Source organism: Rhodopseudomonas palustris, assembly GCF_013415845.1.
Taxonomy (GTDB): Bacteria; Pseudomonadota; Alphaproteobacteria; order Rhizobiales; family Xanthobacteraceae; genus Rhodopseudomonas; species Rhodopseudomonas palustris_F.
Genome location: NZ_CP058907.1, coordinates 3,754,520 through 3,979,600 on the forward strand (window position 1 = coordinate 3,754,520; position 225,081 = coordinate 3,979,600).

212 protein-coding genes, 2 tRNA genes, 2 other RNA genes, 1 pseudogene and 1 riboswitch (1 of these 218 running past the window's edge) are annotated in these 225,081 nt (G+C 65.6%); of the genes and pseudogenes, 91 read left to right on the plus strand and 126 right to left on the minus strand.

Features of this window, described 5'->3' with window-relative positions:
* Positions 1-160: 160 nt before the first annotated feature.
* On the minus strand, positions 161-1,219 hold the full coding sequence (locus HZF03_RS17155; RefSeq protein WP_042441638.1) for a hypothetical protein: 1,059 nt from the start codon (positions 1,217-1,219) through the stop codon (positions 161-163).
* Positions 1,220-1,451: 232 nt separating this feature from the next.
* Here HZF03_RS17155 and HZF03_RS17160 point away from each other — a divergent pair, with 232 nt between their 5' ends.
* Positions 1,452-2,483, plus strand: coding sequence for a patatin-like phospholipase family protein (locus HZF03_RS17160; RefSeq protein WP_011158954.1), 1,032 nt, complete (start codon positions 1,452-1,454; stop codon positions 2,481-2,483).
* Between the two features lie 19 nt (positions 2,484-2,502).
* Here the strand turns inward: HZF03_RS17160 and HZF03_RS17165 are convergent, their stop codons facing one another.
* Genes HZF03_RS17165 through HZF03_RS17175 form a run of 3 tightly spaced genes read right to left on the minus strand, consistent with a single transcriptional unit; the run spans position 2,503 to position 6,120 of the window.
* Complete coding sequence (locus tag HZF03_RS17165; RefSeq protein ID WP_119017984.1) at positions 2,503-2,718, minus strand: hypothetical protein; 216 nt, start codon at positions 2,716-2,718, stop codon at positions 2,503-2,505.
* The gene (locus tag HZF03_RS17170; RefSeq protein ID WP_119017985.1) at positions 2,715-3,830 is read right to left on the minus strand and encodes a PepSY-associated TM helix domain-containing protein; all 1,116 of its coding nucleotides are present in this window, start codon (positions 3,828-3,830) and stop codon (positions 2,715-2,717) included. Before HZF03_RS17170 ends, HZF03_RS17165 begins: the two co-directional genes overlap by 4 nt.
* 28 nt (positions 3,831-3,858) lie before the next feature.
* The gene (locus tag HZF03_RS17175) at positions 3,859-6,120 is read right to left on the minus strand and encodes a TonB-dependent siderophore receptor (RefSeq protein ID WP_119017986.1); all 2,262 of its coding nucleotides are present in this window, start codon (positions 6,118-6,120) and stop codon (positions 3,859-3,861) included.
* A gap of 149 nt (positions 6,121-6,269) precedes the next feature.
* Here HZF03_RS17175 and HZF03_RS17180 point away from each other — a divergent pair, with 149 nt between their 5' ends.
* Positions 6,270-6,905, plus strand: coding sequence for a TetR/AcrR family transcriptional regulator (locus HZF03_RS17180; protein ID WP_119017987.1), 636 nt, complete (start codon positions 6,270-6,272; stop codon positions 6,903-6,905).
* 21 nt (positions 6,906-6,926) lie between these two features.
* Here the strand turns inward: HZF03_RS17180 and HZF03_RS17185 are convergent, their stop codons facing one another.
* Positions 6,927-7,355 carry a CBS domain-containing protein gene (locus tag HZF03_RS17185; RefSeq protein ID WP_011158958.1) on the minus strand — a complete coding sequence of 143 codons (429 nt, stop codon included), beginning with the start codon at positions 7,353-7,355 and terminating at the stop codon, positions 6,927-6,929.
* 237 nt (positions 7,356-7,592) lie between these two features.
* A complete protein-coding gene (locus HZF03_RS17190) occupies positions 7,593-8,363 on the minus strand; it encodes a rhomboid family intramembrane serine protease (RefSeq protein ID WP_011158959.1) in 771 nt (256 codons plus the stop codon).
* A 484-nt stretch (positions 8,364-8,847) separates the two neighbouring features.
* Between HZF03_RS17190 and HZF03_RS17195 the strand changes: the two genes are divergently transcribed.
* Positions 8,848-9,417: a PAS domain-containing protein gene (locus tag HZF03_RS17195; RefSeq protein WP_011158960.1), complete on the plus strand. Its 570-nt coding sequence runs from the start codon at positions 8,848-8,850 to the stop codon at positions 9,415-9,417.
* Here HZF03_RS17195 and HZF03_RS17200 read toward each other — a convergent pair.
* A complete protein-coding gene (locus tag HZF03_RS17200; protein ID WP_119017988.1) occupies positions 9,387-10,151 on the minus strand; it encodes a Crp/Fnr family transcriptional regulator in 765 nt (254 codons plus the stop codon). The two genes, HZF03_RS17195 and HZF03_RS17200, sit on opposite strands and share 31 nt — an antisense overlap.
* 439 nt (positions 10,152-10,590) lie before the next feature.
* On the opposite strand from HZF03_RS17200, the gene HZF03_RS17205 reads away from it, so the two are divergent.
* Together HZF03_RS17205 and HZF03_RS17210 are read left to right on the plus strand one after the other, a co-directional pair.
* Complete coding sequence (locus HZF03_RS17205; RefSeq protein ID WP_012496843.1) at positions 10,591-11,202, plus strand: PilZ domain-containing protein; 612 nt, start codon at positions 10,591-10,593, stop codon at positions 11,200-11,202.
* Positions 11,203-11,533: 331 nt separating this feature from the next.
* Positions 11,534-12,154 carry a transglutaminase-like cysteine peptidase gene (locus HZF03_RS17210; protein ID WP_011158963.1) on the plus strand — a complete coding sequence of 207 codons (621 nt, stop codon included), beginning with the start codon at positions 11,534-11,536 and terminating at the stop codon, positions 12,152-12,154.
* Positions 12,155-14,370: 2,216 nt separating this feature from the next.
* Here HZF03_RS17210 and HZF03_RS17215 read toward each other — a convergent pair.
* Positions 14,371-14,649: a hypothetical protein gene (locus tag HZF03_RS17215; RefSeq protein WP_119019051.1), complete on the minus strand. Its 279-nt coding sequence runs from the start codon at positions 14,647-14,649 to the stop codon at positions 14,371-14,373.
* Between the two features lie 642 nt (positions 14,650-15,291).
* The gene (locus HZF03_RS24565; protein WP_276510742.1) at positions 15,292-15,414 is read right to left on the minus strand and encodes a hypothetical protein; all 123 of its coding nucleotides are present in this window, start codon (positions 15,412-15,414) and stop codon (positions 15,292-15,294) included.
* Positions 15,415-15,855: 441 nt separating this feature from the next.
* Here HZF03_RS24565 and HZF03_RS17220 point away from each other — a divergent pair, with 441 nt between their 5' ends.
* Positions 15,856-16,524 carry a class I SAM-dependent methyltransferase gene (locus HZF03_RS17220; RefSeq protein WP_119019049.1) on the plus strand — a complete coding sequence of 223 codons (669 nt, stop codon included), beginning with the start codon at positions 15,856-15,858 and terminating at the stop codon, positions 16,522-16,524.
* A gap of 639 nt (positions 16,525-17,163) precedes the next feature.
* Positions 17,164-17,457, plus strand: a complete 294-nt coding sequence (locus tag HZF03_RS17225; RefSeq protein ID WP_133303249.1) for a hypothetical protein — start codon at positions 17,164-17,166, stop codon at positions 17,455-17,457.
* A gap of 306 nt (positions 17,458-17,763) precedes the next feature.
* Here HZF03_RS17225 and HZF03_RS17230 read toward each other — a convergent pair whose 3' ends face one another.
* Both HZF03_RS17230 and HZF03_RS17235 read right to left on the minus strand, forming a co-directional pair.
* Positions 17,764-17,967 carry a hypothetical protein gene (locus HZF03_RS17230; RefSeq protein WP_119019048.1) on the minus strand — a complete coding sequence of 68 codons (204 nt, stop codon included), beginning with the start codon at positions 17,965-17,967 and terminating at the stop codon, positions 17,764-17,766.
* 489 nt (positions 17,968-18,456) lie between these two features.
* A complete protein-coding gene (locus HZF03_RS17235) occupies positions 18,457-19,044 on the minus strand; it encodes a MarR family winged helix-turn-helix transcriptional regulator (RefSeq protein WP_119019047.1) in 588 nt (195 codons plus the stop codon).
* Positions 19,045-19,567: 523 nt separating this feature from the next.
* Between HZF03_RS17235 and HZF03_RS17240 the strand changes: the two genes are divergently transcribed.
* From HZF03_RS17240 to HZF03_RS17250, 3 genes are all read left to right on the plus strand, one after another.
* On the plus strand, positions 19,568-21,058 hold the full coding sequence (locus tag HZF03_RS17240; RefSeq protein ID WP_119019046.1) for a porin: 1,491 nt from the start codon (positions 19,568-19,570) through the stop codon (positions 21,056-21,058).
* 221 nt (positions 21,059-21,279) lie between these two features.
* Positions 21,280-21,471: a hypothetical protein gene (locus HZF03_RS17245; protein ID WP_119019045.1), complete on the plus strand. Its 192-nt coding sequence runs from the start codon at positions 21,280-21,282 to the stop codon at positions 21,469-21,471.
* A 10-nt stretch (positions 21,472-21,481) separates the two neighbouring features.
* The gene (locus HZF03_RS17250) at positions 21,482-21,661 is read left to right on the plus strand and encodes a hypothetical protein (protein ID WP_119019044.1); all 180 of its coding nucleotides are present in this window, start codon (positions 21,482-21,484) and stop codon (positions 21,659-21,661) included.
* A gap of 29 nt (positions 21,662-21,690) precedes the next feature.
* Here HZF03_RS17250 and HZF03_RS17255 read toward each other — a convergent pair whose 3' ends face one another.
* Both HZF03_RS17255 and HZF03_RS17260 read right to left on the minus strand, forming a co-directional pair.
* Positions 21,691-22,221: a gamma carbonic anhydrase family protein gene (locus HZF03_RS17255; protein ID WP_011158967.1), complete on the minus strand. Its 531-nt coding sequence runs from the start codon at positions 22,219-22,221 to the stop codon at positions 21,691-21,693.
* A gap of 59 nt (positions 22,222-22,280) precedes the next feature.
* Entirely contained in the window at positions 22,281-22,613 is a 333-nt protein-coding gene (locus tag HZF03_RS17260) for a DUF6949 family protein (RefSeq protein ID WP_011158968.1), read from the minus strand.
* 190 nt (positions 22,614-22,803) lie between these two features.
* On the opposite strand from HZF03_RS17260, the gene HZF03_RS17265 reads away from it, so the two are divergent.
* Entirely contained in the window at positions 22,804-23,511 is a 708-nt protein-coding gene (locus HZF03_RS17265) for a hypothetical protein (RefSeq protein WP_119019052.1), read from the plus strand.
* Between the two features lie 16 nt (positions 23,512-23,527).
* On the opposite strand, the gene HZF03_RS17270 is transcribed toward HZF03_RS17265, so the two are convergent.
* The 4 genes from HZF03_RS17270 to HZF03_RS17285 all read right to left on the minus strand — a co-directional run bounded on the left by HZF03_RS17270 (position 23,528) and on the right by HZF03_RS17285 (position 27,036).
* Entirely contained in the window at positions 23,528-23,746 is a 219-nt protein-coding gene (locus HZF03_RS17270) for a DUF3126 family protein (RefSeq protein WP_012496853.1), read from the minus strand.
* Between the two features lie 168 nt (positions 23,747-23,914).
* A complete protein-coding gene (cysE, locus tag HZF03_RS17275) occupies positions 23,915-24,742 on the minus strand; it encodes a serine O-acetyltransferase (RefSeq protein ID WP_011158971.1) in 828 nt (275 codons plus the stop codon).
* 220 nt (positions 24,743-24,962) lie between these two features.
* Positions 24,963-25,718 carry an alpha/beta fold hydrolase gene (locus tag HZF03_RS17280; RefSeq protein ID WP_119019043.1) on the minus strand — a complete coding sequence of 252 codons (756 nt, stop codon included), beginning with the start codon at positions 25,716-25,718 and terminating at the stop codon, positions 24,963-24,965.
* A 169-nt stretch (positions 25,719-25,887) separates the two neighbouring features.
* Positions 25,888-27,036 (minus strand): hypothetical protein, encoded by a 1,149-nt coding sequence (locus tag HZF03_RS17285; RefSeq protein WP_119019042.1) that lies wholly within the window; start codon positions 27,034-27,036, stop codon positions 25,888-25,890.
* Positions 27,037-27,241: 205 nt separating this feature from the next.
* Between HZF03_RS17285 and HZF03_RS17290 the strand changes: the two genes are divergently transcribed.
* Together HZF03_RS17290 and HZF03_RS17295 are read left to right on the plus strand one after the other, a co-directional pair.
* The gene (locus tag HZF03_RS17290) at positions 27,242-27,487 is read left to right on the plus strand and encodes a zinc-finger domain-containing protein (protein WP_011158974.1); all 246 of its coding nucleotides are present in this window, start codon (positions 27,242-27,244) and stop codon (positions 27,485-27,487) included.
* Between the two features lie 18 nt (positions 27,488-27,505).
* The gene (locus tag HZF03_RS17295; RefSeq protein ID WP_119019041.1) at positions 27,506-28,699 is read left to right on the plus strand and encodes an FAD-dependent monooxygenase; all 1,194 of its coding nucleotides are present in this window, start codon (positions 27,506-27,508) and stop codon (positions 28,697-28,699) included.
* A gap of 40 nt (positions 28,700-28,739) precedes the next feature.
* Here HZF03_RS17295 and HZF03_RS17300 read toward each other — a convergent pair whose 3' ends face one another.
* The gene (locus HZF03_RS17300; RefSeq protein WP_012496855.1) at positions 28,740-29,144 is read right to left on the minus strand and encodes a hypothetical protein; all 405 of its coding nucleotides are present in this window, start codon (positions 29,142-29,144) and stop codon (positions 28,740-28,742) included.
* Between the two features lie 162 nt (positions 29,145-29,306).
* On the opposite strand from HZF03_RS17300, the gene HZF03_RS17305 reads away from it, so the two are divergent.
* Both HZF03_RS17305 and HZF03_RS17310 read left to right on the plus strand, forming a co-directional pair.
* Positions 29,307-29,735, plus strand: coding sequence for a universal stress protein (locus tag HZF03_RS17305; RefSeq protein WP_119019040.1), 429 nt, complete (start codon positions 29,307-29,309; stop codon positions 29,733-29,735).
* Positions 29,736-29,849: 114 nt separating this feature from the next.
* Entirely contained in the window at positions 29,850-30,692 is an 843-nt protein-coding gene (locus HZF03_RS17310) for a glycosyltransferase family 92 protein (RefSeq protein ID WP_234832278.1), read from the plus strand.
* Positions 30,693-30,802: 110 nt separating this feature from the next.
* Here HZF03_RS17310 and HZF03_RS17315 read toward each other — a convergent pair whose 3' ends face one another.
* Positions 30,803-34,180, minus strand: a complete 3,378-nt coding sequence (locus HZF03_RS17315) for an autotransporter domain-containing protein (protein ID WP_165858148.1) — start codon at positions 34,178-34,180, stop codon at positions 30,803-30,805.
* A gap of 446 nt (positions 34,181-34,626) precedes the next feature.
* On the opposite strand from HZF03_RS17315, the gene HZF03_RS17320 reads away from it, so the two are divergent.
* Entirely contained in the window at positions 34,627-35,646 is a 1,020-nt protein-coding gene (locus tag HZF03_RS17320; RefSeq protein WP_159059372.1) for a helix-turn-helix domain-containing protein, read from the plus strand.
* 78 nt (positions 35,647-35,724) lie between these two features.
* On the opposite strand, the gene HZF03_RS17325 is transcribed toward HZF03_RS17320, so the two are convergent.
* Positions 35,725-35,813, minus strand: a tRNA-Leu gene (locus HZF03_RS17325).
* Positions 35,814-36,163: 350 nt separating this feature from the next.
* Here HZF03_RS17325 and HZF03_RS17330 point away from each other — a divergent pair.
* The 3 genes from HZF03_RS17330 (at position 36,164) to HZF03_RS17340 (ending at position 39,782) form a co-directional block, all read left to right on the plus strand.
* Entirely contained in the window at positions 36,164-37,351 is a 1,188-nt protein-coding gene (locus HZF03_RS17330; RefSeq protein WP_119019037.1) for a M20 aminoacylase family protein, read from the plus strand.
* Positions 37,344-38,759, plus strand: coding sequence for an amidase (locus HZF03_RS17335; RefSeq protein WP_119019036.1), 1,416 nt, complete (start codon positions 37,344-37,346; stop codon positions 38,757-38,759). Before HZF03_RS17330 ends, HZF03_RS17335 begins: the two co-directional genes overlap by 8 nt.
* A 132-nt stretch (positions 38,760-38,891) precedes the next feature.
* A complete protein-coding gene (locus tag HZF03_RS17340; RefSeq protein ID WP_119017214.1) occupies positions 38,892-39,782 on the plus strand; it encodes a crotonase/enoyl-CoA hydratase family protein in 891 nt (296 codons plus the stop codon).
* 25 nt (positions 39,783-39,807) lie between these two features.
* Here the strand turns inward: HZF03_RS17340 and HZF03_RS17345 are convergent, their stop codons facing one another.
* The gene (locus HZF03_RS17345; RefSeq protein WP_104512055.1) at positions 39,808-40,584 is read right to left on the minus strand and encodes a cyclase family protein; all 777 of its coding nucleotides are present in this window, start codon (positions 40,582-40,584) and stop codon (positions 39,808-39,810) included.
* Between the two features lie 25 nt (positions 40,585-40,609).
* The gene (locus tag HZF03_RS17350) at positions 40,610-41,599 is read right to left on the minus strand and encodes a fumarylacetoacetate hydrolase family protein (protein WP_119017289.1); all 990 of its coding nucleotides are present in this window, start codon (positions 41,597-41,599) and stop codon (positions 40,610-40,612) included.
* Positions 41,600-41,726: 127 nt separating this feature from the next.
* Between HZF03_RS17350 and HZF03_RS17355 the strand changes: the two genes are divergently transcribed.
* The gene (locus HZF03_RS17355) at positions 41,727-42,437 is read left to right on the plus strand and encodes a GntR family transcriptional regulator (protein WP_119017215.1); all 711 of its coding nucleotides are present in this window, start codon (positions 41,727-41,729) and stop codon (positions 42,435-42,437) included.
* Positions 42,438-42,461: 24 nt separating this feature from the next.
* Here HZF03_RS17355 and HZF03_RS17360 read toward each other — a convergent pair whose 3' ends face one another.
* The 9 genes from HZF03_RS17360 to HZF03_RS17400 all read right to left on the minus strand — a co-directional run bounded on the left by HZF03_RS17360 (position 42,462) and on the right by HZF03_RS17400 (position 51,160).
* Positions 42,462-44,183 (minus strand): AMP-binding protein, encoded by a 1,722-nt coding sequence (locus HZF03_RS17360; RefSeq protein ID WP_119017216.1) that lies wholly within the window; start codon positions 44,181-44,183, stop codon positions 42,462-42,464.
* 160 nt (positions 44,184-44,343) lie between these two features.
* Positions 44,344-45,231 (minus strand): 3-hydroxyisobutyrate dehydrogenase, encoded by an 888-nt coding sequence (mmsB, locus tag HZF03_RS17365; protein ID WP_104512052.1) that lies wholly within the window; start codon positions 45,229-45,231, stop codon positions 44,344-44,346.
* A gap of 33 nt (positions 45,232-45,264) precedes the next feature.
* Entirely contained in the window at positions 45,265-46,338 is a 1,074-nt protein-coding gene (locus HZF03_RS17370; RefSeq protein WP_119017217.1) for an enoyl-CoA hydratase/isomerase family protein, read from the minus strand.
* Positions 46,335-47,492: an isobutyryl-CoA dehydrogenase gene (locus HZF03_RS17375; RefSeq protein WP_119017218.1), complete on the minus strand. Its 1,158-nt coding sequence runs from the start codon at positions 47,490-47,492 to the stop codon at positions 46,335-46,337. The genes HZF03_RS17370 and HZF03_RS17375 overlap by 4 nt, the downstream gene beginning before the upstream one ends.
* Complete coding sequence (locus HZF03_RS17380) at positions 47,489-47,908, minus strand: type II toxin-antitoxin system VapC family toxin (RefSeq protein ID WP_119017219.1); 420 nt, start codon at positions 47,906-47,908, stop codon at positions 47,489-47,491. The genes HZF03_RS17375 and HZF03_RS17380 overlap by 4 nt, the downstream gene beginning before the upstream one ends.
* 1 nt (position 47,909) lies before the next feature.
* A complete protein-coding gene (locus HZF03_RS17385) occupies positions 47,910-48,137 on the minus strand; it encodes a FitA-like ribbon-helix-helix domain-containing protein (protein ID WP_042441641.1) in 228 nt (75 codons plus the stop codon).
* Between the two features lie 49 nt (positions 48,138-48,186).
* A complete protein-coding gene (locus tag HZF03_RS17390) occupies positions 48,187-49,683 on the minus strand; it encodes a CoA-acylating methylmalonate-semialdehyde dehydrogenase (RefSeq protein ID WP_011158992.1) in 1,497 nt (498 codons plus the stop codon).
* A 159-nt stretch (positions 49,684-49,842) separates the two neighbouring features.
* Positions 49,843-50,511, minus strand: a complete 669-nt coding sequence (locus HZF03_RS17395; protein WP_119017220.1) for a TetR/AcrR family transcriptional regulator — start codon at positions 50,509-50,511, stop codon at positions 49,843-49,845.
* A 73-nt stretch (positions 50,512-50,584) separates the two neighbouring features.
* Complete coding sequence (locus HZF03_RS17400; protein ID WP_119017221.1) at positions 50,585-51,160, minus strand: PaaI family thioesterase; 576 nt, start codon at positions 51,158-51,160, stop codon at positions 50,585-50,587.
* Positions 51,161-51,302: 142 nt separating this feature from the next.
* Here HZF03_RS17400 and HZF03_RS17405 point away from each other — a divergent pair, with 142 nt between their 5' ends.
* Together HZF03_RS17405 and HZF03_RS17410 are read left to right on the plus strand one after the other, a co-directional pair.
* Positions 51,303-52,073, plus strand: coding sequence for an enoyl-CoA hydratase (locus HZF03_RS17405; RefSeq protein ID WP_119017222.1), 771 nt, complete (start codon positions 51,303-51,305; stop codon positions 52,071-52,073).
* A gap of 124 nt (positions 52,074-52,197) precedes the next feature.
* A complete protein-coding gene (locus HZF03_RS17410) occupies positions 52,198-53,484 on the plus strand; it encodes an MFS transporter (RefSeq protein WP_119017223.1) in 1,287 nt (428 codons plus the stop codon).
* Between the two features lie 48 nt (positions 53,485-53,532).
* Here HZF03_RS17410 and HZF03_RS17415 read toward each other — a convergent pair whose 3' ends face one another.
* Both HZF03_RS17415 and HZF03_RS17420 read right to left on the minus strand, forming a co-directional pair.
* The gene (locus HZF03_RS17415; protein ID WP_119017224.1) at positions 53,533-55,092 is read right to left on the minus strand and encodes an acyl-CoA carboxylase subunit beta; all 1,560 of its coding nucleotides are present in this window, start codon (positions 55,090-55,092) and stop codon (positions 53,533-53,535) included.
* Entirely contained in the window at positions 55,001-55,966 is a 966-nt protein-coding gene (locus HZF03_RS17420; RefSeq protein ID WP_042441194.1) for an IclR family transcriptional regulator, read from the minus strand. Before HZF03_RS17420 ends, HZF03_RS17415 begins: the two co-directional genes overlap by 92 nt.
* 278 nt (positions 55,967-56,244) lie before the next feature.
* Here HZF03_RS17420 and HZF03_RS17425 point away from each other — a divergent pair, with 278 nt between their 5' ends.
* From HZF03_RS17425 to HZF03_RS17440, 4 genes are all read left to right on the plus strand, one after another.
* A complete protein-coding gene (locus tag HZF03_RS17425; protein WP_011158998.1) occupies positions 56,245-56,466 on the plus strand; it encodes an acyl-CoA carboxylase biotin carboxyl carrier protein subunit in 222 nt (73 codons plus the stop codon).
* A gap of 183 nt (positions 56,467-56,649) precedes the next feature.
* Positions 56,650-57,810: a TAXI family TRAP transporter solute-binding subunit gene (locus HZF03_RS17430; RefSeq protein WP_119017225.1), complete on the plus strand. Its 1,161-nt coding sequence runs from the start codon at positions 56,650-56,652 to the stop codon at positions 57,808-57,810.
* 27 nt (positions 57,811-57,837) lie between these two features.
* Positions 57,838-59,904 (plus strand): TRAP transporter permease, encoded by a 2,067-nt coding sequence (locus HZF03_RS17435; RefSeq protein WP_119017226.1) that lies wholly within the window; start codon positions 57,838-57,840, stop codon positions 59,902-59,904.
* 120 nt (positions 59,905-60,024) lie between these two features.
* On the plus strand, positions 60,025-60,579 hold the full coding sequence (locus HZF03_RS17440) for a hypothetical protein (RefSeq protein ID WP_011159001.1): 555 nt from the start codon (positions 60,025-60,027) through the stop codon (positions 60,577-60,579).
* 55 nt (positions 60,580-60,634) lie between these two features.
* Here HZF03_RS17440 and HZF03_RS17445 read toward each other — a convergent pair whose 3' ends face one another.
* The 3 genes from HZF03_RS17445 to HZF03_RS17455 form a co-directional block, all read right to left on the minus strand.
* Complete coding sequence (locus HZF03_RS17445) at positions 60,635-61,000, minus strand: Zn-ribbon domain-containing OB-fold protein (RefSeq protein WP_119017227.1); 366 nt, start codon at positions 60,998-61,000, stop codon at positions 60,635-60,637.
* A complete protein-coding gene (locus tag HZF03_RS17450) occupies positions 60,997-62,133 on the minus strand; it encodes a thiolase family protein (RefSeq protein ID WP_119017228.1) in 1,137 nt (378 codons plus the stop codon). Before HZF03_RS17450 ends, HZF03_RS17445 begins: the two co-directional genes overlap by 4 nt.
* Positions 62,134-62,314: 181 nt before the next feature.
* Positions 62,315-63,517, minus strand: coding sequence for a CaiB/BaiF CoA transferase family protein (locus HZF03_RS17455; RefSeq protein WP_119017229.1), 1,203 nt, complete (start codon positions 63,515-63,517; stop codon positions 62,315-62,317).
* 207 nt (positions 63,518-63,724) lie between these two features.
* Here HZF03_RS17455 and HZF03_RS17460 point away from each other — a divergent pair, with 207 nt between their 5' ends.
* Complete coding sequence (locus HZF03_RS17460; protein WP_119017230.1) at positions 63,725-64,609, plus strand: hotdog fold domain-containing protein; 885 nt, start codon at positions 63,725-63,727, stop codon at positions 64,607-64,609.
* A 219-nt stretch (positions 64,610-64,828) separates the two neighbouring features.
* On the opposite strand, the gene HZF03_RS17465 is transcribed toward HZF03_RS17460, so the two are convergent.
* The 7 genes from HZF03_RS17465 to HZF03_RS17495 all read right to left on the minus strand — a co-directional run bounded on the left by HZF03_RS17465 (position 64,829) and on the right by HZF03_RS17495 (position 73,560).
* Positions 64,829-66,355, minus strand: coding sequence for an AMP-binding protein (locus HZF03_RS17465; protein ID WP_119017231.1), 1,527 nt, complete (start codon positions 66,353-66,355; stop codon positions 64,829-64,831).
* A gap of 21 nt (positions 66,356-66,376) precedes the next feature.
* Positions 66,377-67,546: an acetyl-CoA acetyltransferase gene (locus HZF03_RS17470; protein WP_011159007.1), complete on the minus strand. Its 1,170-nt coding sequence runs from the start codon at positions 67,544-67,546 to the stop codon at positions 66,377-66,379.
* A gap of 294 nt (positions 67,547-67,840) precedes the next feature.
* The gene (gene denD, locus HZF03_RS17475) at positions 67,841-68,827 is read right to left on the minus strand and encodes a D-erythronate dehydrogenase (RefSeq protein WP_119017232.1); all 987 of its coding nucleotides are present in this window, start codon (positions 68,825-68,827) and stop codon (positions 67,841-67,843) included.
* Between the two features lie 176 nt (positions 68,828-69,003).
* Positions 69,004-69,930 carry a carbohydrate ABC transporter permease gene (locus HZF03_RS17480; protein ID WP_011159009.1) on the minus strand — a complete coding sequence of 309 codons (927 nt, stop codon included), beginning with the start codon at positions 69,928-69,930 and terminating at the stop codon, positions 69,004-69,006.
* A complete protein-coding gene (locus HZF03_RS17485; protein ID WP_011159010.1) occupies positions 69,923-70,876 on the minus strand; it encodes a carbohydrate ABC transporter permease in 954 nt (317 codons plus the stop codon). The genes HZF03_RS17480 and HZF03_RS17485 overlap by 8 nt, the downstream gene beginning before the upstream one ends.
* Before the next feature lie 217 nt (positions 70,877-71,093).
* Positions 71,094-72,419, minus strand: a complete 1,326-nt coding sequence (locus HZF03_RS17490; protein WP_119017233.1) for an ABC transporter substrate-binding protein — start codon at positions 72,417-72,419, stop codon at positions 71,094-71,096.
* Between the two features lie 76 nt (positions 72,420-72,495).
* Positions 72,496-73,560, minus strand: coding sequence for an ABC transporter ATP-binding protein (locus tag HZF03_RS17495; RefSeq protein ID WP_119017234.1), 1,065 nt, complete (start codon positions 73,558-73,560; stop codon positions 72,496-72,498).
* Between the two features lie 236 nt (positions 73,561-73,796).
* On the opposite strand from HZF03_RS17495, the gene HZF03_RS17500 reads away from it, so the two are divergent.
* The 3 genes from HZF03_RS17500 to HZF03_RS17510 all read left to right on the plus strand — a co-directional run bounded on the left by HZF03_RS17500 (position 73,797) and on the right by HZF03_RS17510 (position 77,362).
* The gene (locus HZF03_RS17500) at positions 73,797-75,605 is read left to right on the plus strand and encodes an IlvD/Edd family dehydratase (RefSeq protein ID WP_119017235.1); all 1,809 of its coding nucleotides are present in this window, start codon (positions 73,797-73,799) and stop codon (positions 75,603-75,605) included.
* 133 nt (positions 75,606-75,738) lie between these two features.
* A complete protein-coding gene (locus HZF03_RS17505) occupies positions 75,739-76,473 on the plus strand; it encodes an SDR family oxidoreductase (RefSeq protein WP_119017236.1) in 735 nt (244 codons plus the stop codon).
* 139 nt (positions 76,474-76,612) lie between these two features.
* On the plus strand, positions 76,613-77,362 hold the full coding sequence (locus tag HZF03_RS17510; protein ID WP_119017237.1) for an SDR family oxidoreductase: 750 nt from the start codon (positions 76,613-76,615) through the stop codon (positions 77,360-77,362).
* A 165-nt stretch (positions 77,363-77,527) separates the two neighbouring features.
* Here the strand turns inward: HZF03_RS17510 and HZF03_RS17515 are convergent, their stop codons facing one another.
* The 6 genes from HZF03_RS17515 to HZF03_RS17540 all read right to left on the minus strand — a co-directional run bounded on the left by HZF03_RS17515 (position 77,528) and on the right by HZF03_RS17540 (position 83,409).
* Positions 77,528-78,322, minus strand: coding sequence for an energy transducer TonB (locus HZF03_RS17515; RefSeq protein WP_107356297.1), 795 nt, complete (start codon positions 78,320-78,322; stop codon positions 77,528-77,530).
* A 104-nt stretch (positions 78,323-78,426) separates the two neighbouring features.
* Positions 78,427-78,876, minus strand: coding sequence for a TonB system transport protein ExbD (gene exbD, locus HZF03_RS17520; protein ID WP_011159017.1), 450 nt, complete (start codon positions 78,874-78,876; stop codon positions 78,427-78,429).
* A 3-nt stretch (positions 78,877-78,879) separates the two neighbouring features.
* Positions 78,880-79,791, minus strand: coding sequence for a tonB-system energizer ExbB (gene exbB / locus HZF03_RS17525; RefSeq protein ID WP_119017238.1), 912 nt, complete (start codon positions 79,789-79,791; stop codon positions 78,880-78,882).
* Positions 79,788-80,477, minus strand: a complete 690-nt coding sequence (locus tag HZF03_RS17530; RefSeq protein ID WP_119017239.1) for a Fe2+-dependent dioxygenase — start codon at positions 80,475-80,477, stop codon at positions 79,788-79,790. The genes exbB and HZF03_RS17530 overlap by 4 nt, the downstream gene beginning before the upstream one ends.
* Before the next feature lie 24 nt (positions 80,478-80,501).
* A complete protein-coding gene (locus HZF03_RS17535) occupies positions 80,502-82,883 on the minus strand; it encodes a TonB-dependent receptor (protein ID WP_107356301.1) in 2,382 nt (793 codons plus the stop codon).
* Positions 82,884-83,166: 283 nt separating this feature from the next.
* Positions 83,167-83,409: a hypothetical protein gene (locus HZF03_RS17540; RefSeq protein ID WP_119017240.1), complete on the minus strand. Its 243-nt coding sequence runs from the start codon at positions 83,407-83,409 to the stop codon at positions 83,167-83,169.
* A 337-nt stretch (positions 83,410-83,746) separates the two neighbouring features.
* Between HZF03_RS17540 and HZF03_RS17545 the strand changes: the two genes are divergently transcribed.
* Together HZF03_RS17545 and HZF03_RS17550 are read left to right on the plus strand one after the other, a co-directional pair.
* A complete protein-coding gene (locus HZF03_RS17545; protein WP_119017241.1) occupies positions 83,747-84,970 on the plus strand; it encodes an efflux RND transporter periplasmic adaptor subunit in 1,224 nt (407 codons plus the stop codon).
* Between the two features lie 2 nt (positions 84,971-84,972).
* On the plus strand, positions 84,973-88,110 hold the full coding sequence (locus HZF03_RS17550; protein WP_011159023.1) for a multidrug efflux RND transporter permease subunit: 3,138 nt from the start codon (positions 84,973-84,975) through the stop codon (positions 88,108-88,110).
* A 42-nt stretch (positions 88,111-88,152) separates the two neighbouring features.
* Here HZF03_RS17550 and HZF03_RS17555 read toward each other — a convergent pair whose 3' ends face one another.
* Both HZF03_RS17555 and HZF03_RS17560 read right to left on the minus strand, forming a co-directional pair.
* Positions 88,153-88,557, minus strand: a complete 405-nt coding sequence (locus HZF03_RS17555; RefSeq protein ID WP_119017242.1) for a PIN domain-containing protein — start codon at positions 88,555-88,557, stop codon at positions 88,153-88,155.
* Positions 88,554-88,784 (minus strand): AbrB/MazE/SpoVT family DNA-binding domain-containing protein, encoded by a 231-nt coding sequence (locus HZF03_RS17560; protein WP_119017290.1) that lies wholly within the window; start codon positions 88,782-88,784, stop codon positions 88,554-88,556. Before HZF03_RS17560 ends, HZF03_RS17555 begins: the two co-directional genes overlap by 4 nt.
* Before the next feature lie 280 nt (positions 88,785-89,064).
* On the opposite strand from HZF03_RS17560, the gene HZF03_RS17565 reads away from it, so the two are divergent.
* Together HZF03_RS17565 and HZF03_RS24570 are read left to right on the plus strand one after the other, a co-directional pair.
* Positions 89,065-89,138: transfer RNA gene (locus HZF03_RS17565), tRNA-Gln, on the plus strand.
* A gap of 100 nt (positions 89,139-89,238) precedes the next feature.
* Positions 89,239-89,370 carry a hypothetical protein gene (locus HZF03_RS24570; protein WP_276510743.1) on the plus strand — a complete coding sequence of 44 codons (132 nt, stop codon included), beginning with the start codon at positions 89,239-89,241 and terminating at the stop codon, positions 89,368-89,370.
* Between the two features lie 10 nt (positions 89,371-89,380).
* On the opposite strand, the gene HZF03_RS17570 is transcribed toward HZF03_RS24570, so the two are convergent.
* The 14 genes from HZF03_RS17570 to HZF03_RS17635 all read right to left on the minus strand — a co-directional run bounded on the left by HZF03_RS17570 (position 89,381) and on the right by HZF03_RS17635 (position 102,981).
* Positions 89,381-90,574 (minus strand): CaiB/BaiF CoA transferase family protein, encoded by a 1,194-nt coding sequence (locus HZF03_RS17570; RefSeq protein WP_119017243.1) that lies wholly within the window; start codon positions 90,572-90,574, stop codon positions 89,381-89,383.
* A 109-nt stretch (positions 90,575-90,683) separates the two neighbouring features.
* Positions 90,684-91,895 (minus strand): ABC transporter substrate-binding protein, encoded by a 1,212-nt coding sequence (locus HZF03_RS17575; RefSeq protein ID WP_119017244.1) that lies wholly within the window; start codon positions 91,893-91,895, stop codon positions 90,684-90,686.
* 248 nt (positions 91,896-92,143) lie between these two features.
* Positions 92,144-92,758 (minus strand): class I SAM-dependent methyltransferase, encoded by a 615-nt coding sequence (locus HZF03_RS17580; RefSeq protein WP_119017245.1) that lies wholly within the window; start codon positions 92,756-92,758, stop codon positions 92,144-92,146.
* 5 nt (positions 92,759-92,763) lie between these two features.
* Complete coding sequence (locus HZF03_RS17585; protein ID WP_011159028.1) at positions 92,764-94,269, minus strand: Do family serine endopeptidase; 1,506 nt, start codon at positions 94,267-94,269, stop codon at positions 92,764-92,766.
* A gap of 214 nt (positions 94,270-94,483) precedes the next feature.
* Positions 94,484-94,684, minus strand: a complete 201-nt coding sequence (locus HZF03_RS17590) for a DUF2065 domain-containing protein (RefSeq protein WP_011159029.1) — start codon at positions 94,682-94,684, stop codon at positions 94,484-94,486.
* A 242-nt stretch (positions 94,685-94,926) separates the two neighbouring features.
* Positions 94,927-95,853 (minus strand): protease modulator HflC, encoded by a 927-nt coding sequence (hflC, locus tag HZF03_RS17595; RefSeq protein WP_104512536.1) that lies wholly within the window; start codon positions 95,851-95,853, stop codon positions 94,927-94,929.
* Positions 95,850-97,001 (minus strand): FtsH protease activity modulator HflK, encoded by a 1,152-nt coding sequence (hflK, locus tag HZF03_RS17600; protein ID WP_012496930.1) that lies wholly within the window; start codon positions 96,999-97,001, stop codon positions 95,850-95,852. Before hflK ends, hflC begins: the two co-directional genes overlap by 4 nt.
* A 144-nt stretch (positions 97,002-97,145) precedes the next feature.
* Positions 97,146-97,667: a dihydrofolate reductase gene (locus HZF03_RS17605; protein WP_041810591.1), complete on the minus strand. Its 522-nt coding sequence runs from the start codon at positions 97,665-97,667 to the stop codon at positions 97,146-97,148.
* A gap of 17 nt (positions 97,668-97,684) precedes the next feature.
* On the minus strand, positions 97,685-98,479 hold the full coding sequence (locus HZF03_RS17610) for a thymidylate synthase (protein WP_119017246.1): 795 nt from the start codon (positions 98,477-98,479) through the stop codon (positions 97,685-97,687).
* A 171-nt stretch (positions 98,480-98,650) separates the two neighbouring features.
* Positions 98,651-99,658 (minus strand): tripartite tricarboxylate transporter substrate-binding protein, encoded by a 1,008-nt coding sequence (locus HZF03_RS17615; RefSeq protein ID WP_119017247.1) that lies wholly within the window; start codon positions 99,656-99,658, stop codon positions 98,651-98,653.
* A gap of 101 nt (positions 99,659-99,759) precedes the next feature.
* Complete coding sequence (locus HZF03_RS17620) at positions 99,760-101,274, minus strand: tripartite tricarboxylate transporter permease (RefSeq protein WP_119017248.1); 1,515 nt, start codon at positions 101,272-101,274, stop codon at positions 99,760-99,762.
* Positions 101,275-101,284: 10 nt separating this feature from the next.
* Positions 101,285-101,785, minus strand: a complete 501-nt coding sequence (locus HZF03_RS17625; protein WP_119017249.1) for a tripartite tricarboxylate transporter TctB family protein — start codon at positions 101,783-101,785, stop codon at positions 101,285-101,287.
* A gap of 72 nt (positions 101,786-101,857) precedes the next feature.
* Positions 101,858-102,388 (minus strand): chromate transporter, encoded by a 531-nt coding sequence (locus HZF03_RS17630; RefSeq protein WP_119017250.1) that lies wholly within the window; start codon positions 102,386-102,388, stop codon positions 101,858-101,860.
* Positions 102,385-102,981: a chromate transporter gene (locus HZF03_RS17635; RefSeq protein WP_012496935.1), complete on the minus strand. Its 597-nt coding sequence runs from the start codon at positions 102,979-102,981 to the stop codon at positions 102,385-102,387. Before HZF03_RS17635 ends, HZF03_RS17630 begins: the two co-directional genes overlap by 4 nt.
* A 139-nt stretch (positions 102,982-103,120) precedes the next feature.
* Between HZF03_RS17635 and ssrA the strand changes: the two genes are divergently transcribed.
* The 5 genes from ssrA to HZF03_RS17660 all read left to right on the plus strand — a co-directional run bounded on the left by ssrA (position 103,121) and on the right by HZF03_RS17660 (position 106,510).
* Positions 103,121-103,489, plus strand: a transfer-messenger RNA (tmRNA) gene (gene ssrA / locus HZF03_RS17640).
* Between the two features lie 218 nt (positions 103,490-103,707).
* The gene (locus HZF03_RS17645; RefSeq protein ID WP_104512543.1) at positions 103,708-104,244 is read left to right on the plus strand and encodes an SspB family protein; all 537 of its coding nucleotides are present in this window, start codon (positions 103,708-103,710) and stop codon (positions 104,242-104,244) included.
* 110 nt (positions 104,245-104,354) lie between these two features.
* On the plus strand, positions 104,355-105,782 hold the full coding sequence (gene fumC / locus HZF03_RS17650) for a class II fumarate hydratase (protein WP_119017291.1): 1,428 nt from the start codon (positions 104,355-104,357) through the stop codon (positions 105,780-105,782).
* A 264-nt stretch (positions 105,783-106,046) separates the two neighbouring features.
* Positions 106,047-106,235, plus strand: a complete 189-nt coding sequence (locus tag HZF03_RS17655; protein WP_012496938.1) for a DUF4169 family protein — start codon at positions 106,047-106,049, stop codon at positions 106,233-106,235.
* Positions 106,232-106,510 (plus strand): ribbon-helix-helix domain-containing protein, encoded by a 279-nt coding sequence (locus HZF03_RS17660; protein ID WP_011159041.1) that lies wholly within the window; start codon positions 106,232-106,234, stop codon positions 106,508-106,510. The genes HZF03_RS17655 and HZF03_RS17660 overlap by 4 nt, the downstream gene beginning before the upstream one ends.
* Before the next feature lie 20 nt (positions 106,511-106,530).
* Here the strand turns inward: HZF03_RS17660 and HZF03_RS17665 are convergent, their stop codons facing one another.
* Both HZF03_RS17665 and HZF03_RS17670 read right to left on the minus strand, forming a co-directional pair.
* Positions 106,531-110,355, minus strand: coding sequence for an AsmA family protein (locus HZF03_RS17665; RefSeq protein ID WP_119017251.1), 3,825 nt, complete (start codon positions 110,353-110,355; stop codon positions 106,531-106,533).
* 135 nt (positions 110,356-110,490) lie between these two features.
* On the minus strand, positions 110,491-111,918 hold the full coding sequence (locus HZF03_RS17670) for an FAD-binding oxidoreductase (RefSeq protein ID WP_119017252.1): 1,428 nt from the start codon (positions 111,916-111,918) through the stop codon (positions 110,491-110,493).
* A 66-nt stretch (positions 111,919-111,984) separates the two neighbouring features.
* On the opposite strand from HZF03_RS17670, the gene HZF03_RS17675 reads away from it, so the two are divergent.
* Complete coding sequence (locus HZF03_RS17675) at positions 111,985-112,518, plus strand: thioesterase family protein (RefSeq protein WP_119017253.1); 534 nt, start codon at positions 111,985-111,987, stop codon at positions 112,516-112,518.
* Here the strand turns inward: HZF03_RS17675 and HZF03_RS17680 are convergent.
* Positions 112,515-112,688 carry a DUF1328 domain-containing protein gene (locus HZF03_RS17680; RefSeq protein WP_011159045.1) on the minus strand — a complete coding sequence of 58 codons (174 nt, stop codon included), beginning with the start codon at positions 112,686-112,688 and terminating at the stop codon, positions 112,515-112,517. The two genes, HZF03_RS17675 and HZF03_RS17680, sit on opposite strands and share 4 nt — an antisense overlap.
* Positions 112,689-113,000: 312 nt before the next feature.
* Here HZF03_RS17680 and HZF03_RS17685 point away from each other — a divergent pair, with 312 nt between their 5' ends.
* From HZF03_RS17685 to HZF03_RS17710, 6 genes are all read left to right on the plus strand, one after another.
* Positions 113,001-115,547: an ATP-dependent helicase gene (locus HZF03_RS17685; protein ID WP_119017254.1), complete on the plus strand. Its 2,547-nt coding sequence runs from the start codon at positions 113,001-113,003 to the stop codon at positions 115,545-115,547.
* The gene (locus HZF03_RS17690; protein WP_119017255.1) at positions 115,547-115,831 is read left to right on the plus strand and encodes a type II toxin-antitoxin system HicB family antitoxin; all 285 of its coding nucleotides are present in this window, start codon (positions 115,547-115,549) and stop codon (positions 115,829-115,831) included. Before HZF03_RS17685 ends, HZF03_RS17690 begins: the two co-directional genes overlap by 1 nt.
* Positions 115,832-115,947: 116 nt before the next feature.
* The gene (locus HZF03_RS17695; protein WP_119017256.1) at positions 115,948-116,142 is read left to right on the plus strand and encodes a type II toxin-antitoxin system HicA family toxin; all 195 of its coding nucleotides are present in this window, start codon (positions 115,948-115,950) and stop codon (positions 116,140-116,142) included.
* Between the two features lie 8 nt (positions 116,143-116,150).
* Positions 116,151-116,441 (plus strand): type II toxin-antitoxin system HicB family antitoxin, encoded by a 291-nt coding sequence (locus HZF03_RS17700; RefSeq protein WP_119017257.1) that lies wholly within the window; start codon positions 116,151-116,153, stop codon positions 116,439-116,441.
* A gap of 295 nt (positions 116,442-116,736) precedes the next feature.
* Positions 116,737-117,657 carry an ABC transporter ATP-binding protein gene (locus HZF03_RS17705; RefSeq protein WP_011159048.1) on the plus strand — a complete coding sequence of 307 codons (921 nt, stop codon included), beginning with the start codon at positions 116,737-116,739 and terminating at the stop codon, positions 117,655-117,657.
* 2 nt (positions 117,658-117,659) lie between these two features.
* Positions 117,660-118,421, plus strand: a complete 762-nt coding sequence (locus HZF03_RS17710; protein WP_011159049.1) for an ABC transporter permease — start codon at positions 117,660-117,662, stop codon at positions 118,419-118,421.
* Between the two features lie 71 nt (positions 118,422-118,492).
* Here HZF03_RS17710 and HZF03_RS17715 read toward each other — a convergent pair whose 3' ends face one another.
* Positions 118,493-118,840 (minus strand): hypothetical protein, encoded by a 348-nt coding sequence (locus HZF03_RS17715; protein WP_011159050.1) that lies wholly within the window; start codon positions 118,838-118,840, stop codon positions 118,493-118,495.
* 262 nt (positions 118,841-119,102) lie between these two features.
* Here HZF03_RS17715 and HZF03_RS17720 point away from each other — a divergent pair, with 262 nt between their 5' ends.
* Complete coding sequence (locus tag HZF03_RS17720) at positions 119,103-119,873, plus strand: L,D-transpeptidase (RefSeq protein WP_011159051.1); 771 nt, start codon at positions 119,103-119,105, stop codon at positions 119,871-119,873.
* Between the two features lie 61 nt (positions 119,874-119,934).
* On the opposite strand, the gene HZF03_RS17725 is transcribed toward HZF03_RS17720, so the two are convergent.
* Entirely contained in the window at positions 119,935-122,214 is a 2,280-nt protein-coding gene (locus tag HZF03_RS17725) for a spermidine synthase (RefSeq protein ID WP_119017292.1), read from the minus strand.
* Between the two features lie 160 nt (positions 122,215-122,374).
* On the opposite strand from HZF03_RS17725, the gene HZF03_RS17730 reads away from it, so the two are divergent.
* Entirely contained in the window at positions 122,375-123,985 is a 1,611-nt protein-coding gene (locus tag HZF03_RS17730) for a phytoene desaturase family protein (RefSeq protein WP_119017258.1), read from the plus strand.
* Between the two features lie 69 nt (positions 123,986-124,054).
* Here the strand turns inward: HZF03_RS17730 and HZF03_RS17735 are convergent, their stop codons facing one another.
* A complete protein-coding gene (locus HZF03_RS17735; RefSeq protein ID WP_119017259.1) occupies positions 124,055-124,357 on the minus strand; it encodes a hypothetical protein in 303 nt (100 codons plus the stop codon).
* 443 nt (positions 124,358-124,800) lie between these two features.
* Here HZF03_RS17735 and HZF03_RS17740 point away from each other — a divergent pair, with 443 nt between their 5' ends.
* Positions 124,801-125,691 carry a 50S ribosomal protein L11 methyltransferase gene (locus HZF03_RS17740; RefSeq protein ID WP_119017260.1) on the plus strand — a complete coding sequence of 297 codons (891 nt, stop codon included), beginning with the start codon at positions 124,801-124,803 and terminating at the stop codon, positions 125,689-125,691.
* A gap of 24 nt (positions 125,692-125,715) precedes the next feature.
* Here HZF03_RS17740 and HZF03_RS17745 read toward each other — a convergent pair whose 3' ends face one another.
* Positions 125,716-125,910: a hypothetical protein gene (locus tag HZF03_RS17745; RefSeq protein ID WP_104512548.1), complete on the minus strand. Its 195-nt coding sequence runs from the start codon at positions 125,908-125,910 to the stop codon at positions 125,716-125,718.
* Positions 125,911-126,105: 195 nt separating this feature from the next.
* Between HZF03_RS17745 and HZF03_RS17750 the strand changes: the two genes are divergently transcribed.
* Together HZF03_RS17750 and HZF03_RS17755 are read left to right on the plus strand one after the other, a co-directional pair.
* Positions 126,106-127,935 carry an aminopeptidase P family protein gene (locus HZF03_RS17750; protein WP_119017261.1) on the plus strand — a complete coding sequence of 610 codons (1,830 nt, stop codon included), beginning with the start codon at positions 126,106-126,108 and terminating at the stop codon, positions 127,933-127,935.
* A gap of 346 nt (positions 127,936-128,281) precedes the next feature.
* Entirely contained in the window at positions 128,282-129,568 is a 1,287-nt protein-coding gene (locus HZF03_RS17755; protein ID WP_119017262.1) for a multidrug effflux MFS transporter, read from the plus strand.
* A gap of 193 nt (positions 129,569-129,761) precedes the next feature.
* On the opposite strand, the gene ligA is transcribed toward HZF03_RS17755, so the two are convergent.
* Entirely contained in the window at positions 129,762-131,909 is a 2,148-nt protein-coding gene (gene ligA, locus HZF03_RS17760; RefSeq protein ID WP_119017263.1) for an NAD-dependent DNA ligase LigA, read from the minus strand.
* A 146-nt stretch (positions 131,910-132,055) separates the two neighbouring features.
* Between ligA and HZF03_RS17765 the strand changes: the two are divergent.
* A pseudogene (locus tag HZF03_RS17765) lies at positions 132,056-132,342 on the plus strand (GIY-YIG nuclease family protein).
* A gap of 154 nt (positions 132,343-132,496) precedes the next feature.
* Here the strand turns inward: HZF03_RS17765 and recN are convergent.
* The 8 genes from recN to HZF03_RS17805 all read right to left on the minus strand — a co-directional run bounded on the left by recN (position 132,497) and on the right by HZF03_RS17805 (position 143,561).
* Positions 132,497-134,182: a DNA repair protein RecN gene (gene recN, locus HZF03_RS17770; RefSeq protein ID WP_011159059.1), complete on the minus strand. Its 1,686-nt coding sequence runs from the start codon at positions 134,180-134,182 to the stop codon at positions 132,497-132,499.
* Positions 134,183-134,194: 12 nt separating this feature from the next.
* Entirely contained in the window at positions 134,195-135,103 is a 909-nt protein-coding gene (locus HZF03_RS17775; protein ID WP_011159060.1) for an outer membrane protein assembly factor BamD, read from the minus strand.
* A gap of 226 nt (positions 135,104-135,329) precedes the next feature.
* Positions 135,330-136,292, minus strand: a complete 963-nt coding sequence (gene lpxC / locus HZF03_RS17780) for a UDP-3-O-acyl-N-acetylglucosamine deacetylase (RefSeq protein WP_012496957.1) — start codon at positions 136,290-136,292, stop codon at positions 135,330-135,332.
* Positions 136,293-136,638: 346 nt separating this feature from the next.
* Positions 136,639-138,414 (minus strand): cell division protein FtsZ, encoded by a 1,776-nt coding sequence (ftsZ, locus tag HZF03_RS17785; RefSeq protein WP_012496958.1) that lies wholly within the window; start codon positions 138,412-138,414, stop codon positions 136,639-136,641.
* A 93-nt stretch (positions 138,415-138,507) separates the two neighbouring features.
* Positions 138,508-139,830, minus strand: coding sequence for a cell division protein FtsA (gene ftsA, locus HZF03_RS17790; RefSeq protein WP_011159063.1), 1,323 nt, complete (start codon positions 139,828-139,830; stop codon positions 138,508-138,510).
* The gene (locus HZF03_RS17795) at positions 139,827-140,816 is read right to left on the minus strand and encodes a cell division protein FtsQ/DivIB (protein ID WP_011159064.1); all 990 of its coding nucleotides are present in this window, start codon (positions 140,814-140,816) and stop codon (positions 139,827-139,829) included. Before HZF03_RS17795 ends, ftsA begins: the two co-directional genes overlap by 4 nt.
* Positions 140,817-141,133: 317 nt before the next feature.
* Positions 141,134-142,123, minus strand: coding sequence for a D-alanine--D-alanine ligase family protein (locus HZF03_RS17800; RefSeq protein ID WP_119017264.1), 990 nt, complete (start codon positions 142,121-142,123; stop codon positions 141,134-141,136).
* A 109-nt stretch (positions 142,124-142,232) separates the two neighbouring features.
* The gene (locus HZF03_RS17805; RefSeq protein WP_119017265.1) at positions 142,233-143,561 is read right to left on the minus strand and encodes a glycosyltransferase family 87 protein; all 1,329 of its coding nucleotides are present in this window, start codon (positions 143,559-143,561) and stop codon (positions 142,233-142,235) included.
* A gap of 229 nt (positions 143,562-143,790) precedes the next feature.
* On the opposite strand from HZF03_RS17805, the gene HZF03_RS17810 reads away from it, so the two are divergent.
* Positions 143,791-144,612 carry a bestrophin-like domain gene (locus HZF03_RS17810; RefSeq protein ID WP_119017266.1) on the plus strand — a complete coding sequence of 274 codons (822 nt, stop codon included), beginning with the start codon at positions 143,791-143,793 and terminating at the stop codon, positions 144,610-144,612.
* Positions 144,613-144,690: 78 nt separating this feature from the next.
* Here HZF03_RS17810 and murB read toward each other — a convergent pair whose 3' ends face one another.
* The 11 genes from murB to rsmH all read right to left on the minus strand — a co-directional run bounded on the left by murB (position 144,691) and on the right by rsmH (position 158,556).
* Positions 144,691-145,614 carry a UDP-N-acetylmuramate dehydrogenase gene (gene murB, locus HZF03_RS17815; RefSeq protein WP_119017267.1) on the minus strand — a complete coding sequence of 308 codons (924 nt, stop codon included), beginning with the start codon at positions 145,612-145,614 and terminating at the stop codon, positions 144,691-144,693.
* An 85-nt stretch (positions 145,615-145,699) separates the two neighbouring features.
* A complete protein-coding gene (gene murC, locus HZF03_RS17820) occupies positions 145,700-147,103 on the minus strand; it encodes a UDP-N-acetylmuramate--L-alanine ligase (protein WP_119017268.1) in 1,404 nt (467 codons plus the stop codon).
* 136 nt (positions 147,104-147,239) lie between these two features.
* On the minus strand, positions 147,240-148,340 hold the full coding sequence (gene murG / locus HZF03_RS17825; RefSeq protein ID WP_119017269.1) for an undecaprenyldiphospho-muramoylpentapeptide beta-N-acetylglucosaminyltransferase: 1,101 nt from the start codon (positions 148,338-148,340) through the stop codon (positions 147,240-147,242).
* 4 nt (positions 148,341-148,344) lie between these two features.
* Positions 148,345-149,487: a putative lipid II flippase FtsW gene (gene ftsW, locus HZF03_RS17830; protein WP_011159071.1), complete on the minus strand. Its 1,143-nt coding sequence runs from the start codon at positions 149,485-149,487 to the stop codon at positions 148,345-148,347.
* 240 nt (positions 149,488-149,727) lie between these two features.
* The gene (murD, locus tag HZF03_RS17835) at positions 149,728-151,137 is read right to left on the minus strand and encodes a UDP-N-acetylmuramoyl-L-alanine--D-glutamate ligase (protein WP_119017270.1); all 1,410 of its coding nucleotides are present in this window, start codon (positions 151,135-151,137) and stop codon (positions 149,728-149,730) included.
* A gap of 187 nt (positions 151,138-151,324) precedes the next feature.
* A complete protein-coding gene (gene mraY / locus HZF03_RS17840; protein ID WP_012496968.1) occupies positions 151,325-152,410 on the minus strand; it encodes a phospho-N-acetylmuramoyl-pentapeptide-transferase in 1,086 nt (361 codons plus the stop codon).
* A gap of 10 nt (positions 152,411-152,420) precedes the next feature.
* A complete protein-coding gene (locus HZF03_RS17845; protein WP_119017271.1) occupies positions 152,421-153,860 on the minus strand; it encodes a UDP-N-acetylmuramoylalanyl-D-glutamyl-2,6-diaminopimelate--D-alanyl-D-alanine ligase in 1,440 nt (479 codons plus the stop codon).
* Complete coding sequence (locus tag HZF03_RS17850; RefSeq protein ID WP_119017272.1) at positions 153,857-155,314, minus strand: UDP-N-acetylmuramoyl-L-alanyl-D-glutamate--2,6-diaminopimelate ligase; 1,458 nt, start codon at positions 155,312-155,314, stop codon at positions 153,857-153,859. Before HZF03_RS17850 ends, HZF03_RS17845 begins: the two co-directional genes overlap by 4 nt.
* Before the next feature lie 112 nt (positions 155,315-155,426).
* Positions 155,427-157,181 (minus strand): peptidoglycan D,D-transpeptidase FtsI family protein, encoded by a 1,755-nt coding sequence (locus HZF03_RS17855; RefSeq protein WP_011159076.1) that lies wholly within the window; start codon positions 157,179-157,181, stop codon positions 155,427-155,429.
* Positions 157,178-157,561 (minus strand): cell division protein FtsL, encoded by a 384-nt coding sequence (ftsL, locus tag HZF03_RS17860; RefSeq protein WP_119017293.1) that lies wholly within the window; start codon positions 157,559-157,561, stop codon positions 157,178-157,180. Before ftsL ends, HZF03_RS17855 begins: the two co-directional genes overlap by 4 nt.
* Complete coding sequence (gene rsmH / locus HZF03_RS17865) at positions 157,558-158,556, minus strand: 16S rRNA (cytosine(1402)-N(4))-methyltransferase RsmH (protein ID WP_119017273.1); 999 nt, start codon at positions 158,554-158,556, stop codon at positions 157,558-157,560. Before rsmH ends, ftsL begins: the two co-directional genes overlap by 4 nt.
* Positions 158,557-159,054: 498 nt before the next feature.
* Here rsmH and HZF03_RS17870 point away from each other — a divergent pair, with 498 nt between their 5' ends.
* On the plus strand, positions 159,055-159,921 hold the full coding sequence (locus HZF03_RS17870; protein ID WP_012496972.1) for an N-acetylmuramoyl-L-alanine amidase: 867 nt from the start codon (positions 159,055-159,057) through the stop codon (positions 159,919-159,921).
* A gap of 62 nt (positions 159,922-159,983) precedes the next feature.
* Positions 159,984-160,440, plus strand: an RNA gene (gene rnpB, locus HZF03_RS17875) — RNase P RNA component class A.
* 52 nt (positions 160,441-160,492) lie between these two features.
* On the opposite strand, the gene HZF03_RS17880 is transcribed toward rnpB, so the two are convergent.
* A complete protein-coding gene (locus tag HZF03_RS17880) occupies positions 160,493-161,062 on the minus strand; it encodes a Fic/DOC family protein (RefSeq protein ID WP_011159080.1) in 570 nt (189 codons plus the stop codon).
* Between HZF03_RS17880 and HZF03_RS17885 the strand changes: the two genes are divergently transcribed.
* Positions 161,061-161,261 (plus strand): hypothetical protein, encoded by a 201-nt coding sequence (locus HZF03_RS17885; protein ID WP_179906182.1) that lies wholly within the window; start codon positions 161,061-161,063, stop codon positions 161,259-161,261. The two genes, HZF03_RS17880 and HZF03_RS17885, sit on opposite strands and share 2 nt — an antisense overlap.
* 51 nt (positions 161,262-161,312) lie before the next feature.
* On the opposite strand, the gene HZF03_RS17890 is transcribed toward HZF03_RS17885, so the two are convergent.
* Positions 161,313-162,905, minus strand: a complete 1,593-nt coding sequence (locus HZF03_RS17890; protein WP_119017276.1) for a DHA2 family efflux MFS transporter permease subunit — start codon at positions 162,903-162,905, stop codon at positions 161,313-161,315.
* Between the two features lie 150 nt (positions 162,906-163,055).
* Entirely contained in the window at positions 163,056-164,324 is a 1,269-nt protein-coding gene (locus tag HZF03_RS17895; RefSeq protein ID WP_119017277.1) for an HlyD family secretion protein, read from the minus strand.
* Between the two features lie 181 nt (positions 164,325-164,505).
* Here HZF03_RS17895 and HZF03_RS17900 point away from each other — a divergent pair, with 181 nt between their 5' ends.
* Complete coding sequence (locus tag HZF03_RS17900) at positions 164,506-165,171, plus strand: TetR/AcrR family transcriptional regulator (RefSeq protein ID WP_119017279.1); 666 nt, start codon at positions 164,506-164,508, stop codon at positions 165,169-165,171.
* Here HZF03_RS17900 and HZF03_RS17905 read toward each other — a convergent pair.
* Together HZF03_RS17905 and HZF03_RS17910 are read right to left on the minus strand one after the other, a co-directional pair.
* Positions 165,168-166,409 carry an extensin-like domain-containing protein gene (locus HZF03_RS17905; RefSeq protein ID WP_119017281.1) on the minus strand — a complete coding sequence of 414 codons (1,242 nt, stop codon included), beginning with the start codon at positions 166,407-166,409 and terminating at the stop codon, positions 165,168-165,170. The genes HZF03_RS17900 and HZF03_RS17905 overlap by 4 nt on opposite strands.
* A gap of 123 nt (positions 166,410-166,532) precedes the next feature.
* Positions 166,533-168,488 carry a methyl-accepting chemotaxis protein gene (locus HZF03_RS17910; RefSeq protein ID WP_119017282.1) on the minus strand — a complete coding sequence of 652 codons (1,956 nt, stop codon included), beginning with the start codon at positions 168,486-168,488 and terminating at the stop codon, positions 166,533-166,535.
* A gap of 193 nt (positions 168,489-168,681) precedes the next feature.
* Here HZF03_RS17910 and HZF03_RS17915 point away from each other — a divergent pair, with 193 nt between their 5' ends.
* Entirely contained in the window at positions 168,682-168,921 is a 240-nt protein-coding gene (locus tag HZF03_RS17915) for a hypothetical protein (protein ID WP_012496979.1), read from the plus strand.
* A gap of 32 nt (positions 168,922-168,953) precedes the next feature.
* On the opposite strand, the gene HZF03_RS17920 is transcribed toward HZF03_RS17915, so the two are convergent.
* Entirely contained in the window at positions 168,954-172,202 is a 3,249-nt protein-coding gene (locus tag HZF03_RS17920) for an autotransporter outer membrane beta-barrel domain-containing protein (RefSeq protein WP_119017283.1), read from the minus strand.
* Between the two features lie 176 nt (positions 172,203-172,378).
* Between HZF03_RS17920 and HZF03_RS17925 the strand changes: the two genes are divergently transcribed.
* The 4 genes from HZF03_RS17925 to HZF03_RS17940 all read left to right on the plus strand — a co-directional run bounded on the left by HZF03_RS17925 (position 172,379) and on the right by HZF03_RS17940 (position 176,685).
* Positions 172,379-173,017 carry an HAD-IA family hydrolase gene (locus HZF03_RS17925; protein ID WP_119017284.1) on the plus strand — a complete coding sequence of 213 codons (639 nt, stop codon included), beginning with the start codon at positions 172,379-172,381 and terminating at the stop codon, positions 173,015-173,017.
* Positions 173,018-173,249: 232 nt separating this feature from the next.
* Positions 173,250-175,151: a B12-binding domain-containing radical SAM protein gene (locus tag HZF03_RS17930; protein WP_119017285.1), complete on the plus strand. Its 1,902-nt coding sequence runs from the start codon at positions 173,250-173,252 to the stop codon at positions 175,149-175,151.
* Positions 175,148-175,867: an SDR family oxidoreductase gene (locus HZF03_RS17935; RefSeq protein WP_119017286.1), complete on the plus strand. Its 720-nt coding sequence runs from the start codon at positions 175,148-175,150 to the stop codon at positions 175,865-175,867. Before HZF03_RS17930 ends, HZF03_RS17935 begins: the two co-directional genes overlap by 4 nt.
* Entirely contained in the window at positions 175,864-176,685 is an 822-nt protein-coding gene (locus tag HZF03_RS17940) for an SDR family NAD(P)-dependent oxidoreductase (protein WP_119017287.1), read from the plus strand. The genes HZF03_RS17935 and HZF03_RS17940 overlap by 4 nt, the downstream gene beginning before the upstream one ends.
* Positions 176,686-176,696: 11 nt before the next feature.
* Here the strand turns inward: HZF03_RS17940 and arsB are convergent, their stop codons facing one another.
* The 7 genes from arsB to HZF03_RS17975 all read right to left on the minus strand — a co-directional run bounded on the left by arsB (position 176,697) and on the right by HZF03_RS17975 (position 180,931).
* A complete protein-coding gene (gene arsB / locus HZF03_RS17945) occupies positions 176,697-177,749 on the minus strand; it encodes an ACR3 family arsenite efflux transporter (RefSeq protein ID WP_119017288.1) in 1,053 nt (350 codons plus the stop codon).
* A 232-nt stretch (positions 177,750-177,981) separates the two neighbouring features.
* Complete coding sequence (gene arsC / locus HZF03_RS17950) at positions 177,982-178,407, minus strand: arsenate reductase (glutaredoxin) (RefSeq protein ID WP_119019836.1); 426 nt, start codon at positions 178,405-178,407, stop codon at positions 177,982-177,984.
* A complete protein-coding gene (locus tag HZF03_RS17955) occupies positions 178,407-178,934 on the minus strand; it encodes an arsenate reductase ArsC (RefSeq protein ID WP_119019835.1) in 528 nt (175 codons plus the stop codon). Before HZF03_RS17955 ends, arsC begins: the two co-directional genes overlap by 1 nt.
* Positions 178,927-179,283 carry an ArsR/SmtB family transcription factor gene (locus HZF03_RS17960; protein WP_119019834.1) on the minus strand — a complete coding sequence of 119 codons (357 nt, stop codon included), beginning with the start codon at positions 179,281-179,283 and terminating at the stop codon, positions 178,927-178,929. Before HZF03_RS17960 ends, HZF03_RS17955 begins: the two co-directional genes overlap by 8 nt.
* A 54-nt stretch (positions 179,284-179,337) precedes the next feature.
* Positions 179,338-179,574 carry a thioredoxin family protein gene (locus tag HZF03_RS17965; protein ID WP_119019833.1) on the minus strand — a complete coding sequence of 79 codons (237 nt, stop codon included), beginning with the start codon at positions 179,572-179,574 and terminating at the stop codon, positions 179,338-179,340.
* A gap of 11 nt (positions 179,575-179,585) precedes the next feature.
* Entirely contained in the window at positions 179,586-180,635 is a 1,050-nt protein-coding gene (locus HZF03_RS17970; RefSeq protein WP_119019832.1) for a permease, read from the minus strand.
* Positions 180,632-180,931 carry an ArsR/SmtB family transcription factor gene (locus tag HZF03_RS17975; RefSeq protein WP_011159099.1) on the minus strand — a complete coding sequence of 100 codons (300 nt, stop codon included), beginning with the start codon at positions 180,929-180,931 and terminating at the stop codon, positions 180,632-180,634. The genes HZF03_RS17970 and HZF03_RS17975 overlap by 4 nt, the downstream gene beginning before the upstream one ends.
* 141 nt (positions 180,932-181,072) lie before the next feature.
* Between HZF03_RS17975 and HZF03_RS17980 the strand changes: the two genes are divergently transcribed.
* The 3 genes from HZF03_RS17980 (at position 181,073) to HZF03_RS17990 (ending at position 183,296) form a co-directional block, all read left to right on the plus strand.
* Positions 181,073-181,858, plus strand: a complete 786-nt coding sequence (locus tag HZF03_RS17980) for a sulfite exporter TauE/SafE family protein (protein WP_119019831.1) — start codon at positions 181,073-181,075, stop codon at positions 181,856-181,858.
* A 237-nt stretch (positions 181,859-182,095) separates the two neighbouring features.
* Positions 182,096-182,452, plus strand: coding sequence for an ArsR/SmtB family transcription factor (locus tag HZF03_RS17985; RefSeq protein ID WP_012496993.1), 357 nt, complete (start codon positions 182,096-182,098; stop codon positions 182,450-182,452).
* A complete protein-coding gene (locus tag HZF03_RS17990; RefSeq protein WP_119019830.1) occupies positions 182,442-183,296 on the plus strand; it encodes an arsenite methyltransferase in 855 nt (284 codons plus the stop codon). The genes HZF03_RS17985 and HZF03_RS17990 overlap by 11 nt, the downstream gene beginning before the upstream one ends.
* A gap of 224 nt (positions 183,297-183,520) precedes the next feature.
* Here the strand turns inward: HZF03_RS17990 and HZF03_RS17995 are convergent, their stop codons facing one another.
* The 3 genes from HZF03_RS17995 to HZF03_RS18005 all read right to left on the minus strand — a co-directional run bounded on the left by HZF03_RS17995 (position 183,521) and on the right by HZF03_RS18005 (position 186,054).
* A complete protein-coding gene (locus HZF03_RS17995; RefSeq protein WP_012496995.1) occupies positions 183,521-183,721 on the minus strand; it encodes a DUF3606 domain-containing protein in 201 nt (66 codons plus the stop codon).
* Between the two features lie 232 nt (positions 183,722-183,953).
* On the minus strand, positions 183,954-184,352 hold the full coding sequence (locus HZF03_RS18000; RefSeq protein WP_012496996.1) for a hypothetical protein: 399 nt from the start codon (positions 184,350-184,352) through the stop codon (positions 183,954-183,956).
* A gap of 253 nt (positions 184,353-184,605) precedes the next feature.
* Complete coding sequence (locus HZF03_RS18005; RefSeq protein WP_012496997.1) at positions 184,606-186,054, minus strand: tryptophanase; 1,449 nt, start codon at positions 186,052-186,054, stop codon at positions 184,606-184,608.
* Between the two features lie 270 nt (positions 186,055-186,324).
* Between HZF03_RS18005 and HZF03_RS18010 the strand changes: the two genes are divergently transcribed.
* From HZF03_RS18010 to HZF03_RS18020, 3 genes are all read left to right on the plus strand, one after another.
* Positions 186,325-187,044 (plus strand): L,D-transpeptidase, encoded by a 720-nt coding sequence (locus HZF03_RS18010; protein ID WP_119019829.1) that lies wholly within the window; start codon positions 186,325-186,327, stop codon positions 187,042-187,044.
* 189 nt (positions 187,045-187,233) lie between these two features.
* Positions 187,234-187,572, plus strand: coding sequence for a hypothetical protein (locus HZF03_RS18015; protein ID WP_119019828.1), 339 nt, complete (start codon positions 187,234-187,236; stop codon positions 187,570-187,572).
* 156 nt (positions 187,573-187,728) lie between these two features.
* The gene (locus tag HZF03_RS18020; protein WP_011159107.1) at positions 187,729-189,291 is read left to right on the plus strand and encodes a DUF4403 family protein; all 1,563 of its coding nucleotides are present in this window, start codon (positions 187,729-187,731) and stop codon (positions 189,289-189,291) included.
* 94 nt (positions 189,292-189,385) lie between these two features.
* Here HZF03_RS18020 and HZF03_RS18025 read toward each other — a convergent pair whose 3' ends face one another.
* Together HZF03_RS18025 and HZF03_RS18030 are read right to left on the minus strand one after the other, a co-directional pair.
* On the minus strand, positions 189,386-189,925 hold the full coding sequence (locus HZF03_RS18025; protein WP_119019827.1) for a PRC-barrel domain-containing protein: 540 nt from the start codon (positions 189,923-189,925) through the stop codon (positions 189,386-189,388).
* Between the two features lie 288 nt (positions 189,926-190,213).
* Positions 190,214-190,756: a hypothetical protein gene (locus HZF03_RS18030; RefSeq protein WP_119019826.1), complete on the minus strand. Its 543-nt coding sequence runs from the start codon at positions 190,754-190,756 to the stop codon at positions 190,214-190,216.
* Between the two features lie 167 nt (positions 190,757-190,923).
* On the opposite strand from HZF03_RS18030, the gene HZF03_RS18035 reads away from it, so the two are divergent.
* A complete protein-coding gene (locus HZF03_RS18035; protein ID WP_011159110.1) occupies positions 190,924-191,646 on the plus strand; it encodes a response regulator in 723 nt (240 codons plus the stop codon).
* Positions 191,643-192,977 (plus strand): ATP-binding protein, encoded by a 1,335-nt coding sequence (locus HZF03_RS18040; protein ID WP_119019825.1) that lies wholly within the window; start codon positions 191,643-191,645, stop codon positions 192,975-192,977. The genes HZF03_RS18035 and HZF03_RS18040 overlap by 4 nt, the downstream gene beginning before the upstream one ends.
* 18 nt (positions 192,978-192,995) lie before the next feature.
* Here HZF03_RS18040 and HZF03_RS18045 read toward each other — a convergent pair whose 3' ends face one another.
* Complete coding sequence (locus HZF03_RS18045; RefSeq protein WP_179906184.1) at positions 192,996-194,474, minus strand: hypothetical protein; 1,479 nt, start codon at positions 194,472-194,474, stop codon at positions 192,996-192,998.
* A gap of 196 nt (positions 194,475-194,670) precedes the next feature.
* Positions 194,671-194,808, plus strand: a riboswitch (TPP riboswitch).
* Here HZF03_RS18045 and HZF03_RS18050 point away from each other — a divergent pair.
* The 6 genes from HZF03_RS18050 to HZF03_RS18075 all read left to right on the plus strand — a co-directional run bounded on the left by HZF03_RS18050 (position 194,797) and on the right by HZF03_RS18075 (position 201,207).
* Positions 194,797-195,948 (plus strand): FAD-dependent oxidoreductase, encoded by a 1,152-nt coding sequence (locus tag HZF03_RS18050; protein WP_234832150.1) that lies wholly within the window; start codon positions 194,797-194,799, stop codon positions 195,946-195,948. It overlaps the preceding riboswitch by 12 nt.
* The gene (gene thiS / locus HZF03_RS18055) at positions 195,939-196,136 is read left to right on the plus strand and encodes a sulfur carrier protein ThiS (RefSeq protein WP_107356372.1); all 198 of its coding nucleotides are present in this window, start codon (positions 195,939-195,941) and stop codon (positions 196,134-196,136) included. Before HZF03_RS18050 ends, thiS begins: the two co-directional genes overlap by 10 nt.
* 247 nt (positions 196,137-196,383) lie before the next feature.
* Positions 196,384-197,166, plus strand: coding sequence for a thiazole synthase (locus HZF03_RS18060; RefSeq protein WP_119017087.1), 783 nt, complete (start codon positions 196,384-196,386; stop codon positions 197,164-197,166).
* The gene (locus tag HZF03_RS18065) at positions 197,153-197,761 is read left to right on the plus strand and encodes a thiamine phosphate synthase (protein ID WP_119017088.1); all 609 of its coding nucleotides are present in this window, start codon (positions 197,153-197,155) and stop codon (positions 197,759-197,761) included. The genes HZF03_RS18060 and HZF03_RS18065 overlap by 14 nt, the downstream gene beginning before the upstream one ends.
* A 234-nt stretch (positions 197,762-197,995) precedes the next feature.
* Positions 197,996-199,921, plus strand: coding sequence for a phosphomethylpyrimidine synthase ThiC (gene thiC / locus HZF03_RS18070; protein WP_119017089.1), 1,926 nt, complete (start codon positions 197,996-197,998; stop codon positions 199,919-199,921).
* Between the two features lie 146 nt (positions 199,922-200,067).
* Positions 200,068-201,207: an IS4 family transposase gene (locus HZF03_RS18075; protein WP_119017090.1), complete on the plus strand. Its 1,140-nt coding sequence runs from the start codon at positions 200,068-200,070 to the stop codon at positions 201,205-201,207.
* A 305-nt stretch (positions 201,208-201,512) separates the two neighbouring features.
* Here the strand turns inward: HZF03_RS18075 and HZF03_RS18080 are convergent, their stop codons facing one another.
* Positions 201,513-201,848 (minus strand): hypothetical protein, encoded by a 336-nt coding sequence (locus HZF03_RS18080; RefSeq protein ID WP_119017091.1) that lies wholly within the window; start codon positions 201,846-201,848, stop codon positions 201,513-201,515.
* Positions 201,849-202,060: 212 nt separating this feature from the next.
* On the opposite strand from HZF03_RS18080, the gene HZF03_RS18085 reads away from it, so the two are divergent.
* Together HZF03_RS18085 and HZF03_RS18090 are read left to right on the plus strand one after the other, a co-directional pair.
* A complete protein-coding gene (locus tag HZF03_RS18085) occupies positions 202,061-202,267 on the plus strand; it encodes a hypothetical protein (RefSeq protein ID WP_119017092.1) in 207 nt (68 codons plus the stop codon).
* Between the two features lie 110 nt (positions 202,268-202,377).
* The gene (locus HZF03_RS18090) at positions 202,378-203,442 is read left to right on the plus strand and encodes an ATP-binding protein (RefSeq protein WP_119017093.1); all 1,065 of its coding nucleotides are present in this window, start codon (positions 202,378-202,380) and stop codon (positions 203,440-203,442) included.
* Positions 203,443-203,545: 103 nt separating this feature from the next.
* Here HZF03_RS18090 and HZF03_RS18095 read toward each other — a convergent pair whose 3' ends face one another.
* The 4 genes from HZF03_RS18095 to HZF03_RS18110 form a co-directional block, all read right to left on the minus strand.
* Complete coding sequence (locus HZF03_RS18095; RefSeq protein ID WP_119017094.1) at positions 203,546-203,779, minus strand: DUF6429 family protein; 234 nt, start codon at positions 203,777-203,779, stop codon at positions 203,546-203,548.
* A 121-nt stretch (positions 203,780-203,900) separates the two neighbouring features.
* Positions 203,901-204,431, minus strand: coding sequence for an REP-associated tyrosine transposase (locus tag HZF03_RS18100; protein WP_119017095.1), 531 nt, complete (start codon positions 204,429-204,431; stop codon positions 203,901-203,903).
* A 59-nt stretch (positions 204,432-204,490) separates the two neighbouring features.
* Positions 204,491-205,003, minus strand: a complete 513-nt coding sequence (locus HZF03_RS18105) for a hypothetical protein (protein WP_119017096.1) — start codon at positions 205,001-205,003, stop codon at positions 204,491-204,493.
* A gap of 308 nt (positions 205,004-205,311) precedes the next feature.
* Complete coding sequence (locus HZF03_RS18110; protein WP_119017097.1) at positions 205,312-205,776, minus strand: hypothetical protein; 465 nt, start codon at positions 205,774-205,776, stop codon at positions 205,312-205,314.
* A gap of 1,249 nt (positions 205,777-207,025) precedes the next feature.
* Between HZF03_RS18110 and HZF03_RS18115 the strand changes: the two genes are divergently transcribed.
* Complete coding sequence (locus HZF03_RS18115; RefSeq protein ID WP_119017950.1) at positions 207,026-207,310, plus strand: hypothetical protein; 285 nt, start codon at positions 207,026-207,028, stop codon at positions 207,308-207,310.
* Positions 207,311-207,479: 169 nt separating this feature from the next.
* Positions 207,480-207,668: a hypothetical protein gene (locus tag HZF03_RS18120; RefSeq protein ID WP_119017949.1), complete on the plus strand. Its 189-nt coding sequence runs from the start codon at positions 207,480-207,482 to the stop codon at positions 207,666-207,668.
* A 17-nt stretch (positions 207,669-207,685) separates the two neighbouring features.
* Here HZF03_RS18120 and HZF03_RS18125 read toward each other — a convergent pair whose 3' ends face one another.
* Positions 207,686-208,978, minus strand: a complete 1,293-nt coding sequence (locus HZF03_RS18125) for a flavin-dependent oxidoreductase (protein ID WP_119017948.1) — start codon at positions 208,976-208,978, stop codon at positions 207,686-207,688.
* Between the two features lie 296 nt (positions 208,979-209,274).
* Between HZF03_RS18125 and HZF03_RS18130 the strand changes: the two genes are divergently transcribed.
* Positions 209,275-209,829 carry a hypothetical protein gene (locus HZF03_RS18130; RefSeq protein ID WP_119017947.1) on the plus strand — a complete coding sequence of 185 codons (555 nt, stop codon included), beginning with the start codon at positions 209,275-209,277 and terminating at the stop codon, positions 209,827-209,829.
* Here the strand turns inward: HZF03_RS18130 and HZF03_RS18135 are convergent.
* A complete protein-coding gene (locus tag HZF03_RS18135; protein ID WP_012497018.1) occupies positions 209,822-210,250 on the minus strand; it encodes a hypothetical protein in 429 nt (142 codons plus the stop codon). The two genes, HZF03_RS18130 and HZF03_RS18135, sit on opposite strands and share 8 nt — an antisense overlap.
* Positions 210,251-210,452: 202 nt before the next feature.
* Here HZF03_RS18135 and HZF03_RS18140 point away from each other — a divergent pair, with 202 nt between their 5' ends.
* The 3 genes from HZF03_RS18140 to HZF03_RS18150 all read left to right on the plus strand — a co-directional run bounded on the left by HZF03_RS18140 (position 210,453) and on the right by HZF03_RS18150 (position 212,879).
* Positions 210,453-210,836, plus strand: a complete 384-nt coding sequence (locus tag HZF03_RS18140) for a RidA family protein (RefSeq protein WP_011159130.1) — start codon at positions 210,453-210,455, stop codon at positions 210,834-210,836.
* A gap of 219 nt (positions 210,837-211,055) precedes the next feature.
* On the plus strand, positions 211,056-212,135 hold the full coding sequence (locus HZF03_RS18145; RefSeq protein WP_119017946.1) for a zinc ribbon domain-containing protein: 1,080 nt from the start codon (positions 211,056-211,058) through the stop codon (positions 212,133-212,135).
* A 105-nt stretch (positions 212,136-212,240) separates the two neighbouring features.
* The gene (locus HZF03_RS18150; RefSeq protein ID WP_119017945.1) at positions 212,241-212,879 is read left to right on the plus strand and encodes a collagen-like domain-containing protein; all 639 of its coding nucleotides are present in this window, start codon (positions 212,241-212,243) and stop codon (positions 212,877-212,879) included.
* Positions 212,880-212,921: 42 nt separating this feature from the next.
* On the opposite strand, the gene HZF03_RS18155 is transcribed toward HZF03_RS18150, so the two are convergent.
* Entirely contained in the window at positions 212,922-213,188 is a 267-nt protein-coding gene (locus HZF03_RS18155; protein ID WP_119017944.1) for a DUF2277 domain-containing protein, read from the minus strand.
* 154 nt (positions 213,189-213,342) lie between these two features.
* Here HZF03_RS18155 and HZF03_RS18160 point away from each other — a divergent pair, with 154 nt between their 5' ends.
* Positions 213,343-213,972, plus strand: coding sequence for an SOUL family heme-binding protein (locus HZF03_RS18160; protein WP_119017943.1), 630 nt, complete (start codon positions 213,343-213,345; stop codon positions 213,970-213,972).
* Positions 213,973-213,986: 14 nt separating this feature from the next.
* On the opposite strand, the gene HZF03_RS18165 is transcribed toward HZF03_RS18160, so the two are convergent.
* The gene (locus HZF03_RS18165; protein ID WP_119017942.1) at positions 213,987-215,192 is read right to left on the minus strand and encodes a DUF1501 domain-containing protein; all 1,206 of its coding nucleotides are present in this window, start codon (positions 215,190-215,192) and stop codon (positions 213,987-213,989) included.
* Entirely contained in the window at positions 215,179-216,759 is a 1,581-nt protein-coding gene (locus HZF03_RS18170) for a DUF1800 domain-containing protein (protein WP_119017957.1), read from the minus strand. The genes HZF03_RS18165 and HZF03_RS18170 overlap by 14 nt, the downstream gene beginning before the upstream one ends.
* Before the next feature lie 346 nt (positions 216,760-217,105).
* Here HZF03_RS18170 and HZF03_RS18175 point away from each other — a divergent pair, with 346 nt between their 5' ends.
* Both HZF03_RS18175 and HZF03_RS18180 read left to right on the plus strand, forming a co-directional pair.
* On the plus strand, positions 217,106-218,809 hold the full coding sequence (locus tag HZF03_RS18175; protein ID WP_119017941.1) for a methyl-accepting chemotaxis protein: 1,704 nt from the start codon (positions 217,106-217,108) through the stop codon (positions 218,807-218,809).
* 137 nt (positions 218,810-218,946) lie between these two features.
* The gene (locus HZF03_RS18180; protein WP_119017940.1) at positions 218,947-219,489 is read left to right on the plus strand and encodes a hypothetical protein; all 543 of its coding nucleotides are present in this window, start codon (positions 218,947-218,949) and stop codon (positions 219,487-219,489) included.
* A gap of 54 nt (positions 219,490-219,543) precedes the next feature.
* Here the strand turns inward: HZF03_RS18180 and bfr are convergent, their stop codons facing one another.
* Positions 219,544-220,026, minus strand: coding sequence for a bacterioferritin (bfr, locus tag HZF03_RS18185; protein WP_011159139.1), 483 nt, complete (start codon positions 220,024-220,026; stop codon positions 219,544-219,546).
* Between the two features lie 122 nt (positions 220,027-220,148).
* Positions 220,149-220,646 (minus strand): (2Fe-2S)-binding protein, encoded by a 498-nt coding sequence (locus HZF03_RS24590; RefSeq protein WP_338111526.1) that lies wholly within the window; start codon positions 220,644-220,646, stop codon positions 220,149-220,151.
* A gap of 103 nt (positions 220,647-220,749) precedes the next feature.
* Here HZF03_RS24590 and HZF03_RS18195 point away from each other — a divergent pair, with 103 nt between their 5' ends.
* Together HZF03_RS18195 and HZF03_RS18200 are read left to right on the plus strand one after the other, a co-directional pair.
* Positions 220,750-221,109 carry a hypothetical protein gene (locus HZF03_RS18195; protein ID WP_011159140.1) on the plus strand — a complete coding sequence of 120 codons (360 nt, stop codon included), beginning with the start codon at positions 220,750-220,752 and terminating at the stop codon, positions 221,107-221,109.
* A 220-nt stretch (positions 221,110-221,329) separates the two neighbouring features.
* Positions 221,330-221,614 (plus strand): hypothetical protein, encoded by a 285-nt coding sequence (locus HZF03_RS18200; protein ID WP_011159141.1) that lies wholly within the window; start codon positions 221,330-221,332, stop codon positions 221,612-221,614.
* A gap of 78 nt (positions 221,615-221,692) precedes the next feature.
* Here HZF03_RS18200 and HZF03_RS18205 read toward each other — a convergent pair whose 3' ends face one another.
* From HZF03_RS18205 to tam, 3 genes are all read right to left on the minus strand, one after another.
* Positions 221,693-222,937 (minus strand): lytic murein transglycosylase, encoded by a 1,245-nt coding sequence (locus HZF03_RS18205; protein ID WP_165858105.1) that lies wholly within the window; start codon positions 222,935-222,937, stop codon positions 221,693-221,695.
* Positions 222,937-223,527, minus strand: a complete 591-nt coding sequence (locus HZF03_RS18210; protein WP_011159143.1) for a TIGR00645 family protein — start codon at positions 223,525-223,527, stop codon at positions 222,937-222,939. Before HZF03_RS18210 ends, HZF03_RS18205 begins: the two co-directional genes overlap by 1 nt.
* A 175-nt stretch (positions 223,528-223,702) precedes the next feature.
* On the minus strand, positions 223,703-224,473 hold the full coding sequence (tam, locus tag HZF03_RS18215) for a trans-aconitate 2-methyltransferase (protein WP_119017939.1): 771 nt from the start codon (positions 224,471-224,473) through the stop codon (positions 223,703-223,705).
* Between the two features lie 99 nt (positions 224,474-224,572).
* Between tam and HZF03_RS18220 the strand changes: the two genes are divergently transcribed.
* Together HZF03_RS18220 and brnA are read left to right on the plus strand one after the other, a co-directional pair.
* Positions 224,573-224,872 carry a BrnT family toxin gene (locus HZF03_RS18220; RefSeq protein ID WP_119017938.1) on the plus strand — a complete coding sequence of 100 codons (300 nt, stop codon included), beginning with the start codon at positions 224,573-224,575 and terminating at the stop codon, positions 224,870-224,872.
* On the plus strand, positions 224,859-225,081 hold the 5' portion of the coding sequence (gene brnA / locus HZF03_RS18225; protein ID WP_119017937.1) for a type II toxin-antitoxin system BrnA family antitoxin. 35 nt of this gene lie beyond the right edge of the window; the window shows 223 of its 258 coding nt (coding positions 1-223); the start codon lies at positions 224,859-224,861; the stop codon falls past the right edge of the window. The genes HZF03_RS18220 and brnA overlap by 14 nt, the downstream gene beginning before the upstream one ends.

Sequence of the window (225,081 nt, forward strand, 5' to 3'; positions counted from 1 at the left end):
TAAGACGATGTAAACGTAGCGCTCTGCAGCGCACAAACACTTGAATATGAAGCTTTTAAGTCGCCCGATGGTTATTTCGCGTTCACCATTGTGACAGCGCGTGCACGGCCGCCGCGAACGACGAAATCCATCGCCTTACGCGTGCATCCGGCGAGAGGTATCAGCGCGCCAGCACTTCAACTTCGCCGTCGACGCCGTTGACCACGTTGAAGCCGCGCTCGAACACCTTGCCTTCGTTCTTGGCGATGGCGCGGTACTCGCCTTCCGACAGCACCACGCGCGGGAAAGCGCCGATCGATTCCTTGATCACGTCGCCGCCCGGCGTCAGCACCGACCAGGACGTATTGGCAAGCGCTTCGCCGCCTTTCTCGCTGACCAGCTTCAAGGTAATCACCGCCGCGCGATGCGTGATGGTGACGTCGGTGAGCTTGCCGGCCTGGACGCGGATGTCGGAGCGCACCACCGAGTTGGCGTCGCCGTAATTGGAAACGATGTAATAGGTGCCTTCCGGCACCAGCGCGACGTCACCGGCCGCGACGCTCGGCAGCAGCGGCGCGCGCTGCGCGTTGTCGAACTGGCTGCCCTTGTAGATCGTGAACGAGATCTGGTTGGAAGGAATTCGCGAGCTGCCGACCTTGCCTTCGATCCGCAGGCCGCCGGCCGGCAACACGAAGTTCTCGCGTTCGGCATCGGACTTCACGGTCACTGGCCGGACCGCGCTGACCAGACCCAGCGCCACGTGCACCACGTAGTTGCCCGGCGGCAGCGGAATGTTCGGCGTCGCGCCGTGGTCCTCGCGGACCAACTTGATGGCGCCGCTCTCGTCGGGCTTGTCGGAGTACACCCGCCACACCAGGCCGCTGTTGATCACCGGCTGGTCTTTGCCGTAGCGCGCGGCCAGCGCCAACATGCCCTGCGGCGGAGCCGGCGCAGCCGCCTGTGGCAATGGCGACATCATCGGCGGCGTCACCGCGGCGACCGGCGGCTGGGTCAGTGCATCGGGCAGATTCGGGGCAGCGGCGGCGCCGGACTGCGGCGCCAGACTGATCGCACCTCCGGCCGGCGGCTCCGGCACCGAAGCCGGCGGCACCGGCGGCGGCCGATCGCTGAACAATTGCGCGGCGGCGGGCTGAGTGAGCGCCAGCGCGCACACCACAACCAGCGCCGCACGAGCGGCCCCCCACGGCCGGCTCCCGACGATGTTACCCCTGAAAATCATCATGATGGTTTTCACTGAAAACGCGGCAAATTCAAGCCGGTCCCATACGGGGCCGAGCAGCCGAAACCCCAGCGGTATGGGCGTGCTGTTCGTGATTGCGTCACGATTTTCCCCTAGTCCCGGCCGCCCAAGGCATTAATCATGCATTTGAGGCGATGTGGCACGATCCGGAAACGCGAGTCGAGACCGGGTCGGTCGCAGCTGCTGTGGCTGACGAGTTGAGGAGACCACCGTGCTGGAGAATCTGATCGGACGCGGGCAAGCGCACCCGCCGGCAGCGGACAAGGTCGGCCTCGACACCATTCGCCGGCCGGTGATCGGCTTGGCGCTCGGCGGCGGCGCGGCGCGCGGCTTTGCGCATATCGGTATCCTGCGCACCCTGCTGGCGCACGGCATTACGCCCGACGTGGTGGTCGGCACCTCGATCGGCGCCGTGGTCGGCGGAGCCTATGTGTCCGGTCATCTCGACACCCTGGAAGAATGGGCGCGGCGACTGCAGCCCCGCAACATCTTCGGCTATCTGGATATTCGGCTCAATGGTTCCGGCCTGATCGGCGGCAGCAAACTCGCCGCGCAGCTCGACGCCACGCTGGGCCAAATCCTGATCCAGGATCTCACCCAAAAATTCGCCAGCGTCGCCACCGAGGTGGCGACCGGCCACGAGATCTGGCTGACCCATGGACGGATCGTCGACGCGGTCCGCGCCTCCTACGCCCTGCCCGGCATCTTCTCGCCGGTGCTGATCGGCGACCGCTGGCTGGTCGACGGCGCGCTGGTCAATCCGGTGCCGGTGTCGGCCGCGCGGGCGCTCGGCGCCGAGATCGTGATCGCCGCCAACGTCTCCAGCGACGTGTTCGGCCACGGCACCACGATCTTCTCGCATGGCAGCGCCGCTGCGGCGGCAATGGAACCCGAAGCCGAGGAACCGCCGGCGCAGAAGCGCGGCTTCACGCGGTTCTTCTCGCCTGAGAGATTCGTCAAACAGGAGCTGTTCGGCAGCCCGGAACGCCCCGGCATCTCCAAGGTGATGACCGACGCCTTCAACATCATGCAGGACCGCATCACCCGGGCGCGGCTCGCCGGCGATCCCCCCGACCTGCTGATTTCGCCGCGGGTCGGCCGGATCGGCTGGTTCGACTTCCACCGCGCCGACGAGATCATCGCCCACGGCGCCCGCGCCGCGGAGCGCGCGATCGACTCGATCCGCGAAGCGATCGAAGAAGTCGCGCCGCAGCCCAAGGCGACGGTTCCGGTCGAGACCTGAAAACCATCTCAAGCCGGGATCATCGGTGACGGTCGCTTGAAGCCTCCGCCGCCGCCAATGGTCCGCGACGCATCCGCGCCAAGCCAACTGCGATCGTCACCAGCGGCACGGCCAGCGCGCCCCAACTCAAGGTCCGCCAGACGCCGCCCTCGCCGATCAGCGCGGCCAGCAATCCGAATACAGTCGCAGCGGCCAGCACGATCGGCCACAGCCATTGCCGTCGCAATGCGCTCATGACGCGGGGCTCCCGGCTTCCGCATCGGCGCCGCGCTGCGGGCGCTTCGCCCACCACAGATACAGGCCGCTGATCAAAACGACGATCGTCGCGATGTCGAGCAGCGCCCAGATGATCTTCAGCGGCAGCCCGCCATAGTCACCGAAATGCAGCGGCTGCGACATGAACAGCGCGGTCGCGTACCACGGCATGTCGCGCACCGAGACCACCTGCCCGGTCGACGCATCGGCGAGCGCCGGTTTGAGGATGCGACTGGTGATCGGCGTATTGCCGGTGAGAAAGATCGCGACGTGCGACGGGGTCGCGAACGGGGTGCCGGGAAATGCCACCGTCATCACGTTCATCCCCGGCACCGCGGCGCGAACGTCACGCAGGACAGCGTCGGTCGAAGCACGCTGTCCCTCGATCTCAGCCGGCTTCGCCTGCGCTGCCATCTCGACCAGTTGATTGGCCTGCCAGGCGAGTTCGATCGGCGCTGCCAGCGTATTGATGACACCGGTGAAGCTGACGACACCAAACCAAGCCAGCGTCACGATGCCGAGTAGATTGTGCAGGTCGAGCCAAGTGCGCCAGCGGCTGCCGTCGGTCCGCACCACGCCGAACGCAAGCCGCCGCGTGAACGGACCGTACAGCACCACGCCCGACACGATCGCGACGACCAGAAGAAGTCCCATGAAGCCAAGAAACAGCGTCCCCGGCACGCCCCCGAAAAGGTCGAGATGCAGCCGCGTCATCACATAGAGGAAGCCCTCGTTCGGCTGCGGGATCTCGATCTGCAGCCCGGTGCGGGTGTCGAACACCTGATAGTGAAACGAGGCCGGGTCGGCCGTCATCGAGGCTGCGGTCGGCACCTTCAGGATCGGATGCTCCCGATCGTAGAACAGATACGGCACCACCTCACCCGGCCGCGCCGCGAGAACGCGCGCGATCATCGAGTCCACCGATGCACTGCCCGGCGGCGCGGTCGTCGCTGCCAGCTTCAGGTCGGGACCAAGCTCGTCCTTGAAAATCAGCGGCAGGCCGGTGAGGCAAAGCAGCAGTGCGAACAGCGTGCAGATCAGGCTGCTCCAGCGATGCAGCCACACCCAGGCTCGAACGACGCGCCGCGTCATCGGCGGCGCGCCTTTCTGTCGTCGATCCTCACCACCGGTACTTGATCCCCGCCAACACCGTGCGGCGATTGCCGAACTGGCAGTAGAACCCCGACGAGCAGCTCGAATAGTATTCCTTGTCGAACAGATTGTTAACGTTGAGCGTCAGGGTCGTGCCCTTCAGGCTCGGCGCCACATTCGCGAGATCGTATTTCAACGCCGCATCGACCACCGTGTAGGCCGGCGTGCGCAGCGTGTTGGCATCGTCGCCGTAGCTGGCGCCGACATGGCGGATGCCGCCACCGAATGTCAGGCCGGTGACCGGGCCGGACTGGAACGTGTAATTCGCCCACATCGAGCCAAAGAAGTCCGGAACGGCCTGCGGTCGGTTACCTACGAGCAGGGCATTCGACGATCGCGCCACCCTTGTGTCGAGGAACGTCAACGCGCCGATCAGCTCAAGGCCGTCGGTGACATTGCCGCGCGCTTCCAATTCGACCCCCTTGGACCGGACCTCGCCCTGCTGCACGTTGAAGCCCGGCACCGATGACGGGCTCAGCACATTCTGCTGGCGGATGTCGAACACCGACGCGGTGAACAGCATCGGCAGAAAGGTCGGCTGATACTTGATGCCGCCTTCGTATTGCTCGGCCGTGGTCGGGATGAAGGGCTGCCCGTCGACGCCGACGCCGGTGACCGGCTCGAACGACGTCGAATAGCTGACATAAGGTGCAATGCCGCTGTCGAACAGATACAGCAGGCCGGCCCGATAGGTCGTCTTGTCGTCCGACTGATTGGAGCGCGAGCCGGCGAGCCGGCTGTCGGTGCTCTGCTCGGCCCAATCGTGGCGAACGCCGAGTGTCGCACGCCATCCGCCCAGGCTGAGCTGATCCTGCGCATACAGTCCGGTCTGCGACAGCTTCTGGCCGTTGTCGATCAGCGAGGCGAGCGAGCCGACTGGCTGATTATACACCGGGTTGACGACGTTGAGGGCGGTCGCGGCACCGAGCTGGTAGGTCCAATTGCTGAGCGTGTTCTGATAATCGACGCCGGTGATGATCTTGTGCTGTAGCGCGCCGGTGGCGAAATCAAACTGGACGCGGTTGTCGGTCGACAGCCCGCCGACGTCTTCGATCGAGCGCAATGCCCAGCGCGGGATCGTGCCGGTGGCGGTGAGCGGCGCGTTCATTTGCAGCGACTTGAAGTCGACGTCGACGTGCGAATAGCGCAAGCTCGATTTGACGCTGACGACCTCGTTGAGCCGTTTGTCGAACTGATAGCCGATGCCGTACTGCTCGCGCTCGAACGAGTCGAAGCCGGGATCGCCGACATTGAGCTTGGAGTTCAGGTACGGCCGGTACTGCAGCGGCGCCAGCGAAGTCGGATACAGCGAGTTGAAATAGCCGCCCTTCGGGTCCTTTTGGTAGTAGCTCTGAACGGTGAAGCGCGTGTCTGCATCCGGCGCCCAGGTCAAAGCCGGCGCAACGGCGAAGCGCTGCTCGTCGACATTGTCGTAGCGCGTGCCGGAGGTGCGGCCGATCGCACTCAGACTGTAGAGCCAATGGCCGTCCTTATCGAGCGCGCCCTGGCTGGTGACGCCGGACTGAAAGCGGCCATAGCTGCCGCCTTCGACGCGAACTTCATTGTAGGGCACTGCGCTCGGCATCCGGCTGATCTGATTGACCAGGCCGCCCGGGCTGGTCTGCCCATACAGCACCGCCGAGGGCCCTTTCAGCACCTCGACGCGGTCGAGCAGATACGGATCGATTGCGGTGTTGGCGAAGGCCTGGCCGCGCGGCAGCTTCAGCCCGTCGAGGAAGCTGACATAGTTGGTCGCGGTACCAAAAGCACCGAAGCCGCGGATGAACACGCTGTCGAAGCGCGAATTGGTGTCGGCGTCCGACAGCACACCGGCGCTATAGCGCAGCGCATTGGCAACGGTCTGAACGTTCTGATCGTCCATCTGGCGCCGGGTGACAGTCGAAATTGACTGCGGCGTTTCCAGCACCGGGGTGTCGGTCTTGGTCGCCGTTGCGGACGTACGGACGACGTAGCGATCCGAGGTGTTGCTGGCGTTGACCGGGCGCGCCGGTGGCGTCGCCTGTTCGCGCACCGGGGTCCGTGCCGGCGCGGCGCGCTGAGCTGCGGGAGCCGGCTGCGCACGGCGCACTGCGCGCCGCTCGGCGGGCTGCACGGTGACCGGCGGCAGCGCCACTGACGGTTCGCTCACGCTCTGCGCCAGCGCTTCGGGGCCGCCACTCAGCGACAGCGCAATCGCAACGCCGACGACAATCTTGTTCTCGCTTCCCATCCGATATCCCCCAGCTACCTCGTTCCGAGGCGGGCGGGAAATAAACGGGACGGGACCGTCCTGTCCAGACAGATTGCCAAGCGATTGCAAATCTGGGATTGGAATTGCTCGAAACAGTTGCGTCGCCGAGGCGACGATCAAGGACCTGCATGCCGACTCTAACCACCGCTTCCAAAGGCGGACGTCCGCGCAAAAGCGATGTCGAGGCGAAGTCGCTTCACATCATCGAGACGGCATCGCGACTGTTCGCGCAGCAGGGATTCGCTGCGACCTCGGTCGAGCAGGTTGTGGCCGCATGCGGCGTCGGCAAGGACACCGTGTATCGACGCTTCCCATCGAAGCTGGCGTTGTTCGAAGGGGTGGTCGAGCATGCGCGGGTGCAGACGCTGGCGCACTTCCAGACCACGATGGCGAGCCAGACGGGGGATGCGCTGACGCAGCTTCGCGCGGCGGCACGCTGGCTCCTTGCCGTCAACGTCGATCCGACGCTGATCGCTTTCAAGCGCATCGCTTTCAGCGAGGCGATCGTGGTCGGTCAGGCCGTTGCCAGCCGGACCGACGATCCGATCATGGACCGGTTGCTGTCGCTGATCAGCGAGGCGCAGAAGGCCGGCGCCCTCGCCCGCGGCGATGCGCGCTTTCTCGCGAGCCAGCTTCTCAACAGCATCGCGATGGGGCCGATGATCGAGGCGATGCTGGGCGGGACGACCTATGCGTCCACCCGCGCCCAGAACGCTTATTTCGACAAGGCCTGGGCGCTGTTTCTCGACGGCGCCGGCGCCTGATCGTCGGTTCGGCCGCCAGCCTCAGGCCGACTTGATGTAGTCGTGCAGCGCCTGCTGCTCGTGCTCGTATTCGGACAGCCGCGATTTGACGATGTCGCCGATCGAGATCAGGCCGACGACGCGGTCGTGCTCCATCACCGGCAAATGCCGGAATTTGCCGGCGGTCATCCGCTCCATGATCTCGCCGACGGTGTCGTCCTGGCGGCAGGTGAACACGTCGCGCGTCATCACCGCGCCGATCGGCTCATCCAGCGCAGCCGGGCCGCGGTCGGCGAGTACGCGAACGACGTCGCGCTCCGACAGGATGCCTTCGAGCCGCGTGCCGTGCATCACCAGCACTGCACCGATCCGGCGCTCGGCCAGCGTCTTCACCGCGGACGCGAGCCGCGCCTCGGCTTCGACGGTGTGGATGTAACGGCCTTTGGTTTCCAGAATCGCACGCACGGTCATGGTCGCCTCCCATAACGCCGCCTGCCGAGCCCTGCGGCTGTTGTTGTGACACTTGCAGCGGATCAGTCACGGCGATGCGTGGAATGGACGCTCGACAGAATCGGCGGGCACAGCGCGGCGCCGATTCCCATTCCCAGCCCGGCGCATATCAGCGCCAGGTGCGATGACACCGCAACATTGCGGCGATTCAGCGATATATGCAAATAGCTCGCAACTGCGAAGGGCTGCTGCGGTGCGTCAGGCGCGCGCGTCAGGGACCCGCGGCACTGGATCGAACAACGAGAACAGCAGCAGCCCTGCAAAGAAGCCGCCGATATGCGCCTGCCAGGCGACACTGGCGCCCTCATTGCCGATCGCAATCGAACCGATCCCGAAGATGATGTTGATGCCGAACCAGATACCGAGGAACGCCAGTACCCGCGGATCGCGCAGCGCCCTCAGCAGCGGCTGCGCAGGCACCTTCGCGGCAGCATCCGCGTCTCCGCGGCGCAGCGACAGGAAACTGCCGCGGACGAAGGCGAAGCGGATCGCCGCCGCCATCGCACCAGACACCGAGGCCGACGCGCCGATCATCGGGGCAACGTCGTTGGAATGGGTGAGCAGATGCGCGAACGCGCCGGCCGCCGCCGTCACCGCCATGAACACGAAGAACCGCAGGCTGCCGAACCGCCGCGCCAGCGCGCTGCCGAACGGCAGCAGCCACAGCACGTTGAACACGATGTGGCTGAGATTGGCGTGGAGCAGCGAATAGGTGACGAAGGTCCAGATCTTCGCCCCGGTGCCGCCGGGGAACGGCGAGTCGAGCAGCGTCTGCTCGTAGCGCATCGGGATGAAGCCGAACATCTCGATGGTCCAGTACTCGAACTCCGGCGAGAGCAGCGTGCGCAGATGGATCACCGCCAGCAGCGCAACATAGGCCGTCACCGCCCCGGGCAGCGTCAGAATCGGCTCGCGCTGCGGCTGCGGCGGCTCCGGCGGCAACGACGACGATACGAGCGGAGAATCCAACGGCTTGCGACCTGCTGCGAGCGGCTCGGGGAGCGATCCGCACCCTTAGAGCATTTTCCGGCAAAGTGGAATTCGGGCGACGGCGACGGGCCTCTTCGGCTCGCGGGCCCCAGAACGGAAAAGGGAGGGCCCTGAGAAAGCCCTCCCCCGGTCCGTGCCGGCTGCGTTCGCATCAGGAGAGCCCGCTTCTCCGATCCGTCGGCCGGCCTGTTTTTCAGCCACCCTGTATCTGACCAACGCGGGCGGTCTGGAGTCGCCAACGTTGGAATGCCGATACGGTAGCGGTGGTTCCCGCGCGCGCAACGCCATAGTTAATTTAACCTTAACGACGCAAAGCCGGGTATGACCGCCCCATTCGCGCCGGCCGGCATGGACGCTGCATCGGGCCTCCTGCACAACACTCTGGGAACGTCGCACCAGGCGATTTCGGGACAGTCCTGTCCCAATGCCGTCCGGCCGCGACGACCGCGAACCAAGGTCGTCCATGAAGCATCCGTCGAGCCAGGCGTTCTTCGCCTATTGGGACAAGCAACGCGACGGCGCCCCTGCCCCGGATCGCAGCGCGATCGAGCCGGATGCGTTGCGCAGCCTGCTCGGGGACATGTTCGTGGTGTCGTGCGACGCGCCCGGATACCCGTTCCGGTTCGCCGGTACCCGGCTGAACGCCCTGCTCGGGCGTGACCTCAAGGGCGAGAAGCTGACCAACCAGTTCATGCTGGAGCAGCGGCGCTCGATCGAGCAGGTGCTGGATATCGTATCAGGGGATACCGTCGCGGTGGTCGCCGGTATCCTCGCCACCACCACGAATGCGACGCCGGTCACGCTGGAGCTGCTGCTCCTCCCATTCGCCCAACGCCCCCACACGCCCCTCAGCACCACCGGCCTTCTGACCCCGCTCGGCAGCCGAGTCATCGGGCCGCTGATGAGCCTGCGGCTCACCTCATGGCGAACGGTCGGCCAACAGCCGCGCCGCTTCCCGCCACGCAAGCTGCGGAAGTTCCAGGTGATCCGGGGACTGACGGTCTACGAGGGCAGCCGCGGAGACTCGGCGTAGTCCGACGCGAGCCGCGGGATCGCCACGACCGGCTGACGCTCAACCGCAGTTGCGGCAAAGCCGCCGCGATCGGTCTTGTAGCAGGCGCAGGCGCGGAGCATCAGGCCGTCGACATCGGTGATCGCCAGGCGGCCGCGGCTATAGCGGATCAGTCCCTGCTGCTGCAGGGCGTGAGCGATCAGCGAAATCGTGTTGCGCTTGACGCCGAGCATCTGCGCCATCAGATCCTGACCGAGTTGCATGCAGTCGCTGCCGGCCATATCGCGCGATTGCAGCAGGCGGCGGCACAGCCGCGCTTCGGCGGAGTGCGCGGCGTTGCAAGCTGCGACGCGTTCGGCCCTGACCGCGCGGATCCACTGATAGCGCAGCAGCTGATTGCGCAACGTCGCGCTGTGGTCGACGGCGTAGCGGAAGTGCATCACCTCGATTGCAGATGCCGTCGTCGGATAGCGAACCACGGCGCCGGCAGCGGCGACCGTCTCATGCGCCGCTTCTGCACCGACAGCGCCATCCCGGCCAATTGCCGCCAGTTCGATCGCCTCATCCTTGCCGAGGCCGATCACGCTGGAGATGATGCCGCCGTGAGGGAAAATCGCCTGTTCGAGCGGTGCCCCCGCCTCGACCAGAACCTGACCGAACTTCAAGTCGATCGTGCGCAGATGCGGCCGCAGCAGTTCAAAGTCTGCCGCAGGCAAAGCCGCAAGCAGGTCGTTGGCTGATTGACTGCCGGCCATGGCTCCGCCCCGCAAATTGGCGCGGCATAGCGCACTTGGCTACGCCCCGGCCCCTTTAAATAAGCCGCTGCAATTACGGCTCCCCGGGAACTTTAATCCTTCGCCCTCCGCGCAAAGTCCACTTCGTACGACTACGCGGCAGGCAAGCGCCTGACGACGAAAACAGGATCGAACAACATGGTTCCCAGCACGGTCCGCGCATCGTCAAGCACAGCCATCGACCTCGCCCGCCCGGCCTTCAGGTGGATGCGAGTTGTTACTTGCACGATCTTGCAAAGCGATCTTCCGGTCGCATCACATCGCAGTCGCTGCGGTCCACAACTCAATTTGGTTCTTGAAGAGTTGGCACAACCGAAGACGGCAATCTGCTAACGAGCCGTTAACCGTGCCGGTCGTAGGCTGAAAGCTACGGCAGCGCACCGGCCAGCGGAATCCAGTTTTGTTGTTGCAGAACCCCAAAAGCCAGCCGGCGACCCTTGAGCGTCGTCGTTTTCAGCGGGTGAAAGTTCACCTGCTCGGACGCTACATGTTGCCGGATCGCCGCGAATTTCCCTGCCAGGTGATCAACATGTCGCCCGGCGGCTTGGCGCTGCTGGCGCCGGGGATCGGCAACGTCGGGGATCGTGTGATCGCCTATCTCGACCATGTCGGCCGCGTCGAGGGCAAGATTACTCGTATCATCGACAATGGCTTTGCGATGACTGTGGCGGCAACGCCGCGCAAGCGCGACAAGCTCGCGGCCCAGCTCACCTGGCTCGCCAATCGCGACATCCTCAATCTGCCGGAAGATCGCCGCCACGACCGTATCGTGCCGCGCAACCCGATCGCTGTGCTGACGCTCGACGACGGCAGCCGCATGAGCTGCCGCATCATCGACATGTCACGCTCCGGCGCTGCGATCGCCGCGGAGCAGCGCCCGCCGCTGAACGCTCAGGTGCTACTTGGCCGCGTCGCCTCCCGCGTCGTCCGCCACCTCGACGATGGCTTCGCGCTGGAGTTCGTGCACGAGCAGCTCGAAGAAACGCTCGAAGACAGCGTTACCGCGCGGTGAACAGAACGCAGCGATCCACAGCCGCGTAGCACCTCACTTTCCCGACGTTTGCCACCTCTTCTCGCCTCAACATCACTCGGAGTAGGACGCTCCGGGCGGTTAACGCGCGTCGCACAACGACGCGAAACTGCGCGTGCTGCAGCGATGCACGCGTTAATAGCTCAAATTTGAATCAATTGCCGATATCTCGAATTTTGCGCAAATTCGATTCAAGTATAGATCGAATGCACTGACAGTTTTACTTGCATTCGTCTCGATTTTACTTCGACGACTTAGCGGCCCTGCAAAGCGTTTGTGCAAATGATGGTCCCAACAAGAAACGGGGGCCACAATGTCGGGCAACAGGGGATTTCGGGGGCTTGCGGTGATTGCCGCCGTCGTCGCACTGACCGCGACGGCGCAAGCCGAAGACAGGGTTCGCTACGCCAGCGTCGGCGACGAGACGCGTGCACCGATCGGCTGGATCGAGTTCTGCTCGGACAATCCGGTGGAATGCCGCGGCAGCCGCAGCCAGGCACGGGACATCGTGCTGACGCAGACTGCTTGGCAGGATCTACTGAAAGTCAATCGCTGGGTCAACGACACCATCAAGCCGCTGACCGACATGGACCACTGGGGCGTGATCGAAAAGTGGTCACTGCCGAGCGACGGTTACGGCGATTGTGAAGACTACGTACTGCTGAAGCGCAAGATGCTGATCGACGCCGGCTGGCCGCGCGAAGCGCTGCTGATCACCGTGGTCCGCGACAAGAAGAACGAAGGTCACGCGGTGCTGACGGTGAAGACCGACAAGGGCGAGTTCATCCTCGACAACCAGAACGAGGAAGTCGTCGCCTGGACCGAGACTGGCTACCGCTTCGTCAAGCGACAGTCGCAGAGCGATCCCAATGCCTGGGTCGCACTCGGCGATGGTCGCCCGGCAATCGCAACCGCCAGCGCCAAGCAGCGCTGAGCCTCAGACGCCCATAGGAGAAACGCGACCCGGTCGAATCCCCACCCCTCCCCGTCCCAGACCGGATCGTGCGCGGCCAGCCTTCCCCCAAAGGCTGGCCGCACCCCGTTTTGGTGCCTTGACAGTGCTGATTCTATTGGGCTTTCGAGATACCGACATGTCGCTATCGTGCAGAACCTATCGCGAGCCGCGCGGGTCGAGGCGTGGAAAATCCGTAGAATTTGTTCGTGCTCGGTCCCATGCGAGCCAGAACACGCACCACGTCACACGCGCGAAATCCGTCTATCCAACTTTGCTAACGGGCCCGGTCAATGCCGATGATCCCTCTGGAGACTTACGACACTCCATGTCGCTTGACCAAGTCCTAAGTCTAGCCTTGCTAGCTGAAATTCCGTCGACCACGACTGAATATGATGTAGCCCTCTCGGATCGTATTATCTTGATCGGATGGGTGTAGACTTGGAACGGATAGTTCGTGAGTTTCGGCTCTGCGCCGCCGAGATTTCGATCGGCTCGGCCGGTCGCCTAACGCCGCCAAGGTCTCACGCGAGACTTCTCGTGGCCGCCGCCCGCTCACATATGAATTTATCAATCCAAACGGAATGCGATAGGCAAGTGCAATCATCCAGACAATGACTTAGCCTAATAGCTTAAGTAATTCATTGACCAAGCATACTGGCGAACGCACATCTCTGCGGTATCAGTCCGATAGAGACTTCGCGTTTGCCAGATCGGCACCTATGAAAGGCTATGAGATGGCCGCTCACCGTTTCTGCCGTCGTCCAGATGGAACGGCTAGGCTCGCCGAGCCGCCCTTCTGCTGATGCTCGCCATGCAAGGCGCTAGCGCACTTGTGGTCATGAGCGCGAGACCCTGTTCGCACTTCGGCGCATCGATCCAGTAAACAATTGTTACCGCGTCATAGGGCTCGGCATCGATATTGGATCGACTGGACGGCAGTTGCGCCGAGCAACACTGACGGAGTTCAAGACCGCCTGAAGCTCTACAGCGAAGATCCGCACGCGTCATCGCAACGATCAACAACAACCTGCCACCATGGAAGGATCGAAGTCCGTGTCCGTGCGTGCGCCCGGCGGCGCTGGCTGGGCTCCCCCGCCTGTTCGCCGTCGGCGGGCGCTGACGATGACCGGGAGTACGGCGTTCCACGATTCGGTCGAATTGCGAAAATGGTAACGCTCGGGACGCAGCGCGAAGCAAGACACTACATTGTCGCTCTGCCCACAGCCACTCCGGGCCGACGATCTTCGCGGATCGGTTTGCTGCTGACGCTGTCGCGAAACCGACTACCTCCGGCGCCACGGCTGGCCAAACGCAGACGCCCGCGGGACGAAGCAGGCCGCAAACACAATCAGCGGCATGCAATCCAATCTAAACCAACAAGAATTCCACAAACGTGTACACTCTAACTTGAGCAATCGTACGCGCCTCTTGTGGGCGCAGTAGCTAGGACCATGCAAGACGCCAGGCAGATAAGCACGATCGGCATCTTCATGGCACGGACGTGTGGTGATGTGCCTCAATTTCATTTCGAACGCTACGTTAGGCGGATTAGCCGCCGCACGAAGAAGCGCGGATCTACTTGCGACAATCTGCGCTATCCATACAAAACTCGCCGCAATATTCGATCGAAACCACATTATATGGATTGATTCACTTCCTCCATCATGGGCACAAATCGAATAATAGCCCGCATCGTCAACGTATTCACACTGATGGCGCCCGCAGAGAACCGATGGATGCTCCACTCGGGCCCTTGCGTAAACCGGTCGACTTGGGCAGCGGGGCGGTAACGGTCACGTCTGCCTATCAAGAAAGTTGTCGAGCTTCGCTACCGATTACCAATCTGCGGACAGTATTTAGACACTAATTTAGCGCTGACAAACAGCCGATTCATCTCAAGGTCTCACTCTGGCACGACCCAGCCGCCTTGCCCCGGTCCCAAAGGGTGAGAAATCCAATCGCTATGCCGAACAGCCGCGCCAATCACCGACGGGACCTTGCCGAGCAGTCGCGACGCAAGGATGAACGAAATGCTGCATTTCGGCGGCTCTATACCCTGCGGGATGCACGCTCCCGACACACCAGGGTTTCCGGCCGGGCATGGGCGATGCGCTGATCGGTGCGATCGACCAGGAACGTACGTTGCACATCCGTTAGGCGGTCGAGAAAGCGGACCGGCCATTGCATTTCCTCTATTACTTGCTGCCCCGGCCGCACAGCCGCTTGCCGGCGGCGTTGATCAGATCGAGACGCAGCTTGGTATCCCGCCTGTCGTCGCGCGACCACCGTAATGACCCGCCCTGGCGGTTCATAACGTCGCACAAGCCAACGGTGGATCTCGCCGGCCGCGTCGTCTCGCAAGTCAGCTCGACATACCCGAAGGTGGCCCCGCGGCATTTGATAGCTGCGGCGTCAGTTGGCACGGCCGGGACTGGCCCGGCCAATGCCAGTGCCGCGAGGATCGCGGATCGCATCAGTCCCTCCGAAATTCCGTGTCCAGGCCATCGTCACTGCCCGGGCGCGCGGTCTGCCGCTCCCGTGCCTCCGCCACGGCGGCGAAGAGCTGAACACCCATCAGCTTCAGCCCGTCCGCCACCGCCTGGCCGTGGCCCTGCTCGTGTGCCACGTCCGCGTCCGCAGAAGCCTTGTACCGCGACACTAGGTCGATCAGGACTTGTTGCCGCCGGTGATGTCCAGTCGCTACCGAATAGCAAGCCGATGCCGGTGACGATCACGGCGGCGGCGGCGAACAGTTCGTTGCAGCGAAGCTACCAACCGACACACCGGTGAGCAGGTGACCGGCGGCGAGGGGCGTCCAGTTCGAAGACATTATTCGCTCCCTCGGTTGAGGTACGCGCCATCGATCGCCTGCGGCGCGCGGCGGGATCAGGTCAGGCTTCGGTGCTCAAGACTCGCGCATCGCTACGGACGAGTGGCGTCGAGGCAAATCCAATCTTAAGCAGCAGCACTTCCTTCGGCCACCAGAAGCCTTGATCGAGCCGGCATGCGGGAACGGCGGGATGGACGCCTTGTCGCCTTGGTTGCCGCCGGGACTATGATGTTGCCGTGCAGGTCACGTCCGACGATGCAGACGATGTGACTACCGCGCGGACGGTTCACCGAAGGCCAGCGAAGTCAAGGGTCAGCGTCTCGGAGCCCTTCAGTACGACCTTGGTCAGGATGTGGTTGGCGAACAGCGCGCACCAGGCGATGGAATCGTTCTGGTAGGTCTTGGCCATGTCGCCGCCATCCGCGCGCGCCCATTCCGGAATCTGCGGATTGTCGGTGGCGCCGGGCGCCTCCTGTACGTTGATGAGCTAGATCCCGCCCCTCTAGCTACAGAGCAGCCCTTGGAAGCTTGCTGCACGCTTCCAGGCCAGTCTCTGGCACGTTCGATCGCGGTTGCGGTGACCGTCACCACCTCGCCATCACCGAGAGCCCAGCGTGCCACTGGAGCATCTCCACGGCCGAATCGGTGGCCGAGCAGAAGTAACCGATCCGGCAGCGCGAGCTGCAGGACTTTGACGACTGATACGCTTGCGTCCCATGCGCAAGGGACCGCGAGCCGCCACGAGGGAGGGATGGTCATGGGATGGTCTCCAAAGGTTGGACGAAGGTCCCGGAAGTGCTAGTATTGCGCCGAAACTCGACGCCTTTGGTCAGGCCATGGAGCAACCAAATTGATCGCCTCGAACGACGACGCTGAACTCACTGCAATCCGAGAGCAATGCTCGAAAACCGGAAATTTTTCTTGGACGTCGCGCAAATATCAAGACGACATCCTGAGGTTCATTCGCAGCAATAGCCAATCCGGCAACTGCGTCATTGAAGTCGGGTGCTACAAAGGAGGACTAACGGCGCTTCTCGCAGCAACGTGCAGGAATCTGAACCTGCGCCTCTATTCGATGGACATTTCTGCCGACGCAGTTTCGACTACGAAGACCCTGCTGAAGAATTTGAACCTGACAAAACATGCGGCAGTTGAGCAATCGACGTTCCCCGAGTTTGTGAGCAAGACTTCCTTCTTTCGTCGCTTCTCAGGTCGCGCGATCCTCTGCATCCTGGATGGTGATCATTCCTACAATGCCGTGTTGGCTGACATCAAAGCTGCGGAAGCTCTACGTTCACAACCGTATGCCCTCGCCTTCCATGATTACAGTCTTCGGCATCCAACAACCGATGAGCGCGTTAGAGACGCGATCGACGACCATTTCGGAGCCTCGAAAACGCGAACTCTGATCGGCCAAGAGATGAATGGAGTTGGCCACGCGACCAAGGCTGCGCCGCAGGAAGACGGTCATTGGTGGGGCGTTCCCGGTTCAGAAGGCGCAATTCTGACGTTGCGCTGACCCACGGCCGCGAAACGCTCAGGCGCGGTCTTTGTCACGCTTGCGCCTATGTTCAATGGACCGCCCGCCGCTACGGGGGAGACGATAGTCATGGTGGCAGCCCTTTTTGTCTATTGGATGGACCGCGGCGGACGCACGAGTCGATTGAAGCCGCAACGGCGCCGTCGTAACGGTCTCAGTTTTAAAGAATTTGAGGAGACAAACTTTCATGGCGTATAGCGAACCGCCCCGTAAGCTAGGCTCTACCGCGCAAACTCAACATCGAGACCGTCATTTTTGCAACGCTAGATGCCCGTTCCGCCCTTCGTTCGTCGGCAAACAGCGATCGATCGCTCGATCCGGCTAGTGACGACAATGACGATGGAGCTATTCGAATCCATCCTACAGCAGGTCGCGGCATGGCCGGAAGCCGGGCGTCATCTATCTGAACATGGACGACGAATCGACGATGGGCAAGCAGCCCGCGAAGCGTCTTGCGTTGATCAAGAACTACGGATTGGCTCATCTGTTCTACATCTAGACAAATTGCGAACTGATGAACAAACACAAGACCGGCGCGATCTTTGATAACGCGATTGGAAGCATGTTCTACGCGCGCGACGGCGCGACGAAGGAAGTCTACGAAGCCAGCCGAGTCCAATGCCACTCAAGACGCTGCCCCGGCTACGCGACAAGGCAAAATCACCGAAGAAAATCGCGCGTAAATACGTTCGAAATCCCGACAATGCCCAGGAAGTCCAAACCTACTTCGGCATCGTCTCCGACGACACAGTTTCGATTGATTGGACCAACAACAGCCTAGCCAAGTCTGGATGGGTATTTACCACACAGAGCGAGGCAAATCAGTTAGCCGCAAAGTCGATGGCTGCCCGTCCTCAAGAGCATGCTGGTAGTTCATTCATAAAAGTCGGATCGCCAGCCTGTTTAGATTAAGCCTTGGCTCATGACGGACTGAACACAGACTTGATTACTGTCGCCCGACGCACATCAAATGGACGTAGCTTGGGTCGACACAGCGCCCCTAACGAAGGTGGCGGCGGCAACCTGGATGGAATCATGCCGCCATTGGTCACTTCGATAAAATTGATCTTCTCAGCTGCTCGAACCTCCTACATACTCAAGCAAGCATAGTGGGATGATGCGAAGGGCGTCGAAAACGTAATATTGTAGATGCCAGCGGAGGATCGCCCGACGCCGCTGACATTATAGGAAAGGTTCGCGCCCCCTGATCCGCTGAGCTCAACCGCGGTCACTATCATGATCGCGCTGGCTGGCAGGGCTGATTGTTTTGTTGTCGAAGATCCCGCCTGCTGGTCTGATTTGCTGCGAGGTCAGCCCGATCGTGACGGTGCCGGCCGACGTGATCGGATTGGTGCCTGAAACTGTGATGCCGGAACCGGCGTCAAACCGACGCTTGTCACCTAACACGATCGCCGCCGCCACACTCGGTCGTGCTGATCTCGCGCCAGCACGACGCAATGCCATCGTATCGATCCGGGCACCGTGAAGCTAAGCTGGATCAATGCCGGGAAGTGCACACCTTCGCAGACGGCGCGACCGCCGGCAAGGCCTTCCCTTTCGGTCGCGGCAGCGTCCTCAAAGACCGCCTAATCTCGGCCACAACGGCAGCCACGGGTCGACTTCCATACCTTCTGCCACACGTGGACAACCTGGGTACAACGCTATGGCCGCGCTGACCTGCAGGGCTTGGTTGCTACCGGGCATTGGCGTGATCCGCACTTACCCGCCCGCTACGCTTACGCGGCAGGCATGCGAGAAATGGATCCGAGTCGACGCCTGCCGAGGCCACATGGCAAGACCTTGGACAGCCGACCTGATCACCTTTCAAGCCGTTGATACTGCTTGCTGCCGTCTCGCCCCCAAGGCTGGCCGCCCCCCGTTTTGGGGCGATCCTCTTCGGGAATGGGATGATCAGGGCTCGTCGAGCACGCGTAGCATCGCCTCCTTGGTGCGATTCTTCAGCATTTCGAGCTTGGCCTTGACGTCATTAAGCGCCTCGGCGTCGAAGTCGCTGAAGATATACGCGTGCAAGGCCTCCCAGCGCGGCGACAGACGGTCGATCTTGGTGCGCGCTTCATCGGACAGCGACATCAGCACCACGCGAGCATCTTCCGTCGAAGGCACCCGATTGAGCAGCCCCATCCGCTCCAGGATCTTGGTTTGGGTTGTCACAAAGGTCGAGACGGCGTGGATCTTGTGTGACACGTCGCCTACGGAAACGCCATTTCCCTGGTCCAGATCAGCGATGGCCATCAGAATCAGCCATTGCGATCCGCTGATCCCGAATAGCTTGGCCCAGGCGCGGCGCATGTCCTCAAGATTGTTGCTGATCGAGACGAAATCCCAAATCACCTGATGCGACAGGCCGAAATCGCGATGCGCATACGCCTCTGAAACACTGGGCGGTTCCTCGGCCCGCTCCGCCTGCAGCGGCTGGCTCACCAACGACGGCCGCGTAACGGCTTCGTCGTGATGCTGCTCCCTAGTCCGATGCGGCATCCCACGCCCTCCGAATCATCCCTGAAACGTCTTTTGTTGTTTGTCGACTCGGACGAACCCGAAATCGCGGCGCAGCCGTGATTGCGGTATGTACCCAAACTTGAGCTGAGACCAAAGGCGCCAATTTCCGCCCCAGTCGTACGTTTGTTCGCCGTCCCCACCTCTAGCGGCAGCTGCGAGGGCCTGAAAACAAAGTCGTTTCAAGCCTCTCGCGACTGACGGTCGAGCACGGCGCCGGCAGCAACCAAGTCCGGAACGCGGAATTTGGACGTGACAGAATCGTGACACCCTGTTGCTTCAATACCACAGTTTTGTCCGATGACATCGCGTTCCGTTGTTCGATCCTTCCGTTAGCTATTTTTGTTATGTATCTAGTTCCCTGACGGAGGGGGGCAACCTCGAAGTCGTCCCGGCTCAAACTGCTCAAGCCCCCGGGTAACGAGCAGTCGGGTTCACGGGCGGGCCGATACCGGCGCAAAGCACCGGTCGGCATGCCCTTCGAAGGCAAACTTGGAGGTTTACGATGAATTTTGCGAAGAGCCTTATGCTCGGTGGTGCGGCGCTCCTGGTCGCCACCGCTGGTGCGCAGGCGGCCGATCTTCCGCTGAAGGCCAAGGCGGTCGAATACGTGAAGGTCTGCTCGCTGTACGGCGCCGGCTTCTACTACATCCCGGGCACCGACACCTGCATCAAGCTCGGCGGCTACATCCGCGCCGAGTACGCGTTCAACGCTGGCGGCATGACGGAAACCCCGTCGTGGAACGGCAACCCCGGTCAGGGCAACCGGCTTGCCAACAACACCATCTATCGTTCGCGCGCCGACCTGAACATCGACACCCGCACCGCGACCGAATACGGCGTGGTTCGCACCTATTTTGACTCGGTGTTCACTTGGACCACCGGCAGCGACACCGTCGCCAACGGTAGCCTCGGCGTGTACTTCGCGTTCGTGCAGTTCGCCGGCTTCACCTTCGGTAAGGCGGTCTCGCAGTTCTCGACCCCGTGGCACGGTTCGCCGGGTAACATCGGCTCGAACCTGCTCGGCGGCGACGACACCTCGACCGGCGTCAATCAGGTCAGCTACACTGCCGAATTCGGCAACGGCGTGTCGGCCTCGATCAGCCTCGAAGACCAGTCGGGCTACCGCTGGGCGCAGGGCCCGTCGAGCTCGACCATCACCGTGCTGAACGTGACCCCGGGCCTCGGCTCGGCGGCCAACTGGTTGAGCGGCTTCGCCAGCGGCGCGACCAACTACACCGCCGGCACCAGCATTCCGGACATCGTCGGCAAGGTTCGCGTCGACCAGGCTTGGGGTCTCTTCCAGGTGTCGGCGGCGGCGCATCAGATCCGCGCCAGCTACTACGATCCGACCAACGAAACCTCCGGCCATCCGAGCGACAAGTGGGGCTACGCGGTTCTCGCCGCCCTGTCGCTCAAGAACCTGCCGACCGGCCCGGGCGACTCGATCAACCTCGACGCGACCTATGCTGATGGTGCTATCCGCTACGTGATCGGCGGCACCAGCCCGAACTACTTCTCGATCTTCGGCAACAACGCCGATGGCGCTGCCTATCAGACCCTGGGCCTCGGTACGGCTGTCGACGGCGTGTTCGTCAACGGTGGCGGCATCGAGACCACCAAGGCCTGGGGTATCCGTGGTGCCTTCAACCACAACTGGAACCCGAATTGGGCGACCTCGATCTTCGGTTCGTACTCGTCGGTCGACTACGGCAGCACCGGTGGCGCTCTGTACACCGCAGCTCTGTTCAATCGCGTTGGCGGTAACTTCACCGGCACTCCGAACTTCAACATCGCTCAGATCGGTACCCGCACCTCGTGGACCCCGGTCAAGAACCTGACGTTCTCGGGCGAAGTGATGTGGACCCGTCTCGACCAGAACTACACCGGCTTCACCGGTTCGGTTTCGCCGGGCGGCACCAAGCCGACTGCGGTGTACCAGTTCAAGGATCAGGACACTGTGGTGGGCGCGGTTCGCGTCCAGCGCACCTTCTAAGCTAACACGAAAGGAACTTGTAAACCTCCAAGGAACCTCCGGCGATGCCCCGCCGGAGGTTTTCCTTTTTTGGAGGCTTCAGTTCCAGCGCGTCGAGTTAGCTCCGTGTTGGGACAGCCTCATCAAGTCATATACTTTGTCCGCGGGCGAATCCCGGACGCCGCCCCTTTGTCTTCCGGAACGTTTTCTCGCCTTGGAACTTGACGTCGCGGAGACACGCGATGCGCAAGCTGATCGGCTTTGACGACGACGCACTCGACAAGCTGACACAGCTCGGCCGCGATCGAATGGCGACGCGACAAGAGCACGCTGATGAGGCGTTCGCCGATCTGCTGAAGAAACACCGCGTGCCGACCGACTTGAGGGACGCGCTGCGCAAGAGCACAGCGCCGGCCTTGTATCGCAAACGCTGAGGAGCAGCCGATGTCAGCCGAGATGTCAGCCGACCCGGGTCCGTTTACGTTGGGGAAAGGCGCCGCACGCCAGAACCTTCCCGCGGAAGCAAATCCGTATCACGAGGGCAGTGAAGAATATGCGCTCTGGGCGGCCGGTCATGAGCGCATCGCGACCGCGATCGAAGCGAGCGAATCCGAAGGAACGTGACGAAGCCAGCGGCGACGCCGCCGCTCCGCTCACCCGATCTTTTTAAGCCCCTTGGCGTAGCGCTGGCCGTTGGCGACGTAGAAGCCGGCACCCGCCAGCATCGCCTGGACCTGTTCGGGGGTGAGCGTCCGCGCGACCTTGGCCGGCGCTCCAAGGATCAGGGAGTTCTCTGGGAAAGACTTGCCTTCGGTGACTACGGCACCTGCCCCAACCACGCAGCCACGCGCCAGCTTGGCGCCATTCATTACGATCGCACCCATCCCGATCAGGACGCTGTCGTCGATGGTGCAGCCGTGCAGGATGACGTTGTGGCCGATGGTGCAGCCCTTGCCGACCCTGAGCGGAAAGCCCGGATCGGTGTGGCAGGTAGTGCCATCCTGAATGTTGGAGCCCTCGCCGATCTCGATCCATTCGTTGTCGCCGCGCAGAACGGCACCGAACCAGACCGAGACCGAACTACCGAGGCGAACCTTGCCGACCACCGACGCGCTGTCAGCGATGAAGCAATTTCCATCTGCCGGAAGATCCGGCCGGTGGCCGTCGAGTTCGTAGATCGCCATCGCTGTCTCCTGTCACCTCCCACGTCATGACAATGCAGCAGCGGCGACGCAATGCTTTTTCAGGCAAACACACCGAGGGCCTGCAACGCCATCAGAACCACGGTTCCAGACATGAGACTCCAGAACCCCGCCAGCAGAGTTGCCAGCATCACGAATTGCGCGCGACGGAGATCAGAAGTGCGCGGCCCGGTCAACGTGTTGCGCATGATGATGAAGGGCGCTGCGAACATCAGAAATGGGAGCGCCGCAAAACTGTGCGGCGCGACGCCCTGCTGCAGCAGGCCGAAGCCGGCTGGGCGCTGCGCCATCGCCTGGTAGGCGCTGCTCAAGGCGCCAGCAACAGCAAAGCCGATCAAAAGCGAGAATAGATTGTTGAGCGCGTCGGGCGACATCGGCAGCTTCCAGCTCGATGGGTCAGGCTGAAGGTGTCGCAAAAATCGACGACGGCCGCCACGACAGCCTTAAAAAAGGGTTAACGCATCGAAGAAGAATTACTCCCGTGCGTCGCACAATCCGGTTCGGCCCCGATTCGCCACGTGCCATAGTCCGAGCTGATTCGTGGTGTCGGATATCTACGTTGTCATGACTTTGGTATCGTCGCTTCCGGGCCGTCCGCGCGTCTCACGCGCCCGGCGCAGCCATTCCCGCGTCCCGCTGATGATAGGCGGCGCGATAAGCGCGGCCTCGATTGCGGCCGTTGCCTACCTGCTGTGGCCGACTTGGCATGTGCAGACGGTGGGTGATCCGGATCGCACCCCGGTGACGATTGGCGACACCCTGTTCAATGTGCCGACCAAGGCATTTCGGGTGAAGTATCAGCGCCGTTCCGGGCCGCAGGAGCGCGTGGACCTCGCCTTCCTGTATCCGTCACTGCTGCCGCCGGAGCGCGCTACGCACAAGACGGCAGAGGAAATCGCAGAGTTTCAGCCGATTGATCGGCTCTTCGTCTCGATCGCTACACATCAAGACACTCTGGCTCCAGAGACGCGGCTGCGCACGATCTATCCGCGCTACCTGGCTCCAGTCGCCCCGCAAACGGCGGACGGGCTTACCCTCCGCCCCTTCCTCGAAGGCTCACCATACGCCAACGAGGATCTGTTCACGGCGGAGCAACCGGAGCTATCGGCGCGCTGCACGCGTGATCGGCAAACGCCGGGAATGTGCCTTAGCGAAATGCGGATCGAAGGCGCCGACCTCACCTTCAGGTTTCCGCGCCAGTGGCTGACGCAGTGGCAGAGCGTCGCGGGTGCGATTGCGCGGCTGGCCGCGCAGTTGCACGTGCGGGGCTGATGGGCCGAGAACGGCCTTACTCGACGTCGGCCAGGTCGTCTTCCAGGATCGCCATCTGGAACTGGAACGAGCGATCGTCGTCCTCGTCGTCGACGAACAGCACGCCGATGAACTCCTCGCCGATATAGACTTCGGCAGAATCTTCCTTCTTCGGCCGCGGCACCACGCGGATTTTCGGATTGCCGAACACCCGCTTGAGATAGGCATCGAGCTTTCTGACTTCCTGAACGTCCACGGTGATCTCCAATTCAAATGGGCGATGGCTGGCGCAGCGCCGATGGCATTGATGTCGTCGCGCGATCGGCCATGGCCGGGGTCGCCGTCAGTACTTTCTCACGGCCGCTGCCGCAACCCCTCGTCGCGAGTTGCGAACCGCAATCGAGGCCGACCACAATTCGGCCGATTAGAGCCCAATCGCGTTGATCATCTGATCCATGGTGCGTGACGGCTCGGCGCAGCCGGCCTCACCGACCACCTTGGCCGGCACACCGGCGACGGTCATATTGTGCGGCACCGACTTCAGCACCACCGACCCCGCAGCAATGCGCGCGCAGTGCCCGACTTCGATGTTGCCGAGAATCTTTGCGCCGGCGCCGATCATGACGCCGCGCCTGATCTTCGGATGGCGATCCTCGTGCTCCTTGCCGGTACCACCGAGCGTTACGCCGTGCAGGATCGAAACGTCGTCGTCGATCACCGCGGTCTCGCCGACCACCAGGCCGGTGGCATGATCGAGGAAGATGCCGCGTCCGATCTTTGCCGCTGGATTGATGTCGGTCTGAAACACCGCCGATGCGCGGCTCTGCAGATAGAGCGCGAAATCCTTGCGGCCCTTGCCGAACAGCCAATGCGCCAGACGATGCGTCTGAATGGCGTGGAAACCCTTGTAGTACAGCAGCGGATCGATGAAGCGCGAGGTCGCCGGATCGCGATCAAACACCGCCACCATATCGGCGCGAAACGCGTTGCCGATATCAGGTTGATCGCGCAGGGCGTCTTCGTACGTCTGGCGGATCAGATCGCCGGACAGCGCCGCATGATCGAGCCGCTCCGCCACACGATGCACCACCGCGTCTTCCAGACGATCGTGATGCAGCACGCTCGCAAAGATGAAGGATGCCAGCTCGGGCTCGCGCCGAACGATGTCTTCGGCTTCGTTCCGCACCCGCTCCCAGATCGGATCGAGCGCCGTCACGTTCGCACTCTGCGGATTGATCTGATGCATCACCATGCCGGCTCTCTCGATCGGGTCGCTCAAAACACTATACCACGTCAGCCGCGGCGCTGTCGCGGCGCCTGACGTGGGCGCCGCGGCACTTTCCAAGACTCGTTAAACCCTTGAAGCCAGCCGATATTCCGAGAGCTCGGCGCCACGGTCGCGCGCCCCTCACCTTTTCAAGGTGGGCGGCATCGGCGACGGAATCAAGGCCGGACAGAGGTGAGGCACCCGCTCACGGTCGCCGCGCCAGGAAATCTACCACCCCTTCCTTATAGACCCGGTCGCCGACGGCACGCATGTGATCGCGCCTCGGGATATCCAGCACCTGCGAGCCCGGAATGATGTCGCCGAGTTCGTGTGCCGAGCCGGCAACGTCATCGTCGGTGCCGACCGCGATCAGCACCGGGACGGCAATCTGCGCGGCATCCTCGCGGCTCATCAATCCGCGCGATCCGCGCATACAGGCGGCAAGCGCTTTGCGATCGGAGCGGGTCTGATCCGCGAAGGCGCGAAAGGTGCGACCAACCGGATCGGTGACATCGTCGAGCACGTCCGCCTCGAGCGCGCGCGCGACGTTTTCACCGGGACGTCCTTCGTTGCTGAGGAGCCCCATGCCGAGACCGCCGAGCACGACCGAGCGGACCCGCTGCTCCTGCCTCCGCGCGAGATTGGCGCCGATCCGCGCGCCCATCGAATAGCCCATGACGTCGGCGCGCGCGATGCCGAGATGATCCATCAGCGCCACCGCGTCGGAGGCCATCGCCTCGAGCGTGTAGTCGTTCGGATCGTACAGCTTGCTGGACTCGCCGTGGCCGCGATTGTCGATCGCGATGACCCTGCGTCCGGCGCGCTTCAATTCCGACAGCCAGGACGGATACACCCAGTTGACGTTCTTGTTCGAAGCGAAACCGTGAATGAGCAAAATGGGCTCGCCCTCGCCTTCGTCGAGGTAAGCGATCTTGACTCCGGCGTGATCAAAGCTCGGCATCAGGTATCCGTCGTTGATGATGGGAATGAGCGTGGAGGGTTACTTCGTCAGGCCCGGAGGGCGGGCGCAGCCGAGCCACACGATCCGTCGCGTCGGCGAACGAGCATGCCCGCGATCCGCGCAATCGTAACGAACAGGATCGAACTTTATCATTCTTGCACCGCTCGCACTATGCCTCGGCTGCGGCAGATGCCGCGCCGATGGGCGGCTGCGGCTGTTTCGTCGCGGCGAGCGCGCGTTTGGCCGCCTTGCGTTTACGGCGATCGAGCCAGCGCTGCGTCAACCGTTCGGTGCCGGACTTCAGCGAGGTGACGAAGCCGATCAACATCAGCAGCGCGCTGAAAATCCACGATGCGAAATTCCAAGCACCGGTCGTGAGCAACAGAGCTCCACGCCCCAACAACTTGATGATCGCCCGGGTCTGACCGCCCTTGGCTTCGGCGAGTTTCGCGGCACGCGCCACATCCTTCGGATTTTCGGCAACCTTGAGCGCATCGAACGCGCCGCGGGTACCCGCCTTGTCGCCGATCTTGCCGACATCCTTGGCGAACCGCATCAGACCGCCGGCTTTCTCAGTGCGGACCGCAGCCTTCACGGCATCCAGCGTTTGCGCGGGGCGAAGCAACGAAGCGTCGGCGACGGCACGTTGCAACGCCGGCGCATCGACGACCTCGCGGGCCGAACGACCCGCCCATTTCGCGAGGCCCTCGCTGATACGTCCGACCTTGCGCGCATCCTTCACCAGTGTCAGCCCGGCCCGCGCTGGCGCCGCCGCACCGACGCTGACGTAGGTCGCGGCGGTCACTGCGATGCCCGCGGCCGCGAGCCCAAGCACCAGATGATCGGCCGCCTCCCCAGTCGCCAGATGTTTGCCCTCGCGGATCACGTCGCGGATATCGCCGAACACGAACAGATCGCCCGTGATCGTGCCGGACAGACCTGCGAGATCGTCGGCCTGGCCGGTGACGAGACCGGTCGCGAACCGTGTCGCCACCTGCGCAGGGGCCCGATCCGCAGCGACCGCATCATCGACGCGCCGTGCCAGTTCGTCAGGCAACGCGACCCGATGCGCGCTGGCCAGTTCGACCAGGCTGCGCGCGAGATCAGCATCACCTGCCGCGAGTGCAGCCTCGATCTGTCGCGGGATCATGCCCTGATCTCGCCGCAAAGCCTCCGCGATCTGCAGATCCGACAAGGTCGCCGGATCATCCTGCGCAGCGATCAGTTTGGCACTGTACTGGGCGTGCGGCCATGCGGCGACCAGCGCCACAGCGCTGATTGCAAGGCAGAACTTCGCCACGCCGAGTTGTAGCCGCATCCGGTCCTCGTGTTTCTCCCTAGGAGATGGTGCGTCATCACTTCGACACAACCGATCAGACGAAAGGAGGGCTTCTCCCACACCACGGGATTGTGTCGAATTTCACCGGGCAATCTCTATCCGGCCGCTCTAGGAATCAGGCAGCGGCGCCGGTATGGTGCGCTGCACTGTTAGTTGCCCTCCGCTGTCAGCAAAGGTGAGCTGAATGTCCGACCACGTGGTTCCCCACTTCCAGAACGATGCCGGCGTTGCGACGATCGAAATCGGTTCGCGGGAATTTATGTGCGTCGGCGCCGCCCCTCCGTTCGATCATCCGCACGTGTTTCTCGACCTCGGTAACGACAACGAGATCATCTGCCCATATTGCTCGACGCTGTATCGCTACGCGGCCGATCTGAAGCCGGGCGAAGCCCGTCCGCCGGAATGCGTGCTGAAGGACAAGGTCGCCTGATCGGACGCTGACCGCAACGTGGCGGTCTCCCGAACCATTATCGTCGCGGGAGCCGGAATTGGCGGCCTGACCGCCGCATTGGCGCTGGCCGCCAAAGGGTTCCGAGTCATCGTACTGGAGCGCACCGAGCGCCTCGACGAAGTCGGCGCCGGTCTGCAGCTCTCTCCCAACGCCTCCCGAATTCTGGTCGAGCTCGGCCTGCAGCCGCGGCTGGATGCTTGCGCGGTGGTGCCCGACGCTGTCACCGCGATCAACGCCCGCTCGGGCCGGGCCATCGTCCGGATGCCGATCGGCGACGTCGCCGTCCGCAATGGCGCGCCCTACTGGGTGGTGCATCGCGCCGACCTGCAGGCCGCGCTGGCCGCCAAGGTCGCCGCCCACCCCTCGATCGACCTCCGGCTCGGCTGCGCGGTCGAAGACGTTGCCCCCCACGCCAACGGCGTCACCGTGTCGGCGGGCGGCGGGCAGGAACCGGGGCTGGCGCTGATCGGTGCCGACGGCATCTGGTCGGCCGTGCGCGGCGTCGCCTTTCCCAAGACCCAGCCGCTGTTCTCGGGCCTGATCGCCTGGCGCGGCACGATTCCGGCCGAGGCGATGCCGGATGGGGAGAGGCTGCGCGGAGTGCAGCTTTGGCTGGGGCCGGAGGCGCATCTGGTGGTGTATCCGATCTCTAGTGGGCGCCGGATCAACCTGGTGGCGGTGGTCAACGGCTCGTGGAACCAGCGCGGCTGGAGCGCGCGCGGCGAGCCGACTGAGATTGTCGCGCGTTTCGCCCATTGGGCGGGGGCAGCCCGGGCCCTGATCGGAACCGTCGAAAACTGGACGCGCTGGGCGCTGTTCGCGATGCCGGACGGCGGGGTGTGGAACCAGGGCCCGATCGCCATGCTGGGCGACGCCTCCCACGGCATGCTGCCATTCGCCGCCCAGGGCGCCGGCATGGCGATCGAGGACGCCGCCGTACTGGCCGCCGGCCTTGCCGCCAGCCATGGCGAGGGCCGCGGCGGCACCGCGGCCGAGGTCGCCGCGACGCTGCAGCGCTACGCGGCGCTGCGCCGGCCCCGGGTCAGGCGGGTGCAGCAGCTCGCCCGGCAGAACGGGGTGATCTATCACCTGCCCGGCGCTGCGGCGCTCGCCCGCGATGTCGCGATGCGGGCGCTCGGCCCGGACCGGCTGCTGGCGCGGCAGAGCTGGATCTACGACTGGCGCCCCTGAGGGCGCTCCCACGAAACGGCCAAGCCCGCCTGCGCGCCCCTCAGCGCGCGCCGCGTCCCGCCCGCTTCTGGGGAGCCGACGCAGCCGGCGGCGGCTCCGGCGTTGGGGTGCAGCGGTTCTCCCGCCAGGTCTGCTCGGCGAGCCGGGATTGCGCCTTCACGTTGATGTAGTCGTTGCGGTAGGCGATCTCGGACACCACCGGCCCGGCCACTCCGGTCTGCGCCTTGCGCATCAGGCCGTCGAGCTTGGCGAGCCGCTCATCGAGCGACTTGCGCTCCGCCTCGAGCTGCTTGCAATCGTACAGCTCGTATTTGGCCGGATCGACGAACGCCTGTGACAGCGCGCTGTCGCCCATCCCGGCGCAACCGGACAGGCCCAGGGCAGCGATCGTAATGGCGGCAGCGGCGCGGGCTGCGGTGAAGGCGGACGAGCGTTGCGATGTCATGGTGACGGGCTGTGTGAACCAGGTTGAGGTTTCGGTCAAATCAGGCTGTGATGACCGCAGTGTGGCCGGCGGTGGCGTCCCGCAACCCTCGTTTGTTTCGACGCGTTGTCTTCACGCGAACCGGTATCCCCTTCGCTCGAAACCGCCAACAGGACGCGACCGATGCAGAAGATCCTCCTCCCCTATGACGGCTCCGCCAATGCCGGCCGCGCGCTGGATTGGGTGATCGCCCTCGCCCACGACAACGTGCCGATCGAGCTGGTGCTGGTGTACGCCCATCCCGAGCCGGCGCTGTATGGCGAGATCGCAGTGTACGTCTCCAAGGAGAAGATGGATGAACTGCAGCGCGAGCACAGCGACGACATCCTGCAGCCGGCGATCGCCAAGCTGAACGCCGCCAACATCCCGTTCGCCTCCGAGGTGCTCACCGGCGACACCGCGCAGCGCATCGTCAAGCGAGCCGAAGAGCTGAACTGCAACGGCATCGTGATGGGCACCCGCGGCCGCAGCGCGATCGGCAATCTGGTGCTCGGCTCGGTGGCCAACAAGGTCGTCCACCTGACCAAACTCCCTGTGACGCTGGTGAAGTAACCGCGCGGTCCGCCGCGCCTGGCTTGCCTTGCCAAACCGGCAGGTTTGGAACAGTGTCGCGCCGCAATATCGACCGGATTTTCCAAGGAGCGAGCGGTGTCGGGATTGAAGCAAATGCTGCGTGCACCTTGGGTGTGGCGGGCGCGGGCACGCGACCGCATCGTCGCGCAGCGCGACGTGCCGACGCTGGCCGTGGTGGCGATCTTCCGCGAAGAGGCGCCGTTCCTCGACGAATGGCTGCGCTTCCATGAGGCCGTCGGCGTCGGCCATTTCTACCTCTACAACAATTTCAGCACCGACCATTTCCGCGACGTGCTGGCGCCGTGGATCGCGCGCGGCCTAGTGACGCTGACCGATTGGCCGGTCGAGGTCGGGCAGCTGCCGGCGTATCGCCACTGCATCAAGCATCACATGCTGGACGCGAAGTGGATGGCGTTCATCGACATCGACGAGTTTCTGTTCTCGCCGGTCGCGGACAAGGTCACCGATGTACTCGGCCGGTTCGACGGCGCGCCCGCGGTCGGCGTGTTCTCGCCGTATTTCGGTTCGGCCGGTCACGAGCAGCGGCCGCCGGTGCCGATCAGCCGCGCCTTCACCAAGCGCTCGCCGCTGTCGAAGATTTCGGCCAAGACCATCGCCAACCCGCGCTGGATCCGCGCCATCCGCAACGTACATCTCTACAAATACTGGCGGGGCGAAACCATCGACACCATGGGCCGGCCGTTCCAGGGCGATCGCCCGGTGCTCGACCTGCTCAGGCTCAATCACTACTGGTCACGCTCGCTGTCGGACCTGCAGACCAAAATCCAGCGCGGCGACGCCTCGACGCCGGTGCCGCGCGACAGCGACTGGCACTTCGCCGCCGAGAAAGACATGAACGCCGAAGACGACGCCTCGATCCTGCCGGTGCTGGATCGGGTGTTCGGTCAGGCGGAGGATGCGGCGAAGGCAGGCTGACGACGACACGCAACGAAGCATCGCGGTGTGTGAGGCAACTGGGCTGTCCGTAAGGCGCCTTTCGGCTGGGGAGCGTCCCACCCTCCAGCGATCGTCTCGGCCACCATCCGTCACCACAGATAGCGCAGCGTTGCCGTGCCGGCGTAGGTCTGAGCATGGGCGGCGAACTCGCCGTCGAATTTGGCACTGATCACGAGGCCTCCGGCGAAACGCAACTCGGCGCCCACCGAGGCGAGGCCGGAATCGCGCGTCGGCGCGGCGCCACTGACGATGAAGCTGGCCCCAGGCAGCACCTGGAAGGTCGCCGGCAGCGACGGATCGCTGATCCAGTCGTGCGCATAAGCGAGCTTCGCGCGCAGTATCAGCGCCGTGCCGGAATCAAGCGCAACACTACGATCGAACCGCGCACCAGTTTCGCCGCGCGTATCGGTGGCGCCGCGGCTGGCGTAGTTGAGGCCGAACAGGCCGCTGGGGCTGGTCTCGCTGTAAGCGGGCGTGTCGAACCATTGCGCGGTAACGGCCGCATAAGGCGTCACCGCGACGAGCGGCGACGCGAAGCGCCAGCCCGCCTCGAGCCGGCCGCCATAACTTTGCGCATCGAAGCTCGCGGTGCTCCGCGTCGCCGCGAACGACATGCGGTCGGTCGACATCCAGTAATTGGCGAAGGCCAGCGAGGCGGCCAAATAGGCCGGACCGGAGCTGGTGCGCGCGTTGACGCCGATCTGGAAGGCATCGCCACGGCCGCTGCCGAGCCCCTGCCCGACATTCCAACTGCTCTGCCCGCCGGCCAGCGCAAAGCCGAACCGCGTGTACGGCGAGAGCTGATAGTCGGCACCCGCCGCGACGCCGCCGCTACGCGAGGTCAGATCGTTACTCCCGATCGCCGCGTCGCCGTCGATCCGGCTGCCGCCGCCATAAGCCGCGCCCCAAAGGCTCCAGCGCGGCTCATAGAGGTGCATCGGCCGCGGCGGCGCCTTGGTGATCGCCGCATAGGCCGAGGCGATGCCGGCCGGCAGCGCCCCTCGCTCGGGCGCATAGCCGAGCGCGCCGGCGTCCTCAGCTTCGGCGCGGCCCTCGACGAACGGATCGGTCATCAGGCCGAGGAACGCCGTGCCCATCTGGAACGCGCTCTGCTGGGCGCCGGTCGCCGCCTCGCCGGAGAGCTGGCTGAGCGCGGTGCCGAGTTGGCTGCCGGTCAGTCCGAACAGGCCGACGAAGGCCGGCGGCAGCGAGCCGCCCGCGTTGAAGTAATTGTTGAGCGAATTGGCGACGCGGCGCTGATTGAGATTGAGCCCGTCGGTGCCGCCGAGTCCGGCCTGCAGGTCGAGCATCACGCTGTTCGGCACCGAGTAGTCGAGCCGCGCCTGGAATCCGGCCGGCAGGCCGCTGGTGGTCAACCCGTCGAACGTGCCGGAGCGGCTCGCCGCCGTCAGGATCGTGTAGGTCTTGGTGAGGTAGCTGCCGGGCGACAGCACCGCCTGCACGGTGCCGGCCAGCGTCGCGGCGCCGCTGACATTGGCCAGGGATGCGGCCGATGGGCTCACCTGGATCTGGTACAGCGCGCCCGACTGGAATGCGAGACTGCCGGCGATACTGAGCGAGGTGCCGGCGACACCGGAGCCCGGCGCCAGCGTGCCGCCGCTCGCAACTGTGACGTTGCCGGCTGTTCCTGTGCCGGCCAATGTTCCACCGCTGCCAACCGACGTCGCCGAATGGACGATCGAGCCATTAACGATGAGCATGCCGGCATTGACCGTCGTGGGACCGCTATAGCTGTTGGTGCCGGTCAGCGTCTGGCGGCCCGTGGCGAGCGTCAGGCCGCCGATGCCGGTCATCACGCCATCGAACGCCGTCGATGCGCTCGACAGCGTCAGCGTCCGATTGCCGAGCGCGACCGTGCCGGCACCGGCCAGCGTCGCGATGGTCGCGCCGGCCGTGATGCCGGAGATGTCGAAGCTAGCCCCTGCACCGACGGTGACGCCGCTCGAAGACGCGATGCTGCCGGCGCCGCTCAGTGCCAGTGTGCCGGCGTTGATCAGCGTAGCGCCCGTGTAGGTGTTGGCGGTGCTCAGGACCAAAGAACCGGCGCCGGCTTTGGTGATGCCGCCGACGCCCGAGAGCCCGCTGGTGAATGTCACGTTGCTGCCGTTGGTGTCGAAGGTGGCGCCGCCGCTGCCGATCGCGGCCAGCCGCGACGAGACGTCGGTCGAGGTACCGGTCGCCCATTGCAGACCGCCGCCGTCGAGCGTGATCCTGCCGGAGCCGAAATTGTTCAAGGCATTGAAGTTGATCAGGCCCCCCGTCACCAGTGTGCCGCCCGCATAGGTGTTGGCGCCGGTCAACGTGAGGATGCCGAGACCGGCCTTGGTCAACTGGCCGTCGTTGATGATGGTGCCGTTCAGCGTCAGGTTGAAGCCGCTAGTGTCGATGACGCCGCCGAGCGCCAGCAGCGAAATCGTCCGCGCCGTGCTGAAAGACCCATCGAGCTTCACCGTGCCGCCGTTGAAGTTGACGTATTGGCCGAAGCCAAGCGCCGTCAGCGCCGCATCGCTGCTGGCCGACACCGCGCCGCCGGCCGCGACGATGACGTTGGGGCCGATCCAGCCGGTGCCGAAGCTCAAATTGCCGGAGATCGGGGTGCTCACAGTGGCGATGACGTTGTTCGTCGCCGCGTCGAGCACCGTTGCACCGGTGCCGCTCGAGACATAGACCCGCGATCCGTCGGCACTCACGGTAATGCCGACCGTGCCATCGGGAAGTGTTACGGTGGTGAGGACCCTGTTGGCGGCCGTGTCGATAACATAAAGCGTGCTCCCTTGGTCCGTCACATAAAGGCGACTGCCGTCGGGAGACAGGGCGGCATTTCCGGCCGGCCCATTGATGGTGGCCACCACGGTCCGGCTCGCTGTGTCGACGACCGAGAGCGAACCGCCATTGCCTTCATTCGAGACATAGATCCGGCTGCCGTCGCGCGACACGACGACTGCTACCGGAGAGATACCCACGGAGACCGATGTGAGCGCCGTTCCGCTCGCCGCGTCAATGACCGTCACCGAGGCGCCTTGGAGGTTCGTCACATAGAGTGTGCCGCCGTCCGCCGATACGGCTATGCCATAGGGCCTCGACGCGGAAATCGAGGAGACGACCTGATTGGTGGCGCTCGAGATCACCGAGACCGAGTTGCTGGAATAGTTCGTCACATAGACGAATTTCCCGTCCGGGCTGATCGCGATCCCGGAGGAGTCGGTGCCGACTCCGATCGTGCCGACGACGGTGTGCGCCGCGACGTCCAGGACCGAGACGCTGCCGCCGTTGTTAACCACATAGGCGTAGCGACCGTCCGGCGAGAACACGGCATTGCGCGGCAGGCTTCCGACCGTGATGACCGAGCCGATGGTGGTGTTGGTCAAGGTCGAGAACTCGACCGCTTGGCCGGGGTTCGAGTTGATGCCGGTGAGCAGACCGTAATTATCGATGTCAGCGTGCACAGGTGTCGCGAGGAGGGCCGACAGCGGCAGTATCGCAACCAACAGAGCCGATTTCGATACGGCTCTGTCGCGGAACTGCCCGCGCAAAAAAAGAGCTGATCGCCTCGGTGCTACAGGCAAACGTCGGATAGGCGCAATTTTCATGGTGTTCATTTCACTCGTGGGCAACAACGCGCGCGGCCCTTCAGCAGACGCTAGCAGCGCGTCAGTAGGCCCGATGTACCCAGCGTCTCAGGCGCCGAATTAGAGCGCGGTGATGCACCGGCGGCACAGATGCTCGCGCAGCGCGAGAACACCCCTCACATTCCCGTCGAACTGAACCTTGGCACGCGGCCGCTTGCGGAGCGATCTGGCGGTGACTACAAACCGCTATCGTGTTGCCGCGAGACGCAGACCCGAGCATGTCCAGCCGCGGGCGACGCCTGCCGAACGCGGACCAAACGTGCATGAGTGAGACTGCTGCCGATCACAGAGTGATCAGACAAACGCTGGCGGACTTGCGTGCCGCCACAACCGCGGTCTGCGACGTCACTCCAATGGGCCCGCCAGAGGATTTTCTGGTCGTTTCGAAGGCCAAGCTGGCCGGCGGCTGGCTGCTGCTCGAATCCGTCGGCCCACCGGTCCGCTACGACCGGACGCCGGCGCATGTCGCGCGCGGCGGGCTCGATCACTATCAGATCACGCTGTGCCTCGATGGGTGGATGCGCTTCGTGGTCGGGCGCCGCGACATTACAATGCACCCGGGCGATATCTGCCTCAACGATATGGCGCAGCCGAACTTTGCCGAACTCGGCGGCAGCGACGACAAGCCGTCGCGGGTGATGACTTTGGTGGTGCCGCGCCGGCTGCTGGCGCCGCGGCTGGCGCATCCGGATTCAGTGAGCGGCATCATGCTGGCTGCCGACGACCGACGAGCCCGCCTGCTCGCCGATCAGTTCGCGGAGTTGTGGCAGCAGCCCGACAGCGACGGCAGCGCCACCGACACCAAGACGGTCGTCGACGTGATGTGCGACGTCATGGCGGAAGCCGTCGGACGCTCCGCCGACGCGCACGGCGCGAACGGACGCGCCGAACGGCGATTGCTGCTGGCGGCCATCAAGCAGCATATCGGCGCACGTCTCGAAAGCGACCGGGTCAGCACGGAGGATATCATCCGCCGTTTCGGCGTTTCGCGCGCCAGCCTGTATCGACTGTTCGGGCCCGATGGCGGTCTGGCGCATTACATCCAGGATCAGCGTCTCAATCGTGCTCTTCGCCTGCTGATCGCGCCGCAAGCCCGCGGCACGCGCCTGATCAATCTCGCCCTGGATCTGCAATTCAGCGGAGATTCGAGCTTTGTGCGCGCCTTCCGCCGCCAGTTCGGCATGACGCCGGGCGAATTCAGACAGCTGTCGGAAGCCTGGCGGCGCGGGCCTGTCAGCGACATCGGACCGGGCGAACTCCTTAATCAACTGGGAGAGCGCTGAACTATCAACTTTGCCACGTCCGAGGCGGCTTCTGCGGCAGCGATGATCGTCGCCAGACCATTGATCGGGCAGAGGGTGTGGTGCGGGCGGCCGGGGTCGAACCGGCACAGCTCTTTCGAGCCGAGGGATTTTAAGTCCCTTGCGTCTACCAATTTCGCCACGCCCGCATCCCGGACCGCGAGGCCGCCGAAAACTGGCGGCTGCGGCGGTGGCTGTCCGGCTCGGCGGCCGTGACATTGCCAAGTTCCGCGCCAGTGCGCCGCATTCATAATCGACCCGGCGGCGCAACGCAAAGCGGGGTTGCAGCGGTGCGGCGGCTTCGCCGTCCGCGCGCTTTGACATCGCCCCGCATTGTCGGCTGGAATACGCACGGCGCCTGCGGCGTCGGGCGCGGCGGTCTCTCTCAAGCCGATGCCGATTCCGCTCTCCCTCTGCCCTGCCCCGCTGTTGCCCGTTCCTTGCATGCAGGCCGCCCGAGACGTCCCATAGAGCCCGCCACAGCCGAGGTGACCCGCGCATGCCGACCATCGACCGTATCGACGCCTTCGCCGACGAAATGACCGCGATCCGCCGCGACCTTCACGCCCATCCCGAGATCGGCTTCGAAGAGGTGCGGACCTCGAGCATCGTCGCCGAGAAGCTCGGCCAATGGGGCATCGAGGTGCATCGCGGCATCGGCGGCACCGGCGTCGTCGGCGTGCTGAAGGGCAAAGGCGAAGGCAGCCGCCGCATCGGCCTGCGCGCCGACATGGACGCACTGCCGATGGACGAAGCCACCAACCTGCCGTGGCGCTCGACCATCCCGGGCCGCTTCCACGGCTGCGGCCACGATGCGCACACCACCATGCTGCTCGGCACCGCGCGCTATCTGGCCGAGACTCGCAATTTCGACGGCACCGTGCACTTCATTTTCCAGCCCGCCGAGGAAGGGCTCGGCGGCGCGCGCGCGATGCTGAAGGACGGCCTGTTCGAGAAATTTCCGTGCGACGAAGTGTACGGCCTGCACAACGCGCCGGACCTCGGCCATGGCGAGATCGCGATCCGGCCCGGCCCGGCGATGGCCGGCGCCGATTTCTTCGACATCACCATCTCGGGCTACGGCGCCCACGGCGCGATGCCGGAGCGCTCCAAGGACCCGGTGGTGATCGCGATGACGCTCGGCCAGGCGCTGCAGACCATCGTCAGCCGCAACGTCGATCCGCTGCAGTCGGCGGTGCTGTCGATCACCCAGATCCATTCCGGCTCGGCCTATAACGTGATCCCCGGCGAAGCCCGGCTCGCGGGCACGGTGCGCGCGTTCTCCGACGAGATCCGCAACCTGATCCGGACCCGGATGCGCGCGGTCGCGGCCGGCATTGCGGCGGCGTTCGAGGTCGACATCAAGGTCGACATCCGCGACATCTTCAGCGTGCTGGTGAACGCGCCCGAGCACAGCGAGCGCGTCGCCGAGGTGGCGCGCAGCATCGTCGGCGACGCCAATGTGAAGACGCGCGAAACGCCGAAGATGGGCAGCGAGGATTTCGCCGATATGCTGCAGGCGGTGCCCGGCGCCTATTTCTGGATCGGCCACGACGGCAACGTGCCGCTGCATAACCCGGGCTTCTTGCTCGACGACAAGATCCTGCCGGTCGGCGCCAGCATGTTCGCCCGGCTGATCGAAACCCGGCTGCCGGTCGGCGGCCACGACGGAGCTACGCATGTCTGACGGCCTCGCCACCACCGCCACCGCGCTGCATGACCTCTCGGCCACCGAACTGCTCGCCGGCTATTACGGCAAGCAGTTCTCGCCGAGCGAGGTGATGGAAGCGGTGATCGCCCAGGCGACGCGCTGGGAGCCGCATATCAATGCGCTGTACGGATTCGATCCCGACACCGCGCGCAAGGCGGCGCAGGCTTCGACCGCGCGCTGGGCCAAGGGCGAGCCGCTCGGCCTGCTCGACGGCGTGCCGGTGACGATCAAGGAGAACGTCGCCACCGAAGGCGTGCCGGTGCCGCTCGGCGTGCCGATCACGCCGCTGACGCCGGCCGCGGCCGATGCGCCGCCGGCCGCGCGGCTGCGCGAAGCCGGTGGCATTCTGTGGAGCAAAACGACGATGCCGGATTTCGGCATGCTGTCGTCGGGACTGTCGAGCTTCCACGGCGTCACCCGCAATCCGTGGGACGTGACGCAGAACACCGGCGGCTCCTCCGCCGGCGCCGGCGCCGCGGGCGCGGCCGGCTACGGGCCGCTGCATCTCGGCACCGATATCGGCGGCTCGGTGCGGCTGCCGGCCGCGTGGTGCGGCATCTTCGCGTTGAAGCCCTCACTCGGCCGCGTGCCGATCGATCCGCCTTATGTCGGCCGCTGCGCCGGGCCGATGACCCGCACCGTCGACGACGCCGCGCTGATGATGAGCGTGCTGTCGCAGCCCGACGGCCGCGACGGCATGAGCCTGCCGCCGCACGATTTCGACTGGAGTGATCTCGACACCACGCTACGCGGCAAGAGGATCGGCCTGCTCACCGATCTCGGCTTCGGCATGGCGCTGGAGGACGAGGTACGCGACGTCGTCACGCGGGCGGCGCGCACCTTCGAGGCGCAGGGCGCGATCGTCGAGCCGGTCGAACTCGGCTTCACCCGCGAGATGATGGACGGGCTCGACAATTTCTGGCGGGCGCGGATGTGGAGCGATCTGGCGCTATTCTCCGACGAGCAGCGCGCCAAGGTGCTGCCCTACATCGTGCGCTGGGCCGAGCCCGGCGCGCGGCTGACCGGCGTCGAGGTGATACGCGGATTCAACCAGACTATGGCGGTGCGCGCGCTCGGCGCCAAGCTGTTTGCCGGCATCGACTATCTGATCTCGCCGGTGGCGCCGGTGGTGAGCTTCGCCGCCGACGTTGCTTCGCCTTGGAATGATCCGGACAAGCCGTTCGATCACATCCTCTATACCGTGCCCTGGAATATGGCGGAGAATCCCGCCGCGTCGATCAACGCCGGCTACAGCACGAAGGGCTTCCCGATCGGCGTTCAGATCGTCGGCAAGCGCTTCGACGATCTCGGCGTGCTGCGCATGGCGAAGGCCTTCGAAGGCTTGCGCGGTGAGCAGAAGCCGTGGCCGGTGGCGCCGCGCTAAAGCGCCTGTCGTCCCAAGCACAATGTCATTGCGCGGGCTCGACCCGCGCATCCATCTCCTTCATAAAGATGGATGCGCGGGTCGAGCCCGCGCATGACGTCGTACAAACAAAAACACGCTGGAGGAAACCAGATGCCGTTCGAGACCATCAGATACGAGGTCGCCGATCAAATCCTCACCATCACGCTAAACCGGCCGGACAAGCTCAACGCCTTCAATCCGACGATGCAGCACGAACTGATCGAGGCGTTCGACAAGGCCGACGCCGACGACAACGTGCGTGCCATCATCGTCACCGGCGAAGGCCGCGCGTTCTGCGCCGGCGCGGATCTCTCGTCCGGCGCCGACACCTTCGATCGCGACGCCCGCCGCGGCCCGGTGCGCCGCAATGCCGACGGCTCGGCGGACTACTCCGACCCGCAGGTGCGCGACGGCGGCGGCCAGGTGACGCTGCGGATCTTCAAGTGCCTGAAGCCGGTGATCGCGGCGGTGAACGGCCCCGCCGTCGGCATCGGCGTCACCATGCAGCTGGCGATGGACATTCGCATCGCGTCGGAAGCGGCGCGGTTCGGTTTCGTGTTCTCGCAGCGGGGCATCGTGCCCGAAGCAGCGTCGAGCTGGTTCCTGCCGCGGATCGTCGGCATCGCCCAGGCGCTGGAGTGGTGCTACACCGGCCGCGTGTTCCCGGCGCAGGAAGCACTCGAAGGTAAGCTCGTCAGCCGCGTGGTGCCGGCCGATCAATTACTCGACACCGCGCGCGCGCTGGCCAAGGAAATCGCCGCCAAGACCGCGCCGGTGTCGGTGGCGCTGATCCGGCAGATGATGTGGCGGATGATGGGCGCGGATGATCCGATGGAAGCCCACAAGATCGACAGCCGCGGCATCTACGAGCGCGGTCGCTCCGACGACGTCAAGGAAGGCGTCTCCTCGTTCCTGGAAAAGCGCCCGGCGCAGTTCAAGAACAAGGTGTCGGCCGACATGCCGCCCTACTTCCCGTGGTGGGACGAGCGCGAGTACAAGTAAGCGCGGGCGCCGAACCGGCGCCCTCCTAATCGTTCAGGATTGCGACGGCGCGCGTCCAGCCTGCGGACGCGCGCTCGATCTTGACCGGGAAGCACGACACCATGAAGCCGGTCGCGGGCAGCAGCTCGAGATTATGCAGCTTCTCGAGGTGGCAATAGCCGATGTGGCGGCCCGCCTTGTGGCCTTCCCAGATCAGGCTGGCGTCCTTGGTCTCCGCGTAGCGCTGCGCCGTGAACACGAACGGCGCATCCCAGCTCCACGCATCGGTGCCGGTCAGGCGGACGCCGCGTTCGAGCAGATACATCGTCGCCTCGTAGCCGACGCCGCAGCCGGAATTGACGTAGTCGGGCCGCCCGAACTTGGCGCCGGCGCTGGTGTTCACCACCACGATCTCGAGCGGCGCCAGCGTGTGCCCGATCCGCTCGAGTTCGTTCTCGACGTCCTTGGCGGTGACGACGTAACCGTCCGGCAGATGCCGGAAGTCGAGCTTGACGCCCGGCTGCAGGCACCAGTCGAGCGGCACTTCGTCGATCGTCAGCGCGCGTTCGCCGCGATTCATCGTCGGATGAAAATGCCAGGGCGCATCGAGATGCGTGCCGTTGTGCGTCGACAGCGACACCTGCTCGACCGCCCAGCCCTGCCCGTCCGGCAAATCCTCCGCCTTCAGGCCCGGGAAGAACTGCAGCATGCGCGGCAGTCCCTGCTGATGATCGATATACTGGATCGTCGGATGATTGCCGGGAGGATCGGCCGGCACGTCGTTCTGCAGCGGCACCGAAATGTCGATCAGCTTTCTCGCCATCGCGTTTCCTCCGGCTTGTTGATGGTCAGGCTTGCTGCCGCTCGACCTTGTTTTTCAGGATACCGATTTTCTCGACTTCGAGTTCGATGACGTCGCCGTGCTCCAGGAACCAGCCGAGCTCCAGACCGCAACCGTTGCCGACGGTGCCCGAGCCGATGAACTCGCCCGGCATCAGCGTTTCGTCGCGGCTGACATGCGCGATGATCTCTTCGAACGAGAACAGCATGCCCTCGGTCACGCCGCGCGAGCGCACCTCGCCGTTGACGCGGGCCTCCATCTTCAGCCGATAGGGATCGCCGATCTCGTCCGGCGTCACGATCCAAGGGCCGATGACATTGCCGCCGTCGAAGCTCTTGCCCTTGGCCGGCCCGAGCCGCCCCTCCATCTCGACCCGTTGCGCATCCCGCGCCGAGAAATCGTTGAAGATCGTGTAGCCGAAGATGTGGTCCTTGGCCTGCGCGGCCGAAATGTTCGCGCCCTTGCGCTTGGTGATGATGCCGAATTCGAGTTCGTAGTCCATCACCGCCGAATAGCGCGGCCATTTCACCACGGTATTGGTGCCGCGCACCGAGAAGCGGTTGGTGATGTAGAAGATCGGCTGCTTGCGATAGACCTCCGGCAATTCGCCGAGCGGCTCGGCATCGATCCGGGCAAGCTCGTCCATGTCGCCCTTGGCGCGCGCTGCGAGTTTTCGCTGGCCGCGCGGCGCCTGCAGGATGTGCAGCGGAAACGACATGCCGTCGCGCATCTGGCGCGGCTCCGGGACCGGCGCGAGAATCTCGGCCGAGGCGACGTCGCGCGACAGGCTGTCGTCCTTGCCGTGCTTGTCGAACAACGACCGCGCCGCATCGAGCGCCGCGTCGCCGGCATCGATCAGACCGAGCATGGATGCGAAAGCGGGATTGCTGGCGCCTACGCGATCGGCGGCCGCGGCGAGATCGAACAAGCGCCGATCGCCGTCATGAACGATGCCGATCCGTTCGCTTCCATCGACCCGAAAGGTTGCAAGCTTCACCAAAGTCACCCTTGTTCTTGTTGTGGTAAAATATACAATCATGAAAAATATCGATAAACAAGCCGACCCGGCTGCCGCGTGCGAAAACGTGATGACGCGGCTTGCCGGCCGGTGCAGAGCTTGACGGATGACCAAACTCGCCGCTGCCCCAGACCCGGAGATCGCCACCAGCGACACGCTCAGCGAGCGCGCGGCCAACCTGCTCGAGCGCGATATCGTCTCGGGCGAGCTGCCGCCGGGATCGAAGCTCGGCATCGTCGAGCTGGCGCGCCGTTACGAGATCGGCGCCACGCCGCTGCGCGAAGGGTTGTCGCGGCTGACGTCGCGCGGGCTGATCGTCGCGATCGGGCAGCGCGGCTTCCGCGTCGCCGAAGTCAGCCGCGACGATCTGCTCGACATCACGCGGATGCGGACGGTGATCGAACGCGAGGCGCTACGGCTCGCGATCGACAACGGCGGCGACGCCTGGGAGGCCGGGATCGTCGCGGCGTTGCACCAGATGCAGCGCTACGTGGAGCGCAACGCCAACGATTTCCGCGAAGGCACGCCGGAGTTCGATCGGCTGCACAAGGCGTTTCACACCAGCCTGCTCGCAGCCTGCGGCTCTCCTCGCCTGCTGGCCGCGCATTCGGACCTGTACGATCAGGCCTATCGCTATCGGCGGGTGATGATGCGCAGCATCGAAAGCGGCCGGTACTTCATCGCCGCGCATCGCGAATTGGCCGACCTCGTGCTCGCACGCGACGCCGAGGCCGCAGAGACCAAGCTCGACCAGCATCTGCGCGCGACGCTGACTACCGTCTATCCGCCGGGCAAGAGCCAGCCGCCATCCCGCTGAGACACAGCGCGACGGCGACCTCTCCTAACCATCCTTCGCCGGCGCGGCCTTCAGCTCCGGGAAGTCCTCCTCGGAGAATGCGAGCCCGCGCAAGCTATCGGCCTGATCGTTGTCGTGCTCGATGCGGCGGAGCTGGACGCGGCGGATCTTGCCGGAGATCGTTTTCGGCAGCTCGCTGACGATCTCCAGCTTGCGGATCCGCTTGAAAGGCGCCAGCCGGCCCTGCATGTGCTTGAAGATCGACAGCGCGGTGTCGCGCGAGCGCACGGCATTTGCGGTGAGCAGCACATAGGCTTTCGGGATCGCCAGCTTGATCGGATCCGGGCTCGGCACCACCGCGGCTTCAGCTACGAGGTCGTGCTCCAGCAGCACACTCTCGAGTTCGAACGGCGAGATCCGGTAGTCCGAGGATTTGAACACGTCGTCGGTGCGGCCGACGAAAGTCAGATAGCCGTCCTCGTCGGCGAAGGCGACGTCGCCGGAGCGATACACCTCGCCGTCGGCGCCCGTGAGCTTGCCGCCCTCGCCCTGATAACCCTGCATCAGCCCGGCGGGGCGCGCTTCACCGAGCGCCAGCGTGATCTCGCCTTCCTTGGCGGGCTGACCGTCGGCATCGGTGATCTTGACCACGTAGCCCGGCAGCGGCCGCCCCATCGAGCCGATCTTCACCTTCTGGCCCGGTGAATTGCCGACCATCGCGGTGGTCTCGGTCTGGCCGTAGCCGTCGCGAATGGTAAGCCCCCACGCAGCTTTGACCTGATCGATCACTTCCGGATTGAGCGGCTCGCCGGCGCCGCAGACCTCTCGCAGGCTGACATGATAGTCCGCCAGCTTCTCCTGGATGAACATCCGCCACACCGTCGGCGGCGCGCACAGCGTGGTGACGCCGCAGCGGCCGATGGTGGCGAGCAGGCTCTTGGCATCGAACCGCGGCTGGTTGACGACGAACACCGTCGCGCCCGCGTTCCACGGCGCGAAGAAGCAGCTCCAGGCATGCTTGGCCCAGCCCGGCGAGGAGATGTTCAGGTGCACGTCACCGGGCTGCAGCCCAAGCCAGAACATCGTCGACAGCGCACCGACCGGGTAGCTACGCTGGCTGTGCCGCACCAGCTTCGGCTTCGCGGTGGTGCCGGAGGTGAAATACAGCAGCATCGGATCGTCGGCCTTCGTCGGGCCGTCCGGCGTGAACGCATCGGGTTGCTGTGCGGTCTCGGCGTAAGCGAGCCAGCCGTCCTGTGCGTCGCCGACGACGATGCGGAGCAGATCGTCGCCGCCGAGGCCGGCAAACTTGGCGACCTGATCCGGCGCCGCCACCACTGCTTTGGCGCGGCCGCGGTCGAGCCGGTCACGCAGCTCTTCCGGCGTCAGCAGCGTGGTCGCCGGGATGGTGACGAGACCGAGTTTGATCGCCGCAAGCATCGTCTCCCACAACGGCACGACGTTGCCGAGCAGCAGCAGCAGATGATCGCCTCGCTTCAGCCCCTTGGCGCGCAGATAGTTGGCGACCTGGTTGGAGCGCTTGGAGAGCTGCGCAAAGGTCGGCTTGACCTCGCTGCCGCTGGCGCCGTCGACGATCCACAGCGCCGCGCGGTCGCGGCTATCGGGACTAGCCGCGAGCTCGGCATCGAACCAGTCGAGCGCCCAGTTGAACGGCGCCGGATCGGGCCAGCGGAAGCCGGCGACGGCCTTGTCGTAGTCGGTGCGGTGTTGGAGCAGAAACGAACGGGCTTGCTGGAACGTGGTCATGAAGCACCTCGCTTACGAGGCGCGACCGCAACCACTTCCTCATCCGTCATGGCCGGACTTGATCCGGCCATCCATCATCCTTGCGAAAACGATGGATGCGCGGGTCGAGCCCGCGCATGACGGCTGGATCGGGGAGCGGTCGTGCCAGACATCAGACTGATTACTTCCGCCCCTGCTCGCGCAGGTAATTGATGATTCCGGAAAAATCCGTGCCGCCGTGGCCGGCTTGTTCGAACGCGGCGTAGATCTCGGCGGCGTGCTGGCCGAGCGGGGTCGAGGCACCGGCGGCCTTGGCGGCTTCCTGCGACAGCTTCAGGTCCTTCAACATCAGCGCCGCAGCGAAACCGGGCTTGTAGCTGTTGTTGGCGGGTGAAGCCGGCACCGGGCCGGGCACCGGGCAATAGCTGGTCAGCGACCAGCACTGTCCCGATGAGGTCGACGCGACATCGAACAGCGCCTGATGCGACAGGCCGAGCTTCTCGGCGAGCGTGAACGCCTCCGACACGCCGATCATCGAGATGCCGAGGATCATGTTGTTGCAGATCTTTGCCGCCTGGCCGGCGCCGGCGCCGCCGCAATGCACGATCTTCTTGCCCATCTGCTCGAGCACCGGCTTCGCCGCCGCGAACGCGGCCTCGCTGCCGCCGGCCATGAAGGTGAGCGTCGCGCCCTTGGCGCCGCCGGTGCCGCCGGAGACCGGCGCATCGACGGAAGCGATGTCGTGCTTGGCGGCGAGCGCGTGCGCCTGCACGGCGCTTTCGACGTCGATGGTCGAGCAATCGATGATCAGCGCGCCCTTGGCGGCGTGCGGCAGGATCTCGTTCCAGACCGCCAGCACGTGCTTGCCGGCCGGCAGCATGGTGACGATGACGCCGGCGCCCTTCACCGCGTCGATCGCGGTCGGCGCGATCGTGACGCCTTCGGCCTTCGCCGCCTCGCACGAGGCCGCCACCAGATCGAAACCGGCGACCTTACGGCCGGCCTTGGCGAGATTGCCCGCCATCGGCCCGCCCATATTGCCGAGACCGATGAATGCGATATCCGTCATGTCCCCTTCCTCCCCTTGACTGTCCCCGGTGCTTCAGCCCGGAAATTTCAGCTCGTCGTCGCCGCGATCTTCAAAGTAGCGCGCCACGATCTCCGGCGTCACCTCTGCGATCGTCGCAGGCCGCCATTTCGGCTGGCGGTCCTTGTCGATCACCGCGGCACGGACGCCCTCGACGAAATCGTCGCTGACGAACACTTGCAGTGCGGCGCGATATTCATGCACCAGACACTCTTCCAGCGACGCCCTGTGCCGCGCGGCGCGCAGCAGCTTCAGCGTCACTTTGAGGCTGGTCGGTGATTTGATCCGCAGCGTCTTCAGCGCGGCTTGCGCGAACTCCGACGCATCGCTCTCCAGCGCGGCGACGATCTGTTCGATCGTATCGTGCCCGAACCAGCGGTCGATGTCGGCCTGATGCAGTTCGGCGGGGCCTTGGGCCGGTTGTTCCGCAAAGCGCGCGATGATGCCGCTGACCTGCTCGGCGGACGCGCCGCTCGGTGCCTCGGTGAGCGCCTGACGCAGCGCCGCCCAGTTCGCGGTCGGCACATAGGCATCGGCGAATTGCGCGTGGATCGCGTCGGCGCCGTTCATGATGTCGCCGGTGAGTCCGAAATACGTGCCGATCTCGCCGGGCGAGCGAGTCAGCAGCCAGGTGCCGCCGACATCGGGGAAAAAGCCGATGCCGACTTCCGGCATTGCGATCTTGGTCTTGTCGGTGACGATGCGGTGGCTGCCGTGGCCGGCGATGCCGACGCCGCCGCCCATCACCAAGCCGTCCATGAACGCCACATAGGGTTTCGGATACTTCGCGATTCGAGCGTTGGTGATGTATTCCTCGCGCCAGAACACCTTGCCGAGATCGCCGCCTTCGCGCGCGCTGTTGTAGAGGCCGACGATGTCCCCGCCGGCGCACAGCCCGCGCTCACCGGCGCCCTCGACCAGGATCAGAGCGACGTCCGGATCGGCAGCGAATGTGTCGAGCGCCCGATCGAGCTCGCGCGCCATCTCCAGCGTCAGCGCGTTGATCGCCTTCGGCCGGTTGAGACGGATCACACCGGCGGCGCCTTCGCGCCGGACGATCAGATCGGGTTCGGTCACGGCACCATTCATCGATTGGCCTCGAGCAGCTTGCGCGACACGATCAGCCGCATGATTTCGTTGGTGCCTTCGAGGATCTGGTGCACGCGCAGATCGCGCACGATCTTCTCGACGCCGTATTCGGCCAGATAGCCGTAGCCGCCGTGCAGTTGCAGCGCCTCGTTGGCGACGCCAAAGCCGGCATCGGTGGCGAAGCGCTTGGCCATTGCGCACAGCTTGGTGGCATCGGCGTCCTTGCGGTCGAGCGCCGCGGCGGCGCGCCACAGCAAGGTGCGTGCGGCCTCCAATTCGGTCGCCATGTCGGCGAGCCGGAATTGCAGCGCCTGGAATTCGTCGAGCCGCTTCCCGAACGCCTTGCGCTCTTTCATGTAGCCGAGCGTCTTATCCAGCGCCGCCTGGGCACCACCGAGCGAGCAGGCGCCGATGTTGAGCCGGCCGCCGTCGAGCCCGGCCATCGCGATCTTGAAACCGATGCCTTCGTCGCCGAGCCGGTTGGCGACCGGCACCCGCGCGTTCTCGAAAATGACGGTGCGGGTCGGCTGCGCGTTCCAGCCCATCTTGCGCTCATTGGCACCGAACGAGAGGCCCGGCGTGTCCTTCTCGACCACCAGCGTCGAGATGCCGCCGGGACCGTCGCTGCCGGTGCGCACCATCACGACATAGAGGTCGTTGGCGCCGGCGCCGGAGATGAACTGCTTTTGGCCGTTGAGGATATAGTGATCGCCGTCGCGCACCGCGCGGGTGCGCAGCGCCGCGGCATCCGAGCCGGAGCCCGGCTCGGTCAGGCAGTAGCTGGCGACCTGCTCCATGCTGCACAGCTTCGGCAGCCAGCGCTGACGCTGCGCATCGGAGCCGTAGCTGTCGATCATCCACGCCGCCATGTTGTGGATCGAGATGAAGGCCGACACCGACGGACAGCCGGTCGCCAGCGCTTCGAAGATCAGCGCCGCGTCGAAGCGAGTCATCGCGCTGCCGCCGACGTCATCGCGAATGTAGATGCCGCCGATGCCCAACGCCGCCGCTTCCCGGATCACATCCAGCGGCAGGTGCTTGTCTTCATCCCATTGCAGCGCGTGCGGCGCGATCTTCTCGGCCGCGAAGTCGCGCGCCATGTCACGAATGGCGCGCTGATCTTCGTTGAGGGAAAACTGATCAATGGCTGTCAAGGCATGTCCATCTTGGCGAGGTCATGAATGGTCAGCGTCGGAATCTGTCGAGCCATCCTGGTCAATCGGGTGTCGGCCGTGACCAGCGGGAAGCCCAGATCGAGCGCCGCTTGCAGATAGATGCAATCATAAACAGGATGGTCGAGTTTGATCGCAAGCGCGAGAACTTTGCCCACATCGGCATCGGCAACGATCTGATCGAAAAATCCGGGAAGCTGACGCATTCGGCTGATCGCGTCGTCCGGCTGCAGCAACCCGAGCCTGCATTTCTTCCAGAGAACGTTAGCCGCCTCGTCGAAGACAAATCGCGGCGCCAGCAGGTCGGCATCGGAATCGAGCAGCGCGTGGGCGCGCTCGCTGTCCTCCTCGGTGACGAGCCACTTCACCGCCATGCTGGCGTCGACGAGATAGGCCAATTCACATCAGCCCTTCGCGTCGTTCCTCGGCGGTCAGCGACGGCTGAACGTCCGGATACTCGGACAGGAAGCGTCGTGACAGCGCCGCCCGCTCTGCTCGCGAGAACGGGCGGTGGCTCTCGAGGAGGTCGCGCAACTCTTCCTCGAGCGAGCGACCGTGAAGCCGCGCCCGCTCCCGGTAGATGGCAATCGTCTCCTCTGCGACATCAGGAATGACTACTTCCGCCATCGTTCCCTCCATCATGCTGACGGCATGACCATCCTCTCCGAAACCTACCTTACTTCATCAGCGGGATCGAAAACTCCGCGCCCTCCTTCACGCCCGACGGCCAGCGCGAGGTGACGGTCTTGGTCTTGGTGTAGAACCGGATCGAGTCCGGGCCGTGCTGGTTGAGGTCGCCGAAACCGGACTTCTTCCAGCCGCCGAAGGTGTAGTAGGCGATCGGCACCGGGATCGGCACGTTGATGCCGACCATGCCGACATTGACCTTGGCGGCGAAGTCGCGGGCGGCGTCACCGTCGCGGGTGAAGATCGCGACGCCGTTGCCGTAGTCGTGGTCGGACGGCAGCGACAGCGCTTCGGCATAATCATGGGCGCGGACGACGCTCAGGACGGGGCCGAAGATCTCTTCCTTGTAGATCCGCATGTCCTTGGTGACGTTGTCGAACAGACAGCCGCCCATGTAGAAGCCGTTCTCGTAGCCCTGCATCTTGAAGCCGCGGCCGTCGACCGCGAGCGTCGCGCCTTCCTTGACGCCGATATCGACGTAGTTCTTGACGCGCTCCAGCGCTTCCTTGGTAACCAGCGGGCCGTAATCGGCGGTCGGATCGGTCGACGGACCGATCTTCAGCGCCTCGACGCGCGGGATCAGCTTGCTCATCAGCGCGTCCGCGGTGGCCTTGCCGACCGGCACCGCGACCGAAATCGCCATGCAGCGCTCACCGGCCGAGCCGTAGCCGGCGCCGATCAGCGCGTCGACGGTCTGGTCGATATCGGCATCCGGCATGATGATGGCGTGGTTCTTGGCACCGCCGAAGCATTGCGCCCGCTTGCCGGTCTGCGCCGCACGCTCATAGATGTACTGCGCGATCGGCGAGGAGCCGACGAAGCCGACCGCCTTGATGTCCGGATCGTCGAGGATGGCGTCGACCGCTTCCTTGTCGCCGTTGACGACGTTGAGGATGCCCGGCGGCAGACCGGCTTCGAGCATCAGCGCCGCCAGCGCCATCGGCACGCCGGGATCGCGCTCGGACGGCTTCAGGATGAAGGCGTTGCCGCAGGCGATCGCCGGGGCGAACTTCCACATCGGGATCATCGCCGGGAAGTTGAACGGGGTGATCCCGGCGACGACGCCGAGCGGCTGGCGCATCGAATAGATGTCGATGCCGGGGCCGGCGCCCTCGGTGTATTCGCCCTTCATCAGATGCGGAATGCCGCAGGCGAATTCGGCGACTTCGAGGCCGCGCTGAATGTCACCCTTGGCGTCGGGGATGGTCTTGCCGTGTTCGCGCGCGAGCAGCTCGGCGAGCTTGTCGTAATCGCGCTGCACCAATTCGAGGAACTTCATCAGCACGCGGGCGCGGCGCTGCGGATTGGTGGCGCCCCATTCCGGCTGCGCGGCCTTGGCGTTTTCAACCGCTGCGCGGAGCTCGGCTTTGGTGGCGAGGGCAACTTTGGCCTTCACCTCGCCGGTCATCGGCTCGAACACGTCGGCGAAACGCCCCGACTTGCCCTCGACCTCTTTGCCGCCGATGAAATGCCCGACCGTGCGCATGGACTTCCTCCTGAAAGGCTGTGTTCTCATCCCCTTGAACAGAATTTTTTCAGGTTTGGGAAGGCCCAGGACGCGCGACACCTGTGCCGAAATGCGCAAGCGGCTGCGCTGCGGCATGCGGCCACCGTCGGCCGCAGCGGAGGCGATTGCAAGCAGGTTTCAGTCTTGCACGGCCGACCGTGCCGCGGCCTTGGCTGCGGTCCTTTTCGGCTTGGCCGTGATCACCCGCGTCGGCTTTTTCGACCCAGAGGCACCGGCCTCGCCCAGCGCGGCTTCGCGGCCGGCGGCGAGGATCTCGTCGGACAATTCGCCGCTGCCGGCGATCCGCGCCAGCACCAGCGTTCCCATCATCGTCGCCAGCGTCGCCATCGCCTGCTTGCGGGCGGTCTTCGGCGGAGCGTCGACATATTGCGCCGCGATCATCGCGATCATCGCGTCGAGCTTGGCGGCGAACGCCTTGCGGGTCTTCGGGCTTTCACGCGCAATCTCTGCACCGAGCGCCGGCACCGCGCAGCCGCGGCCGGGATCATCGCGGTGGCTTGCGCTGAGATAGCCGTCGATCAGCGCAGCCAGCCGCTGCTCCGGCGGCAGTTCCTCCGCCAGCTTGCGCCAGCGCTCGGTCGAGCGGTCCATCGCGTAGCTGAACGCCTCGATCACCAGCGCCTCGCGCGAGGCGAAATGCGCGTAAAACCCGCCGTGGGTGAGGCCCGCATCCTTCATCAGATCGGCGACGCCGATGCCGTGGGCGCCCTTTTCGCGCAGCTTCACCGACGCCCGCCGGACGATGCGGTCGTGGGTTTCCTGCTTGTGTTCCTTCGAATAGCGCATCGGCGGTCCATGCCATGTTCAGGATCATATTATGACACCGAACGCGGGCGTTTGCCTCAAGTTTCGGTTGACCTCAGAATTCGTGCGGATGTGGCGCCGCAGCAGGCGCGGCGCCCAGCATCGCGAAAGTTGCAGTGGCGTGCACCGCCAGCTTGCCGGCGCCGTCATAGACGAAGCCCTCGGTGTAGCTCGACTGCCGGCCGAGTTTCACCACGCGCCCCTCGGCTACGATCGTGCCGGAGCGCACCGACAGCGGCCGCAGATAGCTGAGCTTCAGATCCATCGTCACCGAGCCCTGCCCGGCCTGCTGCTGCGTCGAGATCGCGCAGCCCATTGCGGTGTCGAGCAGCGCGGCTGCGATCGCGCCGTGGAGCAGGCCCGCGGTGTTCTCCAGGCTCTGGTCGGGATCGAGCTGCATCACGATCCGGCCGCGATGCACTTCGGCCATCTTGAAGCCGATCAGCCGCGCGAGCGGCGGCGGCGGCAGCCGGCCGTCACGGATCGCCTGCATTACTTCCAGGCCGGACATCGCCATCGCGGCGCGGGCGACCGGCCCCGGTTCCTGCCAATCGACGGTGCGGCTGCGGCGCTGCGCGGGCGCGAACAAGCCTGCGAGATCGGGCGGCGCAGCGGCATCGAGCATCGTCATCGGCGGGCTCCTGTTTTTATATGATGCTACTCATATTATAAATTCCAGGTCGCGACAAGCGCGCCGGCTGGATGCTTGACAGCCCCCCAGCATTACCGGGCATGATGCCGCGCCTGCCCCGCCCTCGCTGACGAGATCCACCATGCAGATGCTCAACACCCATTGCGGCGTCGACCGCGATTCCCGCGGCGTCGCGCGCCTCACCATCTGCAACGCTGGCAAACTCAACATCCTGAACACCGCGGTGATCACCGATGTGCGCGATGGGCTGCAGCAACTCGCAGCAGATCAGAGCCTGCGCGTGCTCATCATCGCGGGACAGAGCGAACGCAGCATGATCGGCGGCGCCGATATCAACGAGATGGCGACGCTCGATCAGAGTTCCGCCGAGCGCTTCATCACCGGGCTTGCGGAGCTGTGCGAGGCGGTGCGCGCCGTGCCCTATCCGGTGATCGCGCGAATTCCCGGCTGGTGCCTCGGCGGCGGCCTGGAATTCGCCGCCGCCTGCGATTTCCGTGTCGCCACGCACGACGCCAAATTCGGCATGCCCGAGGTGCGGGTCGGGATTCCGTCGGTGATCCACGCCGCCCTGCTGCCGCGGCTGATCGGCTGGTCGCGGGCGCGCTTCCTGGTGATGGCCGCCGAAAACATCGACGCCGACACCGCGCTTGCCTGGGGCCTGATCGACAAGATCGCGCCGCCGGGCGAGCTCGATGCGGCGGTCGAGCATCTGGTCGACTCCCTGCTCGCCGGCGCGCCGCAGGCAATGCGGGCGCAGAAGGCGCTGATGGCGGCGTGGGAAGACATGCCGCTACCGCAGGCGGTTGCGCATTCGGTCAAAGTGTTCGGCCAGTCGTATCTGACCGGCGAGCCGCAGGCCCTGATGGCGGATTTCATCAACCGCAAACGCTGACCGCCGTTCACGCGATCTTGGGCGATCTTCGAGTTGCGTCGCCGCCGGTAATTTATATGATGGACATCATTTTCAATAGCCGGTCCGCATCCTGCGCCGGCGCGCTCGCCGACAGGACCGCCGCATGATCTCCGACGCCCTCGCCGCCGCGCTGGCCCGACGCAACATCCATTACGGGTGGGTGATGGTCGGCGTCACCTTCCTCACCGCGCTGGTCAATGCCGGCGCGGTCGGCGCCCCCGGCGTCTTCATCGTGCCGCTGCAGCAGGAATTCGGCTGGAGCACCGCGGATATTTCGTCCGCACTGTCGATCCGCTTCGTGCTGTTCGGGCTGATGGCGCCGTTCGCCGCTGCGCTGATGAACCGGTTCGGTCTGCGGCAGGTGACGCTGACTGCGCTTGTGGTGGTCTCGATCGGACTGATCGCGTCGCTGGCAATGACATCGCTGTGGCAGCTGATGCTGCTGTGGGGCGTCGTGGTTGGCGTCGGCACCGGCCTCACCGCGCTGGTGCTCGGCGCCACGGTGGCGACGCGCTGGTTCGTCGCCCGCCGCGGCTTGGTGATCGGCATGATGACCGCGAGCGTCGCCACCGGCCAGCTCGTGTTCCTGCCAATCCTCGCCTCGCTCACCGAGCGCTACGGCTGGCGGATCGCGATGGCTTACGTCTGCGCGCTGATCGGCGTCGCCGCAATCGCGGTGCTGATCGCGATGCGCAACCGGCCGAGCGACGTCGGGCTGCGGCCCTATGGCGACACCAGCACCGAGCCGGTGCCGCTGTCGGCCCAGGCTGTGCCGGGCTCGATCGCAGCGGCCGCACTCGGCGCGCTCCGCGACGCGGCCAAGACGCGGGTGTTCTGGGTGCTGTTCGGCACCTTCTTCATCTGCGGCGCGTCGACCAACGGCCTGGTGCAGGTTCACCTGATCCCGCTCTGCGCCGACTTCAACATCCCGCAGGTGCAGGCCGCGGGCCTGCTCGCAGCGATGGGCGTGTTCGATTTCATCGGCACCATCCTGTCGGGCTGGCTGGCCGACCGCTACGACAATCGCTGGCTGCTGTTCTGGTACTACGGCCTGCGCGGCCTCAGCCTGCTGGCGCTGCCGTTCACCGACTTTTCGTTCTACGGCCTGTCGCTGTTCGCGGTGTTCTACGGACTCGACTGGGTCGCCACCGTGCCGCCGACAGTGCGGCTGACGGCGCAGAAGTTCGGCCCCGAGCGCGCCAATCTGGTGTTCGGCTGGATCTTCGCCGGCCATCAGCTCGGCGCCGCCACCGCCGCGTTCGGCGCCGGCCTGTCGCGCGACCTGCTGGCGAGCTACCTGCCGGCCTTCTTCATCGCCGGCGCCCTGTGCGTGATCGCCGCCGCCGCGGCGCTGACGATCAGCAAGGCTGCCAAGCCGGCGGCGGCCTGAGGACGCAGCCCGCTTCATCTCTCCGCGCTGCGGGGAGAGGTTCGAAGACTACGGCCGCATCCGCATCCCGGTCGCGACACCGGGCTTGCGCAGCGGTTCGGCCAGGCGGGCGAATTCGCACAGCAGAGAACGCGTCTTGCGCGGATCGATGATCTCCTCGACCCAGAACTTCTCGGCCGAGCGGAACGGCGAGCGCAGCTTGTTCAGCCGCTCCTCGATCTCGCGCATCTTGGCGTCGCGATCCTCCGCCGCGTCGAGGTCGGCGCGGTAGGCCGCTTCGATGCCGCCTTCGAGCGGCAGCGAGCCCCAATACGCCGACGGCCACGCGTAGCGCATCGAGAACCGGTTCGCCGGCTGATGCACCACGCCGGCAACACCGAAGGCGTTGCGGACGATGATCGTGCACCACGGCACGGTCGACTGGTTGACCGCCGTCATCGCGCGGACGCCATGGCGGATCGTCGCCGACTTCTCCGCCTCCAGTCCGATCATGAAGCCGGGGCAGTCCATCAGATACACCACCGGCAGATGGAAGGTCTCGGCGAGGTCGACGAAGCGAATGACCTTCTGGCAGGTGTCGGAGGTCCACGACCCGCCGTAGTGATAGGGATCGCCGGCCAGCAGCGCCACCGCCCGCCCGTCGAGCCGCGCGAGACCGGTGATGATCGAACGACCGAACGCCGAGCCGATTTCGAAGAATGACCCCTGATCGACCACCGACTCGATGATCGGCCGCATCTTGTAAACTTGGCGGCGATTGCGCGGCACCGCCTTCAGCAGCTTCTCGTCGGAACGCTCCGGATCGTCGTCGCACGCAAGCGTCGGCGGCAGTTCGTGCACCGACGACGGCAAGTAAGACAGGAAGCGCCGCGCACAGGCGAACGCTTCTTCCTCGGTGTCGACCGCATGATCGATCGCGCCGGCGCGGGTCTGAATGTCGGCGCCGCCGAGCTCTTGTTTGGTGAGATCCTGGCCTAGCCGCGCCACCACCGGCGGTCCGGCGACGAACATCGCCGAATTGCGGGTCATGATCGAATAGTGGCTGGCGGCGAGCCGCGCCGCACCGAGACCCGCGACCGAGCCGAGCCCGAGACCGACCACCGGCACCTGCGCAAGGTTCGCCGTCGTGTACCAGTACCAGCGGGTGCCATCGACGCCGCCGGGCAGATTGGCGGCGCCTTTGCTCTCGATCGTCCTCACCGACCCGCCGCCGCCCGATCCTTCGATCACGCGGATGATCGGCAGCCGATAGTCGTGCGCCATCTCCTCCGCCATCTGCGGCTTGGCGTGGATCGACGCATCGGCCGAGCCGCCGCGGACGGTGAAATCGTCACCGACCACCACCACGGTGCGGCCATCGATCTTCGCCCGGCCGAACACGCAGTTCGCCGGGGTCAGATTGATCAGTTCGCCATTGGCGTCATATTCGCCGAGACCGGCGACGGCGCCGATCTCGTGGAAACTGCCGGCGTCGCTCAGCCGATCGATGCGCTCACGGACCGTGAGCCGGCCCTGGTCATGCTGGCGCTTGACCTTGTCGATGCCGCCCATCTGCTGCGCGAAGTTCTCGCGCCGGGCCAGCTCGTCGAGCTCCGGCTTCCAACTCATTCATTCCCTCCGGCCTGATCGTCTTCTTGTTATTGTTTCCGGCCGGACGCACCGCGACCAGGCCGCCATCCGCATTCTGCACCAGCGGTTCGATCGTCCCGGCGAGCTTGAGCAGCATCGGCGCGACTTCATCATGCAGCCGCTGCTCGTCGTACATCGCGGCCAGCACGCCGATCGTCACCATCACATAGGTCTGGTACTGCGGCGACCAGATCGGCACGGCGATGCCGTTGATGTGCGGGCTGAACAGACCGCACGACACCACGTAGCCGCGCTCGCGCAGCATCGCGCGATCGGCCTCGATCCGCTCGCTCAGCAGCGCCGCATCGGCCGGCGCTTCGCGCTGGATCTCCGCCACCAGCGCGGCCGCGACGTTGTCGTCGAGCGAGGCCGCGTAGGCGTGACCGGCCGCGGTGCGGCTGATCGAGATGCGGCTGCCGGTGGTCGAATGCAGGCCGAGCGCGTGCGCCGCGCGGGCAAATTCGAGATAGACCAGATGGAAGCGGTCCGGGATCAGGAAACCGATGGTGCCGGGAATCTGGTCGGCGACCTCCTGCAGGCGCGAGCGGATCAGATTGCGCAGCTGAAGGCCGCGGGTCATCGACGTGCTCATCGCGACCGCTGAGGGGCCGATGCGATACTTCTGGTCGCGCGGCAGATACACCAATTGGCCCATACGGGTCAGGGTGTGGGTGAGGCGCGACACCGTCGAGCGCGGCAAGCCGCAGCGGTTGGAGATTTCGAGATTACCGAGCCGGACGTCGTGGCCTTCGAAGCAGCGCAGCACGTCGAACGCGCGCGACACCACCTGAATCACATCGCCATCACCGGCCACATCCCCCTGCCTGCAGAGTCGTTCTGAGCGTCGTCCCATGTCTTTTTATCCTGCGTGGTTATGATGCCCGATGCACCGGGAGTGCCCAACTTCCCGACCCGGCACATCTTACGTTCTTGGTTTCTTGTTACGTCTTCTAGTTTCGCTAGGCGGAATATAATTCCGCTTGAAGACAAAGCTACATCAGGCAAATTGCGCCGACAACATCGCTTGACGCCGCGCAAGGCCCCACGCGCAACCACTCAGCGCAAGATTTTTGCCTTCAGCCGCAGCAGCGGAACCCGGCGCCGCCAACAACAAACAACGGAGGAACACCGATGGCCGAGATCAAGATCGTCACCGAAGTCGCGGGCCGTGTCTGCGCGCTGCCGCTGTCGATCGGCGACGGCGTCGGTGAAGGCGACGACATCGTCTTTGTTGAAGCGATGAAAATGGAGATCCCCGTCGCCTCCCCGGCTGACGGAACCTTGAAGTCGCTGCACGTCGCACTCGACGATGTCGTTGCCGAAGGCCAACTCGTCGCGGTGATCGAAAGCTAGCTGCCGCGCACAAACGTCACGCAACGTACCAACATCGTCGCTCGCCGGGACGTAATGTCGCATCATCCGGCGGCGATGTCGTGTGCAGACGACGCCGACACTGCGTTGCCATCACCCAACTGCAGTGACATGCTCGCCCGATAACAAAGCAATCCGCAAAGCGGATGCGTTCGGGAGAGAAACATGACGGGACGTTTCGGTCCGCTCGCGGCGCTCGCCGTGGGCTGCGCGCTGATCACTACAACCGCTGCGCGTGCCGACGACATCAAGCTACCAACCACGATGGCATTCACTGCGTACGACACCGGCACCGCCGGTTTCAACATCGCGGTCGCGGTCGGCAAGATGATGAAGGACAAGCACGGCACCGACGTTCGCGTGCTGCCTGCCGGCAACGACGTCGCCCGCCTCGCCCCGCTCCGCAACGGCCGCGCCCAACTCGCCTGGATGGGATCTGGCACTTACTTCGCGCAGGAGGGCGTGTTCGAGTTCGGCGCCAAGGAATGGGGCCCGCAGCCGCTGCAGATCACGCTCAGCGTCGTCGACTGCAACGGCTCCTCGCTCGGCGTCGCCGCCGACATCGGCGTCAAGGAGGTCAAGGATCTGCGCGGCAAGCGCGTCGGCTTCGTGGTCGGCTCGCCGGCGCTCAACCAGAATGCGCTCGGCATCATGGCCTATGGCGGCCTGACCAAGGACGACGTCAAGATCGTCGAGTTCGCCAGCTACGGCGCGATGTGGAAGGGGCTGGTCAACAACGATGTCGACGCCGCATTTGGCACCACCATCACCGGTCCGGCACGAGAGGCCGAGAACTCGCCGCGCGGCCTGATCTGGCCGCCGATGCCGCATGCCGACAAGGCAGCGTGGGAACGCGTCAAGAAGGTCGCGCCGTTCTTCAATCCGGCGATGTCGAGCTGCGGCGCCGCGCACCAGCCCGGCAAGCCGATCGAGCTGTCGAACTACCCCTACCCGATCGCCACCGTGTACGCGACGCAGTCCGCCGATCAGGTGTACTCGATCACCAAGGCGATGATCGTCGATTACGACGCCTACAAGGACAACGCGCCCGGCGCCACCGGCCTCGCGGTGAAAACCCAGACCATGAAATGGGTGGTGCCGTTCCATCCCGGCGCCGTCAAGGCGCTGAAAGAAGCCGGCCAGTGGACCGCCGAGGATCAGACTCACAATGACGGGCTGATCAAGCGGCAGGAGGTGCTGGCCGCGGCGTGGAAGCAGTACGCAGCCGCGGCGCCGTCCGGTGATCAGGAATTCCGCGATGGCTGGATGACGGCGCGCGCCGCAGCGCTGAAGCGGGCGAACTTGCCGAACGGGTTCGAGCAGTAACGCATCGTCACGTCGGGGGACATTACCATGCGCGCTGCTGAATCCGCCGCCCGCCCGACCAAACGGATTGTGCTCGACGATCCGCATTCGGTCGACAACATGCAGGAAGCCGAGGTCACGCGGGTGCGAAGCCTGCAGGGCTTCTGGCGCTGGGCACTGGTGGCCGCCGCTGCGGCCACCATTCTGCTGTGCATCAACCAGCAATTCTCGCTGCGATTCTTCATCGGCTACACCCAGCTCAACACGGAGTACTTCTACCTCCTGATCGCGCTGATGCTGCCGTTCACCTTCCTGATCTTCCCGGGCACATCGACGGCGCGGCTGGATCGTATCCCACTGTACGACGTCGCACTATTCGTGCTGACGATCGGCGCGGCGCTGGTGCTGATGAGCACCATCCGCAAGGCGGCGGAGGCCGGATGGGAATTCGGCGGAGCGCCGACCCACGTCTTCATCGCCGGCCTGGTGATGTGGGCGCTGCTGATGGAGGCGCTGCGCCGCACCGGCGGCTGGAGCCTGCTGCTCTGCATCTTCCCGTTCACCGTGTATCCGCTGTTCGCCGGCGCGCGCTGGCTCGGCCCGCTCGGCGGCTCGCAATCGACGCTGGAACAGGCGACCGCCTATCACGTGCTGTCCGGCGAGAGCCTGCTCGGGATTCCGATCCAGGCCTTCGCCGACACCGTGATCGGCTTTCTGGTGTTCGGCACCGCGCTGATGCTGACCGGCGCCGGAAAGTTCTTCATCAACCTGTCGTTCTCGATCTGCGGCACGTTCCGCGGCGGCGCCGCCAAGGTCTGCATCTTCGCTTCGGCCTTGCTCGGCATGATGTCCGGCTCAATCATCTCCAACGTGCTGACGGCCGGGACCATGACCATCCCGGTGATGAAGAAGAGCGGCTTCCGCGCCTCCTACGCGGCAGCGATCGAGGCCTGCGCCTCGACCGGGGCGGTGCTGGCGCCGCCGGTGATGGGCGCCACCGCCTTCGTCATCGCGCAGTTCCTCAACGTCTCCTACGCCGAGGTGGCACTGGCGGCGATCGTGCCGGCGGCGCTGTATTACATCGGCCTGTTCATGCAGGTCGACGCTTACGCGGCGCGGCACGGGCTGGAAGGCATTCCGCGCTCGGAACTGCCGAGCCTGTGGCAGACGCTGAAGGAAGGCTGGTACTACGCCTTCGTCATCGCGCTGCTCGTGGTCATGCTGCTGTACTTCAAGCGCGAGAGCCACGCGCCGTTCTACGCCACCGCGCTGCTGCTGGTGCTCAACCAGATCTTCTCCAAGGAGACCCGCTGGACCCTCGGCAGCATCGTCCGCTTCCTGGAAGTCAACGGCCGCACCTTCGTCGAACTGATCGGCATCCTGGCCGGCTGCGGCCTGCTGATCGGCGCATTCTCGATGACGGGCGTGATCTCCAGCCTCGCAGCCGATCTGTTGCGGCTGGCCGGTGACAATGCCTTCCTGCTGCTGGCGATGTGCGCGATCACCAGCCTGATCCTCGGCCTCGGCCTCACCACCACCGCCTGTTACATCTTCCTGGCGATCCTGGTGGCGCCGGCGCTGGAGAAGCTCGGGCTGAACCGGATGGCGGTGCACATGTTCATCTTCTATTGGGGCATGCTGTCGTCGATCACGCCACCGGTCGCGATCGCTTCCTTCGCCGCGGCCGGCATCGCCGGATCTCCGGCAATGAAGACCGGGTGGGAGTCGATGTGGGTGGGCAGCATCATCTACTTCATCCCGTTCTTCTTCGTGATGAACCCGGCGCTGGTGCTGCAGGGCCCGGACCCGTATCTCGCAGCGCTTGGCCTGCTGACGCTGGCGGCGGCGGGCACGCTGTGCATCTGCGGCGGCATCCAGGGCTATCAGGTCGGCATCGGCAATCTGCGCCGCGCCGGCGCGCTGGAATGGCCGCTGCGCGTCGCGCTGGTGATCGGCGGCTTCGTGCTGGCGACGCCGGGCGGCGGCATCAATCCGCTGTCGCAGGTGCAAGTCACCTCGCTTGGGCTGTGCCTGCTGGTCCCAACCCTGGCGATCGCGTTGCTTCTGGTCCGCCGGGGCGACGGCGGCCAGCGTTTGGCGCGTCCCGTCGTGTAACACTCCCCGCTGCGGCGCCGGTATCAGCACCGGCGCCGCAGCGGCATCTCGGTTGATTTCCCTAGACACACCACCCGCATTGGTTGAGCATCCTGGCGTTTCAAACCAAGGAGCTTTGCAATGCAACGTGTATTGGAAGTCACTTCGGTTGAGCTCAGCCTGGTCAAGACCAAGCCTCCGCAAATTCACATCGTCACGCACGGCACAGTGCCGACCTCTGGATGGAAGCAGCCGCGGCTGTCACCGTGGTTCTACATCCGGCCACCGGACGACGGCATTCAGGACTTCGATTTCGTCGCCGATGCACCAACCGGGGTCGTGCTGCCGGTGATCACGCCGATCGTCGGCGAGGCGACGATCCCGCGCGATCCCGCCGATTATTGGGGCCCGGGCAAGGCGCTCCGCGGCGTCCGCATCCACGCCCGCAGCAGCACCCGGGAAGCGACCTTCGGCGACGCCGAAGAACTCGCACAGGCGATCTCACTGTTTCGCGGCGACGATGATCCGATCCCGTGGCTGATCTTCACCGCGACATCATCGGAATGCGACCTGACCGGCAAACTGCTCCGCGTCTATCACACCGGCGACGTGCTGACTCGCGACTACCGGACCGACCGCGGCAATGTCGAGCTCGATCCCACCACCCAGCGCGTCGTCCGGGTGTGGTGCGGCTGACGATCCGCGACGTCCGAGCGCGGCGGGCGCTGAATGGCCCGCCGCTTTCTGATGATCAGCCCGGCAGCTTCTCGAACATCGGCACCAATTGGCCGGTGAAGGTGGTGAACCCGGCGCGGACGCGATCGCCGATCACCAGATCATTGGCGCCATGCGCCATCATTCGGAATCCTTCGGTGCAATCGACCAGCACAATCTTGAACGGCACATGCGCACGCGCCTCGGCGGTGGCGGCGCGATGCACCAGGGTCTCGGCGCAGACCACGCCCTCACCGCTCGCGACCGTTGTGGTCAGGTCCTCGCTGCCGCAGGCCGCGCAGAACTCCCGGCGGAAATACTGCACCGCGCCGCAGCCGCCGCAGCGCTGATACGAGATCGCCCGCTCTCCGCAGGTCCAATCGGTGACCGCTGTTTCGCTCATCGCACCCGCTCCAGGATCATGCTGACATGCGACGACAGCACGCCGCCATCGCCGTGCAGCAGCGCCAGCGACGCATCACGCACCTGACGGTCGCCGGCCCGGCCGGTCATCTGCAGATGCGTCTCGACCAGATGCGCCATCGCGCCGCCGACGCCGCAATGGCCGTAGGATAATAGGCCGCCGTGGGTGTTCAGCGGCAGCGCGCCGGTTCGCGAGAAGTAGCCGTCCCGCGCCCGCGCCGCCGCCTCGCCTCGGCCTGCAAGCCCGAGGTCTTCGAGCAGCATCAGCAGCGTGATGGTGAAGCTGTCGTACACGGCAGCATACTTCACGTCGGCAATTCCGACGCCGCTTGCCGCCCAGGCTCGCGCGATCGACAGCTCCGCTCCGGACGGCCCATCCGCCGGCATCGCGGTGACGTGCTGATGGGTGTGGGCCTGACCGCAGCCTCGCACCTTGATACGATGTTCGGTGGTCGGTTCGCGGCTGATCACCAGCGCGGCGCCGCCATCGGACACCGGGCAGCAATCGAGCAGCTTCAGAGGCGAGGCGATCGGCTTCGACGCCATCACCTCGGCGACGCTGATCGGCTCGTGAAACTGCGCGCCGGGATGGGTGATCGCGTGGCTGCGCATCAGCACCGCGAACTCGGCGAGGTCTTCCTCGGTGACGCCGTGGTCGTGCATGTAGCGCGATGCGACCAGGCCGTAATAGGCCGGGATGGTCGGCCCCAGCGGAACCTCGTAGATCGGGTGACCAACCTGCGCCAGCGCTTGCACCGAGGCGTCGCGGCTCTGCCCGGTCAGCCGGTTCTCGCCGCCCACCACCAGGATGTTCTTGGCCGCCCCACTCTCGACCAGCTGATGCGCCAGCATCGCCATCGCCATGCCGGTGGCGCCGCCGACCTGCACCGCGTGGCAATAGCTCGGCCGGATGCCGAAATGCTCGGCGAACACCGTCGCCAGCATGATGTGCGGCATCGTGGTCGAATAGCCGCACAGCAGCCCATCGATGTCGCCGCGCTTCAGCCCCGCATCCGCAATCGCCGCCTCTGCCGCCTCCCGCATCAGGCTGAGCGTGGTCGAACCATCGATCTTGCCGAACCGGGTGAGGCCGACGCCAGTGATGTAGCTCATGGTCGCCGCCTGCCTGTTACAAACCCCATCGCGTTCGTCATTCCGGGGCGCGCCTCTTGGCGCGAGCCCGGAATCCATACTCGCCGACGGTGGTTATGGATTCCGGGCTCGCCGCTTCGCGGCGCCCCGGAATGACGAACGAGAGACTTTCGGAAAATTCGCACCGAACGCGTTACTTTCTTCAGCTCGCTTCCGGCAACCTGACGGCCCCACATTCCGCCAGCGCCGCGATCTCACCGTCGCCATAACCCGCCTCGCGCAGCACCTCGGCACCGTGCTCGCCGAGCCGCGGCGCAAAGCGCTGGCGCTCGACCTTGGTGTCCGACCAGGTCGCCGAGACCTTCATGTCGCGGATCGTGCCTTCGGTCGGATGCTGGACGACGGGGAAGAAATCCGTCGCGACCAGATGCGGGTCATGCAGGATGCTTTCGAGATCGTGCATCCGCATCGCCGGCACGTCGGCTTCGTCGAGCAGCGTCACCCACTCCTCCGTGGTCCTCGTCAGGAAGATCCGCGCCAGCTCGGCATAGACCACGTCGATGTTCACCGCGCGCCGGGCGAAGCTGGTGTAGCGGTCGTCGGCGAGCAGATCGTCGCGGCCAACCGCGGTGAGGAAGCTGATCCACTGCTTGTCGTTATAGACCATCGCGCAGATGTAGCCGTCCGCAGTCTGATACGGCCGGCGGTCCGGCGACAGATGCCGCGCGTAACCACCGCGATCGAGCGGCGGCTCATAGGTGAGGCCGCCCATGTGATCGCCCATCACGAAGCTCGCCATGGTTTCGAACATCGGGATGTCGAGCCGCTGGCCCTTGCCGGTGCGATCCCGATGCACCAGCGAGGCGCAGATCGCGCCGACCGCGGTGAGCCCGACGATACGATCGACCAGTGCATTCGGCACGTAGCGCGGCGTGCCGTCACCGACCCGCGCATTCAGCGCCGGCAAAGCGGTGGCGCCCTGGATCAGATCGTCGTAAGCGGGCTTGGCCGCATACGGCCCATCCTGGCCGAAGCCGAACACGCCGGCATAGATCAGGCGCGGATTGAGCGGCACGACATCGTCATAGCCAAGCCGCAGCCGCGCCATCGCCTGCGGGCGAACATTATAGACCAGCACGTCGGCGCGCGCGATCAGCCGCAGCGCGGCGGCGCGGCCGGCGTCGTGCTTGAGGTCGAGGCAGATGCTGCGCTTGTTGCGGTTGGCGTTGAGAAACACCGGCCCCATGCCGAGATGCCGCGCCGGGCCGATCTGCCTCGTGACGTCGCCGTCCGGAGATTCGATCTTGATGACGTCCGCGCCGTAGTCGCCGAGCATCTGGGTGGCGTAAGGGCCCATCAGCACCGACGTCATGTCGACGATTGTCGTGCCCGCCAGTGGCCCCATCGCGGCGCTTCGCATCCCTGGTTCGCGGCACTCATGATCGGCACCGTCATGGCGATGTAACGGGACCGGCTCGCCGAGATCAAGCCAGCGTCCGGCATAGCGCCATGCGGGGCAAACTCCGCGGTGCGGAAGGTTTTGACGGCCCTCATTGACCGACAGGCCGGCCAGCCGTTGACTTCGCGCACTTTGGGGCGGAGACGAGCGGCAATGACCACCCATCATGAGACCTACACCGCGCCGCCGTTCGGCCCGGCGCTGATGTTGAACGCCTTCGCGCCATCGCGCGGCTGGAATCCGAAAGACGGCTTCCCGGATTTCAGCTTCATCTGGCGCGGCTATCAGATCGGTCCTGCTGCGCTGGCGACCTTGCAGCGCGCTGCGGGCCGCGACGATGCGGCGACGGCAGACCGCCTGATACTGCTGGCGCCGCATGTCACCGGTTTCCGGCTGACGATGGCGCTGCTGATGTGTCGGGACTGGCCGCTGCCGATCTGGCGCGCGCTGCAGCTCCGCAACCGGCTGATCCGCAGCGGCGATATCAAGCTCGACGCTGCGTCCGACCTGATCGTGCGGGCGATAGGGTGGCGGGTGCACGACAAGGGCATCGAGCTCGACGTTCTGGCGCAACTGATCCAGGGCGGAGATTGCCCGTGGCAGAGCATCACCACGTTCTACTATCGCGGCCGCTTCGACGGGCCGGCGAGCCACGGCGCCGATGATGGCGCGCCGATGGCCTCGCCCCCGATCGATCCGTCGCTGCCGCCACTCACGCAATGGACCGTCGATGGCGGCGAGCGGCTGCGCTGGGCCGCGCTGACCGGCGACTACAATCCGCTGCACCTCGTCGATATCTACGCCCGCGCCACCGGCTTTGCCGCCGCCTCGGCCCACCCGCAGCGCATCGCGGCGCAATGCCTCGGGCACCTCGCGCCGACACCGGAACAGCCGACGCAGCTCGATCTGTGGCTGAAAGGCCCGGTGTATTTCGGCCGGAGCGCATCGCTGCGCGAGGCTTCGAACGACGACGGCACTACCTTCGGGCTCTGGATCGACGGCGACGATCGTCCGGCGATGGTGGGGGTGATGCGCTAGGCGGCGACCGCATCGTTGATGTCGCACCAACCCGGTGGCTCGCGATGACGGCGGAGGGTTGCCTCCAGCATCTTGCGACCTTGGCATTCTCGGACCTATCAGTTCGTCATGCCCGGTCTTGTGCCGGGCATCCACGCCTTTGAATTCGCGATGGCCCGAAGGCGTGGATGGCCGGGACGAGCCCGGCCATGACGAGGAGAATCAGAAGTTGTTGCCGAATTACTTCACGATCTTCCGCAGCTCCGTCTTCAGCACCTTGCCGTAATTATTCTTCGGCAGCGCGTCGAGATAGACGTAGCGCTTGGGGCGCTTGAAGCGGGCGATGGTGGCGAGGCAGTGGGCATCGAGCGTGGCGTCGTCAGCCGCGGCGCCGTCGGTGAGCACAACGCAGGCGACGACGTTCTCACCCCATTCCGGATCGGCGACACCGATCGCCGACACTTCGCGCACAGCCGGATGCGTCAGCAGCGCCTCCTCGACCTCGCGCGGATAGATATTGGTGCCGCCGGAGATGATGACGTCCTTGGAGCGGTCCGACAGCGTCAGGAAGCCATCTTCATCCAGGCGCCCGACATCGCCGGTGCGCAGCCAGCCGTCCTTCAGCGTCTCGGCATTGGCCTGCGGATTGTTCCAATAGCCGAGCATCACGGTTAAGCCCTTGACCTCGATCTCGCCGGTCTCGCCCGCCGGCAGCACCTCTCCGTCCGCACCGGTGATCCGCACCGATACCACGCTCTGCGCGGTGCCGACCGAGGCGAGCCGCTGCAGATAGCGCGGATGATCGACGTCGGCATGCAGCGCTCGCTTCAGCGAGGTGATCGTCATCGGCGATTCACCCTGGCCGTAGATCTGCACGAAACGCTGGCCCATCACGCTCAGCGCCTCGCGAATGTCGGCGAGATACATCGGGCCGCCGCCATAGACGATGGTGCGGAGCCCCTCGCCGGTTTCGCCGCGACGCTTGGCGGCTTCGACCAGCCGCTTGATCATGGTCGGCGCCGCGAACATCGCGACGTTGCCGAGCTGCTTGCCGAGGCTGAGCACCTCGTCCGGATCGAACCCGCCGGACTCCGGTACGACATGCCTCGCGCCGAACCGGACGTGGATCATGTTGTAGAGCCCGGCGCCGTGCGAGATCGGCGCCGCATACAGCGCCGCATCCTCGGGCGTCACCGCGTCGACATCGGCCAGATAGCTCAGCGACATCGCTACGAGATTGCCGTGGCTGAGCATCACCCCCTTGGGCCGGCCGGTGGTGCCGGAGGTGTAGAACAGCCAGGCGAGATCGTCATCGTCGCGCGCGACCGGCGCCTTGCTACCCGCGCCACTACGCGCGCGATCGAAGCCGTCGCTGTCGATCGCCAGCACCGCGAGGCCGGGCGGCAGATCGCATGAGGCTTCGTTGAAGGTGTCGGCGGTGTCGTCGCAGATCAGCGCGAGCCTGGCCTCCGCATTGCTGCAGATCCAGGCGACCTCCTTGCCGTGCAACTTGGCGTTGATCGGGATCGCGACCGCGCCAGCCCACCAGATGCCGTACAGCGCTTCGAGATAGCGCGTGCAATTATGCGCGAACAAAGCAACCCGGTCGCCGGGCGCGATGCCGTAATCGCGCGCCAGCGCCCCGCCGAACGATGCCGCGCGCGACGCGAACGTCGCATAGTCGGCATCGACCGTGGTGCCCGTCAGCAGCGCCGGAGCGCCCGGCCGCAGCCGGGCACTCGCAGCAAGCCATTCCGCCAGATTCATCCCCCGCCCCCCGGCTGTCGGTTACTTGGCCGGTTCGAGCACCGACACGTAGTTGGCGACCGCCGCGCCGCCCATGTTGAAGATGCCGGCGAGCTTGGCATCCTTGATCTGCATGCCTTCCGGCGCCTGGCCAAGCAGCTGCATCGCGCTCAGCACGTGCATCGACACACCGGTGGCGCCGATCGGATGGCCTTTGGCCTTGAGACCGCCGGACGGATTGATCGGCAGCTTGCCGTCTTTCTGGGTCCAGCCCTCCTTGATCGCACGGGCGCCCTGCCCCTTCGGCGTCAGGCCCATCGCTTCGTATTCGATCAGTTCGGCGATGGTGAAGCAATCGTGGGTCTCGACGAACGACAGATCGTTCAGCGTGACGCCGGCCTGCTCCAGCGCACGCTGCCAGGCGACGGTGCAGCCTTCGAACTGCAGGATGTCGCGCTTGGACATTGGCAGGAAGTCCTGCGCATGGGCGCGGGCGCGGATGTTGACCGCCTTACCCATCGCCTTGGCATTCTCGGCGGAGGTCAGCACCAGCGCCGCGGCGCCGTCCGACACCAGCGAGCAGTCGGTGCGCTTCAAGGGCCCGGCGACGAATGGATTCTTCTCCCCTTCGGCGCGGCAGAACTCGAAGCCGAAATCCTTGCGCATCTGCGCATAGGGGTTGGCGACGCCGTTGTGGTGGTTCTTGGCGGCGATCATCGCCAGCGCGTCGGACTGGTCGCCATATTTCTGGAAGTACTTCTGAGCGATGATGCCGAACACTCCGGCAAACCCGGCGGGCGTGTCCCCATCCTCCGGCAAATACGAGGCGCGCAGCAGGTTCTTGCCGATCTCCGGCCCCGGGGTGCGGGTCATCTGCTCGACGCCGACCACCAGCACGATCTTGGCGGCCCCCGCTTCGATCGCGCGGATGCCCTGATGCACGGCGGCCGAGCCGGTCGCGCAGGCGTTCTCGACGCGCGTCGCCGGCTTGAAGCGCAGCGCCGGATCGGCCTGCAGCACCAGCGCGGCTGTGAAGTCCTGCGGCGAGAAGCCGGCATTGAAATGCCCGAGCACGATTTCGTCGACGTCCGAGGCCGCGATCCCGGCGTCGGCGATCGCCTCGGTGGCGACACGGACGATCATGCTTTCCACGGTTTCGGCGTCGAACTTGCCGAACGGCATATGGGCCCATCCAACGATGCTGGCAGTCATGGCGTTTTCTCCTCGAAGGTCGATGAAACTCGAACTCGCATTTATTACAGGATGACCATCAGATAAAGACATCCCCGTTCACCGCATGGTGGCCGGGCGAATGCGAAACCGCTGCCGCCCTCCCGCCTTGCCCGGGCTTGACCCGCCTGCGGGGCCGAAGCCCCTTCGGCGCGGCGAAGGCCCGGGCCTCCAACCGCCAAATCCAGCCACTATGACGCGTCGACTATGTCTCCGAACACCCGTAGGTCATGTCTCCGGGCTGAACAGCAAGCCCGGCGATGAGGTGTGCATTGGTCAGGCCACGAACTTGCCGCCCAATTCGTCCTCGATGTGGATGCGGATGATGTCGTCGAAGGTCTTTTCCGCGGTGGTGAAGCCGAGCTTCAAGGCGCGGTCGGTCGAGAAGTTGCGCGGCCAGCCGGCGACGATGCCGATGATGGTCGGATCGGGCTCACGCTTGATCCGGGAAGCCACAGCCTTGCCGGCAACCCGCTCCAGTGCGGCGATCTGCTCGCCGACGGTGGCGGCCAGCCCCGGCATCGACAGGCTGCGGCGCGGCCCCATCGCGGCGGTGTCCATGGTCGCGGCGTGGATCAGGAAGCCGACCGCCGAGCGCGGCGAGGCGTGCCAATGCATCACCTCGTCGGACACCGGCAGCACCGCCTCTTCGCCGTTCAGCGGCTCGCGGATGATGTTGGAGAAGAAACCGGACGCCGCCTTGTTCGGCTTGCCGGGGCGGACGCAGATCGTCGGCAGGCGAATGCCGATGCCATCGAAGAAGCCCTTGCGGGTGTAGTCGGCGATCAGAAGCTCGCAGATCGCCTTCTGGGTGCCGTAGCTGGTCAGCGGCGCCGACAGGAATTCATCGCCGATCTCTTGCGGGAACGGCGCGCCGAACACCGCGATCGACGAGGTGAACACCAGCCGCGGATGATAGTCGTCGCCCTCTGCACGGATCGCGTCGATCAGATGCTTGGTGCCGTCGAGATTGATCCGGTAGCCCTTGTCGAAATCGGCCTCGGCTTCGCCCGACACGATTGCCGCCAGATGGAAGATCACCTCCGGCCGATGCGCCACCAGCGCCGCCGCCTGACCGGGCTCGGCGAGATCGCTGGTCACCACCTGGATCGCGATCGAGGCATGCGGCGGCCGCACCGGCGCCACCACGTCCTGCAGCGTCATCCGGGTGATCTCGCGGCTGCCGAGCCGCCCGTCCGCCAGCAGCCGGTCGGTGAGCTTGCGCCCGACCATGCCGGCGGCGCCGAGTATCAGAATGTGCAAGGAACGTCCCCTCTCAATTGTCATTCCGGGATGGTCGTCAGTCGGCGAAGCCGGCTGGCGGCCAGGCCCGGAATCCATACTCCCTGCAGGGGTTATGGATTCCGGGCTCGCGCTTCGCGCGCCCCGGAATGACGAACTTGAATGTGGTCGGAAGTCAACCCGCGCTGATGGGCCTTCTACTCCTTCACCGCCCCGGTCATCGCCGACACGTAATGTTCGACGAAGAAGGCGTAGAGGATCACCAGCGGCAGCGAGCCGACCAGGGCGCCGGCCATCAGCGAGCCCCATTTGTAGATGTCGCCGTCGACGAACTCGTTGACGATCGCCACCGGCACGGTCTTGTTCGGCGTCGATTGCAGGAAGGTCAGCGCGTAGATGAATTCGTTCCAGCACAGCGTAAAGCAGAAGATGAAGGCCGAGATCAGCCCCGGCACCGCCAGCGGAATGATGATCTTGACCAGGATCTGCCAGCGCGACGCGCCGTCGATCAGCGCGCATTCCTCGAGCTCGAACGGGATGGTTTTGAAATAGCCCATCAGCAGCCAGGTCGAGAACGGGATCAGCAGCGTCGGATATACCAGGATCAGCGACAGCGGCGAGTCGAACAGTCCATAGGCCTGGATCACCGAGGCCAGCGGGATGAACAGGATCGAGGGCGGCACCAGATAGGCCAAAAAGATTGCGCCGCCCACGGTGTCGGCTCCGCGGAAACGCAGCCGCACGATCGCGTAGGCGGCGAGCACGCTGGCGCCGATCGACAGCACCGTCGAGGCCGCCGCGACATACATCGTGTTCCACAGCCAGCGCGGATACTGCGTCTCGAACAACAATTTCTGGATGTGCTTCAGCGTCGGCTTGACCACCCAGAACGGGTTGTAGGTCTCCATGTCGATCAGCTGCTCGTCGGGTTTGATCGATGTCAGCGCCATCCAGTAGAACGGGAACAGCAGCACCACCAGGATGATGAGCAGCGGCAAATACAGGGTCACCAGCCGGCGCGGCAGCGACTCCAGATAGCTCATTCCCTCGCTGTCGTCGCTCTGCGCGACGGTGGCGGCGACTTTCACGGCGAGCCGGGGATCGGTGGCGGTGGTCTCAGTCATTGTCGCTCCCCTGCTGCCATTTGCGGCGCTGCATGCCGAACCACGAGATCGCGATCGCCGCGAGCAGGAACGGAATCATCGCGGTGGCAATCGCCGCGCCCTCGCCGAGCCGCCCCGACAGAATGCCGCGCTGATAGCTCAACGTCGCCATCAGATGCGTGGCGTTGACCGGCCCGCCGCGGGTCAGCGCCCAGATCAGCTGGAAGTCGGTGAAGGTGAACAGCACCGAAAACGTCATCACCACTGCGATGATCGGCGTCAGCAGCGGATAGGTGATGTAGCGGAAGCGCTGCCACGCGGTGGCGCCATCCAGCGTCGCCGCTTCATACAGAGACGGCGACACCGTCTGCAGGCCGGCCAGCAGCGTAATCGCCACGAACGGCACGCCTCGCCAGATATTGGCGAAGATCACAGATGCGCGCGCCCAATTGCTGTCGCCGAGGAAGTTGATGTTCTGCTCGATCACGCCGAGTTTGATCAGCGACCAGGAGATGATCGAGAACTGCGAGTCGTAAATCCACCAGAACGCGATCGCCGACAGCACGGTCGGCACGATGAACGGTACCAGCACCGCGGCCCGGATGATCGCCTTGAACGGCATGTGGCGGTTCAGCAGCAACGCCAGGTACAGGCCGACCGCGAATTTGATCGCGCTGGCGACCACCGTGTACAGAATGGTGTTGAACACCGACAACCAGAAGATGCTGTCGTCCCACAGCCACTCGTAGTTCTCCACCCCGATGAACACGCCGCCGCGCCCGATCCGCGCGTCGGTGAAGCTCATCCACACCCCGAGAAACAGCGGATAGGCCAGAAACAGGATCAGGAACGCCGCCGCCGGCAGCATGAACCACAGCGCGATGAAGTTGCGGCTGGTGCGAAGGCGTTGCCAGGCGGAGGGGCCGGAGCTCGCTCGTAAGGAAGCCGATGTGTCGAGTGTGCTCATTCCAACTCCATCCGCCGGTCGTAGCCGTGACTTATACCGGCCTACATGTTCGTCATTCCGGGACGCGCCTCTTGGCGCGGGCCCGGAATCCATACTCCCGGCGGCGGTTATGGATTCCGGGCTCGCGCTGCGCGCGCCCCGGAATGACAAAAGAGAGGTGGTCATTCCGGTCTAAACGGGAGGCCGATGCGCACGCCTGCCTCCCGGTCTCAAAGCCTCACGCCCGGAAGATCCGCTTCGCCGCACGTTCGGCGCTGCTCATGGCGGTCTTCACGTCTTCGCGGCCGGTGCAGTAGTTGGCGAACATGTCGACCACGACGAAGTCGGCGATCGCAGCGGCGGCGTTCTCGCCCATCTGGGCGTCGCCGGCCGGCGTCGAGGCGGTGCGGGCGACGTCGCGATACGGCGTGTTTTTCGGGTCCGCGGTCCACATCGGGTTCTTCTCGTAGTCGAGCAGGAACGGCGACAGATAGCCCTGCGCCGCCTCGACCCACGGGTTGAACTGCTCCGGCTCCATCATGAAAGCGGTGAATGCCTTGCAGGTCTGCGGGAACTTGGTGAAGTTGTAGATCAGGATCGGGAAGCCGAGATGCAGCTCGCGGGTCTTACCGTTGAGGCCGGCGGGCAGATGCGCGTGGTTGATATCCGCCGCCATCTCCTTGTTGTCTTTCTTCGCCGTGACGTAGATCGAGATGCCGTTGGTGGTCAGATAGAGCTGGCCGGCGAGAAACGCCTTGTTGTTGGAGGCGTCGTTCCACGACGCGGTGCCGGGAATGAAGTTCTCGTAAAGCCCCTTGACGTATTCGAGCGCCTTGGCGGTCTCAGGCGAATTGACGACGACCTTGCTGTCCTTGTCGATCAGCGCGCCGCCGTGCGCCCACAGCGCCCAGTGCAGCCAGCCATTGGCGTCGCCCGAGGCGTGGCCCAGCGCCATCCCGGCCGGCGTGCCGTTCTTGTTCAGGCCCTTCACCAGATCAGAGAAGCCGGCGAGATCCTTCGGAAACTCCTTGTGGCCGGCCTTCTCGGCCGCGCTGATCCGGTAGTTGACCAGACCACCGGTCGCCGCCACCGGAATGCCGATCCACTTGCCGTTGTACATGCCGTAGGCCTTGCCGGAGTCACTCCAGCCGCCGCACTTCTTGGCGAGATAATCGGCGACGTCGCTGACGTCGGTACATTTGTTCGGGAACAGGAACGGCAGCGAGTACAGGCCCCACACCATGTCGAGCCCCTGCCCGGTGTTGGCGGCGACCGACGCCTTCGGCTGGATGTCGTCGTAGGACTCGTTGGAGACGTTAATGGTGACGTTGTTGGCCTTCTGGAAGGCATCGACGATCTTCATGAAGGCGACGTCTTCGGCTTCGACGAACCGCTTCCAGCGCAACAGATTGATCTTGGCGCCCGGTTCGGGCTTCCACGGCGAGGCCTGCGCCCAGGCCTTGGCGTAACCAAGCAACTGCTCGGCGGACATCGTCGCTACCGTGGCCAACGTGATCGCGCCACCCTTCAACAACGTGCGGCGATCGAGGGTAAAGTCCGTCATCTGTCGTTCACTCCCTATGTTCCGCTTTGTGCATTGGTTCGTTGATCGACCAATTCTCGTTTTCGTCTCTGACGCTCTAGATCCGCCGGCCGCTCTCCTTGTCGAACAGATGCGCGACGTCGGCGCGCGGCTGCAGATGGATCAGATCGCCGGGCCCGACCGGATGCCGCTCGCGAAAAACCGCGATCACTTCCTGATTTCCGACCCGGGCCACGATCTGGGTTTCCGAGCCGGTCGGTTCGACCACCGCGACCTCGGCCGGGATGCCACTATCTGCAAAGTCGAGATGCTCAGGGCGAATGCCGTAGGACACCGCGCGGCCATTGCCGTTCGCTGGCGCCGCGGCGATCGGCAGCTTGGCGCCGCTGGCGGTCTCGACGTAAGGCTGGCCGCCATTCACTTTCAGCGTGCCGTCGAGGAAGTTCATCGCCGGCGAACCGATGAAGCCGGCCACGAACTTATTGTCGGGCCGGTCGTACAGGTCGAGCGGCGCGCCGATCTGCTCGACGATACCGTCCTGCATCACCACAATCTTGTCGGCCATCGTCATCGCCTCGATCTGATCGTGGGTGACGTAGACCGTGGTGGTCTTCAGCCGCTGATGCAGCTCCTTGATTTCGGTGCGCATCGCCACCCGCAGCTTGGCGTCGAGGTTCGACAGCGGCTCGTCGAACAGGAACACCTGAGGATCGCGCACGATCGCCCGCCCCATGGCAACGCGCTGGCGCTGGCCGCCGGAGAGCTGGCGCGGATAGCGGTCGAGCAGCTTGCCGAGATCGAGGATGTCAGCCGCCCGCTGCACCTTGCTGTCGATGGTCTTCTGATCGGCGCCGCGCAGCTTCAGCGAGAAGCCCATGTTCTGGGCGACGGTCATGTGCGGATACAGCGCGTAGTTCTGGAACACCATGGCGATGTCCCGCTCCTTCGGCTGCACGTCGTTGACGACGCGCTCACCGATTGAGATCGTTCCGGCAGTGATCTTCTCCAGCCCTGCGAGCATCCGCAGCAAAGTGGATTTGCCGCAGCCGGACGGGCCGACCAGAACGACGAACTCACCATCCTCGATGGGAACAGTCACGCCGTGCAATACTTCGAAGCCGCCGAAAGACTTACGCACGTCGTGAATCTGCACCGACGCCATCCAGCACCTCCCGATGTCCCGCCATTTGCTGCGGTCGTTGCCGCCGGCGCGAGACTTATGTTGACGCAACTCTTAGCAGAATATTTCGCCGCTGTCGCGCTCGCAAATTAGTCCAGCGTGATCACACTACGCCGATTGCGTAGCGCGGTACGACATGCCAGCATGCGCGCCGTTCCATGCTCAGCTAAGGCGCTCAAAACATCCGCTGCAAGGATGTGTGCAGTGCGGGAGACACGATGACGAAGCACGATGCCGGTACCCCCCGGCGCAAACTCCGGTCCAGCGAATGGTTCAACGATCCGCATAATCCGGGAATGACCGCGCTCTATCTGGAGCGCTATTTGAACTATGGACTGACCCGCGCGGAACTGCAGTCCGGCAAGCCGATCATCGGCATCGCTCAGACCGGCAACGATCTGTCGCCGTGCAACCGGCATCATCTCGATCTGGCGCATCGGGTGCGCGAAGGCATCCGCGCGGCCGGCGGCATCGCGATGGAATTCCCGGTGCATCCGATCCAGGAAACCGGCAAGCGGCCGACCGCCGCGCTCGATCGCAATCTCGCTTATCTCGGGCTGGTCGAAGTGCTGTTCGGCTATCCGCTCGACGGCGTGGTGCTGACCACCGGCTGCGACAAGACCACACCGGCCTGCCTGATGGCGGCTGCGACTGTCAACATTCCGGCGATCGTGCTGTCGGGTGGGCCGATGCTCAACGGCTGGCACAATGGCGAGCGCACTGGCTCCGGCACGGTGGTGTGGAAGTCGCGCGAGCGGCTCGCTGCCGGCGAAATCGACTACGAACAGTTCATGGAGATCGTGGCGTCCTCGGCCCCCTCGGTCGGGCACTGCAACACCATGGGCACCGCCTCGACGATGAACTCGCTGGCCGAAGCGCTCGGCATGTCGCTGCCCGGCTGCGCGGCGATCCCGGCGCCGTATCGCGAACGCGGCCAGATCGCCTACGAGACCGGCGTGCGCGCGGTCGAGATGGTGTGGGAGGATTTGAAGCCGTCCGACATCCTGACGCGCAAAGCGTTCGAGAACGCCATCGTAGTCAATTCGGCGATCGGCGGCTCGACCAACGCACCGATCCACCTCAACGCGCTGGCCCGCCACGTCGGCGTGGAGCTGTCGATCGACGACTGGCAGAGCGTCGGCCACGCGATTCCGCTGCTGGTCAATCTGCAGCCCGCCGGCCTCTATCTCGGCGAGGAGTATCACCGCGCCGGCGGCGTGCCGACCGTCGTCGGCGAATTGATGCGCCACGGCAAGATCCACCAGGATGCGCTAACGGTGAACGGCAAGACCATGGGCGAGAACTGCGCGGGCGCGCCCGCCCCCGATGGCGAGGTGATCCATCGCTACGACACGCCGCTGGTGCACGACGCCGGCTTCCTGGTGCTGCGCGGCAATCTGTTCGATTCCGCGATCATGAAGACCAGCGTGATCAGCCTCGAGTTCCGCGAGCGCTATCTGTCCAATCCGAAGGACCCGAACGCGTTCGAAGGTCGCGCCATCGTGTTCGAAGGGCCGGAGGACTATCACCACCGCATCGACGATCCGGCGCTCGATATCGACGAGCACTGCATCCTGTTCGTGCGCGGCACCGGCCCGATCGGTTATCCGGGCGGCGCCGAAGTAGTCAACATGCAGCCGCCGGCAGCGCTGATCAAACGCGGCATCCACTCGCTGCCGTGCATCGGCGACGGCCGCCAGTCCGGCACCTCGGGCTCGCCGTCGATCCTCAACGCGACGCCGGAAGCCGCTGCGAATGGCGGGCTGGCACTGCTGAAGACGGGCGACAAGGTTCGCATCGACCTCAACAAGGGCAGCGCCGACATCCTGATCTCGGACGAGGAGTTGAAGCAGCGCCGCGCCGATCTCGCCGCGCATGGCGGCTTCGCCTATCCGAAGCACCAGACGCCGTGGCAGGAGCTGTATCGCTCCACGGTCGGCCAGCACGCCACCGGCGCCTGCATGGAGTTCGCCACCCGCTACCAGAACATCGCCGGCGCCGTCGGCGTGGCGCGGCATAATCATTGATGAGAGTGGCTCGGGCACGCAAATGCCCCGTTAAGATCGTCATGCGCGGGCTTGACCCGCGCATCCATCATCACACGAAGAACGATGGATGGCCGGGTCAAGCCCGGCCATGACGTCGTCGGGAGGAAACAGCATGACCGACCGCCTGAAAGGCAAACGCGCGTTCGTCACCGCGGCGGCGGCGGGGATTGGGCGGGCATCGGCGATTGCGTTTGCGCGCGAGGGCGCCGAGGTGTTCGCGACCGATATCGATGACGCCGGGCTTGCCTCACTCGCCGAGCACGGCATTGCGCGGACCGCGAAGCTCGACGTCCGCGACACCGCGGCAGTCGAAGCGATCGCCCGAGAGGCCGGCACCGTCGACATTCTGCTCAACGCCGCCGGCTTCGTGCATCACGGCACGGTGCTCGACTGTTCGGATGCGGATTGGGATTTCTCGTTCGACCTCAACGTCAAGTCGATGCACCGCACCATCCGTGCGTTTCTGCCCGCGATGCTGGAAGCGGGCCGCGGCTCGATCGTCAACATCTCGTCGGCCGCCGGCGTCTTCAAAGCGGCGCCGAACCGCTACGTCTATGGCGCAACGAAAGCCGCGGTGGCGGCGCTGACGCGCGCGGTCGCGGTCGATTTCATCACCCGTGGTATCCGCTGCAACGCGATCTGCCCGGGCACGATCGAAACCCCCTCAATGCTCGGCCGCGCCGCCGCGCTCGGGCCGCAGGGGCGCGAGATGTTCGTGTCGCGCCAACCGATGGGCCGTCTCGGCAACGCCGAAGAGATCGCCGCGCTGGCAGTGTACCTCGCCTCCGACGAAAGCGCTTTCACCACTGGCGTCGCGCATATCATCGACGGCGGTTGGACGTTGTGAATCCTTTCGCTGGGATCGAAGATCGTCATTGCGAGGAGCGAAGCGACGAAGCAATCCAGTTCAGTGCTCGTAGTCCTGGATTGCTTCGCTTCGCTCGCAATGACGGAGTTGCCGAATAGGATCAGAGGACACTGCAGCCATGAACACCATCGACCTCAACCACCGCTGCGCCGTGGTCACCGGCGGGGCGCAGGGGATTGGGCGGGCGATCGCGGAGCGGTTCGTTGCATCGGGGGCCAAGGTGGCGCTGTGGGACCACGACTTCGCGCTGGCCGAGCGGACCGCCAAGGAGATCGGCGACGACGTAACGATCGCCGTCGCGGTCGATGTCACCGATCCTGCTGCGGTCGACCGCGCCCGTGACGTAACGCTGCAGGCGTTCGGCAAGATCGACATCCTGGTCAACAATGCCGGGATCGCCGGCGTCAACAAGACGGTGTGGGAGACCGACTACGCCGAGTGGCAACGGGTGTTGAAGCTGAACCTCGACGGCCCGTTTCTGTGCTGCAAGTCGGTGGTGCCGTCGATGATCGCGCATAAATACGGCCGCATCGTCAACATCGCCTCGATCGCCGGCAAGGAAGGCAACCCGAACGCCGCGCACTACTCGGCCTCGAAGGCCGGCGTGATCGCGCTGACCAAGTCGCTCGGCAAGGAGCTGGCGTCCTACGACATCTCGGTCAACGCGGTGACGCCGGCCGCAGCGCGCACCGCGATCTTCGACCAGATGACCCAGCAGCATATCGATTTCATGCTGTCGAAGATCCCGAAGGGCCGCTTCGTGCTGGTGGAAGAAGTCGCCGCCCTGGTGGCATGGCTGGCGTCCGAAGACTGCGCGTTCTCGACCGGCGCAGTGTTCGACATTTCCGGCGGACGCGCGACGTATTGAGCTCGCGCATGCCCCAACACGTCATTCCGGGGCGCTCGCGTCAGCGAGCGAACCCGGAATCCCGAGGTTGTTAGCAAAGAACCTGACGAGCGCCCTGCCTGCATCGAGATTCCGGGTTCGCCGCTTGGCGGCGCCCCGGAATGACGGCGCTGAGGACGTGGTCCGCTACCCCTTCCCCTTGGTCCGGAAGATCACCGGCAGGCTGAAGGTCAGGCCTTCGTCGGCGACCAGCGGCGGGGGTGCCGGGACGGGGTCGGAACGCTTGATCATGTCGAGCGCGGCCTGATCGAACGCGGCGTCGCCGGAGCCTTCGACGATCCGCATCGACAGCACATGACCGACGCGGTCGAGTTCGAAGCCGACGACGATCCGCACGTTCTTCTGCGCGGCCTCCTTCGGGTAGCGCTTGTGCTTGTCGAGATACGCCACCAGCTCCTTCTGCCAGGTGGCGCGGATGCGGGCGGCGGCCTTGCCGACGCCCTGCGCTGGCGCGACCGAGCGCGGACCTTCCTTGGCGGACTCGTTGCTCGGCATCGCGGTCGCTTCAGCGGCGACCGACTCGGTCGAGGCCTGCTGCTGTTGCTGCGCCTTTTCCTTCTGCTCCTCGTCGACCTTCTTCGGCGTCTCGGTGGTGACGACGCGGTCCGGCTCCTCGGTCTCCTGCGGCGTGTCCTTCGGCAGGTCGGAGTCCTTGACCTCGGCCTTCTGCTCGTTGAGCGCCGGCGACGCCATCGAGGCCTCGGTGTCCGGGCCCGGCGGCAGATCGGAAGCCTCGATCTTCGGCGACATCATCTCGACGCCGACCTCGATCGCCGGCGCGCCGAGCGCGTCGTCGTCGGCATCTTCCGGCATGCTGACCAGCGCCAGCGCGGCGCCGCCGACGTGCAACGCCACGGCGCCCACGGCGGCCATCAGCCAGAGCCGGTAGGTGCCATTGCGGTTGAGGTCAGGGTCGGTCATGCGATTGCGTTTCTAACAAAGTGCAACTGTGTTTGCGAGCGGACCGGAACCATCCGGACGGCAAAGCCTCAATGGCTTTGCCTCGTCCCCTCGCGCAAGGACGGCTAATTGCCGTCCGGCTTGGCGCCGGGCACCGCTTCCAGCGCCACCAGCTTGATCTTGGCGTAGCCGCCAGAGCGCAGCATCTCCAGCACCTCCATCAACTCGCCGTACGGCACCGCGCGATCGGCACGCAGGAAGATGAAGCGGTCCTTGGTCATGTCCGGCATCGTGTCGAGCGTCTTCACCAGGTCGACGCGCTTGACCTGGTTCTCGCCGATCGCCACCGCGAGGTCGGACTTAATGCTGACATAGGTCGGCTTGTCGGGCCGCTTCTGCGGGGTGGCACTCGAGGTCGGCAGGCTGACCGGCAGGTCGACCGTCGACAGCGGCGCCGCCACCATGAAGATGATCAGCAGCACCAGCATCACGTCGATGAACGGCGTGACGTTGATCTCGTGGGTCTCGTCGAAATCGTCGTCGAGATCGTCGGAATTGCCGAGCGAAACAGCCATCGCTCACTCCGCCGCGCGGGCGCGATGGGCGCTGCCGTGGCTGCGATCGAGATCGCGCGACAGCAACCGGCCGGCGGCGCCGGAGGCGCGGGCGACCAGTTCGAGATACAGTTTAATCTCGCGCGAGAAGTGATTGTAGATGATCACCGCCGGGATCGCAGCGACGAGGCCGATCGCAGTCGCGAGCAGCGCTTCGGCGATGCCGGGCGCGACCACCGCGAGGTTGGTGGTCTGCGACTTCGAAATGCCGATGAAGCTGTTCATGATGCCCCACACCGTGCCGAACAGGCCGATGAACGGTGCGGTGGCGCCGATGGTGGCGAGGAAGCCCATGCCGCGGCGCATGTGACGGCCTTCGGCGCGCACATACTCGCTGAACGACGACGCCGCGCGCTCCTTGATGCCTTCATCGCTCGACAGACCGGCCGACAGCTTCGCCTCGCGCAGCGCGGCGGCGAGCAACATCGACAGCACGCTGTGCTTGTCACCGAGCGCCATCTGCGCCTCGGCCAGCGAGCGCGATTCACCGATCTGCTTCAGCGAGCGGCGCAGCCGGAAACGGGCGCGGCCGAGCTCGACCTTCTTGGCGATGAAGATCGTCCAGGTGATCACCGAAGAGATCGCCAGACCGATCATGACGATTTTGACGATGATGTCGGCGTTGAGGAACATCGTCCACGGCGACAGCTCGGACAGGCCGGGCGTGACGCTACCCGGCTGATGCCCAGCCTCCGGCAACGCCTGCGATGCAGCCGGCGCGGGAGCCGTGGCGGCCGGCGCGGGAGCCGCGGGTTGCGACGGTGCGGTGGCGGCGGGAGGCGACGCCGGCTGTTGTGCGACGGACGGCGCGAGCGGCGCGGACAGCGACAGTGCGATCAGGGCAACGCCGATCGATCGGAATCTCAACTTGTTCATACTTCGGCCCAGTAGCGGATGAGGTTGTGATAAATACCGGTCAATTTGACCGTTTCAGGGTCATCGCGTCCCAGCCGCTCGACAAGGGCCTGAATGGCGTTGTCGAGATCGTAGATCATGCTGCGCGCCTGCGCATCACGTATCATGCTCTGCAGCCAGAAAAAAGACGCCACCCGTGCGCCGCGCGTGACCGGAGTCACCATGTGCAGGCTGGTGGACGGGTACAGCACGGCATCGCCCGCGGCCAATTTGACCTCGTGCGAGCCGTACGTGTCTTCGATCACGAGTTCGCCGCCGTCGTACTCGTCCGGCTCGGCCAAGAACAACGTGACCGACAGATCGGTGCGAATACGCAGACCGGTGAGATGATCACCGCGCACCGCATTGTCGACATGGATGCCGAAATGATGGCCGCCCGACGCCACGTAGCGATTGAACAGCGGCGGGAAGATCTGCAGCGGCACCGCGGCGGAGACGAACTTCGGATTGCCGGTGAGCGCCGACACGATCCGCCGCCCGAGCGCACGCGCCAGATCGCTGTCCGGCGGCAATTGCTCGTTGCGCTTCACCATCGCCGACTGCGCGCCGGCGGTGGAGCGGCCATCCTCCCACTCCGCGGCGTCCATCAGGCGGCGGAATTCCGCAACCTCGGACTTCGGCAGAACCTCGGGAATACAGACCAGCATGACTGCTCCAGTCTCGCGACGCGCTTACAGCGCGCCGCGCAGCGTCAGCCAGACCGAACGACCCGGCGCGATGAACACGAACGGCGAGTTCGATCGATAGAACGCGTCGTAATAGGTGGTGTTGAAGATGTTGTTGACCGACAACTTGGCGGTCATGTGTTTGTCGACTTTGAATTCGACAAAACTGTCGAACCGCCAGTGCTCGGGCAGCACGTTGCCGTTGATCGCCGCAAAGGTGCCGCCGTAGATCTTGGAGGCGTACACCGCCTGCCCGCCGACTTCCCAATGGTCGTCGAACTTGTACTTGGTGAGCAGGTTGAACGACTGATGCGCGATGTTGGCGAGCTGCGCGCCGACCGAATTCGGATCGATCGACTGCAGCACCTTGGTTTCCATCAGCACCAGGCCGCCGAACACGCTCCAGCGGTCGGTAATCTTGCCGGAGGCTTCGAGGTCGATACCGCGGACCCGATAGACGCCGGTCGACAGGATGTTGTTGCCGACGGTTTCGCGGGCGTTCGACTTCTGGGTTTCGAACAGCGATGCGGTCAGCAGCAACCGGCGATCGAACAGCTCCCATTTGGTGCCGACTTCCGCCGCCTTGTTCATTTCCGGCGGCAGCGCCTGGAAGGTGGCGTTGTTGACCACAAGGCCGCCGTAAGCGGTGCCCGAGGCGTCGAGTTCGGCGCCGACCGGGTTGGTCGAGGTCGCGTAGGCCGCGTACAGGCTGGCGTAAGGCAGCGGCTTCACCACCGCGCCGAGATTGTAGTTCCACATCCCCGACTGCACCGCGGTGGAGGTCGCCGCGGTGTGTCCGGTGATGTTGTAATCGTCGTAGCGCAGGCCGCCGTTGAGGATGACGACGTCGTTCCAGTTGGCGGTCTCGATCACATAGGCCGACTTGGTGTCGACATTAATGAAGGTCGGGTTGTAGGCGCGCTGCGGCTGGGTGGCGAACTCGAACAGGTTCGGCGGCGCCAGCAGCGGCACGGTGATGCGACCGCCGCTCTGGAAGCCGGCGAGCTCCGAGGTGAGGCCCGCATAGGTGTCGCGCATCACGCTTTCGCGCGAGATTTCCGCACCGCCGACCATGGTGTGCTTCACCCCGCCGACGTCGAACTTGTAGGTCAGGTCGGTCTGGTTGGCGAGCACGTCGGTGGTCTGATAGCGGCTCTGCGACGCCAGGGAGACCGTGGTGGCGGTCGGATTGCTCGGCAGCGTGCCGATATAGTCGAGCACCGAATGCGCGGCGCGCGAGCGGTTGGTCAGGGTCAGATCCGGCGTGATTGCAAACTCGCCGGTGACCGTGCCGAAATCCTGCTTGGCCTTCTGGAAGTCGCGATTGACGAAGCCGTAATAGGTTTCGCGCGGCACGTTGACGTCGGTCGACGGCCGGCGCAGCGCGGTGTTGTACGGCACGCCGAAATCCGGGAGGCCGTCGAGATCGGTGTGGACGTAGTTGGCGGTGACCTTGATGGCGTCAGTCGGCGTCCACTTCACCGCGGCCAGCGTGCCCCAGCGGTCGTCGGTGACGTAGTTGCGACCGGCGACCTTGGCGTCCTGGTACAAGCCGTCGACACGCACCGCCAATGTCGGGCTCAGCACCTGGTTGACGTCCACCGTGACGCGCTTGGTGGCGTCGGAGCCGAACGTGGTTTCGGCCTTGGTGAAATTGCCTTCGGTGGTCGCCTGCTTGGTGACGATGTTGATGGCACCACCCGCGGTGCCGCGGCCCGCCATGGTCGAGGCCGGGCCGCGCAGGATCTCGACCTGCTCGGTGAAGAAGTTCTCGCGGATCGAGATCGCCGGATCGCGGATGCCGTCGATGAATACGTCGTTGCGGGCATCGAAACCGCGGATGAAGAAGCGGTCGCCGAAGGCGTTGCCGCCCTCCCCGGTGCCGAGCGTGACGCCGGCGGTGGACCGCGCCACTTCGCGCAGCGAGGTCGCGTTCTTGTCCTCGAGCAGTTCCTTGGTCAGCACCGTCACGGTGCGGGGGGTGTTGAGCACCGGCTCGGTGAACTTGGTGCCCGACAGCCGGTCGACCTTGTAGGGCGCGGCCGCATCCGCATAGGGGTTGCGATCCGCCGACAGCGTGCCGGCATTGGGAAACGGTACCGGCTGCACCTGGGTCGGCTGCGTGCGGCGGGCCGCCCGGCGCAGCGCGGTGCGGGCACGCACCTGATCAGGCGTTGCGCGCGCCGCAGCCGGCTTCGGCCGAGCCACCGGGGCATCGACGGTCACGGCCGGAAGACTCGACTGCTGCGCTTCGGCGCCGCCGATCGACGCCACCGCGATCATGCCGGCCACCGCCGACACCTTGCGGCCATGATGGCCGTCGAATTCGCCGAACGTCCGAAGCGTTGCTTCCGCTCGCAACGACCTCGGTGCCTTTGCCCCGTTCATCCCACGCCCCCAGATGCGCTGCCGCTAATCAAGTGCAACAAAGGTTGTATCGAGCGGGGTATCGAGGGTCAACGAAGCGTCACGATCGACAAGATGGAATAGTTCAAGATCAAAATCATTCTAAGAAAACGCCTCCGTAAACATCCGGAAGCGCGACACATCTCGGTAATTCAGCACCTCGAAGTGATCGATTGTTGCTCACTTCATGAGCAGATCCCGATGCAAGGGAACAGCGCTGCGGACATCACGTTGCGCGTGCGGGCACGCAAACCTGAGGGCTGACTTACTCCTCGGGGCTCGGCGGCTTCATCAACGAGAACATCTCGTCGACGGTCTGCTGCGCCGTGAGTCGCACCCGCTCGGTATCCACCATCCCGTCGATGCGGATGCCGCGGACCACCGCGCGGATCTCGTCGCGAAACTCGCTGAGAAATTGCAGCGGATCGCGCTGCTCATTGGCGACGCGCGCAATCAGCCCGGTGATCAGGATCTGGCAGGCGATCATCCGGCCGTTGAGCTCTTCCATTCTGTACTCCGGTCGCGCGGCAGCACATTCCCCCTGCCGCATCGAGCGCCGTGGTATGGCCGAGCTGCGCGCAACTGACAATTGGAAGAGTTCTTAACTGGGGGCTTAGGACCTGCCCGTGCCCACGACCGGCGAGCGATCGATGGCGCTGCCGCACCCCACTTCCGCGCCCGCTTGATGAACCCTGCCGCTCCATGAAAGTTTAGCAATGTCATGCGGTTTGTGATGTGCTGGCGGCAATTGCCGCTATAGTTACCCCTCAATCCAGGCAATCACCGCCGCGCGGGCTGAACCGGTCGCCAGAAGCCGTCACCGCCGGCCGAACATCGGATCGGGCATGAACAAACCCGGCGCCTATCGCAGGGCCTTCGTTGTCGTGTGCCTGCTGCTTGCAGCGGGCGGTTCTTATTGGGGCTGGCAACGCGTCCAGAGCGGCCGCTCCGCGGCGCCGGGCGGCACCCCGCAGGCGCAATCGGGTACCTCCACGCCGAAGGCCGGCGCCGGCCGCACCGCAGCGGTTCCCGTGACGGTGGCGACCGCGCAGAAGGCCGACTTTCCGGTGTATCTGAGCGGGCTTGGCACCGTGCAGGGCTTCAATACCGTTCTGGTCCGCAGCCGGGTCGACGGCCAGCTCGACAACATCGCCTTCACCGAAGGCCAGATCGTCCAGGCCGGCGACCTGCTGGCGCAGATCGACCCGCGGCCGTTCCAGGCGACGCTGGACCAGGCCAAGGCAAAGAAGGCGCAGGACGAGGCCAATCTCGCCAACGCCAAGCTCGACCTCAGCCGCTCGGTGCGGCTCGGCGAGTTTGCCACCAAGCAGCAGACCGACACCCAGCGCTCCAACGTCCAGCAGCTCACCGCGCAGATCGAGGCCGACGAGGCCGCGATCGCCAACGCCCAGACCCAGCTCGATTACGCCACGATTAAGGCGCCGATCTCCGGCGTGACCGGGCTGCGCCAGGTCGACAAGGGCAACATCGTCAACGCCTCGAGCCAGACCGGCATCGTCACCATCGCGCAGATCGAGCCGATCGCGGTGATCTTCACGGCGCCGGAAGAGCGCGTGTTCGACATCAACCGCGCCCTCGCCGCACGCCCGCTCCAGGTGATCGCGCTCTCCACCGACGCCAAAACCACGTTCGCCGAGGACGGCACGCTCGCGGTGGTCAACAACCAGGTCGACAGCAACAGCGGCACGGTGCGGCTCAAGGCGGTGTTCGCCAACAAGAACCACGCGCTGTGGCCCGGCCTTTCGGTGCAGACCCGGCTGCTGGTGAAGACCTTGAAGGACGTCGTGGTGGTTCCGAACGATGCGGTCCAGCACGGCACCGACGGGCTGTATGCCTACGCGGTCGATGCCGACAACAAGGCCGAGCTGCGCAAGCTGGTGGTCGGCCCCGCCAACGACCAGAACACCGTGATCGAGCGCGGCCTTGAGCCGGGTGACCGGGTAGTGGTCGGCGGCCAGTACAAGGTCAAGCCGGGTACGCGGCTGGCGTTCAAGGTCGCCGACAACGACCCGGCGGCGCCGGCGCAGCCCAAGCCGGCCGGGAAATAGCCATGGACCGGAGCATCTCGGCGCCGTTCATCCGCTACCCGATCGCGACCTCGCTATTGATGGCGGGGATCCTGTTCCTCGGCCTGATTGCCTATCCTGCGTTGCCGGTGGCGCCGCTGCCGCAGGTCGACTTCCCGACCATCCAGATTTCGGCCAGCCTGCCCGGGGCCAGCCCCGAAACAATGGCCTCGTCGGTGGCCACGCCGCTGGAGCGTCAGCTCGCGCAGATCCCCGGCATATCGCAGATGACGTCGACGAGTTCGCTGGGCTCGACCGCGGTCACCATCCAATTCGACCTCAACCGCAACATCGACGCCGCCGCCAACGACGTCCAAGCGGCGATCAACGCCGCCGGCGGCCAGTTGCCGAAGAACCTGCCGAACCCGCCGACCTACCGCAAGGTCAACCCGGCCGACGCGCCGATCCTGATCCTGTCGGCGACCTCCGACACCCTGCCGCTGACCACCGTCAGCGACAACGCCGACGCCAAGATCGCCCAGCAGATCAGCCAGATCACCGGCGTCGCCCAGGTGTTCATCGGCGGCCAGCAGAAACCGGCGATCCGGATCCAGGTCGATCCGGCCAAGCTGATGACCAAGGGGCTGTCGCTCGAGGACGTCCGCGCCCAGATCGCGATCACCACCGTCGACAGTCCCAAGGGCACGCTCGACGCGCCGAACCGCAGCTACACCATCTACGCCAACGACCAGCTCACCGAGTCCAAGGACTGGAACGACGTCATCCTCGCTTATCGCAACGGCGGCCCGCTGCGGATTCGTGACGTCGGTCATGCGGTGACCGGCCCGGAGGACGCCAAGACCGCGGCCTGGGCCAACGGCAAGCGCGGCGTGTTCCTGGTGGTGTTCAAGCAGCCCGGCGCCAACGTCATCGACACCGTCGACCACATCAAGGCGGAACTGCCGCGGCTGGTGGCGGGCATTCCGCCGGCTATCAAGGTCGAGGTGATCAGCGACCGCACCACCACCATCCGCGCCGCGGTCGAGGACGTACAGTTCACCCTGCTGCTCACCATCGCGCTGGTGGTGATGGTGATCTTCCTTTTCCTGCGCAGCTTCTGGGCGACCATCATCCCCAGCGTCACGGTGCCGCTGGCGCTGCTCGGCGCCTGCGCGCTGATGTGGGCGGCCGGCTACACACTCGACAACCTGTCGCTGATGGCGCTGACGATCTCGGTCGGCTTCGTGGTCGACGACGCCATCGTGATGCTGGAGAACATCGCCCGCCACATCGAAGAAGGCGAGAAGCCGTTCACCGCGGCGCTGAAGGGCGCGCGCGAGATCGGCTTCACCATCGTGTCGATCTCGATCTCGCTGGTCGCGGTGCTGATCCCGCTGTTGTTCATGGGCGGCATCATCGGCCGGCTGTTCCGCGAATTCGCGGTGACGCTGGCGATGACCATCGCGGTGTCGATGCTGGTGTCGCTGACACTGACGCCGATGATGGCATCGCGCTTCATGCGGCCGGCCACCGAGGTGCGCCACGGCCGGATCTATCAGTGGATCGAAGGCGCCTTCGAGGCGATGCTGCGCGCTTATGAGCGCGGCCTCGACCTCGTGCTGCGTTGGCGCTTCACGACGCTGATGGTGTTCTTCGCCACGGTGGGGCTGTCCGTCTATCTGTTCGTGGCGATCCCGAAGGGCTTCTTCCCGCAGCAGGACGTCGGCATGATCACCGCGACGTCGGAAGCCGCGCAGGACATCTCCTTCACCGGGATGAAGCAGCGCCAGGAGCAGCTCGGCGAAATCGTGATGGCCGATCCCGACGTCGACAGCGTTGCGATGTTCATCGGCGGCAGCGGCACCGCGCTGAACACCGGGCGAATGTTCATTACGCTGAAGCCGCGCGACGAGCGCTCGGGCAGCGCGCAGGAAATCATCGCGCGGCTGCGGCCGAAGCTGGAGAAGGTCGAAGGCGCGCGGCTGTTCATGCAGGCGGCGCAGGACGTCCGGCTCGGCGGCCGGCCAACCCGTACCCAGTTTGAATACACCCTGCAGGACGCCAACCTCGCCGAGCTCAACGAGTGGGCGCCGAAGGTCTTGGCCAAGATGCAGTCGCTGCCGCAACTGCGCGACGTCGCCACCGACCAGCAGACCGAAGGCACCACGCTGACGCTGACGATCGACCGCGACACCGCCTCGCGGTTCGGCATCAAGCCGCAACTGATCGACGACACGCTGTACGACGCGTTCGGCCAGCGCCAGGTGACGCAATACTTCACCCAGGTGAACACTTACCGGATCATCCTGGAGGTGCTGCCGGAGCTGCAGGGCCGGCTCGACACGCTGAACCAGATCCACATCAAGTCGCCGACCAGCGGCGATCAGGTGCCGCTGTCGACGTTTGCGAAATGGACGACGGTGCCGGTGCGGCCGCTGTCGATCAGCCACCAGGGCCAGTTCCCGGCCACCACGATCAGCTTCAATCTGGCGCAGGGCGTCGCGCTCGGTCAGGCGACCGAAGCGGTGCAGGCGGCGATGGCCGAGATGGGCGCGCCGCCGACGCTAACCGGCAGCTTCCAGGGCACCGCGCAGGCGTTCCAGCAGTCGCTCTCGACAGTGCCGCTCTTGATCGTCGCGGCGCTGGTGGTGGTCTATCTGATCCTCGGCATCTTGTACGAGAGCTACATCCACCCGCTGACGATTCTCTCGACCCTGCCCTCGGCCGGCGTCGGCGCGCTGGCGATGCTGATGCTGTTCGGCTTCGACTTCAGCCTGATCGCGCTGATCGGCATCATCCTGCTCATCGGCATCGTCAAGAAGAACGGCATCATGATGGTCGACTTCGCCATCACCGCCGAGCGCGACGAGCACCTCAATCCCGAGCAGGCAATCCGCAAGGCAGCGCTGCTGCGCTTCCGCCCGATCATGATGACCACGATGGCGGCGATGCTCGGCGGCGTGCCGTTGATGCTCGGCACCGGCACCGGGTCGGAGATCCGCCAGCCGCTCGGCTACGCCATGGTCGGCGGCCTGCTGGTCAGCCAGGCGCTGACGCTATTCACCACCCCGGTGGTGTATCTCTATCTCGATCGCCTCTCCAACGCGCTGACCAACTGGGGCCGCACCCATATCCCGGTCGACGAGGACGAAGACGACCGCGTCCAGCGCGCGGCGGAGTGAGGTCGAGCGCAGGTGAGCGAGGCCGTCCTCGCTCCAGCGGCTTCATCGCGAGCCTTCCAGAAATGGATTCTCGACCCGCAACGAACCGAAGGTACGGCCGTGCTGCAGGTCTTCGCTGTACAGCACATCGCAGCCAGCCTCCTGCGCGGCAGCGACGATCAGCGCGTCGTAGAAGGACAGCAGATGGTCGCGCGCGAGCGCAACTGCAGCGACGTGAGTGCCCAGAGTGATCGGACGCACGTCATCCAGCGCGGCGCGAAACTGCTCGAGCGCCATCTCGATCTGCGGCCAGTCGTGCCGCAGCTTGCGGCGCGCCACGTGGACGAATTCGTTGAGCACCTGAACGCTGGCAAACCCGCCCTGCTCCAGACAAGCGGCGGCGGTTGCTTGCCGCGGGTCCGACGTCGTGGAGTAGACCAAAATATCGGTATCGAAGAACGCCCTCACAGCTCGTTCGACTCGTCGCGATCGAACTTGTAATCGGGAGGCAGCGTCCACCTAAGCTTGGAAAGCCGCTCCACCGCTGCTTTCCGCCTGTCCTCCTTCTCGACCACCAGCGTCCGCTCGACGACATCGACCACATTCAGCTCGTCGCCCTCCTTCAGCTCGAGCCTGTCGACCAGCGCATTGGGCAGTCTGACGGCGAGGCTATTGCCCCATTTGGAGACCTTCATCGCACCCTCCATGGCCCCGGCAAGAATGTATATCATAGGCAGGATATACGTCGTTTCAACCGGAGCGAGCGCGTGCTCGCCGACCCGCCCTGTCGGCTACTGCAGTCTCCACTCCAATCTCCCATCTGTCGCGAGCAACCCTCTTGCGGGCCGGAGCCGACGCAGCTAGAAGACCCGCACACCCGAGGCGCGTCGCGAGCCACTCACGCCGCGCCCGGCACCGTGTCGAGTGTGCCCCGTGCATCACTCCTAAATGCCTGATCCGTCAGCGCATTCTCGGTGGGGAATGGTGTAATGGTAGCACAACAGACTCTGACTCTGTTTGTCTTGGTTCGAATCCAGGTTCCCCAGCCAGTTCCGGCCTAGGCCGATTGAAAATCCAACGGTTCGACCTATTGTTCACCAGTCGCTGACAAGCCGCGCCGCGCAGAAGGCACCGGCCGGGTGAGCGTTGATGACCGATACCAAACCAGACATCTCGCTGCTCAAGCGCGCGCTCGATCGCTTGATCGAAGGGCTTACACGTCGCGACGTGATCCAGCGCGACGCGGTGCGGGTGCAGGTCGGCTACGCGGACGCGCCCTAAGCTGCGCGCCTCAGCCCTCTCCCACCGCCTTCGCCAGCACCAGCGCGTCGATCTCGTCGGCACGGTAGCCGGCGTCCAGCAGCACCTCGCGGGAATGTTCGCCGAGGCGCGGGGATGGGCGGTGAAGGTTGGGCGGGGCTTCAGAGAAGCGCGTCGCCGGGCGGGCCTGGCGGATCCTGCCTTCGCTCGGGTGATCGATCGCGGCGAACAGGCCGACCGCTTTGAGATGCTCCTGCTCGCCGATCTCGCTGATCTTGGCAAACGCCGTGTGCGGCACGTCGAGGCGCAGCAGCAGCTCTTCCCATTCCGCGGTGGTGCGGGCCGGTGCGATCTCGGCCATCGCCGCATAGATCCGGTCGATGTTCTCGGCCCGCGCCACCGGATCGCGCACGTGCAGTTCGTCGATCAGTTCGGAGCGGCCGACCGCCTCGAAGAACGCGCACCAGTTGTCGCCGGAATACGGCAGCATCGTCATCCAGCCGTCCTTGGTGCGCACCGGCTTGCGCTCCTTCATCCGCTTGTAGCCGGACGGGCCGATCGGCGGATCGAACGCGTAGCCGCCAAGCATCTCGATGCTGTTGAAGCCGGCGATCGTCTCCAGCATCGGCACTTCGACCAGTTGGCCCTTGCCGGTGCGCTCGCGGCTGAACAGCGCCGCCGATACCGCGCCGGCGAGCGCCTGGCCGCAGATCTTGTCGCCGACCAGGCTCGGCACGAATTGCGGCTCGTCGTCCGAGCCGATCGAGGACGCGAGGCCCGAAGCCGCCTGGATGATCTCGTCGAATGCCGGCCGCGCCGCCCATGGCCCATCCTGGCCGAAGCCGGTCGCCGCGGCGTAGATCAGCCGCGGATTGAGCGCCGCGCAGGCCTCGTAGCCGAAGCCAAGCCGCGCCATCGCGGCCGGGCGGACGTTGGTGAGCAGCACATCGGCGGTCGGGAGCAGCCGCTGTAGCACCGCCTTGCCGTCGGGGTGCTTGAGATCGAGCGCGAGGCTGCGCTTGTTGCGGTTCACGGCCATGAACTGGCCACTCATGCCGCGGTTTCGAAACAGCCCGGTGTAGCGCCACATGTCGCCGTCGAGCGTTTCGATCTTGATGACGTCGGCGCCCCAGTCGCCGAGGATCTGCGCCGCATAGGGGCCGAACAGCACGCTGGTGAGATCGAGAATGCGGATGCCGGCGAGCGGCCCGGTCGGTGCGGTCATGGACTCAACAATGTGGTTGAAGGGAATAACTCAAGGTCGACGGCGCGCGACGCTATTCAGCTGGATGGGAGCGGCGAGCCGCCCTCTCCCATCCAATCGCGTCGCGCAACTACTCACTCAGTACGTCGCCGAACAGCTCCCAGGAGGTGCCGTTGAAGCGCGCCATCTGCAACTGCCGGATCGGCGTGCGCTGGTCGGGCGACATCTGCAGCTTGATGCCAGGCAGCAGCATCGGCAACTCAACGCCATCGAGCGACTCGATCTGCTTCATCAGATTTGCCCTGGTGAGATCGTCGCCGGCGCGACGCAGCACCAGCTCCATGATCTGCGTGATCGTGTAACCGTAGACGTTGAAGATATCGGCCGGATCGGCACCCGCATTGTAAGTCGTCATCCAGGCGCGCCATTGCTGCATGCCGGGATCATTGGCCCAGCGCGGATCGCCCGGATCCTTGACGTAGGCGCCGGTGACGATGCCGACCGCATTCTCCAGCCCCGCCGGCTTGAGTACCGAGCCGACCGAATTCGAAACCGCGGGCAGAATGATCTGCGGCTTCCAGCCGAGCTCGGCGGCCTTCTTGATCACCTGCGCGGCGAATTTCGGCGTGCACTCGTTGAACAGCACGTCGGCGCCTGCGGCCTTGAACTTGACGATCTGGGAGTCGACGGTCGGATCGGTGGTTTCATACACCGCCTCGGACACGATCTGGTTCACATGGTCGCCGAGCCCTTCCTTGAAGCCGGCGAGATAATCGCGGCCGGCTTCTTCGGCCGGCGTGATCACCGCAATTTTCGCATTCGGCTTGTTGGCGAGAATCCACTTCGCGTAGATCCTGCCCTCGGTCTTGTAGGTCGGCTGCGAGCCGGTGGTCCACGGGAAGTGCTTGGCGTCGTTCCAGCGCGTGGCGCCGCTGAACGGCAATAGCTGCGGGACCTTCTTGATATTGAGATACTTCTGCACCGCGATGTTCGGCCCGGTGCCAAGGATCGAGAACATCGCCAGCACTTCATCGCTTTCGACCAGCCGGCGGACCTGCTCCACCGTCTTCGACGGCGAGTAGGCATCGTCGAGGCTCAGCAAGTCGACCTTGCGGCCGTTGATGCCGCCCTTGTCGTTCAGCATCTTGAAGTAAGCGGCCTCGGCGCGCCCAATCGTCGAATAGGCCGACGCCGGTCCCGAATACGGCATGGTCTGGCCGAGCTTGATCAGGCTGTCGCTGGCGCCGGGGTCATAGCTGCCGCCGGCGAGCGCTGGGCCGGCGCTGAGCACTGCAAGCAGCGCAGCCGCGGCGACGATCGTTGTATGCCGAAAGAATTGCATGCGGGGTCTTCCTCCATGGTCCGGTCGCATCGTCTTGTCGCGATGCTGTCCGGTCTTCACTCCCTCGCGGCTGTGGCGGCCGCTCGCGCTGCATATTGCAGACGCCTGTTATGGGTCAGCGCTCGGCTCACCGGTTGGCAGGAAAGATACATCCTTCCCTCGCGTTGAGGCGTGCGATCCCGTACGCATCTGCATGCGAATTTCGCAGGCTCGGATGTGCGAGCGGCCACCCGTCCGGTCGCGCGCCGTCAGGTCGCGCGCGGCCGGACGTACACGTCGTAGCGCACGGTCTTGCCGGCGATCTGATGCGAAGGTTTACGCGAGGCCGGCGGCGCGGCAGCGCGCAGCGGCCATTTCAGCACGACGCGGCCGCAATCGGCCGACAGTGCAGCGGCCAGAAGCTCGCTAACATCCGGATCGGTGCCGACGAGGTCGCGCAGCAGCCGCATCTCCTGCTTGACCAGCGCTGTCTTGGTCCGCGGCGGATGCATCGGATCGATGGTGATGACGTCGGCCTGCAGCGTCGGCAGCAGCACACGGGCATCGCCGTGCAGCAGCGTCATCCGGCCGATGATCGCTGCGAGCTCGTCACTCTCGGCGCGAGCAGCTTCGAGCGCGTCGGCAAGCAGTGCGTGCACCTCCGGCACCCGCTCGATCAGCGTCACCGTCGCGCCCATCGACGCGAGCAGGAAGGCATCGCGGCCGAGACCGGCGGTGGCGTCGATGACATGCAGGGAGCGCGTCGGCGACAGGCCGGTGGCCTTGAGCAGCGCGTGGCTACGTCCGGCCTGGGTGCGGAAGCGATAGCCGACCGCGCCGCCGACGAAATCGACGGCAGGCGCGGTCCGGGCCGTTTCGGCCATTGTGCCTATTGTAGGCTGAGCGCGACGAAGCGCAGCTCGCCGGAAGCGTTGGCGACCAGCAGCAGCACAGACTTCTTGCCGTCCTTCTTGAGCTGATCGACACGCTTCTTGATGTCGGCGGCGCTGCCGACCGACTCCTGCGCCACCTCGACGATGACGTCGCCGGCCGACAGCCGCTTCTCGGCCGCGTCGGAGCCGTCGTCGACACCGGTCACCAGCACGCCCTTGACGCTGTCCTTGATCTTGTAGCGGCCGCGCAAATCCTTCGACAGCGCGGCGAGATCGAGACCGAGCACCTTCTGGGTCACCGGCTTATCCGCCTCGGGCTGCGACTTCGCCGAAGCCGGTTGCGGCTTGGCATCGTCGTCGAGCCGGCCGAGCGTGACCTGCTTGGTTTCTTCCTTGCCCTTGCGGATCACCACGACATCGACGGTCTTGCCGACCGCGGTGTCGGCGACGATGCGCGACAGGTCCTTCGGCTCCTTGATGTCCTTGCCGTCGAACTTCACCACCACGTCGCCGGGCTCGATGCCGGCCGGCTTGGCCGGGCCCTTGTCGTCGACGCCGGCGACCAGTGCGCCGCGCGCCGGCTTGATGCTCAGGCTCTCGGCGATCTCGTCGGTGACCTGCTGGATGCGGACGCCGAGCCAGCCGCGGCGCAGTTCGCCGAACTGCCGGAGCTGATCGACCACCGGCACCACAGTCTTGGACGGCACCGCGAAGCCGATGCCGATCGAGCCGCCCGACGGCGAGATAATCAGCGTGTTCACGCCGATCACTTCACCGGCGAGGTTGAACAGCGGACCGCCGGAGTTGCCGCGATTGATCGCGGCGTCGGTCTGGATGTAGCTGTCATAGGGGCCGGAGTTGATGTCGCGGTTGCGCGCCGAGACGATGCCGGCGGTCACGGTGCCGCCGAGCGAGAACGGATTGCCGATCGCGATCACCCATTCGCCCAGCCGCAGCTTGTCGCTGTCGCCGAACTTCACCGCGGTCAGCGTCTTGCCCGCCGGCGGCTTGAACTTCAGCACCGCAAGATCGGTCTTCTTGTCGACGCCGACCAGCTCCGCCTTGATCTTGGTGCCGTCGTTGAGGATCACGTTGATCTCGTCGGAATCGGCGATGACGTGATTGTTGGTCACGACCACGCCGGCCGGATCAATGATGAAGCCGGAGCCGAGCGAATTGGTCTTCCGCGGACCGCCGCCCTTTTCGCCGCGGCGGTTCTTGAAGAAGTCCTCGAAGAACTCCTCGAACGGCGAGCCCGGCGGCAGTTGCGGCGCGGCGCCGCCCTTGCTCTCGCCCGAGCCCTTGGCGTCGACCGTCTGGGTGGTGGAGATGTTGACCACCGCATCGATCACCTTCTCGGCGACGTCGGCGATCCCTTCGGGGCCGCGGGCGGAGGCCGGCGCCGGGCCGGCGATCACAGCCGCGCCGAGGCACAGCGCGGCGAGCAGCGGCCTGATCCGCAAGGGCCTGATCCGGGAACTAAAGGCGATCGCAGCGGGCATGGTCGAATCATCTCCTGGCGTGCGCGAAAGAAAGCGCAGTCGCGTGAACACTGCGCCCGATCCTGGGACCGGCGCAAGCATCGGTGGTGAACGAAGCTACCCTATCCGCCGTACTGATTGCGGCGAAAACCAGCGTCAAACCCGATGTCGTGGTTGAAAACGTCGTGACAGCATTCCGACACCGTCGGGGGCCGCGGTGATGCGCGGCGCCGGGCTAGTGCCGCACCACCCAGATCAGGATCAGGCCGGCGACTGCGGAGCCGATACCGACCGCGCGCAGCACGTTGTCGGGGGTTTCGAGCGCACTCTTCATCGCCCGCCGCATCCAGTTCGGGCTGGCCGCGAAGATCAACCCTTCCAGAACGAACAGCAATCCCACGCCGATGAGGAGGTCGGCGAACGCGAAAGACCTCATGCGACAGCATCCTCCCGGCCGGCGCGCGGCCCTTGTTGTCTCAGCGCAGCTCCGCGCGCGCCGCTGTTGATCGGCATGTTCTAGAGCAATTCCGCTTCCGATTGAAATCCATCTGCAGTGCTACAGGGTTGTTTTGTCGTGCCTTCTTGCCGGAGCCTTAACCGGCCACTGCGCGCCAGAAGAAAGGCCGAAAGCAAAACGGGCCGCTTGTGAGCGGCCCGTTGCAGTGTCGTGATTCCGCCTCAGCGCGGTGCGGCTGGGGCCGCCGGAGCCGCCGCCGCGGCAGCGCCTGCCGGGGCCCGCCCTTCGGCACTGCCGAAGAACCGGAAGAAGTCCGAATCCGGCCGCAGCAGGAACCGGGTGTCATTGCTCTTCAGCGACTGCTCATAGGCGGTCATCGACCGATAGAACGCGAAGAACTCCGGGTCCTTCGAATAGGCGGTCGCGAACAGCCGGTTGCGCTCGGCGTCGCCCGAACCGCGGATCTGCTCGGCCTCGGAATTGGCCTCGGCGATGATCACGGTGGCTTCGCGGTCGGCCTTGGAGCGGATCTCCTGCGCCTTCTGGCCGCCCTGCGCGCGGAACTCGGCAGCCTCACGCTGACGCTCGGTCTGCATCCGCTGATACACCGCCTGGCTGTTCTGCTCAGGCAGATCGGCGCGGCGGATACGGACGTCGACCACCGAGATGCCGTAGCCTTCGGCTTCCTTGTCGAGCTGGGTGCGGATTCGCGCCATCAAGCCTTCGCGCTCGTCGCGCACCACCTGGATGAACGTGACCTCGCCGAGCACACGGCGCAGCGACGCGTTGAGCAGCGTGGTGAGCTGGACGTTGGCGGCCGGGATCGAGCCGACGCTCTGATAGAAGCGCAGCGCGTTCTTGATCCGGTAACGCGCGAACGCGTCGACCACCAGCCGCTTCTGGTCGGCGGCGATGACTTCCTGGGACGGGTTCTCAAGGTCGAGAATCCGCTTGTCGATGCTGATCACCGTATCGATGAACGGGGCCTTGAAGTGCAGACCCGGCTCGGTGACGACCCGCACCGGCTCACCGAGGCGGACCAGCAGAACCTGCTCGGTCTGGCTCACGGTGAACAGCGACGACCAGCCGACGATGATCGCGACCAACGCAACGATCAGCGCGACGGCTCCTGCTACTCCGGCCTTCATCGGTTGCCTCCGCCCACTGACTGGTTCTGCTGCACGGTTGCGGGGGGCGACGAGCGCCGGGTCAGTTCGTTCAGCGGCAAATACGGCACGATGCCTTGCCCGTTACCTGCGCCCGGGTCGTAAACCAGCTTGTCGGCGGAGCCGAGCACGCGTTCCATGGTTTCGAGATAGATGCGTTCGCGGGTCACCGCCGGCGCCTTCTTGTATTCCTCGAAGACGTCGAGGAAGCGCGCGCTCTGGCCCTTGGCCTCGGCGATCGCCTGCCCCTTGTAGCCTTCGGCGTTCTGGATGATCTGCGAGGCGCGGCCCTTGGCGTCGGGGATCACCCGGTTGGCGTAGGTCTGCGCTTCGTTCTGCAGCCGCTCGAGGTCGGCGCGTGCGGCCTGGACGTCGCGGAACGCGTCGATGACCTGCTGCGGCGGGTCGACCTTCTGCATCTGCACCTGCTGAATCAAGACACCCGCGCCGTAGCTGTCGAGCGTCTTCTGCATCAGTTCCTGCACGGCGTTCTCGATGGTGGTGCGGGCGCCGGTGAGGATCGGCTGGATGTCGGAGCGACCGATCACTTCGCGCATCGCACTCTCGGCCACCGCCTTCACGGTGCCCTGCGGGCTCTGGATGTTGAACAGGTAGTTGCCGACGCCGTCGGGCTTGATCCGCCACAGCACGGTGAAGTCGACGTCGACGATGTTTTCGTCGCCGGTCAGCATCAGGCTCTCTTCCGGCACGTCGTGCATGGTCGCGCCGCGGCGGGCCGGATCGTTGATCAGCGTCATGCCGATGCTGATCGTGTTGACGCGCAGCGCCTTCGGCAGCAGCACGGTCTCGATCGGATACGGCAGGTGATAGTTCAGACCCGGCTGCACGGTGCGGACGTGCTTGCCGAAGCGGAGCACCACGCCGAGTTCTTCCGACTGGACGCGGAAGAAGCCCGACAGGCCCCAGATCGCGAGCGCGCCGAGCAGCACGATGGCGATACCGAGCCCGCTGAAATGGCCGCCGGGAAGGATCTGCTGCAGCCGGTCCTGACCACGACGGAGCAGGTCTTCGAGATCAGGCGGCCGCGGTCCCGATGATTGTGGCCCCGAGCCCCACGGACCCTTGGGGCCCGAACCCCACGGGCCTCCGCCTTGATTCTTCCACGGCATTCAAACATCTCCTTCGCAGCCGAACGGCCGCAGTCTGCCCGGCTTTATAGGGGACCGTCCCCCTGGGCACAACGCGCGTCATTCCGCGTTGCGAGCTAAGCCTTGACGAAGGTTTGTCAATTGCAAACGGTGCCGCGCCCCCGCTCAGCAAGCCGCGTCGCGTCGATAGGTCACATAGGAGAAATCAGCGCTGTCATGCGGCCCGGCCGTGTGACGCTCACGTGCGACCTCCCGCCATAGTTCCGGATCGATCGGCGGAAACGAGGTATCACCGGCAGGCTGTGCGTGGACTTCGGTGAGTTCGATCCTGGCGGCGAGCGGCAGCCACTGCGCGTAGATCTCGGCCCCGCCGATCACCGCGATCTCGGTGGCAAATCGCCGCAGCGCATCGCCGCGCGCGACCTGTTCGGCCGCAGCGAACGACGGCGCCACCACCACGCCCGGCGCCGTGAACGCGGCATCGCGCGTGATCACGATATTGGTACGTCCGGGCAACGGCCGGCCGATCGACTGATAGGTCTTGCGGCCCATGATCACCGGCTTGTTCAGCGTGAGCTGTTTGAACCGCTGCAGATCCGACTTCAGCCGCCACGGGATGGCATTGCCCTGCCCAATCACACCATTGTCGGCCACGGCGACGACCAGGACGATCGCGACATCGGACATCTCGGCGGCGTTGCTAATCACACCGCCACCTCGGCCTTGATGTGAGGGTGCGGATCGTAGCCGGTCAGGGTGAAATCCTCGTAGCGGAAGCCGAAGATGTCCTTCACCGCCGGATTGATCGTCATCATCGGCAGCGTGCGCGGCGCACGGGTCAGTTGCAGCCGCGCCTGCTCCAGGTGATTGGAATACAGGTGCGCGTCGCCAAGGGTGTGGACGAACTCGCCGGGCTTTAGACCAGTGACTTGCGCCACCATCAGCGTCAGCAGCGCGTACGATGCGATGTTGAACGGCACGCCGAGAAACACGTCGGCCGAGCGCTGATACAGCTGACACGAAAGCTTGCCGTTCGCGACATAGAACTGGAACAGGCAGTGGCACGGCGGCAGCGCCATCTTCTCGACGTCGGCCGGATTCCACGCCGTCACCATCAGCCGCCGCGAGTCCGGATTACGTTTGATCATCTCGACCACGTTGGCGATCTGATCGATCGAGCCACCATCCGCGGTCGGCCACGAGCGCCACTGTGCGCCGTACACCGGGCCGAGATCGCCGTTGGCGTCCGCCCACTCGTCCCAGATCGTGACGCCGTGATCGTGCAGGTATTTGATGTTGGTGTCGCCCTGCAGGAACCAGAGCAGCTCGTGGACGATCGCCTTCAGCGGCAGCCGCTTGGTGGTCAGCATCGGAAAGCCGGCGGCGAGATCGAACCGCATCTGATGCCCGAATACCGACAGCGTGCCGGTGCCAGTGCGGTCGTGCTTTTCGGCCCCGTCGCTCAAGATGCGTTCGAGCAGGTCCTGATATTGGATCATCGGCGGTGTGGCTCGAAAATGCGGCGGGCGTGGCCTTTGGGCCTGCTGGCGCGTTGGCTTTCAGGAGAATCCGGACAGGCTGCGAAAATGGCCCGGTACGATGGCGACGGCAAGGCCGGGCCGGGACCATCCACACTCAGGTCCGTGATCGGCCTCAGCCTGCGGTTGCGGCTAGGGCGTTGTGCCCTTCACCACCTCTTCCCAGCGTGAGATCTCCTCCTGGACGAGCTGCGCCAGCACCACCGGAGCGCGCTGTTCCGGCCGCGGCACCAGGGCGCCGAGGTCAGTCAGCCGGGTCCGGACATCTGACTGATCGAGGGCGCGGGAGACGGCGGCATTGAGCTTGGCCACGATCGGTTCCGGAGTGCCGCGCGGTGCGAACAGCCCGGTCCAGGCGCCGACCTGGAACCCCGGCAGGCCGGCTTCGCGCGCGGTGGGCACGTCAGGAACGACGGGATCGCGCTCGGACGCGGCAATCACATAGGCTTTGACTTTGCCCTCGCGCAGCGCCGGCACCGCGTTGACGATCTGGTCGCACATGTAGTCGACCTGCCCCTCGACCAGCGCCTGCAGCGCCGGGCCGGTGCCACTGAAAGGCACTCCGGTCGGATCGATTTTGAGCAGACGGTTGAGCAGCAGGCACGACGCATACGAAACCGAGCCGAAACCGGCATGCGCGACGTTGAGGTTGTCGGTGTGCGATTTCACATAGGACGCGAATTCGCTCAGGTCCTTTGGTGGGAACTGCTTGCGGGCGAGCAGCAGTACCGGCATCTCGGTGAGCAGAGCGACCGGCGTGAAGTCCTTGTCGGGCCGATAGGCGAGCTTGGGGAACAGCGCGACCGCGGCGCCGTGCGTTCCGAGGTGTCCGACGATCAGGGTGTGGCCGTCCGGGGCCGCATGCGCCACCCGGGTCGCCGCCAGTGTACCTCCGGCGCCGAGCATGTTCTCGATTTCGATCGGCTGGCCGAGCGTCTTGGCCATCTCGGCGGTAATCAGGCGGGCGACGGTATCGGTTGGTCCGCCCTTGGCGAACGGAACGACAACAGTGACGGTACGAACGGGAAAATCGATCTGATCCAACCGGTCCGGCTCGGCAGCCGAGGCAGGCAACAACCATAGTGCCATCAGGGCGATCGCAGCGCGCCCCGCTGCGCTCACGCCGTCAAACAAATTCATTGTCCGTCTCCGCCGGAAAGACGTGGTGATAGCGAATTACTCGCTACCAGATCAACCGGCGAAAACGACGTTCCGGCGATGCGGGATTGTCGGCGCTGGAATTACCCCTCGGACTCGACGAACACTTCGTCACGCTTGCGCCGCAGCATCGGTAATACCGACAGGATCAGCAGGCCCGCAGCGACAACCAGCAGCGAGGCCGACAGCGGCCGGGTGATGAATACCGAGGCATCACCACGCGAAATCAGCAGTGCGCGCCGCAGATTGTCCTCCATCAGCGGCCCCAGCACCATGCCTAGCAATAGCGGCGCGGGCTCGAAATCGTGCTTCACCAGCCAGTAACCGATCAGCCCGAACGCGCCGGCCAGGACCACGTCCACCGGCGCGTTGTTCACCGAGTAGATCCCGATACAGCAGAACACCACGATCGACGGAAACATCAGACGGTACGGAACACGCAATAATCGTACCCAAATACCCACAAGCGGCAAATTGATCACCAGCAGCATCAGGTTGCCGATCCACATCGAGGCGATCATGCCCCAGACCAGTTCGGGCTGGTTCTTCATCACCTGCGGCCCCGGTACGATGTTGTGAATGGTCATCGCGCCGACCATCAGGGCCATCACGGCGTTCGGCGGGATCCCAAGCGTCAGCAGCGGGATGAACGAGGTCTGGGCGGCGGCGTTATTGGCGCTTTCCGGCGCCGCGACGCCTTCGATCGCGCCGCGGCCGAACCGTTTCGGGTCGCGCGCGATCTTCTTCTCCAGCGTGTAGGCCGCGAACGAGGCGATCACCGCCCCGCCGCCGGGCAGGATGCCGAGGAGGGAGCCGAGGATGGTGCCGCGGCCGATCGCCGGCGCCGCGTCGCGCAGATCCTTCCGGGTCGGCATCAAACCGGTGATCTTCTGCTGCACCAGCTCGCGGTCGGTCGCGGCGCCGAAGTCGAGGTTGCGGATGATCTCGGCGAAGCCGAACACGCCCATCGCCACCGTGGCGAAGCCGAGCCCGTCCGCCAGTTCCGGGACGTCGAAGGTCATGCGCGACACGCCGGTTTCGATGTCGGAGCCGACGGTCGACAGCAGCAGCCCGAGCACGATCATCGCCACCGCCTTCAGCACCGACCCGCGCGCCAGCACCACGGCGAACACCAGACCCAGCACCATCAGCGAGAAGTACTCGGCCGGACCGAACTCCAGCGCCAGCCGGGTCAAGGGCTCGCCGACCAGCGCGATCAGCACGGTGGCGAAGCAGCCGGCGGCGAACGAGCCGATCGCGGCGATCGCCAGCGCCGGGCCGGCGCGGCCCTGCTTGGCCATCTGAAAGCCGTCGAGCGTAGTCACCACCGAGGTCGCCTCGCCCGGAATGTTGACCAGGATCGAGGTGGTCGAACCGCCGTATTGGGCGCCGTAATAGATGCCGGCAAGCATAATCAGCGCGCCGACCGGCGGCAGGCCAAAGGTGATCGGCAGCAGCATCGCGACCGTAGCGATGGTACCGATCCCCGGCAGCACGCCGATCAGGGTGCCGACCAGCGCGCCGGTGAGGCACAGCAGCAGATTTGTCGGCGAAGCGGCGACCTGGAAGCCGAGCGCGAGATTGGAGAACAGATCCATCGCCGCGGCCTCACTGGGTCAGGAAGGCGGGCCACAGCGCGAACGGCAGCGCCAGCCCGTACACGAACAGCCCGCAGCAGGCCGCGGTGAGCACAAGGCCGACCACGAAGGTCTCGCCCCAGCGCGTCTCCGGCGTCCCGAGCGCCGAGATCAGGAAACTCGAAAACGTCGCGATGACGAGGCCGAGCGGCCGAATCGTCACCGCGAACGACAGGATCGCGAGGCCGACGAACAGCGGCCCGCGCCAATGGAATTTTGCCAGCCGCTCGCCGGAGGCGAAGATCCCGGTTGCGGCGATCACCGCGCCGAGCCCGAGCAATAGCAGCGCCAGCAGCCGCGGCACCGTGCCGGCGCCGAAGCGAAAGCCCTGCATGCCGCCGAGATCCCTGGCCGCCCACAATGCGAAGGCCGCGACCGCCATCAGCGCCAGCCCACCGACGAAATCCTGCGGTCCGCGGATCCAGCTCGGAAACACGGATCGCTCCCGCAGCCCGCTCGGCGCCTCGTCCATCGGTCCCTCCCCCGCTCGCTTTCCGCCCGCGTCGCGAACGTGCATTTGCTGTCTTTGGCCTATCGGCCTGGATCAGACAACGCCGGCAAAGCCCAGCACACCACCGGCAAGCAACAGCCACAGCGGATTGACCCGGGTCACCGCTGCCAGCACCGCGACCGTGGCGGTCAGCACCATCGCCGCGACGGACCGGTCTGAGCCCAGCGCCAAAATCAGGCCACTCGCCGCCATCAGCCCGATCGACAGCGGCACCAGGGCCGCCTGAATGATCGCCGGCCAAGGCGATTGGCCGGCGCGGCCCAGCAGCCGGCTCACCACATAGGCCAGCGTCGCGCTCGGCCCACACATGCCGACGGTCGCGACCAGTGCGCCGGCGAGTCCGGCGGCCTGATAGCCGATCAGCGTGACGATCAGCACGTTGGGCCCGGGCGAGAGCTGGGCGATCGCGAAGGCGTCGGCGAATTGCTGCTCGGTCAGCCAGTGATTGAGAGTGACGGCGACGCGGTGGATCTCCGGCAGCGCCGCGTTCGCCCCGCCGATCGCGAACAGCGACATCGTGCTGAAGGTCGCGGCGAGCCCGCCGAGCGAAGGCGCCCCGGTCATGCGGTGCGCCTCCGCAGCAGGTAGGTGGCGCCAATGCTGAGCGGCACCGCGACCGCCAGCACATACGGCATCGGCAGCCGCAGCACGCCGACCGCGACGAACACCGCCGCCAGCAGTCCGATCGCGACCGGATCACGCTTGCGCAGCAGCGGCATCAGCATCTTGAACACGACCGCGAACAGCAGCCCGATCGCCGCGTAGGATACCCCGGCGAGGATCCGTCGCAGCGTGTCGAGCTCGCCGTAATGGGCATAGAGCACCGCCAGCGTCGTCACGATCACCACCGGCGGACCGAGCAGCCCGGCAAACGCGGCAATCGCCCCGGGGATGCCGCGGAACCGCGATCCGAACACCACCGACAGGTTGACGATGTTCGGCCCCGGCAGGAAATGGCACAGCGCGAAGGTCTCGTTGAACTCCTCCGCCGTCATCCAGCGATGCTGCTCGACGATCGCCCGCCGCGCCCACACCAGCACGCCGCCGAATCCGGCCAGCGACATCTTGGCGAAGGCGACGAACAGCTCGCCGAGGCCGGGCGCTGCCGGCGCCGCAGCGCCTCCTGCCTCGCGATCGGGTGCGTCGATAAGAGCCATTTGCAAGCTTTAGACTGCCGCGCGGAGCGCAACCACCGGCTTTTCCGCCGTCCCCCTGTTCGCGCACCGCCAAGCTGCCCGGATGCTGGACCTCGCCTTGCGAAGATCCCGGCCACGCCCACAAGTGCTTGGACGGGAGGCCCTTTCGCCGGCGGACATTGCCCCCTATATTGGGGGCGTCGGGGCAACCCGACTATGGAAATAAATGGCCGCCGCAATAAACCATTCGGACCCGGGGGCGGTACCCGGCGCCTCCACCCAAGCCCGTTCTTCTCGTTTCGAAAAGGCGGGTTTCGGCGGGGGCGAAATAGGATCGACGAGGGCGTAAAGGGCTCGCTTTTTCCCGGTATTGTTCCGCCGTTATCGGGCTACTGCAATAGTTGCCAACGACAACTATGCTCCGGTTGCTCAGGCTGCGTAACGCAGTTTGAAAGACCACTTTAAAGCCCTAACGGGTTAAGCTCCGTTAGGCGGGGTTCGGAGGCACCTGGCAACAGAAGCCTCCACTCATTCTAATCATGCCTTGCTGGTTCGGGATTTTTGCAGGCTGGAGGGTGGCTTACTGCCCGTTTCTCCGGCGCGGCGCCGCACAATTCAGCCGCGATAGATGCTGACCATGGGCAGCGGCCGGGGTAGCATGATGTTCGGCGCGAGTCGGGCCCCACCCCTAGTGCCGCGACCAGCCTTCAGGCTTCCGAGCGACGGGACGACAGACGGGACGACGACATGGCCACCGACCACATCCGATACGACGTGCTCGCGCGCGATGCCTTGCGCGGCGTTCTGCGCCACGTCCTCACCGACGTCGCTCAACACGGCCTGCCCGGAGAGCATCATTTCTTCATCACCTTCCAGTCGAAGGGCGATGGCGTGAAGCTGTCGCCGCGGCTGCTGGCGCAGTACCCGGAAGAAATGACCGTGGTGCTGCAACATCAGTTCTGGGACCTCGTGGTCACCGAAGACCGTTTCGAAGTCGGGCTGTCGTTCGGCGGCATCCCCGAGCGGCTGGTAGTGCCGTTCGCCTCGATCAAGAGCTTCTTCGATCCCTCGGTGAAGTTCGGGCTACAATTCGAAGCCGCCGATGAGGTCGACGAGACCGGCGAGTCCGACGACGGCACCGAACTGGTGACCGCGGCCCCGGCGCCTGTGGCGCTGCCGACCTCCTCCGCGACCACCGACAGCAGCGCGCCGTCCGACGACGAGCCGCCGCGCTCCGGCGAAGGCGCCGAAGTGGTGCGGCTCGACCGCTTCCGCAAGAAGTAAGAACCTGCTGATTATCAGGTCTTCCGCGCGCTGGATCATTCCGGCGCGCGCGGCGTTGGCCGTCGACGCCGTCCCGCCCACCTTCGACACTCAGCCTCAGGAAGATGATCATGGCCCGCACGCCCCGCTCTCCCCGCCCCGCGCGTTCTGCCGCCACGCGAAGCGAGACCGATAGTTTCGGTCCGATCGATGTCGCCGCCGACCGTTACTGGGGCGCGCAGACCGAGCGTTCGCGGCAGAACTTCCGCATCGGCACCGAGCGGATGCCGATCGGCATCATCCGGGCGCTGGCAATCGTGAAGCTGGCCGCGGCCGAGACCAACAAGGAGCTCGGCCTGCTCGACAACCGCCGCGCCGGCGCCATCGTCCGCGCCGCCCGCGAAGTGATCGACGGTACCCATGACGATCACTTCCCGCTGGTCGTGTGGCAGACCGGCTCCGGTACCCAGACCAACATGAACCTCAACGAGGTAATTGCTAATCGCGCCAACGAACTGCTCGGCGGCGAGCGCGGATCGAAGAAGCCGGTACATCCCAACGATCACGTCAACATGAGCCAGTCGTCGAACGACTCGTTCCCGACCGCGATGCATATCGCCGCCGCGCAGGCGATTACGGCCGACCTGATCCCGGCGCTGACGCTGCTGCACGATGCGCTACGCAAGAAGGAAAAGGCGTTCGCCAAGATCGTCAAGATCGGCCGGACTCACACCCAGGACGCCACCCCGCTGACGCTCGGCCAGGAATTCTCCGGCTACGCGGCGCAGCTCGCCAGCGGCATCGCGCGGATCAAATCGGCCCTGAAGGAGCTGTATCCGCTGGCGCAGGGCGGCACCGCGGTCGGCACCGGACTGAACACGCATCCGAAATTCGCCAAGGCGTTCGCCAAGCGCGCCGCGGCGATTACCAAGCTGCCGTTCGTCACCGCGCCGAACAAATTCGAAGCGCTCGCCGCCAACGACGCCTACGTGTTCGTGCACGGCGCACTGAACGCCGCCGCCACCGCGCTGTTCAAGATCGCCAACGACATCCGCCTGCTCGGCTCCGGCCCGCGCTCCGGACTTGGCGAACTGATCCTGCCCGAGAACGAGCCCGGCTCGTCGATCATGCCCGGCAAGGTCAACCCGACCCAGTGCGAGGCGATGACCATGGTGTGCTGCCAGGTGTTCGGCAATCAGACCACCCTCACCGTCGCCGGCAGCCAGGGTCACTTCGAACTCAACGTCTACAAACCGGTGATGGCGCAGGCGATGCTGCAGTCGATCGGGCTGCTGGCGGATGCGGCACGTTCGTTCACGACCAACTGCGTCGATGGCATCCGCGCCGACGAGCAGCGGATCGGCGAACTGATGCAGCGCTCGCTGATGCTGGTGACCGCGTTGGCGCCGAGCATCGGCTACGACAACGCCGCCAAGATCGCCAAGGCGGCGCATCAGCGTGGTACGACCTTGAAGGAGGAAGCGGTGCGCTCGGAACTGATCAGCGCCGCCGAATTCGACCGGCTGGTGCGGCCGGACAAAATGACGCATCCGGGCTGACCTCGCGCGGCGCCCCCGGCGTCGTAAAAATGCCCTTTCGGAAATTGATGTAAATCATATCCCTTGCGCGCCCAGATTGGTCAACTTGCACTTGCGGCGTTGTGGTCCGACCGCCTTATTCGATTTACGGAATAAGTGTCGAACCGCATCAAGCAACGATATGGTTTTGTTCTTGATGGTGATCGAGCCTCTAATGGCTTCGTGCATTCGTGCCCGCCTGGCAGGCGACGCCCGTTGCCGATTTAATCGATGATGGGTGACGGTATGGCCGACGTGGTCAATTTGAAACGCTTCAAGAAGCGAGCCGAGCGGGAAGCAGCCGCGAAACTCGCAGATGCCAATCGCGCACGATTTGGCAGGACCAAATCGCAGCGAGGGCTCGACCAACATCATGTCAGCCGCGCCAATCAACTGCTCGATCAACACATAATCGGTGGCGAGGACGCGTCATGAAATCGCCGGTGGTGAAACGGTCGATCGTGGTCGCGGGCCACAAGACCAGTGTCAGCCTGGAAGAAGCGTTCTGGAACGGCATGAAGGAAATCTCCAGCGTGCGGGACATGACTTTGTCCGAGCTCGTCGGAGAGATCGACAGCAATCGTCAGCAGGGCAACCTGTCTTCGGCGATCCGGCTGTTCGTGCTCGACTACTTCCGCAGCCGCGCCTTGCAGGCGCAGCAGCAGGCAGTGGCTGATACAAAGACCGAAAGCTCGCTGACGGCGCACTGATCGTTCGATCGGTGCGCTGATCAGTCGGTCGCCCTCGCATTCGGGGGCGACAACACCAAGGGCGCACGTGGCCGTGACGGGCGCGTGTCTCCTGGTGCAGGTTTGATCTCCAAAGGCGGCGGCAGTGGCGCGAGCTTTTCGCGCAATGTCGAAGACGCGGCGGTCGATGCTTGTGGCTGAAGTGGCGTTTGCGGCTGAGGTTGCGACGGTCGTTGCGGCTGGACGCGAGGCTTCGGTGGTGTAGCGCGACGCGGATCGGCGTCCGGCAACGGCGGCGTAAACGGCTGCGTCGGACTGATCGCGGCATCCTGCCCGTTGGCGGGAGCATTTGGCTGCGGCGCAGCCTCGGGCGCGCTTTTGGGCACGGTCTGATGATTACCCGCTGGCACGCGAGTCGGCGTGGGCGCGGACTGCGGCATGGCTGGTGCGGCTGGCGGCGGCAGGCTTGAGGTCTGGGCCGGAGACCTGTCGGCATTGCTTGGCGCCTGAGTCGCGGCGGCCGGATCAGGGCCGACCGGCGGTTTGCCCCCCTGTTCCAGCATCTGCAGCTTGCGGGTCTCGCGATCGATCCGGCGGATCGACAGCCACGACGACAATCCTGACAGATCGACAGACCACTTCATCCGATCCGGCGGTCCGGCCGCGAACATCCGGATCTCCGGTAGCAACTCATGGGCCGGCTCGGTCGAAATCAGCGTCACGCGCACATCGGCCTGCCCCGCCGCCACATCGTAGCCACCCGACACCACCGCGCGGGCGTCCTTGGCCTGCAGCGTGGTCGGCGCCAGCTTCAGGCGGCCGTCGCTGATGCTGATCGGAAACTGCGCGCTGTCGACCTTCAGCGGCCCGGCCTTCAGCGCCGGCTCCACCAGTTTCGCTAGGTGGTCGGCATCGATCGGCTGTCCCTGATCGGCGGCGCGGATTGCGACCGCAAAAGCGCTCGGATCGAGCCCTGAGATCGCCGCCTGCGACAGCGTCACCGTGCCGCCACCGGACAGAGCACCGGCGAGCGCCGAGGCGCTGCGACCGCTGCTCGCCAGCGTGCCTTGCAGCGACAGCCTCCCCAGCGGCAGGGCAAGCGTGCCGTCGCGCAGCGCTGCGGCGTCGGCATCCTTCAAGGTGAGCTGCGCGTCGAGCGCCACCCCGGCCTCGACCAGTTTGGCGGTCAGCACCGCCTTGGCGTCGCCGCCGCCGAGCTTGCCACTGCTGTCGAGCGTCAGCGATCGCCCGTCGCTGCGCACCACCCCGCTCAGCGGCTGCAGTTCGCTGCCGCCCGGCAGTTCGGCGCGCACCGCCTGGAACGCGATCTTACCGCGCCAGCCGCGCAGCCAGCCCTGCCCGAGCGGCTCGTCGGCCGGACGGCCGGCGGCACCGAGTGCGAGTTGCAGCGCCGGTCCCAGCGGCAGCGTGTCGATCCCCGCTTCGCCGTCGAGTTCGGCGGTCTCGCCCCGGGTCAGCGCCAACCGGCCGCGCAGCCGCGAGCCGGCGATGCCGGCATCGATGTCTTTGAAGGTCCATTTGCTGCCCGCCACCGCCAGCTGGGTCGAGAACGACAGCGGCGCTTCGTTTGCGCCGGACGGCGGCAGATCGAACAGCGGCGCCAGATCGAGCTTGCGCGCACTCAGCGACAGCGACGCCTTCGGCTCGGCCGCGAACGGCTCGACCTCGCCGTTCGCCTCGGCGTCGAGCCGCGCCGCGGTCAGCTTGGCTTTGCCTTGCAGCTTGCCTCGCCACGTGCCGGAGCCGGACGCGTGCAGCACCGCCGCGCCGTCGCCCGCGGCGATGACGCGGTCGAGCCCGAGCAACGACAACAGCGCCTCGCCGCGCGGTGCCGACAACTCGCCTTCGAGCTGGAGCGCACGACGCGTCAGCACCTCGACATCGAGTTTGTGCAGATCGGCAGCAGGCGGGCTCGCCTTTGCGGTCAAGCGACCGCTTAGTTGCGGGCCGGCAAGGTCGAGCGTGCCGCTGGCTTCCACGTGATCGCGCGCCGCACCGGCCTTCTCCACCGCCAATGCCAGCTTGGCGCGTACCTCGCCGGGGTCGGTCGGCAGCGCCTTCAATCGTGCCGCGATGGCCGGCGCGATTGGATCGATCGCCGCGGCGATCGGACCGAGCGATGGCGCCCGCGTCGACAGCGCCAGCCTGCCGGTGGCGTTGTCGCGGTCGAGGGCGCCGTCGCCTTCCAACAGCAGCCCGCCCGCGGTGCCGAGCTTCAGCCGGTCGAGCGCGATCCGGTGCAGATCGTACGCCAGCCGCAGTGCAGCGGGCTGCCAGACCTGATCGCCGACGCTGAGCTTGCCGAGGTCGAGCGTGAGGCTGGCCTGCTCCGGCCAGCCGCCGTCAGATCCGGCGAGCGTGCGCGCCCATTGCAGCGCCGCGTCGAGATCGGCGCTGTCGCCCTTCAGCGCGGCGTCGATCTGCGTCCCCTGATCGTCACGCCGCGCCCGATAGGCGAAGCGACCGCGCAGCGTGTCGCCGCCGCTTTGCACCGTCAGCGGATCGAGCACCAGTGCGTCGGAGCCGGCGCGGACACCACCGGCGATCCGCAGCGCCTTGCTGAGACTGCCGGCGGTCGGCGCGCGGCCCTGCAGCCAAGCGGCGAGCAGATCCGGATCGGTCGCGGAAAGATCAAGCGTGCCGGTGATCGCTGCATCCGCGGCGCCAGCGCCGCCGCGCAGCGCCAAACGGGTGCCGCCGGGGGCACGCAGCTCCAGCCGCTCGAGCTGCCAAGCCTGTGAGTTGCCGCGCAGTTCGGCGACGAGATCAGTGACCGGCCGGTTGCCGATCGTGATCTGGTCGGCGTCGAGCGACACCCGCGCCAGCAACGACGGCAGCGGCAAAGACGCCGCCACATCGCGCAGCCGCGCCAGCCAGGGCAGCGGCGGCGCGGCATCGCCGGGCTTCGCCAGCAGCCGGTCGGCATCGAGCTGCCGCGCCGACAGCTTGGCGTCGAGACGCGGCGCGGCGCCGAACCGCGCTTCGCCGCTGCCGATCAGCTTCAGCGCGCGGTCGTCAGCGCCCCAGGAGACCTCGACCTGATCGAGCTTGGCGAGCGCCGGATCCGCCTCGACCTTGGCGGCGAGCCGCCACGGCGTCCGCGGCGTCTCGCCCGTCGCTGCCGCAAGCGCCGCAAGTGAGGCGGTGCCGTCGAACCGCGGCCGGCTTTGCTCGAACCTGACGAGGCCGTCGAGATCGGCCGCGATCCCGCCGGCGCCCTGGTTGATCCCGGCGCGCAGCCGGATCGCATCGCCATCCGCCGCGCGGCTGGTCGACAGCCGGAACGGATAGCGCTGGCCGCCGAGCAGGAAATTGCCGTCGCCGCGCAGCGCCGCGGCTTGCGCGCGCAGCTCTCCGGAGAACGCGATATCGCTGAGTTCGAGATTGCTGCGGCTGGCGGCATCGTGCAGCGCGATCCGGCCGGTGAGATTGAGCCGGTCGACGGTGAGCGCGGCGAGGTTCGACAGCCCAGCCGCCGGCCAGTCAAGCCGGCCCTGCGGATCGAGCCCGAGATCGAGCGACAGCCCGTTGATCGACAGTTCGTCGGCACGCAGTTCGCCGCGCATCAGCGAGCCGAGGCTGAATTCGACATCGAGCTTGGCGGCGGCGATCCGGCCGGCGTCGTTGGCGCCGCCGACGGTCACACGCTGCAGTCGCAGCGACGGCGTCGGCAGCAGCCGCGCATCGAGCGGACCGGCGACCCGAACCTGGGCGCCGAGCAGCCGCGTCGCCTCCGCTTCGAACGGAGTGCGAAACTGGTTCCAGTCGATCAGATACGGCCCGACCAGCGCGGCGAGCAGCGCCAGGATCAGCGCGATAGCCAGGCCGAGCAGCGTCGTCTGCACGCGGTCTCCCCTCGGGGGCGTTGTGACGCCCCTCGCTGGCGTCGTTCTTTCGTGATTTCAACGCCTAGCGACAGACTGTGGCGAACTCACAGCAACTTCAAGCGGCGGATTCACGACGCTCAAAGTTGCTGTGGTTCAAATCCCTTGCGGCAGGATCTTGCCGGGATTGAAGATGTTCTGCGGATCAAGCGCCTGCTTGATCGCGCGCATCGCCTGCAGCGCTTCGAGGCCGAGCTCGGCCTGCAGATATTTCTGCTTGCCCTGGCCGATGCCGTGCTCGCCGGTGCAGGTGCCGTCCATCGACTGCGCCCGCTCGACCAGCCGGTGCATGAACTCGTCGGCCCGCGCCAGCTCTTCGGCATCGTTGACGTCGCACAGCAGCGAGCAATGGAAGTTGCCATCGCCGACATGCCCGACGATCGGCGCCAGCAGGCCGAGCCGGTTGAGGTCGGCCTCGGTCTCGCCGACGCAATCGGCCAGCCGCGAGATCGGCACGCAGACATCCGTAGCGACGACGCCGACGCCATCGCCCTGACGCAGCGCCCGCACCGACCAGTAGGCGTCGTGCCGGGCCTGCCACAGCTTGTTGCGATCCTCCGGGCGCGTCGTCCAGGTAAAGTCGCCGCCGCCGCAATCCTTGGCGATGGCGCCGAAGTTCTTGGACTGCTCGCCGACCTCGACTTCGCTGCCGTGGAATTCGAGCAGCAGCAGCGGCGTCTCCGGCAAGGTCAGCTTGGAATAGGCGTTCACCGCCTTGACCTGGGATTCGCTCATCAGCTCGATCCGGGCCAGCGGAATGCCGGTCTGGATCGCCAGGATCACCGCCTGACAGGCGTCGCTGACCGACGGGAACGAGCAGGACGCCGCCGCAATCGTCTCCGGGATGCCGCGCAGCTTGATGGTCAGCTCGGAGATGATGCCGAGCGTGCCTTCCGAGCCGACGAACAGGTGAGTCAGGTCGTAGCCGGCGGCCGATTTCTTGGCGCGGGTGCCGGTGGTGATGATCTCGCCGTCGCCGCGTACCACCTTCAGCGCCAGGATGTTGTCGCGCATCGTGCCGTAGCGCACCGCATTGGTGCCGGAGGCGCGGGTCGCCGCCATGCCGCCGATCGAGGCGTCGGCGCCGGGATCGATCGGGAAGAACAGCCCCTGGTCGCGCAGGTTCTCGTTCAGCGCCTTGCGGGTGACGCCGGGCTGAATCACACAGTCGAGATCCTCGGCATGGACTTCGAGGATCTTGTTCATATCGCGCAGGTCGATGCAGATGCCGCCGGCCGGGGCGTTGACGTGGCCTTCGAGCGACGTGCCGGTGCCGAACGCGATCACTGGCACGTTGTGCTGCGCGCAGATCCGCACCGTGTCCTGAATGTCCGCCGTCTCCTGCGCCATCACCACCGCGTCCGGCGGCTGGTTCGGCAGCCAGGTCGTGGTGTGGCCGTGCTGCTCGCGCACGGCCAGCGAGGTGACGAGGCGGTTGCCGAACCGCGCCGCGAGCGCTTCAATGGCGCTTGCCACGGCCTGCGGCTCGGCGCGCTTCGGCGTGTTGGTGATGGTCAGGCCCACGACAAAAACTCCTTCGGAACGGGGCGACCGTGGCAAAGGATACCGGAGGGGTCAAGGGAGGTACGATTGACTTTGGAAGTAGATCGCAGCAGCGAAATCGGCACCGTGTCGGGGCCATTCTTGTCATCGGTGATGCAGATCGAGCCCGGCTGGATCGACTATAACGGCCACCTCAACATGGCCTATTACAATGTGCTGTTCGACCGCGCGATCGACCAGATCTGGAGCAAGCTCGGGATCGGTGTCGATTATCTGAACACGCGCGGCGGCTCGACCTTCACGGCCGAAGCCCACGTCCGCTACTTGCGTGAGATCCATCTCGGCGACCCGGTGCGGGTCGCGGTTTACATCGTCGAGGCGGACGAAAAGCGCATCCACACCTTCGAAGAACTGCGCCATGCCGAAGACGGCTGGCTGTCGGCGACTTCGGAAAACATGTCGATGCATGTCGACATGGCGAGCCGCAAAGTGGCGCCGTTTCCGGACGACATTCGCGCCAGCATTAGGCGGATGGCGGAAGCGCATCGCGCACTGCCGCAGCCCGAGGGCATCGGACGTCGTATCGCGATGCCCTCGAAGCGTCCGGTGACGGCGTCTTAAACCCGCGTTCGACCGCGGAAGATACTGATCACCGCCGAGACCAGGAACAGCACGATCGCGATGAAGAAGATGATCTTCGCGATTTCGATCGATGCACCGGCGATTCCGCCAAAACCGAGCAGACCCGCGATCAGCGCAACCACGAGAAACGTCACGACCCAACCCAACATCTGATGACCTCCGTTTCGCTTCCGGCATCCGCTGGCGGCTGCCTGTCGGTGAGGCGCCGCCGGTTTCGACCGCGCCGCTTGGCGAAACAATCCGAGGCTGGAACGAAAGTTCCGGCCGGTTTGGTTGTGCCAAGCCCGCATTTTCACGCGAGAAATTGGAACGGAATCACGTGGACGAGCCGCCGCGCCGGCCTGCGATGCACGCCCGAACCTGTCGAGAGCGGCGCGCTGCGCCTATATCGGCGGATAATCCTGCTCTAAAGGCTCCTCTTCGGGCCCCGCAGCGCGGCTGTGGGTGGTAAAACGATTCGCATGACCGATCCGACCAAGCGCCAGTCTCTCGACCTCTCCAGCTATCAGCCCGCCGCCGGCGGCATCGCCGCGCGTGCGCGCGCCGCGGCAGGCCCAGCCTATCTGTCCGGCCTCAACCCGGAGCAGCGCGAGGCGGTCGAGACGCTGGATGGCCCGGTGCTGGTGCTGGCCGGCGCCGGCACCGGCAAGACCCGCGTGCTGACCACGCGGATCGCCCACATCCTCTCCACCGGCCGCGCCCGGCCCGCCGAAATCCTGTCGGTGACCTTCACCAACAAGGCCGCGCGCGAGATGAAGCTGCGGCTCGGCCAGATGCTCGGCCAGGCGGTCGAAGGCATGCCGTGGCTCGGCACCTTCCATTCGATCGGCGGCCGGATCCTGCGCTATCACGCCGAGCTGGTGCAGCTCACGTCGAACTTCACCGTGCTCGACACCGACGACCAGATCCGGCTGCTGAAGCAACTGCTCGCCGCCGACAATATCGACGACAAACGCTGGCCGGCGCGGATGCTGGCCGGATTGATCGACGGCTGGAAGAACCGCGGTCTGACACCGTCGCAGGTGCCGGCCGGCGAAGCCGCGATGTTCGGCAACGGCCGCGGCGGCAAGCTCTACGCGCAGTATCAGGAGCGGCTGAAGATCCTCAACGCCGCTGACTTCGGCGATCTGCTCTTGGAAAACATCCGCCTGTTCCGCGAACACCCCGACGTGCTGCGGCAATACCAGAACCGCTTCAAGTTCATCCTGGTCGACGAGTACCAGGACACGAACGTGGCGCAGTATCTCTGGCTGCGGCTCTTGTCGCAGACGCCTTCCTCATCGTCATTGCCGGGCTCGACCCGGCAATCCATCTCTTCACAAGAAGATGGATCACCGGGTCTCGCCGCTTCGCGGCGGCCCGGTGATGACGTCGAGACGAGTGGCAACGTCGTTGCCTCCACCTCCGCCCCGCCCAAAAACATCTGCTGCGTCGGCGACGATGATCAGTCGATCTATGGCTGGCGCGGCGCGGAGGTCGACAACATCCTGCGTTTCGACCACGACTTCCCGGGCGCCAAGGTCATCCGCCTGGAGCGCAATTATCGCTCGACCGGTCACATCCTCGCCGCCGCCTCGCATCTGATCGCGCACAATGAAGGCCGGCTCGGCAAGACGCTGCGCACCGAAGATGTCGACGGCGAGATGGTCACCGTCACCGGCGCGTGGGATTCGGAAGAAGAGGCCCGCGCTATCGGCGAAGAGATCGAGCAGTTGCAGCGCCAGGGTCATGCGCTCAACGAGATCGCGATCCTGGTGCGCGCCTCGTTCCAGATGCGCGAGTTCGAAGACCGCTTCGTCACCCTCGGCCTGCCCTATCGCGTGATCGGCGGCCCGCGGTTCTACGAGCGCGCCGAAATCCGCGACGCGCTGGCCTATCTGCGCGTGATCAATTCGCCGGCCGACGACCTCGCCTTCGAACGCATCGTCAACGTGCCCAAGCGCGGCCTCGGCGACGCCACCGTGCAGATGCTGCACGACCACGCCCGCAAGCGCCGCATCCCGCTGTTCGACGCGGCCCGGATGGTGATCGACACCGATGAGCTGAAGCCGAAAGCGCGGAGCAGCCTGCGCGGCCTGATCGAGAATTTCGAACGCTGGCAGGTGCAGCGCGACGCGCTGGCGCATACCGAACTCGCCGAGATCGTGCTCGACGAGAGCGGCTACACCGAGATGTGGCAGAAGGATCGCTCGGCCGACGCCGCCGGCCGGCTGGAGAACCTGAAAGAACTCGTCCGCTCGATGGAGGAGTTCGAGAATCTGCAGGGCTTCTTGGAGCACATCTCGCTGGTGATGGACCGCGAGGGCGGTGCCGACGAAGACGCCGTCAGCGTGATGACGCTGCACTCCGCCAAGGGCCTGGAATTCGAGACCGTGTTCCTGCCCGGCTGGGAGGAAGGGCTGTTCCCGCATCAGCGCGCGCTCGACGAACAGGGCCGCGCCGGCCTGGAAGAAGAACGCCGCCTCGCCCATGTCGGCATCACCCGCGCCCGCAAGCGCGCGAAGTTGTACTTCGCCACCAACCGCCGCATCCACGGCACCTGGAACACAACGATCCCATCGCGCTTCCTCGACGAACTGCCAGCCGCCAATGTCGAGATCACCGAGTCGAAAGGCGGCTCCGGCTGGGGCGGCATGAGCGGCTACGGCCCGTCGCGGTTCGACAACGTCGAGTCGTTCGGCTCGAGCTACTCGACACCGGGCTGGCAGCGCGCCCAGGCGCAGCGCGGCCGCAGCGGTGGCGGCAGCAACGGCGGCCGCAGCGGCGGCTTCGGCGAAAGCAGCTCGTCCTACTCGTCCGGCAGCACCCGCCGCGCGCCTTTCACCATCGAAGGCGAACTGGTCGCCAAATCCACCGGCACCGAGTCGGCGTTCTCGCTGAAGGACCGCGTCTTCCACCAGAAGTTCGGCTACGGCCACGTCACCAAGATCGACGGCAACAAACTCACCATCGTGTTCGACAAGGCCGGCGAGAAGAAGGTGGTCGATAGCTTCGTGGAACGGGCCTGATGATGCACTACGTCGCCTTGATCCATCAGGATGCCGACGGCAGCTACAGCGTGTCGTTTCCCGACATTCCCGGTGTGGTCACCGCCGGCGAAACGATCGAAGAAGCCGAGGAGGAAGCTGCCGAGCTTCTCGCCTATGCGATCGAGGAGTCGGATGGTGCGATCGTGCTCAATCCGCCACGCACGCTCGACGAACTCAACAAAGATCCGGCCTTCGTCGCAGCGAGCAAAGACGTGATCGTGGCGCTGATCGAATTTGACGCGGACGCCGACGCAGCCGAATAGCGGCCGCATACAAACCATCTTTGAAGCTGCGGAGCGGAAGAATGCTCTCGCTGATTTCACCGAAGAGATTTAGACTACGACGTTATACTTTGAATTGATTACCTAACAACCGCCCGATGCTCACCAGTAGCCGCGATGTCATCCGACGTCTCGAACGTGACGGCTGGAGTTGCGTCCGCGTCACGGGATCGCATCACGTCTTCAAGCATCCTGTGCGCCGGGACATCGTCACCGTGCCGCATCCCAAGAAGGACTTGGGAAAAGGCTTGGTCCGTGCCATTTATAAGGGCGCAGGCTGGGAGCCGGATTGAGGTCGGCCATGACCCACTACATCGCTATCATCGAAGATGCCGGGCCGGACGTGGCGGTCGGGGTGTGGTTTCCGGACCTGCCCGGCTGCGTCTCCGCCGGCGATGACATCGACGACGCCCTGCGCAATGCGCCGGAGGCGCTGGAGCTGTATCTCGAGCAGGTCGAGCAGGACGGCAGGCCGCTGCCGAAGCCTCGCACACTAACTGAGCTGAAGGCCGACCCCGAAGTCGCGGACGACATTCGGGATTACATCGTCGCGCTGATCGAAACGCCGACCCGCGCCCACGCGGCGGAGTGACATCCCCAGCCTTTCCCCGTCATTGCGAGCCAACGGGTCGGCGCGGAGCGCTGCCCGATGACAGGCGCCGCGAAGCAATCCAGGGCGCGGTGCACGGGGTTATGGAGCTTCGTCGGCTTCGCCGCCTCGCAATGACGCGGTGAGGGTCAGTGCCACAAAGCCGCGACGCGAAATTTTCCTCTCCCCGGCCTATTCATCCTGTTGGTTGCGCCGCCCCTTGGCCGTCCTTATGTAAGCCGCCCGCACGTCCCGGCTGCGGTCCGCCTTTCCCGCGCCCCACGCTTCGCGAGCCCGCATGGCCCCGATCATTTCCGTCAAGAATCTGAGCAAGACCTACGGCACCGGGCGTAAGGCGCTGAACGGCGTCAGCCTCGACATCATGGGCGGCGAGATTTTCGCGCTGCTGGGGCCGAACGGCGCCGGCAAGACCACGCTGATCGGCACGATCTGCGGGTTGGTCAATCCGACCGGCGGGACGGTGACGGTCGACGGCCACGACATCATCACCGACTATCGGGCGGCGCGCGAGCTGATCGGGTTGGTGCCGCAGGAGCTACACACCGATGCGTTCGAGTCGGTGTGGGACACGGTCAGCTTCTCCCGCGGCCTGTTCGGCAAGCCGAAGAACCCGGCGCATATCGAGAAAGTGCTGCGCGACCTGTCGCTGTGGGACCGCAAGGACTCTAAGATCATCACCCTGTCGGGCGGCATGAAGCGCCGGGTGATGATCGCCAAGGCGCTCAGCCACGAGCCGCAAATCCTGTTTCTCGACGAGCCGACCGCCGGCGTCGACGTCGAGCTGCGCAAGGGGATGTGGGAGGTGGTGCGCGCCCTGAAGGCGACCGGCGTCACCATCATCCTGACCACGCACTACATCGAGGAGGCCGAGGAGATGGCCGACCGCGTCGGCGTCATCAACCACGGCGAGCTGATCCTGGTCGACGAGAAGTCGGCGCTGATGCAGAAGCTCGGCAAGAAGCAGCTCAAGCTGCATCTCGACGCCCCGATCGACACCGTGCCGCCGCAGCTCTCCGCCTACGACCTCGCGCTGTCGGACGACCACAACAAGCTGATCTACACTTACGACACCCGCGCCGAACACACCGGCATCACCGCCCTGCTCGGCGACATCCGCGCCGCCGGCATCCGCTTCCACGATCTCGACACCAGCCAGAGCTCGCTGGAGGAGATCTTCGTCAGCCTGGTGAGGACGTGAGCATGAACCTGCGGGCGATCCGCGCGATCTATCTGTTCGAAATGGCGCGGACCTGGCGGACGCTGATGCAGAGCATCGTGTCGCCGGTGCTGTCGACCTCGCTGTATTTCATCGTATTCGGCGCCGCGATCGGCTCGCGGATCGATCAGGTCGAAGGCGTCAATTACGGCAGCTTCATCGTGCCCGGCCTGATCATGCTCAGCGTGCTGACACAGAGCGTCGCCAACGCCTCGTTCGGCATCTATTTCCCGAAATTCACCGGCACCATCTACGAGATTCTTTCGGCACCGGTGTCGTTCCTGGAAATCGCGGTCGGCTATGTCGGCGCCGCGGCCAGCAAGTCGATCATTCTCGGCCTGATCATCCTGGCCACCGCCGGCCTGTTCGTGCCGCTGCATATCGCGCATCCGGTGTGGATGTTCGCGTTCCTGGTGCTGACCTCGGTGGCGTTCAGCCTGCTCGGCTTCATCATCGGCATCTGGGCCGACGGTTTCGAGAAGCTGCAGGTGGTGCCGCTGCTGATCATCACGCCGCTGACCTTCCTGGGCGGCAGCTTCTATTCGATCTCGATGCTGCCGCCGATCTGGCAGACCATCGCGCTGTTCAATCCGGTGGTTTATCTGGTCTCCGGCTTCCGCTGGAGCTTCTACGAGATCGCCGACGTCAATGTCGGCGTCAGCCTCGCCGCTACCTCGGGCTTCCTGATCGCCTGCCTGGCGATCGTGTGGTGGATCTTCAAGACCGGCTATCGCCTGAAGGCCTGAACACTGACCAGGCGAAAACAAAAAGGCGCGGCCTGATTGGCCGCGCCTTTTGATGTTTCAGGACGATCGCCTCAGCGGCGGTAGCAACGGAAGTTGCCGCTCCGGGTGTAGTAGCCCTTGCAGCGATGGCCGCGGTGGTAGCGGTAGCGCGGTCCGTGGTTCGGCAGGCCGAGCACGCCGTTCACCGCACCGACCGCACCGCCGACGCCGGCACCGATCGCACCGCCCACGGCGCCGCCGATCGGTCCGGCCGCGCGATTGCCCTGATAGGCACCTTCCTGCGCACCGCGGACGATGCCCTGCGAATGACCGGCGGTCGGGATGGCCAGCAATGCCAGCGCCAGCGCGCCGGCGGCCAACATCGCCTTCATTCGCAGGTGATCACCGCGAATGGCGAGAGTCTTGATTGTGGTTTTCATGATGCCCTCCAGAATTGGTTGGCCCCGGACGATCGTCGGAGCCGAGATGCACCACGTCAACCCGCAGCGCGGCATTGGGTTCCATTTTGCCCTGATTTTGCCATTGCACCGTCTTCGCCACGCCCGGCGCGTGCGGGAGTTAACGATGCCCTGCCGATTCCGGCGCGCGACATGATCGCCTCTGGAAACTCGGAGGGCCGCTGCGCATATTACCGGCGTGGACGGGGTATTGCGGTGAAAGGACTGGCCAGTGGGCCGTACAATGCGTTGGTATCTAGCTTCTCTCTCCGGCCTGATCCTGCTTGCCGCTGCCAGCACCGCCGAAGCCAAGGTCGCCATCACTGTCGACAAGGACAGTCAGCAACTGAGCGTCGCGGTCGACGGCGTCGAGCGTTACCGCTGGCCGGTGTCGACCGGCAATCCGTCGCACGAAACGCCGAACGGCAAATTCCAGACCTTCCGGATGGAAGCCGATCATTATTCGAAGGAGTTCGACGATGCGCCGATGCCGCATTCGATCTTCTTCACCAAGCAGGGCCATGCCATCCACGGCACCGACGCAGCCGGCAAGCTCGGCGTGCCGGTGTCGCACGGCTGCGTCCGTCTCTCGCGCGACAACGCCGCGACGCTGTATGCGCTGGTCGAAAAGGAAGGCGTACTCAACACCACGGTGACGCTGACCGGCTCGTCGCAGGTCGCGCTGGCGCGGCTGAAGAGCAAGGGCGGCAATGCCATCGCCCGCGCCGAACCGCTGCCGTCTCCGACCTATGATGCCAACGGCCAGCCGATCGATCTGGTGCCGAGCCGGCCGCGCGCGGTGCGCCCGCAGGTCACCGATGACGGCTACATCTATCCGGCCGACGGCAACTACGCCGACCGCCGTTATCCGGCACCTCCCGGCTATCGCCGTGTCGCGCCACCGCAATACGGCTATGTCGAGAGCGACTCCTATGCCCAGGATTACGCGCCGCGCCGCTCCTACCAACCGCGCGGCTATTATGACGGCGGCTATGGCGGCTACTCGGCATACTGAGCCGAGCCATTGTTGATCCGATCCAACGCGCGGCCTCCACCGGCCGCGCGTTTTGTTTTGCCTAGTCCTCGCCGTCGCGCAGCCGGCGCCACACCGCGCCAAGCACGTTGGAATAGTCGTCAGTCCACACCCGGTCGCCGGCGCGTGGCGCCGTCAGGGTCCAGTCGTCGTTGCCGGCGAGCCGGCCGATATCGGCGGCCTGACGTGCCGAGATCACCACCGAGGTGGCAAAGATATACTCGGCGTCGCGGCCGGCATCCTGCGACGCGACCCAGCTCTTCAGCCCGTTGGCGTCGGCGATGCCGACCGCAACACTCGCCAGTTCGAGATGGCGGTTGGAGACATGCATCAGCACGGCACCCTGCGGCGCCAGCTTGGCTTGGTAGATCGCCATCGCCTCGCGGGTAGCGAGGTGGATCGGGATCGCGTCCGACGAATAGGCATCGACGATGATCAGGTCGTAGGCGCCGTCCGGCTCGTGCGCGAAGGTCAGCCGGGCATCGCCGACCACCGGCTGCAAATCCGGCGCGCATTTGCTGACGAAGCTGAAATATTTCGGATCGCGCGCGGTATCGATCATCGACTGGTCGATTTCGAAGAACCGCCAATGCTCGTCCGGTGCTGACGCGCAGGTCAGCGTGCCGGAGCCGAGTCCGATCACCGCGACGCGGATCGGGCCGCCCTTGCGCTCGCGGATCGCGGTGATCGCCTGCCCGATGCCGCCGTCCTTGTGATAGTACGAGATCGGCTCCGGCCGCCCGGTGACCGGCGTGCCGTCGTCGTTGAGCACACGCTCGGCGCCGTGAATCGTGGTGCCGTGTAACAGCACATGGAAACGGCCGTCCGCCGTCACCTGGATCTTGTGCACGCCGAAGAAGCTGCGCACCGTTTCGATCCGCCCCTCATCGGCCGGGTACAACCGGATCAAGACTAACGCGAGCGCAATGGTGGCGAGCAGCTTGGCCGGGGCGGCGCGCAGCACCACCGCGATGAACACCCCGAGCGCGGCGACGTCGCCGATCACCAGCACGCGGTTGGTGGCGAACCATTCGTGCAGCTTGCCGGAGGTGAACGCCGAGGTGATCAGCACCGCCGCCAGCGCAGCGATCAGCAGCCAGATCGCCAGCGACCATTGCGGCCGCCGCTCCGGCAAAGGTGGCCGGCACAACACCGCGAGCGCGAGCAGGATCGGATATTCGGCGATCCACGAAAACGTGTACGGCGCCACCAGCCCGGCGAACAGGCCGCCGACCATGCCGCCGAACGACAGCGCCACATAGAAGCCGGTGAGATACCGCGCCGGCGGCCGTGTCCGCGCCAGTTCGCCATGGCAGGCCATCGCGATGATGAAGAAGCAGACCAGGTGTCCGCCGAGCGTCAGCAGCAGATTGTGCTCGGACGCCGAATAGGCCAGCAGCACCACGATCACCGCGATCGCGATCGGCTGCAGCGCCAGCATCCATTTGTGCGGCAGCAGCGGCCGCGACTGGAACACCAGCACCCAGGTGAGCAGATACAGCGACAGCGGCAGTACCCACAGCAGCGGCGCTGCGGCGACGTCGGTGGAGATGTGCGCGGTGACGGCGATCAGCAGCCCGGACGGCACCGCGGCGAGGAACACCCAGCGCGCCACCGTCAGCCATGCCGGCGCCGGCGCGTCGCTGTCGCTTTCGGCGCTATCGGCTGCAGCGGTGGCGGGCGCGCGCAGCAGCAGCACGCCGCAGGCGGCGATCAGCAGGATCAGCACGCCATAGCCGGCGGTCCACATCAGGTTCTGCAGCCGCAGCGTCAGCAGCGGCTCAAGCAGCACCGGATAGGACAGCAGCGCCAGGAAGCTGCCGATGTTGGAGGCGGCGTACAGGAAGTAAGGATCGCGGCCGTCGGGATGGCCGGTGCGAACGAACCACGCCTGCAGCAGCGGATTGTTGGCGGCGAGCGCAAAGAACGGCAGGCCGATCGACACCGCGAACAGGCCGAGCAGCCACAGCTCGTAGCCGCTCGCCGGCGGCGTGCCCCAGCCGGTCGCGATCGCCAGCGGCAGCGTCAGCAGCGCCACGACCAGCAGCAGGAGATGGACCACGACCGACACCCGGCGGTCGGCAAACCGGCTCAGCCCGTGCGCATAGGCATAGCCGGCGAGCAGCAGCGACTGGAAGAACACCATCGCCACCGACCACACCGCCGGCGAGCCGCCGAGCCGCGGCAGCACCATCTTGGTGAACAGCGGCTGCACCGAGAACAGCAGCAGCGCGCTGACGAAGATCGCGATGGTATAAACGATCAGGATCTGCCGGTTGCGCGCCGGGCTGTTCGGGCTCGCGGCAAGAATCGGTTCGGTCATGGCGGCTCCTGCTGCGGTCCGCCGTGGCGGACGCTCGACATCGTCGGCCATGGCAATGGATTCCGGCAGGCCAGTGACGAGCGGCATCCTAGCGTCGCTCTGTGAACAATGGCAAAACCAGCCGCGAACGCCTCTGTCACAACGCTCCGGGAACCTTCCGATGTCCGATCCCGACGTCCTGATCATCGGTGCCGGCCACAACGGCCTCACCTGCGCGGCCTATCTGGCGCGCGCGGGACTGAAGGTGAAGGTGGTGGAGCGCCGCAGCGTGGTCGGCGGCGCAGCGGTGACGCAGGAGTTTCATCCCGGTTTCCGCAACTCGGTCGCGGCCTACACGGTCAGCCTGCTCAATCCGAAGGTGATCGCGGACCTGAAGCTGCACGAGCACGGGCTTAGAATCGTCGAGCGCAAGGCGCAGAACTTTCTGCCCGCACCGGACGGCCAATATCTGCTCACCGGCAGCAACATCACCGCCGCATCGCTGGCGCGGCTCAGCGCACATGACGCCGCGGCTTTCGGCGGGTTCGCTGCCGAGCTCGAAACCATCGCCGACGTGCTGCGGCACTTCGTGCTGCGCGCCCCGCCCAATCTGGTAGCGCAGTTCGGCCTGCCCGCAATCCGCGAAAGTCTGAATGCGCTTGGAACCGCCAACCGGCTGCGGGCTCTCACCATGGAGCAGCAGCGGCTGCTGCTTGACCTGTTCACCTGCTCGGCCGGCGAGATGCTCGACGCCCGGTTCGAGCACGATCTGGTCAAGGCGCTGTTCGGCTTCGACGCCATCGTCGGCAACTATGCCAGCCCCTACGCCGCCGGCTCGGCCTATGTGATGCTGCATCACGCCTTCGGCGAGGTGAACGGCAAAAAGGGCGTCTGGGGCCACGCGTTCGGCGGCATGGGCGCGATCACAGGTGCGATGGCCGCGGCCGCCCGCGCCGCCGGGGCCGAGATCGAGACCTCGGCGGGGGTGCGCGAGGTGCTGGTCGAGAAGGATCGCGTGGTCGGCGTCATCCTCGACGACGGCCGCAGCGTGCGGGCGCGGTTCGTGGCGTCCAACGTCAATCCGAAGCTGCTGTACACCCGCCTGTTGCCGCAAGACGCCCTGCCTGACGACGTCCGCCGACGGATGCAGCATTGGAAGACCGGTTCAGGCACGTTCCGGATGAATGTCGCGCTGTCGCAGCTGCCGTCATTCACCGCGCTGCCCGGCAATGGCGACCACCTCACCGCCGGCATCATCATCGCGCCGAGCCTGGGTTACATGGACCGCGCCTACCAGGACGCCCGCACCCACGGCTGGAGCCGCGAGCCGGTGGTCGAGATGCTGATCCCGTCGACGCTCGACGACAGCCTGGCGCCGCAGGGGCAACACGTCGCCAGCCTGTTCTGCCAGCACGTCGCACCCGAGCTGCCGGACGGCGCCTCCTGGGACGATCATCGCGACGAGGTCGCCGACCTGATGATCGCGACCGTCGATCGCTATGCGCCGGGCTTTGCTGCCAGCGTACTCGGCCGCCAGATCCTGTCGCCGCTCGACCTCGAACGCGAGTTCGGCCTGCTCGGCGGCGACATCTTCCACGGCGCGCTCAGCCTGAACCAATTATTCTCGGCCCGCCCGCTGCTCGGCCATGCCGACTATCGCGGCCCGCTGAAGGGCCTCTACCACTGCGGCAGCGGCGCCCACCCGGGCGGCGGCGTCACCGGCGCCCCCGGCCACAACGCCGCGGCCGCGATCCTCAACGACCACCGCAGCCTGTTCACAAGCCGTGGATAAGTCGGGGGATAAGCCTGTGGATAAGCTGTGGAAAACTTGTAGATGAGACGTGCCGCTGCGGGCCGTCTCTCAGCCGCGCAGGCAGCGCTTGGCTTCGGCAATCTGCGCCCAGCTGTAGCCGTTCTTGAGCGCCCAGGCGATCGACTTGGCGCGGCCGTGTTCGCTGACGTAGTAGCGCACCGTGACGCAGTCGACGCCCGCCGGAATAGGCGGCTGCCCGGCCGGGAAAGCCACAGGCGTCACGCCGCCCTGCCCCTCGGCGAACGCTGCCGGCGTGCCAACCGTTGCGAGCAAGGCTGAGACGGCCACCATCGCGGACAGTTTTCGGCGCCGGGTGGCGGTCGCGCACGGAACTTCGTTGGCCTTGCTCATCAAACCTCATGTTCGTTGTCGGGATCGTCGCTGGCGGCGCCGTCATTGGAGCTGCGGCCAAGCGCGCGACCCCATTGGCCAGAGATCAAGGCGACAATAGGACGTCCACAACCAAAACTGGAAACGCAGCCAGCCTCGAACTGGTTCCGCGTAACCACGTGGTGAGCGCGGTCTCAAATGGCGGAACGCAACCCTCCCGAAGTGTGCTTAAGAGAACGTCGGATCTGTTTTTTGTCCCGCGCGCATGGGCTTGGCGCCCGTTCGTCACGCTGTGCACGAATCTGTCGACAAATTGCGCGAAGGCTGTGGACAACCGTGAATCCTGCGGATTCAACCCTGTGCATAAGTCATGGACAAGCTGTGCATTTCCAGCGCAGAAGCTGTGGACGCCGTGTTGATGCTTCGCTTTCAGCCGCCCCTCGCCGCCAACCTTCGGACCTGCCATGCCTGATCCAGCCCCCACCGTCCGCGCCAGCTTCGTGCTCGGCGACGAGGCCACTGCCCGCCGCGTCACCGACCTGCTCGGCGAGTGCTTCGACGAGGCCGAGATGGCGATCGCGGCGTTCGAGCGGCCGGACCGGAGCTGGGAGGTCGCGCTGCATTTCGGCGAGCAGCCGAACCTCGACCACATCCGCGAGCTGGTGGCGCAGGCCGCGGACCCCGAGGCCGCAAAGGCGATCAGCGTCGAGACCGTGGCAGCCAAGGACTGGGTGGCGGCGAGTCTCGAAGGGCTGGTGCCGGTTCCGGCCGGCCGCTTCGTCGTCCACGGCAGCCACGACCGCGACCGTGTCCCGGCCAACAAGCTCGGCATCGAGATCGAGGCGGCGCTGGCGTTCGGCACCGGCCATCACGGCACCACCCGCGGCTGCCTGACGCTGCTCGATCTGGTGCTGCGCGCCGGCCCGCCGCAGCGCGTGCTCGACCTCGGCACCGGCACCGGCGTGCTGGCGATCGCCGCCGCCAAGGCGCTGCGTCACACTGTGCTGGCCACCGACATCGACAAGCAGTCGGTCGCGGTCGCGCGCGAGAACGCGCGGCTCAACGGCGTCGGCAACCTGGTTCAGGCCGAATGGGCGACCGGCTTCGCCTCGCCGGTGTTCGCCGCCCATGCGCCGTTCGATCTGGTGCTGGCGAACATCCTCGCCAACCCGCTGCGCACCCTGGCCCAGCCGATGAGCGAACATCTGGCGCCGGGCGCGCTGGTGATCCTGTCGGGGCTGCTGCAGCCGCAAGCGCAGAGCGTGATCGCGGCCTATCGGGCGCGCGGCTGCGTGCTGCTGCGTCAGCTCGTGATCGAAGGCTGGAGCAGCCTTCTGTTGGTGAAGACGTTCTGACGGGGAGCGCTGCTGAGCGAGGGCTCAGTGCGCGGGCTTGTCGGGGAAGCGGCTGTGGGCGTCGCCGTTCGGGTCGGTGCGCTTGACCGCCGAGTGGACGAAGCGGTCCAGGATGCGCACGATCACACCACGCGGCTGCGGCTGCTCGGGCTCGACGTTCGGAGGCGCACCACCCGGGCGAACCGGCGGGGAAATCTTCTCAAACGTGAAAGCAGGCATTGTGTATCACCTCGTCGTTGAGTTGAGACACTCCCGGGATTGTCCCGGACGCGTTGTCAGAGCGTATTGCAGCAAGCACTGCGAGCTCTCGCCCGTCTCTTGCGGGCTCGATAAATCAAGCATAACTCGTGCCATAAGCTGAACTATATGCATATCGCGTGAGCCGTGCGCAACGTGTCGAGGGAGCAGACCGCTATGTTCGAGTCGCATTTCCAGAGCTTCGAGGAGCCCGAGAGCGGCGTCGCACTCACCGCGCGGCTGTCGGCATTTCGCGAAGAGCTGCTGCGGCGCAAGCTCACCGGGTTTGCGATTCCCCGCGCCGATCAGCAACAAAACGAATATGTGCCGCCGTCCGACGAGCGGCTGGCGTGGCTCACCGGCTTCACCGGATCGGCTGGTCTCGCTTACGTGCTGATCGATCAGGCCGCGTTGTTCGTCGACGGCCGCTACACGTTGCAGGCCGCCAAACAGGTCGACGGCAATGCCTGGCGCATCGAGTCGCTGGTCGAACCGCCGCCGGAACGCTGGCTGGAGACGCATCTGAAAGCCGGTGATCGCCTCGGATTTGATCCGTGGCTGCACACTTCTTCGGCAGTCGAACGGATGCAGGCCGCCTGCGCCAAGGCTGGCGCCGAGCTGGTCGCGGTCGACGGCAATCCGGTCGACGCGGTGTGGAGCGAACGTCCCGCGCCGCCGCTCGGACCGGTCACTGTCCACGGCGTGGAATTCGCCGGCGAGAGCGAGGCCAGCAAGCTCGGCCGCATCAACGAGGAGCTGGCCCGGCTGAAGGCCGACGCGCTGGTGCTTTCGGATTCCCACGCCGTCGCCTGGACCTTCAACATCCGCGGCGCCGACGTCTCGCACACGCCGCTGCCGCTATCCTACGCGCTGCTGCCGAAGGATGGCCGCCCCACAATCTTCATCGAGGGCCGCAAGCTGTCGAACAGCGTGCGCGATCATCTTGAGCAGACAGCCGACATCGCCGAGCCGGCCGAGCTGGCGCCGATGCTGCGCGAACTCGCCAAGACCGGCGCGACGATCGCGCTCGACAGCGCCACCGCGGCCGATGCGCTGACCCGGCTGATCAAGGATGCCGGCGGCAAGCCGCTGCGCGGCGCCGATCCGGTGGCGCTGCTCAAGGCCGTGAAGAACACCGCCGAGATCGACGGCACCCGCGCGGCGCATCGCCGCGACGCGGTGGCGCTGGCGCGGTTCCTGGCGTTCATCGATGCGGAAGCGCCGAAGGGCGCACTGACCGAGATCGACGCGGTCGAAGCGCTGGAGACGTTCCGCCGCGACACCGGCGCGCTCAAGGACGTGTCGTTCCCGACCATCTCCGGCACCGGCCCGAACGGCGCGATCGTGCATTATCGCGTCACCCGCAAGAGCAACCGCCGGATCCAGCCCGGCGACCTCTTACTGATCGACAGCGGCGCGCAGTATCAGGACGGTACCACCGACGTCACCCGCACCATCGCGGTCGGCGAGCCGACGGCGGAGATGCGCGACCGCTTCACCCGCGTGCTGCGCGGCCACCTGGCGATCGCCCGCGCGGTGTTTCCCGACGGCACCACCGGCGCGCAGCTCGATACGTTGGCGCGGCAGTTCCTGTGGCAGGCTGGAATCGATTTCGAGCACGGCACCGGCCACGGCGTCGGCAGCTATCTGTCGGTGCACGAAGGCCCTGCGCGGATCTCCAAGCTCGGCACCACCCCGCTGAAGCGCGGCATGATCCTGTCCAACGAGCCCGGCTACTACAAGACCGACGGCTTCGGCATCCGGATCGAGAACCTCGAACTGGTGGTCGAGAAACAGATCGACGGCGCCGAGAAGCCGATGAACGGTTTCGAGACCCTGACGCTGGCGCCGATCGACCGCCGCCTGATCGACGTGGCGATGCTCAGCGCCGAGGAGCGCAGCTGGCTCGACGCCTACCACGCCCGCGTCCGCGAAACCGTCCGCCCCCACCTCGACGGCCCCACCCAACTTTGGCTCGACGCAGCGACCGCGCCGCTGCACTCGTAAGCTTAGGAGCGCCGGAGCACAGCCCACACCACGAGTCATTCCGGGGCGCGAGCGCAAGCTCGCGAACCCGGAATCTGAAGCAAGCACGGCCTGGGGCTGCGTCGCCCACGCTAATCTCGAGATTCCGGGTTCGCCGCTGCGCGGCGCCCCGGAATGACAATCGAGAGTCTCTGCGCGCGCCCCGGAATGACGCGTGGCTGATGTTCGACCGCCGCCAACCCGCCCTCGCCCGGCTTCCGCATAGCCTTATGCCGAAAAACCGCCTGTTAGCGCTGCCCCGGCAGGCTACAGTCGACCACCAGCTCACATCCTTCGCCGCGGCAGGCCCGTCGGGAACCGATCTCGCATGCACGGAATCGTCGGCAGATACGCAACGATCGACGCCAGCCGGCGCGACCTGCCGCCGTCGAAACTGCTGCTCCTGCTGCTGGTGCTGATGAACGGTGCGGCGCCGATCGCGCTGTACATCTTCGTGCCGGCGCTGCCGGTGCTGGCGAGCGATTTCGGCAGCGACATCTCGGTCGCGCAGATGACCGTGTCGCTCTACATGGTCGGGCTGGCCTGCTCGCAGTTGATCATGGGGCCGTTGTCCGACCGCTTCGGCCGCCGCCCGGTGCTGCTCGGCGGGCTGGCGCTGATGGTCGCGGCCAGCATCGGCTGCATCTTCGCACAGACGCTGCCGCAACTGATCGCGCTGCGCTTCCTGCAGGCGCTCGGCGGAGCCTCGGGCATGGTGATCAGCCGCGCCATCATCCGCGATCTCTACAGCCGCGACCGCGTCGGCGGCATGCTCAGTCTCGTGATCGCCGTGATGATGATCGCGCAGATGCTGAGCCCGCTCGCCGGCGGCGTCATCGAAACCGCGTTCGGCTGGCGCGCGATCTTCTATGCCGTCACCGCCGGAGCGATCGTCGTCGCCGCGGCGATCACGCTGGCGCTGCCGGAAACGTGCCGCCGCGGTACGCCCGCCGCGCAGCGCGGCAGCTTCGGCACCGACCTCCGCAGCCTGTTCGGCAGCCGCGCCTTCATCGGCTACGTGCTGTGCCAGGTGCTGGCGTCGGCGATCATCTTCATCTTTGCCGGCGGCGGCCCCTACGTCGTGGTGACGCAAATGGGCCGCAGCAGCGCCGAGTACGGCGCATGGTTCGCCAGCTCCGGCTTCGCCTATCTGATGGGCAACGTGTTCTGCGTGAAATTCTCGCCGCGGCATTCGCTCGACCGTCTGATCTGGTTCGGGCTCGGGCTGCAGATCGCCGGCGCGTTGCTCAATCTGGCGTGGGGCATCCTCGGCTGGAATCAGGTGCCGAGCTGGCTGTTCGGCACCCACATGATCATCATGTTCGGCAACGCCGCGGTGATGGCCAACGCCGCCGCCGGCGCGATCAGCATCCGCCCGCAGGCCGCCGGTACCGCATCTGGTCTGATGGGCTTCACCCAATTCGGGTTCGGCTCGCTGTGTTCGCAGGCCGGCGCCTGGCTCGGCGGCCATTTCGCGACGCCGTTGCCGCTCAACATCGCGATTTTCGGAACGGCACTCGCCTGCGCATCGGCGATGATCTTCCTGGTGCCGCGCCGCAACCTGATCGCGACCGAGGAACTGATCGAGAAGGCGGAAGAAGAGACACTGGTGTAGACCGGCGGTCCTTCCCAGCGTCATCCTCCGCGAAAGCGGAGGATCCAGTATTCCAGAGGCTCACGCGTTCACATCGAAGCGCCCCAACGAGTTATTCCGGGGCGCTCACGCAGTGAGCGAACCCGAAATCTCGATCGACAGAACACCTCGAGATTCCGGGTTCGCGCGTTCCGCGCGCCCCGGAATGACGGGGTCAGTTTCCGATCAGCGCCAGCCACTCGTCTTCGGTTAGCACGGTGACGCCGAGGTCTTTCGCCTTGGTCAGCTTGGAGCCGGCGTCTTCACCGGCGACGACGTAGTCGGTCTTCTTCGACACCGAGCCGGCGACCTTGGCGCCCAGCCGCTCCGCCGCGGCCTTGGCTTCGTCGCGGGTGAATTTCGACAGCGAGCCGGTGAACACCACGGTCTTGCCAGCGACCGCGGTGTCGCGCCGTGCCTGCTCGGCCGGCAGCACTTCGGTGAGTTCGGCCAGCAACGCATCCAGCGCCTTGATGTTGCGCTCCTCGGCGAAGAACTCGACCACCGCCTCTGCCACGACGTCGCCGATGCCGGCGATGTTGTCGAGGTCCTGATACGCCTCGGAGGTGTTGCCCTCCTCGGTCTGCGCGTCGGCAGCGGCGCGCATCGCACTGAGGAACGCATCGAGCGTCCCGTAGTGCCGCGCCAGCAGCTTGGCGTTGCCCTCGCCGACATGGCGGATGCCGAGCGCGAAGATCAGCCGATGCAACTCGATCGAGCGCCGCGCGTCGATCGCAGCGAACAGGTTGCGCACCGAGGTCTCGCCATAGCCTTCGAGCTGTTCGAGCTTGAGCTGATCGTTGCGCGCCTTCAGCGTGAAGATATCGGCGGGCTCCTGCACCCAGCCGCGCTCGTGGAACAGCTCGATCTGTTTTTCGCCGAGCCCGTCGATATCGAAGGCCAGCCGCGACACGAAGTGCTTGAGCCGCTCCACCGCCTGCGCGGGGCAGATCAGCGCGCCGGTGCAGCGCCACACCGCCTCGCCCTCTTCGCGCACCGCGTGGCTGCCGCACACCGGGCATTTGTGCGGGAAGTGATAGGGCTCGGCACCGGCGGGCCGCTTCTCCATCACCACGCTGACGATCTGCGGGATCACGTCGCCAGCGCGCTGCACCACCACGGTGTCGCCTTCGCGGATGTCGACGCCGTCGCGGATCGGCTCGCCATCATTGCCGATGCCCTTGATGTAGTCCTCGTTGTGCAGCGTCGCGTTCTGCACCACCACGCCACCGACCGTCACCGGCTGCAGCCGCGCCACCGGCGTCATCGCGCCGGTGCGGCCGACCTGAATGTCGATCTTCTCCAGCACGGTCGTCGCCTGCTCGGCGGCGAACTTATGCGCGATCGCCCAGCGCGGCGAGCGCGACACGAAGCCGAGCCGCTCCTGATAGTCGAGGCGGTCGACCTTATAGACCACGCCGTCGATGTCATAAGGCAGCGAGGCGCGCTTCTCGCCGATCCGGCGATAGAACGCGAGCGCATCCTCGACGCTGTGGCAGAGCGTGATCTCGGGATTGACCACGAAGCCGGCGTGATCGAGCCACTGCAGCATCTTGTGCTGGGTCGGCTCGTCCATCGGATAGGTGCTCATCTCGCCCCACGCATAGGCGAAGAACTTCAGCGGCCGCGACGCGGTGACCAACACGTCTTTCTGCCGCAGCGAGCCGGCCGCCGAGTTGCGCGGATTGGCGAATACGGTCTCGCCCGCCTCCTCCTGGCGTTTGTTGAGCGCGAGGAAGTCCTGCTTCAGCATATAGACTTCGCCGCGCAGCTCGCAGGCGGCCGGGATGTGCTTGCCCTTCAGCGTGTTCGGCACATCCTTGATGGTGCGGACGTTGGCGGTGACGTCCTCGCCGGTGAAGCCATCGCCGCGGGTCGCCGCGCGCACCAGCTCGCCATTCTCATAGCGCAGCGACAGCGACAGCCCGTCGATCTTCGGTTCGGCAACGATCGCCGGGACGTCGTCGAGCCGCAGGAAACGCTGCACGCGCTCGACGAATTCAGCGACTTCGTCATCGGCAAATGCGTTGCCGAGCGACAGCATCGGCACCGCGTGCTGCACTTTGGCAAAGCCGCGCGCCGGCGCCGCGCCGACGGTCTGGGTCGGCGACGAGGCGTTGACCAACTCGGGAAACTTCTGCTCGATCGCCTCCAGCCGTCGCCGCAGCGCGTCGTAGTCGGCATCCGAAATCTTCGGCGCGTCGTCCTGATAGTACGCCTTGTCATGCTCCTCGATCTCGAGGCGCAATCGCATCAACTCCACCTTGGCCTTCGGCTTGGTGAGGGTGGCGATATCGGGGGCGGGTTTGGTTTTTGCAGTCATCTTCGCACTTGAGATTCCGGGTTCGCGAGCTCACGCTCGCGCCCCGGAATGACCGAGGTGATCAGGTTAGAAACTCTACCGCGAGTCATTCCGGGGCGCTTGTGGCACGCAAGCGAACCCGGAATCGCGCAGCGCGCGAGGCGCCGGTGCCCTATTATGTCTATCTGTTCGCCAGCCGGAAAGACGGTGCGCTGTATGTTGGCGTCACCAACGACCTGGTCCGCCAAGCGTATGAGCATCGCACCAAAGCCGTGCCGGGTTTCACGTCGAAATACAACATCGCCAAGCTGGTGTGGTTCGAAATCCACGACGACCCGATTTCCGCGATCACCCGGGAGAAGGAGATCAAAAAGGGCGGCGGGCCTGGAAGGTGGCGCTGATCGAGCGCGACAATCCCGGGTGGGACGATCTATTCGAGACGATCGCGAGCTAGGCTGAGGCAGCGTGCCCTGAACCTCGGGATTCCGGGTTCGCGCTTCGCGCGCCCCGGAATGACTGCGTGTTGAGAAAGGGCCCCTCAGCGAGTCATTCCGGGGCGCGAGCATAAGCTCGCGAACCCGGAATCTCTGCCACTGGGAGGAGACCCCCTACCCCGCCGCCTTGATCAGCCGGTCGGCCGCGGCGCGGGCTTCGGCGGTGATCTCGGCACCTGCCAGCATGCGGGCGATTTCCTCGCGGCGGTGGTCTTGTTCCAGGGCGGCGACGCGGGTGGCGACGCGTTTGCCCTTGTCGAGGGCGGCCTTGGAGATCAGCAGATGCTGATCGGCACGCGCCGCGACCTGGGGAGCGTGGGTCACGGCCATCACCTGAACCTTCGAGGCCAGCCGCGCTAGCCGGGCGCCGATCGCGTCCGCGACCGCGCCGCCGACGCCGGTGTCGATCTCGTCGAACACCAAAGTCGGCGCCGAGCCCTTGTCGGACAGCACCACTTTCAGCGCCAGCAGGAAGCGCGACAGCTCGCCGCCCGACGCAACTTTCATCAGCGGGCCGGGCCGGGTGCCGGGATTGGTCTGCACCCAGAATTCGACGCGGTCGATGCCCTGCGGGCCCGGCGCGGCCTCGTCGGCCTCGACCTGGGTCATGAACTTGGCGCGTTCGAGCTTGAGCGGCGCCAGCTCGGCGCCGACTGCCTTGTTGAGCTTGTCGGCGGCCTTGGCGCGCGCGGCCGACAGCTTCGCCGCGGCGGCGCCGTAGCGGGCGTCGGCTTCGGCCGCGGCCTTCTCCAGCGCCACCAGCCGGTCGGCGCCGGCATCGATCAGCGCGACATCGGCGACGTATTGCGCGGCGAGCGCGGCGAGCGAATCCACCGGGGTCGAATACTTGCGGGCGGCGGCGCGCAGCGCGAACAGCCGCTCCTCGATCCGCTCCAGTTCCAACGGATCGAAATCGGCCGCGGCCAGCGCGGCGTTGAGATGCTGGTCGGCTTCTTCCAACGCGTTGATGGCGGCGTCGATCGCGCGCACCGCGGGCTCGATCAGTTGCGGCGCGGTGCCGGCGCGGCGCTCCAGCCGGCGTACCGCGGACGCCAGCGCGGCGACCGGCGAATGATGCCCGCCGACCACCTCCTGCGCCTCGCGCAGGTCGGCGGCGATCTTCTCGCCCTGCATCATGGTGGTGCGGCGCTCGGCCAACGAGGTCTCCTCGCCGTCCTGCGGCGCGAGCTGCTTCAGTTCGTCGGCTGCATGGCGCAGATAGTCGGCCTCGCGGGCGGCGCGTTCCATGCCGGCGCGATGGGCGTCGAGCGCGGCCCGCGCGGTGCGGCGGCCCTCCCACAGCGCCTCGAGAGAAACGACGTCCTTCTCAAGGCCTGCGAAGGCGTCGAGCAGCCGGCGATGGGTGGCGGCGTCGACCAGCGCGCGCTCGTCGTGCTGGCCGTGGATCTCGACCAGCGTCGCGCCGACCGCCTTGAGGGTCTGCACGCTGACCGACTGGTCGTTAATGAAGGCGCGGGTGCGGCCGTCGGCGAGCTGGACGCGGCGGAGGATCAGTTCGCCAGATTCGTCGACCTCACGGTCGTCGAGACCGTTGGCCTTGAGAATCGCGAACGCCGGATGGGTCTTGGCGACATCGAAGCTGGCGGTGACCTGGCCGTGCTCGGCGCCGTGGCGGACCAGCGCTGCATCGCCGCGGCCGCCGAGCGCCAGCGCGAAGGCATCGAGCAGAATCGATTTGCCGGCGCCGGTCTCGCCGGTCAGCACCGCAAGGCCACGGGAAAACTCGATGTCGAGCCGCTCGATCAACACGATATCGCGGATCGACAGGCGGGCAAGCATGCGAGGTGAGTCCTATCCGAGACCGAGCTTTTTGAAGGACTTGCTGATCCAGGAGCCCTTGTTCTCGGCGGGTTCTAAACCACCCGACTTTACAAGATTATAGGCGTCTTTGTACCAGCGGCTGTCAGGAAAGTTGTGGCCAAGCACGGCGGCGGCGGTCTGCGCCTCGCCGACGATGCCGATCGCCATATAGGCCTCGGTCAGCCGCGCCAGCGCCTCTTCGACGTGGCGGGTGGTCTGATAACGCGTCACCACGGTCTTGAACCGGTTGATCGCCGCGGCGTAGTCGCGCTTGCTCATGTAATAGCGGCCGATATCCATCTCCTTGCCGGCGAGCTGGTCGCGGGCGCCTTCCAGCTTCTGCTTGGCACTGTTGGCATATTCGGAGGTCGGATATTTGCGGATCACCTCTTCGAGCGCGGCGATCGCCTTTTCAGTGCGGCCCTGGTCGCGCGAGATGTCCGGGATCTGGTCGTAATTCGACGCCGCGATCAGATACTGCGCATAGGCGGCGTCGGGGCTGCCGGGATGCAGCGTGACGTAGCGGGTCGCCGAACCGATGCAGCTGTCGTAGTCGCCGGCCTGATAATAAGCGTAGGCCGACATCAGCAGCGACTTGCGCGCCCAGTCCGAATACGGATGCTGGCGGTCGACTTCCTCGAACTTCTTGGCGGCGCCCTTGGTGTCCTTGTCCTGATTCATCAGGTACAAGCCCTCGTTGTAGAGCTTGTCCGCCGGCTCATCGACCATCTTGTCGTCTTTGGCCAGGAACTTGTCCCACAACGCGCCGGTGCCGCAGCCGCCGAGCGGAAGCGACAGCGCCAGCAGGCTGAAGACCATCGGCAGCCCGCGCCGCAGGCGATCACCCCTGCGAGAAGTCTCTCCGTTCCGCAGTCCGAGCGCGATCCGCTGTGCCGACATCAATTCCAACCCGACAAATGGAGAACGGTGCCCCGGCAATCGACCAGACCGCTGTGGCCTGAGCCATCGACCTGCGCCGGAAAGCATGGAGTCAACCGCCGGCTGTTTAGCCGAAAAAGGTGACTTCACCAACCGGGTACGCAGCCAATTCGCCGGGAATAAGGCGGCCGGCCCAATCGGTTAACAGGCAGCAAGATGTGGACAATCACCTGACGCGCTGTGGCGATCAGGACACGTCCGGGCCGTAGGCCGGAGCCACCATGCCGCCGACCAGGCCGGTGACGGCTTCGGCGTGGCCGCGAACGGCGCGACGCGCCGGTTCGGCTTCGATCACGCGCCAAGCGCTGCGATCAGCCAACAGAGCGGTGAGCACGGTGTGGTTGAGCTTGTGGCCGCCGCGCACCGAGCGGTAGGCGCCGAGGATCGGCAGGCCGGCCAGCGCCAGATCACCGATCGCGTCCAGCGCCTTGTGGCGGGCGCATTCGTCGGAGTAGCGCAGGCCTTCGGGGTTGAGCAGACGGTCGTCGTCGAACACCACCGAGTTTTCGAACGAGGCGCCGAGCGCGTAGCCCATCTTCCACAGCCGGGCGACGTCATTCATGCGGCCGAAGGTGCGGGCGCGCGCGACTTCGCGGCGGAAGATCTCCGGCTCGACCGCGAGCGCATATTTCTGCTTGCCGATCTGCGGATTGGAAAAGTCGATTTCGACTTCGACGCGGAAGCCGGCGGCGTAGGGCCGGAATTCGCCGAAGGATTCGCCGATCGCGGCGGAGACCGGCTTCAGAATCTGGAGGTATTTGCGGGGGGCAGCCTGCTCGCGAAGGCCGGCCTGGTCGATGGCGGCGACGAACGGGGCGGCGCTGCCGTCCATGATCGGGACTTCGGGGCCGTCGACTTCGATCGTGGCGTTGTCGATGCCCATGCCGCGCAGCGCGGAGAGAACGTGTTCGGCGGTGGAGACCAGCGGACCGTCGCTGTCGCCGAGGACGGTGGCCAGCTCGGTGGCGACCACCGACTTGGACGTCGCCTTGATCTCGCGATCGGCGCCATCAAGTCCGGTCCGGACAAAAAGAAAACCCGCATCGATATCTGCGGGTCCCAGCGTCAGATTCACAGGACGGCCCGAATGAACACCTACGCCCGTCACCGTGGCTTGCGAACGCAGCGTGGTTTGCCGGCTGAACTTCATAAGTAAAGTGTCCCACTGACGCAGTGCGGAGATCGTTCCGGTCCTGTCGGCCGGGCGACTCGCTCTAGGCGTCCCCAAGTCCGTATTGACCATAGCACTGCCCCAAATCGCGCCAACTCACGCTTTTTTACGGATTGTTACCCCAAACCCGCCGCATTACCGCCGCCTGCCGATCGAATTCGACATCAATCGTGATCGCAGCGATTTCGTTTCAGCTCCGCCTAAAGTCGCAAACTTACGTTTTTTCAGTGACTTAGATTTTGAAGGCCAGAATACCGGCTTGCCACAAAAAAGGGCCCCGGCGGATCGCCGAGGCCCTGAGCATCGTCAGATTTCAGACATTGTTTCAGGTCGCCTGCCGCCGGAGAAAGGCGGGGATATCCAGATGGTCGTCGCCCTGTGGCGCGGGGGCCACAGGCGCCGGGCGGCCGTGCATGTCGAGGCCCTGCGGCGCAGGACGCTTGGCGTACTCAGACACCGGCTCCTTGCCCATCTGCTCGGAGACGCTGCGCTGCGGACGACGGTCCGGCAGCGGCGGCATCTGCGGACCGCCGTTGCGGGCGACCTGCGGCGCTTCGGCCGGCTCGTCGTCGCGGCGGCCGAGACCGTTGGCGAGACGCTGCAGCAGCGACAGCCGATTCTTCTGCGGGTGATCCTCTTCGCCGTCGCCACGGGCCTGGCGGATTTCGTTCTGAGCCGGCACCGGCAGCTCGTCGAAGCGCGGCATCCGCGGCGGGCGCATCGCGGCGCGGTCGGCCGCCGGCGGCACGAAGGCTTCCGGCGCGAGCGGCTCTTCGGAGACAGCGCGCGACTGTTCCGGATCCGGGAACAGCGACGGCTTCTGCGGGATCGGGCGGACGGTGACGTCGCCATAGGACGCCGACTGCACCGGGGCTTCCTGCGGCATCGGCTCATTTCCGACCGCAGCGGCGATCGCGGCGAGCGCGGCTCGCTCGACATTGGCGGCCTGGCGCGGCGAGGATTCGGTGACAGCGGAGACCGGAGCAGCGGCGGCCTGGGCGGCGCGCATCGCGGCGGCTTCGGCGATCCGCTGATTGTCGGCCCGCAGCTTGGCTGTCAGCTCAGCCAAGCGGCTATCGTTTCCCACCGCACTCACGGCGGCGGCGGCCGGGGTGCCGGCGTTGCGCGACAGCTGCGCCTGCTCGATGCCGGTGGCGACCACCGACACGCGGATGATGCCGTCGAGGCTTTCGTCGAAGGTGGCGCCGACGATGATGTTGGCGTCCTGATCGACTTCCTCGCGGATGCGGGTGGCGGCTTCGTCGACTTCGAACAGCGTCAGGTCCTTGCCGCCGGTGATCGAGATCAGCAGGCCGCGGGCGCCCTTCATCGAGGAATCGTCGATCAACGGATTGGCGATCGCGGCTTCGGCAGCGGTCAGCGCGCGCTTCTCGCCGGTGGCCTCGCCGGTGCCCATCATCGCCTTGCCCATCTCGCGCATCACGGCGCGGACGTCAGCGAAGTCGAGGTTGATCAGGCCTTCCTTGACCATCAGGTCGGTGATGCAGGCGACGCCCGAATACAGCACCTGGTCGGCCATCGCGAATGCGTCGGCGAAGGTGGTCTTCTCGTTGGCCACCCGGAACAGGTTCTGGTTCGGGATGATCAGCAGGGTGTCGACGACTTTATGCAGCTCGGTGATGCCGGTCTCGGCTGTGCGCATCCGGCGCGCGCCTTCGAAGTGGAACGGCTTGGTCACCACACCGACGGTCAGTATACCCATCTCGCGCGCGGCCTTGGCGATCACCGGCGCGGCGCCGGTGCCGGTGCCGCCGCCCATGCCGGCGGTGACGAAAACCATGTTCGCGCCCGAGAGGTGGTCGCGGATTTCGTCGATGACTTCCTGCGCGGCGGCCGAGCCGACATCCGGCTGCGAGCCGGCGCCGAGACCCTGGGTAACCTGGGTGCCCATCTGGATCAGCCGCTGGGCCTTCGACATCGTCAACGCCTGCGCGTCGGTGTTGGCAACCACGAAGTCCACGCCATCCAGTCCGGCCGTGATCATGTTGTTGACCGCGTTGCCGCCGGCGCCACCGACGCCGAACACGGTGATCCGGGGCCGCAGCTCGCGAATATCCGGGACATTGAGATTGATGGTCATGGTTGCCTCTCGATTACGCGCGCGTTGGTTCGTGAAGTCCCCGGCAAATGGCCTGGGCAATCTGTGAAAGCGGAAGGGGGCGGAAAAGAGTCATCAGAAGCCCTCGCGCAGCCAGCGGCCGACTTTGCCGAAGTAACCGGCATGGGCGTCGGCCCGGATGTGGCGGGTGTGGCGAGGTTCGATGTGCTCGAGGTGAGCGAACTGCGGATAGACCAGAAGGCCGGTCGGCACCGCGAACGAGCCGCTCTTGGCTTCGTTCGGCAGACGGCCGATACCGAGCGGACGGCCGACCCGCACCGAGCGGCCGAGAATCCGCGTGGCGAGCTCGGGCACGCCGGTGAGCTGCGACGCGCCGCCGCTCAGCACCACCCGCGCCCGGGGCTCTGCCGCAAACGGCGACTCCGCCAGCCGGTCCCTGACCATCTCAAAAATCTCCTCGGCCCGATGCCGGATGATGTTCGCGATCGTGGCGCGGGAGATCACTTGCGGGTTGTCCCGCTCGTCCCCGGCGGCCGGGATCGACATCAACTCGCGCGCATCGGAACCGCCAGTTAGCACCGTGCCATATAACGTCTTGATTCGCTCGGCATCCGCAATGCACGCGCCTAATCCGCGGGCGAGATCCATCGTGATGTGATGCCCACCGACCGCAAATCCGCTGGCGTGGACGAAGCGCCCGCCGGAATAGATCGCGAGCGTCGTGGTACCAGCCCCCATTTCGATCAGCGCGGCGCCGAGATCGACCTCGTCGTCGGTCAGCATCGACAGCCCGGCGACATACGGGCTCGCCGCCATCGCTTCGACCTCGAGGTGGCAGCGCTCGACCGCAAGCATCAGGTTCTTGGCGACGGTGGCGTCGGTGGTGACGACGTTCATGTCGACGCCGAATTGGCGCGCCACCATGCCGCGCGGATCGCGAATGCCCTTCACGCCGTCGAGCGTGTAGCCGACCGGAAGCGCGTGCAGCACGGCACGGCCGATGCCGGTGGCGTGGTGCATGCCGGTCGAGGTGACGCGGCTGATGTCTTCAGCGGTGACGGCACCGCCCTTGATGTCGGAGGTCGCTTCGATCAGTTGGCCCTGCAGTCGGCCGGCGGAGACCGACAGCAGCACCGACTCCACCCGAACCTTGGCCATGCGTTCGGCGAGCGCCACCGCGTGGCGGATCGCCTTCTCGCATTCGGCCATGTCGACGACCGCGCCGGCCTTGACGCCGCGCGACTGGATCTGGCTGTAGCCGACGAGTTCGATCGAATGGGTACGGCCGCGCAGCGCCTCCTGCGGCGGGCACGGCTTCAGCCGCGCGATCATGCAGGCGATCTTGCTGGTGCCGATATCGAGCGACGCCACCATCGCAGTGCGATGCGGCGCAATCGGCCGTGTCTTCGGCGTCTGGGTACGATCGAAGACGGTCACGCGTCACCAGCCTTCTTTTTGGACTTCTTGTCCTTGTTCAACAACTCTTCGCGGGCCTTGAAGGCGGCGTCCGACAGCCGCACCGTCAGCCGGTCCGGCAGCCGCATATCGATCGCGGTGATGTCGCGCGAGAACAACTTGTCGTCCTGATCGAGCTGACTGAGCATCGTCAACGCGTTGCCGACGTCGTGCTCGGGCATGCGAATGACGAGACCGCTGGTGAGCCAGACGTTCCAGCGCCGTTCGCCGACCAGGGCGACGGCGCGGGTCTGCGACCACACCTGCGGATAGCGCTTCAGAAGGGCGATGAAATCTTTGGCGCGCTCGCCGGCACCCTTCCCGACCACCAGCGGCAGCGACAGGAAGCGGCGCGCCACATACGGCTCAAGCACCGCGCCGTCATCGGCGATCACCGACATATGGCCGTCGAGCTGCCAGCGCGCGAAGGCGGTGCGCTCGATGATGTCGATCTGCAATTCGCCCGGATAGAACTTCAGCACGGTGGCGTCGGCGATCCACGGGTTCGCCTTCAACTTGTCGCGCACCGCGGCGGCATCGAGAAACAGCAGCGACGACCGGCCGGTGATGCCGCCGATCGCCAGAATTTCGTCCTGGGTGAGCTGCTTGCGGCCGGCGATCGCGACCTGCTTGATGCGGAAGCCGGCGAGATTGGCGGCGGCGTTGCGGGTGTCGTCGAGCGCCTGGACGAACTCGTCGACATGGCCGCCCTTGACGATGCCCATGCCGGCGCTGCCGAGCAGGATCAGAGCGGTGAAGGCAACGCCGACGCGACGCGGCAGCCAGCGCTCGAGCACGGCGATGACACCGCGCGACGGCTCGGGACGCACCAAACGCTGCGGCCGCGCCTGCTTCTTGCGCGAACGGCGTTCGCGCAGCAGCGCAGCCACCGCGTGGGCGACCGCCTTCAGGTCAGACTGAAGCCTCGACAGTCTCGACGACCGGGCGAGGCGCCCTCCACCGTCCATTGCAAAAGCTCGTTACACGTTGCGCCCGCGCCTACTCCGGGCAATGGCGCAGGTAACGTCTCGGTGGTTCCGGACCCGCCCTGCGGGCCGGACCGTCTGCCTGAAATGCAAACCGAAACGGATAAAGAGCTCCGCCCGGCTTACGCCACGACAGCCGAGCGCCAGGATGCGCCGCCAGCGTTAACCTTCGGCCCTCCTGGTAAACAAATCGTAAAGCAGGCCTGCGCAGACCCGAATTTGTTGCGTCCGGAGAAGGATTTGCGGCGAAAACGCGACTTTCTGCCAAGGCCTCCGAAGGGAACCCGGAGGCCTCCCGGTCAGCTCCGCACGGCGCGCTCGGCCAGCGCGATCTGGCCGCGGAGGAAGTCGACGAAGGGGATTCCCAGCGCGTTCAACGCCTTGGGATAGAGCGAGGCCTTGGTCAGGCCAGGCAGCGTGTTGGTCTCCAGGAAGATCGGACCGTCCTTGCCGACGATAAAGTCGGAGCGCGAATAGCCACGGCACGACATCACCCGATGCGCCCGCACGGCGTAGTCCATGATGGCCGACGCGATCTCGGGGGCGAACCGGCCGGGGCAAATCTCCTGGGTCGATTTGGCGAGATATTTCGCGGTGTAGTCGAAGCCGCCGTCGGCCGGCACGATCTCGATCGGCGGCAGCGCGCGCAGCGAGCCGTCCTCGGCTTCGAGCACGCCGCAGGTCGCCTCGACGCCGGCGACGAACGGCTCGATCAGATAGTCCTCGGTCTTGGCGGCATGGCGCACCGCCACCAGGTCCTGCTTGGCGTTGATGAAGAATAGCCCATAGCTGGAGCCGTCGCAGGCCGGCTTGGCGATCAGCCGGCCGTGAGCTTCGAGCGCCGCCTCAGCATCGGCCAGCGCGATCCCGGTCACGGTCCGGACACCGGCGATCGAGGCGAAGCGCTTGGCGGCGACCTTGTCGAAGGCTAAATGCGAAGCCGCCGAGCCAGAGCCGGTGAACGGCACCCGGCGCAGTTCGCACATTGCCTGCAACTCGCCGTTCTCGGCGACGCCGCCGTGCAGGCCGAGCACCAGCAGCCGCTGCTCGGCCGCGGCACGGTCGAGCGCCGTCTCGAGCGGGCCGATGTCCTCGCCGTCCGGCACGAAGGCCTCTTCGAACGGTCGGGCGTGCGCCAGCAACGCTTGGGCCGAGACGGCGTGGACGCGGTCGTCGTCGTTCCAGAACCACAGACCGGCATCCGGCAGCGCACTGTGCAGCGCCTGCGCCGAAGCGACCGACACCAGGCGCTCTTTGCTGGTGCCGCCGAACAGAATGGTGTGTCGCATCGGTCGATCCGCCGCGCGGTCCCTGTTGAAGTCGAAGAAAAGCTGCTGCGTCCCGCGGACCCGGCGCGCGGCGTCATTTTGCCGATTTGCCCGATTCGGAGAAGCGGCGTTACGGCGGCGCGGCTGCGCGCCGCAGGGAGGCGAAGCCCCAGAGCAGCAGTGCGATCAGTGCAGGCGTCACCAGACCAACCACCCGAAGTGGCTGCCACACCCCGCCTTCGGTCGCGATCATGCCGAGCCACATCACGCCGGACCAGGCGATCAGCGCCGGCACCAGGCACACCTGCCCTCGCCGCCGCCAGACTTCGAGTTGGACCAAGGCGACCAGCGGGGCCGCGAACGCCACGTAGTTGGGCTGCGACACCGACAGCATCACCGGCAGCGCCGCACACAACAGCGCGCCTCCGATCAGCAGCGACGGGCCGAGCGGCGGCTGCGGGCCCCTCAGCCGCCAGAACCGGCCGTGGCCGAGCCACAAGAGCGCGCCGATCACCACCGCATCGAACGCGAGCTGGCCGATGGTGGCGAAGCGCGGCAGCGTGTCGGTCTCGGGCAGACCGCCGGCAGCGATCCGCGCCAGCATCGCGCCGATGCTGAGCATGTCGTAGGACGTAAAGGTGATCTCGTCGGCGATCTTCGGATTAGGTACGCCGGTGAAGATGCCGCTGAGATGCTCGGTCCACATCGCGCCGTACAGCTTCACCACTTCGGACGGCCCGAGGCACAGCATCGGCACCACGAACAAAAACACCGCGCTGAAACAAAAGGTGGCGACCACGGTGCGGAGATCGCGGCGGAACACCGGGAAGATCAGCAGCGCGAGCGGAAACAGCTTGATGGTGAAACCGAGCGCCAGCGCGCAGGCCGCGAGGTAAATGCGGCCGCGCAAGTACAGCACCAGGAATGCCACCATGGTCAGCAGCACCACGGCACTCGGCTGGCCGCGGCCGAGCCCGTCGCCGAAGAACGGCAGCAGCGCCGCCACCGGACCGAGCCGCAGCAGCCACCACGCGCTCCAACCGGTCTGATCGAGCGACGGCGGCAACGCGCGTTCGAGCCCGCGCGCCCATAGATCGACGGCCGCCAGCATCGCGGCGGCGCTGAACACGTACCAGGTCGCGACCGAGAGCGGCAGCGAAAGCGCCCAGTCCGGTTTGGGGAAGCCGTCGAGCGGATGTGCGAACGGCCCCATCAGCAGCGCGAAGGTCGGCGGATAGTGATAGGTCCAACCGTGAGGATCGGCGACTTCATACAGCGGATAGCCGGTCCATACAGCCCACGCCGCCCGGAAGAACACCTGCACATCGCCAAAGCCCTGCACCGCCGAGCGCTTCACCACGATCGGCAGATAGATGCACAGCGCCGCCGCGACCGTGGCGATCAGCACGATCTCGTACCAGCGAAGCTGTCGCAGGCGCGGCGCAAATTGCGAATGCAATGCAGGATGTCTCCTCAGCCGTCACGATGCACTTGGCCGCATCGGTCTGGCGGAACCGTGGCACTAGACACGCATACGTGCAGGTCAGCCAAAACCCTCGCGCGCCGACCGTGGACGCTGGCGATGAAAACCGCCAAAGTCGGACACGTTTGCAGGGTGTTGCACCGTGATTCCGGCGGTCCCGTGTCGGTGCCGTTTCGTGCCGTTGCGGAGAAACAAAGAGAAACAGATGATCCGAGATTGGCTCGACCTTCCGCCGTTTGGAACTTTCGCGACGCTGGCGCTGCTGTATTACGGCGTCGCCGCGATGCTGATCGCGTTGATCTTCGTCTCACCGTTGCGCGGCCCGATCGCGAAGCTGCAGGGCGTGGTCGCGCCATTCTTCTCGTCGGTCGCAGTGCTATTCGGATTGCTGACCGGCTTTCTGGGCTACGACGTCACCGAGCGGAATCGGCAGGCGACGCGCGCGGTGCAAACCGAAGCCGGCGAGCTGCAGAACGTCTATACGCTCAGCGTCGCGTCGGTGTCGGACATGCACAGCATCCGCATCGCACTGAAAGACTATGCGGCCTCGGTACTCAAGAACGAATGGCCCACCGTGAACGGCGTCGCCGCGCCGCGCACCAGCCTCGCCTACGATCAAATGCTGACCGAGATCAGTTCGCCGGCGATCACGCGCGATTCCGGCGCGGCCGTGCACGTGGCGCTGCTCAGCTCCGCGGTGCGGGTCGGTACCGCACGTAACACCCGCATCAGCCTGTCGATTGACCGCACCAGCGATCTGAAATGGATTTCGGTGCTGCTGCTCGGCGTCATCACCCAGCTGGGGATCGCGCTGGTGCATCTCGACAAGCCGCGCGCGATGGCGGCGGCACTCACTGTATTCGCTACCGGCGCGATCGTCGCGCTCGGCCTGATCGCGCTGCAGGAAGATCCGTTCAGCGGCGTGTTCCAGGTGTCGGCGATCCCGCTTGAGCACGTGCTGTCGCTGCCGGATACGCCCGAACTACCTCCCAACGCGACACCGACTCCGCCCCCTCAAAAGCCATGAGGCGCGGCGCGCGCATCGCTTTGCACGCTTGCTGAGTTGATCGCATGCGGCGGATCGCGTGCGGCCGGCGGCTCAGCCCTACTCGGGCACGACGCCGATCCGCTTGATTTCCCACTGCAGCTCGACGCCGGACTGCGCCTTGACGCGGGCGCGGACGGTCTCGCCCAGCGTCTCGATATCGGCGGCGGTAGCTTCACCGGTGTTGATCAGGAAATTGCAGTGCATCTCCGACACCTGCGCGCCGCCGATCTTGAGGCCGCGGCAGCCGGCAGCATCGATCAGCCGCCACGCACTTTGGCCTGGCGGATTCTTGAAGGTCGAGCCACCCGTCTTCTCGCGGATCGGCTGCGCCAGCTCACGATGCGCCTGCACCTCGTTCATCTTGGCGCGGATGTGATCCGGCGTCGCCGGCGTGCCGCGCAGCCGCGCCGAGGTGAAGATCAACGCAGGATCGGCGCCGCTGTGGCGATACGAGAACTGCATCGCCGCATTGTCGAATAGTTTGCGCGTGCCGCTGCGATCATAGGCGGTGGCGTCGATCAGCACGTCCTTGGTCTCGCGGCCGTTGGCGCCTGCGTTCATCCGCAGCGCACCGCCGATCGAGCCGGGAATGCCGTAGTAGAACTCCAGGCCGCCAAGCTGCGCCGCAGCCGCGGTTTCTGCCACGCGCTTGTCGAGCGCGGCGGCCCCAGCATGGACCACCTCGCCCTCGACGCGATGCTCACCAAAGCCGCGCGGCGACAGCCGGATCGCGACGCCGGGCAGCCCGCCGTCGCGCACGATCAGATTGGAGCCGAGCCCAAGACACATCACCGGAATCTCGGCCGGCAGCCGCGACAGGAAGTAACCGAGATCGTCCTCGTCGGCCGGCGTGAACAGCACCTGCGCCGGCCCGCCGACGCGAAACCAGGTCAGCGGCGCCAGCGGCTCGTTGCCGAGCAGCCGGCCGCGCAGCTCCGGCATCGCGGCTTTCAGCTCGGGCGTGATATCGGGGAAACTCATACGTTTACGGCCAAAGACGTGGATGGCCGGGACAAGCCCGGCCATGACGGGACGAAAATCAATGCGGCAGCGATCCGCTGCTCCATCAGCCCAGCGCCTTCAGTTCGCCCGGCAGCGCGTAGGCCCATTGGGTGATGTTGCCGGCCCCTAAGCAGACGACGTAGTCGCCGCTATGGGCGAGGCCGGCGACGACGCCAGCGAGGGAGGCGGAATCCTGCAGCGCGACGACATCGCGGTGGCCGTGGGCGCGCAGGCCGAGCACGAAGTGATCGCGATCAATGCCTTCGATCGGCGTCTCGCCGGCCGGATAGACGTCGGCGACGATCACCGCATCGGCATCGTTGAAGCAGGTGCAGAACTCTTCGAACAGCGACTGCAACCGGCTGAACCGATGCGGCTGCACCACCGCGATCACCTTGCCCGAGGTCGACTGCCGCGCTGCCTTCAGCACCGCGGCGATCTCCACCGGATGGTGGCCGTAGTCGTCGATGATGGTGACGCCGTTCCACTCGCCGGTCTTGGTGAAGCGACGACGCACGCCGCCGAATGCCGCCAGCGCCTTGCGGATGGTGTCGTCGGAGAGGCCGAGCTCGTGCGCCACGGCGATCGCCGCGGTGGCGTTGAGCGCGTTGTGGCGGCCCGGCATCGGCAGCTTGAGATCAGCGATCTCGTGCGCGGTGCCGGCCTTGCGATCGCGGAACGCGACCTTAAAGGTCGAGCCGCCGCCGCTGGCTGCGAGATCGAGCAGCCGCGCATCGGCCTGCGGGTTCTCACCGTACGTAATGATGCGGCGGTCTTCGATCTTGCCGACCAGCGTCTGCACCACCGGATGATCAATGCACATCACCGCGAAGCCGTAGAACGGCACATTCTCGACGAAGTTGCGGAAGGCATCCTGCACGGCGTCAAAGGTCTTGAAGTGATCGAGATGCTCGGGATCGACGTTGGTGACGATCGCGACATCCGCCGGCAGCTTGAGGAAAGTGCCGTCGCTCTCGTCGGCCTCGACCACCATCCAGTCGCCACCACCGAGCCGCGCATTGGTGCCGTAGGCGTTGATGATGCCGCCGTTGATGACGGTCGGATCGAGATCGCCGGCATCGAGCAATGCCGCCACCATCGAGGTCGTGGTGGTCTTGCCGTGGGTGCCGGCGATCGCGACGCAGCTCTTCAGCCGCATCAGCTCCGCCAGCATCTCGGCGCGGCGCACCACCGGAATGCGCTGGGCGCGCGCCGCGAGCAGTTCGGGGTTGTCGCGCTTGATCGCGGTCGACACCACCAGCACGTCGGCGCCTTTGATGTTGTCGGCCTGATGGCCGACGTGAATCTGGATGCCCTTCTCGCGCAGCCGGTTGACGTTGGCGCTTTCGGACGCGTCGGAGCCCTGCACGGTGTAGCCGAGATTGCACAGCACCTCGGCGATGCCGCTCATGCCGATACCGCCGATCCCGACGAAGTGGATGGGTCCGATATGGCGCGGCAATCTCATGGGGAGGGTCTCTATCGTTGCTGGTCACGCCCGGATGGTCACGGGCATTTCCGATTCAGGGTCACTTCATGCAAGACGGGGATGGCCGGGACAAGTCCGGCAAATGCGCCGTCGCGAGGTTTTCGTCGACCCGGCCTTAGACCTTCGCGACCCGTCCGACGACGTCGGCGAGGCGTTCGGCGGCGTCCAGACGGCCAATTTGGCGCGCTGCGGCGGCCATTTGGGTCAATTTGGCCGGATCGGCGGCCAGCGCGGTGATCTCGGCCGCGAGCCGGTCCGGGGTAAAATCCGGTTGAACGATGCGTAGCGCGCCGCCGGCCGCGGTCAGAACGCCCGCATTGGCGAACTGGTCCTGGTCGAGCGCACCCGGCAGCGGCACCAGGATGCCGGGCCGGCCGATCGCCGCAAGTTCGGCGACGGTGCCGGCGCCGGAGCGCGACACCACGAGCTGGCTCGACGCCAGCCGCTGCGGCAGATCGGTGAAAAACGGCGCCAGCTCGCAATTCAGCTGCAGTCGGTCATAAACCGCACGGACCCGGCCCATGTCCTCGTCGCGGACCTGCTGGGTCAGCACCAGACGGCGCAGCAGCGCCGGATCGAGCTTTTCCAACGCCGGCGGCACGATGTCGGCCATCACCCGAGCACCCTGGCTGCCGCCGAACACCAGCACCCGCAGCGAACCGCCGGCGGCCGGCGGGTCGTAGGCGACAGTCGCAGCGTCGGCGACGGCCGGACGGATCGGATTACCGGTATTGGTGATCTTTGAGGCGAGCACCGGCCAGGCGATCTCGTGGCCGGGAAAGCCGGTGGCGATAGCGTCGACCCGCGGCGCCAGGAAACGGTTGGCGCGCCCCATCACTGCGTTCTGCTCGTGGATCAGCGTCGGCACCCTGCGCCAGGTCGCAGCCAGCAGCGGCGGCAGCGTCGGATAGCCGCCGAACCCGACCACCGCGGCCGGCATCAACCGCCCGATCAGATTGAAGGCAAGCAGCGCGCCGGAGCCGAGTTTCAGCGCGGTCTTCGCCAGCGCCCACGGCGTCCGGCCGCGCACCGTCTCGCTCGGCACCACGTCGGTCATCTCGGCGGTGAACAGCCCGCTGTAGCGGGTGGCGCGGTGATCGGTGACCAGGCGGACGCGATAGCCGCGCCTAATCAGCACCACGCCGAGCGCTTCGGCCGGAAACAGGTGGCCGCCGGTGCCGCCGGCGGCGAGCAGGATCAGGGGAGCGTCGGTCATGGCCTCACGCGTAGCTTCCCGCCGCTTCGATCGCATTGACTTCGGTCTTGGGCCGCTGCCGCGTCAGCGCCAGCATCATGCCGACGCCGTAGGCCAGCGACACCATCGACGAGCCGCCATAGGAGATGAACGGCAGCGTCATGCCCTTCGCGGGGATCAGTTGCAGGTTCACCGCCATGTTGATCGCGGCCTGAATGCCGAACAGGACTGCCAGCCCCGAGGCGGCGAAGCGCGAGAACAGATCCTCGCTGCGATAGGCGCGCGACAGCGTGCGCAGCACGATGAAGGCGAACAGCGCGAGCAGCGCCAGACACAGCACGATACCGAACTCCTCGGCCGCCACCGCATAGACGAAGTCGGTGTGACTGTCCGGCAGGCTGCGCTTGGCGATGCCCTCGCCGGGACCGAGGCCGAGCCAGCCGCCGTTGCTGAACGCTTCGCTCGCCATGTCGACCTGGAAGGTGTCGCCGGAGGCCGGGTTCATGAACCGCTTGATACGGCCGGCGACGTGCGGAACGAACAGATAGGCGGTGAATAGTCCGCCCGCCGCAGCACCGGCGAGGCCGAACACCCAGACGATCCGCATCCCGGCGATGAAGAACAGCGCGCCCCACACCATCAGCACCAGCATGGTCTGGCCGAAGTCAGGCTCCATCACCAGCAGCGACACCAGCGACAGCAGCAGCATCATCGCCATCGACGTCGCCGGCATTTCCGGCCGCCGCGCTGCTTCCGAGAACAGCCAGGCGGCCAGGATCACGAACGACGGCTTGGCGATTTCGGAGGCCTGGATGTTGATGCCGAGCAGCGTGATCCAGCGCCGCGCGCCCTTCACTTCCGGCCCGAACAGCAGCGTCGCCACGATCAATCCGATCGCCAGCACGAACACGATCAGCGCCGAGCGCCGGATCTGCCGCGGCGACAGGAACGACACTCCGATCAGCACGATCAGCGACGGCGCCAGGAACAGGACATGGCGGTTGAAGAAGTGGAACGGATCGAGGCCGATCCGGGTCGCGACCGGCGGCGACGCAGCCAGCGACAGGATCACGCCCGCCAGCATCAGCGCGATCAGCGCCACCAGCAGCACGCGGTCGACGGTCCACCACCATTCGCTGAACGGGGTGCGTTGGTCACGGGAGATCATCGGCGATCCTGGGCAAAGAGATCGCCCATTGGTGCGCCCACGTGGTTGCCAGGGGGTTAATGCGAAGGCGCGGAATCGAGGATGTGAACGGGAGGCTTGCCGCTCAGCAATCAGTCATCCCCGCGAAGGCGGGGATCCAGTATGCCAGAGCCTATCTCTTCAATCGAAACGCCCTGGAATACTGGGTCGCCCGCCTGCGCGGGCGATGACGGGCGTGATTTTGGCCGCGCAGCGCCGGCCTCACACTGGCGTCACGCCGTCGAGCGCCGTCACCAGCTCGCGGAACCTGGTGCCGCGGAGCTCGAAATTGCGGAACTGGTCGAACGAGGCGCAGGCCGGCGACAGCAGCACCACTGGTTCGGCCAGCCCCGACGCTGCGGCATCGCGGGCGGCGGCCGGCACGGCGGCTTCCAGCGTCTCGCTGATCTCGTACGTCACCCGGCCCTCCAGCGTGGCGGCAAACTCCTGCGCGGCCTGGCCGATCAGGTAAGCCTTGCGGATGCGCGGGAAATATTCGGCCAGGCTCTCGATGCCGCCGGTCTTCGGCTTGCCGCCGGCGATCCAGAAGATCTCGCCGAACGACGCCAGCGCCTTCGCGGCCGCATCGGCATTGGTGGCCTTGGAGTCGTTGACGAACAGCGTCGTCCCCTTCTCGCCCACCTGGCGGCCGACCTGCTCCATCCGGTGCGCGAGGCCGGGGAAGCTGCGCAGCCCCTGCTGCAGCACCTCGGGCGAAACGCCGAGCGCCAGGACCGCGGCCGCGGCGGCCGCGGCATTCTGCGCGTTGTGCAGCCCGCGCAGCGAGCCGATGCCGCCGAGCTTGGCGACTTCGGTGGACGTGCCACCGTCGACACGGCGGATGTTGTCGAGATCAGCAGTGATGCCGAACGTAACCGGCCCCTGCACCGACATCCGCACGACGCGCTTGCCGGCACGCTCGATCCGGTCCGCCGCGGCACGGCCGAACTCATCATCGACACCGATGATCGACGTGCCGCCGTCCTGCACGCCAGCGACCAGCCGCTCCTTCACCGCAGCGTAGTGCTCGATGGTGCCGTGGCGGTCGATGTGATCCTCGGTGACGTTGAGCAGAATGCCGACGGTCGGATCGAGCGACGGCGTCAGGTCGATCTGATAGGACGACATCTCGATCACGTGGACGCGGCCGTCCTTCGGCGGTTCGAGCGACAGGATCGCGGTGCCGATATTGCCGCCGAGCTGGGTATCCCAACCGGCCTCGCGCAGCAGATGCGCGATCAGCGCGGTCGTGGTCGACTTGCCGTTGGTGCCGGTGATGGCGACGAACGGGGCGCCCGGCGCGTGCGCCTTGCGCTCGCGGCAGAACAATTCGACGTCGCCGATCACTTCGACGCCGGCCTCCTGCGCCTTCAGCACCGTCCAATGCGGCGCCGGATGCGTCAGCGGCACGCCGGGCGTCAGCACCAGCGCTGCAAAATTAGTCCACGGCAGATTGCGCAGATCCGCGGTGATGAAGCCGGCCTGCGCCGCCTCGACCATGCGGTCGAGATTATCGTCGCACGCGATCACTTCGGCGCCGCCGGCCTTCAGCGCATGGCAGCTCGCCAACCCCGACCCGCCGAGCCCGAACACCGCGACCGACTGGCCGGCGAAAGAGGTGACGGGGATCATGCCGGACTCCCGATGGGCGCGCGCCCCCTGCCAACTGCACCGGCATCATCCCCGCGAAGGCGGGTATCCATATTGCCTGCGCTCATAACGGGGGCGCGGAGCCGAACAGTCTCATTCCAATAAGGACGGGGGTTATGGGTCCCCGCCTTTGCGGGGACGACTCGTGAAGGGGGGCGCATCGCGTGGCTCACCGCAGCTTCAGCGTCGACAGGCCGGCGAGCGCCAGCATCACGGCGATGATCCAGAACCGGATCACGATCTGCGGCTCGGTCCAGCCCTTCTGTTCGAAGTGGTGGTGGATTGGCGCCATCTTGAACACGCGCTTACCGGTGAGCTTGAACGAGGCGACCTGCACGATCACCGACACCGCTTCCAGCACGAACAGGCCGCCGATCACCGCCAGCACGATCTCGTGCTTCACCGCAACCGCGATCGAGCCGAGCATGCCGCCGAGCGCCAGCGAGCCGGTGTCGCCCATGAAGATCGAGGCCGGCGGTGCGTTGAACCACAGGAAGCCGAGCCCAGCGCCGAGCAGCGCGCCGCACAGCACCGCGAGTTCGCCGGTGCCGGCGACGTAGTTGATCTGCAGATATTCGGCGAACACCGCGTTGCCGGCCAGATACGAGATCAGCCCGAAGCTCGCCGCAGCGATCATCACCGGCACGATCGCGAGGCCGTCGAGGCCGTCGGTCAGGTTCACCGCATTGCCGGCTCCGACCACCACGAACGCGCCGAACACCACGAACGCCCAGCCGAGATTGAGCATCACTTCCTTGAAGAACGGAATCACCAGCGAGCTCGACAGCGGCGCGCGGCCGAGCCACACCAGCGCGAAACACGCCGCGCCCGCGATGATGAATTCGATCAGCAGCCGGGTGCGGCCGGAGATGCCGGCGTGGGTCTGCTTGGTGACCTTCATGTAGTCATCGTAGAAGCCGACAAAGCCGAAGCCGAGCGTGACCGCCAGCACGATCCAGACATAGGGATTGAGCGGATTGGCCCACAGCACGGTGCCGACCGTCAGTCCCGACAGGATCATCAGGCCGCCCATCGTCGGCGTGCCCTTCTTGGTCATGAGGTGCGATTGCGGGCCGTCGGTACGGATCGGCTGCCCCTTGCCCTGGCGCAGCCGCAGATTGTCGATGATCCACGGGCCGAACATAAAGACGAACAGCGCGCCGGTCACCATCGCGCCGCCGGTGCGGAAGGTGATGTAGCGGAAGACGTTGAACGCCGGAAACGAGCTGGAGAGGTCGATCAGCCAATAGAGCATTCAAGCCGCCTTACACCGCAGCGTCGTCGCGTGCGGTCGTGCCGGGGAAGCGCTTCTCGAGCGCGGTGACAATGGTTTTCATGCGCGAACCGAGCGACCCCTTCACCATCACGACGTCGCCGGCTCGGATTGCGGCGACGACTTGGGATTCGAGCGCGGCCGCGTCGCCTGCATAGCCCCCTCGTTTGCCGGAGGAAAGGGCGTCCCACAAATTGCGCATCAACGGGCCGCAGCAGAACACCAGGTCGATGCCATTGGCCCGCACCGCCTCTTCCAGGCCCCGGTGCAGCTCCGGGCCGCGCGGGCCGAGTTCGAGCATATCGCCCAGCACGGCGATCCGACGCCCCTGCCCGCTGATCTCGGCGCGGCCGAGCACGCCGAGCGCCGCGGCCATCGAGGCCGGATTGGCGTTGTAGCTCTCGTCGATCAGCGTCGCCTCGCCGGAGCCGACCGGCAACGGCTTGCGAACGCCGCGGCCGGCAGCGGGCGCGACCTGCGACAGCGCCAGCGCGGCAAGCGCGAGATCGGCGCCGGCCAGCTCGGCGGCGGCCAGCACCGCCAGCGAATTCAGCGCCATGTGCCGGCCCGGCATGCCGAGCTTGTAGGTGACGTCGTGGCCGAGAATACTGGCATGCACGGCCGAGCAGTCGGCATGCAGCGCGACATCGAGCAGCCGCGCATCGGCAGCGGGATCGGCACCGAAGGTGACGATGCGGCCGACATTGGCGCGCAGCGCATTTGTGCACAGCCGGTCGAACATCGGCGTATCACGGTTCAGCACCGCGATGCCGCCCGGCTCGAGGCCGGTGAAGATTTCCGACTTGGCATCGGCGATGCCCTCGATGCCGGAGAAGAACTCGAGATGCACGGCTTCGACCGTGGTGATGATCGCGATGTGCGGCCGCACCATCTTCACCAGCGGCTCGATCTCGCCGGCGTGGTTCATGCCGATCTCGAACACCGCAAACCGCGTGTCCACCGGACAGCGCGCCAGCGACAGCGGCACGCCCCAGTGATTGTTGAACGACGCCACCGAGGCGTGGGTCGCGCCCTGCGCGCCGAGCACGCCGCGCAGACCTTCCTTGGTCGAGGTCTTGCCGACCGAGCCGGTCACCGCGATCACTTTGGCCGACAGCCGCGAGCGCGCCGCGATGCCGAGCTGGCGTAGTCCTTCGAGCACGTCATCGACGACGAGCAGCGGCGCATCGGGAGCGAACTTGGCGCGCTGCGCCTTCTCCACCACCGCCAGCGCGGCGCCGGCGTTCAGCGCCGCGGCGACGAAGTCATGGCCATCATGAACATCGCCCTTGATGGCGAAGTAAGCATCGCCCGGTGCCAGCGTGCGGCTGTCGATCGAAATCCCATATACATCGCGCGGCAGCGTGCCGCTGCGCGTGGCAGCCATCGCCTCCGCCATTGCGTCGGAGGTCCAAAGCGGTTGTTTGCTCATGCGGCGCTCGCTGATAGCGCCGCTTTCGCGGCGTCGTGGTCGCTGAAATGCAGCACGCGGTCACCCACGATCTGCCCGGTTTCGTGGCCCTTGCCGGCGATCACCAGCGCGTCACCCGGCTGCAGCTCGCCGATCGCTGTGCGGATCGCCTCGGCGCGATCGCCGATCTCGCGCGCGCCGGGCGCAGCCGCAAGAATGGCGGAGCGGATCGTGGCGGGATCTTCACTGCGCGGATTGTCGTCGGTGATAATCACCACGTCGGCATTCTCGGCCGCGATCGCGCCCATCAGCGGCCGCTTGCCGGAGTCGCGATCACCGCCGGCGCCGAACACCACGACCAGCTTGCGCTTGGCATAGGGACGCAGCGCCTGCAGGGTTTTGGCGAGCGCATCGGGCTTGTGCGCGTAGTCGACGAACACCGGTGCGCCGTTGCGGGCGCCAACCAGATCGAGCCGGCCCGGCGCACCTTCGAGATGTTCGAGCGCGGCGAAGCTCGCCGCCGCGTCACCGCCGGTGCCGATCACCAGACCTGCCGCGACCAGCGCGTTCTCGATCTGGAATTCGCCGACCAGCGGCAGTTTGATGCGATGCCGCTTCCCCGCGTGCTCGACCGTGAGCTGTTGCGCGAAGCCTTCGACCGCGGCGTCGATCAGCTTGATGCCTGCGCCCGGATCACCGTTGCGGCCGATCGTGATCAGCCGCAGGCCGCGGGCGCCCGCCGCTTCGATCACTTGGGCCGAACAGTCGTGATCAGCGGAGATCACTGCCGCGCCGCCGTCCTGAACCAGGTTGCGGAACAGCCGCAGCTTGGCGTTCAGATAGTGCGCGACGGTGGGGTGATAATCCATGTGGTCGCGCGACAAATTGGTGAAGCCGCCTGCCGCGACGCGAACGCCGTCGAGCCGGAACTGATCGAGCCCGTGCGACGAGGCTTCAAGCGCCAGATGGGTGATGCCTTCGCGGGCGATCTCGTCGAGCGAGCGATGCAGCGCGATCGGGTCCGGCGTGGTCAGCGAGCCGTACACGCTGCGCGTCGGGGTGACGAGACCGATGGTGCCGATGCTGGCGGAGGCATGGCCGAGCCGCTGCCAGATTTGCCGGGTGAAGGCCGCGACCGAGGTCTTGCCACTGGTGCCGGTGACCGCCGCGATCACCTCGGGCTGGCGCGGATAGAACCGCGCCGCGGCCTGTGCCAGCGCCAGGCGCGCATTGGACAGCTGCACGAACGGCACCGAAAGGTCGCCCTCCGGCCGGTGCTCGCCCGCAACCGCCACTGCCCCGGCCGCAACCGCCGCCGCGACGAACCGCGCCCCGTCGGTCTTGGCCCCGGAGAGCGCGAAGAACAGGTCGCCCGGCTTCACCGCGCGGCTGTCGACGGCGAGCCCGCCGATGGCGAGATCGGCCGCCGGCGCGGCGATGTCGGCCTCGGCGCTGAAGAGATCGCGAAGCTTCATGGTCCTGGGGCGTCCGATTCGAGACAGATGTTCTCACGCCTGCGAGGCTTTTAGCGCAAGCAGCGCGCGGCGCAAAACGGCAGGGACGGCGCCGACGCGGCAGGTCGCGCGGCTACTGGCCGGCCCTCGATGACGCAAGAATAAGGCGGTCGGGCGGCGGCATGTCGAACCGCGGCTCGATTCCGAGCAGCGGCGCGATTCGCTCGATCACCTTGCCGCCGGTCGGCACGGCGTTCCAGCCCGAGGTGATGAAGCCGTGGGTCTCCGGCAGCGCCTTCGGCTCGTCCAGCATCACAAGCACCTGATATTGCGGATTGTCCGCCGGCAGGATCGCGGTGAACGAGTTGAGCACCTGCTTCTTGGCGTAGCGGCCGTTGACCACCTTCTCCGAGGTGCCGGTCTTGCCGCCGATGTAATAGCCCTTGGCGATCTGGTCGGCGGTCTTGGCGGTGCCGACCTCGGCGTTGAGCCGCATCAGATAGCGGATCTTGTCGCTGGTCTCGGTCTTGATCACCCGTTTACCGAGCTTCTTGGCGTCCTCTTCGGTGCGCTTCAGGAAGGTCGGCGGGATCAGATAGCCGCCATTGACCATGGCGTTGATACCCATCACCGCCTGCAGCGGTGCCACCGCGACGCCGTGGCCGAACGAGATGGTGATGGTGTTGAGTTCGCTCCAGCGCTTCGGCACGATCGGCGACGCGCTTTCCGGCAGCTCGGTGCGCAGCCGGTCGAGCTGGCCGACCTTTTTCAGGAACGCCTTGTGGGCCTCGACGCCCATCGACAGCGCCACGCGCGCTGCGCCGACGTTCGACGAATAGGTGAACACTTCAGCGAGCGAGATCGCGCGGCCCATATTGTGGGAGTCGTGGATCTTGAACTTGCCGTAATGCAGCGGCCCGCGCGCGTCGTACATCGAATGCAGCGTCGCCTTGCCGGCATCGAGCGCCATCGCCAGCGTCAGCGTCTTGAAGGTCGAGCCCATCTCGTACACGCCGGTGGTGAGCCGGTTGATGCGGTCGGGGTCGTTGGCTTCGCGCGGATTGTTCGGATCGAAGTCCGGCAGCGACACCATCGCGACGATCTCGCCGGTTTTGACGTTGGAGACCAGACCCGACGCCGCCTTGGCGCTGTACTTCTCCTTGGCCTTGATCAGTTCGTCGCGCAGCGCGTGGGTGACGCGGACGTCGAGCGCAAGCTCGATCGGGCGCTGCATCCGGTCGGACGCAAAGCCGGCGCGGTGCAGGTCGGCAAGGCCATTATTGTCGAGCCATTTCTCGATGCCGGCGATGCCCTGGTTGTCGATGTTGACCAGACCGATCAGGTGCGAGACCTCGGCGGCGTTCGGATAGACGCGCTTATTCTCACGCAGAAAACCGATGCCGGGGATGCCGAGCTTCTTGATCTCGGCCTGCTGGCGCGGCGTGATTTCACGCTTCAGCCAGACGAAGCCCTTCTTCGACGCCAGGCGCTCGCGCACTTCCTGCGTTTCAAGGTCGGGCAGCGTCGCGGTGAGCAGTTCGACCGCTTCGTCCTGGTCGATCAGCCGGCGCGGCTCGCCGAACAGCGACGGCGTCTTGACGTCGGTGGCCAGCACCTGACCGTTGCGATCGACGATGTCCGGCCGCGCGGTGGCGACTGCGTCCTGCGAGCCGGTGCGGCGCGCGCCGTGGCCGTCGCCGAACACCGCGATCATCGACAGCTTGAACGCGATGATGCCGTACACCGCCGCAAACGCGATCATCGCCAGGCCGACGCGGGCGCGCGCCTTGCCGTCGCGATCGACGTCCTTGCCGTAGATCAGGCTTCGGATCAGCCGTTGGCGCCATTTGACGTGGTGGCCGACGAGCGGCAGCGAAGGATCGGTCACTGGGCGGGCTCCGGAGCCGGCAGCGAGCCGGTGACGATGTCGGGGTCGATCTTATCGATCATCGAGGCGATCGGATCGGGAGCGCTGGGATCGACGACGGCCGGCGGCCGCTCGGGCAGGTTCTTCAGCGCATCGAACTGCCGCGCGCCGACCGGCTTGAGCTTGAGATGGCGGGCGGCGAGGCCCTGCAGCCGGCCGGGCGAGTCGAGCTGGGCCCATTCGGCGCGCAGCCGGGCGATCGCCTCGCGCTCCTTGCGGAGCTCGGCCTGGATCTGCAGCACCTTCTCGGTGCGCACCGTCGACTCCATCTTGATCCGGTACACATAGGCTGCTGCGAACACCAGCATCCCAATCACCAGCACGTGCACGAGCCGCATCATCGCCCGGCCCTCATCACGCTGGCGAGCGTCGGCCATCCCGGCAGATCGCCGGCTGCATGCGCTGGGGCTTCGGTGCGTTCGGCGCCGCGCAGCTTGGCGGAGCGCGCGCGCGGATTGACTGCAACTTCGGCGTCCCCGGCGACGATCGGCCGCTTGCTGAGCAGCGTGAAGCTCGGCGCCGCCTGCGCGACTTCCGGCAGATGGCGCGAACCGCCGCCGGTCTTGCTGCGCTCGGTCAGGAAGGTTTTGACGATCCGATCTTCCAGCGAATGGAACGACACCACCGCGAGCCGCCCGCCCGGCTTCAACACGCGCTCGGCGGCATCGAGCGCCTGGTGCAGCTCGTCGAGCTCTTCATTCACGAAGATCCGCAGGCCCTGGAACGTGCGGGTCGCCGGATGGATCTCGCCCGGCTTGGCGCGCACCACTTTGGCAACGATGTCGGCAAGCGCCTTGGTCGTGGTGATCGGCGCTTCGCTGCGCGCCGCCACGATCGCGCGGGCGACGTGGCGCGAATACCGCTCCTCGCCGAAGATGTAGATGATGTTGGCGAGATCGGTTTCGGAGGCGCGGGAGACGACATCGGCCGCGCTCGGACCGTCGCGCCCCATCCGCATGTCGAGCGGCCCGTCAAACCGGAACGAGAAGCCGCGCTCGGCCTGGTCGAGCTGCATCGACGACACGCCGATATCCATCACCACGCCGTCGACCGTCGCGGCGCCCTGGGCGGCGCAGACGTCGGCCAGATTGGAGAACCGGTCCTGCACCAGTGTCAGCCGGCCGCCAGCCTCAGTGACGAGATCGGCGCCTCCGGCAATCGCGCTCGGATCGCGGTCGATCGCAATCACGCGGCTGCCGGCGGTCTCAAGGATCAGCCTTGTGTAGCCACCGGCCCCGAACGTGCCGTCGACATAGATGCCGCCGTCGCGCGGCGCGAGCAGGCCGACCGCTTCGGGCCCAAGCACCGGAATATGGCGCGCGTCGGACGGCTTCATGCGATCGCCCCGGCCGCACCAAAGCCCCGTCGGTCCCGCATGACGCGGAAACCGGTCCGGCTGATCGTCGGCTTGCTGCAGGGCAATCGGCCCATCGTGCCTCGCCTCGTCCCATTCCGCCGGCGGAGCGCTACGCCAGCCGACCAAGGCGACCGACGAACCCGGCTCTCCGCATGGAATCTGATGGATTGCCATCGGCTTATGGGGCGTCACAGGAAATATTGCCGGCAATTTGACACCGGCTGTTCACCCCTCAGTAACGGCGCTTACGCTTAAGAAACCGTTGACGCCTGCCCGTCATCCCGCGCCGAGGAACGCGGCGCTGCTCGCAGGCATTTCCGCCGCGCTGCACGACGAGCAACCGCGCTCGTCCACAGAAAATGGCAAAATCGTGAAGACTGCGCGTTGCGGGAGACCGTAGGGACTCAGATAGTAAATCGGGTGTTGCAGTCGGCGTCGGTCAGCTTCGCCGTGGTCCTGCCAGTATTGAGTCATCCGATGTTGTCAGGTTCGTTAGCGTCCGCTGGTCTGGAGTCGAAACGTCGACGCGCCCTCCCTTTGCCCAAGGGCATGGTGTCTATGCAGACCTTCACGCCCGACTCGTCGATGGTGTCCGACGTGCTCCCCTCGCCGAACTATGGCGAGCGGAATAAAGCGCGCCGTCCGGACATGATCGTGCTGCACTACACCGGCATGCCCGACGTCGAAGGCGCGCTGACCCGGCTGTGCAAGGCCGGCACCGAAGTCTCGGCGCACTACGTCGTGCTCGAAGACGGCCGGATCCTGCAATGCGTCCCGGAATCCAAGCGCGCCTGGCACGCCGGCGTCGCGTCCTGGGCCGGCGAGGAAGACATCAATTCCTGCTCGATCGGCATCGAGATCATCAATCGCGGCCACGATTGGGGCTATCCGGATTATCCGCTGCGCCAGATCGCGGCGGTGATCGCGCTGTGCCGCGGCATCATCCTGCGCCGCGATGTGCCACCGCACCGTGTCGTCGGCCATTCCGACGTGGCACCGGCGCGCAAGAAAGACCCGGGCGAGAAATTCCCGTGGCGATCGCTCGCCGCCTCCGGCGTGGGCCTGTGGGTCGAGCCGGCGCGGATCGTGCCGGGGCCGGCGCTGAAGCAAGGCACCGAGGGCGACGAGGTGCGGCTGATGCAGCAGGCGCTGGCCGACTACGGCTACCGCGTCCCGGTCAACGGCAGCTACGACCACGCCACCACCGACGTCGTCACCGCGTTCCAGCGCCACTTCCGCCCGGAGAAGGTCGACGGAATCGCCGACGCCTCGACGCTGGCAACGCTGCACGCGCTGCTCGCACGGCTCCCGGTGGAAGCCCGCGCCATCGCTGCGCTCGGCTAAGCGTTTCGGCCACACCACTTGCAGCTTGACGATCGCGGCCCAAGCCCGCATGGCTTGCCGCGTCAGTCGGCCGGACGGCCGCTCCGGCAAGTGCCGAAAGGCCGCCGGGGAGGAAAGTCCGGGCTCCATCGACATACGGTGCCGGATAACGTCCGGCGGGGGCGACCCCAGGGAAAGTGCCACAGAGAACGAACCGCTTCCTCTTTCTTCTCCCTCCCCCGCTTGCGGGGGAGGGTCGGGGTGGGGGCAGTAAGGGTGAAAAGGTGCGGTAAGAGCGCACCGCGTCGCCGGCAACGGGGACGGCATGGTAAACCCCACCGGGAGCAAAACCGAATAGGGACGGCATCGCGGATAGTTCGCTGCTCGCAGCGATAACTCCGCAGGGCGATGTCAGGCTCGCCGTCCGGGTAGGTTGCTCGAGGCGCTGTGCAAACAGCGTCCCAGAGGAATGGCCGTCGCGTACCACGTCCGCAAGGAAGCGGTGCCCTCCAGAACCCGGCTTACAGGCCGGCTGATACTTAATGAATGAAGGGCTCGGCGGAAACGTCGGGCCCTTCGCCATTTCGCAAGGTCACAACAGCGCGTCGATAAGGTCGCGAAGCTGCCTTTCATCACCGAGAAAGCTCGAGATCATCGCTGCCATCACGGCCGCCGGGTCCAACCGCTTCAAATGCAGCGGATGTCCCGAAACCTCGGCGAGGTGAGTGAGGAACGCGAGCTGTGTCCGTCCATTGCCTTCCCTGAAAGGATGGATGGAGTTGAGCTCGGCAAGAAAGTGAGCAGCAGAAGACGCGAAGTCCTCCCGCGAGCAACGACGGAAGTGATCGTCCGCCTGAAGACTTGCGAACAGCCGGACCATCTGTTGCTCGATGTACTCCGGATAGCAGAAGGCGCTGCCGCCCTTGGCTATGCGCACAGTACGGTAGTGCCCGGCCCAATCGTAGACGTCCTGAAACAGATGCCGATGAAAGGCGCTGTAGTGGACATGATCGAGCTTCCCCGAAGGAACCGGCTGTTCTGCGCGCACCGCAGTAACTTCGGCTTCGTAACGATCCAGAGTGGCTTGGTCGCGAATATCGACCAGATTCCTCAGAACCGTCGTACCCGGATAGCAATACGGATCGGAGACCGCATCGTACATGCTAACCCTTGCGGTAAACTTCCTTGATCCGCTCGATCCGCTGTTCCGCAGAAAGCCCGAGACGCCTTGCCTCGTCGGCACGGCGCTTCATCTCGTCAGAGAGGATGATGCCCTCGACAGCGCTGATCTTTTCGAAGCGCTCGGCGCCAAGAAGGAATTCCTGCTGCGCCGCCTGATCCCGATAACGATTATCTTCTGACATTCGATGAGCTTATCACAAAGCGCCTAGAGCGTCACGGGCCGGAGCGCCTCAATGCCCCCCGCCGCCCGCCGCGGCCATCGGGTTGGCCGGCTTGGCGAGCAGGAACACCAGCGTGCTGAGTCCGAGGTAGAACACCGTCAGCAGGAAGAAGGCGTCGCCGTAGCTCATCACCACGGCCTGACGGTGGACGATCGCGGTGAGCTGTTTCAGCGCCATCATCGAGGCATCGCCCATGCCCTGGAAGCGCTGGGTGAAGGTGTTGAGCAGCTCGATCGCCTGGGCGTTGCCCCAGTTCACCTTGTCGTGCAGCCGCGAGATGTGCAGGTCGGTGCGGCCGTCGAGGATGGTGTTGATCAGCGCCAGCCCGAGCGCGCCGCCGAGATTGCGGGTCAGGTTGAACAGGCCGGAGGCGTTCTTGACCCGGTGCGGCGGCAGCGTTCCGAGCGCGATGTTGTTGACTGGTACCATCGCCATCATCATGCCGACGCCGCGGAAGATCTGCGGCCACAGCAGCTCGTAGAAATCGAAGTCGCGCGTGATCCAGGTCATCTGCCAGGTGCCGCCGGCGAACAGGATCAGGCCGATGGCGATCAGGATCCGCATGTCGACCAGCGCCATCAGCCGGCCGACGAGTGGCGCGGTGCAGAACATCGCGATGCCGGAGACGAACATCGTCTCGCCGATCATCAACGCGCTGTAGCCGCGCACTTCGGCGAGATAGCGCGGGTAGATGTAGGTCAGGCCGTACAGCCCGATGCCGACGCAGAACTGGAACATGCAGCCGATCGCGAAGTTGCGGTCGGTGAAGGCGCGGATGTCGACGATCGGCTCGCGCGCGGTCAGCACCCGCCAGAAGAACGCCACCGCCGAGACCGCGCAGACGATCGCGAAAATGAAGATCGACTCGTCGTTGAACCAGTCGTTGCGCGGGCCCTCTTCCAGCACGTATTCGAGCGAGCCGAGAAAGCCGGCCATGAAGCCGAGGCCCCACCAGTCGAAATGATCGAGCAGCTCGTAATGCGGCTCGTCGAAATCAACCAGCGCCAGCACGCCGATGGTGATGCCGATGCCGGGCACGATGTTAATGAAGAACAGCCAGTGCCACGACATCAGGTCGGTGATGTAGCCGCCGACCGTGGGCCCGATGGTCGGCGCCAGCGTCGCGACGAGACCAATGATCGGGCCGACCATGTTGAACTTGCTGCGCGGAAACACCGTGTAGGCCGAGGCGAACACGGTCGGGATCATGCCAGCGCCGAGAAAGCCCTGGATCGCGCGCCACACGATCATCTCGGCGATCGACGAGGTGAAGCCGCACATCAGGCTGGCGAAAGTGAAGCCGGCGGCCGAGATCGCGAACAGATTTCGGGTGCCGAGCGCGCGCGACAGGAAGCCGGACAGAGGGATCGCGATCACTTCGGCGATCAGATACGCGGTCTGCACCCACGAGACTTCGGACGACGACGCCGACAGACCGGCCTGGATTTCGGAGAGCGATGCCGAGACGATCTGGATGTCCAGGATCGACATGAACATCCCGAATACCATGATCAGAAACGCGATCAGGCGTGTCGCCGGGACGTGCTCGGACGGTTCGGCGGGCGCCGCGATCGGTGTATCTGCCGTGGTTGTCGCGGACATCGCTAAGTTCTCAGCGCCAGGCCTGAGGGGCCGTCAATCATCAAACAGAATTTCCGTCATTGCGCGAGAAGCGAAGCAATCCAGGACTCGGTGCACGGGGCTGGATGGCTTGGTCGCTTTGCTCCTCGCAACAACGCTGACAGAAAAGAATTACTTGGCGTCGCCGGTCCGGGTATCGACGTCGACATAGACCGACATGCCGGCGCGCAGCAGCCCTTCGCGCGCCACGTCGGCGGGCACGCGAATCCGAACCGGGACGCGCTGCACGATCTTGGTGAAGTTGCCGGTGGCGTTGTCGGGCGGCAGCAGGGTGAACACCTGCCCGGCCGCCGGCGCCAGGCTGTCGACGGTGCCTTCGATCTTGCGGCTGGAGAACGCGTCGACCGAGATGCCGACCTTCTGGCCGGGCTTCAGCCGGCGCAGCTGCGTTTCCTTGAAGTTGGCGTCGATATAGACGCCGTCGAGCGGCACGATGTTGGCGAGCCGCTGGCCGGCATTGATGTAGTCGCCGACATTGACCAGGCGGTTGGAGAACACGCCGGTCACCGGCGCGCGCACATTGGTGAAAGCGAGATCGCGCTCGGCCTTCGCCAGCGCGCTCTGCAGCTCGATGAGCTGGGCGCGGGCTTCGGCCTGCTGCGCCTTGGTCACTTCGACATTGTCGCGCGCCGCGTCGTAGGCAGCTTTGGCGGCGGCCACCGAGGCGACGGTCTGGTCGCGGCTGGCCTGCGAGGTTTCGAACACCGCGCGCGAGGCGAAGCCCTTGGTGGAGAGCGCCTGCTGGCGATCGAAATCGAGGTCGGCGCGCTTGGCGGCGGCTTCAGCGGAGGCGAGCTGCGCCTGCGCCTGCTCCACTGCGCTCTGCTGCGCGACGATCTGCCGGCCGATCCGGGCGATGGTGGCTTCCTGGGTGGCGATCTTGGCGCGCGCGGAGTCGACCGCGATCTTGTAGTCGCCGTCGTCGATCCGGAACACGACGTCGCCGGCCTTCACCTCGGAATTGTCGCGCGGCAGGATCGCGGCGATGTGGCCGGACACGCGGGCGCCGAGCGTGGTGTTGTTGGCGCGGACATAGGCATCGTCGGTGCCGACCATGAAACGGCCGACCAGCATGTACTGCGTGCCGAAGTAACCGATCGCGGCCAGCGCCGCGATGCCGACGCCGATCAGCACGAACTTCTTCTTGCTCGGCGGCTTGGCGGCCGCGCCCGGACGCGCGGCAGGCGCCACCGGCTCGGACTCGGCGTCGGGCTCGGGCGGATCGGCGAGCTTCAGCGTCGAGGGATCTTCCAGCAGCGAGCGCAGCGCCTCGGCCTGCGACGGCACAGCCGGATGCGGCGGTGCGCCGGCCGCCGCTACGGCCTCCCCGTTCTCCGGCTCGGAGCGCAGCACGCGGGCAGCTTGGTCGCGTCCGGACATCGGGTTCTCCTGAACTCAGCTCGCACGACAAATGAGCCAGCCGGGCTGGTAGCCCTGGCAGGTTATCCAGAACTACCATTGACCGAACGGTTCGGTCAACTTAACTTCACGGCACCAGGGTAGCAGGTGTGCGTTTCCGCCCTCGTTCCACTCCCATGATTTTGCAGGACAGGCTGAACCAATGGTTGCACCCACATCGGCGGCGGCGATTCACAGCGACGACGACAGCGCCAAGCGGCGCCAAATCCTCGACGGTGCCCGCGCGGTGTTTCTGGAGTTCGGCTTCGACGGCGCCAGCATGGGCGAGATCGCCCGCGCCGCCGGCGTCTCCAAGGGCACGCTTTATGTGTACTTCGCCGACAAGAATTCGCTGTTCTGCGAGATCGTCGAGCAGGAGAGCTTGGCGCAGGGGATGCTGTCGTTCGAATTCGTTCCCGATCGGGACATCGAAGCGACGTTGCGCGCGTTCGGCAACGCCTATATCGCACTGATCTGCAATCCGCGCGGCGCCTCGGCAATCCGCACCGTGATGGCGATCGCGGAGCGAATGCCGGAGATCGGACGGCGCTACTACGAGCGGGTGATCGCCAACACCATCGGCCGGTTCGGGCGCTATCTGCAGGCCCAGGTCGCGGCCGGCGTCCTTCAGATCGACAACTGCGACCTCGCCGCCGCGCAATTCATGCAGGCCTGTCAGGCAACGTTGTTTCTGCCGTTCATCTTCCAGACGTCGGAGCCGCCCTCACCCGCGCGGATCGCCGGCGTGGTCGACAGCGCCACCGCGCTGTTCCTCGCGGCCTATCGGGCGCCGAAAGCCGGCGGCTCGAACGAACTGTCGTTCGACTAATCGTCCTCGGCCTCGTCGCGATCGACCTTGTGGCGCGACGCGTTGCGGCCGATCGAGCCGGTGACGCCGTTCCAGCCCGGCCCCGGCGACGCACTGCCCGCGTAAGGATTGCGCTGCTGCAGCCGCTGCGCGATCACTTCGCCGGACACCGCGGCCGGCTTGCAGATCGTGCGCTGGCTGCGCCGCCGCATCAGATCGACGTGAATGTGATCGTAGTGATAGACGTTCGAGCCCGGCGCCAGCACCGTGGTGAACATCTGGCATGCCGAGTTCTGCACGTCGTGCAGGAACGCCTGCTCCTCCGGCAATCCGCGCCAGCCGCCCTTCACGGTGATGCGGCGGCCGTCGGCCAGCACGAAGGCGGCGATATCGAGCGCGTTGCCAAACGCGTGCTCGGAGATGTGGGCGTTCGGATTGCCGTTCATGCCGCGGCACGAATACGCGGAGATCTGCTTGATCTCGACCACGCGCACGCCGAACCAGCGCATCGCCGAGGGCTGCACCGACTCTGCGAGCCAGCGATCGAGCGCCGACACGATCGGACACGCCAGCGTCGCGGTCGGCTTGATCGCCACCGGCCCCACCGAGCCGGTGATGCCGCCTTGCTGGCCCGGGCCGAGCCGCGGCAGCGGCCGCTCCGCTTCGCCGGGATAGCCGCCCTGCGGCGCAGCGCCGCGCGGATAGCCGGTGACGTTCTCGGCCGGCGGACGCTCGGCGGACGGCTCGCCTTCCGGCGGCAGTTCGATATCGTCCTGAGCCGGCCCCACACCCGGCGCATTCAGCGACACCGGCGCTTTGCCGTAGCCGCCTTGCGGCGCGCCGTAGCCGGTCTGCGGCTGTGCGCCGTAGTTCGGCGCGCGCGCCGGCGGTTCGGCATAGCCACGTTGAGGTGTCGCGTAGTTCGGTTGCGGCTGGCCGCCCGGCCAGCGCGGCTGGCTTTGGCCGGCACCGCCGATCGCACCCGGCGGACGCAGATCGTCGGCAAAGCCGATCGCGCCGGTTTCGCCGAGCGCCGCCACCTTCAGCGGAAACTCGGCACCACACACACCAGGGCCTGAGATCGGATCGATCCGGACCAGATCCGGTCCTTCGCGGACCACGCCGGATTTCAAGCACGCGATCTCGGCCTCGGCTCGCCACGGTTCGCGCTCGGCGGTCTGAAACAGACCGCGACCGCAACCCGCGAGAGAGACGAGGACGAAGGAGCCGACGAGATACAAACGAACTCCGCGCGTCATGCGCGCACAGTCCACCAATCTGATTAAAGAGAATTGAACGGTATTGGGCGAGGTTTTCTTAACCATAAGAGGAGCGCGGAACGTCGTATCCCGCAGCGCCTCACTGTCGCCGTCGCCGCCTGATCAGGCGGCGCGGACTTCGCGCAGGAAGGTGTCCACCTGAGTCTTCAGTGCCTCGCCGCTGCGCGACAATTCGGACGCGGATTCGACCACCTGTCCGGCCGCCACGCCGGTCTCGCGCGCCGCTTCGTTGACGCCCGAGATGTTGCTGGAGACTTCCGTGGTCGAGCGCGCGGACTCGGCAACGTTGTGGGCGATCTCGCGCGTCGCCGCGCTCTGTTCGCGCACCGCGCTGGCGATCGCGGTAGCGATCTCGTTGATCTGAGCCACCGTGCCGGTGATGCCTTCGATCGCCTGCACCGACGATTGCGTCGCCTGCTGGATCGAGTTGATCTGGGTGGTGATCTCCTCGGTCGCCTTCGAGGTCTGCTCGGCGAGCGCCTTCACTTCGGCGGCGACCACTGCGAAACCGCGGCCGGCGTCACCGGCGCGCGCCGCTTCGATGGTGGCGTTGAGCGCCAGCAGGTTGGTCTGCGAAGCGATGTCGCTGATCAGCGTCACCACCTCGCCGATCTTCTGCGCGGCCTCGGCGAGACTGCGCACCTCTTCATTGGTGCGGCCGGCCTGAGTGGCCGCCTCGCCGGCGACCCGCGCCGACTGATCGACCCGGTTGCCGATCTCGGTGATCGATGCATCGAGCTCTTCGACCGCCGCTGCAACGGCCTGGGCATTGGACGTCGCCTGCTGCGAGGCTGCGGTCGCGGCCACCAGCCGGCGCTCGGATTCCCTTGCGGTGCCGACCATCGAGTCCGCGGTGCCGCGCAGCTCGGTCGCGGCCGAGCCGACCAGTTCAACCACGCTGCCGACGCCGGTTTCGAACCGCGCCGCGAGTTCGTGCATCGCCTTGCGGCGCTCGGTTTCGTGGGTGATCCGCTGCTCGTCCTGCGCGGCACGCAGCCGGCCGGTTTCGATCAGCCCCTCTTTGAACACTTCGACCGCCTGGGCCATCAAGCCGATCTCATCGCTCCGCCCCCGGCCCGGCACCTCGACGTCGTGACGGCCGCTGCTGATGTCGCGCATCGCATTGCCAAGCGCCTGGATCGGCTTGGCCATGCTGCGGCCGAGCCATACGGCGATCGCCGCGGCGGCCAGCACGGCGGCGATCGCCGCGAACGCGAGCCACTGCATCGATTGCCGTTCCAGCGCCGCATAGGCGCTGGCATCGCGCGCGATCATCAGCACCGCAACCGGCTCGCCGGAGAAGCGCTTGAGTGGGCCGAACGTGGTGGCGATCGCCTTGCCGTCGGCCTCGCCCTTCTCGATCATCAGCTCGCCGCCGAACGCACGGCGCAGCGTCGCCAGATCGGTGACGGGATTGGGCAGGCTCGAGGCGATCACATTGGTCTTGTCGCCGTTGATCTGCAGGATCGCGACGTCGACGCCGAACCGCGCCTTCATCCGCTCGACGAACGCCTTGCCGAACGGCGCGCCGATATCGACGGTGCCGATCACCTTGCCGTCCTCGACCATCGGCGTGGTGCCGAACACCGTGAGATTGTCGAGCCCCGGCTCGATGCCGCCGACGGCCTTGCCGGTGGTCATCGCCTGCACCACCATGGCGCGCCGCCCCGACACGTCGTCGCCGAAGGTCTTGGGATTGTGGATACGCACCAGCGTCGTCGCCGGCGGCACCTGGATCGTGTACAGCGACAGCCCGCGTAGCGTGGTCAGGTCGCGGCCTTCCTTGAGCAGCTTCATCAGCCCGTCGCGGTCGCTCGCCTTGGTGAGCTCACGCAGCGGCGGCAGCGCCGCCAGCACATCGCTGAGCGCCAGCGTGGTTCGGGTCTCGGCCTCGGTCGCCGCGGTGATGTTGGCGAAATCGGCGCGTAGCTCGCGCTCAAGCGCAACATCGATCGTCGCCTTCTGGCGCCAAACGCTGAAGCCAGCGAGTACGACACAGGAGCCGATCGCCACCAGCGTGATGGCCACGATCATCCGGGCCGAAATCGATTTGAGCATTCCGCAGTCCCTTTTCTAGGCATTTGCGCGGTTGAACCGCAGCAGCCTCACACCTACCGGCAAGGGAACAAGAAGCGGTTAATACCTGCCTACCTCGTAAAATTACGAGTTCCGGCCGCCCCGGTAAGGTTGACCGGTTAGGTTAAGACCGTAATCGCGTTGACCCCATCGGCCCGCTTGGTCAACTAACCGCATGATCAAGGACGACGACTACGAACTCGACGATTGCGGCAACCGCGTGCTGATCGGGCTGACGGCGGAGGAAACCGCCGAGTATTTTCGCCTCGAGGAAATTATCAGCAAGAGCATGCCGCTGCCCCAGGTCACGCGCGACGAATGGTACCGGCCTGAAGATCGCCGCTGGCTCGAGCTGTACGAGAAGCACGAATCCGCCCGCCGGCCGTTCCTCAAGAGCAGCAAGACCATGCATTGAGGCGCGCGGACTCTGGCCACGTGCCGGAGCGATCACCACGCGTAGCGCAGCAGTCCCTTGCCGGCATAGCTGCGGGTCACGTCGGAGAACTCGCCTTCGAAGCTGGCGGCGACCGAGAAGCCGTTCAGCCAGCTCACTTCCGCCGACACCGTGGTCAGCGCAGCATCCCGCGCCGGCCGCGCGCCGTTCACCGCGAAGCTGGCGCCGGGCAGCGCCTGGAAGGTTGCTGCGACCGACCGTTCGACGTCGAAATCGTGCGCCCAGGCGGCGCGGCCGCGCAGTGTCAGCAGCGCGCCATCCAGCGCGAACGACCTGTCGGTCCGCAGGCCGAGCTCGCTACGCGTCGCGGTCACGGTCTTGGCCGCATAGCCGAGCGCGAACACGCCAGTTCCGCCCACAGCCTGCTCGGCATAGGCCGGCAGATCAAAGGCAGTCACTTGCGCGGCAGCGTACGGTGACAGACCAACACCGCCGATCACCGGGGCGATCCAGCGATGCCCGGCTTCGACCCGCGCGGAGTAAGCGTTGGCGTTGAAGTTGGCGCGGAGCTGATTGAGGCCGCCGATCGCGACAGTGCGTTCGGTGGTGATGTCCTGCCAGCCGTAGGCCGCCGCTGCGGTCAGGTAGCTCGCACCAAAACTGTGGCGGATGAAGCCGCCAACCTGGATCAGATCCGACGTGCCCGAGCCGAGCCCGTTCGTCAGTCCGAACTGCGTGGCGCCGCCGGCCATGGCGAAGCCCGCGACGGTCTGCGGCGACAGCCAGTAGTCGGCACCTGCAGCAATGCCGGCGAGCCGGCTGGTTGCGGTGGAGGAGCCGAGCGAAGCATTGCCATCGGCGGTCTGCGCGCCGCCGAAGCCCGCGCCCCACACATTCCAATGCGGAACGAACCGCTCGGCAGCGCTCTTGGTGATCATCGCATAGGCGTCGGACGCCGAGCCGCGGGGCGTGCGATCCGCGAACCCCAACGGCCCCGACGCAGCATCCCGCGCACCGCGGCCGTTGCTCGACGGATCGGTCAATACGCCCATGAACTGGGTCATGGCACTGAACGTCGACTGCTGCGCGCCGGTCGCGGTCTCGCCCGACACGGCGCTGAGCCCGCTCGGATTCAGCGCGCCGAATACGATCGGGATGCTGCCGGTGCGCGCGAAGTAACCGCTCAGCGCATTGGCGACCTCCGTCTGGTTGCGGTTCAGGCCGCTGTTGATGTCCGGCGACGGACCGGGCGTGTAGTCGAGCACCAGATTGAGATAGGCATTGTTGGAATCGTAGCCGAGGTTCGATCTGAAGCCGGACGGCAGATTGGTATTCACCAGCGTGCCGAAGGTGCCTACCACGCCGCCGGTCGCATTGACGAGAGTGTATTGCCGCTCGACATAGCCGCCGCTGGCGAACGACGCGTTCACCGTGGCGCCGCCGAGCGTGGCAGTGCCGCTGACGTTGACGCGGTCGGCGCTGCTCGGCGACAGCTCGACCATGTAGCTCGACGCCGCCGTGAACGTGAGGTTGCCGCTGACATTCAGCGTGCCGATCGAATTGCCGGGCGCCAGCGCGCCGCCGTTGATCAGCGTGGTGCCGACCGTGCCGTTGCCGCCGAGCGCTGCGCCGGCATTCACCGTCGTCAGCGACGACGAGGCGATCGAGCCGTTGACGCCGAGCGTGCCGGCTTCGACCGTGGTGGCGCCGGTGTAGCTGCTGACGCCGGTCAGCGACAGATTGCCGGCGCCGCGCTTGATCAGATTGCCGCCGCCTGAGATCGCGCCGCCGAAGCTGGTCGCGTCGGAGCGATTGAAGGCGAGCGTGGCGTTGTTGGTGACGTCGCCGACGATCGAGCCCGAGGTGCCGCCGTCGCCGATCTGCAATGTGCCTCTGGAGACGGTGGTGCCCCCAGTGTAAGTATTGGTTCCGGTCATCGTGAAGACGCCAGTGCCGGCACTGCCGCCGAAGCTGATCAGATTGCCGGTGCCGGAAATAGCGCCACTGAACGTATGGGCGTCGGAACGCGCGAATTCCAGCGTCCCGTTGTTGAGGACGTCGCCGACGATCGAGCCGCCGGTGCCCCCATTGCCGACCTGCAAGTAACCGCCGCTGATTGTCGTGCCGCCCGTATAGGTGTTGTCCCCGCCCAGGATCATCGCGTTATTGCCGAGCTTGGTGACGCTGCCGCTGCCGGAGATCACGCCATTGAAGCCGATCGAGTCGAACCGATTGAACTGCAGCACGCCGTTGTTGACGACGTCGCCCACGATCGAGCCGCTGGTAGCGCCGTTGCCGACCCGCAGCGTGCCCGCCGAGATCGTCGTGCCGCCGGTGTAAGTGTTGTTGCCGAGCAGCGCTAGAATGCCGCCGCCAAGCTTGACTAATTGGCCGCTGCCGGAGATCACGCCGCCGAGGCTGGTGCCGTTGCTGCGGTTGACCGTCAGCGTCGCATTGTTGGTGATGTCGCCGGTGATCGAGCCGCTGATCCCGCCATTGCCGAGCTGCAGCGTTCCGCTCGAGATCGTGGTGCCGCCGGTGTAGAAACTGTCACCGGTCAGGGTCAGCATTCCAGTGCCGGTCTTGCCGAGCGCGAATTGTGCTCCGTTGTCGACGAACGTGCCTGAGAATTCCGTGGAGGTGTTCAGGCTGCCGACGGTCAGAGTCTGGACCGGAACCCCGCCCACCGCCGTCGCCTGAACGGTTCCACTGCCCGATAACGATCCGATCGAGATCGCCCCCGAGGTGGTCCGCAGCGCCAGATCCCCGCCATTACTGACGACTGCCGCCGTTCCGCCCGACGAGGTCTCGCTGAAGATCAGTGTGCCGCCTGTATTTGTAATCGTCACATCGGCAGCCGTGCTGCTCCCCCGAAAATCGATCTGACTGCTCGGACCGATCAGGAGCTGCTGCGTGGTGCCGGAATTGTTGACGATGCCGGCGCCGTTAAAATTAAGCTGGCCGCCGGACGCGACACCGATGAGGAAGCCCGGTGCCCCGGCTTCGAACGTGAAACCGTTCGGATTACGTGTGGTCGACAGCACTACTGCCGTCGATGCGCCGTTATTGCGGAACACTGCGGTGTCGCCCGTGTCCGGAACGGTGGCCGGGCCACTCCAATTCGAAGGCGTATTGTAAATCTGATCGGCGCCGACCCAGACCTGCTGGGCCAACGCGGGCATCGCCACCGCCACCAGCGCTGTCGAAGCAAGCAGCGACGACAGCACCATCCGTCTTCGTGCGCCACGGGGCCGACCTGTGACGCTCGACCTCAGCCCCTCACCAATGCCCCGAACCTGCACGCAACTGCCCTGTCACCTCTCAGGTCATTGGCGACCTGATTCAGAAAACAACCTAAAGGTTCAGGATTGGGATGCAAATAGGAACCATTATTGGAACCCACATCTGCGATCAGACTGGTCGCCGCCGCGAACGCGTGATAGCGCTCCGGCAAACAACAGCGGGGAGATGGAACGCGATGATCGAGGCGGTGATCTGGGATTTCGGCGGGGTGCTCACGAGTTCGCCGTTCGAGGCGTTTGCACGGTTCGAGACCGAGCGCGGGCTGCCGCTCGACATCATCCGCCGCACTAATGCCGCCAATCATTTCGAGAACGCCTGGGCCAAATTCGAGCGCGCGGAAATCGATCTCGACACCTTCGACGAGCTGTTCGCTGAAGAATCACGCGCCCTTGGCGCCGAGGTGCGCGGCCGCGACGTGCTGCCGCTGCTGTCGGGGACGCTGCGGCCCGAAATGGTCAACGCGCTGCGCACCATCAAGCAGAACCACAAGACCGGCTGCATCACCAACAATCTGCCGGCCAACGCGATCGGTTCGAGCTCGGGGCGGACGTTGTATGTCGCCGAGGTGATGGCGCTGTTCGACCACGTCATCGAATCCGCCAAGATCGGCCTGCGCAAGCCGGATCCCAAGATCTACCAGATGATGATCGATGCACTCGGGGTCGATCCGAAGGCTTGCGTGTATCTCGACGACCTCGGCGTCAATCTGAAGCCGGCGCGCGAGATGGGCATGGCGACCATCAAGGTGGTCAGCGCCGAACAGGCGATCGCCGAACTCGAAGACGCGACCGGGCTGAATTTGCGCGGCGCCTGATCGCCAATCTCCCTCGCCCCTCGTCGGCGGCGTCGCTTCCTGACAGCCGCCGACCGTCATTAGAGATCTGGCGTCCGCGTAGTTTCCCGAGGAGCGCGGCGCTGCTGCTGCGCTTCTACTCATGCCAGAGTGATTGTATTGATTCGTGACGCGCCGCCGCGCTTTCATCAGCGGGCGGCGTCCGTGGTTGCTTTGCGTTCGATCGTTCCTGCAAGCCCGCGAGTCCGCTGTGATGACCAAGGCCGCTGCGACCATCAGTTCCGCGTCGGATGATCGCGCCCGGATCCGCGCCGAGTTCGACCGCTTCGCCGTCGCTCGCTCGCTGCAGCGGCCGAGCGACCTGATCCTGATCCAGCCGGCGCTGTTGCCGCAGAGCTATTTCGACGTCACCACCGCACGCAGCGGCGGCTACTACAACTTCCCGCCGGTTGGCCTGCTGTATCTCGCCGCTGCGGCACGCGCCGCCGATCCCGCGCTCGGTATCCACCTGATCGACATCAATCATCAGCTGCTCAAGGCCGCACATGGAGACGGCTTCGACTACGGCCTTTGGCGCGATCTGGTCCGCGATGCGATCAAGGCCTGCGCCAACCCGCATGTCGGCGTGTCGTACATGTTCGGCACCACCAAGCCTTGCTTCACCGAAGTCATCGACCTGATCCGCAGCGAATTTCCGCAGGTACCGATCCTGTGCGGTGGCGTGCAGGCGACGTTCGACTATCGGGAGATCCTGGCGAGCGGGCTGTGCGACATCGTCGCCCGCCACGAAGGCGAACAGCAACTGATCGGCTATCTCGGCGCGCTGGCCGGCACCCCGGACGCCATTCCGGTCGGCATGGCGTTCACCGAGGCCGGCGCTATCGTCGAGCTCGGCGCACCGCCACCGGATAATCCGGTGAACTGGGACGTCACGCCGTTCTACGACGCGATCCGGATCGAGGAGTATCACCGCTACGGCGGGCTCGGGGCGTTCTCGCGCTATGTCGGCGCCGACAAGCCGTTCGCCACGGTGCTCGCCGCCCGCGGCTGCCGCGCCCGCTGCACTTTCTGCACGGTGCGCAACTTCAACGGCTTCGGACTGCGGCAGCGCACGGTGCAGGACGTCATCGACGAGGTGAAGCACCTCGTCACCGATCACGGCATCCGCTCGATCGACTGGCTCGACGACGATCTGCTGTGGGACCGGGAGCGCGCGCTGGCGCTGTTCAGGGGCCTCGCCGAGCAGGTGCCGGGGCTGGAATGGACCGCCAGCAACGGCCTGATCGCGGTGGCGATCGACGACGAGGTGATGCAGGCGATGGTGGCGTCCGGCCTGCGCGCCTTCAAGATCGGTGTCGAGTCCGGCAACGACGCGATGCTGAAGACGATCAAGAAGCCGACCACCAAGCCGAAGCTGCGCGCCCGCGCCGAGCTGTTCGCCAAATATCCGAACGTGTTCGTCTCGACCAATTTCATCATCGGCTTTCCCGACGAAACCTTCGGGCAGATGATGGACAGCTACGATCTGGCGGTCGAACTCGCCAGCGACTGGGCCAGCTTCTACATCTGCCAGCCGCTGAAGGGCACCGAGATGTTCTCGGCGTTCCAATCGCTTGGCGATGCCCGCACCAAGGAAGAGCGCTACGACAAGACCATCAATCCGGGGCGCTCCGCCGAGCGCGGCGAATTCGGCTACCGCTTCGCGCCCGGCCGCGTGCTGCGCACCGGCTGGGAGGTGTTCGAGATCGACCGCAACAGCGTGCCGGATCTCGAACAGCAGAAAGAAATCTGGTTCAGCTTCAACCTGGTCGCCAACTTCCTCGACAATCCGAACTTCCGGCCCGGCGGCAACGCCGCCAAGCTGGCGCGCTGGATCGAGGCGATCCACGACGGCTATCCCTACGACGCCTCGATGGCCGCGGCGCTGGCGCATGCTTATCACCTGCTCGGCGACGTGAAACGCCATGCCCATCACCGCGCCGACTTCCTGCGGCTCACCGCAACGTCCGCCTATTGGCAGAACCGCGTCGCGCAGTTCCCCGAACTGCTGGTGCTGGCGCATCTCGAGCAGCCGCCGGACTGGTTCGCCGGCCCGATACCGCGCGGTTTGACCCGGCCGTTGCCGCAGCCGCAGCGCCAACAGGTGCACGCATGAGTTTCGCCGGCAAGGCCGCGCTGGTCACCGGTGGCAGCAAGGGCATCGGCTTTGCGATCGCGCGGGCGCTGGCGCAGGCCGGCGCGTCGGTGATGATCTGCGCCCGCGACGAGAGCGAGATCGCCCAGGCGCTGCCGACGCTGCGCAACGGCGTCCGCGGCCGGGTTCATGGTCTCGCATGCGACGTCCGCGACGAGGCCGAGGTGCGCCAGCTGGTCGACCACACCGTCACCGCGTTCGACGGCCTCGACATCCTGGTCAACAACGCCGGGGTCGGTCTGCTCGGGCCGGTCGAGACGTTTCCGCCCGAGCACTGGCGGCTCACCCTCGATACCAACCTCACCGGCGCGTTCTATTGCTGCCACTACGCGATCCCGGCGCTGAAGGCGCGCGGCGGCGGCGCCATCGTCAACATCGGCAGCCGCTCCAGCGTCAACGCCTATGGCGGCGGCGCGGCGTACTGCGCCTCGAAATTCGGCCTGCTCGGGCTGTCGGAGTCGCTGCTGCAGGAGCTGCATCCGTTCGGCATCCGGGTCAGTTGCGTGATGCCGGGCCGGGTCGCCACCGATTTTGCCGGCGAGCCGCCGCAGGACTGGCACCTGTCCGCCGACGATGTCGCGCAGGCGGTGATCGATGTGCTGTCGTTCGCGCCGCGCGCGCTGGCGAGCCGGATCGAGCTGCGGCCGGCGCGGCCGCCATCGCCGGCACCGCGATGAGCGAGCGCGCCGCCCTGCCCCTGTACGGCCGCCGCGCAATGGTCACCGGAGCCGCGCAAGGCATCGGCCTCGCGATCGCCCGCACGCTGGCGCTGCACGGCGCGCAGGTCGTGCTGGTCAACCTCAAGCACGAGTCCGGCGAAGCCGCGGCACGCGCGATCACCGATGCCGGCGGCGATGCCCGCTTTATCGTCGGCGACATGAGCGACGAGGATGCGATTGCCGCGACAGTGGCGGCGAGCGCCGCCGCGATCGGCGGGCTCGATATCCTGGTCAACAACGCCGCGCCGACGCAGCGGGCGCGGCCGCCATTTGCCGAGCAGAGCGCCGCACTGTGGGACGCGACCGAAGCGGTGATGCTGCGCGGCTACATGCTCACCGCGCAGGCCGCGCTGCCGCATCTGGCGCAAGCGGGCGGCGCGATCGTCAATCTGTCGTCGGTGCTGGCGCGCACCGTCGCGCACGAGACCGCCGCCTATCACGTCGCCAAGGCCGGCGTCGAACAGCTCACCCGCTATCTCGCCTGGCATCTCGGCCGCAGCGGCGTGCGGGTCAACGCGGTCGCGCCCGGCGTGGTCGATCGCGATGTCGGCGCCAAGCTCAGCGACGATCCGGTCAATCGGGCTGTGCTCGAAGCTGCGGTGCCGCTCGGCCGCGCCGCCACCGGCACCGAGATCGCCGAGGTTGTGGCGTTCCTGTGTTCGCCGGCGGCCGGTTACATCACCGGTCAGACGCTGGTGATCGACGGCGGGTTGTCGCTGGGCGAGCCGTTCGGCGTCGCGCGCGCCACACTGCGCGCCGCGGCCGGAGCCGCTTAACCAGGGCTCGCTCAGCCCGGCGTCCGCGCCACCGGCGCGCGCTGATCCGCTTCGTACCAGCGCTTGGAGCGGTTGACGATCGCCACCACCGTCAGCATCACCGGCACCTCGATCAGCACGCCGACCACGGTGGCGAGTGCGGCGCCGGATTCGAAGCCGAACAGGCTGATCGCCGCGGCAACCGCGAGTTCGAAGAAGTTGCTGGCGCCGATCAGCGCCGACGGGCCGGCAACGCAGTGCTGCTCGCCGCTGAGCCGGTTGAGCAGATACGCGAGCCCGGCGTTGAAATATACCTGGATCAGGATCGGCACTGCGAGCAGCGCGATCACCAGCGGCTGCCGGATGATCTGCTCGCCCTGAAAGCCGAACAGCAACACCAGCGTGGCCAGCAGCGCAACCAGCGACAGCGGCTGGAAGATGCCGAGCAGCCGCTGCAATTGCGCCTCACCGCCCGACGCCAGCGCCCAGCGCCGCAGGCCCTGCGCGATGATCACCGGCACCACGATGTACAGCACCACCGACAGCACCAGCGTGTCCCACGGCACGGTGATGGCCGACAGGCCGAGCAGCAGACCGACGATCGGCGCGAATGCGAACACCATAATGGTGTCATTGAGCGCCACCTGGCTCAGCGTGAAATGCGGCTCGCCCTTGGTCAGGTTCGACCATACGAACACCATCGCGGTGCACGGCGCAGCGGCGAGGATGATCAGGCCGGCGATGTAGGAGTTGATCTGGTCCGCCGGCAGATACGATCTGAACAGATAGCCGACGAACAGCCACGCCAGCGCCGCCATCGAGAACGGCTTCACCGCCCAATTGATGAACAGCGTGACGCCGATGCCGCGCCAGTGCTCGCGCACCTGGCCCAAGGCGGCGAAGTCGATCCGCACCAGCATCGGGATGATCATCAGCCAGATCAGCGCCGCCACCGGCAGATTGACCTTGGCGATCTCGGCTGCACCGATCGCCTGAAACGCACCCGGCATCAGATGCCCGAGCGCGATCCCGACGACGATACACAGCGCGACCCAAAGAGTGAGATAGCGTTCGAAGGTGGACATGGCGAGCCTCTTTTGGCGATCCGATGACTTCTTGGATGGGAGCGGCGCGATCCCCCGCACCGACGTCATCCCCGCGTAGGCGGGGATCCAGTATCCCAGAGCCCCGATTTCAACTACTCACATCGCTGCGCGAACTCAGCGGCGCTCTGGGATACTGGGTCGCCCGGACAAGCCGGGCGATGACGGCGGTGGAGAGGGAGGCGCCGTGCCTCCTCTCCACCTCAAAGAAGCCCTACACCGTCGCCACCCGTCGCCCACTGGCGTCGATCACTTGCTCGCCATCTTCCTTGAAGAACTCACCGCGCTGCTGCGGCAGCAGGTCGAGCACGGCTTCGGACGGCCGGCAGATCCGCACGCCGTTCGGCGTCACCACCAAAGGTCGCTGGATCAGGATCGGGTGCGCGATCATTGCGTCGAGCAGTTCGTCGTCGCTGAGCGCCGGGTCGTCGAGCTTCAACTCCGCATACGGAGTGCCCTTCTCGCGCAGCGCCTGCCGCGGCGTCAGCCCGGCGCGCGCGATCAGTTGCGCCAGCAGTGCGCGGCTCGGCGGACATTTCAGATAGTCGATGACGTGCGGCTCGATGCCGGCATTGCGGATCAGGCCGAGCGTGTTGCGCGAGGTGCCGCAGGCGGGGTTGTGATAGATGACGACGTTCATCACGCGACCTCGGGCCGGCGGTGGCTGGCGCCGTCGGCCTGGCCGATCTCGCGCAGCTTCGCGCCGAGCGCGACGCCGTCGAGCATCTTGATCGGCAGCGCGGTGAAGGCGTCGATCCGGTTCTTCAGGAAGCGGAACGCCTGGACGAAGGCGCGTTCCTTGTCGAGATCGCTCCCCTCGACCGCGGCGGGATCGTCGATGCCCCAATGCGCCGTCATCGGCTGGCCAGGCCACACCGGGCAGGCCTCGCCGGCGGCGTTGTCGCAGACGGTGAACACGAAATCCATCACCGGGGCGTCGGCGGCGGCGAACTCCTGCCAGCTCTTGGAGCGCAGCCCCTCGGTCGGATAGTTGCCGTCCTCCAGCACTTTCAGCGCGAACGGATTGACGACGCCTTTCGGCTGGCTGCCGGCCGAGAACGCATGGAAACGGCCGCCGCCGTCCTTGCGCAGAATGCTCTCGGCCATGATCGAGCGGGCGGTGTTGCCGGTGCAGAGAAACAGCACGTTGAAGATGCGATCAGACATCGACGGTCTCTTTCGAAGGACAACAGGGGGTCAGGTCGGCGATCAGCGGGGCGCAGATGTCGCTGCGGCCGTCGCAGCAATCCATCAGCATGAACAGCATCAGATCTCGGAACCGCCCCAGATCGGCGCGGTACACGATCGAGCGGCTGTGCCGCTCAGAGGTCACCAGGCCGGCGCGACTCAGCACGCCGAGATGCACCGACATGGTGTTGGCCGGCACTCCCACCGCTTTGGCGAGATCGCCGGCGGCGACGCCATCCGGCTCGCGCCGGACCAGCAGCCGGAACACCGCGAGGCGGGTTTCCTGCGACAGGGCCGACAGAGCATCGAGGGCTACACTTGCTTCCATAATTCATGAATAATGGAAATATCAGTACCGGTCAAGTCCTGTCTCCGCCGCCGGTCAGCTCGACAGCCAGGCCGCGATGCTCTCGACCTTCGGCAGCCCGCCGGCATGCACCACCTTGCCGTCCACCACCACGCCCGGCGTCGAGGCGATGCCGAATTTGGCGATCTCGGCGTAGTCGGTGACCTTCTCCAGCCGGATCGGCACGCCGAGGCGGTCAGCCTCGCCCTGCATCAGTGCGGCGGTTTCGATGCAGCGCTTGCAGCCCGAACCAAGCACCTTGACGTCCTTCATGGCGTTCTCCTTCAGCCGAACAGGAAATTGAACAGATAGCCGACCGCCAGGATGCCGAGGCCGACGACGGCGACGAACACGGCGATCAGCCGGACCGTCAGCACCTTGCGCAGGATGATCAGTTCCGGCGCCGACAGCGCGGTAACGCTCATCATGAACGCCAGCGTGGTGCCGAGCGCGGCGCCCTTGCCGAGCAACGCCTCGACGACCGGAACAATCCCAGCGGCGTTGGAATACATCGGGATGCCGATCGCCACCGCGGCCGGCACCGACCACCACGCCTCGCGTCCCATGATCCCGGCGAGCAGACCTTCCGGCACCCAGCCGTGAATGCCGGCGCCGATCGCGATGCCGGCGATGATCCACGGCCACACCCGCCCGACGATGTCGCGCACCGCCTCGACCCCGGCGTCGATCCGGTCCGAGGCGCTGAGGCGTTCGGCTGCGAGCGGCGCCGCCTCGGTGCGCAGCGCCCGCACCCAATCCTCCAGCCAGCCTTCGAGATGCAGCCGGCCGATCACCATGCCGGCGACGATCGCGACCGCGAGGCCGAGCAGCAGATACAGCAGCGCCACTTTCCAGCCGAGCAGCGCCAGCAGCAGCCCGAGCGCGACCTCGTTGACCAGCGGCGCGGAGATCAGGAACGAGAACGTCCCCCCGAGTGGCACGCCGGCGCTGACGAAGCCGATGAACAGCGGCACCGCCGAGCACGAGCAGAACGGCGTCAGCACGCCGAGCCCGGCCGCGGCGACATTGCCGACGCCCTCGCGCCGCCCGGCGAGCAGCGCGCGGGTGCGCTCAGGCGAGAAGAAACTGCGCACCACGCCCATCGCGAACACGATTAGCGTCAGCAGCATCAGCACCTTGGGAGTGTCGTAGATGAAGAACGCCAGCGCCCGGGCGGTACCGCCCGCCGGATCGAGCGGAAGCTGGCGCACGATCCATTCCGAAGCCGGCGACAGCGCCGCATAGACCACTACCCACAGCACCACCAGCAGAACGGTGACGAGCAGCTTGGTGGTCACCGGGCGAGGTTTCCCGGTGAAATCGCTGGCGGTCATGCAGCCCTCGCGCGGCGCTTGCGCCGGAAGGCGAGCGCGGCCTCGACCAGCGCCACCGCTTCGGGCGACAGATTGGGAGAGCGCCGATAGCGCACCCACTGCGCGTCGCGCCGATCAGTGACCAGGCCGGCGCTGCGCAGCACCGCCATGTGCCGCGACATCCGCGACTGCGTCGCACCGAGCACGCGCATCAATTCGCAGACACAGTGCTCCTCTCCGTCCCACAAAAGCCGCAGCGCCGCGAGCCGGGTCGGATCGGCGAGCGCGTTGAGATAACAGAGTGCTTCAGTGTCCATCTCCGATAAATGCGCCTATGCGCATAAGCGGTCAAGCGCGGAGTTGCGGCGGGCGGGGCCGAGCGCCGCCCCCGCCCAGAATTTCGGCTCCGGAATCGCGCACCCGTATGCTAGTTGCGCCGATCTGTTCGGGAGCATGGAATGATCGGCAGATTGACGGGCGCGTTCGGCGGCGGTGCCTTGATCGGTACACTTGGTGGCCTGATCGGCCTCGGCGGCGCAGAGTTTCGCCTTCCGCTGCTGATCAGCAGCTTCCGCTTCGCCGCGCTTCAGGCAGTCATTCTCAACAAGGCGATGAGTCTGATCGTGGTCGCGACCGCCCTGATATTCCGCACGCGCACGGTGCCACTCGACGATCTGGCGGCGCACTGGACCGTCGTTGTCAACCTGCTGGGCGGAAGCCTGATCGGGGCATGGTTCGGCGCCGGCTGGGCGACACGCCTGAAATCGGCGTCGCTGTATCGGGTCATCGCCATCCTGTTGGTCGTGATCGCTCTGGTTCTGCTGTGGGGGCACGGCGCCGCCGGATCGCAACCGGTTCTCAGCGGCACCAGCCAGATCATCGCGGGTGTCGTGGCCGGGTTCGCAATCGGTGTGGTGGCTTCGCTGCTGGGTGTCGCCGGAGGCGAACTGCTGATTCCGACCCTGGTGCTACTGTTCGGCGCCGATATCAAACTGGCGGGCAGCCTGTCGCTCGCGGTCAGCCTGCCCACCATGATCGTCGGCTTCACACGCTACAGCCGGGACCAGAGCTTCTCGGTGCTGGATCAGAATCGCTCGTTCGTCCTGGTCATGGCGGCGGGCTCGATCGTCGGCAGCCTGATCGGCAGCCTGCTGCTCGGCGTCGTCCCGGGAGCCGCCCTGCTTCCGTTCTTGGCGGCTCTGCTGGTGCTCTCCGCCATCAAGGTGTGGCGCCACGCTGATTAGAGCGCTTTCGAACGAGCGTCGAAGCCGGCTCGCGCGAAGAAAGCGCCTCACCACAAACAACCAGAGCTTCGGTTCTTGATCCCATCAGAGCCGGAGATGCTCTGAGCCATCGATGTGGATCGGATCCGCCGGGCCGCCACACCGGTCGCCTTCGAGCTCCGAGCCTCACGAACACTCCGCCAACCCATTGACCTTTATTTCGATGATTGTAGAATTATCGAAAATGAGGCCGATGCCATGACCGACACCGCCGATATCGCCCGCTTCGCCGACATGCTCGCCGCGATGGGCACCGAGCCCAGACTCCGCATCATGCGCACGCTGCTGTCGGCGCATCCGGACGGGCTGGTGGTCGGCGAGATCGGCGACGAACTCGGCATCGCTCCGTCGACGCTGTCGCATCATCTCGACAAGCTGAAGAACGAGGGCTTGGTGCAGTCCCGCCGCGAAAGCACCTTCCTGCGCTACACCGCCAACGCCGATGCGCTGCGCGAGCTGCTGGCCTTCCTCTATGCAGAATGCTGCACCCGCTCCCGCGCGGTGCGGGCCGAAGACGTCGTCTGCTGCCCAACGGAGAACCGCAATGCCCACTGACGTGCAAGACGTGAAGGACATCGTCCGCGAGAAATACGCCAGCGCCGCGCTGAAGGTCGCCACCGGCGGCGGCGCCTCTTGCTGCGGATCGTCGGCACTGCCCGGCGCAAGCCCGATCACCAGCAATCTCTACGACGCCGCGCAGGAACAGGGCCTGCCCGCCGAGGCGATGCTGGCCTCGCTCGGCTGCGGCAACCCGACCGCGCTGGCGCAGCTGTCGCCGGGCGAGACCGTGCTCGATCTCGGCTCCGGCGGCGGCATCGACGTGCTGTTGTCGGCGCGCCGGGTCGGCCCGACCGGCAAAGCCTACGGCCTCGACATGACCGACGAGATGCTGGCGCTGGCGCGCGACAACCAGCGCAAGGCCGGCCTCGACAACGTCGAATTCCTCAAGGGCGAGATCGAGGCGATCCCCCTGCCCGACCATTCGGTCGACGTGATCATCTCGAACTGCGTCATCAACCTGTCGGGCGACAAGGACCGGGTGCTGCGCGAGGCGTTTCGGGTGCTGAAGCCGGGCGGGCGGTTCGCGGTGTCGGACGTGGTGACTCGCGGCGACATTCCAGAAGCGCTGCGCCGTGACGTGCTGCTGTGGGTCGGCTGCCTCGCCGGCGCGCTCGACGAGGCTGACTACGTTGCCCGGCTGGCCGCCGCGGGCTTCGCGCAGATCTCGATCGAGCCGACCCGCGTGTACGACATCGAGGACGCCCGCGAATTCCTCACCGGCAAGGGCATCGACGTCGACGCCCTCGCCCCGCAAATGCAGGACAAATTCTTCAGCGGCTTCGTCCGTGCCACCAAGCCCGGCGCGCACGGCGAGGCGCCGGCGCGCTGCTGCGGGTGAGACGAGACTTCTCAGCCCGTCATTGCGAGAAGCGCAGCGACGAAGCAGTCCAGTTCGGCGAGCGAAGCCTGGATTGCTTCGCTTCGCTCGCAATAACGCGGAAAGATAATGCTTCTCTCCAACCTTCAACGACGTGGTGATCGCAGTGCGGAAGCGCGGCGTCACTCGACGGGCTTCGGCTAACAGTTAACAGAGAACCGCGCCCGTCCTCGCAGCCCGCTGGCTCAGCCCTTCTTCGCCAGCCGCTTCTCGACCTTCTTGCGCGCGTTGCCGACTTTCTTGACGGCCTTCTTCACCGCGGGCGCGGAGCTGCCGGTCTTCTTGGCCTCATAGCGGACTTCGTAGTCCTGGCCGCCGGCGACACGCGCCCGGTCCTGCTTGCGTCCGCGCGCGGTGGTTTTCTTGGTGGCTTTCTTCGCAGCCATGATGGCCTCCTGCTGTTGCCAAACGACCAACGCATTCGGGAATCGCAGGTTCCGGAGAACGCTCCACCTCATCGAAACGATGACGAATTAGAAGGGCATCGGCTTCCAGCGTCATAGCCGGGTTCGTCCCACCTGCGGCCAAAGCCGCTTCGGCGCTGCGAAGGCGCGAGTGCCTGAGTGTCATTGGTTGCTGACATCGTGGAGGCCCGGACAAGCGCTGGCATGAGCAAGATCACCGGCGCGGGATCTTGGCCAGGATCCGTGCGGCTTGCGCGCTGGCAGCTTCACGGTCAACCGCATCAAGCTTGCCACAATCGGTCTTGAGATTGAGCGTATCGGAAGAGTCGACTTTCGGCGAACCGGACCCGACGATCACCATACGCCAGGCGCAGCCAGTGATCGGATTGGTACGAATGGCACCATCGCATCCGTCGCGCAGGCAAAACGCCACGTTGCGCTGGCCTTGATAATCACCACGCCATGCAAGTGGGTACCACTTACGGAACTGCTTCAGCGAGATGTTGCACCAAGTGTCAGACGCTTCACAGCTCAGTTCATAATCCGCTGCCTTCTGCGCCGCCACTGGTGCCGCGATCAGTAGAGCCGCCAAACCGATGAGAAATAATCTCATTATAAATCTCCTACCCTAATGTGGTGCAGGATAGCGCCAGGGTGCGGCGGTGAGAACGCCTACCATCGACACTTCGGTGAACGGCCGACCGAGAAAATCGCTGTTCAACGAGCGGCTAATCCTGAGCCACCGGAAAAGAGGGGCGTACGACTACGTGATCCCGCGATTTGAAAGCCAGTTCCAGCCCCAAACGCAAAGCGCCCGGCTGACAGGCCGGGCGCTTGCTAGAGGATCGCGCTGAGACGGGCGAGACTTACAGGCTGTCGCCAAAATCCTCGCGGAATTTCGCCACCAGCTTGTTCTGCCAGTCGGTCACCGGCTTGAGCAGGCCGTAGAAGAACCGCAGCACTTCCGGCTCCTCGACGAAGGTCAGGCCCTCGATCAGCTTGCGGTTGGTGTACAGCCAGGCGATGCGGTCGACCGCGTATTTGACCTGCGACAGCGTGAACACCCGGCGCGGCATGGCGAGACGCACCAGCTCCATATTGGCGTAGATCTCGCTGCCGTCGGGCTCGCGCTGTTCGGACAGCGTGCCGCGCTCCATGCCGCGGATGCCGGAGGCGACGTACAGCGCCGCCGCAAGCGCGCCGGCCGGATATTGCGACTGCGGGATGTGATCAACGAAGCGCTTGGCATCGATGTGGCAGCCGAGGCCGCCGGCCGGGGTGATCACCGGAACGCCGCGCTCGACCAGTTGCTCGACCATATAGGCGATGAACTGCGGCCCCTGGTTGATCATCTCCTCGTCCATGGTTTCTTCGAGGCCGACGGTGAGCGCTTCCATTTCGCGCACCGACATGCCGCCATAGGTGAGGAAGCCTTCATACAGCGGCACCAGCGGCCGCATCTTCTCGTACAGCGCGCGGTCGCGGATGCAGATGCCGCCGCCGCGGGCGCAGCCAAGCTTGCGCGCCGAGAAGTAGATGATGTCGCAGAGGTCGGCGGTGCGGCGGGTGATCTCGCGGATCGACAGCGTCTTGCAGTGATCTTCGCGGGTCTTGTTGAAATACAAATTGTCCGCCAGCAGGCTGGCGTCGAGCACCAGCGGAACGCCGTGCTCCTTGCAGACGTTGCTGACGTCGGCGAGGTTCTGCAGCGACACCGGCTGGCCACCGATCAGGTTGGTGCCGCTCTCCATCCGGACGAAGCCGACATTGGCGGCGCCGACCTTCTCGATCACCGCGCGCAGCTTGGCGATGTCCATGTTGCCCTTGAACGGGTTGGCGCTGGTCACTTCGAGGCCGGCGTCGGTCACCAGTTCCTCCACCGTGCCGCCCTGCAGCACGATGTGCGCCTTGGTGGTGGTGAAGTGATAGTTCATCGGCACGACTTTGCCGGGGGTGACGAACACCTTGGCGAGGATGTGCTCGCAGGCGCGGCCCTGATGGGTCGGCAGGAAGTAGTGCATGCCGAAGATGTCGCGCAGCTTGTCTTCGAGCCGAGTGTAGGTGGCACTGCCGGCGTAGGAGTCGTCGGCGGTCAGCATCGCGGCCTGCTGGCGGTCGCTCATCGCGTTGACGCCACTGTCGGTCAGCATGTCGAGGAAGACGTCGTCGTTCTTCAGCAGGAAGGTGTTGTTGCCGGCCTCGGTGATCTTCTCCAGGCGGCGCTCGACCGGGGGCAGGTTGAGTTTCTGTACGATCCGCACCTTGTGCATCTCGAGCGGCACCGCCTCGTTGCCGAAAAACTTCACTGTCGCCATGTCGTCAAACTCCCCCGACCCTTGCCCGCACCGCGCGGGGGCCTTGGCTTATCGGGCAGGCGGGCTTTCTCAATTGCGCTTGATCAAACGATCCGGTGCGCGGCCGGCGGCCCGCTGGGCGGACAGGCGAAACAAATCCCTACTGCGACGAAACCAAATCCATCGGTCGGCGAAAACGTCCGGAAACGGATGGTGGAGTACTGGTAACGCCAACAAGTCGCCGAAAAGGCGTCGAGGCGAACGAACAGAGCACCCACAGGGGGACCCGACATGATCCGTTTTCCGCGCACCAGCCGTGCCGCCACGGTCGCCATCGTCGCGATCGGGACCATTGCCATCGCCGCGCCCGCGAATGCGGCGCAGCCGGCGCCCTTCCCGTTCCTGCCCTTCCTGCCGCAGCCGGCGGCGATGCAGCCGCTGGCCTACGCGCCGGTCGAACAGACCGCACCGCAGTCCCAGATCGCGCCGCAGGATGACGAGGACGGCACCGTCGCCGAATTGCCGGCACGGCTGAAGCGCCAGATCGTCGCCTATCAGACCCGCGAAGCCCCTGGCACCATCGTCGTTGATACGCCCAATACCTATCTGTACTACGTGCTCGGCGGTGGCCGTGCGATCCGGTACGGTATCGGGGTCGGCCGCGACGGCTTCACCTGGTCGGGCGTCAAGTCGGTCGCCAGAAAGGCGGAGTGGCCGGATTGGACTCCGCCGCCGGAAATGATCGCCCGCCAGCCCTATCTGCCGCGCCACATGGCCGGCGGCCCCGGCAATCCGCTCGGCGCCCGCGCGATGTATCTCGGCGGCACGGTGTATCGTATCCACGGTACCAACGCGCCGTCGACGATCGGCACTCACGTCTCCTCTGGCTGCATCCGGCTGACCAACGAGGACGTCAAGGATCTGTATTCGCGGGTCGCCGTCGGCGCCAAGGTGATCGTGCTGCCCGACAACCGCCGCGCCGCCGATGCCGGCACTGGACGCCGTGGCTGAGTTCTCCACGGCGGTAAGCGATTAGTTAATTCAAAACGCGCGGTCTCATCGGAGGCCGCGCGTTGCTGCGTCAGCCGTCTATCGCGGCTCATCGCCGACGTTGTCAGCTAACCGTCAGGACGGCGGAACTATCAGTTCTCCTGGTCGCGGCCATTCGCTCTGTACGCCGCTACGAAAGGGGGGACTCTGATGAACAAGCCGATCGAATCCTCGGCCCTGTTGTCGCGCCGGCGCCTGCTCGGTATCGCCGGCCTGACGCTGGCAGCGACCTGCACTACCGTCACGACCGGCCGGGCGCAGCCGGCCGCCGGGTGTTCGGCGGTGATCCCGCGAAAATCATCGCAGCAGGATGCCCGCTTCGCCGCGACCGCGACCTCCGGGCGGCGCTGCGGCTCCTGCCGGTTCTATCAGGCACCCAACCAGTGCCTGGTGGTCGAAGGTCCGGTCAGCGCGGATTCGGTGTGCAATCTGTGGGCACAGCGCGGTGGCGCACTGGGCTGCGAGCCCGACGGGCCGATCCGGCTGTAATTTTCGGCAACACTCCGCCGCATCTGCGGCGCCGTTGCCGGCAATATCGCGGCGGTTCGCAGACCTTTCCACGGCTCGGCGACCCGCGGGACTGGCGCGGCTGGCGCCCCCCGCCCCCGGCCTGTATTGTCCCGGCCGTTCCGGCCCGGGGTTTCGATGCGTTTCGTCAAGTTTGGATTGGTAGCACTCGCGATCGTCGCGATTTCATTCACGGTCACGCTGAAGGCGTTCGACTGGCTGGCGCCGCGCGCCATCTCGCCGCCGAGCCTGCAGGCGCTGCCGCCATTGCCGCCGATCCGGCAGTCCACCGTGGTGGTGCCGGTGTCGGTGCCGCTCGGCACCATCCGCGATCTGGTCGACGCCGTCGCGCCGCGTACGTTCTCGGGCAAAGCCAACAACCCGCTGTCGCAATATGTGCAGAACGCCGACATCCAGTGGACCGCGACGCGCGGCGCGGTGACGGTGCGCGGCGCCAAGGATCAGCTCACCATCACCTCGCCGCTCACCGGCACGGTGAACGCCAAGGGCTCGCTGTCGGCCAACACCCAGTCCAAGGTCGACGAGACCCTCGGCCGGCTGCTCGGCAACAAGGTCGCCAAGCAGATCGGCGTCAACATCAAGTCGTTCAACGCCAACGGTGAGCTCAAGGGTACGATCGCGATCAGCGCGCGGCCGCAGGTGCTGCCGAACTGGCATGTCGATCCGCATCTCGATGCCGAAGTCGCGCTGTCGGATTCCGGCGTCTCGGTCGGCGGCGTGCGCATCGACGTGCCGCAGCAGGTCAAGCCGGTGATCGACAAGGCGATCGCCGATCAGCTCGGCGTGCTCGAGCGGCAGATCCGCGACGACAGTGCGCTGGAGCGCAGCGCGCGGCGCGAATGGGACCGGCTATGCCGCTCGGTGCCGCTGCAGGGCGCCGGCATCCCGAACGGCTTCTTCCTGGAGATCCGCCCGACCCGGGCGCTGGCAGCCCAGCCGCAGGTCGATGCCGCAGCCGCCACGCTCACGCTCGGCATCGTCGCCGACACCCGCATCACCGCCGGTCCGACCAAGCCGCAATGCCCGTTCCCGCCGGCGCTGCAGATGGTCGCGCCGGACACCGCCGGCGTCAAAGTCGCGGTGCCGATCGACATCCCGTTCCAGGAGCTCGACCGCATCCTCGAAGCGCAGTTCGTCGGCAAGACCTTCCCGGAGGGCGACAGCCGCGCCGCAATCACGGTGAAGCGCGCCAAGCTCGCCGCCAGCGGCGACCGGCTGCTGATCTCGCTCCTGGTCGATGCCAAGGAGAACCGCAGCTTCTTCGGCTTCGGCACCGAGGCGACGTTGCACATCTGGGGCCGTCCGACGCTGGATCAGGAAGACCAGACGCTGCGGCTGTCCGACATCAAGCTGGCGGTCGAATCCGAAGCCGCGTTCGGCCTGCTCGGCGACACCGCCCGCGCCGCGGTGCCGTATCTGGAGAAGGCAATCGCTGACAAGGCGGTGATCGACCTCAAGCCGGAATCCACCAACATCCAGCGCCGCGTCGGCAACATGATCGCCACCTACCAGCGCAACGAAGACGGCCTGCGGATTTCGTCGGAGATCTCCAGCCTGCGGCTGTCGGACCTGGTGTTCGACTCCAACATGCTGCGGATCACCGCGGAGGCCAACGGAATCCTCGAAGTCAAGGTGACCCGGCTCAAGCCGCCGGAATTGCCGAAGCCGGCGCCGCGCTGAAACGCCATCGACTGATCTCGATGACTGATCTCGACACGCACAAACGCCGCCGGGGAAGCCCGGCGGCGTTCGCGTCTTCAGACGAACTGGTCGCTTACTTGGAGTACTTGAACTCCGGCATCGACTTCAGCTGATCCTTGGTGGCATTCAGCACCGCGTGGTCCGGATACCAACGATCCGCATTGTTCGCGGCCGTGGTCGAAGTTGCCGCGCCGGTGGTGGTGCCGGCCGGCGATGCGGTCGAGGTGCCCGAGCCCGCCGGAGTGGTCTGGCTGTTCATCGCGGTGTTGGACGAAACCGGCGTGTTGACCCACTGCAGCTTGTCGAAGGTTACCGCGACATCGCGCTGGCCGACGCCGAGGAAGCCGCCGACGCCGATCACGACGCCCTGAATGCGGCCTTCGCTATCGATCAGCATTTCGCTGATGTCGCCGAGCTTCTCGTTACCCTGGTTGTAGACGTTGACGCCGATCAGCTTCGAGGCGCGCCACTGACCCATGTGCTGCGACTCGGACGCAGAGGTCGACTTCGACATCGTGCGGTTGCTGTCCGCCGGCGCCGGAGTCTGCGCGTAGGCAGCGGTGGCGAGCAGCGTGGAGCTCAGCAGGCCGGCGATGATCGTGTTGGCTTTCATAGGATTGCCCTCTTTGCTTGTGAATGGTGCCTACAGAACCGCGGACTCCACGCTGCGTTCCCCCAATCGAACTTTTTTTAGCGCCACACGCCGCACCAAACGATTAGTTCGCAAACAAATGACGAGTTCCAACGAGTCACCCGGTTCCGCGGGCGCAACGATGACGGCAGGATGTCGGCTGCAATAAGCGACCCGGAATAAAAAGAGCGCATCCCCTTGCACCGCAGCGAAGGGAATGCGCTCGAACCGACGGCGTCACACAGTCGGATACAGAACGATAGAACAGTCTCAGGTCTGATAGTTGATCAGCAGTGCCGTGAACGAGCCCGACGCGGCGGCGGAGCCGCTGGCACTGTAGGCATTCGCGGTCGAGGATTTCTGATCCTGCAGCAGTTGCAAGAATTGCTTCAGAATGTCGCTGATGTCCGACGACGATGAATCCGTCGAGGTGCTGGACGACGACGCGCTGGTGCCGTCATCCGGCGGCGGACCACCCGCACCGCCGCCTGGAGGCGGCCCACCGGCGAAAGTGTTCTTGAACACGTTCTGCAGCTCGGTGGCCTGGTCGGTGGTCAGCTTGCCGCTCGAGACTTCGCTGGCGATCAGGTCGTCGATCTTGGATTTCAGATCGGTCGGGCGCGAATCCGAGCTGCTGCTGGAGCGGCTGCTCTGCAGCGACGAGTCGATGTCTTGCAGCGCCGACGACAGCGCGTCGGCGTCGCTGGATTTCACGGTACCGGACGAGACTTCCGACGCGAGCTCCTTTTGCAGGAGTTGCAGCGGTGACAGATAACTGCTGCCGCCTGCGGCAGCGGAGGAAATGGCGGTCATGGGGCAGGCTCCGGGTTTGGATCGAAGCCGACGCTATGGTTAATGGATTAACAAGACCTTCGCCAAAGGCTTGAGTTAGTTGCGGGTTTTTGCCGAGAGGCAGGTAGAAACAATCGGAAACAAGATTCTCTGCTACAGTCCCGGCAAAACATCGCAAAACCCCTGCCATGAGCACCGCACCACCATCGATTCTCGTCGTCGAGGACGACCGCGAGACCCGCGCGCTGATCGCCAAATATCTCCGCGCCAACAACTGCAACGTCGCCACCGCCGCGGACGGCCGCGAGATGGAGCGCTGGATCGCCGATCATCGCGTCGATCTGGTCGTGCTCGACGTGATGCTGCCGGGCGAGGACGGGCTCAGCCTGTGCCGGAAGATCCGCGCCAATTCGGCGCTGCCGATCATCATGCTGACCGCGCGGGGCGACGACGTCGACCGCATCCTCGGCCTCGAGATGGGCGCCGACGATTACTTGCCGAAGCCGTTCAATCCGCGCGAACTGCTGGCACGGATTCGCTCGGTGCTGCGCCGGCAGGCGAGCGCCGTCACCGCCAGCGCCACACCCGGCGCCACCACGCTCGGCTTCCTCGGCTGGCGGATGGATTGCCGGCGGCGCGAACTACGCAATCCCGACGGCGCGCTGGTGGCGATGACCAGTGCCGAATTCGACCTGCTGCAGGCGCTGTGCGAGCGGGCCGGCCGGGTGCTGTCGCGCGAGGCGCTGCTCGATCTCACCCACGGCCGCAACGTCGGCGCATTCGAGCGCTCGATCGACGTGCTGATCAGCCGCATCCGCCGCAAGATCGAACCCGATCCGCGCGAAGCGACGCTGATCAAGACGGTGCGGGCCGGCGGCTACGTGTTCACGCCGGAGGTCGAAACCGCATGAGCCTGCGCACGCGGCTGGCGGCGCTCGGATTCGGCCTCAAGCCGGATGGCATCCGCGGCCAGATCGCGATCCTGGTGCTGGCCTCGATCATCGCCAGCCACATCATCATCGCGGCGGCGTTCTTCGCCAACCGGCCGGACATGCCGCGACCGCCGGTGCTGCCCGAGCCGCATCAACTCTATGAATTCGCCGAACTGATCGGGCGCACCCCGGCGGCGGAACGCCCGCAGCTGATCACCACCGTCGCGGCCGCCTTCCCGCAGCTCGAACTCGCGGCCACCACAGCCGTGGCTCGTCCGCACGACGGCGCCTGGACGCCGCATCAGATCGACTATCTGCGCCGGCATCTGGGGCCGGACTATCGCGTCGACCTTGCCGGCGACGACCGGATGGTTATCACCCTGCCCGGCGGCGATGCGATCAGCGCACGGCTGCCGCCGGAGAGGCGTCGGCCGGTGCTGGGCAATCCGTGGATGGCGTCGCTGCTGATCGGCGTGGTCAGCCTCGCGCTGCTCGGGCTGTGGGCCGCACGCACACTGGCGGCGCCGCTGTCGGCGTTCGCCACCGCGGCCGAGACCTTCAGCCTGGATAGTTCGGACGCGCCGCTGCCGGAGCGCGGACCGGCCGAGATCCGTTCGCTGGCGCGGGCGTTGAACCGGATGCGCGAGCGCATCACCACGCTGATCGAAGATCGCACCCGGATGCTGGCGGCAATCAGCCATGATCTGCGCACGCCGATCACCCGGATGCGGCTGCGCGCCGAATTCATCGAGGACGATCACCAGCGCACCCAGACGCTGCACGATCTCGACCAGATGGGCGCGATGCTGACCGCGGTGCTGACCTTCCTGCGCGATGGTGCCACCCGGGATGCACCGACCCTGATCGACCTCGCCAGCGCGATGCAGCTGATCACTGATCAATTCGCCGATATCGGTGCCAAGGTCGCGTATCAGGGCCCCGAGCACGCGATGGCGATGGCGCGGCCCGGCGACCTGCATCGCGCGGTCACCAACCTGGTTGAAAACGCGGTGCGGTTCGGCACCGAAGTGACGATCCGGCTGGCGCTGGATCAGGATCAGATCATCATCGAGGTCGAAGACGACGGCCCGGGCATTGCGGATGCCGACAAGGACAGTGTGATGCAGCCGTTCGTGCGCGGCGACGACGCCCGCAACATGGACGACAGCTCCTCGTTCGGCCTCGGCCTGTCGATTGCCCGCGCCATCGCCCGCGGCCACGGCGGCGAGCTGTCACTACACACCCGGACGCCGCACGGCCTGATTGCGCGCATCACCCTGCCCCGCCGGCCCCCGAGCCGCGCGGCCTGAGCGACGCTTCCGACGATATCAGCGGGGCGGATTGATCACCGGCGTCGTGCGCGGCGCGCCGGGCTTGCGCTGGTGGATCACCGCAAGGTCGTCGGCATAGACCTTCTGCCAGCCCTTGGTACGGTCGAGCAGCTTGGCTGCGGGGCTGTTGGGGATCAGCAGCGTCGCGTCGACGGCGTAAGCATCGAGCAGGCGGAACAGCTTGTCGGGGGCGCGCAGCCGGACCGCATCGTCGTGATCGACCACGAGCGTTTCGCCGAACAGTTCGGTGCGGCCGTCGATGAAGGTCGGCACGCCATTGGCGATCAGATAGCCGCCGAAGCTGTAGTCGTTGAACACCCGCTTGACGCCGAGCCGCTTCAGCTCGGCGACGGCCGCCTGCGGCGCAAACAACGAGCGCGGCGCGAAGCTGTGCCACGTCGCGAACGCCAGCGTGCCGCCGATCGCCAGCGCCAGCAGCGCGGCGGTGAGGCCGCGCGACGACGGCGCCGCTCCGGCCGGCGCCGCGACGCCGCATTGCGCGGCCAGCGGCGCGGCGAGCACCAGCGGCGCCAGCAGCGCCAACAGTTCGAGATTGCGGCTGTGGCTCAGCGCCATGTGGATGAGGCCGAGCAGGATCAGGATGCGCACCGGCGGCAGCGTTACGCCGCGCAGCAGCGCCAGCCCGAGGCCGCCGAGCAAGGTGATCTCGAGTACGCCGATCTGCGAGAAATCCTCCGGCGCCCATTCGCCGATCCGGCTCAGCGCCTCACCGAGCGACAGGATCTTGCGCGACGCCAGGATCGAGTCCCAGCCATACGGCGTGATACATCCGGCGGCGAGCGCGAGCACGCCGAACAGCGCCCAGCGCAGCAGCAGCGCGACGCGTCGTGGCCGCTCGGCGGACAGCACGGCATCGAGCGCGAACGGCGCGACCAGCGCGATGCCGAACACGAAGCCGCCGTGCAGATTGGCCCAGAGCGTGATCAACGGCAGCGTCCACAATGGCGGCACGTCGCGGCGGTCGGCAGCGCCGACCAGGGCGCCGACCCAGGCCAGCATCACCGGCATTGCCAGCACGTGCGGCCGCGCCAGCATATGCGGCGCAGCCAGCGCCAGCGCGGCGGCGGCGAAGATCACGGTGGCGGTGTCGTTGAGCCGCGCGCCGAGCAGCCGTGCCAGCAGATAGAACGTGCCGCCGAGCGCCGCCGCCGTCATCACCACCGGCCCGGCCCAACCGGCGAACTGATAGCTCGCCGCGAACGCGACCTGCGCCAGCCACTGCGTCGAGATCCATGGCTGGCCGGCCATCGTGAACGAGTAGCTGTCGGTCCACGGCACCGCGCGGTGATCGATGATCCACTGCCCGATCGTCACCTGCCACAGCGTATCGGGATCGTTCAGCAGCCGGTCGCCGGAGATCAGCAGTAGCACATAGACGCCGAGCCCGATCGCCAGCGGCAACAGCCGCGGCCTGGCGAGGCTGATCTGGTTGGCGTCGGCAACGGTGATGGTCATGCAGCGGCGCTCGCTTGCAGGTTGCGGCTGCGGCGATCCAACACGCCCGCGGATAATTTGGCGTAAACCGGAACTCCGACACCGCGGCTCCATGGTCCGGAATTCGCCCGGCGAGGAACCCGGCGTCCTGCGCGGCTTTGCCCACCAGCATCGCACCAAAGGCACGTTGACACGGCAGGGCATCGGCCTACATTGAGCCCGTTCCGAGGGGGGCTCCGACGAGGAGCTGAGATACCGCACGCTCGCCGCTTCGCTCCGCGAGGCACAGAGACCGCGGTGACCCTTTGAACCTGATCCGGGTCATGCCGGCGAAGGGACAGGGATGCATCAGACAGTTGAAGGCCGTGGCGGGGCCGAATCCGCCAATCTTTCCGCGTTGGCTTCCGTTGCTTCAGCTTCCGTTGCTTCGGCTTCAGTCGCTTCGGCGTCGGCTGCTTCGGCTTTGACCGCCGCGGCGCTGCGCAGCGAGAAGCCGGACCTGCGCAAGGATGCGCCGGTGTCGGTGATCGGCGCCGGCATCGCCGGCGCCTGGCAGGCGCTGCTGCTGGCGCGCGCCGGCCGCAAGGTCAGTCTGTACGAGCGCGGCGACAACGAGATGACACAAGCCACCAGCCATTGGGCCGGCGGCATGCTGGCGCCGTATTGCGAGGCCGAGGGCGCCGAGCCGATGGTCAGCCAGATCGGCATGCGCTCGCTGGAGATGTGGCGCAAGGAATTCCCGGAGGCGGTGTTCAACGGCTCGCTGGTGGTGGCGCATCCGCGCGACCGCGCCGATTTCGAACGCTTCGCCAAGATGACCACCGGCCATCAGCGCGTCGACGCCGACGGCATCGCCGAGCTGGAGCCGGCGCTCGCCGGCCGGTTCCGCGAGGGCCTGTTTTTCCCGGACGAAGGCCATGTCGAGCCGCGGCTGGTGCTGGCGCGCCTGCACGAGCGGCTGATCGAGGCCGGCGGCGCCATCCATTTCGAATCGGAAATGACGCCGGAAGATCTCGACGGCCTGGTGATCGACTGCCGGGGCCTTGCTGCCCGCGACAAGGCGCCGGAGCTGCGCGGCGTCAAAGGCGAGATGGTGGTGATCAAGACCGCCGAGGTGCAGCTGTCGCGCCCGGTGCGGCTGATGCACCCGCGCTGGCCGCTCTACGTCATCCCGCGCCAGAACAATCACTTCATGCTCGGCGCGACCACAGTCGAGAGCGAAGACGAGCTGGTGATGGTGCGCTCGGCACTGGAACTGCTGAGCGCCGCCTATGCGGTGCATCCGGCGTTCGGCGAAGCCCACATCGTCGAACTCGGCGCCGGGCTTCGTCCCGCCTTCCCCGACAACCTGCCGCGGATCGCCATCGGCAACCGCCGCGTCGCCACCAACGGCCTGTATCGCCACGGCTTCCTGATGGCGCCGTCGCTGGCCGAGAAGGTGGTGGCCTATGTCGAGCGCGGCGAGATCGACAATCAGGTGATGCGATGCTTGTGACCATCAACGGCGAACAGCGCGAGATCCAGTCCGCCAGCGTCGCGGCACTGATGACCGAGCTGGACTGCACCGGCGGCCACTTCGCCGTCGCGCTGAACTACGACGTCGTCCCCCGCGGCAAATGGGACGAAACGCCCGTCACTGCCGGCGACGAAATCGAGATCCTGACGCCGCGGCAGGGGGGATGAGTATGAGCGCCAGCCACGCGCACCTCGGTCACCCTCCCCTTGAGGGGGAGGGTCGGCACGCAGGCCGCGTAGCGGGCTGCGGGACGGGGTGGGGTGAGCCGCGGGCACCGCGGATGAACTCGTCGCCACCCCGCTCGCTGCGCGAGCGACCCTCCCCCTCCAGGGGAGGGGAAATCCTCGCATCGCCCTCACCCCGGCCCTCTCCCGCAAGCGGGAGAGGGAGGAGGCCGTGCTCGGAGCTGACAACATGGTGAAATTCTACGACCGCGAATTCGGCTCGCGACTGCTGATCGGCAGCGCGCTGTATCCGTCGCCGGCGATCATGCAGGACTCGATCCGCGAATCCGGCGCCGAGATCGTAACGGTGTCGCTGCGGCGCGAGACCGCGGGCGGCAAGGCCGGCGATCAGTTCTGGTCGCTGATCCGCGAACTCGGCGTCACCGTGCTGCCGAACACCGCCGGCTGCCGCGGCGTGCGCGATGCGGTCACCACCGCCAAGCTGGCGCGCGAGCTGTTTGCGACCTCCTGGATCAAGCTCGAAGTCATCGCCGATAACGACACGCTGCAGCCGGACGTGGTCGGCCTGGTCGAAGCCGCGCAAATCCTCATCAAGGACGGCTTCGAGGTGTTTCCCTATTGCACCGAGGATCTGTCGGTGGCGATGCGGCTGGTCGATGCCGGCTGCCGGGTGATCATGCCGTGGGCGGCGCCGATCGGCAGCGCGCGCGGCATCACCAATCGCGACGCGCTGAAACTGCTGCGCGACCGCCTGCCCGATATCACCTTGGTGGTCGATGCCGGCCTCGGCGCGCCGAGCCACGCGGCGGAAGCGATGGAACTCGGCTACGACGCCGTGCTGCTCAACACCGCGATCGCCAAGGCCGAAGACCCGGTGGCGATGGCGCGCGGCTTCAAGCTGGCGATCGAGGCCGGCCGCACCGGCTTCGAAGCGGGGCTGATGGGCGCCCGCGATTTCGCTTCGCCCTCCACCCCTGTGATCGGGACCCCGTTCTGGCATGCCGTATCCTGACCGTTTCTATCCCGTCGTCGACAGCATCGCCTGGGTCAAGCGGCTCGCCGCGCTCGGCGTCGGCACCGTGCAGCTCCGCGCCAAGGATCTTGGCGACGGCGAAGCCCTGCAGCTCGTCACCGACGCGCTCGCGGCGGTGAAGGACACGCCCACGAAGCTGATCATCAACGACTACTGGCGTGCCGCGATCGTCGCCGGCGCCCAGCATCTGCATCTCGGCCAGGAAGACCTCGCCGAGGCCGACCTGCACGAGATCAAGAGCGCCGGGCTGACGCTCGGCCTCTCCACCCACGACGACGCCGAACTCGAAACCGCGCTCGCCGCCGAGCCGGACTACATCGCGCTCGGCCCGATCTTTCCGACCACGCTGAAATCGATGCGGTTTGCCCCCCAGGGCATTCCGAAGATCACCGAATGGAAGAAGCGCGTCGGCAACATCCCGTTGGTCGCGATCGGCGGCATCAAGCTGGAGCAGGCCGAAGAGATCTTCGCGGCCGGCGCCGACTCGATCGCGGTGGTCAGCGACGTGACGCAGAACCCCGATCCCGACGCCCGCGTCCGCGCCTGGCTCGATTTCGTCGCCGAGAAGGCGTGATGAACGACTTTAGCGGCCGCGACCCGCGGCGCCCTCACCCCAGCCTTCTCCCGCAGGCGGGAGAGGGAGCAGGCCGTGCGTGAGGCACAGCCGCGACCGAAGCGCTAACTCCCCCTCTCCCGCCTGCGGGAGAGGGTCGCGGTGAGGGCGACACGCACCGTGCCCTCACTTCCTCACGAATGACCCGCGAATAACGACGCGGCCCGAATAACAACCGATAACAAGGAGGATGGCATGAATATCCGCTCCAATCCCGAGACCACCCGCGCGGCTGTGACCACCGGCGCCCTGCCCTCCTCCAAGAAGATCTACGCCACGCCCGCCAGCGCACCGGATCTGCGCGTGCCGCTGCGCGAGATCATCCTGAGCGAAGGCGCAGGCGAGCCGAACCTGCCGGTGTACGACACCTCCGGCCCCTACACCGATCCGAACGTGATCATCGACGTCAACAAGGGCCTGCCGCGGCCGCGCACGCAGTGGGTGATGGAGCGCGGCGGCGTCGAGCAATATGAGGGCCGCGACATCAAGCCGGAAGACAACGGCAATGTCGGCGCTGCGCACGCGGCCAAGGCCTTCACCGCGCATCACCAGCCGCTGCGCGGCGTCGGCGATGCGCCGATCACGCAGTACGAATTCGCCCGCCGCGGCGTCATCACCAAGGAGATGATCTACGTCGCCGAGCGCGAGAATCTCGGGCGCAAGCAGCAGCTCGAACGCGCCGAAGCGGCGCTGGCGGACGGTGAATCGTTCGGCGCCGCGGTGCCGGCGTTCATCACGCCGGAATTCGTTCGCGACGAGATCGCGCGCGGCCGCGCCATCATCCCGGCCAACATCAATCACGGCGAACTCGAGCCGATGATCATCGGCCGCAACTTCCTCACCAAGATCAACGCCAATATCGGCAACTCGGCGGTGACCTCGTCGGTCGAGGAGGAAGTCGACAAGATGGTGTGGGCGATCCGCTGGGGCGCCGACACCGTGATGGACCTCTCGACGGGTCGCAACATCCACACCACCCGCGAATGGATCCTGCGCAACTCACCGGTGCCGATCGGCACCGTGCCGATCTATCAGGCGCTGGAGAAGTGCGAAGGCGATCCGGTCAAGCTGACCTGGGAGCTGTACAAGGACACGCTGATCGAGCAGGCCGAACAGGGCGTCGATTACTTCACCATCCACGCCGGCGTGCGGCTGCAATACATCCACCTCACCGCCAGCCGTGTCACCGGCATCGTGTCGCGCGGCGGCTCGATCATGGCGAAGTGGTGCCTGGCGCATCACAAGGAGAGCTTCCTCTACACGCATTTCGACGAGATCTGCGACCTGATGCGCAAGTACGACGTGTCGTTCTCGCTTGGCGACGGCCTGCGGCCGGGCTCGATCGCGGACGCCAACGACCGCGCCCAGTTCGCCGAACTGGAGACGCTCGGCGAGCTCACCAAGATCGCCTGGGACAAGGGCTGCCAGGTGATGATCGAAGGCCCCGGCCACGTGCCGATGCACAAGATCAAGATCAACATGGACAAGCAGCTGAAAGAATGCGGCGAGGCGCCGTTCTACACCTTGGGCCCGCTGACCACCGACATCGCGCCTGGCTATGATCACATCACCAGCGGCATCGGCGCCGCGATGATCGGCTGGTTCGGCTGCGCGATGCTGTGCTACGTTACGCCGAAGGAGCATCTCGGCCTGCCCGACCGCAACGACGTCAAGACCGGCGTGATCACCTACAAGATCGCCGCCCACGCCGCCGACCTCGCCAAGGGCCACCCCGCCGCGCAGCTCCGCGACGACGCATTGAGCCGTGCCCGCTTCGAATTCCGCTGGCAGGACCAGTTCAACCTCGGCCTCGATCCGGACACGGCGCAGGCCTTCCACGACGAGACCCTACCGAAGGACGCCCACAAGGTCGCGCATTTCTGCTCGATGTGCGGCCCGAAATTCTGCTCGATGAAGATCACGCAGGACGTCCGCGACTACGCCGCCGGCCTCGGCGACAACGAGAAAGCCGCCCTCTACCCGGTCGGCCACGCCGGCATGACCATCTCCGGCACCATCGAAGACGGCATGGCCCAGATGAGCGCCAAGTTCAAAGAGATGGGCTCGAGCGTGTATCTCGACGCCGACAAGGTGAAAGAGAGCAACAAGGCGCTGTCGTAAGGCAGCGGGCTCACCACACCACAAACGTCATGCCCGGGCTCGACCCACGGCTGTCCGGTTGAGTTTTGTAGACAAAGCGCATGGCGTTGATTCTTCTGCGTTCCGAACGTCTGGCAACGTTTCGGGACACGAGAGAGAACCACGCCATGCGGCACGACAATAGCGTATTTCATGCGATGTTGAATCACGTGCCGTGGCACGTGTTCGATCGGTTGGTGGACGAGTACGGCTCCGACGCCCGGGTGCGACGGCTGTCGACAAAGGATCAGTTGATCGCCCTGCTGTACGGCCAATTGTCCGGCGCGCAGAGCCTGCGCGAGATCGAAGGTGGCCTCGCCAGCCATGCGGGCCGGCTTTATCATTTGGGGGGCCGGGAAGTATCGCGCTCGACGTTGGCGGACGCCAATGCAAAGCGGCCGAACGCGGTGTTCGCCGGCTTGTTCGCCGACCTGGTCCAGCGGGCCGGACGCGGGCTGCGGCGCAAGCTCGGCGAAGCGGTGTATCTGGTGGATTCGACCGGTCTGCGGCTGAGCGAGCAGAGCGCCGATTGGGCTCAGTTCTCCAATGACGTCTGCGGCGCCAAGCTGCACATCGTCTATAACGCGGATAGCGAACACCCGGTCGACGCCGTGGTGACGCCGGCCAGGATCAACGACATCACCGTCGCCCACACGCTGCCGATCGATGCCGGTGCGACTTATGTGTTCGATCTGGGCTATTATAGCTACGCGTGGTGGGCCGAACTTGATGCGCAGGGCTGCGGCATCGTCACGCGGCTCAAGTCCAACACCAAGCTGAGCGTCGTGGAGACCAACCCGGTCAAGGACGAGACCATCCTGTCCGACTGCATTGGCCATCTGCCTGCCCGCCAAGCGGCGAGCCGCAGTAATCCGTTTCAGGAGCCGGTCCGCGAGATTCGCGTGCGCATCGACCGCGGCAAGATCCTACGCATCGTCAGCAACGATCTCGATGCCCCCGCCGCCGAGATCGCCGCACTCTACAAGCGACGCTGGCAAATCGAACTGTTCTTCCGCTGGATCAAGCAGACTTTGAAGATCAAGCACTTCCTCGGCTCCTCGGAGAACGCCGTCCGCATCCAGATCGCCGTGGCGCTGATCGCCTTCCTGCTGCTGCGCCTCGCTCATGCCACTCAGCGTGCCGTCGGCAGCGTGCTCGCCTTCAGTCGCCTCGTCCGCTCCAACCTCATGCACAGGCGCCCCATCGACGCCTTGCTCAAACCGCCGCCGATCATCCAAGATCAGCGGCAGTTGAGCCTAGCCATATGAGAAGCTTAAACCGGACAGCCGTGGGTTCGACCCGGGCATCCATCGGAAGCGAAGCGGCCGCGCGAAAGCCCGGCCGATTTCATATACACATGTGGGACGGCTTGAGCCCCTGCGAAACCCAGCAATGGGTTTCGCAATGCTCCCCATCCTACCGCCAATCATCATCTGAACGCTTTTTGACTGTTGCCAGGAACAACGCGGAAAAACTACTAATCGAGCCATCTGATGCCGCCCGCCCCTGCATCACCATCAACCGATTACCGCGATTAGTAAAACTGTGAAGGAGCCAATTGAAGTTGGGTATGTCAGTGCAAGACTGGTCCGATCGCCTCAGTTGGCGGGGAATCCCGAAAGAGTTCCACCAGCCAGAAGATAACGATGCGCTCCCCTTTCACGAAAAAGAGAATTTTTGCAATTCCTTCGCAGGCCACCTGCACTACCACACCATCCTCTGAATGGCTTCTACGGTGCAAGAGGCCGTTCGCGGTCTGTCGCCGCACCCAGACTTTAACATCGGCAAGATACTGGGCGAGCCGCGGATTGGTCGAACCCAGCTTCTGTGTCATCCGCCACTGGAGCGCGGCCATTCCGCTCAGTTCGACATTGAACCCATTGTCCTTACTTGCATCTTCGAGTTCCACCGGACGCCTCCAGGAATTTGAACACGGAGAAATCTTGCTTTTCACGTCAGATTTTGGCAACTATACACCCATACGCAGGTTAAAATCAACCCAAAATCGAACCACTGTTCCGGCATGAAACTATTGACGTTCAATCCAGTTATGGGGTAATAAGGATACCGTCGTTTACTCAGGCTGAGTCATGACTGGCTCGCCCCTTTGGAGGTACTTTGATGTCCCAGTTGACCTTCCAGCTCGACGAAAACTCCGAGAAGGCAATCGAGGAACTGAAGGAGTTCTTTGGCACAAAGAGTAGTGCCGCAGCCGTTAGAAGTGCGCTTGCGTTGGTTCGCACGCTTGCACCTGCAAGCAAGGACCGGACGGTGGTTATTCGTGATCAAAACAAAGATGAGGACTTAAAGATCGTAATGGCCGGATAACCACCTAGTCATTTAGTCTTTCTTCAAAGAAGGCGCCTTAAGCAGGCGCCTTCTTTTTGTTATCTTATTAGTTGAACTAATTATCAAAACTAGATGAGTGGAGCTTCTTTATGCAACCGCATTCTCGCCCCCCAGAGCGAAAAATAGAAATTAAAATCGGATCGCAGCAAGAAATTGATGGAAAAAAGCTGGTTATTAGACCCGCATTTGCAAACTACGTAACTCGCAATGCAGGATTCTTAAATTATGTTCATGATGTTCGAGAGCAGATCGCAACGTACATCGCGAAACGATCGGCCAAACGCCCCCTAAATATACTTCTGGCCGCACCTCCAGGGAGCGGCAAAAGCTTTTTGATTAAACAGATTATCAATTCAATTACTCAACAGAATCACGACATCCAAGTCTCCTTTGAAGAAGCCTACATAGCTTCACTTGAAAATATGGACGAATTATTCAAGATCTTTCAGAGGGTACAATCATTGAATTTGGAGGGGAAACTCCCCGTTGTCTTCTTCGACGAAATTGATGCTGAAATAACGGGCAGCAGCCACGTATACGCAAAATTTCTCGCTCCAATGTGGGATGGAACGTTCTATCTGGGAAAAGAGAAATTCTTCCTTGGAAAGTGCATCTTTTTCTTTGCCGGCAGCGGGCTGAGCCTTGAGGACGAATCCGATAACGCGCTCACCACTCTATCCAAGAAGACTAACCCAGTAAAATATGACGACTACTATGAACAATGGAAAACTAAATTTGATGAAAGACACTCTCAAGCCTGGGCGAAGCAACAAAAACTACCAGATTTTCTAGACCGCATCGACAGCTTCCTACGAATTCCACCAATATGCTCAGAACTTCTAGGTGACGACACCGAGGGCGAGTACATCGATCTTGCGTGCATGCTAATCAAGAAACACTTCCCTGCTGTAAAATATATCGAGAACGATGCGCTCAACATAATCTGCCGGGCTCTGAGGAACGAAACCTCTATGAGGACCGCAGAGAAGATTGTGTTCAGCTCCACTTCAAGAAGTGAGGAGGAATACGAGCTGTTCGATACTCCTTGTCTTCCGAAACGTTGCCAAGCCCCCACCAAGCAAGCCCCCACCAAGGAGGAGCAGTGGTGGGAAATAGTGATAGAAGCGGGAGAAGCCGTAGCCCGTAGCCCGTAGGGCGATTAGCAAAGCGTAATCCGCCATTGCGCCAAGCCAACCGGTGCGTTTGGCCCGGCGGGTTACGCCTTCGGCTAACCCGCCCTACGGTCACACGTCGGTGTTACGCATTCTTCTTGGCGAACATCGTCTCGAACAACTTTTTGGCGCGTGCGAGGCCTTCGTCGGTGAATACGACCGACTTCACCTTGCCGGCCGGGTTTTCGATCAGGCCCTTGTCGTGCAGCCGGTCGAGCGTATTCCAGTCGTGGCCTTTCCAGGCGCGCGTGCCGTCATGCAAAGTCAGGTACAGCAGCGCCAGAGTCGCGTCGTCGATCTTGTCGGTGTCGAAGTCCATCGTCGGTCTCCCGGCCCGAAAGGCGGATGAGCGAAGCGTAGTCTGCCACTCCCCCAATGAGAACACCGTTGCCACCCGGAGGGTTACGCCTTCGGCTAACCCGCCCTGCGGTCGAGCGATGCTAGGCTTCGCCGAACTCACCTTCGACAGCGGCATCACTCGCCCAATCGAGCGGAAACAGCCCTTGTCGGACGTCGCGATGGAACGACGAATACGGCCAATCTTGAACGCGGCCGGCCAAGCCGTGCTTCACCGGGTTGATCATGCAGTAGTCGATGTGGCGCGCGTAGTCGGCCTCGTCGCGGATCAGGTGCTCCCAGAACCGGCGCTGCCAGATGCCGCGTTCGCCACGCCTGGCGCGGACCGCGTTCAGCCGCTCCACTTTCGGCAATGCCTTTGCGAAATGCGTTTTGATCAGCCGCCAGCGGGTCGAAAAATCGGCATCGCCCGGCGGCAGAGTCCACATCGCGTGAAGATGGTCCGGAAGCACCACCACGGCATCGATCTCGAACGGAAAACGCTCCCGCGTGCGCGCGACCGCGTCACGCAGCACCGTGATGTGATCGACCAGCAGCGTGTTGCGGCGTTCGAGCAGAGCGACGGTGAAGAACCAGCATCCGCCCGGAACGAAGGCACGACGGTAGTTCGGCATCGGCCACCTCGTGAGAGGAAGGCGGGTTACGCCTTCGGCTAACCCGCCTTACGCTCCCGCTACTTCACCGCTGCCCGCATCGCCTTCCAATCAAAGCCTTTCGCCGTCGCCAGCGCCTCCTCCTCGTCGAGCCCCTTGAACGCCAGCGACAACGCGGCGGAAGGGCCGAGGGCGATGAGGATGGTGCCGGACTTGTCGCTGTCCTGGAACGTCCGCGTCACCTTGAAGCCATCGATCGTTGTCGTGCTGGCCGGGCCGTGGCTGGCTTCGGTGCGCATCCCGGTGCCGCCGGCCGCCAACCGGCTTTGTGCCGGCGCGCCGGCGAGCAGCTGGACGCTGACATGGATCTCGCCGCGCTCATAGCCGCGCTGCGCCACCACGATGCGGTTGCCGCCCTCCTGCATCGCGAGGCCGCCGAGCTTGCCGGCTTTCCAGCCCGGCAATTCGACCAGCAGCGGCGCGTACGGCTCCAGCCCGTCCCCGGCGCGCGCCGGCGACGGCGGCGCCAGCACCGCCGCGGCGAGCGCGGGCACGACGACAGCCAAACCAGCAAGACGACGACGCGCGATCATGGCAACCTCCAATGCAAAACAGCGGCGGCAGCCTAGCAAGGCCGCCCGCCGCGGCATTGATCTGAGAGCACGATCGCCGAACGTCGCAGGTCGTCGCGTGGATCATCCAAACGCGCCGGATCGGGCGCAGGCAGCATCGACACGACTCCATCGCCGGACCATGGCGTTCGCTGCGCTCAAACCGTCCGACGAGCTATCCGCTCCGAGCTGATGCCGGTTCGCCTGAGTGGATCGGATCGGCCAAGCCGCGTCGGCGAGCTGCGCGACGCCTCACCAACCGCCCCTCGCCAGATCCTCGCCTTCGCCTCTCACGGCTTTCGAAAGCCTTCGAGCGCGCGCCGAACCGCCTCCTCGATCAACGCCCGGCTGTTCTCCAGCTCGGCGGCGACCTCGGCGGCGCGGGCCGGCGAGATCAGCTTGCCCTCCGTGCAATCGAGCACGAGGCCGGCCGTCGCCTCGGCGTAGGCGGCTGCGGCCAGATAGGCGGACACTCCGGCGTCGATGTCGCCGCCCCAGCGAAACGCGAGCGCGTATCGCCATGACCGCTCGAACGTCACGTTGGGCGTCTCGGACATCAGCACCTGCGCGTCCCAATGATCGCACTCGAACGCCGACGGCCGATCACGCAGCACGACGGGCAACGCGCCGTGGCTGCTTGCAAACGGGGTCGCGGCCGACAGCCGTAGCGGAAAACCTTTTGCGTCGATGGCGCTCTGCCAGTCCGACATCGAATTCAGCTTCTGGTCCGACAGCACGTAGATTTCCATCGACATGTCAGATCCCTCGGGTGATCGGTCGCGCCCGCGAACGCGACCTGAAAATGGTGAGAACAATCTGCTTTCGCGAAATACCTCGGACGACATTCAGTTCGAAGACGGGCGTATCCGGCGCAGCCCGCGTCTTCGCCCGAGGTTCGTCCGCACGGGCCCGCGATATCGTCTGGGTACCGGTTTTGACATCATAGATCGCGATACGATCTCCTTGAACACTACGGTGCGTTGCATCGGTTCTGATCGTTCCGGCGAGCCCGTAGTAGGGATCGGCGGTGTCGAGACTAAACCCGTGCGACGTCCCGGTCCTCGCCGATCGGGCGCCTTCGATCGCCGCAAGCGCGGTGGTTATGGATTTTCGGGCTCGCGCGGAGCCTGTCATCGGGCCGGCCGAAGGCCGGCCCCAGTGGCGTGCCCCGGAATGACGAACGAGAGGGAATTCACCTGCGTCATGCGCGGGCTTGCCCCGCGCATCCATCTCGAAATCCGTCGTGACGTTTCAATCCTCGCATCGATCGCGAGTTGGGCGCCGGCCGGCGACGACGCAAACGGCCACGAAACAGTATATTGACAATATTCCTACAAGGATTATAGTCCGTATCGTCCTGTCCGTGAGGGGCGCTTCTCGAGGGCGCTTGGAAGCGGGACAGATCATCGGCCGGGAGACCGGCCGGTGAGGGTTTGGCGAAGCTGCATGGTGCAGCGGCGCCGAGCTTGACGCGGCGTCCTGCGCGAGCGGCCTCGCAAGCGGATCGTCCGGGAGGCTAAGGTCAGCGCAAACAAGTTTACGCAGTTTGCGCAAAGCAAACTGCTATGCCGCCGCTACTATGAGCGGCTGCCCTGTGCGTGGCTGGACGGGACGGAACGAGACGGGAGAAATCCCCGTGCTCCCCGCGCCCGGAAGAACGGTCCCGATGCCAAAAGATCGCCGCTGGTGGGCGCGCCGTGACGGCGATGCGCGATGGATCGCAAGCCATCGCGATCAACCACCCAACTTTGCGCCAAGCGGCGCGCCCCCGCCCCTCGCTGTGATAGCGACGGGCACAAACCTCGGACGCTGCGGCGCCGCGAGATCGTGACGACGTGCCATCGTACCAGCATGTGTATCAAACAGTGCACAACTAATCATGCCCGACACATAACGCCGCGCGATTTCGGTGCACACTCAGCTTCAGATTGTGCCCGATCAATGCTGCGCGCCGGCAGGCTCCTAAGCTCGCCGGCGAACTAACAACCTGGAGGAACGTTGGTCATGCCCGCATCCGACGTACAGACCTTGCATGGTTTTCTGTTCGCCAAGCTCGCCGCGATCGGCTCCCGCAGCGAAACGCCGATCTATTATCTGCAGCATTTCGACGACAGCGAGCAGCGCATCGCGATCGATGCCCACCCGTTCAACGACGAACCGAAGCTGCGGCCCTATCTCGCCACCAAGGTGACGGTGACCGGCACGCAGGGGCCGGAGTACTTCCACGTCGCCTCGATCACCCGCTGTTCGCCGGATACGCACGGCTGCGTCATCAATTGGGGAAGCTAGACAGACGCCGGCACGTCGCGTGCGCGAACCGGACACGGCCGCAGCGATGGCGCACCGCTGCGGCCCCAGACGGTCGTCGTTAACGATCGGTTAACGATACCAGAACGCTGACGCGAACCAGATAATTGTCGTCGCGATTAGTCTCGCATCACAGCGATGGAGAGATGCGATGAGCGAAGCGACGTTGATACTTCCGAACATGCGCGGCGGCTGCGCCACCGCCAGCGGCAAGGTGCACACGTTGTTCCGGATCAACAGCCGTGTCCGCCGTCCGATGGCGCGGCCGGTCGCCGAGACTTCCTCACCGCCGGCGGCGAATGATGATCACACGCCGGACGATCGCGCCCGCGACGGATGAGCCCGTCGCACCGCAGCTCACGCCGCCGCCGGCTCCTTCACCCGCGCGCCGGGCGCAATGGTCGGCGGGGCGGCGTTGAGGTGATCGATCGCGAAGCCGGCGGCGGCCTTGTAGCCGGCCATGAAGGCGGCGCGCTCGGCCGGCGGGATCACGTCGTCAATGTTGTCGAAGGTGCCGCCGCAACGCTCGTCGACCAGGTTGAGCAGGCCGAACGGACCGGCGCCGCGATTGCGTAGGATGAGCTGCGAGATCGGCCCGCACAGTTTGGCGTCGAACGCGGCCAGCGCCGCTTCGGTGGCACCGTGCGCGACCATCGCGGCGCCGAGTTCGCGCGCATCGACGATCGCCTGGGTGCCGCCGTTCGAGCCGGTCGGATACATCGCATGCGCCGCGTCGCCGATCAGCACCACCGGGCCGTCGCGCCAAGTCGCGACCGGATCGCGGTCGATCATCGGATTCTCGTAAGCGGAGTCGGCTTCGCGGATCATCGCCGGCACGTCGAGCCAGTCCCACACCCAGCCGTCGAAATGATGCGCGAACTCGGAGGTCGGCACCTGCCTGAACCAGCCCTGCTGCTTCCAGCCCTCGGCATTGTCGAGCGTGACCTCGGCGATCCAGTTCAGCATTGACAGCCCGGTCGCGGGATCCGGGTGCGAGATCGGGTAGATCACCACGCGGTGGCGATGCGTACCAAGCCCGATGAACGAGGCGCCGCTGCGGGTCGGCTTGCCCCATGTGGTGCCGCGCCACATCACCGCGCCGCCCCAATGAATCGGCGGCTGGTTCGGATGCATCTGCGCGCGCACCGCGGAGTGAATGCCGTCGGCGCCGATTAGCAGCGCGCCGCTCACCTCCGATGTGCCGCCATCGGCATGCTCCAGCGTCGCGGTGACGCCGTCGGCGGTCTTGCGATAGGAGGTGACGCGGCGGCCGAGCTGCACGGCGTCGGCGCCGAGCCGCTCGATCACCTTCTCGTTCAGCAACATGTGGAAGCGGCCGCGATGCACCGCATATTGCGGCCAGCGATAGCCGGCGGCCTTGCCGCGCGGCTCGGCATAGATGTCATTGCCGTTGAGCCCGACCAGCGCCCATTCCTTGGCCGGCAGGCCGACGCCGTCGAGATCGGCTTCGGTGATGCCGAGGTCGAGCAGTTCGCGCACCGCGTTGGGCTGCAGATTGATGCCGACGCCGAGCGGCCGCATCTCGCGCGCCGCCTCATAGACGACGCAGGGCACCCCGATTTGATGCAGCGTCAACGCCGCCGCAAGCCCGCCAATGCCGCCGCCGGCGATGATGACTCTGTCGCTCATGAGAAGGACGCCCTACCCGCTTGTGATTGCGACTTGCTGTAGCCAGCAACGCCGGGCGAGGCAAGCAAGGGAGGCCAACAGGAGGAGACCGGCGCGGCGCGGCCGGTATTCGGCTTTCGCTCAGACGAAGGCCCTTGACGGAAGCGAACACATCGGGAACATTCTGCAATCAGGAATTGCGAAGCGATCAACCTGGTTGCATTGGGAGGCGTCGATGCGGTGTCGATCCAGGCCCTTGAGCGCGGCTCCGACGCAGCAGATCGCCGCGCCGCTCGCTCAGGATCGGATGGACTATCGTGATTAGTCCGGAGCACGGCGCGATCACCAGCCCGGACGCGCTGCGGGTAACTCCGGACGGCGATCAGGTCACCGGCCGCTGTGATTGCTGCGGCCGGATCAGCCGCCGTGTCTCGGGCACAATCTCCACGACGGACGCCGCGGTCGCGGCCTATACGGTGTGGTGGACGGTCGGCCACATGGTGGAGCGCGGCGCGGAGATCGACCTGATCTGCGGGCGCTGGGGCGACGGCACCAGCGCGTCCGACCGCTTCGTCGTGCGCCTGCATCATTTCATCGCCGCGACCGGACCGTGGGTGATGGTTCAGGATGCCAGCCTCGCGAACGACCTCGACCGGCTGGCAGCGCGCGCACTACGGCGCGACGACATCATCGGCACGCCGCGCGCTGCGGAGGCGTTTGCGTTGTACGACGCGATCGCGCTGCAGGATGCGCGGCTCGCCGAGCTTTTTGGTGCGCCGGCGCCTTGCGGGCATTGCGGCGCGCGGACCGAGCGCCGCAAGCTTCCGTCGCGGCGCAGTCGTTCGGGAGCGCGCCGTGGCCGGACTATTTGAACCCGATCGCAAGACCAGACAGATCGAGGTCGGCGATCAGGCCGACCTGCGAGCCGCTCAGTTCCAGCACCGCGCCCTTCTCGTTGCGCAGCACGATGGCGCGTGCGCCGACACCGATCGCCGCTCCCGCGCCGACAGCGCCGTACACGCCGGCGACGTCGCGCGGCGAGCGGATGTTGCTGACGCGGCCGGCGAGCTGCGCCTTCGAGCCGCCGAACACCAGGCCGTAGGACAGCCCGCCGATCGACAGCGGATAGCGCTTGCCGTGGAAATTCAGCGTGCCCGAGCCGCCGGAGCCGCCGATCACCCAGCCGCCTTTGTAGATCGTCAACGTGATCCGTCCCTCGTCCGCCCGCGCGGCCGAGCCGAACGCGCCGAGCAGCAGCAGGACCGCAGCAAACACTCCGAACCGTCGAACCATGACACTCTCCCCAATGACGCCGGATCATTGCCGGCTGCCGGTCGCGCGCCCCACAGGCGCAGCGATTCGCCAGCAAATCATAGCAGAGAGCCGCTACGCGAACGTGGCGAGCAAGCGGTCCCGACCGGCTCAGCAGGCGGCGCCGCGCGCGGCGAGGCCGTGCTAGCGTGCACCGCAGCCTTCCCCCTTCCGGAGACCGACGATGCCGATCCAGCACTTCGCCGCACCCGCCCACATCAAGGCGCCGCCGCTGTCGTTCGCGACCAGGACCGGCGACCTGGTGTTCATCTCCGGCATCCCCGGCTTCGACGAAACCGGCCAGCTGCCGCAGGCGTTCGAGGCGCAGTTCGGCTACGTCGTCGTCAACTTCAAGCGGGTGCTGAAGGAAGCCGGCGCGGAGATCCGCGACCTGGTCAAGGTCAACGTGCTGCTGACCCGCGCCGCCGACGTGGTGCCGATGAACAAGCTGTACGCCCAGGCGTTCGGCCCGGCGCCCTACCCGGCGCGCACCACCTGCGTGGTGCAGGCCCTGCCCGATCCCGCCATGCTGATCGAGATCGAAGGCATCGCCTCGCTGGCGAAGTGAGCGGATCGGCGTTCAGAGCGGGTGTGCCAGCCTCAGCCAAGGCCAGATCGGTGCGGCGCGGCAAAGTTGTCATGCAACTCATATGCAGCATCATCCGCCTAATACCGACGATGGTCGAGGCCGGTTCGATGGGTAAAACCCTGCCATTTTACGGGGGCCGGCTTCCGGCGCGGTGGAATTGACGATAGGTTGAGGCAATAGGTTTCCGAGGATTAAGCGGTGCTGCGCAAAGCTTTCATGAAAGTGTTTTCGGCCCATCCGGTCGAGACGATTGCCGCCTGCACCGGTCTGTTCATGATCGTGCTCGGTTTTGCGCTCGGCACGCAATCGGGCTGGATCTGGTTCTGGGGCCAGATCTCCGCGATCTTCGGCGCCAGCCTCGCGACGCTCGCCGTGGTGTGGACGCTGCGCCAGCGCGCCGCCGAAGCACGGATGGCCGCCAACCTGAACGTGCTGGCGCGCCAGCTCGAGACCTCGATCAGCCAGATCCACAAATCGGTGAAGGGCGGCCGCGACGAGTCGATCCCCACCGCTGTGTACTTGGCGCAGATCGAGCAGTGCATCGACAATCTGATCGGCGTCACCCACGAGATCGGCGAGATCACCGGCCGGCAACTGCCGTTCGACGTGATCGAAATGCTGACCGCGCGCGACACCTTGCAAATCGAAGCGCGGATCACCGACGGCCGGACGCCCGAGCGCAAGCTGGTCACTGAGACCGAGAACTGCCCGGCCTGCAAGAAGCAGGTCGAATTCCAGGTCGGCAGCCTGCCAGGCGACAGCGCCAAGCCGACCTGCCCGCATTGCGGCCAGCGCTTCCACGCCCACCGCTCCACCAGCGGCAACATCTTTCTGCGGATGCCGGGCGCCTCGCAGTTCACCCGCGCGGTTTCGGTCAATTGCCCGGTCTGCGCCAGCAAGATCCCGGCGAATATCGACCAGGGCAAGCAGCATTCGGAGACGCGCTATTGCTTCTCCTGCGGCGCCAAGGTGTCGATCGATCCGCTCGGCCAGCAATGCACGCTGCTCAGCAAGCAGGACCGCCTGCCCGGCCATCTCAACGGCGCCGGTACGCTGGTCTGCGACAAGTGCAACGACCCGGTGATCACGCTTACCTCGAACAGCGCCGGCACTTACGGCATCTGCCGCAAGGACGACGGCCTGGTGTTCTCGTCCGCGGCCGGCCCCACCTCGCACGCCGCGCCTGTGCCAAGCGCTGCTCCGCCGTCGGCGCCGCCGCCCTCCTCGGCCAAGCCCGCGCCGAGCGATACGGTGGCGCGCAGCGACGCGGCCGAGTAGCGCCCTATCGGGGCTGCGCGCAGCACCGCTGCACCGCTGCGGAATTGAAGCCGTCACGCAAGCTCTGGTAAAGTCACGCCGTCAGGAATCGTTTGGGGGCGTTGCGTGGCTGAAGCTGAATCCACCCGCCGCGGACGTCCGGGGCCGCAGGGCCCGCGCGGACGTCCCGGAGAACCGGGCCGTCCGGGACCGCAAGGACATCCGGGCCGTCCCGGCCCCGAGGGCCCCCGAGGCAAGCAAGGTCCGGTCGGCAAGCCCGGCCCGCAGGGCAAGGCCGGTCCGCAAGGCAAACCCGGCATCGCCGGCAAGCCGGGCCCCGATGGCAAGCCCGGTCCGATCGGCCCGCAAGGCAAGGCCGGCCCGCAAGGTCCCCGCGGTGAACAAGGCCTGCGCGGCGAGCAAGGTCCTCGCGGTGAGCAAGGCCCGCAGGGTCCGCGCGGCGAACAGGGCCCGCGCGGCGAGCCCGGCCCCGCCGGTGCGCTCCCCTCGATCGAGCAGGTGATGCCCTGGCTGCACCTGATCTTCGACGCCTACGAAGATTACAAAGCGCAGCGCGCCCGCGAAGCCCGCGAGCTCGAAGAGCGTCTCGCCGCCGAAGCTCTCGAACAGGCGGCGCGCGAAGCCGCCGAGCGCGAAGTCGCCGCCGCTATCGAAGCCGCAAATGCCGAGCCCGAGATCGTGCTCGACGATGAGACGCATCCCGAGGGCGGCAAGAAAAAGAAGAAGCGCAAGCACAAGGACTGATCGCGCTCCGCGCGATTAGTCTTGTTCAATGAGCCCGCGCGATCAGCCGAACCGCGCGCGCGATCGTTCCCTCGCCTTCGCCGCCTCGACCTCACGATCGCGCGGCGCGGCCTGGGTCTGCAGCGATATCAGCAGCGTACGGGCAACGTCGGTGATCTCAGTCACCGCGCGGTCGAACGCTGCGGCATTGGCCTGCGACGGCGCATTGAACCCCGATAGCTTGCGGACAAACTGCAGCGCGGCGGCGCGGACTTCGTCGTCAGTCGCCGGCGGTTCAAAGTTGAACAGCGTCTTGATGTTGCGGCACATGCAGCGGCACCTTTCGGCTTCGACAGACCGCTAATGGTAATCGCATCCATCCGCGATACAACACGGAACCGCGCGACACAAAGCCTTGCCGATGGCCGTGCGATGATTAGCTGACGTCAGGGAACGCAACACAGCGCGGCGCGGAGACGGCAGCATGGCCTCGGCGATCTGGTACTATACGGTTCTGGTCGCCGAATCCGTCCTCGGCATCGTCGGCCTGCGGCTGTACGAGGAGCCGGCCTACACCGTGCTCGACCGACCGAGCGACATAATCGAGATCCGGCGCTACGCGCCGCGCGTCGCGGCCGAAGTCGATCTCGAACGCCGCGGCAATGCCGACGGCCAGGCCTTCACGCTGTTGTTCAACTACATCGCCGGTGCCAATCGCGGCGACTCGGGCGCGTCCGAACGCGTGGCGATGACCGTACCGGTCGACGTCGCGCGGCCCGCGAAAATTGCGATGACCGCTCCGGTGGAAACCGCGACACAGGATCGCATGACACGGATGCGTTTCTTTCTGCCGGCGACGTACACCGCCGACACCGCGCCGAAACCGAGCGACGAGCGGGTTCAGATCGTCACCGTGCCGGAACAGACCATCGCGACGCTGCGCTTCTCCGGCACCGGGCGGGACTTGCGCGAGCGCGAGCAGCAACTGATCGCCGCGCTCGCCAATACGCCGTGGCAACCCGTCGGCGCACCCTATGGTCTGTTCTACGATGCGCCGTTCACGCTTCCCTTCGTCCGCCGCAATGAAGCGGCGGTGGAAGTCGCCAAGCGCTGATCACACGAAGCTGATCACACCAGGCCAAGATCGGCCGGACGCACGCCGGCGAAGATCCGTTGCAGCGCCGCGGCATCGAGCCCGTACATCCGCTGCACCAGACCCGCGAACAGCGCGCGATAATCGGTCAGCACCGGATAGTCACGGTTCTCGAATAGCGACGGCTGCGCCACCTTGATCTGCTCGCCGGCAATGCGGCCGCCGTTGAGCCCGCCGCCGAGCACCCAGTAAACGCTGCCATGGCCGTGATCGGTGCCGCGGTCGCCGTTCTCGCGGAACGTCCGGCCGAATTCGGAGATCACCACCACCACGCTGTCGCGCCACGCCGCCGGCCCGATCTCTTCGCGGAATCCGGCGAGCGCGCGGCCGAGCTCGCCGAGCCGGTCAGCGAGATAACCAGTCGCCGCGCCCTGATTGACGTGGGTGTCCCAGCCGCCGACATCGACGAAGCCGAGGTTGAACTGCTCGCGCATCAGCCGGCCGATCCGGCGCGCCGACAGCTCGAAGCCGCGCGGCGACACCGCACCGCGGTTCGCTGCAGTCATTTCGTCGGCAATCGATTTCACCACCTCGTCGCGCACCCGAAAGCCTTCTGCCACCGCGGATGCGAGTTTGGTCTTGGCGTACATCTGCTTGATCAGCTCGGCCTGGCGGTCATCGACGCCGGGCTTGCCGACATTGCCAAGTGCGATATTCGGAATCTCCGCCTGGCCGCGGAAAATCAGCGGCAGCTGCTCGGTGAAGGCGATCGGTTTCACCCGCGTCAATTCCGCCGCAAGCCGGCTCATGAAGCCGGAGCGATAGTCGCGCGAGCCTTTGGTCGATTGCCCGAGTTCGATCGTGTCCTGCGTCTCGAAGTGACTCCGGGTGGTATCGTCGCTGGTGCCGGCGAACGGCACGAATGCGATCTCGCGGCTCGTCCATAGCGGCGCCAAGCTGTCGCGCAGCGCCGGGTGCAGGCCCCAATCGGCGTCGAGCGCCACCGCGGCATTTGGGTTGCCGACGTCCGGCTTGGCAATCGCCAGGTTCGGCCGTGACTCGTAGTAGAAGCTGCTCGACACCGGCACCAGCACGTTGGCCGCGTCATAGGCGCCGCGCAGGAACACGACCAGCAGCTTGGCGTCGGTGGCCGGTGCGGCCCAGACGCGGCCGGCGATCGTCGTTGTCAGTGCGGCCGGTGCGAGGGCCGCGACGGCTTTCAGCAGATCACGACGGTTCATGCGGTGCCTCCGCGCGTTGACGAACCATGAATTCGGGCGAGGACAGAAACAGCGTATTCCAATCCTGCGGTGAGATCGCCTGATCGAGCGCGCCGCGCGTGGTCGAGCTCAGCGTCCGGCTGAGCCCGCCGAAATACAGCGCGTTCTGCAGCAGCGGAAACGCAGGGCGATCCTTGGCGTCGGCCTGCTCAGGCTTGAACAGCCCGGCCGAACCGGAGCCAATCTGACGCGCGATCTCGAACCGCAGCATCATCTGGCCCGGGCCGTTCCAGGCGCTCGCGGTCAGCGGATAGCCGTCCGGCGTCTGGCGCTGATACAGCCCTTCGCCGAGCCGGCCGAGCCAACGCTGGATCGGCACGGTGTTGAGCACGACCTTGTCGTCGTAAGCGAGCCGCACCGCCGAATAGACGTAGCCGACTGGATCCTTGAAGCGTTCCGCCGTCTTCAGCGATGCATCGAATTCCGGCGCGGCGATCATCGTGGCCAGCACCTGCGCGATATCGCCGTCGGAGGCGGTGAAGGTTTTCGCCATCTTGTCGATCAGCGGTTGCGGCGGCTCGTCCGAGACGAAGTAGGTCGCGATCTTGCGCGACACGTGCTGCGCGGTCGCCGGATTGTGGACGATCAGGTCGAGCGCCTCGTCGACTTCGGCAAAGCCGCTGCCGCGGATGGTGTGGCCGAGGAAGGTTTTGTCGGAGTAATCGTGCCGCGCCGGGTTGAACTCAAACGCGCCGTCGCGGACGAGCTGCGGAGCCAGCGCAGGCTTCAGCTTCGGGTCCTCGGGCTTCAGGTCGATGCCGACGCCGGTGAGGATCTTGGCGAGCGACTCCACATCGGCCTGGGTGTAGCCGCTGCCGACGCCCATGGTGTGCAGCTCCATGATCTCGCGGGCGTAGTTCTCGTTGAGATGGCCATTGGCGTTGCCGGCATTGTCGAGATAGCGCAGCATCGCCGGGTGCCGCAGCGTGGCGCGTAACAGATCGCCGAACTTGCCGAGCGCGTGCGCGCGGATCGCGCGATCCTCATAGTCGCCGACCAGGAGGCGCAGCTCGGCCTTGCTCTGGTGGACGTTGAAATGGTTCAGCCAGAACCAGCTCATCCGCTCGCGGAGCTGATCGGGCGCATAGAGCGCGCGCAGGATCGACCGGGTTGCCGCCTGCTTGGCGCGGTCGTTCAGCGCCTGCTGGTACGCCTGCTTGGCTGTCTTGCGCGCCTCCGGGTCAGTGAGTTGATCGGCATCCTTGCCCTGCGCCTGAAACGCATTGATCGCCGCCGGTGTCAGGCCGGCCGCATCGGGCATCGCGTCGATCTGCGCGGCGACCGTCTGCGGCAGCGCACTGTCCGCCGTGGGGTGCAGCTGTTGGTTCACCCAGCGCGCGGCGCCGAGTTTCTGGAATTGCGCCACGCTGGAGCCGTTGATGCCCCAGGTCAGCCGATCGATCAGCGCCAGATCGTGCGCCGAGATCTCCGCAGCCCCGGCCGATCCGCCGGTGACGATTGCGGCGATGCCGATCGCCAGTATCGCCGATCCTCGTGCGCTCCACCGTCCGGCCGTGTTGGTTCGCATCGCCGCATCCCGCTCGTCGTGAGGTGCTGGGATGATGCGTGCCGGGTCGCTGAACCGCCGCTGAATGCATGATGGCATCAGCATGGCCTCGCCGCCCGACATCGCGCGGTGGCTGGACACCTGGCAGACGCATCCGGACAACTACGTAGGGCATCTCAGGACACGAGTTCCACCGTATCTACCTGATTATAGGTAACTATTTGCCGCGCAAGACGATTTCAAACGACCAATCTTAACCGTGATTTCACGAGGGCAGCGTAGTCCTGCCGGCGATGCGCCGTGGCGCTCCCACGATTTCAGCGCGGCCCAGAAGAAGGCGAACCGCCCCAACGCTAAGGTTCTCGACATGAGACTGAACAGTATCGGAATGAAGCTCGGCCTCGCGAGCTTGACCAGTATCGCGCTGTCACTCGGTATGGCGGCCAATCAGTTGACCACTGAGCGGTCGATCAACGCCGTCAACGCCCGCGCCGATGCGCAGCAGATGGTCGCCGATCACGGTCTCGAAGCCAACGTTTCACTGCGCCGGATGCAGCTTGCCGCTGCCGAGATCCGCCTTGCCGCGACGTCGGCGCAGGTCGACAGCGCCCTCACTGCGCTGCACGACGCGCGGGAGTCGATCGATCGTCGGATCAACAACGCGGTGGCGCAGATCGCAGACGGCGCCGACAAGGAACGCCTGCGCTCGATCGGGGCGCTGACGACGCAGTACGATGGCGCGATGACCGAAGTCGGTAAGCTGGCCAAGGCTGGCCAATCCGGCGCCGCCAGTGACGCCGACAAGGCCAAGCGCGATCAGCTCGTCAGCCAGGCCAACTCGGTCGCGACGCAGGCGCTCGGTCTGATGGGCGAAGCGGTAGAGCGCGCCGAAAAGGCCGCCAAGGCGACCAAGACCCAGGCAGCAGACGAGTTGTTCAGCGCCAACCGGATCAACTTCGCCCTCGGCATGGTGGTGATGATTTCGCTGGTGATCTCGATGGTGTTCACCTTCTTCGGCATCTCGCGGCCGCTGATGCGGCTGAACGGGGCGCTGGACAAGATGGCCGGCGGCCAGCTCGACGTCGAAATTCCCGGTGCCGCGCGTGGCGACGAGATCGGCGACATCGCCAAGACCGTGGTGGTGATCCGCGAGAACGCCGATCATCGCGCCCGCGAGGAGGCCGAGCAGAAGGCGCATCAGGACGAAGTGGCGGCACAGCAGCGCAAGCAGGAAATGCAGAAGCTCGCCGATGCCTTCGAGGGCGCGGTCGGCCGCATCGTCGAAGCCGTGTCGAGCGCGTCGACGGAACTGGAAGCCTCCGCCAGCAAGATGGCGCATACCGCCGAGGAAGCCGAGAAGCTCACCGCAGCCGTCGCGGGCGCCTCGGAGATCGCCACCAGCAACGTGCAGTCGGTCGCCTCGGCGACGGAGGAAATGGCGTCTTCGATCCACGAGATCAGCCGCCAGGTGCAGGACTCCTCGCGGATCGCCAGCTCCGCCGTGCAGCAGGCCAACAAGACCAACGACCGCATCAATCAGCTCGCCACCGCGGCGCAGCGGATCGGCGACGTGGTCGACCTGATCAACACCATCGCGGGTCAGACCAATCTGCTGGCGCTCAACGCCACCATCGAAGCGGCACGCGCTGGTGAAGCCGGTCGCGGCTTCGCGGTGGTCGCGGCGGAAGTGAAGGCGCTCGCCGAGCAGACCGCAAAGGCGACCGACGAAATCAGCCAGCAGATTTCCGGCATGCAGTCAGCGACCGAAGAGTCGGTGTCGGCGATCAAGGAGATCGGCACCACCATCGGCCAGATGTCGGAGATCTCTTCGGCGATCGCCTCGGCGGTCGAGCAGCAGGGATCGGCCACCCAGGAGATCTCGCGCAACGTCCAGCAGGCGGCCCAGGGCACCATGCAGGTCAGCGCCAATATCGCCGATGTCGAGCGCGGCGCGGCCGAGACCGGGATGTCGTCGTCGCAGGTGCTGGCGGCGGCGCGCTCGCTGTCGACCGACAGCGCGCAGCTCAAGACCGAAGTGGCGCGTTTCCTCAGCTCGGTGCGCGCGGCGTAATTCGCCTCCCGCCTTCCAACTTAGCCTGAAGGCCCGGCTTCACCCGAAGCCGGGCCTTCGCGTTTCTACCGCTCGCGTAGCGCTTGCGTTACGCACGCTGGAGTTGCAGACTGGAGCTGCGGCCGGGGGAGGTTGCAGTGCGTGTTGCGAGTTGCGTTATCGCCGTCGTGCTGGCCGGATGCGTCAGCGACGGTTCGCTGAAATCGGGCAGTTGGCGAATCGACCAGAGGCCGGACCTGATCACGGGCGCCCCGGTGGCCGGCGCCATCACCCTGACCAACCGAGCTTCGAACAGCACCGATCCGCTGCTGGCCTCACTGGCGACGCTACAGCTCACCTGCTTCGAGAAGAAGCCGATCGTGAAGGTCAATTTCGGCTTCAAGATCGGGAGCGACCGCAACACCAGCCTGGGGTATCGATTCGACGACAAGCCTGGACGCGACGCTGTCGAGTCGCGGGTGCTGCTCGGCCATCAGGTAATCGTCATCGAGGAGCCCGCAGCGCTGCAGCAGTTCATCACGGACCTGCGCGAGTCGAGCCAGCTTGTTGTGCGGATCAGATCATTGAACGCCGGCACCAGCACGGCGCTGTTCAAGGTCGACGGCTCGGAGCCGGCGATCGAGGCAGCCTATCGGGACTGCCCGTTGTCGCCGGCGCAAGAACCGCGCCGGACGACGTGAGGACCAGCGCGGCCGTCGGCCGAACCGGCCGACGGAATGCGCGGCACGAGCCGATCAGTCGTGATCGAGTTCGCCGATGTGGTGCTGCTGATACAGCTCGACGCCGATCCGGTTCACCAGATCGAGCTGGGTCTCGAGGAAATCGATGTGATGCTCCTCGTCCTTCATCAGCTGCTCGAACAGGTCGCGCGACACGTAGTCCTTGACGCTGTGGCAGTAGGTCGCCGCTTCCTGATACAGCGCGCGCGCGTCGACCTCGGCCTGCAGGTCGGCGTTCAGCACTTCCTTGACGTTCTGGCCGATCCGCAGCGGATCGAGCACCTGCATGTTCGGGAAGCCGTCGAGGAAGATGATGCGGTCGGTGAGCTTGTCGGCGTGGACCATCTCTTCGATGGATTCCTTGCGCCAGGTCTTGGCGAGATCCTTCAGACCCCAATTGTCGAGCAGGCGATAGTGCAGCCAGTACTGATTGATGGCCGTCAGTTCGCTGCGCAGACCGCGGTTGAGATATTCGATGACCTTGGCATCGCCCTTCATGTGGATTCGTCACTCCTGCAATCGGCGGCCAGGGCTGGCCGCTTTAGAATTAGAATAATTCTAGATCAAAACGCGGGTGAGATGCAATCCCGGCTCACCCGATCAACAGCCAATCAAAACACTTAAGAACCGGCGCGACGCTCTGCCGCGCCGCACAGCGCTTCGTTCATGATGTTCTTGATGGTGTGCATGCAGCGGCCGCACTTCCGGCTGCAGCCGAGGCAGCGGTGAACCTCACCCGGGTTCCGCGCAGGACCACCTTCGCTGTGCATAGTGGCTCGCACATCGTGGTCGCTCAGGACGTTGCAAGAACAAACGATCATCGGTCTCGATCCAGCAGTAACAAGCATTTGGATAGTGAGATGCACTCGCATACGCAAAAGGAAAACATGCAACTTCAAGCTATTCCAATCTGCAACTGGCCGTTTGATTTTGCTCAATCGAGAGCGCCAGTCCCCGGCTTCTGCGCATTCCTGCGGCGTGGAAGACGGAGCATCCCCGCGCTGAGCTGAAGCCCGCACGACATTGCACAGACGCCCGAAAGCCACCCCTCGCCCGCGCTTCCGAAGGCACCGATCCGCCGCGCGGAACCGACCATGGCAGCACTGCGGCGGCGGCATTCATGGTTCGTTCAATCGATTGGTGAAAGGTTACGGGTGCTGGACCATGGCGGGGTCGCGCCCGCGGCCCATCGGGTCCGGTGCTCGTTCGAGAGGTGATGCCATGAGAAAGTCGATGATGGCGTTGGCCGCGGCCGCTGCGCTGGCCGTGACGGCTGTCGGGTCCACCGCGCCGGCCCAGGCGCATGACGGCTTCGGCGCCGGAATCGCCGCCGGCCTGATCGGCGGTGCGCTCATCGGCGGCGCGCTGTCCTCGCCGTATTATGGCCCGGGCGGCTACTATTACGGCGGCGGCTATGGCTACGGCCCACGCTACTACAGCTATGGCCCGCGCTACTACGGCTACGCGCCCGCCCCGGCCTATGTCGCGTCGCCCGGCTACTACGGTGGCTGCTACTGGCAGCGTCAGCGGTTCTGGGACGGCTACGGCTGGCGAATCCGCCGGATCCGAGTCTGCGACTGACGGTGAACCTTTCACCGCCGCGTCCGACCAACCAACAGCCTGAACGCCCGGATTCCGGGCGTTGACGGTATCGCCCGAAAAACACCGTTTTTGCGCGACACTGATCGGCCAGCCGATACGCGACAATTGACGACATTGCGCTTTTTTGATGCTGTGCCGTCGGGGACTACCGGTTCGTTCAACAGCGCCGGGCGCGGCGCGATCTCAGGAGAGCCTCTCAATGAAGAAGACTGTCACCGTCCTGCTAGCGGCCGCGACCATCGCCGGCTCGCTGGTCGGCGTCGCCCCGGCCGCGAAGGCTGACGGCGGCCGGATCGCCGCCGGCGTTGCGGGCGGCCTGATCGGCGGCGCCCTGCTGGGTGGCGCGATCGCCGCCAGCCGCCCCGCCTATGCGGCCCCTGCCCCGGTTTATGTTGAAGAGCCGGACTGCCACTGGGTCCGCGAGCGCTTCTGGGACGACTACGCTGGCGTGTGGCGTTCGCGCCGCGTCCGCGTTTGCGATTGATCTCCTGTCGCGGCGCACAGCCCGCGCCCGTCTGAATGCCGAACCCGGCCGAGCGATCGGCCGGGTTTTTGTTTGCCCTCAGCGCGCCGCCTGGATCGATCGAAGCACCGCTTCGCTCGGCCAGCAATCGACCTGCAGTCCGGCGCGCTTCTGGTAGGCGCCGAGCGCCGCACGGGTCAGCATCCCGGCCTTGCCGTCGATCTTGTCGCGATAGATGCCGAGCCGCTCCAGTCCGCGCTGCATCGCCTCGACGTCGGTGGTGCGAAGCTGCTTGGTGGCCGACCACGGCGTGGCGAACGGGCGCGGATCGATCATCCGGTCGGCGAGATGGCCGACGAACAGCACGTAGAGATCCGAGAAATTGTATTCCTTGATGACGAAGTAGTTCTTCGTGGTCAGGAACGCCGGACCGTAGATGCCTTCAGGCTGCAGCAATGACGCCGGCTGCTCGCGCTCCGCCGCACTCAGCCGATCCGGCCGGGCGAGCGTGAAGCCTTCACGCAGCCACTGCCCGATCGGCTTGGTGACTTCCGGCACGCCTTCGGTGCAGTCGGCTCGCGTCGGCGCCTTCACCTCGTAGGCCCAGCGCAATCCGCTCTGCCAGCCCTTGTTGACGAGCTGCTGAGCGGCCGACGCCAGCGCGTCCGGCACCGAGTGCCAGATGTCCACGCTGCCGTCGCCGTCGAAATCGACGCCGTGCTTGTAATACTCGGACGGCAGAAACTGCGTCAGCCCGGTGGCGCCGGCCCAGGACGAACGCATTTCCTGCCGCGTCACCGCGCCCTCGCCGATGATCTTCATCGCCAGGATGAATTCGGTTCGATACTGGTCCTTGCGGCGACCGACATAGGCCTGCGTCGCCATCACTCGGACTGCGTCGTAGGGCAGCTTGTAGCGGCCGTAATCGGTTTCCCGGCCCCAGATCGCCAGCACCACAGTCGCCGGCACGCCGAACTTGCGCTCGATCGCATCCAGCGTCGGTCGATAGCGCTGCATCAACGTGCGGCCATGCGCGGCGAGACTCTCGATCCGCGCTTCCTTCAGATAGTCCGCCGGGACCTGGACGAATTCAGCCTGCCGCGGCGCCCCGGTCTTCGGCCGGCCCGGCAGGATCAGATCGGGCAGCTTGTAGTCCGGTTCGAGCCCGGCGTTGACCGCATCGAACGTGGCCCGCGACACGCCGGCCTCGCGCGCCTCCGGCCACAGCTCGGCGACGAAGCGGGTGAAGCCGGGATCGGCGGCGCGAGCCACGCTCGCGCCGAACGCCACCGAAGCCGCTAAGGCTACGCCGACCGCGAGAGCGACCGCATGCGTTAGCCGCATCAATGTCCGGCGTGCGCCTTGGCTTCTTCGGTTGCCAGATTCGAGATCCGGTCGACCCAGGCGATGCCGATCGCCGACAGGATGAACACGGTGTGGATGATGGTCTGCCACATCACACCGGTCTCGGTGTAGCCACCCACTTTGCCGGCTGCGCCGAGGTTGCCGGCTTCGATGAAGGTCCGCAGCAGATGGATCGACGAGATGCCGATGATCGCCATTGCCAGCTTGATCTTCAGCACGCTGGCATTGACGTGGCTGAGCCATTCCGGCTCGTCGGGGTGGCCGCGCAGGTTGAGCCGCGACACGAAGGTCTCGTAGCCGCCGACGATCACCATCACCAGGAGGTTCGAGATCATCACCACGTCGATCAGCCCCAGCACCGCCAGCATGATCTGCTGCTCGCTGAAGTCGAAGGAGTGCTGGAACAGATGCCACAGCTCCTTCAGGAACAGCACGACGTAGATGCCCTGCGCGACGATCAGGCCGACATACAGCGGCAATTGCAGCCAGCGCGAACCGAAGATCAGCATGGGGATCGGCCGCAGCCCCAGGCCTTTCGGCGGCAGCGGCGTCTCGGGTGTCATCGACATGTAGGAAAGCTCCGAACAGCTGTATTGGGCGAACAGTCACTTGGGAACTCCCTCCGATTCTGTCGAGACGCAGAGGAGCGGCGTTTAACCGCAGTTCGTGGCAGCGAACGGAACGGAGTGGCAGCATAGCACCACGCCCCTTGCATGGTGCCGCCGTGACGCGGTCGCCCGGCGGTTACTTCACCGCCACGATGAAGATCCGCGGAAACCGCAGCAGCACCTGGCCGTCGGCTTGCGCGGGATACGCCGCGGCGATCCGCGCCGTATAGGCAGCCAGATAGGTTTTTCGTTCCGGCAGTTCGAGCGGATCGATGAACGGCCGCAGCCCCGTGCCCTTGACCCATTCGACGATCGCTTCAGGGCCATCGAGCGCGTGGTTGTAGACGGTGCGCCAGATCTCCAGCCGACCGCACAAAGGCTTCAGCGCATCGTAATACACGCTCGGCTTCGGCAGCGTGTCGCGCAGCTCGGCGGCCTTGGACAGCTGATGCCGCCACGGCTCCTGCAGCGCGACCTCGCGCATCATGATGTGCGACGGCTCGTCGAGATTGTCCGGCATCTGCACCGCGAGCACGCCGCCGCTGTCGAGCCCCGACAGCAGGCGTCTGAGCTGCTTGAGATGGTCGGGGACCCATTGGAACACGGCATTGGCGAACAGCACGTCGGTCCCAGCCGGCGGCGCCCAATGCGCGACATTGGCCTCGATGAACTTATGCTGCGGCAGCCGCTCGCGGGCCTGGCGCAACATGTCGGCGGAGGTATCGACGCCAATCACCGAAGCCTCGGGCCAGCGCTCGACCAGGAGCGCGGTGGAATTGCCCGGCCCGCAGCCGATGTCGGCGACCTTGCGCGGCGCCGTGGTCGGCACCTGCGCCAGCAGATCCCGCGCCGGGCGGGTCCGCTCATCTTCGAATTTCAGATATTGCTCGGCATTCCAGTCAGCCATCCAGCGTCCCTTGCGCCCCCGAGTCTGCGAGAGGAAAGCTATTGATCCTGCTGGATTTTGCAATATCCTCCAGCGATCGTATATTTGTGACATATACAGATGATCGACCTGAGCCGCGTCGTCGGCTTTGATTGGGACGACGGCAATCTCCGCAAGAGCGTGGAGAAACACGACGTCGGCCAATTGGAGGCCGAAAGCGTGTTCATGAATCGACCGCTTCTGCTGCAAGAAGACGCCAAACACAGCGGCTCGGAACGCCGGCTCCATGCTCTGGGTCGCACCACAGCAGGACGCCTGCTGCACGTCACCTTTACGCTGAGAGCCGACGAGACCTTGATACGTATCATCTCCGCGCGCGACATGAGCCGAAGGGACAGGAGCAGTTATGAAAAAGCTTAAGCCCATCCCCTCCTTCAAATCGGAAGCTGAGGAACGGCTGTTCTGGGAGACGAACGATTCGAGTGACTATCTCGACTGGAGCAAAGCCGAGCGTGTCACTTTCCCAAACTTGAAACCGTCAACGACGTCCATCTCGATCAGACTGCCGACGGAGCTCCTGGAGCAGATCAAAGTCGCCGCCAACAAGCGCGACGTGCCGTATCAGTCGC

What these genes read in the sequence shown, in the direction of transcription:
- HZF03_RS17155 (WP_042441638.1), bottom strand. Translation starts at nt 1,219, where the DNA reads ATGATTTTCAGGGGTAACATCGTCGGGAGCCGGCCGTGGGGGGCCGCT.
- HZF03_RS17165 (WP_119017984.1), bottom strand. Translation starts at nt 2,718, where the DNA reads ATGAGCGCATTGCGACGGCAATGGCTGTGGCCGATCGTGCTGGCCGCT.
- HZF03_RS17170 (WP_119017985.1), bottom strand. Translation starts at nt 3,830, where the DNA reads ATGACGCGGCGCGTCGTTCGAGCCTGGGTGTGGCTGCATCGCTGGAGC.
- HZF03_RS17175 (WP_119017986.1), bottom strand. Translation starts at nt 6,120, where the DNA reads ATGGGAAGCGAGAACAAGATTGTCGTCGGCGTTGCGATTGCGCTGTCG.
- HZF03_RS17180 (WP_119017987.1), top strand. Translation starts at nt 6,270, where the DNA reads ATGCCGACTCTAACCACCGCTTCCAAAGGCGGACGTCCGCGCAAAAGC.
- HZF03_RS17185 (WP_011158958.1), bottom strand. Translation starts at nt 7,355, where the DNA reads ATGACCGTGCGTGCGATTCTGGAAACCAAAGGCCGTTACATCCACACC.
- HZF03_RS17195 (WP_011158960.1), top strand. Translation starts at nt 8,848, where the DNA reads ATGAAGCATCCGTCGAGCCAGGCGTTCTTCGCCTATTGGGACAAGCAA.
- HZF03_RS17200 (WP_119017988.1), bottom strand. Translation starts at nt 10,151, where the DNA reads ATGGCCGGCAGTCAATCAGCCAACGACCTGCTTGCGGCTTTGCCTGCG.
- HZF03_RS17210 (WP_011158963.1), top strand. Translation starts at nt 11,534, where the DNA reads ATGTCGGGCAACAGGGGATTTCGGGGGCTTGCGGTGATTGCCGCCGTC.
- HZF03_RS17215 (WP_119019051.1), bottom strand. Translation starts at nt 14,649, where the DNA reads ATGCGATCCGCGATCCTCGCGGCACTGGCATTGGCCGGGCCAGTCCCG.
- HZF03_RS24565 (WP_276510742.1), bottom strand. Translation starts at nt 15,414, where the DNA reads ATGGCCAAGACCTACCAGAACGATTCCATCGCCTGGTGCGCGCTGTTC.
- HZF03_RS17225 (WP_133303249.1), top strand. Translation starts at nt 17,164, where the DNA reads ATGCCACTCAAGACGCTGCCCCGGCTACGCGACAAGGCAAAATCACCG.
- HZF03_RS17235 (WP_119019047.1), bottom strand. Translation starts at nt 19,044, where the DNA reads ATGCCGCATCGGACTAGGGAGCAGCATCACGACGAAGCCGTTACGCGG.
- HZF03_RS17240 (WP_119019046.1), top strand. Translation starts at nt 19,568, where the DNA reads ATGAATTTTGCGAAGAGCCTTATGCTCGGTGGTGCGGCGCTCCTGGTC.
- HZF03_RS17245 (WP_119019045.1), top strand. Translation starts at nt 21,280, where the DNA reads ATGCGCAAGCTGATCGGCTTTGACGACGACGCACTCGACAAGCTGACA.
- HZF03_RS17250 (WP_119019044.1), top strand. Translation starts at nt 21,482, where the DNA reads ATGTCAGCCGAGATGTCAGCCGACCCGGGTCCGTTTACGTTGGGGAAA.
- HZF03_RS17255 (WP_011158967.1), bottom strand. Translation starts at nt 22,221, where the DNA reads ATGGCGATCTACGAACTCGACGGCCACCGGCCGGATCTTCCGGCAGAT.
- HZF03_RS17260 (WP_011158968.1), bottom strand. Translation starts at nt 22,613, where the DNA reads ATGTCGCCCGACGCGCTCAACAATCTATTCTCGCTTTTGATCGGCTTT.
- HZF03_RS17265 (WP_119019052.1), top strand. Translation starts at nt 22,804, where the DNA reads ATGACTTTGGTATCGTCGCTTCCGGGCCGTCCGCGCGTCTCACGCGCC.
- cysE (WP_011158971.1), bottom strand. Translation starts at nt 24,742, where the DNA reads ATGGTGATGCATCAGATCAATCCGCAGAGTGCGAACGTGACGGCGCTC.
- HZF03_RS17280 (WP_119019043.1), bottom strand. Translation starts at nt 25,718, where the DNA reads ATGCCGAGCTTTGATCACGCCGGAGTCAAGATCGCTTACCTCGACGAA.
- HZF03_RS17285 (WP_119019042.1), bottom strand. Translation starts at nt 27,036, where the DNA reads ATGCGGCTACAACTCGGCGTGGCGAAGTTCTGCCTTGCAATCAGCGCT.
- HZF03_RS17290 (WP_011158974.1), top strand. Translation starts at nt 27,242, where the DNA reads ATGTCCGACCACGTGGTTCCCCACTTCCAGAACGATGCCGGCGTTGCG.
- HZF03_RS17300 (WP_012496855.1), bottom strand. Translation starts at nt 29,144, where the DNA reads ATGACATCGCAACGCTCGTCCGCCTTCACCGCAGCCCGCGCCGCTGCC.
- HZF03_RS17305 (WP_119019040.1), top strand. Translation starts at nt 29,307, where the DNA reads ATGCAGAAGATCCTCCTCCCCTATGACGGCTCCGCCAATGCCGGCCGC.
- HZF03_RS17310 (WP_234832278.1), top strand. Translation starts at nt 29,850, where the DNA reads ATGCTGCGTGCACCTTGGGTGTGGCGGGCGCGGGCACGCGACCGCATC.
- HZF03_RS17320 (WP_159059372.1), top strand. Translation starts at nt 34,627, where the DNA reads ATGAGTGAGACTGCTGCCGATCACAGAGTGATCAGACAAACGCTGGCG.
- HZF03_RS17330 (WP_119019037.1), top strand. Translation starts at nt 36,164, where the DNA reads ATGCCGACCATCGACCGTATCGACGCCTTCGCCGACGAAATGACCGCG.
- HZF03_RS17335 (WP_119019036.1), top strand. Translation starts at nt 37,344, where the DNA reads ATGTCTGACGGCCTCGCCACCACCGCCACCGCGCTGCATGACCTCTCG.
- HZF03_RS17340 (WP_119017214.1), top strand. Translation starts at nt 38,892, where the DNA reads ATGCCGTTCGAGACCATCAGATACGAGGTCGCCGATCAAATCCTCACC.
- HZF03_RS17345 (WP_104512055.1), bottom strand. Translation starts at nt 40,584, where the DNA reads ATGGCGAGAAAGCTGATCGACATTTCGGTGCCGCTGCAGAACGACGTG.
- HZF03_RS17355 (WP_119017215.1), top strand. Translation starts at nt 41,727, where the DNA reads ATGACCAAACTCGCCGCTGCCCCAGACCCGGAGATCGCCACCAGCGAC.
- HZF03_RS17360 (WP_119017216.1), bottom strand. Translation starts at nt 44,183, where the DNA reads ATGACCACGTTCCAGCAAGCCCGTTCGTTTCTGCTCCAACACCGCACC.
- mmsB (WP_104512052.1), bottom strand. Translation starts at nt 45,231, where the DNA reads ATGACGGATATCGCATTCATCGGTCTCGGCAATATGGGCGGGCCGATG.
- HZF03_RS17370 (WP_119017217.1), bottom strand. Translation starts at nt 46,338, where the DNA reads ATGAATGGTGCCGTGACCGAACCCGATCTGATCGTCCGGCGCGAAGGC.
- HZF03_RS17385 (WP_042441641.1), bottom strand. Translation starts at nt 48,137, where the DNA reads ATGGCGGAAGTAGTCATTCCTGATGTCGCAGAGGAGACGATTGCCATC.
- HZF03_RS17390 (WP_011158992.1), bottom strand. Translation starts at nt 49,683, where the DNA reads ATGCGCACGGTCGGGCATTTCATCGGCGGCAAAGAGGTCGAGGGCAAG.
- HZF03_RS17395 (WP_119017220.1), bottom strand. Translation starts at nt 50,511, where the DNA reads ATGCGCTATTCGAAGGAACACAAGCAGGAAACCCACGACCGCATCGTC.
- HZF03_RS17400 (WP_119017221.1), bottom strand. Translation starts at nt 51,160, where the DNA reads ATGACGATGCTCGATGCCGCTGCGCCGCCCGATCTCGCAGGCTTGTTC.
- HZF03_RS17405 (WP_119017222.1), top strand. Translation starts at nt 51,303, where the DNA reads ATGCAGATGCTCAACACCCATTGCGGCGTCGACCGCGATTCCCGCGGC.
- HZF03_RS17410 (WP_119017223.1), top strand. Translation starts at nt 52,198, where the DNA reads ATGATCTCCGACGCCCTCGCCGCCGCGCTGGCCCGACGCAACATCCAT.
- HZF03_RS17415 (WP_119017224.1), bottom strand. Translation starts at nt 55,092, where the DNA reads ATGAGTTGGAAGCCGGAGCTCGACGAGCTGGCCCGGCGCGAGAACTTC.
- HZF03_RS17420 (WP_042441194.1), bottom strand. Translation starts at nt 55,966, where the DNA reads ATGGGACGACGCTCAGAACGACTCTGCAGGCAGGGGGATGTGGCCGGT.
- HZF03_RS17425 (WP_011158998.1), top strand. Translation starts at nt 56,245, where the DNA reads ATGGCCGAGATCAAGATCGTCACCGAAGTCGCGGGCCGTGTCTGCGCG.
- HZF03_RS17430 (WP_119017225.1), top strand. Translation starts at nt 56,650, where the DNA reads ATGACGGGACGTTTCGGTCCGCTCGCGGCGCTCGCCGTGGGCTGCGCG.
- HZF03_RS17435 (WP_119017226.1), top strand. Translation starts at nt 57,838, where the DNA reads ATGCGCGCTGCTGAATCCGCCGCCCGCCCGACCAAACGGATTGTGCTC.
- HZF03_RS17440 (WP_011159001.1), top strand. Translation starts at nt 60,025, where the DNA reads ATGCAACGTGTATTGGAAGTCACTTCGGTTGAGCTCAGCCTGGTCAAG.
- HZF03_RS17445 (WP_119017227.1), bottom strand. Translation starts at nt 61,000, where the DNA reads ATGAGCGAAACAGCGGTCACCGATTGGACCTGCGGAGAGCGGGCGATC.
- HZF03_RS17450 (WP_119017228.1), bottom strand. Translation starts at nt 62,133, where the DNA reads ATGAGCTACATCACTGGCGTCGGCCTCACCCGGTTCGGCAAGATCGAT.
- HZF03_RS17455 (WP_119017229.1), bottom strand. Translation starts at nt 63,517, where the DNA reads ATGGGGCCACTGGCGGGCACGACAATCGTCGACATGACGTCGGTGCTG.
- HZF03_RS17460 (WP_119017230.1), top strand. Translation starts at nt 63,725, where the DNA reads ATGACCACCCATCATGAGACCTACACCGCGCCGCCGTTCGGCCCGGCG.
- HZF03_RS17465 (WP_119017231.1), bottom strand. Translation starts at nt 66,355, where the DNA reads ATGAATCTGGCGGAATGGCTTGCTGCGAGTGCCCGGCTGCGGCCGGGC.
- HZF03_RS17470 (WP_011159007.1), bottom strand. Translation starts at nt 67,546, where the DNA reads ATGACTGCCAGCATCGTTGGATGGGCCCATATGCCGTTCGGCAAGTTC.
- HZF03_RS17480 (WP_011159009.1), bottom strand. Translation starts at nt 69,930, where the DNA reads ATGACTGAGACCACCGCCACCGATCCCCGGCTCGCCGTGAAAGTCGCC.
- HZF03_RS17485 (WP_011159010.1), bottom strand. Translation starts at nt 70,876, where the DNA reads ATGAGCACACTCGACACATCGGCTTCCTTACGAGCGAGCTCCGGCCCC.
- HZF03_RS17490 (WP_119017233.1), bottom strand. Translation starts at nt 72,419, where the DNA reads ATGACGGACTTTACCCTCGATCGCCGCACGTTGTTGAAGGGTGGCGCG.
- HZF03_RS17495 (WP_119017234.1), bottom strand. Translation starts at nt 73,560, where the DNA reads ATGGCGTCGGTGCAGATTCACGACGTGCGTAAGTCTTTCGGCGGCTTC.
- HZF03_RS17500 (WP_119017235.1), top strand. Translation starts at nt 73,797, where the DNA reads ATGACGAAGCACGATGCCGGTACCCCCCGGCGCAAACTCCGGTCCAGC.
- HZF03_RS17505 (WP_119017236.1), top strand. Translation starts at nt 75,739, where the DNA reads ATGACCGACCGCCTGAAAGGCAAACGCGCGTTCGTCACCGCGGCGGCG.
- HZF03_RS17510 (WP_119017237.1), top strand. Translation starts at nt 76,613, where the DNA reads ATGAACACCATCGACCTCAACCACCGCTGCGCCGTGGTCACCGGCGGG.
- HZF03_RS17515 (WP_107356297.1), bottom strand. Translation starts at nt 78,322, where the DNA reads ATGACCGACCCTGACCTCAACCGCAATGGCACCTACCGGCTCTGGCTG.
- exbD (WP_011159017.1), bottom strand. Translation starts at nt 78,876, where the DNA reads ATGGCTGTTTCGCTCGGCAATTCCGACGATCTCGACGACGATTTCGAC.
- exbB (WP_119017238.1), bottom strand. Translation starts at nt 79,791, where the DNA reads ATGAACAAGTTGAGATTCCGATCGATCGGCGTTGCCCTGATCGCACTG.
- HZF03_RS17530 (WP_119017239.1), bottom strand. Translation starts at nt 80,477, where the DNA reads ATGCTGGTCTGTATTCCCGAGGTTCTGCCGAAGTCCGAGGTTGCGGAA.
- HZF03_RS17535 (WP_107356301.1), bottom strand. Translation starts at nt 82,883, where the DNA reads ATGAACGGGGCAAAGGCACCGAGGTCGTTGCGAGCGGAAGCAACGCTT.
- HZF03_RS17540 (WP_119017240.1), bottom strand. Translation starts at nt 83,409, where the DNA reads ATGGAAGAGCTCAACGGCCGGATGATCGCCTGCCAGATCCTGATCACC.
- HZF03_RS17545 (WP_119017241.1), top strand. Translation starts at nt 83,747, where the DNA reads ATGAACAAACCCGGCGCCTATCGCAGGGCCTTCGTTGTCGTGTGCCTG.
- HZF03_RS17550 (WP_011159023.1), top strand. Translation starts at nt 84,973, where the DNA reads ATGGACCGGAGCATCTCGGCGCCGTTCATCCGCTACCCGATCGCGACC.
- HZF03_RS17560 (WP_119017290.1), bottom strand. Translation starts at nt 88,784, where the DNA reads ATGAAGGTCTCCAAATGGGGCAATAGCCTCGCCGTCAGACTGCCCAAT.
- HZF03_RS24570 (WP_276510743.1), top strand. Translation starts at nt 89,239, where the DNA reads ATGACCGATACCAAACCAGACATCTCGCTGCTCAAGCGCGCGCTCGAT.
- HZF03_RS17570 (WP_119017243.1), bottom strand. Translation starts at nt 90,574, where the DNA reads ATGACCGCACCGACCGGGCCGCTCGCCGGCATCCGCATTCTCGATCTC.
- HZF03_RS17575 (WP_119017244.1), bottom strand. Translation starts at nt 91,895, where the DNA reads ATGCAATTCTTTCGGCATACAACGATCGTCGCCGCGGCTGCGCTGCTT.
- HZF03_RS17580 (WP_119017245.1), bottom strand. Translation starts at nt 92,758, where the DNA reads ATGGCCGAAACGGCCCGGACCGCGCCTGCCGTCGATTTCGTCGGCGGC.
- HZF03_RS17585 (WP_011159028.1), bottom strand. Translation starts at nt 94,269, where the DNA reads ATGCCCGCTGCGATCGCCTTTAGTTCCCGGATCAGGCCCTTGCGGATC.
- HZF03_RS17590 (WP_011159029.1), bottom strand. Translation starts at nt 94,684, where the DNA reads ATGAGGTCTTTCGCGTTCGCCGACCTCCTCATCGGCGTGGGATTGCTG.
- hflC (WP_104512536.1), bottom strand. Translation starts at nt 95,853, where the DNA reads ATGAAGGCCGGAGTAGCAGGAGCCGTCGCGCTGATCGTTGCGTTGGTC.
- hflK (WP_012496930.1), bottom strand. Translation starts at nt 97,001, where the DNA reads ATGCCGTGGAAGAATCAAGGCGGAGGCCCGTGGGGTTCGGGCCCCAAG.
- HZF03_RS17605 (WP_041810591.1), bottom strand. Translation starts at nt 97,667, where the DNA reads ATGTCCGATGTCGCGATCGTCCTGGTCGTCGCCGTGGCCGACAATGGT.
- HZF03_RS17610 (WP_119017246.1), bottom strand. Translation starts at nt 98,479, where the DNA reads ATGATCCAATATCAGGACCTGCTCGAACGCATCTTGAGCGACGGGGCC.
- HZF03_RS17615 (WP_119017247.1), bottom strand. Translation starts at nt 99,658, where the DNA reads ATGAATTTGTTTGACGGCGTGAGCGCAGCGGGGCGCGCTGCGATCGCC.
- HZF03_RS17620 (WP_119017248.1), bottom strand. Translation starts at nt 101,274, where the DNA reads ATGGATCTGTTCTCCAATCTCGCGCTCGGCTTCCAGGTCGCCGCTTCG.
- HZF03_RS17625 (WP_119017249.1), bottom strand. Translation starts at nt 101,785, where the DNA reads ATGGACGAGGCGCCGAGCGGGCTGCGGGAGCGATCCGTGTTTCCGAGC.
- HZF03_RS17630 (WP_119017250.1), bottom strand. Translation starts at nt 102,388, where the DNA reads ATGACCGGGGCGCCTTCGCTCGGCGGGCTCGCCGCGACCTTCAGCACG.
- HZF03_RS17635 (WP_012496935.1), bottom strand. Translation starts at nt 102,981, where the DNA reads ATGGCTCTTATCGACGCACCCGATCGCGAGGCAGGAGGCGCTGCGGCG.
- HZF03_RS17645 (WP_104512543.1), top strand. Translation starts at nt 103,708, where the DNA reads ATGGCCACCGACCACATCCGATACGACGTGCTCGCGCGCGATGCCTTG.
- fumC (WP_119017291.1), top strand. Translation starts at nt 104,355, where the DNA reads ATGGCCCGCACGCCCCGCTCTCCCCGCCCCGCGCGTTCTGCCGCCACG.
- HZF03_RS17655 (WP_012496938.1), top strand. Translation starts at nt 106,047, where the DNA reads ATGGCCGACGTGGTCAATTTGAAACGCTTCAAGAAGCGAGCCGAGCGG.
- HZF03_RS17660 (WP_011159041.1), top strand. Translation starts at nt 106,232, where the DNA reads ATGAAATCGCCGGTGGTGAAACGGTCGATCGTGGTCGCGGGCCACAAG.
- HZF03_RS17680 (WP_011159045.1), bottom strand. Translation starts at nt 112,688, where the DNA reads ATGTTGGGTTGGGTCGTGACGTTTCTCGTGGTTGCGCTGATCGCGGGT.
- HZF03_RS17685 (WP_119017254.1), top strand. Translation starts at nt 113,001, where the DNA reads ATGACCGATCCGACCAAGCGCCAGTCTCTCGACCTCTCCAGCTATCAG.
- HZF03_RS17690 (WP_119017255.1), top strand. Translation starts at nt 115,547, where the DNA reads ATGATGCACTACGTCGCCTTGATCCATCAGGATGCCGACGGCAGCTAC.
- HZF03_RS17695 (WP_119017256.1), top strand. Translation starts at nt 115,948, where the DNA reads ATGCTCACCAGTAGCCGCGATGTCATCCGACGTCTCGAACGTGACGGC.
- HZF03_RS17700 (WP_119017257.1), top strand. Translation starts at nt 116,151, where the DNA reads ATGACCCACTACATCGCTATCATCGAAGATGCCGGGCCGGACGTGGCG.
- HZF03_RS17705 (WP_011159048.1), top strand. Translation starts at nt 116,737, where the DNA reads ATGGCCCCGATCATTTCCGTCAAGAATCTGAGCAAGACCTACGGCACC.
- HZF03_RS17710 (WP_011159049.1), top strand. Translation starts at nt 117,660, where the DNA reads ATGAACCTGCGGGCGATCCGCGCGATCTATCTGTTCGAAATGGCGCGG.
- HZF03_RS17715 (WP_011159050.1), bottom strand. Translation starts at nt 118,840, where the DNA reads ATGAAAACCACAATCAAGACTCTCGCCATTCGCGGTGATCACCTGCGA.
- HZF03_RS17720 (WP_011159051.1), top strand. Translation starts at nt 119,103, where the DNA reads ATGCGTTGGTATCTAGCTTCTCTCTCCGGCCTGATCCTGCTTGCCGCT.
- HZF03_RS17725 (WP_119017292.1), bottom strand. Translation starts at nt 122,214, where the DNA reads ATGACCGAACCGATTCTTGCCGCGAGCCCGAACAGCCCGGCGCGCAAC.
- HZF03_RS17730 (WP_119017258.1), top strand. Translation starts at nt 122,375, where the DNA reads ATGTCCGATCCCGACGTCCTGATCATCGGTGCCGGCCACAACGGCCTC.
- HZF03_RS17735 (WP_119017259.1), bottom strand. Translation starts at nt 124,357, where the DNA reads ATGAGCAAGGCCAACGAAGTTCCGTGCGCGACCGCCACCCGGCGCCGA.
- HZF03_RS17740 (WP_119017260.1), top strand. Translation starts at nt 124,801, where the DNA reads ATGCCTGATCCAGCCCCCACCGTCCGCGCCAGCTTCGTGCTCGGCGAC.
- HZF03_RS17745 (WP_104512548.1), bottom strand. Translation starts at nt 125,910, where the DNA reads ATGCCTGCTTTCACGTTTGAGAAGATTTCCCCGCCGGTTCGCCCGGGT.
- HZF03_RS17750 (WP_119017261.1), top strand. Translation starts at nt 126,106, where the DNA reads ATGTTCGAGTCGCATTTCCAGAGCTTCGAGGAGCCCGAGAGCGGCGTC.
- HZF03_RS17755 (WP_119017262.1), top strand. Translation starts at nt 128,282, where the DNA reads ATGCACGGAATCGTCGGCAGATACGCAACGATCGACGCCAGCCGGCGC.
- ligA (WP_119017263.1), bottom strand. Translation starts at nt 131,909, where the DNA reads ATGACTGCAAAAACCAAACCCGCCCCCGATATCGCCACCCTCACCAAG.
- recN (WP_011159059.1), bottom strand. Translation starts at nt 134,182, where the DNA reads ATGCTTGCCCGCCTGTCGATCCGCGATATCGTGTTGATCGAGCGGCTC.
- HZF03_RS17775 (WP_011159060.1), bottom strand. Translation starts at nt 135,103, where the DNA reads ATGTCGGCACAGCGGATCGCGCTCGGACTGCGGAACGGAGAGACTTCT.
- lpxC (WP_012496957.1), bottom strand. Translation starts at nt 136,292, where the DNA reads ATGAAGTTCAGCCGGCAAACCACGCTGCGTTCGCAAGCCACGGTGACG.
- ftsZ (WP_012496958.1), bottom strand. Translation starts at nt 138,414, where the DNA reads ATGACCATCAATCTCAATGTCCCGGATATTCGCGAGCTGCGGCCCCGG.
- HZF03_RS17795 (WP_011159064.1), bottom strand. Translation starts at nt 140,816, where the DNA reads ATGGACGGTGGAGGGCGCCTCGCCCGGTCGTCGAGACTGTCGAGGCTT.
- HZF03_RS17800 (WP_119017264.1), bottom strand. Translation starts at nt 142,123, where the DNA reads ATGCGACACACCATTCTGTTCGGCGGCACCAGCAAAGAGCGCCTGGTG.
- HZF03_RS17810 (WP_119017266.1), top strand. Translation starts at nt 143,791, where the DNA reads ATGATCCGAGATTGGCTCGACCTTCCGCCGTTTGGAACTTTCGCGACG.
- murB (WP_119017267.1), bottom strand. Translation starts at nt 145,614, where the DNA reads ATGAGTTTCCCCGATATCACGCCCGAGCTGAAAGCCGCGATGCCGGAG.
- murC (WP_119017268.1), bottom strand. Translation starts at nt 147,103, where the DNA reads ATGAGATTGCCGCGCCATATCGGACCCATCCACTTCGTCGGGATCGGC.
- murG (WP_119017269.1), bottom strand. Translation starts at nt 148,340, where the DNA reads ATGACCGACGCTCCCCTGATCCTGCTCGCCGCCGGCGGCACCGGCGGC.
- ftsW (WP_011159071.1), bottom strand. Translation starts at nt 149,487, where the DNA reads ATGATCTCCCGTGACCAACGCACCCCGTTCAGCGAATGGTGGTGGACC.
- murD (WP_119017270.1), bottom strand. Translation starts at nt 151,137, where the DNA reads ATGATCCCCGTCACCTCTTTCGCCGGCCAGTCGGTCGCGGTGTTCGGG.
- mraY (WP_012496968.1), bottom strand. Translation starts at nt 152,410, where the DNA reads ATGCTCTATTGGCTGATCGACCTCTCCAGCTCGTTTCCGGCGTTCAAC.
- HZF03_RS17845 (WP_119017271.1), bottom strand. Translation starts at nt 153,860, where the DNA reads ATGAGCAAACAACCGCTTTGGACCTCCGACGCAATGGCGGAGGCGATG.
- HZF03_RS17850 (WP_119017272.1), bottom strand. Translation starts at nt 155,314, where the DNA reads ATGAAGCTTCGCGATCTCTTCAGCGCCGAGGCCGACATCGCCGCGCCG.
- ftsL (WP_119017293.1), bottom strand. Translation starts at nt 157,561, where the DNA reads ATGATGCGGCTCGTGCACGTGCTGGTGATTGGGATGCTGGTGTTCGCA.
- rsmH (WP_119017273.1), bottom strand. Translation starts at nt 158,556, where the DNA reads ATGAAGCCGTCCGACGCGCGCCATATTCCGGTGCTTGGGCCCGAAGCG.
- HZF03_RS17870 (WP_012496972.1), top strand. Translation starts at nt 159,055, where the DNA reads ATGTTGTCAGGTTCGTTAGCGTCCGCTGGTCTGGAGTCGAAACGTCGA.
- HZF03_RS17885 (WP_179906182.1), top strand. Translation starts at nt 161,061, where the DNA reads ATGCTAACCCTTGCGGTAAACTTCCTTGATCCGCTCGATCCGCTGTTC.
- HZF03_RS17880 (WP_011159080.1), bottom strand. Translation starts at nt 161,062, where the DNA reads ATGTACGATGCGGTCTCCGATCCGTATTGCTATCCGGGTACGACGGTT.
- HZF03_RS17890 (WP_119017276.1), bottom strand. Translation starts at nt 162,905, where the DNA reads ATGTCCGCGACAACCACGGCAGATACACCGATCGCGGCGCCCGCCGAA.
- HZF03_RS17895 (WP_119017277.1), bottom strand. Translation starts at nt 164,324, where the DNA reads ATGTCCGGACGCGACCAAGCTGCCCGCGTGCTGCGCTCCGAGCCGGAG.
- HZF03_RS17900 (WP_119017279.1), top strand. Translation starts at nt 164,506, where the DNA reads ATGGTTGCACCCACATCGGCGGCGGCGATTCACAGCGACGACGACAGC.
- HZF03_RS17905 (WP_119017281.1), bottom strand. Translation starts at nt 166,409, where the DNA reads ATGACGCGCGGAGTTCGTTTGTATCTCGTCGGCTCCTTCGTCCTCGTC.
- HZF03_RS17910 (WP_119017282.1), bottom strand. Translation starts at nt 168,488, where the DNA reads ATGCTCAAATCGATTTCGGCCCGGATGATCGTGGCCATCACGCTGGTG.
- HZF03_RS17915 (WP_012496979.1), top strand. Translation starts at nt 168,682, where the DNA reads ATGATCAAGGACGACGACTACGAACTCGACGATTGCGGCAACCGCGTG.
- HZF03_RS17925 (WP_119017284.1), top strand. Translation starts at nt 172,379, where the DNA reads ATGATCGAGGCGGTGATCTGGGATTTCGGCGGGGTGCTCACGAGTTCG.
- HZF03_RS17930 (WP_119017285.1), top strand. Translation starts at nt 173,250, where the DNA reads ATGACCAAGGCCGCTGCGACCATCAGTTCCGCGTCGGATGATCGCGCC.
- HZF03_RS17935 (WP_119017286.1), top strand. Translation starts at nt 175,148, where the DNA reads ATGAGTTTCGCCGGCAAGGCCGCGCTGGTCACCGGTGGCAGCAAGGGC.
- HZF03_RS17940 (WP_119017287.1), top strand. Translation starts at nt 175,864, where the DNA reads ATGAGCGAGCGCGCCGCCCTGCCCCTGTACGGCCGCCGCGCAATGGTC.
- arsB (WP_119017288.1), bottom strand. Translation starts at nt 177,749, where the DNA reads ATGTCCACCTTCGAACGCTATCTCACTCTTTGGGTCGCGCTGTGTATC.
- arsC (WP_119019836.1), bottom strand. Translation starts at nt 178,407, where the DNA reads ATGAACGTCGTCATCTATCACAACCCCGCCTGCGGCACCTCGCGCAAC.
- HZF03_RS17955 (WP_119019835.1), bottom strand. Translation starts at nt 178,934, where the DNA reads ATGTCTGATCGCATCTTCAACGTGCTGTTTCTCTGCACCGGCAACACC.
- HZF03_RS17960 (WP_119019834.1), bottom strand. Translation starts at nt 179,283, where the DNA reads ATGGAAGCAAGTGTAGCCCTCGATGCTCTGTCGGCCCTGTCGCAGGAA.
- HZF03_RS17965 (WP_119019833.1), bottom strand. Translation starts at nt 179,574, where the DNA reads ATGAAGGACGTCAAGGTGCTTGGTTCGGGCTGCAAGCGCTGCATCGAA.
- HZF03_RS17970 (WP_119019832.1), bottom strand. Translation starts at nt 180,635, where the DNA reads ATGACCGCCAGCGATTTCACCGGGAAACCTCGCCCGGTGACCACCAAG.
- HZF03_RS17975 (WP_011159099.1), bottom strand. Translation starts at nt 180,931, where the DNA reads ATGGACACTGAAGCACTCTGTTATCTCAACGCGCTCGCCGATCCGACC.
- HZF03_RS17980 (WP_119019831.1), top strand. Translation starts at nt 181,073, where the DNA reads ATGATCGGCAGATTGACGGGCGCGTTCGGCGGCGGTGCCTTGATCGGT.
- HZF03_RS17985 (WP_012496993.1), top strand. Translation starts at nt 182,096, where the DNA reads ATGACCGACACCGCCGATATCGCCCGCTTCGCCGACATGCTCGCCGCG.
- HZF03_RS17990 (WP_119019830.1), top strand. Translation starts at nt 182,442, where the DNA reads ATGCCCACTGACGTGCAAGACGTGAAGGACATCGTCCGCGAGAAATAC.
- HZF03_RS17995 (WP_012496995.1), bottom strand. Translation starts at nt 183,721, where the DNA reads ATGGCTGCGAAGAAAGCCACCAAGAAAACCACCGCGCGCGGACGCAAG.
- HZF03_RS18000 (WP_012496996.1), bottom strand. Translation starts at nt 184,352, where the DNA reads ATGAGATTATTTCTCATCGGTTTGGCGGCTCTACTGATCGCGGCACCA.
- HZF03_RS18005 (WP_012496997.1), bottom strand. Translation starts at nt 186,054, where the DNA reads ATGGCGACAGTGAAGTTTTTCGGCAACGAGGCGGTGCCGCTCGAGATG.
- HZF03_RS18010 (WP_119019829.1), top strand. Translation starts at nt 186,325, where the DNA reads ATGATCCGTTTTCCGCGCACCAGCCGTGCCGCCACGGTCGCCATCGTC.
- HZF03_RS18015 (WP_119019828.1), top strand. Translation starts at nt 187,234, where the DNA reads ATGAACAAGCCGATCGAATCCTCGGCCCTGTTGTCGCGCCGGCGCCTG.
- HZF03_RS18020 (WP_011159107.1), top strand. Translation starts at nt 187,729, where the DNA reads ATGCGTTTCGTCAAGTTTGGATTGGTAGCACTCGCGATCGTCGCGATT.
- HZF03_RS18025 (WP_119019827.1), bottom strand. Translation starts at nt 189,925, where the DNA reads ATGAAAGCCAACACGATCATCGCCGGCCTGCTGAGCTCCACGCTGCTC.
- HZF03_RS18030 (WP_119019826.1), bottom strand. Translation starts at nt 190,756, where the DNA reads ATGACCGCCATTTCCTCCGCTGCCGCAGGCGGCAGCAGTTATCTGTCA.
- HZF03_RS18035 (WP_011159110.1), top strand. Translation starts at nt 190,924, where the DNA reads ATGAGCACCGCACCACCATCGATTCTCGTCGTCGAGGACGACCGCGAG.
- HZF03_RS18040 (WP_119019825.1), top strand. Translation starts at nt 191,643, where the DNA reads ATGAGCCTGCGCACGCGGCTGGCGGCGCTCGGATTCGGCCTCAAGCCG.
- HZF03_RS18045 (WP_179906184.1), bottom strand. Translation starts at nt 194,474, where the DNA reads ATGACCATCACCGTTGCCGACGCCAACCAGATCAGCCTCGCCAGGCCG.
- HZF03_RS18050 (WP_234832150.1), top strand. Translation starts at nt 194,797, where the DNA reads ATGCATCAGACAGTTGAAGGCCGTGGCGGGGCCGAATCCGCCAATCTT.
- thiS (WP_107356372.1), top strand. Translation starts at nt 195,939, where the DNA reads ATGCTTGTGACCATCAACGGCGAACAGCGCGAGATCCAGTCCGCCAGC.
- HZF03_RS18060 (WP_119017087.1), top strand. Translation starts at nt 196,384, where the DNA reads ATGGTGAAATTCTACGACCGCGAATTCGGCTCGCGACTGCTGATCGGC.
- HZF03_RS18065 (WP_119017088.1), top strand. Translation starts at nt 197,153, where the DNA reads ATGCCGTATCCTGACCGTTTCTATCCCGTCGTCGACAGCATCGCCTGG.
- thiC (WP_119017089.1), top strand. Translation starts at nt 197,996, where the DNA reads ATGAATATCCGCTCCAATCCCGAGACCACCCGCGCGGCTGTGACCACC.
- HZF03_RS18075 (WP_119017090.1), top strand. Translation starts at nt 200,068, where the DNA reads ATGCGGCACGACAATAGCGTATTTCATGCGATGTTGAATCACGTGCCG.
- HZF03_RS18085 (WP_119017092.1), top strand. Translation starts at nt 202,061, where the DNA reads ATGTCCCAGTTGACCTTCCAGCTCGACGAAAACTCCGAGAAGGCAATC.
- HZF03_RS18090 (WP_119017093.1), top strand. Translation starts at nt 202,378, where the DNA reads ATGCAACCGCATTCTCGCCCCCCAGAGCGAAAAATAGAAATTAAAATC.
- HZF03_RS18095 (WP_119017094.1), bottom strand. Translation starts at nt 203,779, where the DNA reads ATGGACTTCGACACCGACAAGATCGACGACGCGACTCTGGCGCTGCTG.
- HZF03_RS18100 (WP_119017095.1), bottom strand. Translation starts at nt 204,431, where the DNA reads ATGCCGAACTACCGTCGTGCCTTCGTTCCGGGCGGATGCTGGTTCTTC.
- HZF03_RS18105 (WP_119017096.1), bottom strand. Translation starts at nt 205,003, where the DNA reads ATGATCGCGCGTCGTCGTCTTGCTGGTTTGGCTGTCGTCGTGCCCGCG.
- HZF03_RS18110 (WP_119017097.1), bottom strand. Translation starts at nt 205,776, where the DNA reads ATGTCGATGGAAATCTACGTGCTGTCGGACCAGAAGCTGAATTCGATG.
- HZF03_RS18115 (WP_119017950.1), top strand. Translation starts at nt 207,026, where the DNA reads ATGCCCGCATCCGACGTACAGACCTTGCATGGTTTTCTGTTCGCCAAG.
- HZF03_RS18120 (WP_119017949.1), top strand. Translation starts at nt 207,480, where the DNA reads ATGAGCGAAGCGACGTTGATACTTCCGAACATGCGCGGCGGCTGCGCC.
- HZF03_RS18125 (WP_119017948.1), bottom strand. Translation starts at nt 208,978, where the DNA reads ATGAGCGACAGAGTCATCATCGCCGGCGGCGGCATTGGCGGGCTTGCG.
- HZF03_RS18135 (WP_012497018.1), bottom strand. Translation starts at nt 210,250, where the DNA reads ATGGTTCGACGGTTCGGAGTGTTTGCTGCGGTCCTGCTGCTGCTCGGC.
- HZF03_RS18140 (WP_011159130.1), top strand. Translation starts at nt 210,453, where the DNA reads ATGCCGATCCAGCACTTCGCCGCACCCGCCCACATCAAGGCGCCGCCG.
- HZF03_RS18155 (WP_119017944.1), bottom strand. Translation starts at nt 213,188, where the DNA reads ATGTGCCGCAACATCAAGACGCTGTTCAACTTTGAACCGCCGGCGACT.
- HZF03_RS18160 (WP_119017943.1), top strand. Translation starts at nt 213,343, where the DNA reads ATGGCCTCGGCGATCTGGTACTATACGGTTCTGGTCGCCGAATCCGTC.
- HZF03_RS18165 (WP_119017942.1), bottom strand. Translation starts at nt 215,192, where the DNA reads ATGAACCGTCGTGATCTGCTGAAAGCCGTCGCGGCCCTCGCACCGGCC.
- HZF03_RS18170 (WP_119017957.1), bottom strand. Translation starts at nt 216,759, where the DNA reads ATGCGAACCAACACGGCCGGACGGTGGAGCGCACGAGGATCGGCGATA.
- HZF03_RS18175 (WP_119017941.1), top strand. Translation starts at nt 217,106, where the DNA reads ATGAGACTGAACAGTATCGGAATGAAGCTCGGCCTCGCGAGCTTGACC.
- bfr (WP_011159139.1), bottom strand. Translation starts at nt 220,026, where the DNA reads ATGAAGGGCGATGCCAAGGTCATCGAATATCTCAACCGCGGTCTGCGC.
- HZF03_RS24590 (WP_338111526.1), bottom strand. Translation starts at nt 220,646, where the DNA reads ATGCCGCCGCCGCAGTGCTGCCATGGTCGGTTCCGCGCGGCGGATCGG.
- HZF03_RS18195 (WP_011159140.1), top strand. Translation starts at nt 220,750, where the DNA reads ATGAGAAAGTCGATGATGGCGTTGGCCGCGGCCGCTGCGCTGGCCGTG.
- HZF03_RS18200 (WP_011159141.1), top strand. Translation starts at nt 221,330, where the DNA reads ATGAAGAAGACTGTCACCGTCCTGCTAGCGGCCGCGACCATCGCCGGC.
- HZF03_RS18205 (WP_165858105.1), bottom strand. Translation starts at nt 222,937, where the DNA reads ATGCGGCTAACGCATGCGGTCGCTCTCGCGGTCGGCGTAGCCTTAGCG.
- HZF03_RS18210 (WP_011159143.1), bottom strand. Translation starts at nt 223,527, where the DNA reads ATGTCGATGACACCCGAGACGCCGCTGCCGCCGAAAGGCCTGGGGCTG.
- tam (WP_119017939.1), bottom strand. Translation starts at nt 224,473, where the DNA reads ATGGCTGACTGGAATGCCGAGCAATATCTGAAATTCGAAGATGAGCGG.
- HZF03_RS18220 (WP_119017938.1), top strand. Translation starts at nt 224,573, where the DNA reads ATGATCGACCTGAGCCGCGTCGTCGGCTTTGATTGGGACGACGGCAAT.